Annotated in this window: 211 protein-coding genes, 1 tRNA gene, 1 pseudogene and 2 riboswitches (2 of these 215 cut by a window edge); of the genes and pseudogenes, 97 read left to right on the top strand and 116 right to left on the bottom strand. The window is 64.0% G+C overall.

Annotated features, from left to right (window positions below; translation table 11 throughout):
- Nucleotides 1-575, bottom strand: the 5' portion of a protein-coding gene (locus tag ACTJK4_RS00375) for a fimbrial protein (protein ID WP_440815210.1). It extends 382 nt beyond the left edge of the window; only the first 575 of its 957 coding nucleotides appear in the window; the start codon lies at nt 573-575; its stop codon lies off the left edge, out of view.
- 1,266 nt (nt 576-1,841) lie between these two features.
- Here ACTJK4_RS00375 and ACTJK4_RS00380 point away from each other — a divergent pair.
- The 3 genes from ACTJK4_RS00380 to ACTJK4_RS00390 are packed head-to-tail and all read left to right on the top strand — an operon-like array spanning nt 1,842 to nt 5,175.
- Nucleotides 1,842-3,401: a recombinase family protein gene (locus tag ACTJK4_RS00380; protein ID WP_440815213.1), complete on the top strand. Its 1,560-nt coding sequence runs from the start codon at nt 1,842-1,844 to the stop codon at nt 3,399-3,401.
- Nucleotides 3,398-4,300: a ParB/RepB/Spo0J family partition protein gene (locus ACTJK4_RS00385; RefSeq protein ID WP_354533857.1), complete on the top strand. Its 903-nt coding sequence runs from the start codon at nt 3,398-3,400 to the stop codon at nt 4,298-4,300. The genes ACTJK4_RS00380 and ACTJK4_RS00385 overlap by 4 nt, the downstream gene beginning before the upstream one ends.
- On the top strand, nt 4,297-5,175 hold the full coding sequence (locus tag ACTJK4_RS00390; protein ID WP_440815215.1) for a plasmid partitioning protein RepB C-terminal domain-containing protein: 879 nt from the start codon (nt 4,297-4,299) through the stop codon (nt 5,173-5,175). Before ACTJK4_RS00385 ends, ACTJK4_RS00390 begins: the two co-directional genes overlap by 4 nt.
- 69 nt (nt 5,176-5,244) lie before the next feature.
- Here ACTJK4_RS00390 and ACTJK4_RS00395 read toward each other — a convergent pair whose 3' ends face one another.
- Nucleotides 5,245-5,613 carry a hypothetical protein gene (locus ACTJK4_RS00395; RefSeq protein WP_440815218.1) on the bottom strand — a complete coding sequence of 123 codons (369 nt, stop codon included), beginning with the start codon at nt 5,611-5,613 and terminating at the stop codon, nt 5,245-5,247.
- Nucleotides 5,614-6,021: 408 nt separating this feature from the next.
- Between ACTJK4_RS00395 and ACTJK4_RS00400 the strand changes: the two genes are divergently transcribed.
- The 5 genes from ACTJK4_RS00400 (at nt 6,022) to ACTJK4_RS00420 (ending at nt 11,351) form a co-directional block, all read left to right on the top strand.
- Entirely contained in the window at nt 6,022-6,948 is a 927-nt protein-coding gene (locus ACTJK4_RS00400) for an HNH endonuclease (protein ID WP_440815220.1), read from the top strand.
- Nucleotides 6,949-7,408: 460 nt separating this feature from the next.
- The gene (locus ACTJK4_RS00405; RefSeq protein ID WP_316895793.1) at nt 7,409-7,879 is read left to right on the top strand and encodes a hypothetical protein; all 471 of its coding nucleotides are present in this window, start codon (nt 7,409-7,411) and stop codon (nt 7,877-7,879) included.
- Nucleotides 7,880-8,020: 141 nt separating this feature from the next.
- Nucleotides 8,021-9,442, top strand: a complete 1,422-nt coding sequence (locus ACTJK4_RS00410; protein WP_440815223.1) for a hypothetical protein — start codon at nt 8,021-8,023, stop codon at nt 9,440-9,442.
- Between the two features lie 348 nt (nt 9,443-9,790).
- The gene (locus ACTJK4_RS00415; protein ID WP_440815226.1) at nt 9,791-10,675 is read left to right on the top strand and encodes a hypothetical protein; all 885 of its coding nucleotides are present in this window, start codon (nt 9,791-9,793) and stop codon (nt 10,673-10,675) included.
- On the top strand, nt 10,665-11,351 hold the full coding sequence (locus tag ACTJK4_RS00420) for a hypothetical protein (protein WP_440815229.1): 687 nt from the start codon (nt 10,665-10,667) through the stop codon (nt 11,349-11,351). The genes ACTJK4_RS00415 and ACTJK4_RS00420 overlap by 11 nt, the downstream gene beginning before the upstream one ends.
- Nucleotides 11,352-11,570: 219 nt before the next feature.
- Here ACTJK4_RS00420 and ACTJK4_RS00425 read toward each other — a convergent pair whose 3' ends face one another.
- The 5 genes from ACTJK4_RS00425 to dnaA all read right to left on the bottom strand — a co-directional run bounded on the left by ACTJK4_RS00425 (nt 11,571) and on the right by dnaA (nt 21,481).
- Nucleotides 11,571-14,729: a DEAD/DEAH box helicase gene (locus ACTJK4_RS00425; RefSeq protein WP_440815231.1), complete on the bottom strand. Its 3,159-nt coding sequence runs from the start codon at nt 14,727-14,729 to the stop codon at nt 11,571-11,573.
- Between the two features lie 7 nt (nt 14,730-14,736).
- Entirely contained in the window at nt 14,737-15,513 is a 777-nt protein-coding gene (locus tag ACTJK4_RS00430; RefSeq protein ID WP_440815233.1) for a hypothetical protein, read from the bottom strand.
- Nucleotides 15,514-15,842: 329 nt separating this feature from the next.
- Nucleotides 15,843-18,371: a DNA topoisomerase (ATP-hydrolyzing) subunit B gene (gene gyrB / locus ACTJK4_RS00435; RefSeq protein WP_440815236.1), complete on the bottom strand. Its 2,529-nt coding sequence runs from the start codon at nt 18,369-18,371 to the stop codon at nt 15,843-15,845.
- A gap of 128 nt (nt 18,372-18,499) precedes the next feature.
- Complete coding sequence (dnaN, locus tag ACTJK4_RS00440; protein ID WP_316880899.1) at nt 18,500-19,615, bottom strand: DNA polymerase III subunit beta; 1,116 nt, start codon at nt 19,613-19,615, stop codon at nt 18,500-18,502.
- Between the two features lie 276 nt (nt 19,616-19,891).
- Complete coding sequence (dnaA, locus tag ACTJK4_RS00445; RefSeq protein WP_232041620.1) at nt 19,892-21,481, bottom strand: chromosomal replication initiator protein DnaA; 1,590 nt, start codon at nt 21,479-21,481, stop codon at nt 19,892-19,894.
- 629 nt (nt 21,482-22,110) lie between these two features.
- On the opposite strand from dnaA, the gene rpmH reads away from it, so the two are divergent.
- The 4 genes and pseudogenes from rpmH to yidC all read left to right on the top strand — a co-directional run bounded on the left by rpmH (nt 22,111) and on the right by yidC (nt 24,835).
- Nucleotides 22,111-22,245, top strand: coding sequence for a 50S ribosomal protein L34 (gene rpmH, locus ACTJK4_RS00450; RefSeq protein WP_003262958.1), 135 nt, complete (start codon nt 22,111-22,113; stop codon nt 22,243-22,245).
- A gap of 62 nt (nt 22,246-22,307) precedes the next feature.
- Nucleotides 22,308-22,730, top strand: a complete 423-nt coding sequence (gene rnpA, locus ACTJK4_RS00455) for a ribonuclease P protein component (protein WP_232043079.1) — start codon at nt 22,308-22,310, stop codon at nt 22,728-22,730.
- Nucleotides 22,727-23,023 (top strand): annotated as a pseudogene (yidD, locus tag ACTJK4_RS00460) (membrane protein insertion efficiency factor YidD); the annotation flags it as partial. The gene rnpA and the pseudogene yidD, both read left to right, overlap by 4 nt.
- Nucleotides 23,024-23,170: 147 nt before the next feature.
- Complete coding sequence (gene yidC, locus ACTJK4_RS00465; protein WP_440815246.1) at nt 23,171-24,835, top strand: membrane protein insertase YidC; 1,665 nt, start codon at nt 23,171-23,173, stop codon at nt 24,833-24,835.
- Nucleotides 24,836-24,908: 73 nt separating this feature from the next.
- Here the strand turns inward: yidC and ACTJK4_RS00470 are convergent, their stop codons facing one another.
- Nucleotides 24,909-25,307 (bottom strand): VOC family protein, encoded by a 399-nt coding sequence (locus tag ACTJK4_RS00470; protein WP_316870314.1) that lies wholly within the window; start codon nt 25,305-25,307, stop codon nt 24,909-24,911.
- A gap of 59 nt (nt 25,308-25,366) precedes the next feature.
- Here ACTJK4_RS00470 and mnmE point away from each other — a divergent pair, with 59 nt between their 5' ends.
- From mnmE to ACTJK4_RS00485, 3 genes are read left to right on the top strand one after another with little or no spacing between them, the layout of a single operon-like run.
- A complete protein-coding gene (gene mnmE / locus ACTJK4_RS00475; protein ID WP_440815249.1) occupies nt 25,367-26,812 on the top strand; it encodes a tRNA uridine-5-carboxymethylaminomethyl(34) synthesis GTPase MnmE in 1,446 nt (481 codons plus the stop codon).
- 5 nt (nt 26,813-26,817) lie between these two features.
- The gene (locus ACTJK4_RS00480; RefSeq protein WP_440815251.1) at nt 26,818-27,207 is read left to right on the top strand and encodes an NUDIX hydrolase; all 390 of its coding nucleotides are present in this window, start codon (nt 26,818-26,820) and stop codon (nt 27,205-27,207) included.
- A 4-nt stretch (nt 27,208-27,211) separates the two neighbouring features.
- The gene (locus tag ACTJK4_RS00485; protein WP_440476943.1) at nt 27,212-27,535 is read left to right on the top strand and encodes a low molecular weight protein tyrosine phosphatase family protein; all 324 of its coding nucleotides are present in this window, start codon (nt 27,212-27,214) and stop codon (nt 27,533-27,535) included.
- Nucleotides 27,536-27,551: 16 nt separating this feature from the next.
- Here the strand turns inward: ACTJK4_RS00485 and ACTJK4_RS00490 are convergent, their stop codons facing one another.
- Nucleotides 27,552-27,803 carry a hypothetical protein gene (locus ACTJK4_RS00490; protein ID WP_260803756.1) on the bottom strand — a complete coding sequence of 84 codons (252 nt, stop codon included), beginning with the start codon at nt 27,801-27,803 and terminating at the stop codon, nt 27,552-27,554.
- A 27-nt stretch (nt 27,804-27,830) separates the two neighbouring features.
- Here ACTJK4_RS00490 and ACTJK4_RS00495 point away from each other — a divergent pair, with 27 nt between their 5' ends.
- Complete coding sequence (locus tag ACTJK4_RS00495) at nt 27,831-28,088, top strand: hypothetical protein (RefSeq protein WP_440815255.1); 258 nt, start codon at nt 27,831-27,833, stop codon at nt 28,086-28,088.
- A 55-nt stretch (nt 28,089-28,143) separates the two neighbouring features.
- Here the strand turns inward: ACTJK4_RS00495 and rpsU are convergent, their stop codons facing one another.
- Nucleotides 28,144-28,356 (bottom strand): 30S ribosomal protein S21, encoded by a 213-nt coding sequence (gene rpsU / locus ACTJK4_RS00500; RefSeq protein WP_003262970.1) that lies wholly within the window; start codon nt 28,354-28,356, stop codon nt 28,144-28,146.
- Nucleotides 28,357-28,600: 244 nt separating this feature from the next.
- Between rpsU and ACTJK4_RS00505 the strand changes: the two genes are divergently transcribed.
- Complete coding sequence (locus tag ACTJK4_RS00505; RefSeq protein WP_440815258.1) at nt 28,601-29,692, top strand: DNA topoisomerase IB; 1,092 nt, start codon at nt 28,601-28,603, stop codon at nt 29,690-29,692.
- A gap of 33 nt (nt 29,693-29,725) precedes the next feature.
- Here the strand turns inward: ACTJK4_RS00505 and ACTJK4_RS00510 are convergent, their stop codons facing one another.
- Genes ACTJK4_RS00510 through ACTJK4_RS00520 form a run of 3 tightly spaced genes read right to left on the bottom strand, consistent with a single transcriptional unit; the run spans nt 29,726 to nt 35,712 of the window.
- Nucleotides 29,726-31,270, bottom strand: a complete 1,545-nt coding sequence (locus ACTJK4_RS00510; RefSeq protein WP_440815261.1) for an efflux transporter outer membrane subunit — start codon at nt 31,268-31,270, stop codon at nt 29,726-29,728.
- A 2-nt stretch (nt 31,271-31,272) separates the two neighbouring features.
- Entirely contained in the window at nt 31,273-34,425 is a 3,153-nt protein-coding gene (locus tag ACTJK4_RS00515) for an efflux RND transporter permease subunit (protein ID WP_232041611.1), read from the bottom strand.
- Between the two features lie 15 nt (nt 34,426-34,440).
- Entirely contained in the window at nt 34,441-35,712 is a 1,272-nt protein-coding gene (locus tag ACTJK4_RS00520; protein ID WP_260803753.1) for an efflux RND transporter periplasmic adaptor subunit, read from the bottom strand.
- Between the two features lie 567 nt (nt 35,713-36,279).
- Between ACTJK4_RS00520 and ACTJK4_RS00525 the strand changes: the two genes are divergently transcribed.
- From ACTJK4_RS00525 to ACTJK4_RS00540, 4 genes are all read left to right on the top strand, one after another.
- Entirely contained in the window at nt 36,280-36,951 is a 672-nt protein-coding gene (locus ACTJK4_RS00525) for a TetR family transcriptional regulator (RefSeq protein WP_232041609.1), read from the top strand.
- Nucleotides 36,948-37,841: a patatin-like phospholipase family protein gene (locus ACTJK4_RS00530; RefSeq protein ID WP_440815265.1), complete on the top strand. Its 894-nt coding sequence runs from the start codon at nt 36,948-36,950 to the stop codon at nt 37,839-37,841. Before ACTJK4_RS00525 ends, ACTJK4_RS00530 begins: the two co-directional genes overlap by 4 nt.
- A 111-nt stretch (nt 37,842-37,952) precedes the next feature.
- Nucleotides 37,953-39,377: a dihydrolipoyl dehydrogenase family protein gene (locus ACTJK4_RS00535; RefSeq protein WP_440815268.1), complete on the top strand. Its 1,425-nt coding sequence runs from the start codon at nt 37,953-37,955 to the stop codon at nt 39,375-39,377.
- A 101-nt stretch (nt 39,378-39,478) separates the two neighbouring features.
- Nucleotides 39,479-40,369 (top strand): DODA-type extradiol aromatic ring-opening family dioxygenase, encoded by an 891-nt coding sequence (locus ACTJK4_RS00540; protein WP_440815270.1) that lies wholly within the window; start codon nt 39,479-39,481, stop codon nt 40,367-40,369.
- Between the two features lie 31 nt (nt 40,370-40,400).
- Here the strand turns inward: ACTJK4_RS00540 and ACTJK4_RS00545 are convergent, their stop codons facing one another.
- Entirely contained in the window at nt 40,401-41,429 is a 1,029-nt protein-coding gene (locus tag ACTJK4_RS00545) for a D-2-hydroxyacid dehydrogenase family protein (RefSeq protein ID WP_232041605.1), read from the bottom strand.
- 426 nt (nt 41,430-41,855) lie between these two features.
- On the opposite strand from ACTJK4_RS00545, the gene ACTJK4_RS00550 reads away from it, so the two are divergent.
- Both ACTJK4_RS00550 and ACTJK4_RS00555 read left to right on the top strand, forming a co-directional pair.
- The gene (locus ACTJK4_RS00550) at nt 41,856-43,724 is read left to right on the top strand and encodes a phosphoenolpyruvate carboxykinase (GTP) (protein WP_440815273.1); all 1,869 of its coding nucleotides are present in this window, start codon (nt 41,856-41,858) and stop codon (nt 43,722-43,724) included.
- 866 nt (nt 43,725-44,590) lie between these two features.
- Nucleotides 44,591-45,427, top strand: a complete 837-nt coding sequence (locus ACTJK4_RS00555) for a winged helix-turn-helix domain-containing protein (RefSeq protein WP_440815275.1) — start codon at nt 44,591-44,593, stop codon at nt 45,425-45,427.
- Between the two features lie 127 nt (nt 45,428-45,554).
- On the opposite strand, the gene otnI is transcribed toward ACTJK4_RS00555, so the two are convergent.
- From otnI to ACTJK4_RS00585, 6 genes are all read right to left on the bottom strand, one after another.
- Nucleotides 45,555-46,343 (bottom strand): 2-oxo-tetronate isomerase, encoded by a 789-nt coding sequence (gene otnI, locus ACTJK4_RS00560; RefSeq protein WP_440815278.1) that lies wholly within the window; start codon nt 46,341-46,343, stop codon nt 45,555-45,557.
- 23 nt (nt 46,344-46,366) lie between these two features.
- On the bottom strand, nt 46,367-47,692 hold the full coding sequence (locus tag ACTJK4_RS00565; protein WP_440815281.1) for an MFS transporter: 1,326 nt from the start codon (nt 47,690-47,692) through the stop codon (nt 46,367-46,369).
- Between the two features lie 65 nt (nt 47,693-47,757).
- A complete protein-coding gene (otnC, locus tag ACTJK4_RS00570) occupies nt 47,758-48,402 on the bottom strand; it encodes a 3-oxo-tetronate 4-phosphate decarboxylase (RefSeq protein WP_322017075.1) in 645 nt (214 codons plus the stop codon).
- Nucleotides 48,399-49,712, bottom strand: a complete 1,314-nt coding sequence (gene otnK / locus ACTJK4_RS00575) for a 3-oxo-tetronate kinase (protein ID WP_232041599.1) — start codon at nt 49,710-49,712, stop codon at nt 48,399-48,401. Before otnK ends, otnC begins: the two co-directional genes overlap by 4 nt.
- Nucleotides 49,709-50,620, bottom strand: coding sequence for an L-threonate dehydrogenase (gene ltnD / locus ACTJK4_RS00580; protein WP_260803744.1), 912 nt, complete (start codon nt 50,618-50,620; stop codon nt 49,709-49,711). Before ltnD ends, otnK begins: the two co-directional genes overlap by 4 nt.
- A gap of 15 nt (nt 50,621-50,635) precedes the next feature.
- A complete protein-coding gene (locus ACTJK4_RS00585; protein WP_260803743.1) occupies nt 50,636-51,352 on the bottom strand; it encodes a FadR/GntR family transcriptional regulator in 717 nt (238 codons plus the stop codon).
- Between the two features lie 132 nt (nt 51,353-51,484).
- On the opposite strand from ACTJK4_RS00585, the gene denD reads away from it, so the two are divergent.
- Nucleotides 51,485-52,480, top strand: coding sequence for a D-erythronate dehydrogenase (denD, locus tag ACTJK4_RS00590; protein ID WP_440815284.1), 996 nt, complete (start codon nt 51,485-51,487; stop codon nt 52,478-52,480).
- Here denD and ACTJK4_RS00595 read toward each other — a convergent pair.
- A complete protein-coding gene (locus ACTJK4_RS00595; RefSeq protein WP_232041595.1) occupies nt 52,477-53,121 on the bottom strand; it encodes a response regulator in 645 nt (214 codons plus the stop codon). The genes denD and ACTJK4_RS00595 overlap by 4 nt on opposite strands.
- Complete coding sequence (locus ACTJK4_RS00600) at nt 53,118-54,557, bottom strand: cache domain-containing protein (protein ID WP_260803740.1); 1,440 nt, start codon at nt 54,555-54,557, stop codon at nt 53,118-53,120. The genes ACTJK4_RS00595 and ACTJK4_RS00600 overlap by 4 nt, the downstream gene beginning before the upstream one ends.
- A 226-nt stretch (nt 54,558-54,783) precedes the next feature.
- On the opposite strand from ACTJK4_RS00600, the gene ACTJK4_RS00605 reads away from it, so the two are divergent.
- Entirely contained in the window at nt 54,784-56,838 is a 2,055-nt protein-coding gene (locus tag ACTJK4_RS00605) for a carbon starvation CstA family protein (protein ID WP_440815288.1), read from the top strand.
- 8 nt (nt 56,839-56,846) lie between these two features.
- On the top strand, nt 56,847-57,041 hold the full coding sequence (locus ACTJK4_RS00610; RefSeq protein ID WP_232041592.1) for a YbdD/YjiX family protein: 195 nt from the start codon (nt 56,847-56,849) through the stop codon (nt 57,039-57,041).
- A 74-nt stretch (nt 57,042-57,115) separates the two neighbouring features.
- Here the strand turns inward: ACTJK4_RS00610 and ACTJK4_RS00615 are convergent, their stop codons facing one another.
- From ACTJK4_RS00615 to gabT, 5 genes are all read right to left on the bottom strand, one after another.
- A complete protein-coding gene (locus tag ACTJK4_RS00615; protein ID WP_232041591.1) occupies nt 57,116-57,862 on the bottom strand; it encodes a tetratricopeptide repeat protein in 747 nt (248 codons plus the stop codon).
- 103 nt (nt 57,863-57,965) lie between these two features.
- Nucleotides 57,966-58,601 (bottom strand): methionine biosynthesis protein MetW, encoded by a 636-nt coding sequence (gene metW, locus ACTJK4_RS00620; RefSeq protein WP_232041590.1) that lies wholly within the window; start codon nt 58,599-58,601, stop codon nt 57,966-57,968.
- A complete protein-coding gene (gene metX / locus ACTJK4_RS00625) occupies nt 58,598-59,812 on the bottom strand; it encodes a homoserine O-succinyltransferase MetX (RefSeq protein ID WP_322017068.1) in 1,215 nt (404 codons plus the stop codon). The genes metW and metX overlap by 4 nt, the downstream gene beginning before the upstream one ends.
- Before the next feature lie 269 nt (nt 59,813-60,081).
- The gene (locus tag ACTJK4_RS00630; protein WP_440815292.1) at nt 60,082-61,584 is read right to left on the bottom strand and encodes an NAD-dependent succinate-semialdehyde dehydrogenase; all 1,503 of its coding nucleotides are present in this window, start codon (nt 61,582-61,584) and stop codon (nt 60,082-60,084) included.
- A gap of 4 nt (nt 61,585-61,588) precedes the next feature.
- Nucleotides 61,589-62,881, bottom strand: a complete 1,293-nt coding sequence (gene gabT / locus ACTJK4_RS00635) for a 4-aminobutyrate--2-oxoglutarate transaminase (RefSeq protein WP_433865947.1) — start codon at nt 62,879-62,881, stop codon at nt 61,589-61,591.
- Nucleotides 62,882-63,034: 153 nt separating this feature from the next.
- Here gabT and pdxR (ACTJK4_RS00640) point away from each other — a divergent pair, with 153 nt between their 5' ends.
- On the top strand, nt 63,035-64,549 hold the full coding sequence (gene pdxR, locus ACTJK4_RS00640; RefSeq protein ID WP_440816807.1) for a MocR-like pyridoxine biosynthesis transcription factor PdxR: 1,515 nt from the start codon (nt 63,035-63,037) through the stop codon (nt 64,547-64,549).
- Between the two features lie 62 nt (nt 64,550-64,611).
- Here the strand turns inward: pdxR (ACTJK4_RS00640) and slmA are convergent, their stop codons facing one another.
- Genes slmA through argB form a run of 3 tightly spaced genes read right to left on the bottom strand, consistent with a single transcriptional unit; the run spans nt 64,612 to nt 67,091 of the window.
- Nucleotides 64,612-65,262: a nucleoid occlusion factor SlmA gene (gene slmA, locus ACTJK4_RS00645; RefSeq protein WP_024977028.1), complete on the bottom strand. Its 651-nt coding sequence runs from the start codon at nt 65,260-65,262 to the stop codon at nt 64,612-64,614.
- Nucleotides 65,263-65,307: 45 nt separating this feature from the next.
- Complete coding sequence (locus ACTJK4_RS00650; protein ID WP_440815294.1) at nt 65,308-66,165, bottom strand: pyrimidine 5'-nucleotidase; 858 nt, start codon at nt 66,163-66,165, stop codon at nt 65,308-65,310.
- Entirely contained in the window at nt 66,165-67,091 is a 927-nt protein-coding gene (argB, locus tag ACTJK4_RS00655) for an acetylglutamate kinase (protein ID WP_232041585.1), read from the bottom strand. Before argB ends, ACTJK4_RS00650 begins: the two co-directional genes overlap by 1 nt.
- A 184-nt stretch (nt 67,092-67,275) precedes the next feature.
- Here argB and ACTJK4_RS00660 point away from each other — a divergent pair, with 184 nt between their 5' ends.
- Both ACTJK4_RS00660 and ACTJK4_RS00665 read left to right on the top strand, forming a co-directional pair.
- The gene (locus tag ACTJK4_RS00660) at nt 67,276-67,866 is read left to right on the top strand and encodes a sigma-70 family RNA polymerase sigma factor (RefSeq protein ID WP_440815297.1); all 591 of its coding nucleotides are present in this window, start codon (nt 67,276-67,278) and stop codon (nt 67,864-67,866) included.
- Nucleotides 67,867-67,907: 41 nt separating this feature from the next.
- On the top strand, nt 67,908-68,120 hold the full coding sequence (locus tag ACTJK4_RS00665; protein ID WP_232041583.1) for a zf-HC2 domain-containing protein: 213 nt from the start codon (nt 67,908-67,910) through the stop codon (nt 68,118-68,120).
- Between the two features lie 216 nt (nt 68,121-68,336).
- Here ACTJK4_RS00665 and ACTJK4_RS00670 read toward each other — a convergent pair whose 3' ends face one another.
- A complete protein-coding gene (locus ACTJK4_RS00670; RefSeq protein WP_260803735.1) occupies nt 68,337-68,558 on the bottom strand; it encodes a hypothetical protein in 222 nt (73 codons plus the stop codon).
- Nucleotides 68,559-68,604: 46 nt separating this feature from the next.
- The gene (locus tag ACTJK4_RS00675) at nt 68,605-69,099 is read right to left on the bottom strand and encodes a copper chaperone PCu(A)C (RefSeq protein WP_392397781.1); all 495 of its coding nucleotides are present in this window, start codon (nt 69,097-69,099) and stop codon (nt 68,605-68,607) included.
- 145 nt (nt 69,100-69,244) lie between these two features.
- Between ACTJK4_RS00675 and ACTJK4_RS00680 the strand changes: the two genes are divergently transcribed.
- Both ACTJK4_RS00680 and ACTJK4_RS00685 read left to right on the top strand, forming a co-directional pair.
- Nucleotides 69,245-70,591 carry an ATP-binding protein gene (locus ACTJK4_RS00680; RefSeq protein WP_440077096.1) on the top strand — a complete coding sequence of 449 codons (1,347 nt, stop codon included), beginning with the start codon at nt 69,245-69,247 and terminating at the stop codon, nt 70,589-70,591.
- Nucleotides 70,592-70,639: 48 nt separating this feature from the next.
- Nucleotides 70,640-71,218, top strand: coding sequence for a response regulator transcription factor (locus ACTJK4_RS00685; protein WP_024977037.1), 579 nt, complete (start codon nt 70,640-70,642; stop codon nt 71,216-71,218).
- Nucleotides 71,219-71,251: 33 nt separating this feature from the next.
- Here ACTJK4_RS00685 and ACTJK4_RS00690 read toward each other — a convergent pair whose 3' ends face one another.
- The 20 genes from ACTJK4_RS00690 to gatC all read right to left on the bottom strand — a co-directional run bounded on the left by ACTJK4_RS00690 (nt 71,252) and on the right by gatC (nt 91,400).
- Nucleotides 71,252-71,455, bottom strand: a complete 204-nt coding sequence (locus ACTJK4_RS00690; RefSeq protein WP_024977038.1) for a CsbD family protein — start codon at nt 71,453-71,455, stop codon at nt 71,252-71,254.
- Nucleotides 71,456-71,535: 80 nt separating this feature from the next.
- Nucleotides 71,536-72,150, bottom strand: coding sequence for a hypothetical protein (locus tag ACTJK4_RS00695; RefSeq protein WP_260803733.1), 615 nt, complete (start codon nt 72,148-72,150; stop codon nt 71,536-71,538).
- 214 nt (nt 72,151-72,364) lie between these two features.
- On the bottom strand, nt 72,365-73,696 hold the full coding sequence (hslU, locus tag ACTJK4_RS00700; protein WP_260803732.1) for an ATP-dependent protease ATPase subunit HslU: 1,332 nt from the start codon (nt 73,694-73,696) through the stop codon (nt 72,365-72,367).
- A gap of 27 nt (nt 73,697-73,723) precedes the next feature.
- Complete coding sequence (hslV, locus tag ACTJK4_RS00705; protein ID WP_004628261.1) at nt 73,724-74,260, bottom strand: ATP-dependent protease subunit HslV; 537 nt, start codon at nt 74,258-74,260, stop codon at nt 73,724-73,726.
- Between the two features lie 158 nt (nt 74,261-74,418).
- Nucleotides 74,419-76,020 (bottom strand): ABC transporter substrate-binding protein, encoded by a 1,602-nt coding sequence (locus ACTJK4_RS00710; RefSeq protein ID WP_260803731.1) that lies wholly within the window; start codon nt 76,018-76,020, stop codon nt 74,419-74,421.
- A 100-nt stretch (nt 76,021-76,120) separates the two neighbouring features.
- Nucleotides 76,121-77,428: a zinc metallochaperone GTPase ZigA gene (gene zigA / locus ACTJK4_RS00715; protein ID WP_316870369.1), complete on the bottom strand. Its 1,308-nt coding sequence runs from the start codon at nt 77,426-77,428 to the stop codon at nt 76,121-76,123.
- Nucleotides 77,429-77,528: 100 nt separating this feature from the next.
- Nucleotides 77,529-77,948 carry an RNA polymerase-binding protein DksA gene (dksA, locus tag ACTJK4_RS00720; RefSeq protein WP_024977044.1) on the bottom strand — a complete coding sequence of 140 codons (420 nt, stop codon included), beginning with the start codon at nt 77,946-77,948 and terminating at the stop codon, nt 77,529-77,531.
- 421 nt (nt 77,949-78,369) lie between these two features.
- Entirely contained in the window at nt 78,370-79,446 is a 1,077-nt protein-coding gene (locus tag ACTJK4_RS00725) for a CobW family GTP-binding protein (protein ID WP_440815304.1), read from the bottom strand.
- Entirely contained in the window at nt 79,434-79,961 is a 528-nt protein-coding gene (locus ACTJK4_RS00730; RefSeq protein ID WP_322017064.1) for a Fur family transcriptional regulator, read from the bottom strand. The genes ACTJK4_RS00725 and ACTJK4_RS00730 overlap by 13 nt, the downstream gene beginning before the upstream one ends.
- Nucleotides 79,962-80,057: 96 nt before the next feature.
- Nucleotides 80,058-81,296 carry a lactonase family protein gene (locus ACTJK4_RS00735; RefSeq protein WP_440815308.1) on the bottom strand — a complete coding sequence of 413 codons (1,239 nt, stop codon included), beginning with the start codon at nt 81,294-81,296 and terminating at the stop codon, nt 80,058-80,060.
- A 12-nt stretch (nt 81,297-81,308) separates the two neighbouring features.
- Nucleotides 81,309-82,835, bottom strand: a complete 1,527-nt coding sequence (locus tag ACTJK4_RS00740) for an FAD-dependent oxidoreductase (RefSeq protein ID WP_440815311.1) — start codon at nt 82,833-82,835, stop codon at nt 81,309-81,311.
- A 131-nt stretch (nt 82,836-82,966) separates the two neighbouring features.
- Entirely contained in the window at nt 82,967-83,485 is a 519-nt protein-coding gene (locus ACTJK4_RS00745; RefSeq protein WP_440077095.1) for a metal-dependent hydrolase, read from the bottom strand.
- Between the two features lie 78 nt (nt 83,486-83,563).
- Nucleotides 83,564-84,757, bottom strand: a complete 1,194-nt coding sequence (locus ACTJK4_RS00750) for a class I SAM-dependent rRNA methyltransferase (protein ID WP_440076498.1) — start codon at nt 84,755-84,757, stop codon at nt 83,564-83,566.
- Nucleotides 84,758-84,796: 39 nt separating this feature from the next.
- Nucleotides 84,797-85,783 (bottom strand): tyrosine recombinase XerC, encoded by a 987-nt coding sequence (gene xerC / locus ACTJK4_RS00755; RefSeq protein WP_440815314.1) that lies wholly within the window; start codon nt 85,781-85,783, stop codon nt 84,797-84,799.
- A 14-nt stretch (nt 85,784-85,797) separates the two neighbouring features.
- The gene (locus ACTJK4_RS00760) at nt 85,798-86,484 is read right to left on the bottom strand and encodes a DUF484 family protein (protein WP_045205336.1); all 687 of its coding nucleotides are present in this window, start codon (nt 86,482-86,484) and stop codon (nt 85,798-85,800) included.
- Nucleotides 86,485-86,498: 14 nt separating this feature from the next.
- On the bottom strand, nt 86,499-87,965 hold the full coding sequence (gene gatB, locus ACTJK4_RS00765; protein ID WP_343618649.1) for an Asp-tRNA(Asn)/Glu-tRNA(Gln) amidotransferase subunit GatB: 1,467 nt from the start codon (nt 87,963-87,965) through the stop codon (nt 86,499-86,501).
- Nucleotides 87,966-88,042: 77 nt separating this feature from the next.
- Complete coding sequence (locus ACTJK4_RS00770; RefSeq protein WP_440815317.1) at nt 88,043-89,005, bottom strand: dienelactone hydrolase family protein; 963 nt, start codon at nt 89,003-89,005, stop codon at nt 88,043-88,045.
- Entirely contained in the window at nt 89,005-89,487 is a 483-nt protein-coding gene (locus tag ACTJK4_RS00775) for a hypothetical protein (protein WP_440815320.1), read from the bottom strand. Before ACTJK4_RS00775 ends, ACTJK4_RS00770 begins: the two co-directional genes overlap by 1 nt.
- Nucleotides 89,488-89,525: 38 nt before the next feature.
- The gene (gene gatA / locus ACTJK4_RS00780; RefSeq protein WP_440815323.1) at nt 89,526-91,013 is read right to left on the bottom strand and encodes an Asp-tRNA(Asn)/Glu-tRNA(Gln) amidotransferase subunit GatA; all 1,488 of its coding nucleotides are present in this window, start codon (nt 91,011-91,013) and stop codon (nt 89,526-89,528) included.
- Nucleotides 91,014-91,100: 87 nt separating this feature from the next.
- Entirely contained in the window at nt 91,101-91,400 is a 300-nt protein-coding gene (gene gatC / locus ACTJK4_RS00785) for an Asp-tRNA(Asn)/Glu-tRNA(Gln) amidotransferase subunit GatC (RefSeq protein ID WP_004628291.1), read from the bottom strand.
- Nucleotides 91,401-91,891: 491 nt separating this feature from the next.
- On the opposite strand from gatC, the gene ACTJK4_RS00790 reads away from it, so the two are divergent.
- The 5 genes from ACTJK4_RS00790 to rodA all read left to right on the top strand — a co-directional run bounded on the left by ACTJK4_RS00790 (nt 91,892) and on the right by rodA (nt 98,355).
- Complete coding sequence (locus ACTJK4_RS00790) at nt 91,892-92,935, top strand: rod shape-determining protein (RefSeq protein ID WP_004628293.1); 1,044 nt, start codon at nt 91,892-91,894, stop codon at nt 92,933-92,935.
- A 233-nt stretch (nt 92,936-93,168) separates the two neighbouring features.
- Entirely contained in the window at nt 93,169-94,215 is a 1,047-nt protein-coding gene (gene mreC / locus ACTJK4_RS00795; RefSeq protein WP_316880854.1) for a rod shape-determining protein MreC, read from the top strand.
- 16 nt (nt 94,216-94,231) lie between these two features.
- On the top strand, nt 94,232-94,744 hold the full coding sequence (gene mreD, locus ACTJK4_RS00800; protein WP_015856079.1) for a rod shape-determining protein MreD: 513 nt from the start codon (nt 94,232-94,234) through the stop codon (nt 94,742-94,744).
- Nucleotides 94,745-94,786: 42 nt separating this feature from the next.
- Nucleotides 94,787-97,180, top strand: coding sequence for a penicillin-binding protein 2 (mrdA, locus tag ACTJK4_RS00805; RefSeq protein ID WP_440815328.1), 2,394 nt, complete (start codon nt 94,787-94,789; stop codon nt 97,178-97,180).
- A 23-nt stretch (nt 97,181-97,203) separates the two neighbouring features.
- Nucleotides 97,204-98,355, top strand: coding sequence for a rod shape-determining protein RodA (gene rodA / locus ACTJK4_RS00810; RefSeq protein WP_037031841.1), 1,152 nt, complete (start codon nt 97,204-97,206; stop codon nt 98,353-98,355).
- Between the two features lie 47 nt (nt 98,356-98,402).
- Here the strand turns inward: rodA and ACTJK4_RS00815 are convergent, their stop codons facing one another.
- A complete protein-coding gene (locus ACTJK4_RS00815; RefSeq protein WP_260803719.1) occupies nt 98,403-100,091 on the bottom strand; it encodes an AMP-binding protein in 1,689 nt (562 codons plus the stop codon).
- Between the two features lie 452 nt (nt 100,092-100,543).
- On the opposite strand from ACTJK4_RS00815, the gene ACTJK4_RS00820 reads away from it, so the two are divergent.
- Nucleotides 100,544-101,482 (top strand): LysR family transcriptional regulator, encoded by a 939-nt coding sequence (locus tag ACTJK4_RS00820; RefSeq protein ID WP_232041563.1) that lies wholly within the window; start codon nt 100,544-100,546, stop codon nt 101,480-101,482.
- Nucleotides 101,483-101,555: 73 nt separating this feature from the next.
- On the opposite strand, the gene ACTJK4_RS00825 is transcribed toward ACTJK4_RS00820, so the two are convergent.
- The 4 genes from ACTJK4_RS00825 to ACTJK4_RS00840 form a co-directional block, all read right to left on the bottom strand.
- Nucleotides 101,556-104,186, bottom strand: a complete 2,631-nt coding sequence (locus tag ACTJK4_RS00825; RefSeq protein ID WP_440815331.1) for a DNA topoisomerase III — start codon at nt 104,184-104,186, stop codon at nt 101,556-101,558.
- A gap of 255 nt (nt 104,187-104,441) precedes the next feature.
- On the bottom strand, nt 104,442-104,822 hold the full coding sequence (locus tag ACTJK4_RS00830) for a thioredoxin family protein (RefSeq protein WP_440815334.1): 381 nt from the start codon (nt 104,820-104,822) through the stop codon (nt 104,442-104,444).
- A 62-nt stretch (nt 104,823-104,884) separates the two neighbouring features.
- Nucleotides 104,885-106,093: a DNA-processing protein DprA gene (gene dprA, locus ACTJK4_RS00835; protein WP_316870382.1), complete on the bottom strand. Its 1,209-nt coding sequence runs from the start codon at nt 106,091-106,093 to the stop codon at nt 104,885-104,887.
- A gap of 25 nt (nt 106,094-106,118) precedes the next feature.
- A complete protein-coding gene (locus ACTJK4_RS00840; protein ID WP_440815337.1) occupies nt 106,119-107,306 on the bottom strand; it encodes a LysM peptidoglycan-binding domain-containing protein in 1,188 nt (395 codons plus the stop codon).
- Between the two features lie 252 nt (nt 107,307-107,558).
- Here ACTJK4_RS00840 and def point away from each other — a divergent pair, with 252 nt between their 5' ends.
- The 15 genes from def to ACTJK4_RS00915 all read left to right on the top strand — a co-directional run bounded on the left by def (nt 107,559) and on the right by ACTJK4_RS00915 (nt 123,282).
- A complete protein-coding gene (gene def / locus ACTJK4_RS00845; protein WP_092974019.1) occupies nt 107,559-108,074 on the top strand; it encodes a peptide deformylase in 516 nt (171 codons plus the stop codon).
- 10 nt (nt 108,075-108,084) lie between these two features.
- Nucleotides 108,085-110,109, top strand: coding sequence for an ArnT family glycosyltransferase (locus ACTJK4_RS00850; protein ID WP_440815341.1), 2,025 nt, complete (start codon nt 108,085-108,087; stop codon nt 110,107-110,109).
- A 57-nt stretch (nt 110,110-110,166) separates the two neighbouring features.
- Complete coding sequence (gene fmt / locus ACTJK4_RS00855; protein WP_232041557.1) at nt 110,167-111,150, top strand: methionyl-tRNA formyltransferase; 984 nt, start codon at nt 110,167-110,169, stop codon at nt 111,148-111,150.
- Between the two features lie 35 nt (nt 111,151-111,185).
- Nucleotides 111,186-111,842, top strand: a complete 657-nt coding sequence (locus tag ACTJK4_RS00860; RefSeq protein WP_440815343.1) for a LysE family translocator — start codon at nt 111,186-111,188, stop codon at nt 111,840-111,842.
- 120 nt (nt 111,843-111,962) lie between these two features.
- Entirely contained in the window at nt 111,963-112,823 is an 861-nt protein-coding gene (htpX, locus tag ACTJK4_RS00865; RefSeq protein ID WP_232041555.1) for a zinc metalloprotease HtpX, read from the top strand.
- Nucleotides 112,824-112,926: 103 nt separating this feature from the next.
- Nucleotides 112,927-114,258 (top strand): 16S rRNA (cytosine(967)-C(5))-methyltransferase RsmB, encoded by a 1,332-nt coding sequence (rsmB, locus tag ACTJK4_RS00870; protein ID WP_440475905.1) that lies wholly within the window; start codon nt 112,927-112,929, stop codon nt 114,256-114,258.
- Nucleotides 114,259-114,271: 13 nt separating this feature from the next.
- Complete coding sequence (locus ACTJK4_RS00875; RefSeq protein WP_232041553.1) at nt 114,272-115,045, top strand: DUF4390 domain-containing protein; 774 nt, start codon at nt 114,272-114,274, stop codon at nt 115,043-115,045.
- On the top strand, nt 115,042-117,513 hold the full coding sequence (locus ACTJK4_RS00880; protein ID WP_232041552.1) for a sensor histidine kinase: 2,472 nt from the start codon (nt 115,042-115,044) through the stop codon (nt 117,511-117,513). Before ACTJK4_RS00875 ends, ACTJK4_RS00880 begins: the two co-directional genes overlap by 4 nt.
- 36 nt (nt 117,514-117,549) lie before the next feature.
- On the top strand, nt 117,550-118,263 hold the full coding sequence (locus ACTJK4_RS00885) for a response regulator (protein WP_260803709.1): 714 nt from the start codon (nt 117,550-117,552) through the stop codon (nt 118,261-118,263).
- Nucleotides 118,264-118,330: 67 nt separating this feature from the next.
- A tRNA-Phe gene (locus tag ACTJK4_RS00890) sits at nt 118,331-118,406 on the top strand.
- A 287-nt stretch (nt 118,407-118,693) separates the two neighbouring features.
- Nucleotides 118,694-118,999: a hypothetical protein gene (locus ACTJK4_RS00895; RefSeq protein ID WP_024977076.1), complete on the top strand. Its 306-nt coding sequence runs from the start codon at nt 118,694-118,696 to the stop codon at nt 118,997-118,999.
- A gap of 183 nt (nt 119,000-119,182) precedes the next feature.
- Nucleotides 119,183-120,091, top strand: coding sequence for a MurR/RpiR family transcriptional regulator (locus ACTJK4_RS00900; protein WP_440815349.1), 909 nt, complete (start codon nt 119,183-119,185; stop codon nt 120,089-120,091).
- A gap of 16 nt (nt 120,092-120,107) precedes the next feature.
- Nucleotides 120,108-121,463 carry an aspartate aminotransferase family protein gene (locus ACTJK4_RS00905; protein ID WP_232041533.1) on the top strand — a complete coding sequence of 452 codons (1,356 nt, stop codon included), beginning with the start codon at nt 120,108-120,110 and terminating at the stop codon, nt 121,461-121,463.
- The gene (locus ACTJK4_RS00910; RefSeq protein WP_440815353.1) at nt 121,457-122,293 is read left to right on the top strand and encodes a 3-keto-5-aminohexanoate cleavage protein; all 837 of its coding nucleotides are present in this window, start codon (nt 121,457-121,459) and stop codon (nt 122,291-122,293) included. Before ACTJK4_RS00905 ends, ACTJK4_RS00910 begins: the two co-directional genes overlap by 7 nt.
- Before the next feature lie 83 nt (nt 122,294-122,376).
- Nucleotides 122,377-123,282, top strand: a complete 906-nt coding sequence (locus tag ACTJK4_RS00915) for a glutamate/aspartate ABC transporter substrate-binding protein (protein WP_316870395.1) — start codon at nt 122,377-122,379, stop codon at nt 123,280-123,282.
- 30 nt (nt 123,283-123,312) lie between these two features.
- On the opposite strand, the gene ACTJK4_RS00920 is transcribed toward ACTJK4_RS00915, so the two are convergent.
- The 4 genes from ACTJK4_RS00920 to ACTJK4_RS00935 form a co-directional block, all read right to left on the bottom strand.
- Nucleotides 123,313-124,599 carry a multifunctional CCA addition/repair protein gene (locus ACTJK4_RS00920; RefSeq protein WP_440815356.1) on the bottom strand — a complete coding sequence of 429 codons (1,287 nt, stop codon included), beginning with the start codon at nt 124,597-124,599 and terminating at the stop codon, nt 123,313-123,315.
- Nucleotides 124,596-125,285 (bottom strand): glutathione S-transferase family protein, encoded by a 690-nt coding sequence (locus tag ACTJK4_RS00925; protein WP_260803704.1) that lies wholly within the window; start codon nt 125,283-125,285, stop codon nt 124,596-124,598. Before ACTJK4_RS00925 ends, ACTJK4_RS00920 begins: the two co-directional genes overlap by 4 nt.
- 225 nt (nt 125,286-125,510) lie before the next feature.
- Nucleotides 125,511-126,515 (bottom strand): complex I NDUFA9 subunit family protein, encoded by a 1,005-nt coding sequence (locus ACTJK4_RS00930; RefSeq protein WP_232041528.1) that lies wholly within the window; start codon nt 126,513-126,515, stop codon nt 125,511-125,513.
- Between the two features lie 183 nt (nt 126,516-126,698).
- Complete coding sequence (locus tag ACTJK4_RS00935) at nt 126,699-128,651, bottom strand: transglycosylase SLT domain-containing protein (protein ID WP_440815360.1); 1,953 nt, start codon at nt 128,649-128,651, stop codon at nt 126,699-126,701.
- A gap of 189 nt (nt 128,652-128,840) precedes the next feature.
- Here ACTJK4_RS00935 and ACTJK4_RS00940 point away from each other — a divergent pair, with 189 nt between their 5' ends.
- Both ACTJK4_RS00940 and ACTJK4_RS00945 read left to right on the top strand, forming a co-directional pair.
- Nucleotides 128,841-129,434, top strand: coding sequence for a 5-formyltetrahydrofolate cyclo-ligase (locus ACTJK4_RS00940; RefSeq protein WP_232041526.1), 594 nt, complete (start codon nt 128,841-128,843; stop codon nt 129,432-129,434).
- A 17-nt stretch (nt 129,435-129,451) separates the two neighbouring features.
- Entirely contained in the window at nt 129,452-130,066 is a 615-nt protein-coding gene (locus tag ACTJK4_RS00945) for a pyridoxamine 5'-phosphate oxidase family protein (RefSeq protein WP_232041525.1), read from the top strand.
- Nucleotides 130,067-130,070: 4 nt separating this feature from the next.
- Here ACTJK4_RS00945 and ACTJK4_RS00950 read toward each other — a convergent pair whose 3' ends face one another.
- The 9 genes from ACTJK4_RS00950 to ACTJK4_RS00990 form a co-directional block, all read right to left on the bottom strand.
- The gene (locus ACTJK4_RS00950; RefSeq protein ID WP_232041524.1) at nt 130,071-130,529 is read right to left on the bottom strand and encodes a TfoX/Sxy family protein; all 459 of its coding nucleotides are present in this window, start codon (nt 130,527-130,529) and stop codon (nt 130,071-130,073) included.
- Nucleotides 130,530-130,558: 29 nt separating this feature from the next.
- Entirely contained in the window at nt 130,559-131,389 is an 831-nt protein-coding gene (metF, locus tag ACTJK4_RS00955; protein WP_015856052.1) for a methylenetetrahydrofolate reductase [NAD(P)H], read from the bottom strand.
- A gap of 10 nt (nt 131,390-131,399) precedes the next feature.
- A complete protein-coding gene (locus ACTJK4_RS00960; protein WP_004628357.1) occupies nt 131,400-131,744 on the bottom strand; it encodes a phage holin family protein in 345 nt (114 codons plus the stop codon).
- Between the two features lie 55 nt (nt 131,745-131,799).
- Entirely contained in the window at nt 131,800-133,224 is a 1,425-nt protein-coding gene (gene ahcY, locus ACTJK4_RS00965) for an adenosylhomocysteinase (protein ID WP_440815366.1), read from the bottom strand.
- Nucleotides 133,225-133,332: 108 nt separating this feature from the next.
- Nucleotides 133,333-133,416: riboswitch (S-adenosyl-L-homocysteine riboswitch) on the bottom strand.
- Nucleotides 133,417-133,531: 115 nt separating this feature from the next.
- Complete coding sequence (locus ACTJK4_RS00970) at nt 133,532-134,053, bottom strand: hypothetical protein (protein WP_440815369.1); 522 nt, start codon at nt 134,051-134,053, stop codon at nt 133,532-133,534.
- Nucleotide 134,054: 1 nt separating this feature from the next.
- Entirely contained in the window at nt 134,055-134,228 is a 174-nt protein-coding gene (locus tag ACTJK4_RS00975) for a hypothetical protein (RefSeq protein WP_260803698.1), read from the bottom strand.
- A 134-nt stretch (nt 134,229-134,362) separates the two neighbouring features.
- Nucleotides 134,363-134,893, bottom strand: coding sequence for a hypothetical protein (locus ACTJK4_RS00980; RefSeq protein WP_440815372.1), 531 nt, complete (start codon nt 134,891-134,893; stop codon nt 134,363-134,365).
- A complete protein-coding gene (locus ACTJK4_RS00985) occupies nt 134,877-135,380 on the bottom strand; it encodes a lysozyme (protein ID WP_232041520.1) in 504 nt (167 codons plus the stop codon). Before ACTJK4_RS00985 ends, ACTJK4_RS00980 begins: the two co-directional genes overlap by 17 nt.
- Nucleotides 135,381-135,464: 84 nt before the next feature.
- Nucleotides 135,465-136,061 (bottom strand): PAAR domain-containing protein, encoded by a 597-nt coding sequence (locus ACTJK4_RS00990; protein WP_440815375.1) that lies wholly within the window; start codon nt 136,059-136,061, stop codon nt 135,465-135,467.
- A gap of 523 nt (nt 136,062-136,584) precedes the next feature.
- Between ACTJK4_RS00990 and ACTJK4_RS00995 the strand changes: the two genes are divergently transcribed.
- On the top strand, nt 136,585-136,869 hold the full coding sequence (locus ACTJK4_RS00995) for a hypothetical protein (RefSeq protein WP_104566506.1): 285 nt from the start codon (nt 136,585-136,587) through the stop codon (nt 136,867-136,869).
- Between the two features lie 76 nt (nt 136,870-136,945).
- Here ACTJK4_RS00995 and ACTJK4_RS01000 read toward each other — a convergent pair whose 3' ends face one another.
- Nucleotides 136,946-137,695 carry an AAA family ATPase gene (locus tag ACTJK4_RS01000; protein ID WP_440816813.1) on the bottom strand — a complete coding sequence of 250 codons (750 nt, stop codon included), beginning with the start codon at nt 137,693-137,695 and terminating at the stop codon, nt 136,946-136,948.
- A gap of 226 nt (nt 137,696-137,921) precedes the next feature.
- Here ACTJK4_RS01000 and ACTJK4_RS01005 point away from each other — a divergent pair, with 226 nt between their 5' ends.
- The 5 genes from ACTJK4_RS01005 (at nt 137,922) to ACTJK4_RS01025 (ending at nt 143,372) form a co-directional block, all read left to right on the top strand.
- The gene (locus ACTJK4_RS01005) at nt 137,922-139,379 is read left to right on the top strand and encodes an alkaline phosphatase (protein WP_440815379.1); all 1,458 of its coding nucleotides are present in this window, start codon (nt 137,922-137,924) and stop codon (nt 139,377-139,379) included.
- A gap of 17 nt (nt 139,380-139,396) precedes the next feature.
- Nucleotides 139,397-140,791, top strand: coding sequence for an alkaline phosphatase (locus ACTJK4_RS01010; protein WP_440815382.1), 1,395 nt, complete (start codon nt 139,397-139,399; stop codon nt 140,789-140,791).
- A gap of 75 nt (nt 140,792-140,866) precedes the next feature.
- Complete coding sequence (locus tag ACTJK4_RS01015) at nt 140,867-141,562, top strand: hypothetical protein (RefSeq protein WP_440815385.1); 696 nt, start codon at nt 140,867-140,869, stop codon at nt 141,560-141,562.
- Between the two features lie 525 nt (nt 141,563-142,087).
- A complete protein-coding gene (gene thiD, locus ACTJK4_RS01020; RefSeq protein WP_440815387.1) occupies nt 142,088-142,999 on the top strand; it encodes a bifunctional hydroxymethylpyrimidine kinase/phosphomethylpyrimidine kinase in 912 nt (303 codons plus the stop codon).
- Nucleotides 143,000-143,012: 13 nt separating this feature from the next.
- Nucleotides 143,013-143,372: a hypothetical protein gene (locus ACTJK4_RS01025; protein ID WP_440815389.1), complete on the top strand. Its 360-nt coding sequence runs from the start codon at nt 143,013-143,015 to the stop codon at nt 143,370-143,372.
- Between the two features lie 66 nt (nt 143,373-143,438).
- Here ACTJK4_RS01025 and ACTJK4_RS01030 read toward each other — a convergent pair whose 3' ends face one another.
- The 6 genes from ACTJK4_RS01030 to thiC form a co-directional block, all read right to left on the bottom strand.
- Complete coding sequence (locus ACTJK4_RS01030; RefSeq protein WP_440815392.1) at nt 143,439-143,918, bottom strand: VOC family protein; 480 nt, start codon at nt 143,916-143,918, stop codon at nt 143,439-143,441.
- 125 nt (nt 143,919-144,043) lie between these two features.
- Nucleotides 144,044-145,198 carry a thiamine phosphate synthase gene (locus tag ACTJK4_RS01035; protein WP_440815394.1) on the bottom strand — a complete coding sequence of 385 codons (1,155 nt, stop codon included), beginning with the start codon at nt 145,196-145,198 and terminating at the stop codon, nt 144,044-144,046.
- Nucleotides 145,195-146,022: a thiazole synthase gene (locus ACTJK4_RS01040; protein WP_440815396.1), complete on the bottom strand. Its 828-nt coding sequence runs from the start codon at nt 146,020-146,022 to the stop codon at nt 145,195-145,197. The genes ACTJK4_RS01035 and ACTJK4_RS01040 overlap by 4 nt, the downstream gene beginning before the upstream one ends.
- A gap of 9 nt (nt 146,023-146,031) precedes the next feature.
- Nucleotides 146,032-146,247 carry a sulfur carrier protein ThiS gene (thiS, locus tag ACTJK4_RS01045; protein WP_045205182.1) on the bottom strand — a complete coding sequence of 72 codons (216 nt, stop codon included), beginning with the start codon at nt 146,245-146,247 and terminating at the stop codon, nt 146,032-146,034.
- Nucleotides 146,244-147,386: an FAD-dependent oxidoreductase gene (locus ACTJK4_RS01050; protein WP_440815398.1), complete on the bottom strand. Its 1,143-nt coding sequence runs from the start codon at nt 147,384-147,386 to the stop codon at nt 146,244-146,246. The genes thiS and ACTJK4_RS01050 overlap by 4 nt, the downstream gene beginning before the upstream one ends.
- A gap of 14 nt (nt 147,387-147,400) precedes the next feature.
- The gene (thiC, locus tag ACTJK4_RS01055; protein ID WP_440815400.1) at nt 147,401-149,308 is read right to left on the bottom strand and encodes a phosphomethylpyrimidine synthase ThiC; all 1,908 of its coding nucleotides are present in this window, start codon (nt 149,306-149,308) and stop codon (nt 147,401-147,403) included.
- 99 nt (nt 149,309-149,407) lie between these two features.
- A riboswitch (TPP riboswitch) is annotated at nt 149,408-149,509 on the bottom strand.
- Between the two features lie 215 nt (nt 149,510-149,724).
- Between thiC and ACTJK4_RS01060 the strand changes: the two genes are divergently transcribed.
- Nucleotides 149,725-150,885 carry an NAD(P)H-dependent flavin oxidoreductase gene (locus ACTJK4_RS01060; RefSeq protein ID WP_440475922.1) on the top strand — a complete coding sequence of 387 codons (1,161 nt, stop codon included), beginning with the start codon at nt 149,725-149,727 and terminating at the stop codon, nt 150,883-150,885.
- A gap of 74 nt (nt 150,886-150,959) precedes the next feature.
- On the opposite strand, the gene ACTJK4_RS01065 is transcribed toward ACTJK4_RS01060, so the two are convergent.
- Nucleotides 150,960-155,639: a putative Ig domain-containing protein gene (locus ACTJK4_RS01065; RefSeq protein WP_440815403.1), complete on the bottom strand. Its 4,680-nt coding sequence runs from the start codon at nt 155,637-155,639 to the stop codon at nt 150,960-150,962.
- Between the two features lie 887 nt (nt 155,640-156,526).
- Here ACTJK4_RS01065 and ACTJK4_RS01070 point away from each other — a divergent pair.
- From ACTJK4_RS01070 to ACTJK4_RS01105, 8 genes are all read left to right on the top strand, one after another.
- Nucleotides 156,527-157,075 carry a phage tail protein gene (locus ACTJK4_RS01070; protein WP_316870413.1) on the top strand — a complete coding sequence of 183 codons (549 nt, stop codon included), beginning with the start codon at nt 156,527-156,529 and terminating at the stop codon, nt 157,073-157,075.
- A 10-nt stretch (nt 157,076-157,085) separates the two neighbouring features.
- Complete coding sequence (locus ACTJK4_RS01075) at nt 157,086-157,622, top strand: phage tail protein (RefSeq protein ID WP_260803679.1); 537 nt, start codon at nt 157,086-157,088, stop codon at nt 157,620-157,622.
- A 19-nt stretch (nt 157,623-157,641) separates the two neighbouring features.
- On the top strand, nt 157,642-158,157 hold the full coding sequence (locus ACTJK4_RS01080; RefSeq protein WP_260780463.1) for a phage tail protein: 516 nt from the start codon (nt 157,642-157,644) through the stop codon (nt 158,155-158,157).
- A gap of 79 nt (nt 158,158-158,236) precedes the next feature.
- Nucleotides 158,237-158,539: a DUF6916 family protein gene (locus ACTJK4_RS01085; RefSeq protein ID WP_440815407.1), complete on the top strand. Its 303-nt coding sequence runs from the start codon at nt 158,237-158,239 to the stop codon at nt 158,537-158,539.
- A gap of 9 nt (nt 158,540-158,548) precedes the next feature.
- Nucleotides 158,549-159,058: a GNAT family N-acetyltransferase gene (locus tag ACTJK4_RS01090; protein WP_260803677.1), complete on the top strand. Its 510-nt coding sequence runs from the start codon at nt 158,549-158,551 to the stop codon at nt 159,056-159,058.
- Between the two features lie 80 nt (nt 159,059-159,138).
- Nucleotides 159,139-160,800: an acyl-CoA dehydrogenase family protein gene (locus ACTJK4_RS01095; RefSeq protein WP_440815410.1), complete on the top strand. Its 1,662-nt coding sequence runs from the start codon at nt 159,139-159,141 to the stop codon at nt 160,798-160,800.
- A gap of 124 nt (nt 160,801-160,924) precedes the next feature.
- Nucleotides 160,925-161,812 carry an amino acid ABC transporter substrate-binding protein gene (locus tag ACTJK4_RS01100; RefSeq protein WP_433865867.1) on the top strand — a complete coding sequence of 296 codons (888 nt, stop codon included), beginning with the start codon at nt 160,925-160,927 and terminating at the stop codon, nt 161,810-161,812.
- Nucleotides 161,813-162,067: 255 nt separating this feature from the next.
- Nucleotides 162,068-162,976, top strand: a complete 909-nt coding sequence (locus tag ACTJK4_RS01105; RefSeq protein ID WP_440815414.1) for an amino acid ABC transporter substrate-binding protein — start codon at nt 162,068-162,070, stop codon at nt 162,974-162,976.
- Nucleotides 162,977-163,279: 303 nt separating this feature from the next.
- On the opposite strand, the gene ACTJK4_RS01110 is transcribed toward ACTJK4_RS01105, so the two are convergent.
- Nucleotides 163,280-165,010 carry a GMC family oxidoreductase gene (locus tag ACTJK4_RS01110; RefSeq protein ID WP_440815417.1) on the bottom strand — a complete coding sequence of 577 codons (1,731 nt, stop codon included), beginning with the start codon at nt 165,008-165,010 and terminating at the stop codon, nt 163,280-163,282.
- A 352-nt stretch (nt 165,011-165,362) separates the two neighbouring features.
- Here ACTJK4_RS01110 and ACTJK4_RS01115 point away from each other — a divergent pair, with 352 nt between their 5' ends.
- Complete coding sequence (locus tag ACTJK4_RS01115; RefSeq protein WP_440815420.1) at nt 165,363-166,247, top strand: LysR family transcriptional regulator; 885 nt, start codon at nt 165,363-165,365, stop codon at nt 166,245-166,247.
- A gap of 14 nt (nt 166,248-166,261) precedes the next feature.
- On the opposite strand, the gene ACTJK4_RS01120 is transcribed toward ACTJK4_RS01115, so the two are convergent.
- Nucleotides 166,262-166,918 carry a VOC family protein gene (locus ACTJK4_RS01120; protein WP_440815423.1) on the bottom strand — a complete coding sequence of 219 codons (657 nt, stop codon included), beginning with the start codon at nt 166,916-166,918 and terminating at the stop codon, nt 166,262-166,264.
- A 117-nt stretch (nt 166,919-167,035) separates the two neighbouring features.
- Nucleotides 167,036-167,320: a hypothetical protein gene (locus tag ACTJK4_RS01125; protein WP_260803671.1), complete on the bottom strand. Its 285-nt coding sequence runs from the start codon at nt 167,318-167,320 to the stop codon at nt 167,036-167,038.
- Nucleotides 167,321-167,817: 497 nt separating this feature from the next.
- Between ACTJK4_RS01125 and ACTJK4_RS01130 the strand changes: the two genes are divergently transcribed.
- Genes ACTJK4_RS01130 through ACTJK4_RS01140 form a run of 3 tightly spaced genes read left to right on the top strand, consistent with a single transcriptional unit; the run spans nt 167,818 to nt 169,666 of the window.
- Nucleotides 167,818-168,387, top strand: coding sequence for a PAAR domain-containing protein (locus ACTJK4_RS01130; protein WP_440815425.1), 570 nt, complete (start codon nt 167,818-167,820; stop codon nt 168,385-168,387).
- Nucleotides 168,384-169,034: a type VI secretion system amidase effector protein Tae4 gene (locus ACTJK4_RS01135; protein ID WP_343619515.1), complete on the top strand. Its 651-nt coding sequence runs from the start codon at nt 168,384-168,386 to the stop codon at nt 169,032-169,034. Before ACTJK4_RS01130 ends, ACTJK4_RS01135 begins: the two co-directional genes overlap by 4 nt.
- Complete coding sequence (locus ACTJK4_RS01140) at nt 169,031-169,666, top strand: hypothetical protein (protein ID WP_440815429.1); 636 nt, start codon at nt 169,031-169,033, stop codon at nt 169,664-169,666. The genes ACTJK4_RS01135 and ACTJK4_RS01140 overlap by 4 nt, the downstream gene beginning before the upstream one ends.
- 85 nt (nt 169,667-169,751) lie before the next feature.
- Here the strand turns inward: ACTJK4_RS01140 and ACTJK4_RS01145 are convergent, their stop codons facing one another.
- Together ACTJK4_RS01145 and ACTJK4_RS01150 are read right to left on the bottom strand one after the other, a co-directional pair.
- Entirely contained in the window at nt 169,752-169,973 is a 222-nt protein-coding gene (locus ACTJK4_RS01145) for a hypothetical protein (RefSeq protein ID WP_316870429.1), read from the bottom strand.
- 109 nt (nt 169,974-170,082) lie between these two features.
- Nucleotides 170,083-170,526 (bottom strand): acyl-CoA thioesterase, encoded by a 444-nt coding sequence (locus ACTJK4_RS01150; RefSeq protein ID WP_440815432.1) that lies wholly within the window; start codon nt 170,524-170,526, stop codon nt 170,083-170,085.
- Between the two features lie 184 nt (nt 170,527-170,710).
- Here ACTJK4_RS01150 and ACTJK4_RS01155 point away from each other — a divergent pair, with 184 nt between their 5' ends.
- The 5 genes from ACTJK4_RS01155 (at nt 170,711) to ACTJK4_RS01175 (ending at nt 174,511) form a co-directional block, all read left to right on the top strand.
- Nucleotides 170,711-171,145, top strand: coding sequence for a universal stress protein (locus ACTJK4_RS01155; protein ID WP_260803669.1), 435 nt, complete (start codon nt 170,711-170,713; stop codon nt 171,143-171,145).
- Between the two features lie 106 nt (nt 171,146-171,251).
- Nucleotides 171,252-171,641 carry a hypothetical protein gene (locus ACTJK4_RS01160; RefSeq protein ID WP_440815435.1) on the top strand — a complete coding sequence of 130 codons (390 nt, stop codon included), beginning with the start codon at nt 171,252-171,254 and terminating at the stop codon, nt 171,639-171,641.
- Between the two features lie 87 nt (nt 171,642-171,728).
- Nucleotides 171,729-172,511, top strand: a complete 783-nt coding sequence (locus tag ACTJK4_RS01165; protein WP_440815437.1) for a COG4705 family protein — start codon at nt 171,729-171,731, stop codon at nt 172,509-172,511.
- 18 nt (nt 172,512-172,529) lie between these two features.
- Complete coding sequence (locus ACTJK4_RS01170) at nt 172,530-173,195, top strand: response regulator (RefSeq protein WP_440815440.1); 666 nt, start codon at nt 172,530-172,532, stop codon at nt 173,193-173,195.
- Nucleotides 173,171-174,511: an ATP-binding protein gene (locus ACTJK4_RS01175; protein WP_440815443.1), complete on the top strand. Its 1,341-nt coding sequence runs from the start codon at nt 173,171-173,173 to the stop codon at nt 174,509-174,511. Before ACTJK4_RS01170 ends, ACTJK4_RS01175 begins: the two co-directional genes overlap by 25 nt.
- Nucleotides 174,512-174,535: 24 nt before the next feature.
- Here ACTJK4_RS01175 and ACTJK4_RS01180 read toward each other — a convergent pair whose 3' ends face one another.
- Together ACTJK4_RS01180 and ACTJK4_RS01185 are read right to left on the bottom strand one after the other, a co-directional pair.
- Nucleotides 174,536-175,399: a DMT family transporter gene (locus ACTJK4_RS01180; RefSeq protein ID WP_440815444.1), complete on the bottom strand. Its 864-nt coding sequence runs from the start codon at nt 175,397-175,399 to the stop codon at nt 174,536-174,538.
- Between the two features lie 370 nt (nt 175,400-175,769).
- The gene (locus ACTJK4_RS01185) at nt 175,770-176,042 is read right to left on the bottom strand and encodes a metal/formaldehyde-sensitive transcriptional repressor (protein ID WP_092973887.1); all 273 of its coding nucleotides are present in this window, start codon (nt 176,040-176,042) and stop codon (nt 175,770-175,772) included.
- Between the two features lie 99 nt (nt 176,043-176,141).
- On the opposite strand from ACTJK4_RS01185, the gene ACTJK4_RS01190 reads away from it, so the two are divergent.
- Both ACTJK4_RS01190 and ACTJK4_RS01195 read left to right on the top strand, forming a co-directional pair.
- Nucleotides 176,142-177,281: a nickel/cobalt efflux protein RcnA gene (locus ACTJK4_RS01190; RefSeq protein WP_440815447.1), complete on the top strand. Its 1,140-nt coding sequence runs from the start codon at nt 176,142-176,144 to the stop codon at nt 177,279-177,281.
- A gap of 212 nt (nt 177,282-177,493) precedes the next feature.
- The gene (locus ACTJK4_RS01195; RefSeq protein WP_316870437.1) at nt 177,494-177,802 is read left to right on the top strand and encodes a hypothetical protein; all 309 of its coding nucleotides are present in this window, start codon (nt 177,494-177,496) and stop codon (nt 177,800-177,802) included.
- A 53-nt stretch (nt 177,803-177,855) separates the two neighbouring features.
- On the opposite strand, the gene ACTJK4_RS01200 is transcribed toward ACTJK4_RS01195, so the two are convergent.
- Nucleotides 177,856-178,752, bottom strand: coding sequence for a LysR family transcriptional regulator (locus ACTJK4_RS01200; RefSeq protein ID WP_440815450.1), 897 nt, complete (start codon nt 178,750-178,752; stop codon nt 177,856-177,858).
- A gap of 98 nt (nt 178,753-178,850) precedes the next feature.
- On the opposite strand from ACTJK4_RS01200, the gene tam reads away from it, so the two are divergent.
- On the top strand, nt 178,851-179,630 hold the full coding sequence (gene tam / locus ACTJK4_RS01205; RefSeq protein ID WP_414561326.1) for a trans-aconitate 2-methyltransferase: 780 nt from the start codon (nt 178,851-178,853) through the stop codon (nt 179,628-179,630).
- 87 nt (nt 179,631-179,717) lie between these two features.
- Here tam and ACTJK4_RS01210 read toward each other — a convergent pair whose 3' ends face one another.
- Together ACTJK4_RS01210 and argC are read right to left on the bottom strand one after the other, a co-directional pair.
- Nucleotides 179,718-180,554 carry a bifunctional allantoicase/(S)-ureidoglycine aminohydrolase gene (locus ACTJK4_RS01210; RefSeq protein WP_440815454.1) on the bottom strand — a complete coding sequence of 279 codons (837 nt, stop codon included), beginning with the start codon at nt 180,552-180,554 and terminating at the stop codon, nt 179,718-179,720.
- A gap of 138 nt (nt 180,555-180,692) precedes the next feature.
- Nucleotides 180,693-181,625 carry an N-acetyl-gamma-glutamyl-phosphate reductase gene (gene argC / locus ACTJK4_RS01215; protein ID WP_440815457.1) on the bottom strand — a complete coding sequence of 311 codons (933 nt, stop codon included), beginning with the start codon at nt 181,623-181,625 and terminating at the stop codon, nt 180,693-180,695.
- Nucleotides 181,626-181,747: 122 nt separating this feature from the next.
- Here argC and ACTJK4_RS01220 point away from each other — a divergent pair, with 122 nt between their 5' ends.
- Together ACTJK4_RS01220 and ACTJK4_RS01225 are read left to right on the top strand one after the other, a co-directional pair.
- Nucleotides 181,748-182,632 (top strand): LysR family transcriptional regulator, encoded by an 885-nt coding sequence (locus tag ACTJK4_RS01220; protein WP_343619525.1) that lies wholly within the window; start codon nt 181,748-181,750, stop codon nt 182,630-182,632.
- Nucleotides 182,633-182,808: 176 nt separating this feature from the next.
- On the top strand, nt 182,809-184,110 hold the full coding sequence (locus ACTJK4_RS01225) for an MFS transporter (protein ID WP_440815460.1): 1,302 nt from the start codon (nt 182,809-182,811) through the stop codon (nt 184,108-184,110).
- A 4-nt stretch (nt 184,111-184,114) separates the two neighbouring features.
- Here ACTJK4_RS01225 and ACTJK4_RS01230 read toward each other — a convergent pair whose 3' ends face one another.
- The 5 genes from ACTJK4_RS01230 to ACTJK4_RS01250 all read right to left on the bottom strand — a co-directional run bounded on the left by ACTJK4_RS01230 (nt 184,115) and on the right by ACTJK4_RS01250 (nt 189,082).
- Entirely contained in the window at nt 184,115-184,546 is a 432-nt protein-coding gene (locus ACTJK4_RS01230) for an SRPBCC family protein (protein WP_322017002.1), read from the bottom strand.
- 48 nt (nt 184,547-184,594) lie between these two features.
- Nucleotides 184,595-185,032 (bottom strand): carboxymuconolactone decarboxylase family protein, encoded by a 438-nt coding sequence (locus ACTJK4_RS01235; protein ID WP_440815462.1) that lies wholly within the window; start codon nt 185,030-185,032, stop codon nt 184,595-184,597.
- A gap of 79 nt (nt 185,033-185,111) precedes the next feature.
- Nucleotides 185,112-186,569, bottom strand: coding sequence for a MocR-like pyridoxine biosynthesis transcription factor PdxR (gene pdxR, locus ACTJK4_RS01240; RefSeq protein WP_440475787.1), 1,458 nt, complete (start codon nt 186,567-186,569; stop codon nt 185,112-185,114).
- A 72-nt stretch (nt 186,570-186,641) separates the two neighbouring features.
- The gene (locus ACTJK4_RS01245; RefSeq protein WP_440815466.1) at nt 186,642-187,856 is read right to left on the bottom strand and encodes an NnrS family protein; all 1,215 of its coding nucleotides are present in this window, start codon (nt 187,854-187,856) and stop codon (nt 186,642-186,644) included.
- A gap of 20 nt (nt 187,857-187,876) precedes the next feature.
- Nucleotides 187,877-189,082 (bottom strand): globin domain-containing protein, encoded by a 1,206-nt coding sequence (locus tag ACTJK4_RS01250; protein WP_440815469.1) that lies wholly within the window; start codon nt 189,080-189,082, stop codon nt 187,877-187,879.
- A gap of 230 nt (nt 189,083-189,312) precedes the next feature.
- On the opposite strand from ACTJK4_RS01250, the gene ACTJK4_RS01255 reads away from it, so the two are divergent.
- The 5 genes from ACTJK4_RS01255 to ACTJK4_RS01275 all read left to right on the top strand — a co-directional run bounded on the left by ACTJK4_RS01255 (nt 189,313) and on the right by ACTJK4_RS01275 (nt 194,186).
- On the top strand, nt 189,313-189,786 hold the full coding sequence (locus ACTJK4_RS01255) for an RrF2 family transcriptional regulator (protein WP_440815472.1): 474 nt from the start codon (nt 189,313-189,315) through the stop codon (nt 189,784-189,786).
- A gap of 377 nt (nt 189,787-190,163) precedes the next feature.
- Nucleotides 190,164-191,033: a DNA damage-inducible protein D gene (gene dinD, locus ACTJK4_RS01260; protein WP_440815475.1), complete on the top strand. Its 870-nt coding sequence runs from the start codon at nt 190,164-190,166 to the stop codon at nt 191,031-191,033.
- A gap of 266 nt (nt 191,034-191,299) precedes the next feature.
- Nucleotides 191,300-191,680 carry a DUF2795 domain-containing protein gene (locus tag ACTJK4_RS01265; RefSeq protein ID WP_440815477.1) on the top strand — a complete coding sequence of 127 codons (381 nt, stop codon included), beginning with the start codon at nt 191,300-191,302 and terminating at the stop codon, nt 191,678-191,680.
- Nucleotides 191,680-192,246, top strand: a complete 567-nt coding sequence (locus tag ACTJK4_RS01270; protein ID WP_440815480.1) for a DUF4142 domain-containing protein — start codon at nt 191,680-191,682, stop codon at nt 192,244-192,246. The genes ACTJK4_RS01265 and ACTJK4_RS01270 overlap by 1 nt, the downstream gene beginning before the upstream one ends.
- A gap of 278 nt (nt 192,247-192,524) precedes the next feature.
- Complete coding sequence (locus ACTJK4_RS01275; protein ID WP_322016996.1) at nt 192,525-194,186, top strand: S-layer protein; 1,662 nt, start codon at nt 192,525-192,527, stop codon at nt 194,184-194,186.
- 30 nt (nt 194,187-194,216) lie between these two features.
- On the opposite strand, the gene ACTJK4_RS01280 is transcribed toward ACTJK4_RS01275, so the two are convergent.
- Both ACTJK4_RS01280 and ACTJK4_RS01285 read right to left on the bottom strand, forming a co-directional pair.
- Nucleotides 194,217-195,665, bottom strand: coding sequence for a sensor histidine kinase (locus ACTJK4_RS01280; protein ID WP_440815482.1), 1,449 nt, complete (start codon nt 195,663-195,665; stop codon nt 194,217-194,219).
- Nucleotides 195,643-196,323: a response regulator gene (locus tag ACTJK4_RS01285; protein WP_232041476.1), complete on the bottom strand. Its 681-nt coding sequence runs from the start codon at nt 196,321-196,323 to the stop codon at nt 195,643-195,645. The genes ACTJK4_RS01280 and ACTJK4_RS01285 overlap by 23 nt, the downstream gene beginning before the upstream one ends.
- Before the next feature lie 147 nt (nt 196,324-196,470).
- Here ACTJK4_RS01285 and ACTJK4_RS01290 point away from each other — a divergent pair, with 147 nt between their 5' ends.
- On the top strand, nt 196,471-197,520 hold the full coding sequence (locus ACTJK4_RS01290; protein ID WP_440815485.1) for an ABC transporter substrate-binding protein: 1,050 nt from the start codon (nt 196,471-196,473) through the stop codon (nt 197,518-197,520).
- A gap of 16 nt (nt 197,521-197,536) precedes the next feature.
- Here ACTJK4_RS01290 and ACTJK4_RS01295 read toward each other — a convergent pair whose 3' ends face one another.
- Entirely contained in the window at nt 197,537-198,664 is a 1,128-nt protein-coding gene (locus ACTJK4_RS01295) for a porin (protein ID WP_414561318.1), read from the bottom strand.
- Nucleotides 198,665-198,955: 291 nt separating this feature from the next.
- Between ACTJK4_RS01295 and ACTJK4_RS01300 the strand changes: the two genes are divergently transcribed.
- A complete protein-coding gene (locus tag ACTJK4_RS01300) occupies nt 198,956-199,390 on the top strand; it encodes a PaaI family thioesterase (RefSeq protein ID WP_232041473.1) in 435 nt (144 codons plus the stop codon).
- A 23-nt stretch (nt 199,391-199,413) separates the two neighbouring features.
- A complete protein-coding gene (locus ACTJK4_RS01305) occupies nt 199,414-200,013 on the top strand; it encodes a hydrolase (protein WP_260803644.1) in 600 nt (199 codons plus the stop codon).
- A gap of 4 nt (nt 200,014-200,017) precedes the next feature.
- Here ACTJK4_RS01305 and ACTJK4_RS01310 read toward each other — a convergent pair whose 3' ends face one another.
- Nucleotides 200,018-200,854, bottom strand: a complete 837-nt coding sequence (locus tag ACTJK4_RS01310) for a helix-turn-helix transcriptional regulator (protein WP_316870453.1) — start codon at nt 200,852-200,854, stop codon at nt 200,018-200,020.
- 124 nt (nt 200,855-200,978) lie between these two features.
- On the opposite strand from ACTJK4_RS01310, the gene ACTJK4_RS01315 reads away from it, so the two are divergent.
- A complete protein-coding gene (locus tag ACTJK4_RS01315; protein ID WP_440815489.1) occupies nt 200,979-202,445 on the top strand; it encodes an MFS transporter in 1,467 nt (488 codons plus the stop codon).
- A gap of 134 nt (nt 202,446-202,579) precedes the next feature.
- Nucleotides 202,580-203,359, top strand: coding sequence for an aquaporin (locus tag ACTJK4_RS01320; protein ID WP_440815492.1), 780 nt, complete (start codon nt 202,580-202,582; stop codon nt 203,357-203,359).
- Between the two features lie 10 nt (nt 203,360-203,369).
- Here the strand turns inward: ACTJK4_RS01320 and ACTJK4_RS01325 are convergent, their stop codons facing one another.
- The 10 genes from ACTJK4_RS01325 to ACTJK4_RS01370 form a co-directional block, all read right to left on the bottom strand.
- Entirely contained in the window at nt 203,370-204,017 is a 648-nt protein-coding gene (locus ACTJK4_RS01325; RefSeq protein WP_440815494.1) for a response regulator, read from the bottom strand.
- A gap of 242 nt (nt 204,018-204,259) precedes the next feature.
- A complete protein-coding gene (locus ACTJK4_RS01330) occupies nt 204,260-205,474 on the bottom strand; it encodes an EAL domain-containing response regulator (protein WP_232043072.1) in 1,215 nt (404 codons plus the stop codon).
- Nucleotides 205,475-206,418: 944 nt separating this feature from the next.
- Entirely contained in the window at nt 206,419-207,225 is an 807-nt protein-coding gene (locus ACTJK4_RS01335; protein WP_232041467.1) for a MetQ/NlpA family ABC transporter substrate-binding protein, read from the bottom strand.
- Between the two features lie 133 nt (nt 207,226-207,358).
- Entirely contained in the window at nt 207,359-210,175 is a 2,817-nt protein-coding gene (locus ACTJK4_RS01340; RefSeq protein ID WP_440815497.1) for a DUF4118 domain-containing protein, read from the bottom strand.
- A gap of 641 nt (nt 210,176-210,816) precedes the next feature.
- Entirely contained in the window at nt 210,817-211,431 is a 615-nt protein-coding gene (kdpC, locus tag ACTJK4_RS01345; RefSeq protein ID WP_440815500.1) for a potassium-transporting ATPase subunit KdpC, read from the bottom strand.
- Between the two features lie 15 nt (nt 211,432-211,446).
- Nucleotides 211,447-213,681 carry a potassium-transporting ATPase subunit KdpB gene (gene kdpB, locus ACTJK4_RS01350; protein WP_440815502.1) on the bottom strand — a complete coding sequence of 745 codons (2,235 nt, stop codon included), beginning with the start codon at nt 213,679-213,681 and terminating at the stop codon, nt 211,447-211,449.
- A gap of 40 nt (nt 213,682-213,721) precedes the next feature.
- Nucleotides 213,722-215,503, bottom strand: coding sequence for a potassium-transporting ATPase subunit KdpA (kdpA, locus tag ACTJK4_RS01355; RefSeq protein WP_440815505.1), 1,782 nt, complete (start codon nt 215,501-215,503; stop codon nt 213,722-213,724).
- Nucleotides 215,504-215,522: 19 nt separating this feature from the next.
- Nucleotides 215,523-215,612, bottom strand: a complete 90-nt coding sequence (gene kdpF, locus ACTJK4_RS01360; protein WP_037026363.1) for a K(+)-transporting ATPase subunit F — start codon at nt 215,610-215,612, stop codon at nt 215,523-215,525.
- Complete coding sequence (locus ACTJK4_RS01365; protein WP_004628489.1) at nt 215,609-215,734, bottom strand: hypothetical protein; 126 nt, start codon at nt 215,732-215,734, stop codon at nt 215,609-215,611. The genes kdpF and ACTJK4_RS01365 overlap by 4 nt, the downstream gene beginning before the upstream one ends.
- A gap of 31 nt (nt 215,735-215,765) precedes the next feature.
- A complete protein-coding gene (locus tag ACTJK4_RS01370; protein ID WP_260803636.1) occupies nt 215,766-216,563 on the bottom strand; it encodes a TorF family putative porin in 798 nt (265 codons plus the stop codon).
- Between the two features lie 506 nt (nt 216,564-217,069).
- On the opposite strand from ACTJK4_RS01370, the gene ACTJK4_RS01375 reads away from it, so the two are divergent.
- The 3 genes from ACTJK4_RS01375 to ACTJK4_RS01385 are packed head-to-tail and all read left to right on the top strand — an operon-like array spanning nt 217,070 to nt 218,768.
- Nucleotides 217,070-217,630 carry a PAAR domain-containing protein gene (locus tag ACTJK4_RS01375; RefSeq protein WP_440475799.1) on the top strand — a complete coding sequence of 187 codons (561 nt, stop codon included), beginning with the start codon at nt 217,070-217,072 and terminating at the stop codon, nt 217,628-217,630.
- Nucleotides 217,627-218,241, top strand: coding sequence for a hypothetical protein (locus tag ACTJK4_RS01380; protein WP_260803634.1), 615 nt, complete (start codon nt 217,627-217,629; stop codon nt 218,239-218,241). Before ACTJK4_RS01375 ends, ACTJK4_RS01380 begins: the two co-directional genes overlap by 4 nt.
- On the top strand, nt 218,238-218,768 hold the full coding sequence (locus ACTJK4_RS01385) for a hypothetical protein (protein WP_260803633.1): 531 nt from the start codon (nt 218,238-218,240) through the stop codon (nt 218,766-218,768). Before ACTJK4_RS01380 ends, ACTJK4_RS01385 begins: the two co-directional genes overlap by 4 nt.
- A gap of 84 nt (nt 218,769-218,852) precedes the next feature.
- Here the strand turns inward: ACTJK4_RS01385 and ACTJK4_RS01390 are convergent, their stop codons facing one another.
- A complete protein-coding gene (locus tag ACTJK4_RS01390; RefSeq protein ID WP_440815512.1) occupies nt 218,853-219,326 on the bottom strand; it encodes a hypothetical protein in 474 nt (157 codons plus the stop codon).
- Between the two features lie 684 nt (nt 219,327-220,010).
- Between ACTJK4_RS01390 and ACTJK4_RS01395 the strand changes: the two genes are divergently transcribed.
- Complete coding sequence (locus ACTJK4_RS01395) at nt 220,011-220,385, top strand: hypothetical protein (RefSeq protein ID WP_440475801.1); 375 nt, start codon at nt 220,011-220,013, stop codon at nt 220,383-220,385.
- 544 nt (nt 220,386-220,929) lie between these two features.
- Here the strand turns inward: ACTJK4_RS01395 and ACTJK4_RS01400 are convergent.
- The 8 genes from ACTJK4_RS01400 to ACTJK4_RS01435 form a co-directional block, all read right to left on the bottom strand.
- Nucleotides 220,930-221,244 carry a hypothetical protein gene (locus tag ACTJK4_RS01400; protein WP_440815515.1) on the bottom strand — a complete coding sequence of 105 codons (315 nt, stop codon included), beginning with the start codon at nt 221,242-221,244 and terminating at the stop codon, nt 220,930-220,932.
- Between the two features lie 46 nt (nt 221,245-221,290).
- Nucleotides 221,291-221,944 carry a hypothetical protein gene (locus ACTJK4_RS01405; protein WP_440815517.1) on the bottom strand — a complete coding sequence of 218 codons (654 nt, stop codon included), beginning with the start codon at nt 221,942-221,944 and terminating at the stop codon, nt 221,291-221,293.
- On the bottom strand, nt 221,914-222,243 hold the full coding sequence (locus tag ACTJK4_RS01410) for a hypothetical protein (RefSeq protein WP_343620971.1): 330 nt from the start codon (nt 222,241-222,243) through the stop codon (nt 221,914-221,916). Before ACTJK4_RS01410 ends, ACTJK4_RS01405 begins: the two co-directional genes overlap by 31 nt.
- Before the next feature lie 60 nt (nt 222,244-222,303).
- Complete coding sequence (locus ACTJK4_RS01415) at nt 222,304-223,212, bottom strand: alpha/beta fold hydrolase (RefSeq protein WP_112186461.1); 909 nt, start codon at nt 223,210-223,212, stop codon at nt 222,304-222,306.
- A gap of 255 nt (nt 223,213-223,467) precedes the next feature.
- Entirely contained in the window at nt 223,468-224,541 is a 1,074-nt protein-coding gene (gene arsB / locus ACTJK4_RS01420) for an ACR3 family arsenite efflux transporter (protein ID WP_260803627.1), read from the bottom strand.
- A 15-nt stretch (nt 224,542-224,556) separates the two neighbouring features.
- Nucleotides 224,557-225,051 carry an arsenate reductase ArsC gene (locus tag ACTJK4_RS01425; RefSeq protein ID WP_260803626.1) on the bottom strand — a complete coding sequence of 165 codons (495 nt, stop codon included), beginning with the start codon at nt 225,049-225,051 and terminating at the stop codon, nt 224,557-224,559.
- Between the two features lie 10 nt (nt 225,052-225,061).
- On the bottom strand, nt 225,062-225,550 hold the full coding sequence (locus tag ACTJK4_RS01430) for an ArsI/CadI family heavy metal resistance metalloenzyme (RefSeq protein ID WP_232041452.1): 489 nt from the start codon (nt 225,548-225,550) through the stop codon (nt 225,062-225,064).
- Nucleotides 225,551-225,561: 11 nt separating this feature from the next.
- Nucleotides 225,562-225,586, bottom strand: the final stretch of a protein-coding gene (locus ACTJK4_RS01435) for an ArsR/SmtB family transcription factor (RefSeq protein WP_260803625.1). Its footprint extends 299 nt past the window's final position; 25 of the gene's 324 nt are visible here — the last part of the coding sequence; the start codon falls outside the window, past its right edge; it ends in the stop codon at nt 225,562-225,564.

Below are 225,586 nucleotides of genomic sequence, written 5' to 3' on the forward strand. Positions count from 1 at the left end.
TCTACCGTTTGACTTGGCACTGAGCACGTTCCTTCGATCACGGTCAGACTCGTTTTAAGTTTGATGTAGTTCCGGTTTTCCTCAGTTCCTGTCATTGTTTTTGTAAAAAACCAGAACGCCATCGCTCCAGTGGCTGTTGCATTACCAAACCATGGGGAACCGTAATTATTCCTTATCCATTGAACTTCGATCGGCGTGGAAAACGCGACTGGCGATTCACCTTGCATTTTCGTCTGAGGTTTTCCATTGACAATGATCTGCATATTAAGGCCTTTGAGTTCTGTGAGAATGAGCGGCCCTGTCGGATTGCCCGAACCTCCATCCACCAGCCACCTGGTGAAGGGCAGAAAATATGTTAGCCGGCAGGACGCCTCGCCACATAACGTTTGAGGCGTCACATATGCCCTTGCCACAACAGTACCAGCGGGAGTATTCCTTGGCAGGGAAAGCAAAGCAGGAGGAGGAATAATCTCTTTGTCAAACCAAGCCAAAGCCGGTTTTGCCGCAATCAAAATCAGAGCTGCGAATATTGTGCGCCCTATCCCGCCCATGGTTTTCCCGTCCAGTCGTTTCATCGTCATTAAGTCGTCCCGAAGTGTATTCGCTGCAGTCTTTAATCCGCTGGATTACCCACATCGGCCTATTGCACGATGCCTCCACCGAAATTTGATACACGTCTCAGTCGTTAGGGGATACCCAGGATGCGCCCGGCTATCACAAACACAGCGCTGCGCGGAATTCTGCGATAACGGCTGGGCATATGCAGGTTGATTCTCTACATTGAGCAATGATGGCGACATCAGATCAATCTTAAAAGCCGGAAATGCCCGGTGACCCGTCTTGCCAGTTAGATAGCGCTGCGAGTCCAGCGATGCGGAATAAATTTTTTTGATTCTAGGAGTGCGTGTTCACGCACTGAAATTGCCGATCAACAACATGGCGGTGGCACATTGCTATTACGAGAAGTTAGCAACATTGTTGAACCGATTTTGTGGAGTCGGGGGTACTGGGACCCCGAGTACAAGAACTGGGGGATATTCGACCAGTTTCGGGAAATTGTGCTTGAAGAATTAGATAGGTTGGAACGCCAATAGCGCCGCTGTGACGACGGGCGTCGGGATTGTCAGGCGCTCTCGAAACCCTTGGCATTTCCGCGCCGAAGAATTGCGCAGCGGTCTGGTTTGACGCTGCGGCAACTCAGGCAGCCAGCAAACGGCGGGGATACTGCGAGGCGTATCCGGGTCTCGCCAGGAAGAACGCCATGGCAACTATTCGGGCCTGCGCAAGCTGCGGCCAACCCTTCGTCCCACGCTCTCAAGTACCGAACCAGACTTACTGCTCCATGCCTGCCTGCCAGCGAGCGCGGCGACAGCGTTGGCAGCACGAGAAAATGGCGAACGATCCGGACTATCGAGAAAACCAAAAGCGCAGTCAGCGCGCTTGGCATGAGCGCCATCCGGACTACTGGCAGCAGTACCGGAACACCACAGCTAAGGGCGGGGAAACTAAGGACACACACAAGAGGGGCCAAGACTCCTCGTATGCCGGCTCAGTCCTGCCCAACTTCCCAACTGGTCTCTATCGAATCGAAGCGGTTCTCCAACCGAGCGGCGCAACAATGGACGCGTGGATCGTACGAATGACGCCCGTGTATCTCGACCACTGATGCAAAAAGGACGTGTGCAAACATAGGACGTCATAGGCAGCGCATCGAACAGCCGTTACCGTTTCTTCCATGTGAATCTTGGGCCCTCCTGCGAGGCAGGAATTGCGGCTTTGAATCCACAGGCGCCCACGTCCGTTAGCCGGCACTGGCGGAAAAACTCTATGCGGTTGGACGTATGGCCGAAACATTCTCGAGACCTCCCGACGAGCCGATCCTGCTTCGCGGCGCCGAGTACGTTCGGATGTCGACAGAGCATCAGCAGTACTCAACACAGAATCAGGCCGACAAGATTCGCGAGTACGCACAGCGTCGCGGCATCCAAATCGTGCGTACCTATGCTGACGAGGGTAAGAGTGGTCTCCGCCTCGATGGCCGCCAAGCCCTACAGCAACTCATCAAGGACGTTGAGTCCGGCACTGCCGACTTCCAAGTCATCCTCGTCTACGATGTCAGTCGTTGGGGCAGATTCCAAGACGCCGATGAGAGCGCCTATTACGAGTACATCTGCCGCCGTGCCGGCATACAAGTTGCCTACTGCGCCGAACAGTTCGAGAACGACGGTTCACCGGTCTCGACTATCGTCAAAGGCGTCAAGCGCGCCATGGCTGGCGAGTACAGCCGCGAGCTGTCTGCCAAGGTGTTCGCCGGCCAATGTCGGCTGATCGAACTGGGCTATCGACAGGGTGGATCGGCGGGATATGGCCTGCGGCGCGTCCTGGTCGATCAGCTAGGTACCGTACGGGCTGAGCTTACGCGTGGTCAACAAAAAAGCCTGCAGACCGATCGCGTCATCCTGATGCCAGGGCCGGACGAAGAGACCGCAACGGTCAATCAGATTTATCGATGGTTTATTGACAGCAACTTACTGGAATCTGAAATCGCCAGCCGGCTCAACGCCAGCGGCATTCGTACGGACCTCGGTCATGCATGGACACGCGCCACGGTGCGCCAAGTGCTGTCCAACGAAAAGTACATTGGCAACAACGTCTACAACCGGACGTCTTTCAAACTGAAGAAGCATCGCGTCGTCAACGGCCCTGAAATGTGGATTCGCAGGGATGGAGCTTTCGAAGCCATCGTTTCACCCGAGCTGTTCTATACAGCGCAAGGCATTCTGCGCGCTCGGGCGCGCCGATTCAGTGACGAAGAACTGTTGGACAAGCTGCGCAATCTCTATCGGACGCGAGGGTTCTTGTCAGGGCTAATCATCGACGAGACGGAAGGCATGCCTTCGGCAGCAGCCTATGCACACCGCTTCGGTAGTCTCGTCCGCGCTTATCAGGCGGTCGGGTTCACACCGGATCGTGATTATCACTACATCGAGATCAATCGCCTCCTGCGGCGTATGCATCCGCAGATCATCGGACAAACGGAGCGGATGATTGCCGAACTTGGCGGCTCAGTAGAGCGTGACTCGGCAACCGACCTGCTCACTGTCAATCGCGAGTTCAGTGTTTCGATCGTCTTATCCCGCTGTCAGATACTGGAGACCGGCAGTCACCGGTGGAAGGTGCGCTTTGACGCCGGCCTTCTTCCTGACATCACAGTAGCCGTGAGGCTCGACACGGCCAACCAAGGGCCGCTGGACTACTACCTGTTGCCGCGATTGGACTTTGGTTTGCCGCGCATCAGCTTGGCCGACCACAACAGATTCGAACTGGAGACCTATCGGTTCGGCAACTTGGACTACCTCTATGGCATGGCGGAGCGCAGCCGCATCAGGAGGGCCGCATGACCAGGAAACACGCAAAGCCTGACCTGCGCATGATTCCGCTGGACGCAATCGAAGTCCTCAACCCCCGAGACCGTAACGCACAGAAGTTCGAGGACATCGTCCGCAACATCCAGACCATCGGTTTAAAGAAGCCGATTACTGTCACACCGCGCCCTGGGCAAGACGGCGCCGAGCACTATCTGTTGATCTGTGGTGAAGGACGCCTCAAGGCCTTCCGAGAGTTGGGGGAAAACTTTATCCCTGCGCTGGTGGTGGAGGCCAGTGATGAAGATGCCTTCGTGATGAGCCTGGCCGAAAATATTGCGCGCCGGAAGGGCAACGCCTTGGAGCTATTGGCAGGTATTGGCCGACTGCAAGAGCAAGGCTACGACAAGAAGGCGATCGCGGAGAAAACTGGTCTGACGCTGGACTATGTACACGGCATCCTGCAGCTGCTCAGCAGCGGTGAAGAGCGCCTACTTGTGGCGGTAGAGTCTGGGCGCATCCCGTTGACAGCAGCGCTTGTCATCTCGGGGGCCGGCAACAATGACCGTGCCGTACAAGTTGCATTGCAGGAAGCCTATGAGACCGGCCAGTTGAGAGGTCACCAATTGCTGCACGCGCGGCGCGTTATCGAGCGGCGGCAGGCACTCGGAAAGACCTTGGCGCGCAGCGCACCACGCAAGCCGGCTGAGGTAACGACATCCAGTTTGGTGCGCAATTACCAGAAGGAAGTCGAACGTCAGAAGCTGCTTGTTAGAAAGGCTGAGACAGCACAACAACGTCTGCTCTTCGTCGTTGAAGCACTGCGCGAGTTGATGTTGGACGAGAGCTTCACGGTGTTACTCCGCGCCGAGCGTTTGGATACGCTCCCGAAGTACCTGTCTGATCGAGTCTGGCCCGGAGGCCATACCTCATGACCGATCTGCTCGGGTTCATCCCTCGGCCGCTGACGCTGCCGCTTGAGAACATTCTGCCGTCGCGCAAGACCCCCGAGGGTCTCCAGCAATCTGCGAAGTTCAAACAGATTCTGTCGTCTATCGAGGCGATCGGCATGATTGAGCCGCTGAGCGTGGGCAAACCCGACAAAGCCAGCGGACTGCACGTCTTGCTTGATGGTCATATCCGACTCGCGGCGCTGAGGGAATTGGAGTTCGTGGATGCGCCTTGTCTGGTTGCCAACGATGACGAAGGCTATACGTACAACAACAGACTGAATCGGGTGAGCACGATCCAGGTGCACTTCATGATTCGGCGCGCCTTGGAGCGCGGTGTGCCTCGCGAAAAATTGGCCAAGGCGCTGAACGTGGATGTTCGACACATCATCATGCACGCGGCCCTGCTCAATGGCGTTTGCCCGGAAGCCGCAGAACTGCTGAAGGACTTTCACTTCTCACCCAACTTGGGCGCCGTGCTGCGCAAGCTGAAGCCCACCCGTCAGATCGAGTGCGTCGAACTGATGATCGCAGCGAACAACATCACAGTTTCGTATGCGCAAGCGCTAGTTGCTGCCACGCCGAGCAATCTGCTGCTACATGAGAGCAAGCCACGCAAAATGAGCGGTGTCACCGCCGAGCAGATGGCGAAGATGGAGCGCGAGATGGGAAACCTGCAAGGCCAGCTCAAGTTGGTCGAGCAGTCCTACGGACAAGACGTGTTGAATCTGGTCTTAGCGAAGGGATATCTGACCAAATTGGTGAGTAACGAAGCAGTGTTTCGGTTTCTGTCCCAGAAGCACCCTGATGTTTTACGTGAGTTTGAGACATTGACACGGTCAGTGTCGCTGGAGGCCTGAACAGGGACGCCGCTGAACCACTGCCTCTGTTGGCATTCCCGCCCGTCACGGGAATGCGTCAATCTGTTCTTATTGGCTGTAGCCCCGCCGCTCTACGGCAGCTAATACATCCCACGTCTGCGGATCGACATCGCGGCCCCCGAGCGACATCGAAACGTACGCATCAATCGCATCCATAAAGCCTTTGATAAACGCCGGCGGGAACGCGTGTGTGGAGAGGTGCTGAAGCTCCTCACGCAGCATGCCCGGTCGGCATTGGCCGTGGCTGCGCATGGCGGTGCGGGTGCGCTTGAGATACGCCTGCGCTGCGATTGCACCGTTCAGGTAGGTACGATTTTTTGTGAGCGTGCCTGCGTCAGACGACGTGGACGCGTGCGTGGGTGGTGCAGGTGGAGATGGATAAGACGCGGGGCGGTGCCCGCTTTGAGTGCTTGGCATGATGGCCTCTTTGGGGTTGCTGGAGGCTCACCACTCCGTCGCCAGACGAGGGTGGCAGGCCCGACGGCGGGGCTGGCGAACCGGCCCCCAAAGAAAACCGGCAGACCTTGCGGTCTCCCCACCCGGCCTGCCATAAAGCTAGCGCGAGCGTGTACGGACGCAACCGCATGCGCAGTTGTCCGTCTTCTTTGAGTGTTGCGCGGTCGGATCGCCAGACCCGGCTGCCGTTGGTGCGGCAGCGCTGGGGATTATACGAAAGCAAAGCGCAAAAGCAGCCCCCATATTTCCGATGCGAAATGTGAAGGCCGCTTGACAGCGCACAGCTCTCGCAGCTGAGAGCGCCGCTCAGTTTGCACCAGCGTGGCATAAAATGGGCACAAAAATTTACAGCCAATCCGGGGGGATTGCATGCTGCCTAGTAACGATGGGGACACCGTTCAGCCCGCGGCCGCAACGGTGACGCAGATTCCCGAGTTCGTCATCGGGAACGCCTACAACCGCAGAAAAGAGATTACGGGAAAGTTCGGTGGGAGCGGGCAAAGCGGCATCGCGCCCTCTCGGCAGTCTCCTGCCGTCTTTCTGTTTACGGGGAACGGTGAGCAGCACGGCTACAAAGACGAGTTCGACGAATTTGGTTATCTGTACTACGTTGGCGAGGGCCAGCTCGGCGATATGAAGATGACGAAGGGCAACCTCGCCATTGCTTCACACGCCAAGGACGGGCGTGCTCTGCATGTCTTTCAGATGACCGGCAAAGGGAAGCCGTGCGTGTACTTGGGCGAGTTCGCTTGTGATTCGTACTTCTTCAGGCGAGATGCGGACCGAAATGGGAACGAACGCGACGTGATCGTCTTTCGGCTGATGCCGGTAGCGAACACGCTGCGTCGCGAACTGGACGGTCTGCCGTATCAAGACGACGACAGTGCGGCGAAGCCCGAAGGCCCGCCCGACGACCTGGCGACATTGAGGCAAGCGGCGATTGCTGCATGTCAGCCTGCCGGCCCGATTGCAGACCCGAAAGAAACTGTTCGAATTGCATACCAGCGCAGCGCACGGGTTAAGCGATATGTCTTAGCGCGAGCGCAGGGCCACTGCGAGCTTTGCGAGGCACCGGCCCCCTTCAATCGCAAGAGCGACGGCACACCGTATCTTGAACCACATCACATCAACAGGCTTTCCGATGGAGGACTAGATCATCCAAAGTACGTCGGCGCCATCTGCCCCACGTGCCATCGCCTGATTCACTTTGGCGAGAACGGCCAAGACCGAAACGACGAGCTACGCGCTCGCATTGCGGCAAAGGAAGCGCCGCAGACAGACGGAAATGCTCAGTAGCGTCACCCCTCAGAGTGTCGAGTTTCAGTGTTAAACACTGGAGCTTCACTCTCAGACACTGAAGCGTCAGTGTTAAACACTGGAACTCCACCCTCAGACACTGAAGCGTCAGTGTTAAACACTGGAACTCCACCCTCAGACACTGAAGCGTCAGTGTTAAACACTGGAGCTTCACCCTCTGACACTGAAGCGTCAGTGTTAAACACTGGAACTCCACCCTCAGACACTGGAGCTTCACCCTCAAACACTGAAGCGTCAGTGTCAAACACTCGAACCACAGCGGGTAGAGCTGCCGCTCGCAGCACAAGCACCGGCGCGGTGTAATCAGTGCGCGCCGTGTAATGCGCGGCCGCTTTCCGTCAAAAATTGTGCGCGGCATTGAGATAAGCAGCAACGGTGCCCAACATCTCCGTGTTGTGCCAACCGGCATGACGCTGATAGCTGCTTTAGAAGGATTTCAATGTCTCAAAACCTGATTTCGTTTCAACTCAGTGCCACCGACGTAACCGCCATTGATGGCGCCCTGAAGACCCTGGAAGAAAAGCTCGTCGGTCTAATCGGCCTGTCGACCGAACAACGCAGCAAGCTCATGAAGATGGGCCACAAGTCCGAAGCGTTCTGCCGCGAAGCTTTGGAACTGCTCAGTAACAATCCCGGCGTGCTGCCGGCCAACTTCAGCCTGCAGGAAATGCGCCGTGACCTAACGGGTTTTGACACCCTGCGCCCGCGCGTCGCCCGCATGGACAAGCTGCTGGAACGGATGCGTGATTCGCAACTGGCAATGGGCAGTGATTTGATGTCGGCCGCGCTGGAGGGTTACACGTACTTGAAAGTTGCGGGCAAGGGCGAAGGACTGGAGGGGGCGCGACGGGTGTTGTCGACGCGGTTTAGTCGGAGGCCGAGGAAGAAGGCGGAGGAGACTGTGCAGTGAGGTGATTGGTTGTTGATGGCTTGAACGAGGCCGCCCTTTGGGCGGCTTTTTCTATTGGGAATGCGATGACGATTTTGTTCTGCGACGTTGGCTCATCTATGCTGCAGCCGAGAGGACTCCTTTCTGACTGAATAACCGTCGATGAAATCCCTTCCATTTGCGACTCATCAAGATGTCAGTACACCTTGGCAGATTGCTTGGCGGAACCATGGTTCAAACGAGTCCGAGCGCTATCTAGCCAGCCTCAGTCGTAAGAGCTTCTTGACGCTCTGGAGTTATCCCAACGTCTACACGGACGAAGGCCGACACAATGGGACCGGAGATGGCAAGGAGCTATGTGACCTACTTGTTGTCTTCGGCAGTCATGTTCTGCTGTTCTCTGACAAGCATTGCGAATTCACAGAGCACCCCGACACGACAGTCGCTTGGTATCGTTGGTACCGACGTGCCATCGAGAAATCGGCGAAGCAACTGGCCGGAGCCGAATCTTGGTTACGGCGATTTCCGCAACGTCTCTTTGTGGATTGTCAGTGCACGCAGCCTCTCCCGCTTCCACTTCCGTCAGGCGACGACCTGCAGGTTCATTTGATTGCCGTAGCCAAAGGAGCCTCAACTCACGCTAGAGATCATTGGGACAAGACGGCTAAAGGCAGCTCAGGGAGTCTGATCCTAGACACATCCGTCGAGGGTAAGGCTCACATTGAGCGCCCGTTCACGGTCGGCTGGCCCCTTGTCGCAAGAAGAATGGTGCACGTATTAGATGAGGAAACTCTCGATGTCGTACTGGGAGAGCTCGATACCATCGCAGACCTGGTTGGCTATCTAAGCGAGAAGGAGCGTCACTTTACTCGCCCCGATACCGATTACATCGTGCTTGGCGAAGAAGATCTTCTTGCCTTCTATATCCGTCACAGAGACCAGAGAACTGGGGAAGGTGCGCTGCCGAATCTGCCCGCCGGTGCATTGGCGTTTTTTGGCGAGGGCGATTGGAAAAAACTCAGATCCAGTCGGGGCTATCGTAAGTACAAGCGAGCGATGCGGCCAAGCTACCTTTGGGATGACCTTATTGAGTACCAGACATCCCACATGTTCTCAGGCTCCGCATACACCATCGACGGGTCGCAATCGGTAGAACAGATGGAGCTCGTCCTCAGGATGATGGCCGAGGAAACTCGACATCATCGAATTCATCTTGGAATGGCACTCGATCGGGCCAGAAAGAAAGGAGCGCGCAACAAGCGGTACATCACCACAGTCCGAAGCGGCACATCAAATCAGCGCGCCTATGTAGTGATGTCGCTACCTAACGACCTCTGGGATAGCTACGATGAATACCGGGCGTCGCGACAGTATCAGCTCGGCACCTACCTAGAGGGTTGCAAGCTACGGTTTCCACACCTCCAGGAGATCATTGGTATTGCCTTCGAGCCATACGTCACAGAGGCGGTCTCTGTGGACTACTTGCTAATTCGCTTCAAAGGCATCGAGCTCGGTAAGGAATGGAGGGCAGATGTTGAGCAACGCCTGCAAGGCGAGAACATGCTGATTCAAAAGAGGGCTTGAGCCATTCATTCCCTACGTTTTACAGCAATAACAGACCCTCAAGGCGCCCGCATTGATAGTGCAGACCTTATTTTCCCGTCGCAGCATTGCGGAATAGAGAGGCTACCGCCGAGACATCATGGGAATCTATAGCACGGCTTTACTCCGTAGGTAGGTAATACAGAGCCCGCTCAGAGGCGTTCTTACCTTGGTGAGTTATTACTGACGCAATAATGGCGAAATTTGTGCCTGTGATGCCACAATGCTACGATTACCCAATATGAGGCCCAAGTAGGTAGAAATTGCTTGCGACCGGGCCAGAGCTACAAGCTAAAAACGCAAATGTCTGCCTAGGGGGAGGGACAAACTATGACTGCTATCATACAGCTCACATTAGATGGGACGCTGATCCTCGACGAAAATCGCGTTTCTCTACGTCTGCTTGGACACTCCATGACGTGCATCCAGTCCGCAGTCGATCGTGCGTACTTGGACGTTCGGTATGGGCGTGTTTGGAAACACGCAAGGCTCCCAAAAGGTAATTATGCTGACGCAAATTTTGTGGTCGGCAACCCAGAAGCGGGAAGCTTCAAAATTGCGTTCACGTCCCAAGCAGGCAGGGCCATTGTTGAAAGGCTCAAACAAGCGCTAGCAGAACCCTATAGAGAGGCTCTAGAGGGCGGGGATCAAGTCGTAAGCACAATCGCACATCAGATTGAGATTCGCCGCAATCAGCTGGACCACAATCAAGTCGAGCCACAAAGTTTTGATGACTTTTTGCGCACACCAGACGAATTAGCGGTTAGAGCCTACGGGGATAAATCTATAAACAAGGAGTTCAATCAACTTCTAAGCCCCGTAAGATCTGTCCACGATTCCGCCTTACGCTTATCATTGAAGCCGGACCAGCGAACTCCGGTGCAGCATTTCGATTTTAATCAGACAGCCGCCAAGCGTTTCGGGAAAGTGATAGGTGCGCGGGAGCTCGGCTCCCCAGTTATCTATCGAGGCAAACTACGCCAACTTGATCGGGGTCACAATCAAAATTCAAACTTCAAAGGCAAGTTTATCAACTCGGAAACCGATCGCGATGTCGTGATATACATCCACAGCGAAGAGGACTTTTCCAAACTCGTTCCATATTTAGACAGAGACGAATTTTCAATAATTGCATGCCCGGTAATTGAGTATTCCTCATTCGACCCTCAAGGAGGGGATCTACAGTTCATTAAGATCTTAGAAAATGAGCGATAATACGCTGGACAAAATAAAAGGGCAATGCCTTGAGCTTTTGCTTGAGATTTTTCCCGCAAGCCATATATTGGCAGCTATAGCGTCTGCCCTAATTTTCAATCAGATTTTGCACGGCCTCTCGCCATCTTTTTTTGAGGCACTTCAGCACATCAATTTTGACAATTCTATCGGACTAAAAGCAGGAAAATTCTGGGGCATTCCCCTGACCATTTTTGGCGCGTCATTTATTGCAACGGGCCTCAATATTTATCTAATTAGATGCGGACTCCGGTTCTCATTTCGAAAGAGCGGCGTGGATAAAAGGATGGACGAATGGATGAAGAAGGCTCAGCTTTCCATAAGCTCACTAAGTCAAGACGAACGCGCGTCCATTCACCGATCCATAGAGAAAGAGCTCATTCGCCGCACTCGACGGTATCAGGCAAAGCGAATGCTTTCGGAAGCGGCACTTTCACTTCTTGCGTTGATACTTTGGAGCGCACTGCTCCTTTTTTGGACATCAAAGGAGTGGTTGAGGCTGTCAGTCCCTGACTGCCTGATTGCAATTGGAGCTGCAGGTTGCGGACTATTCCTCCATAGGGAGTCTATCCGGTATTCGATATCTAGCCTGATCCCACTGCAGATCTACGCCAGCTCAGCATCCGGCGAAATCGCTTTCTTTGAAGGTATGGACTAAGAAGGAGGGGAGCCAACTGTGGCGCCGGCGATATCGCAACCAACACAGCTGTGTCCGAGCCTAAGCCGCACGGTTTGGTTGAGGGCTTAGGAAGAATGCGGCGAAGGCCACGCCGTGAGCTATTTGGTTGCTGCTGATTCGAATAGAGCCCCTCGCAATCACGAAGCCTGGCCGACATGCCGGGTCCACATCACAGCGAACAGCCAAATCGCTTACGCGTTATTGCGAGTCGCCTTCAAGCATCTGCCAGACCCTAAAGTAGTCTGCTCCCTTCTCTCGTCCCAGAGCTTCCTCCCATGGGGAGCTGGAACGCTGCCGTAGTGTCTCTCGCAGCCTATAAAGGCTCGTATCACTCGATAGCAAATCCCGAATCGCGCCAAGTTCCAGCGCAGCATTACGCGGCACGCCCGCAGACCGCAATGCAATCTGACGCTCCTCATTAACACCGTATAGAGCCATCGAAGGCACATTGGCCGCCTGCCGTTTAACAACTTCCGGCATTGACTCCAATTCAGAGCCAAACTTCATGGCAATTAACGAGGAGAGCCCCCAAGATGTCGACATTGCCAGCTGCCTAAATTTCTTAGTGCAATCTGTGACCCGCGTAGTGTAGTCGGGCGCCTCAAAATAATCGTTGGCGATGTCCGGAATCGGCCTGCCTTGCACCCAATCAGCGACCATCTCAGCCAGCATTGAACCATCTGAGCCACCACCAAAGCTAAGATTCTCTCGTACCTCCGGGATAGTCAGCAACACGCCCATCACATCTCGCAGCGTTCGACTATCTCCGCTGAATAGCGCATCTCCATCTAGAAGATTTTCCGGATTTCGAACTAGTTGCAGGCGCCCCAATGTTGCCTTAACGCTCTCAAACGAGAAACCCGTCGCATCAACGAGCTTCACGGCGCCCATATCAGAAGCTAAACGTCGTGCATAAGAAAGCGTCTTATTTAGCAGGTTCCGAGCCACCACGGTATTCCGCTCACGGAGCTCTTTGTAGCCAAACGTACCGCGAAGTATCAGCTCTAGTTGTTCAGCAAACTTCGAAACGCCAACTTGGCGGAAAGTGTGAGTGATAAATTGAGCAAAGGCGGACCATTCCGGCGTGTACACGACAGCTTCGAGACCCTGTTCCGAGTGCTCTCTATGCAGTTTCTCCGCCATGACGACCAGCTGCGACGCCAGGGCGGTCAGCGAGCGTTTGACATAGTCGCTGTGCTTGGCTTGCTGCTCAAGCGTGCTGCTCGCCAGAGCAATGACCCCAATAGTTTCTTGGTCCACGCGGCCAACGCGACCGGCGACATTCCAGAATTCCGAATACGATAGATCGCGGTATCCTGTGGTAGCAATCGAAGCGATAACCAAATTCGACAGCGGGAAATTTACGCCTTGCGAAATGGTGCTAGTTGCACACAAGACAGCCAGTTGTCTTCTTGCAAATAGCTGCTCGATCAGTTGCGAGACCTCCTCGGGAAGGCCTGAGTGATGTACGGCGACTCCTCGCCGCACGTGCTCTGCCAAGGGGAAATCATCTCCTAACTCATACGAAATGAAGCGAGCAGCCAGTTCGCGGGCGCCACTAACGGCGCCATCAAGGTGCGCGCTCGGTCCCGCTACCTTTGAGAGCCCGGCCGCAGCCGCCCAGGTGTCAGCCACTTTTCGGCACAGAAGCACAGTGGGCCCTCGAGTACTTAGCACCTGCGCCGCCGCCGTGGCCAATCGACCGACCGTCTTTTTGCTCTCGGCCTCCGTAAGAGATAGCGCAGCGGACACCCCTGGTAACACTAATTCTTCGTCAATAAAGAGTGTGTGTTTCGGAGTGCTCAGTAGCTTCAATCGCAGAGTGTCTACGAGTTTCCCTCGCTTCGATTCTCCTTCGGGCGGTAAAGCCAAAGCGACCACGCGATCATTTGGGACCCACTCGGCAGCTATGGAATAGCTCCTGGAGCTCTTTTGGTCCAGCCACGATGCGACTTCGTCTGCATTCTCTACAAACGGTGTCAGCAACAGGAAGCGAGCGTCTCTATGCTCACGGTTCAGCATCGAAAGAAGTAGCTCTAGCTTGATCGCTCGGGAATCCGATCCACCGATGTTGTGAGCTTCGTCTACCACGACTAGCGCCAATCGGCCAAGCGTCGCCGCTATGTCGTCGCGGCGCATCAGCAGGTCAAACTTCTCCGGCGTGCAAACGAGAACGTCGACGGATGGTTCGTCGCGTTCGGAGCCGTCTGCACCCGCTTGGATTAGTGAGCGCTCAATAGAGTCGAATTCAAGGGCCGGAGAAAGGCGTTCAACTCTCAATTTGACCGAAGAAAAGTCGCTTCGGAGTTTGGCGCAAACTTGATTTACCAGAGCACGTGTAGGCGCAATGTAGACCGAAAAGCCTTTAGCTTCCCCAAGGTCTGCTTTTGCCTGAAGGAGCGCGAATTGTGCGATGAGGGTTTTGCCGCTGGACGTCGGAAGATTAACCACAATCGACCGGCGACTTGTAGAGATCAGCCCTTCGTCGTAGAGCGCTGCTCTCTGCGGAGGAAGTAGTTCGAAAATCGGGTTAATGGCCCGATTGATGAGCGCATCGGCAAAACCTTGCGCGAGCGTGTTAGCGCTGCGTACTGCCGTACTCAACGCGTTGGCCACCATTTGACGTGCGGCCACCTGCAAGAGTATGCACACATCTAACAAGTCACCCGAGTGCGCGCGCTCGAACGCTTCAAGACTTCGCTCGAAGTGCATATCCAACTGAGCACCGATATCGGTCGTCCCATCACTTCGGCCGGTAAGCACATACTGAGATAACCGCTCGGACGCGCGAATGAGGTTGTACGTTCCGACCAACTCCAGGGCAGTCGCTTTCCTCTGCTCGGGAGGAAGCCCACGCAAATACGCGGCCTCGTAACTTTCCTGCTGTTGGCGAAGGTCCTCTGCCTCGCGAATCGGAAGCTCCACGTCTGTGCGATCCGATTTTCGGATGAGCGCCAGCCACGCAAGAAGAGTCACTTCTTTTGCGTGGGGGAACCATGTTGCGGGGCTACTTAAGGGGGCGACCGGCTCGCGTGCCAACAATCGCCGAGCATCCGCTGGCCTATCCGCAATAAGGGCGAGTGTTGAGACGCGGAGACACCATACAATTCGCTCAATACCCGGCTCGTCCGGCGCTTCGTCCTTCAAAAGCAGATAGGCTTTTGCAGCTCTCGCTCGTAGAGCTTCGCCGAGCTGCGCCGTCCCCATCGCCTCGAGTACGGCAAGCTCCGCAATGAGCGCTGCCAATTCGTCGCGTGCGCCCTCACTAAGAGCCAATCCGAGCGTCTCGTAGATGCGCCGCTTATGGGCAGCTACAGTAGCTACCTCAACGCTCGCAGGATATTCGAATGTCGTCACGATCGGTTTAAACGGGGGTGCAATGTGACGGCCATTCTGTAGCCGGGACGCCAACGTACAGCGCGAGCAAGGAGATGTCCGCCTTACCCACGAGCTTTGCCTTCAGCGACTCAGCATGATGGGAGAGGTCTGATATCGCAGGAGCGGTATCGCGGACTAGAACACCTACAAGCTTCTTTCCGTGATCCATGTCCTTTGCCAGCTCCCTCAGAGCCTGCCGCCACAGCTCGAACTGAGATGTTCCCTTCACACGGGCATACAAGTACTTTAATAGCCGGCGAAGAAGACTGGCGTCCGCGGCGAGGGCGTAAAGTTGATATTCTAGACCCTTGTTGCCATACATGACGCTTGGAGGAGACTTCCTGTCAGAAGAGGTCTTTACCTCCGCAAAGAGGAAGCGATGTACTCCCCCGCCCCCTGGCACGAATCCTACGATGTCGGCGCCTGGAAGGCTTGCACGAACTGACCTCAGATCACGTCGACGATTCGTTGGCCAGATTGCTCCCTCCCGTGCTTGGAGTACCACCTCCGCAATGGCCTCGCCAATATCGTGCGCAGAGAGCGGCTCCTCGGTGGCGAGCAGGATAGCCTGAAGCTCTGTTCCATCGAAACCGTCGGCACTTAAGTAGCCCGCTAGATCCGCCTCGTGCTCAGCATCATAGGCTCGTTCTCGAACTGCGCCCTTCAGCCACGCAATGCATTGTGCGGTTTCTGAGGCAGATAGCCCGAGGAATGGAATTTCTCCATCTGAGCTGAAAACCGTATCAACCTGAGCTGGGAGCATTGGTTCTTTGGCGAGATAAAACGCTTGCAAATGTACATTAGCGCGCCTTCATAGACTCCCCAACGATGGAAGGGGCTTCACCTCATTATTTTCAATTCTGAAATAAGAATTTCTTACATCAATAAACCCATGCTTCATCGGCACGTATCCGTCTGGTTAGCGCTGCATCATTGTTCTAAACATTTATGCTTAATACGCACGCACGCGTTTTCAGGCTTTTATTCCAATATGCGGGAATCCAGCCTCGAAAATTTGGTAGCAAAATTCAGACGACCAAAAAAAACGCCAGGAGAAATTTCCCGGCGTTTTTGATCGATTAGATTAGGCGCTCAAACATCAATATTCCGCGCCACCAACGCATTGCTCTCAATGAAGTTCCGGCGCGGTTCCACGTCGTCGCCCATCAGCGTGGTGAAAATCTGGTCCGCGGCAATGGCGTCTTCAATCTGCACGCGCAGCAGGCGGCGCTGGGTGACGTCCATGGTGGTTTCCCACAGCTGCTCGGGGTTCATTTCGCCCAGGCCCTTGTAGCGCTGGCGGCTCACGCCGCGCTCGGCTTCGCTCAGCAGCCAGTTCATGGCGGCGTGGAAGTCGGCTACGTTCTGCTCGCGCACCTTGTCGCCGGTGCCGCGGCGTACCTTGGCGCCGTCGCCAATCAGGCCCTGGAAGGTGGCGGCGGTGCTTGAGAGCGCGGTGTAGTCGGCGCCGGCCACAAAATCGGCGTCGATGTGGCTGAGGCGCTGGTTGCCGTGCTGGCGGCGGACGACCATGATGCGGTACTTCTCGGTCTTCTCGTCGTACTGCATGAAGGCGTCTGCGGTGGCGCCGCCGTTGGCGTTGCTGGCGTTGCCTTGCATTTCCAGCAGGCGGGCCTTGAGCGTGCGGGCGCTGGCTTCGGCTGCGGCTTCGTTGGACAAGTCCAGCGATACGCCTTCGGCAATGGCGCGCAGGGCGTCGGCGTCAATCACGCGAGACAGGCGCTCGATCACGCCGCGGCTGAGCTGGTACTGGCGTGCGAGTTCGGCCAGGGCGTCGCCGGCAATCTCGGTGCCGTCGGGGCGCACGAGCACGGCGGTGTCCAGCGCCTGGCGCACGAGGTAGGCGGCCATCTCGACGTCGTCTTTGATGTAGCGCTCTTCCTTGCCGTGCTTGATCTTGTAGAGCGGCGGCTGGGCGATGTACACGTGGCCGCGCTCGATGATCTCGGGCATCTGGCGGTAGAAGAACGTGAGCAGCAGCGTGCGGATGTGCGAGCCGTCCACGTCAGCATCGGTCATGATGATGATGCGGTGGTAGCGCAGCTTGTCGAGGTTGTAGTCGTCTTTGCCAATGCCGGTGCCCATGGCGGTGATGAGCGTGAGCACTTCTTGGCTGGAGAGCATCTTGTCAAAGCGCGCGCGCTCGACGTTCAGGATCTTGCCCTTGAGCGGCAGGATTGCCTGGAACTTGCGGTCGCGGCCTTGCTTGGCCGATCCACCTGCGGAGTCACCCTCGACGATGAAGAGTTCTGACAGCGCGGGGTCTTTCTCCTGGCAGTCGGCCAGTTTGCCTGGCAGGCCCATGCCGTCGAGCACGCCTTTGCGGCGGGTCATTTCGCGGGCCTTGCGGGCGGCTTCACGCGCGCGGGCGGCTTCAACGATCTTGCCGCAGATGATCTTGGCGTCGACGGGCGTTTCCAGCAGGAAGTCGCTCAGCGCCTTGGCCACGACTTCTTCCACCGGCAGGCGCACTTCAGACGAGACGAGCTTGTCTTTGGTCTGCGAGCTGAACTTGGGCTCGGGCACCTTGACGGACAGCACGCAGGTCAGGCCTTCGCGCATGTCGTCGCCCGAGGTGTCGACCTTGGCCTTCTTGGCGATCTCGTTGTCGGCGATGTACTTGTTGATGACGCGCGTCATGGCGGCGCGCAGGCCCGTGAGGTGGGTGCCGCCGTCGCGCTGCGGGATGTTGTTGGTGAAGCAGAGCACCTGCTCGTTGTAGGCGTCGTTCCACTGCATCGACACTTCTACGGCCACGCCGTCTTTCTCGCCCGAGGCAAAGAAGACGGTGGGGTGCAGCACGGTTTTGTTCTTGTTGATGTATTCAACGAAGCCCTTCACGCCGCCCGAGAAGGCGAAGTCTTCTTCCTTGCCAGTGCGCTGGTCGGTCAGCCTGATGTGCACGCCGTTGTTCAGGAACGAAAGCTCGCGAATGCGCTTGGAGAGGATCTCGTAGTGGTATTCGACGTTGGTGAAGATCTCTTCGTCGGCCAGGAAGTGCACTTCGGTGCCGCGCTTGTCGGTGGTGCCCGACACACGCAGCGGCGAGACTTCGACCATCTGGCCGTCCGGCCCTTGCACCGTTTCGATCAGGCGGTTTTGCGGCACGCCCTGTGCGAACTCGATGTAATGCACCTTGCCACCCTGGCGCACCGTCACCTTCATCCACTTCGACAGGCCGTTCACGCAAGACACGCCCACGCCGTGCAGACCGCCCGACACCTTGTAGCTGTTCTGGTTGAACTTGCCACCGGCGTGCAGCTCGGTCATGGCGATCTCGGTCGCGCTGCGCTTGGGCTCGTGCTTGTCGTCAAACTTGATGCCGGTCGGGATGCCGCGGCCGTTGTCGATCACGGAGATGGAGTTGTCCGTGTGGATGGTGACCTGGATCTCGGTGCAATGGCCGGCCAGCGCTTCGTCGATGGAGTTGTCCAGCACCTCGAACACGAGGTGGTGCAGGCCGGTGCCATCCGAGGTGTCGCCGATGTACATGCCCGGCCGCTTGCGTACCGCCTCCAGGCCTTCCAGGATCTGGATCGAGGCGGCGTCATAGATGTTGGCCTCGGCGGGGGTGGATTGCGGTTTCTGCTCTTCGGTCATGTCGTTCTGCTCGCTGCCATGGGCGCGGAAATGGTTATCTCAACGCACACAGCGGGGTTGCTTAAAAACGGCGAAGGGGCGGATCGTCACGATCCAGCCCCTCGTCTTGCTCTGGGTGCAGCGGTGCGTCAAATGCGCATCGGCATGACGACGTACTTGAAGGTGTCGTCGTCGGGCAGGGTGATGAGTGCGCTCGAATTGGAGTCGCCCAGGCTCACCTGCACTTTTTCGGCCTTGAGGTTGGCCAGCACGTCCAGCAGGTAGGTGACGTTGAAACCGATATCCAGTGCATCGCCCTGGTAGTCGATTTCGAGTTCTTCCTGCGCTTCTTCCTGGTCAGCGTTGGTGGAGCTGATCTTGAGGACGTTGGTGTCGAGCATGCAGCGCACGCCCTTGAACTTGTCGGTGGTCAGGATGGCCGTGCGTTGCAGGGCGCTCTGCAGGAACGTGCGGTCGATCGTGAAGCTGTTGCGGTAACCCTTCGGGATCACGCGCTGGAAATCCGGGAACTTGCCTTCGACCAGCTTGGAGATCAGCTCGATATTGCCGAAGGTGAACTTGACTTGGTTGGAGGCCAGTTGCACCGAGACGGGATCGTCCACGTCTTCCAGCAGGCGCTGCAGTTCGAGGATGGTCTTGCGCGGGATGATGACTTCCTGGCGGCCGCCGGCGCCTGCCGGTTGCTCGCCGGTTTCAACGCCGCAGTAGGCCAGGCGGTGGCCGTCGGTGGCGACAGCCATGACTTGCTTGCCATCCACCACCAGCAGCATGCCGTTGAGGTAGTAGCGGATGTCTTGCTGGGCCATCGCGAAGTGCACCATCGCCAGCAGGTGCTTGAGCGTCTTCTGCGGCACGGTGATGCGGGCACCGAAATCGGTTGCCTCCGCGACAGTCGGGAATTCTTCAGCGGCCAGCGTCTGCAGCGCAAAGCGGCTCTTGCCGGATTGCACCGTCATGCGCTTGTCGTTGAGCGTGAGAGCAACTTCGCCGTCGGGCATGGCACGCAGGATGTCGACCAGCTTGCGGGCAGCCACGGTGGTGGCGATGTCGCCGGCGCCGGCGCCGCAATCGGCGTGCGTGGTGATCTGGATTTCGATGTCGGTGGACAGGAAGGAAACCCGTTCACCTTGCTTGGTGATCAGCAGATTAGCCAGGATGGGCAGCGTGTGTCGGCGTTCCACGATGCCGCTCACGATTTGCAGCGGACGCAGCAGGTTGTCTCGCGAGGTTTTGACCAATTGCATGAAGGCGATCCTTGGCTTGAGAGGTGACACCGCGCGCGCCCCAGCCTGGGCCACACGGGCCGGTGCCTGCAGGAGCATTCGCGATTAACCCAAAGTTGTTGTAAATCAAGGGGTTAATCACAAATTATACCGCAAATAAGGGGGCGCTGGATAGCGTCACGCGCGCGGCAAATATGTCTATTGTGCATGAAAAGACGCCCGCATTCGAGCGGGCGTCTGTCGAGGCTTGATTCAGGGCGAATGGCGTTGCCATGCGCTCTGCTGACCATCGCGCGGTCAGCCCTTGAGCGTTTGCTCGAGCACGTGCAACTCGTGGTTGAGCTGGGCGTCCTTGGTGCGCTCGTCGGCAATCTTTCGTACCGCGTGCAGCACCGTGGTGTGGTCGCGTCCGCCGAACAATTCGCCAATCTCGGGCAGGCTCTTCTGCGTGAGTTCCTTGGCCAGATACATGGCGATCTGCCGCGGGCGCGCGATGTTAGCGGGCCGCTTCTTGGAATACATATCCGCGACCTTGATGTTGTAGAAATCCGCGCAGGTCTTCTGGATGTTTTCCACCGAGATCTGACGGTTCTGCACGGTCAGCAGGTCTTTGAGCGCCTCGCGCGTAACCTCGATCGTGATCTCTTTGCCGTGGAAGTTCGAGTACGCCAGGATCTTGCGCAGCGCGCCTTCCAGCTCGCGCACGTTCGAGCGCAGGTGTTTGGCCACGAAGAAGGCCACCTCTTCCGGCACGATCACATTCTCGGCCTGCGCCTTCTTCATCAGAATCGCGACGCGCATCTCCAGCTCGGGCGGCTCGATGGCCACGGTCAGGCCGGAGTCGAAGCGCGAGATCAGGCGGTCGTCGATGCCGGTGATCTCTTTCGGATACGTATCGCTGGTGATGATGACCTGGGCACGGTTGGCAATCAGCGCCTCGAACGCGTAGAAGAATTCTTCCTGCGTGCGGTTCTTGCCCGAGAAGAACTGGATGTCATCGATCAGGAGCAGATCGAGCGAGTGGTAGTAGCGCTTGAAATCGTCAAACGCCTTGCGCTGATACGCCTTCACCACATCAGACACGTACTGCTCCGCGTGGATGTAGCGGATGCGCGCGCGCGGGTTCTCCATCAGCATGAAGTTGCCAATGGCATGGATCAAGTGCGTCTTGCCCAGGCCCACGCCGCCGTACAGGTACAGCGGGTTGTACGACTTGCCCGGGTTGTTGGCGACCTGGATGGCGGCAGCGCGCGCCAACTGGTTCGCCTTACCGGTGACGAAGTTGTCGAACGTCAGGATCTGATTGAGCCGCGAACGCTCGTGCACGGAATCATCCACCGGCGCCTGCGGCGGCGCGGCCTGGCTGGTGACCACGGCGGGCGCCTGCGGCGGCATGCGGTACGACTGGGCCCTGACCTCGGTGGCGTCCATCACGGGCACGTCGATATCGGCAGCGGCATGGCCCGCCGTTGCAAGCGCGGCTTCGCGATACACGGCCGGCGCGGCGCGCAGATTACCCGCGTCATGCGCGACACCGTTGCCGGCCGGCAGGGCCTGCCGCGGTTGAATCTGCTGCGCGCCCAAAGGTTGCATCGGCACCGGCGCGAGCGACGGCTGCAAGGCCGCCTGGCGCTGGCCGGCGGTCGGGTCGAGCACGAACTGCACGTCGACGGTCGCCTCCCAGTAGTCGCACGCAAGCGACTGGATGCGGCCAGAGAACTGACTCTTGACCCAGTCGAGCTTGAAGCGGTTGGGCGCGGCAATCCGCAGCGTGCACGCCTGCTCGTCAAACGACAGCGGCGTCAGCGGCTTGATCCACGTCTTGAATTGTTGCGGCGTCAACTCACTCTCGAGCTGAGCGGACGCCGCATGCCAGAAATCCTGCATCGTTATCGTTAGGTGTTTGACCGGCGCCACACGCGTCTGTTGACGTCCCCGGGAGGGCCGGCCGCCGGGCTCCTGGCGCAGGCCAGAAACCGGGTGGCTTTCGTTATTGGAACGGGATTGTACCCCCGGCCGAAAGTTATCCACAAAGGATAAGTCTGTGGATAACCTGTGGACCCGCTGTGAGTAGCGGTGGACAACCGATTTTGTTGACTCGCCGCAAACCCAGTCCCCACAAGGCTTTGCGCAGAGCACACCAAGCCGCACAAGGCGATGGGGACAACTCGTCGCCGGGTGAATTTCGGGCGCCGGGCGCACGTTATCCCCAGTCAGGAAGGCTTGACAGATGTGGGAAATGCCGCTTAAATGTCGGGTTCTGCGATGCGCAGCAGGGGAGCGCACGCTTGTTCGTGTCAGATGCGGGGCGAGAAACACTTCGTCGCGACTGATCCGGCTTAGGCCCGATGCTCTCGGTGCCCGATGTTCCGGTGACACCCTAGACCTGAACAACATAGCGCACGGCAGTCTGCGTGGGCGATTTCTCTGACTGAATCGACACCAGGCCGCGGCGGTAGCCCTAGGCCCGGCGCGTGCGGCAATGTCCGCACCACCCATTAACAAGAGAGTGCATCATGAAGCGTACCTATCAACCTTCCGTTACCCGTCGCAAGCGCACCCACGGTTTCCGTGTCCGCATGAAGACCCGTGGTGGCCGTGCCGTGCTGAACGCACGCCGCGCCAAGGGTCGTAAGCGCCTGGCCATCTAAAGACGGCCGCGCCGAGGGTGGCGGCTCCTGGCCGTTACCCGTGGCTTTGCGGCACGCTGGCGATGGGCCTGCACGCCTACCCCAAGGCCGCGAGGCTGACAAAAACGGATGAGTTTTCATCCGTTTTTGCTTTGCGGCCTGTCCGGCGTAGTCGTCACTTCGTGCTGTATGTGCGCGCCAACGGCGCCGCTCAAGCCCGCCTCGGCGTGGTAATCGGCAAGAAATTCGCCAAGCGTGCTGTCGAGCGCAACCTCATCAAACGGCAGTGCCGCGAGTTGTTCCGCCTGCGGCAGCCTCTGCTGGGCGGACGCGACGTGCTGATCCGTCTGCAGGCCAAGTTTCCGCGCCAGGACGTGCCCACCGTGGCCGCCTTCAAGCGCATCTGCCGCGAAGAGCTGGTGCATCTGTTCGAGATTGCGACGCGCCCGCTGCCGGCACCACCTGCTGCCGCCCCCTCCCAGCCCACCGCTGGGAGCACGCCATGACGCGCGTGCTGCTGTTTCTGCTGCGCATCTACAAAGTGGCGTTCAGCCCGTTTGTGGGCGCGCAATGCCGTTTCCTCCCGACCTGTTCCGACTACGCGCGCGACGCCGTGCTCACTCACGGGCCGGGTTACGGCAGTTATCTTGCGGCAAAACGTCTATGCCGCTGCCATCCGTTCGCACAAGGCGGGTATGATCCTGTGCCGCCCGCTGCTGGCGACGCTGTGCCCCGCTCCCCCGATCCCGCATCGACCGACGCGACCGCAGCTGACTCCCAGCCTGCGCGGCCGTCGATCCAGGCAGTGCCGGAAAACGTAGCGAGCAGCCCAAAGTTGGACCGAGAAGCGCAACCGTACAAGGGTACGGTGAGCATCGCAGGTTCAAGATCGGGCTGCGCAGCCGCTTTTCGGCGCTGGCTTCACCTTCCCAGACCGTAATCCGACATGGATATCAAACGCACCATTCTCTGGGTGATCTTCTCGCTGGCGGTTGTCCTGCTGTTCGACAACTGGCAACGCGCGAATGGCCACCAGTCGATGTTCTTCCCGACGCCGCAAACGGCCACGACCACAGCCGCCGCGCCGGGCAGCACGCCAGCAGGCGACGTGCCGAACAGCGCCTCCACGACGGCTGCTGCCGGGTCGCAAGCCGCCCCGGCTACGGGCGCCGCTTCGCAGGCACCGGCTTCGGAAAAGATCGTCATCTCGACCGACCTGCTGCGCGCCACCATCGACACCGACGGCGCCATCGTCACCAAGCTCGAACTGCTTGGTCAGAAAGACCACGACGGCAACCCGATGGTGCTGTTCGACCGCAGCGTCGAGCGTACCTATCTGGCGCGCTCGGGCCTGATCGGCGGTGACTTCCCGAACCACACGACGGTGTTCACGGCATCGGCCGGCCCGCGCGACTTGGGCACGGGCAACGATGTGTCGATCACGCTCACCGCCGACAAGGGCGGCGCCAAGCTGGCCAAGACGTACGTCTTCAAGCGCGGCAGCTACGTGATCGACACGCGCTTCGACGTGACCAACGACGGCGCAGCGCCGATCAATCCGACGCTGTACCTGGAACTGGCTCGTGACGGCGGCGCTGTGGAGCACTCACGCTTCTACAGCACGTTCACCGGCCCGGCGGTGTACACCGACGGCGACAAGTTCCACAAGATCACCTTCGCCGACATCGACAAGGGCAAGGCACAGGTGCCGGCCCCGACCGACAGCGGCTGGGTGGCGATGGTGCAGCACTACTTTGCATCGGCCTGGATTCCGGCAAACAACGTCAAGCGCGAGTACTACGTCAACCGCGTCGACACCAACTTCTACCGCATCGGCATCCAAGAGCCGCTGGGCACGGTCGCGCCGGGCGCCAGTGTGTCGGCCACGGCACGCCTGTTTGCCGGCCCGCAGCAAGCACGCATGCTCGAGGCCATCACGCCGGGCCTGGACTTGGTGAAGGACTACGGTTGGCTGACCATCGTCGCCAAGCCGCTGTTCTGGCTGCTCGAAAAGATCCACGCGCTGCTGGGCAACTGGGGCTGGTCGATCGTCGCGCTCACGGTGCTGATCAAGCTGGTGTTCTTCCCGCTGTCGGCCACGAGCTACCGCTCGATGGCCAAGATGAAAGACCTGCAGCCGCGCATGACGGCCATCCGCGAGCGCCACAAGGGCGACCCGCAGAAGATGAACCAGGAGATGATGACGCTGTACCGCACCGAGAAGGTCAATCCGCTCGGCGGCTGCCTGCCGATCGTGATCCAGATTCCGGTGTTCATGGCGTTGTACTGGGCGCTGCTGTCGTCGGTTGAAATGCGCGGTGCGCCTTGGATCGGCTGGGTGCACGATCTGTCCACGCCTGACCCGTTCTACATCCTGCCGGTGCTGATGGCCGTGTCGATGTTCGTGCAGACCAAGCTCAACCCGACCCCGCCGGATCCGGTGCAGGCCAAGGTCATGATGTTCATGCCGATCGCGTTCTCGGTGATGTTCTTCTTCTTCCCGGCCGGCCTGGTGCTGTACTGGGTGGTGAACAACTGCCTCTCGATCGCGCAGCAATGGTCGATCAACCGCATGCTGGGCACCAACAAGAAGGCGGCACCCGCCAAGTAAGGCGAATGCGCTTCAGCAAAAAGGGCACCTCCGGGTGCCCTTTTTCACGCCTCCCTCAAACGCTTCACGCGCTTCAGACGGGTGCGTGGCAGACGGCCTCGATGTTGTGGCCGTCCGGGTCGCGCACGAAAGCGCCGTAGTAGTTCGGGTGATAGTGGGCGCGCACGCCGGGTGCGCCATTGTCAGTGCCGCCTGCGGCCATTGCCGCAGCGTAGAAGGCCTCCACCTCGGCACGCGTGTCGACGCGGAAAGCCACGTGCAGCGGCGGCTTGTTCGGCTCCTGCCCCGCCATCGCTGCTGAAACCCAGAACTCCGCCTTCCCCGGAGGCCCAAAGCCCGCCACATCGGTGTGGCCGGTGACGGCTGCGGGAAACTCCAGCACCTTGCCCAGGCCAATGGCGCCGAGTGCCTGTTCGTAGAACCGCTTGCTGGCCTCAAAGTCGCTGACGACGATGCCGGTGTGATCAATCATCCGAATCTCCTGGGTTGGAAACTGGCGCGCAACTGCGCGGCTGCCGCACAATACCGCCCATGACCGCTGATGACCACCCCGCCGCCTTGCCGAACGCTTCCGCCGCGCCGCGTGCGCCCATCCTCACGATCCCCATCGCGGCGATTGCCACCGCCCCTGGGCGGGGCGGCATTGGCGTGGTGCGCGTGTCGGGGCCCGACGTACGCACCGTCATGCAAGCCGTGTGCGGACGCCTGCTGACGCCGCGCCAGGCAACTTACCTCCCCTTCCTCGACGCCAACGGCAATGCGATCGACCGCGGCATCGCGCTGTGGTTTCCCGCGCCGCATTCGTACACGGGCGAAGACGTGCTTGAGCTGCAGGGGCACGGCGGCCCCGTCGTGATGCAACTGCTGCTGCAACGCTGCCTGGCCGCTGGTCGCGAGATCGGCCTGCGCGTGGCGGAGCCCGGCGAGTTCACTCGCCGCGCTTTTCTCAACGACAAGATGGATTTGGCGCAGGCCGAGGCCGTCGCCGACCTGATCGAGGCCAGTACCGAAGCTGCCGCACGTTCGGCAGCGCGTTCGCTCGATGGCGCATTCTCGCAGGCGGTGCATGCGCTGGTTGAGCGTGTGATTCATCTGCGCATGCTGGTGGAGGCAACGCTGGATTTTCCTGAGGAGGAAATCGACTTTCTGGAAGCCTCCGACGCGCGCGGCCAGCTCGCCGGCATTCGCGCGGCCGTCGATGGCGTGCTGGCGCAGGCGCGCCAAGGTGCGCTGCTGCGCGAAGGCCTGCACGTGGTGATGGCGGGGCAGCCGAACGTCGGCAAATCGTCGCTGCTCAATGCGCTGGCGGGGGCAGAGCTTGCCATCGTCACGCCGATTGCCGGCACCACGCGCGACAAGGTGCAGCAGACCATCCAGATCGAAGGCATCCCGCTGAACATCGTCGACACGGCGGGCCTGCGCGATACGGAAGACGAAGTTGAGCGCATCGGTATCGAGCGCACCTGGGCTGCCATCGCCCGCGCCGATGTCGTGCTGCATCTGCTGGATGCGGCGGACTATCGCGCCAACGGCCTCTCGCCCGAAGATGCCGCCATCGACGCCCGCATCGCCGCGCACGTACCCGCCGGCGTGCCGACCCTGCGCGTCGTCAACAAAATCGACCTCTCTGGCGTGGCCGTACCGGGCCGCGTGGATACTGAGCCGCCCGAGGTATGGCTCTCGGCGCGCGACGGCCTGGGCGTTGAATTGCTGCGCGCGGCGTTACTGGAGATCGCCGGCTGGCAGGGTGGCGGTGAGGGGCTTTACCTTGCGCGCGAGCGCCATCTCGCCGCACTGCGCACGGCCCGCGAACATCTGGCCACAGCGGCGGAGCATGCCGATCAGCAAGCGCAATCGCTGGACCTGTTTGCAGAAGAACTGCGGCTTGCGCAGGAGGCGTTGAACAGCATCACGGGGGCGTTTTCGAGTGATGACTTGCTGGGGGTGATTTTTAGCCGGTTCTGCATCGGCAAGTGACCGCCATGTCGGCCTACCCCGTCTCCATCAAAGGCGTCCTGCGCGTGCCCACCGGCGAGGTCGTCCTACTGCTCAATGAGCGCGAAGAATGGGAGTTGCCTGGCGGCCGTATTGAACTTGGCGAAACGTCCATCGAATGCCTGGTTCGCGAGATTGCCGAAGAGCTGAACCTGCGTGTGGAAGCGGGCGCGTTGATCGACACGTACCTGTTCGAAGTCGTGCCGGGCAAGTATGTGTTCATTGCCACGTACGCGTGCGCGCTGGTGGGCCCGTTTGAACCCACCGTCAGTCATGAGCACAAGCGCCTTGGGCTATTTGCGCCCGACGCGTTGCCGGTGAATTTGCCGAAGGGCTATCGCGCATCGATTGCGGCGGCGCTGCAGGCATCGGTTTAGCCCGATGCGTGTGCTCTTCATCTGCAGCCGCAATCGGCTACGCAGCCCGACGGCGGAAGCGGTCTTCGCCAGGTGGCCAAACGTCGAGACAGATTCTGCGGGCTTGGCTCCCGACGCAGACGTGCAACTCGACGCCGATCAGCTCGACTGGGCTGAGACGATTTTCGTCATGGAACGTAGTCACCAGCGGCGCCTGTCGCAGCGGTTTGGTGCGCGACTACGCGGCAAGCACGTGGTGTGTCTGGATATTTCCGACGACTACGTGTTCATGCAGCCCGAACTCGTCGCCTTGCTGGAGAAACGGGTCGGCCCGTATCTGCGCAGTTGATGGGCAAGTAGACCGCTCAGTCCCGCCCCCAACGCCAGCGTGGCGGCTCTCCCTTCCACCAGCAGACCAGTAACAGCAGCGCTGTCACGCCCAGCACGTACAACGCAAAGCTCGACTGCGTTTGCCCCGGGTGCAGCCCCACGATGCCAGCCCCCAGCAGTACGGCATAGATGACGAGTACCGCCCAACCCTGCCAACGCGAAGGCAAGCCCCATCCCCAGCCGTAGCGCTTGGCCGGAAACCAGTATTCATTGGAATCGGTAGACATCGTTGTCTCAGAGAGCGCGTACAAAGGGTGCTCGCCAATGTACTCCCGTGGGGAATCGGCACAACAGACGCCAACAGCCAGCCGGTCAATTACCGCTGGCGGATGTCGTTTGAAACAGGAAGGGCACGCGCAGCGCGCACCGAAGCGGCGGACAATGGCGCACAGGCCATCAACCGCATCTTGCTAGCTTCTGTATCGGGGAGTGGAGCGTTGGTTGAATCCGGAAAGGCTTCCGGTGCGCGCAAGGCGCTACAAACCAAGCTCGGCGGAACGGACGTCGATTGACTTCACACCGCCAGCGGCAGCACCCGATTGGTGCTACCGAAACAATCGCGCGATCTTAGTAGAGCTTCTTCGGCAGCATTTGCGAGCGCAGGCGTTTACGCGTACGCGAAACGGCAGCAGCTTTCTTGCGCTTGCGCTCGGTCGTCGGCTTTTCGTAAGCGGTGCGGGCGCGCAGTTCCTTGATCAGGCCAGTGCGCTCGATTTCACGGCGGAAGCGGCGCAGCGCAACTTCGACCGGCTCGTTTTCTTTCAGACGGATGGTGGTCATCGGGTCCCTTGCTCAGTATTCGGGTGGACGGCGAAACAGCGGATTATATACCGCCCAGAGGGCGTGCAGTGTAGTTGAATCCGTTTACCGATGCAAGGCACTTCCGATTGTGGCGGAAAGGCCATTTCTTGCCGCAATTTTGAGCAGATGCGTGGCCTCGATACTACGCCATGAGCGGGTAGGCGGTGCACGGAGCGGGAGGAACGCCGCTTGCTCAGAGCAACCATCTCTCTTGATCTCTATCGTGGAACGCGTTCCCAAGTCTGCGCCAGCGACGATTGCCCCAAGCGCGCCAACCTCCGCCGAAGCACTGCCCGAGCGGCTGCGCTATGTGGACGACACGCGGCCGGGCTACACCCGGCGCCGATTGCGCGGCCGCTTCGCCTATTTCGATACGCGTGGCGAGCGCATCCGCGATCCCGCAGTCATTGCGCGCATCAACAAGCTGGCGATCCCGCCGGCCTACACCAACGTCTGGATCTGCCCACACGCGGGCGGCCATCTGCAGGCGACGGGGCGCGACGCGCGCGGGCGCAAGCAATACCGCTATCACGCCGACTGGCGTGCCTTTCGCGATGCCGATAAATATGGGCGGCTGCTCGCATTCGGGGCGGCGCTGCCGCGCGTGCGCGAGGCGATCACCGCCCACCTGGCGGCACCGGGCCTATCGCGCGAGAAGATGCTGGCGACGGTGGTCTTTCTGCTGGACGTGACGCTCGTACGTGTAGGCAACGTTGCGTATGCACGCGACAACCGCTCCTATGGGCTCACGACGCTGCGCAATCGCCACGTGGAGGTGCATGGCAACACGGTACGTTTTCAGTTTCGCGGCAAGAGCGGCGTGGAGCACGACGTGTCGGTATCGGACCCGCGCCTGGCGCGCATCATCCGACGCTGCGTCGATCTGCCGGGCCAGGAGTTGTTCCAGTACATCGACGAAGCTGGCGAGCGCCGTGTGGTGGATTCCATGGATGTGAATGCGTACTTACAAGAGATCACGGGCGCAGATTTCACGGCAAAGGACTACCGCACCTGGGCCGGCAGCGTGCTCGCGCTGGATCTGCTGCGCGGGCGCACGTCGGCGAACGCTACCGAGGCGCGCCGGCAGGTGGTGGAAGCCATTGCTGCCGTGGCCAAGCGTCTGGGGAACACGCCGGCTGTCTGCCGCAAGTGCTATGTGCATCCGGCCGTGGTGGACGCCTTCCTGGCCGGCGAGCTAGAAGCACTGCCCCCGACCCGCGCACGCAAGGGCCTGCGACGCGAAGAAGCGGCGCTGCTTCGCTTTCTTGAATCCAGTGCCAGCGCAAAGGGCACAGGCGAAAAAAAGCCCGCCTGAACAAGGCGGGCTTTCGAGCGAACAGACGCGAACTTACTTCGATGGCTGCGGCGTCATATCCGGCGTGGGGGGCGCAACACCCGGGGCAGCCGTCGGCTGAGCCTGCTGCGCCGCCACCGTGGTGCTGTGCTCCTGCAGACCGCCACCCAGTGCCGTGTACAGATCGATGGCGTTGGTCAGGCGGGCCAGCCGCGTCTGCACCAGGGTCTGGTCGGCGCTGAACAGATCGCGCTGCGCGTCGAGCACATCGAGGAAGCTCGACACGCCGTTGCGATAGCGCTGGTCAGACAGCGTCAGGCGATCGGCCGTGGCATCGCGGAAGCGCTTCTGCGCGGCCACCTGATCTTCCAGCGTGCCGCGCGCCACGAGGGCGTCGGACACCTCACGGAAGGCGGTCTGGATCGTCTTCTCGTAGTTGGCCACCGCAATCTTCTGGTTGGTCTTGGTCAAGTCCAGGTTGAAGATGTTGGTGCCCCAGTTGAAGATCGGCAGCGTCAGGTTTGGCACGAACGACCAAAACCCCGTACCGCTCTTGAACAGGTCATGCAGCGCGCCGCTGGCCGTACCCACGTTGGACGTCAGCCCGATGCTCGGGAAGAACGCCGCACGCGCTACGCCAATGTTGGCGTTGGCGGCAATCAGCTTCTGCTCGGCCTGGCGGATGTCAGGGCGTTGCTCCAGCAGCTCCGACGGCAGACCCGGCGGAATGTCGGCAACGATCTTCTCCGACGACACCATGGTCGGCGCGGGAAGATCGGCCGGCAGCGGGGCGCCCACCAGCAGCACAAGGGCGTTGGTCGCCTGAGCATACTGGCGCGTCAGCTGCGCCACCGACACACGCACCGATTCCACCAGCGTCTCGGTCTGACGCAGATCCAGCGCCGACGAGGCCCCCACGTCAAAGCGCTGCTTGGCCAGCTTGTAGTAGTCCTCGCGGCCCTTCAGGGTCTGCTGGGCCAGCTCGAGCTGCTCGGCGTACGCGCGCTCGTTCAGGTAGGCCTTGGCCACCTGCGAGATCAGGCTGATCTGCGCGGCACGCCGGCCCTCGTCCGTCGCCAGATAACTTGCACGCGCAGACGACGTGACGTCGCCCACGCTGAACAGGTTCACCTGATAGTTGCTGATGCCCACGCCAAGCTGGTACTGCTTGGTGTAGATGTCGCCGCCGGTGGTCGAGATCGACGGCGGCGTATGGCTGCGCGTGTACGTGGCAGACGCATTGACCGGCGGCAGCAGGTCGGCGATCTGCAGGCGGTACTGCGCACGCGCGGCCTCGACGTTGAGCATGGCCACGCGCAGGTCGCGGTTGTTCTCGAGCGCCAGGCCGATCAGCTTCTGCAGCCGCGCATCGGGGAAGAACTCGCGCCAGCCCAGCTCGGTCGCGCGGGGCGCGTTCTCGCCGGGCTTGGCGGAATCTGCCGGCACGGCATAGCCGGCCGGTGCCTGCGGATACGCGCTCGTTACCGGGGCGTCGGGGCGCTCATAGGTGGGCGCCAGCGAGCAGCCGGACAGCACGCCCGCGACCAGCAGGAGCGCCGGCAGCAGCGCGGGGGTTCGAAAGGTCATCGTTTTCTGCATGTTCAGATTTCCTCGTCCAGCGGACGGTGCGCGGCATCCAGGCGGCGTTGACGCTCGCTGCCCTTGAAGATGCGGCGGACCACCACGAAGAACACGGGCACCAGCACCACGGCCAGCACCGTCGCGGTGATCATCCCGCCCATCACGCCGGTACCGATGGCGCGTTGGCTGGCGGAGCTGGCACCCGTGGCAATCGCCAGCGGCAGCACGCCCAGGATGAAGGCGAACGACGTCATGATGATCGGGCGGAACCGCAGGTGCACGGCCTCGAGCGTCGCTTCGATCAGGCCCTTGCCTTGCGCCTGCAAGTCCTTCGCGAACTCGATGATAAGAATCGCGTTCTTGGCGGACAGACCCACCACCGCAATCAGGCCGACCTTGAAGTACACGTCATCGGGCATCGCGCGCAGCGTCACGCCCAGCAATGCGCCGAGCACGCCCAGCGGCACCACCAGAATCACCGCCGCCGGGATCGACCAGCTTTCATACAGCGCCGCCAGCACCAGGAACACCGCCAGCAGCGACAACGCATACAGCGCCGGCGCCTGCGAGCCCGAGGCCTTTTCCTGCAGCGACTGGCCCGTCCACTCGTAGCCGATACCCGCCGGCAGCTTGGCAGCCAGACGTTCCATCTCGGCCATGGCGTCACCCGAGCTGGCACCCGGCGCGGCCGCACCCGAAAGGCGGACAGCCGGATAGCCGTTGTAGCGCACGAGCTGCACCGGGCCGACGATCCAATGGCCCCTCGCGAACGTCGACATCGGCACCATGTTGCCCTGCGCGTTGCGCACGTACAGGTTCATGATGTCTTCGGGCTGCATGCGGTTGATCTTGTCCGCTTGCACGATCACACGCTGCTGACGACCGTAGTTCGGGAAGTCGTTGGCGTACGCCGAACCCAGCGCCGTCGACAGCACGGCGTTGATGTCGGTGAACGACACACCCAGCGCGTTGGCCTTCTCGCGGTCGATATCCACTTGGTACTGCGGCGAATCTTCCAGACCTTCCGGGCGCATGCCAGTGATGATCTTGCTTTTCGCCGCCATCCCCAGCAGCTGATTGCGGGCAGCCATCAGCGCGTCGTGGCCCAAGCCTGCGCGGTCCTGCAGACGGAACGTGAAGCCCGTTGCGTTACCCAGTTCCGGAATCGGCGGGGGGTTCAGCGGGAACACGATCGCATCGCGAATACCACCGAACAGCGCACCGAAGGCCCGGCCAACCACAGCATCAGCGGTTTGATCCTTGCCCTTGCGCTCGCTCCAGTCCTTGAACGGGGTGAACACGATACCGGCGTTCGGCCCGTTGCCCGAGAAGCTGAAACCCTGCACGGCCACGATGTTCTCGACCGCTTTTTCATGCTTGTAGTAGTTCTCGACCTGCTTGATCACTTCCAGCGTGCGGTTGGCCGATGCACCGGGCGGCAACTGGATGTTGGTCACGATGTAGCCCTGGTCTTCGGTCGGCAGGAACGAAGACGGCAGGCGCAGGAACAGGAACACCACCGCAACGATCAGCGCAACGTAGATGACCATGTAGCGGAAGGTCTTCTTCAGCATGCGCTCCACGAAGCTTTGGTAACGGTTCGTGGTGGTGCTGAACATGCGGTTGAACCAGCCGAAGAAGCCCTTCTTCTCGTGGTGCGAACCCTTTTCGATCGGCTTGAGCAGGGTTGAGCACAGTGCCGGCGTGAGCGTCAGCGCCATGAGCGCCGAGAAGAAGATCGACGACACCATCGACAGCGAGAACTGGCGATAGATCGCGCCCACCGAGCCCGAGAAGAACGCCATCGGGATGAACACGGCCATCAGCACCAGCGTAATACCGATGATGGCGCCCGTGATCTGGCCCATGGCCTTGCGGGTGGCTTCGCGCGGGGGCAGGCCTTCCTCGGCCATGATCCGCTCGACGTTTTCCACCACCACGATCGCATCGTCAACGAGGATACCGATCGCCAGCACGAGGCCGAACATCGTCAGCACGTTGATCGAGAAACCCAACGCGTTCATCACGGCAAACGCGCCGAGCAGCGAGATCGGCACCACGATCGACGGCACCAGCGTGTAGCGGATGTTCTGCAGGAACAGCAGCATCACCAGGAACACCAGCACCATGGCCTCGAACAGCGTCTTGACCACTTCTTCGATCGAGATCTGGACGAACTTCGAGGTGTCGTACGGCACCTTGTATTCCACGCCCGCCGGGAAGTACTTCGAAAGTTCTTCCAGCTTGGCCTTCACGGCCTTGGCGGTGCCCAGTGCATTACCCGTGGGCGAGAGCTGCACACCAATTGCGGAAATCGGCTGGCCGTTGATCCGCGCAGACGTCGAGTAGGTCTGGCCGCCCAGCTCCAGGCGCGCCACATCCTTCACGCGCACCAGCGAACCGTCCGGCTTGGCCACGAGCACGATGTTGCCGAACTGCTCGGTGGTCGTAAGCTGGCCTTCCACCACGACCGTCGCCGCGAGGGGCTGGTCGGAGACGGACGGCAAGTCACCGATCGTACCGGCGGAGACCAGCGCGTTCTGTGCGCGAATGGCGTTGTAGACGTCCGTGGGCGTCAGCTTGTAGCCGACCAGCTTGGCCGGATCGATCCAGACGCGCATGGCGCGCTCCGTACCGAACAGGATGGCCTGGCCGACACCCGGCACGCGCTTGATTTCATTCAGCACGTTGCGGGAGATATAGTCGCCCAGCGCCACCGGATCCATCTTGCCGTCGGTGGATGCCAGCGTGGCGAACAGCAGGAAGTTCGAGCGGGCCTTGTCGACCTGCACGCCCTGCTGCGTCACTGCAGACGGCAAACGCGCTTCCACGCGCTTCAGGCGGTTCTGCACGTCCACCTGCGCCAGCGCCGGATCGGTACCGGCCTTGAACGTCACGGTAATTTGCGCCTGGCCGTTACCGCCCTGGCTGACCGACTCCATATAGAGCAGGCCGTCCGCACCGTTCATTTCCTGCTCGATGATGCTGGTGACGGACTCGTCCAGCGTCTTCGCATTCGCGCCCGGATACGTTGCCGTGATGATGACGGACGGCGGCGCGATGGTCGGGTACTGCGAGATCGGCAGCTGGGTGATCGAAATCGCCCCAGCAAGGATGATGAACAGCGCGAGCACCCAGGCAAAGACCGGGCGATCGATAAAAAACTTTGCCATGCGATGGCTCCTTGTTTACTGCTTGGCTGCCGGTGCGCTGGCAGCGGGAGTGCTTGCAGCAGGGGCGCTGGCTGCCGGTGCGGGTGCGGCGCCGCTACCCTGGCCACCCTGACCTTGCGGCCCCTTGCCCTGGCCCGCCTGCATCGGCTGCCACGGCACGGCCTTGACCGGTGCGCCCGGATGGACCTTCTGCAGACCGTCGACGATCACCTTGTCGCCCGCCTTCAGGCCGCTGGAGACGATCCATTCCGTACCGGTCGAGCGGTCGGCCTGGACCTGGCGCACCGCTGCCATGCCCTTCTCGTCGACAACCATGACGGAGGCGCCGTCCGGGCTGCGCGTCACGGCTTGTTGCGGCACCGTGATCGCCTGCTCGTCCACGGCCTGCTCCAGGCGGGCGCGCACGTACATGCCCGGCAGCAGCGTGCGGTCGGCGTTCGGAACAATCGCGCGCAGCGTGATCGTGCCCGTGGCCGGGTCCACCGTCAGGTCGGAGAAGTACAGCTTGCCCGGTTGGGCGTAGGCACGGCCGTCATCCGTCACGAGCGTGACCTTGGCTGCGTCACCACCGGCCTTGGCCAGCTTGCCGTCCTTGAGCGCCTGCTGCAGGCGCAGCACTTCGGTGCTCGACTGGGTGAACGTCAGATAGATCGGGTCGATCTGCTGCACGGTCGTCAGCAGCGTCGCCTCACCCTGGCCCACGAGCGCGCCTTCGGTAACCTGCGCCAGCCCGGCACGGCCGGAGATGGGCGAAGTCACGCTGGCGTAGCCGACGTTCAGCTTGGCGGTTTCCACGGCGGCGCGGGCGGCGGCCACGTCAGCGGTGGCTTGCTTGGCGGCGGCGGTGGCGTCGTCGTAGTCCTGCTTGCTGATGGCGTTGGTGGCAACCAGCGGTTTGTAGCGCTCAGCCTTCAGTTGCGCCTGCGTTTGCGTGGCTTCTGAACGCGCAAGCTGTGCCTTGGCGCTGTCGAGCGACGCCTTGTACTGCGCCGGATCGATCTGGAACAACTGTTGGCCGGCCTTCACGTCACTGCCTTCGGCGTAGGTGCGCTTGAGTACGATGCCCGCGACCCGTGCTCGCACCTGCGCCACACGCGTGGCCTCCAGGCGGCCCGGCAACTCGCTGGTCAGACCAACGGAGTGCGGCTGCACGGTCACAACGCCGACTTCGGTCGGAGGCATGCCGGCGCCGCCCGGCCCTTGTGCCTGCTTGTTGCCGCAGGCTGCAAGTGCCACCACCATGAATGCGGCGGCAGCGAGTTGGTGATAACGGCGGGTGTTCGTCATAGATGACCCCATGTGGCGATAAGCGGAATGCCGGGTGCCGCAACGCCGCGCAAACGAGTGCGACGCCGGCAAACCGTCAGCGAAACCAAAAAACACAAAACGAAAACGTCCGATGCTAGCTGCATCTGGCGGCATGCGATATGGCTTTTGCGACGAACTCGCAACAACTTGGACCAGAATGCTAAGACGCGGGAGCGATCGGCAGTCGATCTCCGCCCTGGCTGCCGACAGACACGAAGCCGGCCCCAGCGCACGTGCCCGGGATGGATGTGGCGCATACGGCCATGGGCAAGCGACGGAGTGCGCGCTATTATAGATACGTTCGCGTATGTATGTAAGTCACGCCGTTGGGAATAGGGACTCCGTTGACACGTTTCCGGAGTTCGTAGCAATGACGGCGATCAAGCGAACAGGCAGCGGATACCGCGCTGCGACAAGCATTGTCAGCCAACGGACCCCAAGCCGCGTTGTGCGAAGCGCAATGGTGCGTTGCCAGGAATTGTGCATTGCACAAAAGCCAATCGAAAGAACGCCCGCCGAGATGGCACGGCGTTCCTCTGGAAGATCATGGTCAGACGAACGAAGGAAGAAGCACTGGAAACCCGCAACCGCATCCTGGATGCGGCGGAAGACGTGTTCTATGCGCGCGGCGTGGCACGCACATCACTATCGGATATCGCCCAAGCCGCGGGCGTGACGCGCGGCGCCATCTACTGGCACTTCCGCAACAAGACCGACGTGTTCGCCGCCATGTGTGAGCGCGTGAAGCTGCCCATGGAGACCATGTGCACCCCGCTCGGGGTGGAAGCCGATGATCCGTTGGGCGAACTGCGCACGGTGGGCAACTTCCTGCTGCGGCAACTCGTGGAAGATGCGCACTGGCGCAAGGTCTTCGAGATCATGTTCAACAAGTGCGAGTTCGTGGAAGACACGAGCCCCATCCTCAAGCGCCAGCAGGAATCGTTTGAGGAAGGCATGACCCACCTGACGAGCATCATCGAGCAGGCAACGCGGCGCGGGCAACTGCCGGCCGACCTCGACATCCCGCTGGCCGTGGCGCATTTCCATGCCACTTTCAACGGCATCATGGGCGATTACCTGTTCTACCCGGACGCCTCCAGCCTCGCCACCAAGCGCGAGCGCCTGCTGGATGCGTGCATCGACACCCTCAAATACGCGCCGTCGCTGCGGCTGGAGCCTGCGGCCGCCGCTGCCGCCCACACCGGGGCCTCGGCATGAACATGCCCGTGTTCGATCAGATGGTCTTTGCCGGCGGCGGCAACCGGTGCTGGTGGCAGGCCGGCTGGTGGGATGTCGTGCAGCCCGAACTGGGCTTGGCCCCGCGCGTGATTGCCGGCATCTCGGCCGGCGCATCGACGGCGTGCATGCTGCATGCATGGAATTCGGCCGATCTGATGGATTACTACGGCGAGGCCCTGCGCCAAAACACCCGCAACGCCCACTGGGGCAACCTGCTGCGCGGCGAGCGTGTGTTTCCGCACTACGGTATGTACAGGACGGCGCTGCTGACGGTGTTCGGCGAGGGTCGCTTCGCGCGGCTGGCACAGGCGCCGGAGATCCGCATCGGCGTGGCCCACATCCCGCGCTGGCTGGGCGCTCGCTCCGCCGTGGCGGCAGGGCTGATTGCCTACAACATCGAAAAGCACGTTCGCAAGACGCTGCACCCGACGCTGGGCAGGCGCCTCGGCTTCACGCCGGAAATCGTGCGCGCGCAGGATTGTGCCACCCCCGAGGACTTGGCCGATCTTCTCCTGCAATCGGCGTCCACCCCGCCTTTCACGCCGGTGCTTCGGCGCGCGGGGCGGCCGGTACTCGACGGCGGCATGGTCGACAACGTGCCCGTGCACGCGCTGGATGCTACGCCGGGCGATGCGCTGGTGCTCGTCACGCGCCTGTACCCGCGCCCGACGTATTTCCGCATGGATGTGCCGGTGGCTGGCGGCGTGCTGCGCCGGTTTTATGTGCAACCTTCGCGCAAGGTTCCCATTTCGAGCTGGGATTACACCCGCCCTGGCGCCATGCGCGACGCCTATGCACTCGGCCGTCATGACGGCGAAACCTTCCTGCGCGAACTTCCACGCGGGTTCGCCACGGCGGTGGCTGCGTAACCACCTCCTCCAAGACAAAGACAGGCGGCGGGCGCGCCGCTTGCTCCACATGGGCGCGCCCGCCGGCGTGCCGCTCAGGTCGTCCGGCCGATGCCTCTTCGACGGACACTTATGCCCGCAAACCCTGCACATGCGTTTGACCTGATCGTGATCGGCGCCGGTTCAGCCGGGCTCGCGGCTGTGCGCCGATCTGCGCAACTGGGGGCACGGACGCTGCTGATCGACCGTGCGCAAATCGGCGGCACCTGTGTCAACCGTGGTTGCGTGCAGAAGAAACTGCTCGGCTACGGCGCTGCCTGGTCGCAGACAATGGCGCGGTGTTTGCGCGCCGCGCACGCCGCCGACGCCTGGGCCGACGCCATCGCGCGGACGCGTGCCGAAGTCGCGCGGCTGCACGAAGCGCATTTCGCCCACCTGGCCGATGCCGGCGTGCAGTGGTTGAGCGGCACTGCCTCGCTGCGTGGCCGTGGCATCGTCCGGTTGCAAACCGAGTCCGGCAAGACCACGCTGCGCGCGCGCCAGATCGTGCTGGCTGCCGGCGCCCGCCCCACGCCGCTTCCCGTACCCGGCGCGGAACTGGCTTGCACTTCCGACGACGTGTTCGGCTGGGAGACGCTGCCCGCGTCGCTCATCATCGCGGGCGGTGGCGTCATCGCGGTGGAAATGGCGTCCACGCTGGCGCGCTTTGGCGTGCGGGTCACCGTGCTGACGCGCGATGCGCGCTTGCTGCCTGAATTTGATGCCACGGTGGCCGAGGCCGCCGCGCAGTCGCTGGCCGGCTGCGGCGTCGAGCTGATCCTGAACGCCGATGTTGTCCGCGTCGAACGCGATGCCGTGAATGGCGGCGGCGTGACCGTCTACGCGAGCATCGAAGGCAGCGACGCTCCCCGCGCGCTACGCGCCCAGCGTGTGTTAAGCGCCATCGGCCGCACGCCGAACGTCGCGGGCCTTGGCCTGGACGCGGCCGGCGTCACGCTCGATGCGCACGGACGCATTGCGGTCGACCGCCATTTCCGCACGCGCGCACGCGGCGTGCATGCCGTGGGCGACATCTGCGGCGCCAGCCGCCTGCAATTGACACCCGTGGCCGCCGCGCAGGGCCGCTACGTGGCCGAACGCCTATTCGGCAAAGGCACCAAGCTGCCCGACATGGACACCGTGCCGATGGCCGTGTTTTGCGATCCGGCCATCGCAAGCGTGGGCCTGACCGAAGCCGACGCCCGCACGCGTTGGCCCGAACTGGGCAAGCGCGGGCCGGACACCGACAAACGCGCCTTGGCAGACCGTATCGACGTGGTGGTCCGCCGCTTCGTCTCGCTGGAGCAGCGTTTTGCGGGCTCGGGCATGGAATCGTTGATCAAGCTGGTATGCAATGCCCGCAGCGGACGCGTGCTGGGCGCGCACATCGTCGACAACGCTGCGCCGGAGATCATCCAGGCACTGGCGGTGGCCGTGCGCGTGGGCGTCCGGCTCAAGCATCTGCAGTCGACCGTCGGCCTGCACCCTACCGTGGCAGAGGAACTGCTGAGCATGTAAGCGCACTTGTTCAATTTTCCTGACCCCGGTCTGCAAAACCGTGCACGTTACTGGTGCCGGGTCGGCGCAGAATGGGAACTATATTCTTCAGGAAATTTGACATGCTCCCCGTGCTTTATCTGTCCCATGGGTCGCCCATGCTGGCGGCTGATCCGGGTCCTGTCGGCAAGATGCTGGCGGCGCTCGGGCAAGAAATGACCGCCCTCAACCCGCGCGCCATCGTTGTGGTTTCGCCGCACTGGATGACGCGCCGGCCGGCTGTGACCGCCCGCGCTCAGCAGGAAGCCTGGCACGACTTCGGCGGTTTCCCGCCGCAACTGTACGCCCTGGAATACGCCCCGCCGGGGGCGCCTGACCTGGCTGAACGCATCCGCACGCTGATCGACGGCAACATCGTCCCCGGGCTGGAGGAACAGGCCTCCACCGTGCTGGACCCGCGCCAGCCGCTGGACCACGGGGCCTGGGTGCCGCTGATGCTGATGTTTCCGGAGGCGAAGATCCCCGTGGTGCAGGTCTCGTTGATGCCGGGCCTGTCGCCCGCTTGCCAGATGGCGATGGGACGCACGCTCGCGCCGCTGCGCGACGAGGGCGTGCTGATCGTCGGCTCCGGCAGCTTCACGCACAACCTGCGCGCGCTGATGCGCGGCCCGGGCATGGCGCAGCATGGCGTGCCGGTTGAGCCTTGGGTGACGGCCTTTCGCGAATGGATGATCGAGACGATGACGGATGGCATCCGCAGCGGCGATTTCACCCGGTTCTGCGATTACCGCGCGCAAGCCCCGAACGCCGCCCACGCCCACCCCACCGACGAACACCTCATGCCGCTGTACGTGGCACTGGGCGCCGCGATGGGCCAGCCGAGCCAAGCCACGCCGGGCGGCGTCCAGGCTCAGCACGTGGTCGATACGGTGACGTACGGATCGTTGGCGATGGACAGCTTCCGCTTCGGTGGCGCGGGCGCCAACCAGCCGCAGTTGCGCGCCGCGGCTTGATTGACGGAAACGACGGGCAGGACGACTGGCGTTATGCGCGGATCAGCGCGGGCGCCAGCGCCGTCGGGTTGACCACGCTGTCGACGTTGCCCTGGAGCACATCGAGGATGTTCTGGAACGCAAAGCCGAAGTACATCTCGTAGCTTTCGCGTTCGACGTAGCCGATGTGCGGCGTACAGATGCAGTTCTCCATGCGCAGCAGGGTGTGGCCCTGCAGGATGGGTTCCGTTTCAAACACGTCGATGGCAGCCATGCCCGGACGCCCACGATTGAGCGACGTCACCAGGCCGTTTTCTTCCACCAGCTCGGCGCGGCTCGTGTTGACGAAAAGGGCGGTCGGCTTCATGCGCGTGAGATCAGCCACCGACACGATGCCGCGCGTTTCGTCGTTCAGCCGCAGATGGACGGACAGCACATCGGACTGCTCGAACAGCGCGTCCTTTGATTCCGCCACAGCAAAGCCGTCGGCTCGCGCGCGTTCCTGCGAACCCTCGCGGCCCCACACCAGCACATTCATGCCGAAGGCGCGGCCGTAGCCGGCCACGAGCTGGCCGATCTTGCCGTAGCCGAAGATGCCCAGCGTCTGGCCCTTCAGGACACGGCCGATGCCAAAGTTGGGCGGCATCGTCGTGGATTTCAGCCCCGACTGCTGCCACGCGCCGTGCTTGAGGCTCGCCACGTATTGCGGAATGCGACGCTGCGCGGCCATCACCAGCGCCCAGGTCAGTTCAGCCGGCGCCACCGGCGAGCCCTTGCCCTCCAGCACCACAACGCCCTTGTCGGTACAGGCATCCAGGTCGATATGGCTGCCCGAATCGCGCGACACCCGGCCAGTCTGGCTGATGATCTTGAGTTTGGGCAGGCGGTCGAGCAACTGACGCGTAACACGCGTGCGCTCCCGGATCAGCACGATGGCTTCAACGTCCGCCACGCGTGCGGCCAATTGACCCACACCCTTGACGGTGTTGTTGAACACTTTGACTTCGTGGTCCTGCATCAGGCTGAAGCAATCCAGCTTGCGAACAGCGTCTTGGTAGTCGTCCAGTACGGCAATCTTCATCGACATCTCACTTCGAACAATGGTGCGCAGCAAAAAACAGCGATCCCTCGCGGTGGTATTCTTCCCATCCCTCGTCGCACGACAATCCGTGTCGACGTTCGGAATTGCCCGCCGCGGGCACGCAATTTGCGCAGCCACGCTGGTGACGAGTCCTTGTTCTAGGGTCTGTTGACCTCGGTCCCGCCACTTTAGCGCACGCGGCCCCCGCTGCTCGGAAAAACCCACATTCCGCCAGCGCACCGCTTTGTAACTGAATGTGAAATCAGCACGGCTACCGTCCCTCCGCCTGCCTCACCTCTCCCTCTGGAAATCGCTGATCCGGCTCGCTTCTGATGCGCCGTCGATCGCTTTCCAACCCGCCGCTGGGTGCGGCCGCCGTGCTGATCCGCCACCGATTTCTTTCTCACTTCCATTGGAGTTTTGGTCATGAATCAACCCGTGATGCAGGGCGTGCCTGCATTGAACGTGCCCGAGTACGTGAAACACCCGCGCCTGATCGCGTGGGTTGGCGAGGTGGCAGCGCTCACCAAGCCGGAGCGCATCGTCTGGTGCGATGGTTCGCAAGAGGAATACGACCGCCTGTGCGCCGAAATGGTGGCCGCCGGCACGATGAAGCAGCTCAATCCGGCCAAGCGCAAGAACTCGTACCTGGCACTGTCCGACCCGTCGGACGTGGCGCGCGTGGAAGATCGCACCTTTATCTGCTCGCAGAAAAAGGAAGACGCCGGCCCCACCAACAACTGGACGGCCCCGGCCGAGATGCGCCAGACGCTGAACGGCCTGTTTGACGGCAGCATGCGCGGCCGCACGCTCTACGTGGTGCCGTTCTCGATGGGCCCGCTCGGCTCGCCGATCGCCCACATCGGCGTGGAGCTGTCGGACAGCCCGTATGTGGCCGTGAACATGCGCATCATGACCCGCATGGGTCGCGCGGTGTACGACGTGCTTGGCACCGACGGCGAATTCGTGCCGTGCGTGCACACCGTCGGCAAGCCGCTCGCCGCCGGCGAGAAAGACGTGCCGTGGCCGTGCAACCCGACCAAGTACATCGTGCATTTCCCGGAAACGCGCGAAATCTGGTCGTTCGGCTCCGGCTACGGCGGCAACGCGCTGCTGGGCAAGAAATGCTTCGCCCTGCGGATCGCCTCCACCATGGGCCGCGACCAGGGCTGGCTGGCCGAGCACATGCTGATCCTGGGCGTGACGTCGCCGGAAGGCAAGACGTATCACGTGGCGGCGGCTTTCCCGTCGGCCTGCGGCAAGACCAACTTTGCGATGCTGATTCCGCCCGCAGGCCTGAACGGCTGGAAGGTGACGACCATCGGCGACGACATTGCCTGGATCAAGCCCCGCAAGGACGCCAACGGCAAAACGCGCCTATACGCCATCAACCCGGAAGCCGGCTACTTTGGCGTGGCCCCGGGCACGAGCGAGAAGACCAACTTCAACGCGATGGCGACGCTCAAAGAGAACGTCATCTTCACCAACGTGGCGCTCACCGACGACGGCGATGTGTGGTGGGAAGGCATGACGGACACGCCGCCCGCCCACCTGATCGACTGGCAAGGCCAGGACTGGACACCCGAGACCGCCAAGGAAACCGGCCGCAAGGCAGCGCATCCGAACGCGCGTTTCACGGCGCCGGCAGCACAATGCCCCTCGATCGATCCGGAATGGGACAGCCCCGCGGGCGTAGCCATTGATGCGTTTATCTTCGGCGGCCGCCGCTCGACCACCGTGCCGCTCGTGACCGAAGCGCGGGACTGGACCGAAGGCGTTTACATGGCCGCCACGATGGGCTCGGAAACCACCGCCGCCGCTGCCGGCCAGCAAGGTGTGGTGCGCCGCGACCCGTTCGCCATGCTGCCGTTCTGCGGCTACAACATGGCCGACTACTTTGCGCACTGGCTCAAGGTCGGCGAGAAGCTGGCCGAAAGCGGCGCCACGCTGCCGAAGATCTTCTGCGTGAACTGGTTCCGCAAGGACGAGAACGGCAAGTTCGTCTGGCCGGGCTTTGGCGAAAACATGCGCGTGCTGAAGTGGATGGTCGATCGCATCGAAGGCCGGGCGCAGGGCGATGAGCACGTCTTCGGCGTGTCGCCGCGCTACGAAGAACTGAGCTGGGATGGCCTGGACTTCACGGCCGAGCAGTTCGCCAAGGTGATCTCGCTGGACGCGGACGCCTGGAAGCAGGAACTGGCTCTGCACGACGAGCTGTTCACAAAACTGGCACACGGCCTGCCGCAAGCGCTGCCCGACGCCAAGACCCGTCTGGAAGAACGCCTGCAGGGCTGACGCCCGCCGCCGCCTCGGCATCAGGACAGAAAGCCCGCCTCGCGCGGGCTTTTTTTCGTCCGCCCGCGGAAGGTTGCCCAAACAATGAGCAGTAATCCTAAAGTTTTAAATCGCGCGAATTACCCCTGCCAACAAAACAGATCAATTGATTTTTAGAAAATCGAATTGCTTTGTAAAAAATACCGACGCACACATGAAGGCGGCCATTATGGCGGCGCGAGCATAATCGCCATGCATTTATGCCGAGCCTGAATCATTGCACGCATGGTATCGGCCAAGAACGTTGCCTGACATAGCTTTATGAAGAATGCATGTCAACCACGGCACCCCAATACGTGTCGGATTGAATGAATTTCCAAATTTTAAAATTCCTGCGTGACGAATCCCTACGGGATTCTTATAATCCGGCAAAACGGAATCCTTTCTCTCTGAGCCAGAGGGGGGGTTCATGACTAGAGGAAACGGGAAAGGGCGAACAAGCCTTATGCCAACGGAGGTGGGGGATCCCTACTTCCCCGGCGCTCGGGGGGGCGCCGGCTCGGATTGTGCGCAGACAACGCCGCAGACTATGCAAACGATTGCATGGTTCGGCAGGCTGCGGCAGGCACCGAGGGGCTTGCAGATCTTTCTCAGGACCACCCTGGACACCACCCAGGAGGCTCCGCTGGCGATCGTCGACGGGAATAGCAGCATGACGATCCGCGCACGGCCGACGGCCGGACAACAGCGCCCGCAAGAAATGACATGCGAGCACACGCGCAATTGCCCGCATGGCACTCATAACAACGCGCACCGCAGACAGCAGAGCGCAGCCGCAGGGCTGCTCGCCGGAGTGTGTCGGCTGGTTAGACGGGAGGTATCACAAAGTGGGTATTCAGATCTTGCTGGTCGAACAAGACCAGGCAGAGGGGGAGCGTCTGTCGTTTTCCCTGCGTGATGGCGGACACGATGTTCAACGGGTCAGCCATCCGGGCCAGGCGCAGGCAGCCATCCTGGCCGCCATGCCTGAGTTGCTCCTGATGGAGTGGACATGGCCCGAGCGCGAGTCGATCGACATGCTGCTGGCGTTGCGCGCCAACATGCAGACGCGCGGCCTGCCGGTCATCGTGCTGTCCCGTCATGGCGATGCGCGCGCCAAGATTGCCGCGCTCGACGCCGGTGCCGACGACTACGTCGTCAAGCCGTGCGACACGGGCGAGCTGCATGCCCGCATCCGCGCCGTACTGCGCCGTCGTGCGCCGCATCAGCATGGCGACGACATCCTGCAGGTCAACGGCCTGCGCCTCGATCCGCTCACGCTGGGCGTGACTGCGCAAACCGAAACCGGCCCGCGCGCCATTCCGCTCAGCCCGCTGGAATTCCGCCTGCTGCACTTTCTCGTCGCGCATCCGCAACGCGTGCATTCGCGCACGCAACTGCTGGACCGCGTTTGGGGCAACCATGTCTTCGTGGGTGAGCGCACGGTGGATGTACACGTGCGCAAGCTGCGCGTGGCGCTGGCCGGCACGCCCTGCGATGGCCTGATCCAGACCGTGCGCGGTGGCGGTTATCGGCTCGTGGTCGGCGCCAGCGGCGCAACGGCTGCGTATGCTGCCGATGCGATCGGCATGCAACTGGAAGCCGCAACCCGCAAGGCAGACCTGCCGGCATACGGCCGCGTCCCCACGACGCGCTCGCTCGGCCCGGCTCAGTTGGGCGCCTAACGCGCCTGTCCGCCACAGCAGACCGCCGCTTGCGCATCGCGCAGCGGCGGTTTTCTTTTGCGTCAGCGCCCGGTCATGCGCGCCGTAGCCTCGACAGATTGGCGCAGTTCCTTCTTGTGCTGCTGCGTCAGCGCCGGCCCTCCCGCCAGCGTTGGAGCCAGCCGAGCCCTTCGCTCGTACCCGCACGCGGCCGGTATTCACAGCCGACCCAGCCGTCATAGCCGAGCGTATCGAGCAAGGCGAAGAGGTGCGGATAGTTCAGCTCACCTTCGTCCGGCTCGTGGCGATCGGGCACGCCGGCAATCTGCACGTGGCCCACACCATCGATGTACTGCTTGAGCTTGACTGACAGGTCGCCTTCCATGATCTGCGCGTGGTACAGGTCGAACTGCACCTTCAGGTTGGGCGCGCCGACTTCCTTGCACACCGCATGCGCCTGCGCCTGGTGCGTGAGGAAGAAGCCCGGCATGTCGCGCGTGTTGATCGGTTCCAGCACGATGGTGATGCCCGCACCGGCAGCCTCGCGCGCAGCGTAGGCGACGTTGCTAACGTAGGTGGCGTGATGGCGTGCGCGGTCCGCACCTGCGGGCAGAAGACCGGCAATCACGTGCAGGCGCGTGTTGCCCAACACCTGCGCATACTCCAGCGCGGTCGCAATGCCGCGCTTGAATTCCGCTTCGCGCCCGGGCAATGAGGCAATGCCACGCTCGCCGCCGGCCCAGTCGCCCGGCGGGGCATTGAACAGCGCTTGCGTGAGGCCGGCGTCGTCAAGGCGAGCACGGATATCCGCCTTGTCGAAGTCGTAGGGGAACAGAAACTCCACGCCCTCGAAGCCATCCTTTGCCGCGGCGGCAAAGCGGTCGAGGAACGCGTGCTCCTGGTACATCATGGACAGGTTGGCGGCAAAGCGCGGCATGACAGACCTCTGAAGACGATTGCTTATTTGTTGACGAGCTGTGGCGGCGTGCGCAACACGGTAATGCAGCCGAGCACCAGCACGCCTGCCAGCGCATACATGCCGGCGGATGTGCTGCCCGTCATGTCCTTGAGCGCACCGATCATATAGGGGCTCACGAAGCCGGCCAAGTTGCCGACCGAGTTGATGGCGGCAATGCCCGCAGCTGCAGCGGTGCCTTGCAGGAACGCAGTCGGCAGCGACCAGAACAGCGGCGCGCACGTCAGCACACCTGCGGCAGCCAATGACAGGAAGACAATCGACAGGGCCACGTTGTGCCCAGCCGTCGCCACCACGGCAAAACCGACTGCGCCCATCAGCGCCGGCACAACCAGGTGCCAGCGACGCTCGCGTCGTGCATCGGCACTGCGGCCGATCAGCACCATGGTGATCGCCGCACACACGTACGGAATCGCAGAGAGCACGCCCACCATGAACGTGTCGGTCACACCGGCGCTCTTCACCAGCGTCGGCATCCAGAACGTCAGTCCGTACTGGCCCATGACGAAGGCGAAGTAGATCAGGCTCATCATCCACACGCGCGGGTCGGAGAACACCTTGCCGATGCCGTGGTGCTCGGTCTTGCCTTTGTTGTCTGCGGCAATGTTGGCTTCGAGAATCTGCTTCTCGTCTTCCGACAGCCACTTGGCCTTGCGGATGCTGTCATCGAACTTCCACAGCACCAGCAGGCCCACCAGCATGGCAGGAATGGCCTCAATGACGAACATCCACTGCCAGCCCTGCCACCCGCCGCCTACCCCTGTCCCATGGAACGCGCTCATGATCCAGCCCGACAGCGGGTTGCCGAAGATGCCCGAGATCGGGATGGCCGCCATGAACATCGCCACAATCCGCGCGCGGCGATGCGATGGATACCAGTACGTCAGGTACAGGATGACGCCGGGGTAGAAGCCCGCTTCGGCCAACCCCAGCAGGAACCGCATCACGTAGAACTGCGTGGGCGTCTGCACGAACGCGAAAGCGCCCGAAATCAAACCCCACGTGATCATGATCCGCGCGATCCAGATGCGCGCGCCAATCTTGTTCATCAGCAGGTTGCTCGGCACCTCGAAGAGGAAGTAACCGATGAAGAAGATGCCGGCACCCAGCCCGTACACCGTTTCGGAAAAATTCAACGCCTGCGACATCTGCAGCTTCGCAAACCCAACGTTCACGCGGTCGAGATACGCAACCACGTAGCACAGCATGATGAGCGGGACGATGCGGCGCGACACGCGCGCATAAACGCTGTCCTCTTTTGAAACGGCGTGCGAAGGCAACGCCGCCGTAGTGGCGGTCGAGGTGTTCATGTGGTCTCCGGTGTAGGTGTTATATGGGCTGTGCGGCGGGCGCTACCGGTCTGCTGCCGGTTGCTCTACCAACGGGCCCCGAACGTCTGGCGCAGTTCGTCGATCTGCGCGTCGGACAGCGGTGCAGGTTTGGGTTCGGTCATCAACCAAAGCCGTGCGGTTTCTTCCAGTTCTTCCAGCGCGTAAGCTGCATTCGACACCGAGCCGTGCCACACCACGGGCCCCAGCCGATCGAGCAGCACAGCACGCACATCGTTGGCCAGTGATGCGATCTGCGTAGCCACATCCGGATGGCCCGGCCGCTGATACGTGATGAGCGGCACGTGGCCGACCTTCATCACGTAGTACGGCGTGATGGGCGGCAGCACATCGGCTTCATGCCACACGCCGGCCAGCGTGAGCGCCACGAGATGCGTCGAATGCGTATGCACCACGGCATGCGCATCGGCATTGCGGTCGTAGATACCGCGATGCAGGGCAAGCGTTTTCGACGGTTTGTCGCCGCCGACCCACTCGCCCGTCGCCAGCACCTTCGCGATACGCGCCGGGTCCAGCGTGCCGAGGCAGGCATCGGTGGGGGTGATGAGCCAGCCGTCAGGCAGGCGTGCGCTGATATTGCCTGCCGTGCCGACGGTGTAACCGCGCGCATACAAGCTCTGCCCGACGCGGGCGATCTCTTCACGCAGGGCTGTTTCGGTGGACGCACTCATACCGCAGCCTCCGCTGTGGCCTGCGCCAGTTGCGCTAGCGCCTTCTCGAAGAAATCCACCGTCCCGAAATTGCCGGACTTCAGTGCCAGCGCAACCGGATCGTTGTCGATGGTGGCCGTCCAGGGCACGCCCGGATCAATCTGCTGGCCAATGCGAAGCGCGCGCACGTCGAGCGCCTGCACCACCGCGCCCGAGGTCTCACCGCCGGCCACCACGAAGCGGCGTACGCCGTCAGCATGCAGCGAGCGGGCGATGCGGCCCAGTGCATCTTCAACGAGTTTGCCGGCGCGCTCCACGCCCAGCGTCTTCTGTACGTGGGCCACTTGCTCCGGCGCACTGGTGGCGTACACCAGCACGGTCTGACCGGCATGGCGGTGCACGAAATCGAGCGCCTCGACCACCACCGGTTTGCCTTCGGCCAGCGCCAGCGGATCAATCTGGAACGCGGGACGCGATGCACGCCAGTGCGCCACCTGCGCGTTCGTCGCACGCGAGCAGCTGCCCGATAGCACGATCGCCGAATCAGGCACCGCGGGTAACTGCGCCGCATTGCCGTGCGCGGTGATCAGCCCTGCGCGCCGATATTGCGCCGGCAAGCCCAGCGCCAAGCCCGAGCCGCCCGTCAGCAGCGCCAGGTCGGCAAACGCCTCGCCCAGCACGATCAGGTCATCGTTGGAAATGGCATCGGCAATTGCCAGCTTCACGCCGTCGGCGCGCAGTTGCTGGGCCTGATCGCGGGCGGCCTGGGCACCGCGCATGATGGTGTCGTAACGCAGCAGGCCGACCTTGCCAGCGCTCTGGCGCGCCAGCACCGAAACCAGGTTCGGATCGCGCATCGGCGTCAGCGGATGGTGCTCCATGCCCGACGCGTTGAGCAGCACGTCGCCCACGAACAGATGGCCACGGAAGATTGTCCGGCCGTTCTCCGGAAACGCGGGGCAGGCCAATGTGAAATCGGTGCCCAGTTCGGCCATCAAGGCCTCGGCAACCGGGCCGATGTTGCCCGCGTCGGTGGAATCGAAGGTCGAGCAGTATTTGAAGAAGAAGCGCGAGCAGCCTTGCGCGCGCAGCCAGTGCAGGGCATTCAACGACTGCGCCACGGCATCGGCCGCGGCAATCGTGCGCGACTTGAGCGCGACGACGATGGCATCGGCATCCGCAGCGATGGCCTCGCCGCCTGCCTGTGGCACGCCGATGGTCTGTACGGTGCGCATGCCGGCACGAACGAGCATGTTGGCGAGGTCGGTCGCACCGGTGAAATCATCGGCGATGCAACCAAGGACGGGGCGGGACGTGGGCGCTGCGCTCATTTCGGCTGGCCCTCCGGCAGCGTGATCCCGGGGAAGATCTTGATCACGGCGGAGTCGTCTTCCCTCGCATAGCCGGCCGTGGATGCCTGCATGAACATCTGATGAGCGGTGGCCGCCAGCGGCAGCGGGAACTTGGTGGCGCGCGCGGTATCGAGCACGAGTCCCAGGTCTTTGACGAAGATGTCGACGGCGGACAGCGGCGTGTAGTCGCCGGCCAGCACGTGCGCCATGCGGTTTTCGAACATCCAGCTGTTGCCCGCGCTATGGGTGATGACTTCGTAGAGCGCATCCGCTGCCACGCCTTCGCGCAGGCCCAGGGCCATGGCTTCGGCCGCGGCGGCGATGTGCACGCCAGCAAGCAATTGATTGATGATCTTGACCTTGCTGCCCGCGCCGGCCTTGTCGCCCAGGCGATAGACCTTGCCGGCCATGGCGTCTAGCACATGGCCCGCTGCCGCATACGCCTCGGGCGTGGCTGAGGTCATCATGGTCATCTGGCCCGACGCGGCCTTGGCCGCACCGCCGGAGATGGGGCCATCCACATACAGAATGCCCTGCTGCGCGAGGCGCGCCTCCAGCGCAATCGACCAGTTCGGGTCGACCGTGGAACACATGACGAACGTGCTGCCCGGTCGCATGGCGGCCGCAGCTCCGCCCTCGCCGAACAGCACGGCTTCGGTCTGCGCGGCGTTGACCACCACCGAGACCACCACGTCCACACCCGCCGCCACCTCGGCAGGCGTTGCACACGCAACGCCGCCTTCCTTGGCGAAATCCGCAGCGGCACCCGGGCGCGCATCGCACGCATGCACGGTGTAGCCGTGATTGCGCAGGGTCTTGGCAATGCCCAGGCCCATGGCGCCGAGTCCGATCACGCCAACCTTACGGTCAGCCGCCGTTTGCGTCATGAATCGCTCCTGAAATCAGTCTTGGACCGTGTCGCGGCCCTCGGCCAGGCGACGTGCGGCATTGAACATGTGCGTCTGTGCGGCATTGCGTGCAGCCAGGGCGTCGCGGTGGCGGATGGCTTCGACCATCGCACGGTGTTCGTCGCGTACCTGGCGGGCAAAGTCTTCACGGCGCGCTTCGTTGCTGCGCGTCACGCCAATCGCTTCTTCCAGGTATTGGCTGAAAAAGCCGAGTGCCTGCACGAGGAACGGGTTTCCGCTGGCGGCAGCGATGGCGTGGTGAAAACGCAGGTCTTCGGTCACGCCGTCACCGCCGGCCGCCACCGCCGCGTCGATGCTGTCGAGTGCGGCGTCGATCTCGATCATCTCGGCGTCCGTGCGGCGCTGGGCGGCCAGCGCAGCGCCTTCGGCCTCCAGCGCGCGGCGCAGTTCGATGATGTGCAGTACGGCGTCGATCGAGCCGGCCTGCGCCGCGTCGATACGCAACGGCTTGAGGCCAGCCTGCTGCGTGACGTACACCCCGCTGCCTTGGCGCGCTTCGACCACGCCTTCGTGCCGCAAGCGCGAGATGGCCTCGCGAATCACGGTACGGCTCACACCGAATTCCTGCCCGAGCACGGTTTCGGACGGCATGCGTTCACCGCGGCGCAGTTCGCCCGCGTCGATCTTGTCCATCAGGGTCTGGGCCACGCGGTCGGACAAGGAAGGCGCGGCGTCGAGTCGTTCAAACATGGGGTAGGGATGTCTTGGCAAGCGTAAATTCGTCGTGTCATCATACAAGTTGAGTCGCAGAGCTTCATCCCTGTTTACCCTAGGCATCGATCAAAACGCCCGGCGGGTTACGTCGGGCAACAAGGAGACACCATGAACATCGTCATCACCGGCGGCGCCGGCTTCCTGGGCCAGCGCGTGCTGGCGGCACTGCTCGAGCAACCCGGCCTGCCCGGCGCGGACGGCTCGGTACAACCCGTTGAGACCTTCATCGTGCTGGACCAGGTGGCCGGCCAGATTGCCGATGCGCGCGTGCGCTACGTGACGGGCGACGCTTCCGACCCAGCCCTCATCGCCCAGGTGATCGACGGGGGTGACAACAACGAGGTGGGCGGCGTGTTCCACCTGGCCGCCGTAGTGAGCGGCACCGCCGAGGCTGACTTCGACCTGGGCATGCGCGTGAACCTGGACGGCACGCGCGCATTGCTTGATGCGCTACGCGCGCAGCACGCCAAGACTGGCCGTGCGCCGCGCGTGCTGTTCGCAAGCTCGGTGGCAGTGTTCGGCGGCCAGTTGCCAGCCATCGTTACCGACGACACAGCGGCCACGCCGCAGGCTTCGTACGGCGTGCAGAAGTTGATGGGCGAATTCCTCGTCGGAGAGTATTCGCGCAAGGGCTACATCGACGGCCGCGCGGTGCGCATTCCGACGGTGTCGGTGCGCCCTGGCAAGCCAAACGGCGCGGCATCGAGCTTTGCCAGCGGCATCATCCGCGAGCCGTTGTCGGGCGAGGAAGCCATCTGCCCGGTTGAAGCCGAGACCGAACTGTGGCTGGCGTCGCCGCGCCAGGTGGTGGCCTCGCTGCTGCACGCGTACACGCTGCCGGCGTCGGCATGGGGCAATCGCCGATCACTGAACCTGCCGGGCATTACGGTACGCGTGGGGGAGATGGTGGAGGCGTTGCGCAAGGTGGCGGGCGATGCGCCGGTATCGCGCATCCGTTGGGAGCCGGACGCACGCATCAAGGCCATCGTGCAAGGCTGGCCGGCGCGCTTCAATACCGCCCGCGCGGATGAGATGGGCTTTGGCCGCGACACCTCGTTCGAGGCGATGGTGCGCGATTACATGGAGGACACAAAGGGCGCCTAACGCCCCTTTCCCAGCTCCACCGCAAACTTCACCAGTTCCGCCTGTCCCTCGATGCCGAGTTTGCGCTTCAGGTTCAGGCGGTGCGATTCCACCGTGCGCACGGACAGGCCCAGCTCGTCGGCGATGCGCTTGTTGGCGTAGCCCTTGGCGATGCCGTCAAGAATGTCGCGCTCACGCGGCGTGAGCGCCTCGACCGGCGTGGGCATGACAGCCTGCTCGGCCATGCGCATTGCCAACTGCGCGCTGTAGAACGGCCGGCCGGCCAGCACCGCGTCGATGGCCTCGACCAGTTCGCTGGCGGGCGCGTCCTTGAGCACGTAGCCACGCGCGCCGGCGCGAATCACCTGCCGCACGTACTCCAGGTTGTCGTGCATCGATAGCACGAGCACGGCAATCTCGGGAAATTCCTCGGCAAACTTCTCGGTGAGCGCGATGCCGTTCATACCGCGCATGCCGATGTCCATCAGCGCCAGATCGGGGGCCAAGGTGCGCGCAGCCTGCAGGGCGGCATCGGCGTCACCGGCTTCACCCACCACTTCGAAATGCGGCACGGCTTCCAGCCGCATGCGCACACCATCGCGCACGAGCGGGTGATCGTCGACGAGAAGCAGTTTGACGGGCGCAGGAGTACGCATGTTCATACGAGAGGAGAAGAGGGAGCAGAAACCAGTTGAGCGATGACGATATGCGGGAGCACAGCGCACACCTCGGTGCCGTGCGGGCCCGAGGCGACGGTACAGGTGCCGCCCAGCGCCGCCATGCGTTCGCGCATGTTGCGCAAGCCGATGCCGTGTTGCGGATCCACCTGCACGGATTCCACATCAAAGCCGGGGCCGTTGTCGCGAATGGACAAGCGCACGGCATCGAGATCGTTTTCAAGCAGCACACCGATGCGCGTGGCTTGCGTGGCATGGCGCTCGATGTTCGAGACAGCCTCCTGCGCGATGCGGAACAGCGCGGTGTTGCATGCGTCCGGTAGCTGCACGGGCGGGCCGACCACTTCGAGCGCAATCGCAAACCCCGGCTGGCTGTCTTCGTGCGCTTCGCGTGTTTCACGCACGAGCAGCTCTAGCGCAGCCGCCAAGCCGAGATCATCCAGCAGGGCGGGACGCAGGTTGTGCGACACGCGCCGCACCTCGCCCAGCGCGCCGTTCAACCGATCAAGCGCGCGGCGCAACATGCTGTCCGCCCGTTCGATCGACGGCGGCGATGCAGGTGACGCTTCGAGATGCCCATGCGCGGTTTCGAGCAGCAGCTTGGTCGACACCAGCACCTGGCTGATGCCGTCGTGCAACTCGCGCGAGACGCGCGCACGTTCGTCCTCCTGAGACTTCACAACCTGCTGCGCGAGCTGGCGCAGCTTGGCATCGGCCTGGCGGTGATCGCTCACGTTCAGCGCCAAACCGCTGCCGGCTACCAGCAGGATGCTGATCGCGGCAATGCCAACGACCCACGCCAGCGTCTGGTCGATGTTGGCCTGCGCACGCTGATCAATCTCACGCAGGGTCTGCTCGATGTCGTCCAGGTACAGACCGGTGCCGACCATCCAGCCCCACTGTGGGATTGGCTCGACATAACCGAGTTTGGGCACGCTCTGGTGCGTGGATGGCTTGTCCCACATGTAGCGCACGAAACCGCCGCCCGCCTGCGCGGCAGCCACCAGTTTCTGGATGGTCGGCTGGCCGCCCGAGTCCGTCAGGTCCCACAGATCGCGCCCGACCAGTTCGGGCTGGCGCGGGTGCATCAGGTTGCGTCCACGCAGGTCATAGAGGAAGAAATAGCCGTCGGTGCCGAAGTCGAGACGGGCGAGGGTGCGCATGGCTTCGTCGCGGGTGGCTTCGTCCCCGGCCGGATCGCCACTGTGGCCGGACGCAAGCAACGGCGCGATGGCACTCTGCGCAAGCTTGACGTAAGACCGCAGCTCGGTCTCCTTGGCCTGCAGGTACGCCGACTCCACCAACTGCCGCTCGTGCCGCGCCAGCGCAATCGACTGATGCCGCACGGTCAGCATGATCGCCAGCATGGCGATGGTCAGCGGTGCAACGGCGAGGAGCAGGATCTTCTGGCGGAGCTTCATGGCAAAACGCGGCGAGCATTGCGGCATCGCAAGGTGGCGGCGCGGTCTCGGTCAGGTGTGGGGTCTGCGTAGAACTACGGACGTGTGCTGCGTAGTCCTCCGCTTGTGGCGCGGGGTGCGGCTGGCAAATACTACACGCCCCTGTCACGGGGCAGGACTCACCGCAGGGATGAACCCACATCCCGCGTTCAGCACATTACTTCGACCAAGGTTCGAGGAGACCGACATGAGCTTCGTCAGGCAACACCTGATCTGGCTGGTCGTCGCCATTCTTGGCGCGTCTGCCTTTGCCACCGTTGCGCTTGCGCGCGGCGAGGCTGTCAGCGCGCTATGGGTGGTGGTGGCCGCCGTATGCATCTACCTGATTGCGTATCGCTACTACAGCCGCTTCATCGCCGACAAGGTGCTCGGCCTGGACGGCACCCGTAAAACGCCCGCCTGGCGTTACAACGACGGGCTCGACTACGTTCCCACCAACAAGCACGTGCTGTTCGGCCACCACTTCGCGGCCATTGCCGGAGCAGGGCCGCTGGTGGGCCCCGTGCTGGCCGCGCAGATGGGCTATCTGCCCGGCATGCTGTGGATCCTGGCCGGCGTGGTGTTTGCCGGCGCGGTCCAGGATTTCATCGTGTTGTTCATCTCCACGCGCCGCGACGGCCGCTCTCTGGGCGACCTCGTGAAGAGCGAGATGGGCACGGTGCCCGGCGTGATCGCGCTGTTTGGCGCGTTCCTCATCATGATCATCATCCTGGCCGTGCTGGCACTGATTGTGGTGAAAGCGCTGGTTGGCTCGCCCTGGGGCACCTTCACCGTAGCCGCGACGATTCCCATCGCGCTCTTCATGGGCGTGTACGTGCGCTACATCCGCCCGGGCCGCATCGGCGAGATCTCCATCATCGGTTTCGTGCTGCTGATGCTGGCCATCATCGGCGGTCAGGCCGTGCACGAAAACGCCGCGCTGGCGCCGCTGTTCACATTCGACGGCAAGGCCCTTACGTGGATGCTGATCGGCTACGGTTTTGTCGCCTCGGTGTTGCCGGTGTGGCTGCTGCTTGCCCCGCGTGATTACCTGTCGACGTTCCTGAAAATCGGCACGATCATGGCACTGGCCATCGGCATCCTGATCGTTGCGCCGCAGATGCAGATGCCTTCGCTCACGCAGTTTGCAGGCGGCGGTGGTCCGGTGTGGTCGGGCAACATGTTCCCGTTCCTGTTCATTACCATTGCGTGCGGCGCGGTGTCGGGCTTCCACTCGCTCATCTCGTCGGGCACCACGCCCAAGTTGCTGGAGAACGAAACCCAGGCGCGCTTCATCGGCTACGGTGCGATGCTGATGGAATCGTTCGTCGCCATCATGGCGCTGGTGGCCGCTTCGGTCATCGACCCGGGAGTCTACTTCGCGATGAACAGCCCGGCAGCGCTGGTGGGCGCGACGCCGGATACGGTGGCACACACGCTGTCCACCTGGGGCTTTGTCATCACGCCTGATGTGCTGATCCAGACCGCCAAGGACGTCGGCGAGAACACCATCCTTGCCCGTGCAGGCGGCGCGCCAACGCTGGCCGTGGGCATGGCGCACATCCTGCACCAAGTGGTGGGCGGCCAGGCCATGATGGCCTTCTGGTACCACTTTGCGATTCTGTTCGAGGCGCTGTTCATCCTCACCGCCGTGGATGCAGGCACGCGCGCCGGGCGATTCATGCTGCAGGATCTGCTGGGCACCTTCGTGCCGGCGCTCAAGCGCACGGATTCGCTCATCGCCAACCTCATTGCCACGGCCGCGACCGTCGCACTGTGGGGCTACTTCCTATACCAGGGCGTGATCGATCCGCTGGGCGGCATCAATACACTGTGGCCGCTGTTCGGCATCTCCAACCAGATGCTCGCTGCGATTGCGCTGACGCTGGGCACCTGCGTGCTGGTCAAGATGAAGCGCGACCGCTACGTGTGGGTGACGCTGCTGCCGACCGCCTGGCTGCTGATCTGCACGCTCACCGCCGGCTGGCAAAAGCTGTTCGATCCGGACCCGAAGATCGGCTTCCTGGCACATGCCAGCAAGTACGCCGGCGCGATTGCCGAAGGCAAGCTGCTGGCGCCGGCCAAGTCGATGGCGCAGATGCAGCAAGTGGTGCTGAACGACCGCATCGACGCGTTCCTGTGCGGCCTGTTCATTCTCGTGGTCGTGAGCATCGCCTGGTATGGCCTGCGCACGGTGCTCAAGGCGCGCGCCGCGAGCCGTCCGACCACCAACGAAACGCCGTACGAAGCGCTGGGCGCATGAGCACAGGCATGCGCGAAGAACTCGAAAACTTCGGCCGCTACCTGGGCCAGACGCTGCGCCTGATGGTCGGCGTGCCGGACTACGATACCTACGTGCGCCACATGCAGGAGACCCATCCGGGCCAAACCGTCATGTCGTACGAAGACTTCTTCCGCGAACGCCAGGATGCGCGCTACGCCGGACGCGTCGGCCGGTGCTGTTGATGAATGATTGAACCTGCTCCAAAGCAAAACCGCCGGTGCATGCTGCCATGCCCGGCGGTTTTTGCTTGCGTGTGCTACATGGACTGACGTGCCGTTGTGGGCGGGTCGCCGTGCTTGGCACGATAGGTCTTCTCCACCAGCTCGCGCAGCTTGCCGAGCGCCCCCACATCGCCTTGGGCGGCCGCCCTGCCGTACCACTTCTTGGCCTGCTCGATATCCTGCGCGACCACGCCGGGCTCGCCGCGCTCGTAATAGCTGCCGACAATGTATTGCGAGGGTCCGTCGCCACCCTCGGCTGCCTTCTTGTACCAGCTGAAGGCGCGCCCGTAGTCACGCGGCACACCGCGCCCCGTGAAGTAGTTGGTGGCCAGCGCACGCTGCGCCTCGACATGCCCGCCGGCGGCGGCGCGCTCGTACCACTTGTTGGCTTCTTCCAGGGAGCGCGGTACCAGCTCGCCGCGCTCAAACAATTCGCCGTAGGCAAACTGCGCGTGGGTCATCTGGTTGTCGGCGGCGCGGCGCAGCCATTTGACCGCCTCTTCCGGGCGGGCGACGGTGCCTTCGCCGCGCATCAGCATCATCGCGTAGTTGAACTGCGCGAGCCGGTTGCCGCGCTGCGCGGCCTCGGCAAACTCGTCGAAGGCGTGGCCGAAATCGTTCTTTTCGTAGTGCGCGATGGCGATCTGGGTGAGGGCGGCGGCATCGCCCTGTGTGTCGGCAGGCGACGTTGCAGCGGATGCAAACGACATCGCCGCACCCATCGCCACCACCAACACCGCCTGCAGCATGCGCGGACTTCTGCGCCGGACCTGTCTGCTCATCACCCACTCCTCAACGGAAGATGACCCAGTGTAACGCGCCAAATTGCCACGTGCGGGGGCGCACAAACCAGCACATCAGGGGCGCACACAGCTGCCGGGGCAATCAGCCCGCGCGCACCCGGTACACCGCCACGCTGCCGCGCCAGTTGGCGCCCCAACGCACCACGCTGCCTTCGTGCAGCACAACGCGATCGAGAATCACCAGTCCCACCTTGGGCGCCAGCGCTTCAAAGTCGCGGATGGTCAGCACGCGCACGTTGGGCGTGTTGTACCACTCGTACGGCAGCGACTTGGACACCGGCATGCGCCCGCGGAAGATCGACAGCCGATGCGGCCAGTAGCCGAAATTCGGGAACGACACGATGCACTCGCGGCCCACGCGCAGCATCTCGCGCAGCACCTGCGCCGTGTTGTGGATGGTCTGAAGCGTCTGCGACAGGATGACCGTATCGAAGCTCTTGTCCTCGAACAGCGCCAGCCCGCCTTCCATGTTCTGCTGGATCACGTGCACGCCCTTTTTCGTGGACGCCAGCACGCCCGCATCGTCGATCTCGATGCCGTAGGCCAGCACGTCGAGCTCATCCTGCAGCACGCGCAGCAGGCTGCCGTCGCCGCAACCAAGATCGAGCACGGTGGAGTGCGGCTCGATCCAGCGGGCGATGGCACGAAAGTCCGCGCGGTCGGTCAGGATGTTGGGCACCTCAGACGGCGCAGCGGGGTTCAGCGTTTGCGTTGTCATGCGCCGATCTCCTGCGCGATGCGTTCGTAATAGGCGCGGACCAGCGCGTGGTAGCGCGCGTCTTCCAGAAGGAAAGCGTCGTGGCCGTGCGGCGCGTCGATCTCGCCGTAGGTGACGGGATGCTTGTTGTCGAGCAGCGCCTTGACCAGCTCGCGGCTGCGCGCCGGGGCGAATCGCCAATCGGTCATGAAGCTGACCACGAGGTAACTCGCCTTGGTGTGCGCAACGGCCTTGGTCAGGCTGCCGCCGTAGGCCAGTGCGGGGTCGAAGTAATCGAGCGCGCGCGTGATGAGCAGATACGTGTTCGCATCGAAATACTCGGCAAACTTGTCGCCCTGGTAGCGCAGGTAGCTCTCGACCTGGAACTCGACGTCGAACGAGAAACGGATATCGTCCGCCTTCAGCTCGCGCCCGAATTTCGCGGCCATGTCCTCGTCCGACAGATACGTGATGTGGCCGATCATCCGGGCCACGCGCAGGCCGCGCTTGGGCTTGACGTTGTGCGCGTAGTAATCGCCGCCGTGGAAATCGGGGTCGGACAGGATCGCGCTGCGCGCCACCTCGTTGAAGGCGATGTTCTGCGCCGACAGCTTGGGCGTGGACGCCACCACCACGCAGTGCCGCAACCGGTCCGGATACATCAGGCTCCAGGCCAGCGCCTGCATGCCGCCGAGGCTGCCGCCCATCACCGCGGCAAATTGCTGGATGCCGAAACGGTCGGCCACCCGTGCCTGGGCGTTCACCCAGTCTTCCACCGTCACCACGGGGAAGCGCGCGCCGTAAGGCAGGCCGGTTTCCGGATGCGGGCTCATGGGGCCGGTCGAGCCGAAACACGACCCCAGGTTGTTCACCCCGATGACGAAGAAGCGGTTCGTGTCGACCGGCTTGCCGGGGCCGACCATGTTGTCCCACCAGCCGACTTCGCCCTCGGCGTGCACGCCCGCCACGTGGTGCGAGGCGTTGAGCGCGTGGCAAATGAGCACGGCGTTGGAACGGTCGGCATTGAGCGTGCCGTAGGTTTCGACCATCAGGTCGTAGCCGCTGATCTGCGAGCCGTTGCGCAGTTGCAGCGGCTCGGCAAAGTGCATGCGCTCGGGTACGACCAGGCCGATGGCATTGGCCGGCTTGCCCTGATGTGCCTTCGAAGAGGATGTGTCGGCCTGCGCCGCATCGGCTGCGGTGACCGCGGGGTCAGCCTGGATGTCTGTCATGGCACCAAAGAAAAAACCCGACCGGCAACGCTGTTCACGCAACCAATCGGGTTCTCATGTGGCGCACGTGGGGCGCTTGCTTTCACCACCCCCGCTCTGACCGAACCTCTTTAGCCGCATTTGTAATGAGAGCCCAGAGCCACATTCGTGCAGTCTGAACTCCCGCGCGCCCGCAAGCCAGTCGTCAAATCGGCGCGCCAGAGGAAGGTGATTATAGAGCAAGCGGCGGCGGACGNCGTGATGCGTCCGATCCCCTGCCATATGCGGGGTCAAAGGCCGGCCATGTTGATGTACTTGATCTCCAGGTACTCGTCGATGCCGTATTTCGAGCCCTCCCGGCCCAAGCCCGATTGCTTGACGCCGCCAAACGGCGCTTCGGCGGTCGAGATCAGCCCCGTATTGACGCCGACCATGCCCGATTCCAGCGCGTCGGAAACCCGCCACGCGCGGCCAAGATCGCGCGTGTAGAAATACGCGGCCAGCCCGAACTCGGTGTCGTTTGCGGCCGCCACGGCCTCGTCTTCCGTGTCGAAAGGAATGAGGGCGGCCAGCGGGCCGAACGTTTCTTCATGCGCGACCAGCATGTCGGCCTTTGCATCGACGACGACGGTCGGTTCGAAAAACGCGCCGCCCTGCGCAGACAACGCATGCGGCTTGCCGCCCACCAGCACGCGGGCGCCTTGGCGTACGGCGTCATCCAGGTGCTCCTGCACCTTGTCCATCGCGCGCATGTGGATCAGCGGGCCCTGCTGCACGCCGGGCTCCGTGCCGTTGCCCACGCGCAGCGCACGCACTGCATCGGCCAGCTTGGCGGCAAACGTGTCATAGATGCCGCGCTGCACGTAGAAGCGGTTCGCGCACACGCAGGTCTGGCCCGCATTGCGGTACTTGGCGATCATCGCGCCTTCCACGGCTGCATCGACGTCGGCATCGTCGAATACGATGAACGGCGCGTTGCCGCCCAGCTCGAGCGAGAGCTTCTTGATGTCGTCTGCGCACTGGCGCATCAGCAAGCGGCCAACCGCGGTGGAGCCCGTGAAGCTGAGCTTGCGCACGATCGGGTTGGAGGTCAGCTCGCCGCCAATCGCCTGCGAATCGCCCGTGACGATGGACAGCAAGCCTGCCGGCACGCCCGCGCGCACGGCCAACTCGGCAAACGCAAGCGCAGAGTAGGGCGTTTCCAGCGCGGGCTTCACCACCATCGAGCAACCGGCGGCCAGCGCCGGGCCCACCTTGCGCGTCATCATCGCGATGGGAAAATTCCACGGCGTGATGGCCGCGCTCACGCCAATCGGCTCTTTCTGCACGACGATGCGGCGATCGCCCTGCGGCGACGGAATCGTGTCGCCGTAAATGCGGCGTGCTTCTTCAGCAAACCACTCGATGAACGATGCGGCGTAAGCAATTTCGCCGGCGGCTTCTGGCAGCGGCTTGCCTTGCTCGGCCGTGAGGATGGCAGCGAGATCCTGCTGGTGCTCCATCATCAGATCGGCCAGCTTGCGCAGGATCTTGGCGCGATCGCGTGCGCTCACCTTGCGCCAGGCGCGTTGCGCAACCTGAGCGGCATCGATGGCGCGTCGCGTTTCGGCGGCGCCCATGCCGGGCACGGTGCCAATCTTGCGGCCGGTGGCGGGGTCGGTCACGTCGCGCGTGGCGCCGTCATCGGCATCGGCCCAGGTGCCGGCGAGGAACGCCTGCGTGCGCCACAGGCCAGGGTCTTTCAGTGCGATCGGCGGCGTAACCGGCGCGCTCGGCAAGTCAGTGCGGGTCATGGTGTCAGCCCTCCAGTGCACGTTGCAGGATGGCAAGGCCCTCTTCGAATACCGCGTCTTCAATCGTGAGCGGGAACAGGAAGCGGATCACGTTGCCGTACACGCCGCACGACAGCAGGAGCAGGCCGGCTTCGAGCGCGCGCTGCTGCACGAGCTTGGTGAAATCGGCGTCCGGCTTGCCGTCCGGCGTATTGAATTCGACAGCAACCATCGCGCCCACGCCACGCACTTCTGCAATGCGCGGCTGCTTGGCCTGGGCAGCGTTCAGTGCATCGACCAGGCGAGCGCCCAGCGCGGCGGAACGCTCGCAGAGTTTCTCGTCGGCAATGATGTCGAGCACCGCATGTGCGGAGGCCACCGCCAGCGGGTTGCCGGCATAGGTGCCGCCGAGCCCGCCCGGCGCCGGTGCGTCCATGATCTCTGCGCGACCCGTGACAGCGGACAGCGGCAGGCCGCCGGCCAAGCCCTTGGCCATCGTCGTGATGTCCGGCAGCACGCCGGTGTGCTCCATGGCAAACAGCTTGCCGGTGCGGGCAAAGCCGGTCTGCACTTCGTCGGCGATCATCACGATGCCGTGCTCGTCGCACAGCGCACGGATAGCGCGCACAAAGTCGGCGGGCATCTGGTAGAAGCCGCCCTCGCCCTGCACCGGCTCGAAGATGATGGCCGCCACCTGGCGTGGATCAATATCGGCCTTGAACAGGCGCTGGATGGCATCCAGCGCATCCAGCGTGCTCACACCATGCAACGCGACAGGCGCCGGCACGTGATAGATGCTGCCCGGGAACGGGCCGAAGCCCGTCTTGTACGGCACGACCTTGCCCGTCAGCGACATGCCCATGAACGTGCGGCCGTGGAATGCGCCCGTGAGTGCGATCACACCCGGGCGGCCCGTGTGCGCCCGTGCGATCTTGATGGCGTTTTCCACGGCCTCGGCGCCGGTGGTGAAGAACGCGGTCTTCTTGGCATGCGTGCCCGGCGTGATCGCGTTCAGGCGCTCGGCCAGCTCGACGTACGAACCGTACGGCACGATCTGGAAAGCGGTGTGCGTGAAGTGATCCAACTGCTCGCGCACGGCCTGCACCAGACGCGGATGGCGATGGCCCGTGTTGACCACGGCAATGCCGGCCGCGAAGTCGATGTAGCGGCGGCCCTCCACGTCCCAGAACAGCGCGTTCTCGGCGCGCTCGGCGTAGCGGTCGGTCATCACACCAACGCCGCGCGGCGTAGCGGCCAGGCGGCGGGCATTCCATTGGGCGTTCTGTTGCGGCGCGTGTTGCGGATCTCGGGCGTTCATGGCGGTCGTGTGCGTTGGGTCAAGAAAGAGGCGATGCGAGGCAGTGTGGCTTCATTGGCTCTGTACAATAAGACCCAATCAGGTTTTTCTTTTGGAACCACTTTGGTTCCATCGCGCACCATGGCCGACCATTCCCCAACTCACCGCGCCAGCATGCTGGTCGACTATCTGCAACGCCGCTTCGACCGCGCAGAGCCAGGCGGCGAGCCCGACCATCGGCGCCTGTACCGCGTGTTGCAGGAAGGCATCCTGCGCGACGAGCTGCAGCCGGGCACGCGCCTGCCGTCGTCGCGGCAGTTGGCCACCGAACTGGGCATCGCACGCAACACGGTCATCCACGTCTATGAGCAGCTCGGCGTGGAAGGCTATGTCTCGGCGGGCGTGGGTAGCGGCACCTTCGTCGCCGATACCGCGCCGGACCGGCTGGACGCCGCGCCGGCACCAGCCGCAGCGGTTGCCGCACCGGCGGTCGCGCCAATCACCGAAGCGGCCACGCCGTCTGCGCTGATGCTGTCCACGCGGGGCCGGGCGCTCGTGCGCGATGCAGGCGCCAGCTCACGCCAATGGGGCGCCTTCATGCCTGGCGTACCAGAGGTGCGGATGTTTCCGGCGCGCATCTGGTCGCGCCTGCACAACCGGCTGCTGCGCAAGCCATCGCCTGCGCTGCTGACGTATCCCGTGGGTGCGGGCTACCTGCCGCTGCGCACCGCGCTGGCCGACTACCTGCGCACCGCGCGCGGCGTGCGCTGCGAGCCCGAGCAGATCATCATCACGGCAGGCATCCACCCGTCGCTCCAGCTCATCGCGCAACTGCTGTGCGACGCCGGCGACAGCGCATGGATTGAAGACCCGGGCTATTGGGGCGTACGCAGCGTCCTCACTGCCGCAGGCGTACGCACCGTGCCTCTGCCGGTGGACGACGAGGGCATGCGCTTTGACATCCCCGCGCGCGGGCGCCAGCGCAGCAAGCCGCCCAAGCTCATGGTGGTCTCGCCCTCGCACCAATACCCGCTCGGCTCGGTGATGAGCCTGGCGCGACGCCGCGCGCTGCTGGCCACCGCACACGCCACCGATGCCTGGATCGTCGAAGACGACTACGACAGCGAATTCCGCTACGGCAGCCGCCCGCTGCCCTCACTGCAAGGGCTGGATGAAGGCGGGCGCGTGCTCTACATGGGCACGTTCTCGAAAGTGCTGTTCCCCAGCTTGCGGATTGGCTATCTGGTCGTGCCGCCCGCGCTGGCCGATGCGTTTACGACGGGGCTATCGGAGATGTTCCGCGGCGGCCAGATTCTCACGCAGGCCGTGCTCGCAGACTTCATCGCGGAGGGCCATTTCGTCTCCCACATCCGGCGCATGCGCGGGGTGTATGCGGAACGGCGCGAAACGCTGCTAGCGTCTATCGCTCACGAGTTCGGCGACGCGCTGCCGGTGCACGACGGCGCGTCGGGCCTGCATCTCGTGCTGGGCTTACCCGCCGGCACCAACGATGTGGCCGTTGCTGATCTGGCACTCGCCAATGACGTCGTCACGCGCCCACTCTCGCGTTATTACCAGGACGATGCGCGCCGCCTGCCTGGGTTGCTGCTGGGCTATGGCCATGTGGAAACGGAGCAGATTGCCGCACGGTTTCATACCTTGGCGGAAGCGATACGCACCATTGGCTGACCAACGGCACGCGCAAATAAAAAGCCCCGCAGTGCGGGGCTTTCGTTTGGGGTGGTGCAGGCTCAGGCCAACAGCACCCGCAACTGCGCATCCGCACCTTCCACCGGAGACTTCCGGAAGCCGCTCTTGGCATACCGATGCCAGCGCCCGAGCACCGCACACACAACCAAGTTGGCGCGCGAAGCGATGTCGGCATCCGCCGGCCAGGCACCCTGCGTGACCGCCATGCGCAGGCTTTGCTTAAGCGATGCTTCGATGCGATCGAGGCACTGCGCCATGCGCTCGGGCAGGCGCTCGTCTTCGCCGACCAGCGCATCGCCCACCAGCACGCGCGTCATGCCCGGATTCTTGTCGGCAAACGACAGCAGCATGTGCGCGATGGCATGCGCCTGCCGCAGGCCGTGTTCCTCACGCAAGGTGATCTGGTTGATGAGGCCGAAGACGGTCTGCTCGATGAATTCGATCAGCCCTTCGAACATCTGCGCCTTGCTGGCGAAGTGACGGTACAGCGCCGCCTCGGATACATCCAGCCGTGCAGCCAAGCCCGCGGTTGTGATTTTTTCGCCACGCGGATGCTCGAGCATGCCGGCGAGCGTCTGCAGAATCTGCACGCGGCGCTCGCCCGGGCGGGGCCGTTTGCGTACTGGCGGTGCTGCTATGGCGACGTCCGCGACCGGCTCGGCGGTCGGAAACTCCGTTTGCGCGTTGCTCATGACTTCCTGGCCCCTCTCCCGTTCCGAGCGCGGAGTTACCACTGCCTAGCCGCGTCGAACAAGCCTTCGTTTTAGTTGAAGCACCGATTTTACTTTCACGCTCACATAGCCGGGCCGGTTGGCGAACAAAATCGGTGTGGCAGCCGGCTGATGTGGTGAATTTGCACGCGCGCCAACGGCCGCCGCTTGCATTGGATGCAATGCATCGGCAGCGGAAGTCGGCTGTACGCCCGGCGGCACGCGCCGCAGGTAGCCCGTCACCCACACTGTGCCGATCCCCAGGCGCCGATAGCGTTTGAGGTGAGAAAGCGTGTCTTCGACGAGGATGGCGCGCGATGGTGCAATACGCTCGCGGGCGAGTAACCGACGCAGCATCAGCGGATCGGGTTTGGGACGCAGGCGCCGGTGCACCCACATGTGCTCGACGGCAATTTCGCGCAGGAACGCGCGTTTCAGGCCGATCAGCCGCAGCACCTCGCGCGCGTAAGCAGACGGCGCGTTGGTCAGCAGGATCTTGCGCCCCGGCAGGGCACGCAGCAGTTGGGCGAGGCCGCGCTCCGCGCGCACCATGGCGCGAAGGTCGTCAAAGCGGTGGGCCTCGGCAAGGAAATCATCGGGGTCGACGCCATGATGGCGGACCATGCCCAGAATCGTGGCGCCATAGCGGCGCCAATAGTCCACGCGGACCTGGCTAGCAGTGGCGTCGTCCGTGCCGAGTACACGAGCCACATACGCCGTCATCAGCCGGTTGATCTGCGGAAAGATGGCGTGCGATGCGTGGTGGAGGGTGTTGTCGAGGTCGAACAGCCAGACCGGCTGCCGGGCGGGCGCGGCGCCCGCCGGCACCTCGCGCGGGAAGGTGCGCGCAGCATGGCGCACCCGCACCGCCCGGGTGGTTCGCATCAGTGCGAGCGGATCATCGTGCCGAACGCCTGTTCGGTCAGGATTTCCAGCAGCAGCGAGTGCTCGATACGGCCATCGACAATGTGCACCGAGTTCACGCCGCTCTTGGCGGCATCCAGCGCCGACGAAATCTTCGGCAGCATGCCGCCCGAGATCGTGCCGTCGGCAAACAGCTCGTCGATCTCGCGTGCCGACAGGTCGGTCAGCAGGTTGCCCTGCTTGTCCATCACGCCGGGAATGTTGGTCATCATGACAAGCTTCTCGGCCTTCAGGATCTCGGCCATCTTGCCGGCCACGACGTCGGCATTGATGTTGTAAGCCTGGCCTTCGTCAGAGAAGCCGATGGGCGAAATGACCGGAATGAACGCGTCGTCCTGCAACGCCTTGACCACAGCCGGGTTGATCGTCTCGATGTCGCCCACGAAACCGATATCGATGAACTCGCCCGGGTGCTCGCGGTCCGGCATCTTCAGCTTCTTGGCGCGGATCAGGCCGCCGTCCTTGCCGGTCAGGCCGACCGCCTGGCCGCCGTACTGGTTGATCAGCATGACGATGTCCTGCTGGACTTCGCCGCCGAGCACCCATTCGACCACTTCCATGGTCTCTTCGTCGGTCACGCGCATGCCCTGGATGAAGGTGCCTTGCTTGCCGACCTTCTTCAGGGCCTCGTCGATTTGCGGGCCGCCGCCGTGCACCACCACCGGGTTCATGCCGACCAGCTTGAGCAGGATCACGTCGCGCGCGAAGCCGTGCTTGAGCTTTTCTTCCGTCATGGCGTTGCCGCCGTACTTGATGACGATGGTCTTGCCGTGGAACTTGCGGATGTAAGGCAGGGCCTGCGCGAGAATTTCAGCCTTCAACGCCGGCGCAACGTGCGCGAGTTCGGGGGCGAGGCCAGCAGGGTCGGGGGCAGCAGAAGCGGTCATGACGGTGACATCCGGGATTGGGCGGATTGAGGCGGGTATGATGGAACGCCGAATGTCGCGTGCCGCACAAAACGCAGCAGCCCATTTTTCGGCAGGCGCGATTTTACAAGAAAAGCCCGCGCGGTCCTGGCCGCAGCTTGCGTGCCCACCAAACCGTTGCGGACAAAGAACACCCTGGGGAAACATGGCCATCGCACCCGACCAACTCGACGCGCTGCGCCCTCACCTGCTGCGCTTTGCGCAACTGCAATTGCGCGACACGGCCTTGGCTGAAGACACGGTGGCTGACACCATCCTCGCGGTGCTCGAACACCCGGATCGCTTTGCCGGCAACGCCTCGCTCAAGACTTACGTGATCGGCATCCTCAAGCACAAGATCATCGATGCGATCCGCTCGGGGCGGCGCGAAGTGCGCGTCTCGCTGCTTGCGGGCGGTGAATCCGACGAGGCCGGCATGCGTTCCGACGAGGCCGTCTTCGACAGCCTGTTCGCCGCCGACGGCCACTACACCAGCCCGCCATCGGATTGGGGTGACCCGGATGCCGCGCTGTCACGGCGCGAGTTCTTCGACGTGCTGCAGATGTGCGTCGATCGCCTGCCGCCGCGCGTTGGCCGCGTCTTCATGATGCGGGAGTGGCTGGAGCTGGAAACCGACGAAATCTGTCAGGAATTGCAGATCACCGCGACCAATGCGTGGGCACTGCTTTACCGTGCCCGCATGCGCCTGCGCGAGTGCCTTGACCTGCACTGGTTCGGCAATCAGCCCGCCGCCTGAATTGCCGTAAGCGCACCCAAGCCGCATCACAGAGAACAACCATGCCGAACCGTTGGGGACTGCCCACCTGCAAAGAAGCCCACCGCATGCTGGTGTCGAAGATGGACCGCGACCTGTCCACAGGCGAGCGCTTGCGCCTGCGCGTGCATCTGTTTGCCTGCGATGCTTGTACGCGGTTCTCGCACCAGATGGGGTTCCTGCGCCAGGCGATGCACAAGCTCGGGCAAGACGACGACGGGAGCAGCCCAGCGTGACCCCGTCGGCCGCCAACACCGTATGTGCAATCTGCGGCGCGCAGATGCGCTGCGGAGCGATCGGCGACGGTAAGCAGCCCGACGCGACGTGCTGGTGCACGACCGAAGAAACTCTGCCCGCCAGCGCGCGGCGCCCGGGACAAGGCTGCCGCTGTCAGCGTTGCCTGCGCGAGGCGATTGCGCAGGCAAGGGCAGCATCTATATCCAACTGACCGATCAATCCTTGTCTTTGCTGTCGTTGTCCAGCGTGCGCAGTGCGCGGCGGACGTCGGCCCGGCCGCGCTGGCGCTCAGCATGACCGCCTTCGGTATGGGCGCCGGCCTTCCGGCCCCGGGCGAGCGGCACGAGTACGTTGCGCGGGCGCGCCGTGCCGGCCTTGGTTGAAGGCTCGACGCGGAACGTCAGCTTCTGGCGAGTGCCCAGTGTCTTGTTAGCCATGGGAATGCTCCCTTGCGTGGCTTGAAGCGACACTCGCCGCAAGCCATCAATGTTTGTGTTCGCCGCCGTGGTTCATGGCGGGCATATTGCCGGCAGTCAGATCGCGCACGCGGGCTTCGACCTTCTGCTCGACGACGCGCTTGTCGGCCAGTTCCACCTTCAGCGTCAGCGGCACGGTGGTGTCCTTCACCAGCGGCTGTTTCAGGTTCATCAACATCACGTGGTAGCCGCCCGGCTTGAGCTGCACCGTCTGGCCCTTGGGCAAGTCCAGCGAGGGCATCGCGCGCATGCGCATCACGTCGCCCTCCATCTTCATCTCGTGGATCTCGGCCGTGCCCGCCACGGGCGTCGACACGCCCACCACCTTGGCACCGTCGGCCGATTGCAGCGTCATGAACGCGCCGCTGGATGTCTGGCCCGGCACCGTGCCGCGCACCCAGGCGTCTTGCACCGTGACCTGCGCGAAAGCGGCGGCACTGGCGAGCAGGCCTGCGCAGAGCATTGCCAGGCGAGCGGAAGAACGGATCGATCGGGACGTCATCATCAAGGGCTCCTGTCGGGGACAAACGTGCTGCGCATTAAAGCACAGCGTTTGTGGGGAGATAGGTTGGGTGCACAATTGTGCGGCCGATTGACGCATCGCCGCACGGAGAACCGCGCGGTGCGCACGTTTACACTTGTCCACCATGCTTTCCACCCTGTCTCTTGCCGCGCCACTGCTGGACGCATCCAGTCTACGCCGCCTCTTCTGGCTGCGATGGAGCCTGCTTGCCACCCAGCTCGTCCTGATGCTGCTCGCGCCGCTCGTCTTTGGCGTGCAACTGCCAGTGGTGCCGCTGCTGAGCGTGATGGGCCTGCATGCGCTGTTCAACCTGCTTACCGGATGGCGGGTGCGGCGCAACCGGCCCGTGCAGCATATCGAGATCACGGTTCAACTGCTGGTGGACCTGACCGCGCTATCCGCCCTGCTGTACTTCACGGGCGGCGCGACCAACCCGTTCGTCTCGTTCTACCTGCCGGCACTGGCAATTGCGGCGGCCATGCTGCCGATCGCACACGTGGTGGGCCTGACGCTCTACGCGCTGGCCGCCTACAGCATGATGCTCGGCAACTACATCCCGCTGAAGCTGGCAAACCAAGCCGATGCAGTGGCGTATCACCTGGCCGGCATGTGGATCGATTTCGTGGCCAGCAGCGCGATGATCGCGGGCTTTACGGCGCGCCTGTCCGCCGCGCTACGGGAGAGCGAAGCGCAGCTGACCGAAGCACGCGAGCGACTGCTGCGCGAACAACGCATCGAAGCGCTGATGTCGCAGGGCGCGAGCGTGGCGCACGAGATGGGCACGCCGCTGTCGACCGTGGCCGTCATCGCCGGCGAGCTGCAGCACGACGCAAAACAGCCCGATTCCCCGCTCGGCCCGTACCGCGAAGACCTGCGCGCCATCGAGCAGCAACTCGAACTGTGCCGCGCCGCGCTGGCGCGCCTGCAACGCAAACCCAACGACGGCGCGCCCGAGCCACTCGGCCAATGGCTGCCGGATTTCACGCAGACGTGGCAACTGCGGCATCCGGACATCCGCCTCCACACCGAGACCTCGCCTGCGGCGCAAGCGGTGGAATTGGATGCGGTGAACGTCGGCCAGATCCTCACCATCCTGCTGGACAACGCCGCCCGCAGCCAGCACCACGCCGGCCGCGACCTGGTGCCGCTACTGCTGACCGCCAAGATCGACGCCAATCCGGATGTGCTCCGCGATATGCCGCCGCAGATCGTGCTGTCCATCGTCGATACGGGGTTGGGCTTGCCGGAAGACCTGCGGACGTCGCTCGGCCGCACGCCGGTGCCAAGCCGGCATGGCGGTCACGGCATCGGGCTGTATCTGGCCTCCACCACGGCGCGCCGCCTGGGTGGTACCGTGGTGCTACGCCCGAACCCGCCCCAAGGCGCCATTGCCGAACTCCGACTGCCGGTTGGCGGTCCGATGGAACACGCGGCCGCCCCCATCATTGGCGCGCCCACCCTCTTCACATAACGAGACGGCCTGACACAGCCCCGTGCACGTACGGCCCCGGAGAACACCATGCAGCAGCCCGCCCCCTTTCTGATCCTCGATGACGACGACGTCTTTGCGCAGACGCTGGCGCGTGCGCTCACGCGTCGCGGCTTTGCTCCGCAGATCGCGCACACCGGCGGTGAAGCGTTGGCCCTGGCGCGCCAGACACGCTTTTCGTATGTCACTGTCGATCTGCACCTGGCCGCGAGCGACAAGGGCCTGATGCCCCATGGCGGCACAGATTCCGGTCTGCACTGGATTGCCCCACTGCGTCAGGCGCTGCCCGACGCGCGCATGCTGATCCTCACGGGCTACGCAAGCATTGCCACCGCCGTGCAAGCGGTCAAGTTGGGCGCTGATGAATACCTGGCCAAGCCAGCCAATGTCGATTCGATTCTGCTGGCGCTGCAAGTGGGCGTGTCTGAAGCCGTGGCAGAACAGACGATGGAGAACCCCGCGCCGCTGTCGGTCGCGCGACTGGAGTGGGAGCACATCCAGCGCGTGCTGGCCGAGCACGGCGGCAACATCTCCGCCACCGCGCGGGCGCTCAACATGCATCGGCGCACGCTACAACGCAAGCTGGGCAAGCGGCCGGTCGCCAAGTAAGCGCCGGCCGCGTGACGCTACATCACCGCTGCATCACCAGCGGGTATCGCGCTCCCACGCCTTGAGTTCGTCTTCGGCGCGCTCCTTCGTATAGCCATAGCGTTCCTGGATCTTGCCGGCAAGCTGGTCGCGCTTGCCACGGATCACGGTCAGGTCATCGTCGGTGAGCTGGCCCCACTTTTCCTTGACCTTGCCCTTGGCCTGATCCCATTTACCTTCGATCTGATCCCAGTTCATACGTCCTCCGTCGCGAGTTGAGAGATTGAGACAAAGCAGGGGCGACCCGCAGGCCGCCCGTGTAGAGACTTTCGTACGGCTTACTTCTTGAACTTGGCGGCCACGTCGTTCTGGCACTTTGTCTTGGCATCGCCGGACATGGCGTCGCAGCGTTCCTTCGCAGCCTTGTAATTGGCGTCGTTGGTGTCCTTGACGGCATCGCGGCGCGCTTCGCTGACGTCCTTGGCAGTGCCCGTCGCCTTGGCGTGGCTCACTTCGTCGCCGGCCTTGGCGCGCGTGTAGGCGGCCTTGGCGTCCTTCACGCAGGTGTCCTTATCGTTGCCCTTCATGGCATCGCACTTAGTTTTGGCGACGTCGTAGTCGGCCTCGGCCTTTTCCTTGGCGGCGCGGTTGCGGGCGGCTTCAGTGCCATCGCGTTCGACCATGGCGTTGGCCTTGGCGACGTTGTAATCGCCCTTGGCCTGCGCACGGCAGACGTCGCGGTCATTACCCTTCATCGCATCGCACTTGTCCTTGGCAGCTTTGTAATTGGCATCGGCTTGTTTGACGGCACTGTCGTAAGCGGCGCGCTTGGCATCGTTCGGTGCCGAGGCCCCGGCGGGGCCGGTGGGTGCGGGCGTGAGCTGGGCGTGGGCGATGCCCATCGGGGCGCAGGCAAGCACGCAACACAGGGCCAGGCGTTGGATCGGTTTCATACGCTTCTCTCCTTGTCGTGGTTGGAATCGCGCACGCCAGGTGCGCGGCGCGCATTGTCTGTGCGGCACCACCTTCTTCAGCAGATAACGGACCTGACCACGCACGATCCTGAGCAAACCCTTTCCCCACCTGGCTTGGCGGGCGCCCAAACAAAACGGGCCGCATCGTCTCCGATGCGGCCCGCGGGGCATATTGAATGCGTTGCTTACACGCTTACAGCACGTAGCGCGACAGATCTTCGTTGCCCGACAGCTCACTCAAACGCTCGTCGACGTACGCGGCGTCGATGGTCACCGTCTCGCCTGCCGACTTGTGCGCGTGGAACGACAGGTCTTCAAGCAGTCGCTCCATCACCGTGTACAAACGGCGTGCGCCAATGTTCTCGACCTTCTCGTTGACCGAACATGCGATCTCGGCCAGGCGGCGAATACCGTCTTCGGCAAACACGAGGTCGACACCTTCGGTCTTCAGCAGCGCCTGATATTGCTTGGTGAGGCTCGCGTCGGTCTGCGTGAGAATCGCGCGGAAATCCTCCACCGACAGCGAATCCAGCTCCACGCGAATCGGGAAACGGCCCTGCAGCTCGGGAATCAGGTCGCTCGGCTTGGACAGATGAAACGCGCCCGACGCGATGAACAGGATGTGATCGGTCTTGATCATCCCGTACTTGGTGTTGACGGTCGTACCTTCCACCAGCGGCAGCAAGTCGCGCTGCACGCCCTGGCGCGACACCTCGCCGCCGCCGTATTCGCTGCGGCTGGCGATCTTGTCGATCTCGTCCAGGAAGACGATGCCGTTCTGCTCGACATTGGCCACCGCTTTCTGCTTCAGCTCATCCTCGTTCACGAGCTTCGCGGCCTCTTCGTCGATCAGCAGCTTGAAGGCTTCCTTGACCTTCATCTTGCGACGGTTCTTCTTGCCCTGCCCCAAGCCCGCGAACATCGAGCGGATCTGCTCGGTCATGTCTTCCATGCCCGGCGGCCCCATGATGTCCATGCTGGGCACACCGGCCGACACTTCCAGTTCGATTTCCTTGTCGTCGAGCTGGCCTTCGCGCAGCTTCTTGCGGAAGGTCTGGCGCGCGGTCGAATCCTTTTCTTCCGGCTGCGCAAAACCGATGTCGCGCGGCGGCGGGATCAGCACGTCGAGGATGCGATCCTCGGCCGCATCTTCGGCCTTGGCGCGCACCTTCTTCATCTCGGATTCGCGCGTCTGCTTGACGGCCATCTCGGCCAGATCGCGCACGATGGTGTCGACGTCGCGGCCGACGTAGCCCACCTCGGTGAACTTGGTCGCCTCGATCTTGATGAACGGTGCGTCGGCCAGCTTGGCCAGGCGGCGGGCAATCTCGGTCTTGCCTACGCCGGTCGGCCCGATCATCAGGATGTTCTTGGGCGTGATTTCCTGGCGCAGCGGCTCGCCCACCTGCTGGCGGCGCCAGCGGTTGCGCAGCGCCACGGCAACGGCCTTTTTGGCCTTGTGCTGGCCGATGATGTGCTTGTCGAGTTCGGAAACAATTTCCGACGGCGTCATGGTTTCAGACATGGGAATCCTGTCGATGAAGGCGCTCGCTTATTCGAGCGTCTCGATCACGAAATTGGTGTTGGTATAGATGCAGAGCTCGCCGGCGATCCGCAGCGATTTTTCCACCACATCGCGCGGAGCGAGATCGGTGTTCTCCATCAGCGCCTTGGCTGCCGATTGGGCATACGAGCCGCCCGAACCAATGGCAGCAATGCCGCCTTCCGGGTCGAGCACGTCGCCGTTGCCGGTGATGACGAGGGTGGCTTCGCGGTCGGCGACGATCAGCATCGCTTCGAGGTGGCGCAGGGCGCGATCGGTGCGCCAGTCCTTGGCCAGGTCGACGGCGGAGCGCAGCAGGTTGCCTTGGTGCTTTTGCAGCTTGGCTTCAAAACGGTCGAGCAGGGAGAAAGCGTCGGCGGTGGCGCCGGCAAAGCCGACCAGCACCTTGCCATCGTAGATGGCGCGCACTTTGCGGGCCGAGCCTTTCATCACGATATTGCCCAGCGTGACCTGGCCATCGCCGCCGAGCGCGACTTGGTTGCCGCGACGCACGCTGACGATGGTGGTGCCGTGATACTGTTCCATGCGCTTGTTCCTAGGGGGTCCGGCTTGGCGCGGCCCCCAGCGGGCCGGCCAAAGAACTTCATACTTGACGCCAGCTCCGAGGATTTCAAGCCTGATTTCCGTCACAGCGCACATATTTTGTGCGCCGAAAATCGCTTCTTGCTTGGCTCCCGGCTATTTCAGTGCGTCACATCGAATGCGTAAGTGCGCTCATCCAGACGCGGCACCATCGTGTAGCCCTTACGCGCCGCCCACACGTTGATATTGAAGTACAGCGGAATCACGCCGAAATCGCGCATGCCGATTTCCGTGGCTTCCTGCAGCAGCCTCTCGCGCTTGCTGTCGTCCAGGGTCTGCAGGGCTTCGGCCAGCTTGGCGTCGAGCGCCGGGTTGGAATAGCGCCCGCGATTGGAGGCGCCCCAACCGCGCGCCGGATCATAGGTCGCCAGCAGCGCCTTCAGGCTTGAACTGGCCTCGCCGGTATCAGCACCCCAGCCGGCTTGCAGAAACGAAAAGTCCAGCTTGTTTGCGCGTGTGAAGAACGACGCTGACGGCAGCGTCTCGACCTTGGTGGCAATGCCCACCCGCGAAAGCATCGAGGCGATCACCTGTGCGACGCGGTCATCGTTCGGATAGCGGTTGTTGGTGGCATGCAGTGTGATGGCAAAGCCATCGGGGTAGCCGGCCTGGGCGAGCAGTTTCTTTGCGGCAGCCGGGTCCGCCACCGGTGCCTTCAGACCGGGCACGTGACCGAACAACGCGCTGTTCACAAGTTGGCCCGTCGGCTCGGCCGCACCCTCCATCACGCGGTCGACAATGGCTTGGCGCGAGATCGCCAGCGAGATCGCCTCGCGCACGCGTGCATCCTTGAGCGGGTTCTTCGGCAGCGGCTTGCCGGCCTTGTCGGTCACGAACGGCGACACATCGCGGTTGGAATCCATGTGCAGATACATCATGCGGAACACCGGCATCTTGAACACAGTCACCGCCGGGTTGGTCGACAGCTTCTTGATGTCCGAGCTCGGCACGTTTTCGATGATCTGCACGTCGCCCGCCAGCAGCGCCGCGACGCGCGGCGCGTCGGCCGTCAGGATGCGCAGCGTCACGTGCTGCCATTGCGGCTTCTTGCCCCAGTAGCCATCAAAGCGCGTGAGTTCCACGCGATCGCCGCGGTTGAAGGAGACGAACTTGTACGGCCCGGTTCCGATCATGGCGCGGCCATTGTTGAAATCGTCCGCGCCAGCTTTTTCGACAGCCTTCTTCGACACCATGTAGATGGTCGACAAGTCGTTCGGCACCAGCGGGTACGGGCCGTTCGTGGTGATGCGCACGGTCAGCTTGTCGACGGCCGTCACCTCCTTGAAGCCACGCGTGTAGATCGTGAACGGCGACGGGCTGTTCTTGATGGTGGCCGGGCGCGCCAGCGAATAGACGACGTCGGCCGAGGTGAATTCGCTGCCGTCATGAAAATGCACGCCAGGGCGCAGCTTGACTTCCCATACCGTGTCGCTCAGGGCTTTCCACGACGTGGCGAGGCCCGGCTTGAGACGCATCTTCTCGTCCTTGGCGATCAGCGCCTCGAACATATGCTCGGCCACGTTCGAGTTGGGCGTGACGTTATGGAAGTGCGGATCGAGCGAAGTGATGTCGCCCGACAACCCAATCACCAGCGTGGATGCCGGCTGGGCATGCGCCGCAATCGGCGTGAGCGCCGAGAGCGTCGTGGCAAAACACAGCGCGGCGACCAGGTTCGCGGCGCGCAGCAGACGCAGGACCGGCATGACGACTCCCCGATGGTTTATGACGAAAACAAAACGTTCGGGGATTGTCGGGACCGGATGACGCCGGTGTCAACGTCGATGAAGCAGGGGGTCTGCGTGCTCAGTGATGGTGCCCGCAGTCGCAGTCGTCACCGTGTTGGTGATCGTGGTCGTCGTCCCAGTCGGTATCGTCGTGGTCGTCGTAGGCCCAGGCGGGGAAAGGATCGGCCAGCGTGGCCCAGACTTCGGGGCCGGCAGCCATCTCAGCGTCGGTCAGCAGGCAAGCGTCGAGTTGCGCAATCAGCGCCGCTTCATCCAGGTCCGTGCCAATGAAGACCAGTTCCTGGCGACGGTCGCCCCAGCGCGCGGGCGCCCCGTTGTCGTGCATCTTGTCGGAAATGTCCGCGCGGGCTTCTTCCTCGTCGGGCCATTCGGCTTCATCCACGGCAGCCCACCACGCTCCGGCACCGCCATGGCGCATCACGCCGCCGGCCTGGCCCCAGCTGCCCGCCGTGTCCATACGCGAAGCCAGCCAGAAATAACCCTTGGAGCGCAGCACGCGGCCGTGTTCGCGCAGCCACTCGGTATGCATGAGGTCCCACAGACGCTGCGGGTGGAACGGCACGCGGCGACGATAGACGAAGCTGCGGATGCCGAGCGCTTCAGTCTCAGGAACGTGTTCGCCACGCAGCTCCGCCAGCCAAGCCGGCGCGGCGGATGCGGCATCGAAATCGAAACGATGGGTGTCGAGGATTTCGTCCAGCGGTACCTTGCCGAACGATGCCGGCACGATGCGCGCCCGCGGGTTCAGTGAGTGCAGGATGCCGGCCAGGCGCTCGCGCTCGGCATCGCTCACGAGGTCGATCTTGTTGAGCACGATCACGTCGCAGAACTCGACCTGTTCGATCAGCAAGTCGACGACGGTGCGGTCGTCGTCTTCATCCCGCGCCTGGCCACGATCCGACAGGAAATCGGCTGCATCGTAATCAGCCAGGAAGTGCTGGGCATCGACCACGGTGACCATCGTGTCGAGACGCGCCAGGTCGGACAGCACGTCGCCTTGCTCGTCTTCAAACGTGAACGTCTCGGCAATCGGCAGCGGCTCGGCCACGCCCGTCGACTCGATCAGCAGGTAGTCGAAGCGGTCTTCACGGGCCAGGCGCGCGATCTCGTCGAGCAGATCTTCGCGCAGCGTGCAGCAGATGCAGCCGTTGGATAGCTCCACCATGCGCTCGTCGGTGCGCGAGAGCTGCGCACTGGTGGCCGTGCCATCGCCCACGAGCTGCGCGTCGATGTTGACGTCCGACAGATCGTTGACGATCACGGCCACGCGCTTGCCCTCGCGGTTGGCGAGCACGTGATTGAGCAGCGTGGTCTTACCGGCGCCCAGGAAGCCGGACAGCACGGTAACGGGAAGCGGACGGGACATGATCAGTGGCCTCAGTTTGTGGCCCAACAAAGCAAACAGCCCGGTGAGTTACCGGGCTGCGAGATTCAAACGAACGCGTCAACCAAATGCGACGCGTACGTCAGTCACCCATCAACTTCTGGCGCTTTTCGCGGCGCTCCTGCGCCTCGAGCGTCAGCGTGGCCGTCGGGCGAGCAAGCAAGCGCGGAATGCCGATCGGCTCGCCGGTTTCGTCGCAGTAGCCGTAGTCGTTGGCATCGATGCGGGCGATCGACTGTTCGACCTTCTTGAGCAGTTTGCGCTCACGATCGCGCGTGCGCAGCTCCAGCGCGTGCTCTTCCTCGATGGTGGCACGGTCAGCCGGGTCCGGCACGATCACAGTCTCGCGCAGGTGCTCGGTGGTCTGGTTGGCGTTCGCGAGAATTTCGTCGCGCATTTTTACAAGCCGGTCCTTGAAGAAGGCGAGCTGCGCCTCGTTCATGTAATCCTTGTCGCTCATCTTCAGGATTTCGGCTTCGGTGAGTAGTTTCTTGCTGCTCATGGTTGCTGCAGATGATCCTGGTAAATCGCGAGCCGTCTCGGCTGTCGCGTCGTCCTTGCGCGGGGATGCGCCGGACTTGTTCTGGCTGGCGGCGGACTTGCCGCCCCGCGCGCCTCCTTTTGCCTCTCCCGCAGCGGCGCCCCCTGCCGCTTTTCTACGGGTGGCTGGCGCAGCCTGGGCTGCCGCCGACTCCATTACGGACGGCCCGGCACCTCCGTTGGCGCCGCGTCCTTCCTTGGTCTTAGTCACCATCGCCTGCTCTCCTATCGGACGTGCTTCGGACGACGTGCTTCTAAATCGACCTATTGTAGCTGAACGATATTAACTGAACTATCGGAGAAACACGGACAGAAAATCCGGCCCGGATTCTGCCTGAAAGCGCGCGGCGGGGCCACCCAAAAGGAGGGGAAAAGCGCCGGAATCAGGCCAGGCAGTTCTCCAATCCTTTCAGAATCGTTTCGCGCGGCAGGTCTACGCCGATAAACACCATCCGGTTGGAAGGGGTCTCGCCGTCCCATTTGCCCCCCACGTCGCTGCCCATGAGCTGGTGCACGCCCTGAAACACGACCTTGCGGTCGACGCCTTCCATATACAGCACGCCCTTGTAGCGCAGCAGCTTCTCGCCGTAGATGTTCAGCACGCCCGAGAGGAATTCCTCGAGCTTGGTGTAATTAAAAGGCCGTTCGCTGCGGAAGACGAACGACGCAATGCGGTCGGTATGGTGCGCATGGCCGTGGTGATGGTGGTGACCGTGGCCATGGTGATGGCCATGATCATGATCGTGGTCGCAATCGGCCGAGCAGGCATGGTCGTGATCATGATCGTGGCTATGATCGTCTTCGCGCAGGAAGTCGGGATCGATCTCCAGCTTGGCGTTCAGATTGAAGCCGCGCAGGTCGAAAATCGTGTCGATCGGCGTCTCACCAAAATTGGCGGTGCGGATCGGGGCGCGCGGGTTCATGTGCAGCAGGCGGTGGCGCAGTGCGTCCACATCGTCGGCGGACACCAGATCGCTCTTGGTGATGAAGATGGCGTCGGCAAAGCCGACCTGGCGCTGCGCCTCTTCCTGCTTGTCGAGCTGCATGTTGCCGTGCTTGGCGTCGACCAGCGTGATGACGGCATCCAGCAGGTAGCGGCTCGCGATCTCGTCGTCCATGAAGAACGTCTGGGCCACGGGGCCGGGGTTGGCGACACCGGTGGTCTCGATGACCACGCGGTCGAACTGGATCTGGCCGTTGTCGCGGCGCGTGAGCAGGTCGGACAACCCCTGCACCAGATCGCCGCGGATCGTGCAGCAGATGCAGCCGTTGCTCATCTGCACGATCTGCTCGTTACCGTCCTGCACGAGGATGTCGTTGTCGATGTTCTCTTCGCCGAACTCGTTTTCGATCACGGCGATCTTCATGCCGTGCTGTTCGGTCAGGATGCGCTTGAGCAGCGTGGTCTTACCACTGCCGAGAAAGCCCGTCAGGATGGTGACCGGGATCATTTTGGACATGGTGCGTTTCCTGTCTTGTGATGGGCCGCCAGATGCGCGCAATCCGCGCAGGCGCCCTTGATGGTGAGTTCGGCATGGTCGGCTGCAAAGCCGGCGGGCAAGGCGGCCTTCGGCATGGCGGGCGGCTCGGCGCCTTCCAGACAGAAGTCGCGCCCGCATTGCGTGCAATGGAAGTGGCTGTGCGAGCGGTGCGCTGCTTCGCGCGCGGCGTCATGCTCGGCCAGGCTGAAGCGAAAAACCCGATCGGCCCCAGCCGTCTTGTGGACGATGCCGCCGGCCACGAGCCAGTCGAGCACGCGGTAGACCGTCACGCGGTCGATGCCGGAATCGTCCGGCAGCGCGTCGCACACGGCCTGGTGCGAAAGCGGATCGGCGCCCTGCATCAGCACGGCCAGCACGCGCACGCGGGGCTCGGTCACACGGCTGCCCAGGCCGCGCAGGCGCGCGCGGGCAGCCTCTTCAGGCGAATGGGATTGCGAAGTGGCGAGATCGTCGCGCGGGGCCGGGGTGTTCATGCGCGGGATTGTCCCACGGGGCGCGGGTTGCTGCAATTGAGTTGCAATTGGGCGGCCTTGCGCCGCCCAGGGTTTTCTCTCGCGCTTTGGTGCCGCTTATGCCGCGAACACCAGGCACACCGGCGTCGACACCTTCGCCACCACCGTGGGCTGATCCAGCTTGCCGGTTTGTCCGTCGATGCGCAGCCTCAGGATGGTGTCGCCCTTCTGGTTGAGCACGTAGACATAGCTGCCGTCGGGCGCCATCGTCATCGCGCGCGGGAAGTGCACACCTTCGCTCCAGTACTGAAGCGGCGCGAGCTTGCCCGAGGCGTCAATGCTGAACGCGGCCACGCTGTCGGCCAGCGGGTGGTCGGACTTCAGCTTCCGGTTGCTGGCGTAGAGGAAGCGCCCTGACGGATGCATCAGCAATTCAGCGCCGCTCTTCTGGCCGGTGTAGTCGGCCGGGGTGGTGGAGATGCGCTGGCGCTCTTCCAGCACGTGGCCGGTGGCGGGGTCGTAACCGTGGCAGGCGACCGAGCCCTCAAGCTCGTTGATGACGTAGAGCAGCTTGCCTTGCGGATGCAGCGCCAGGTGGCGCGGGCCGCTGCCTGGCTTGAGTTGCGCGCGGTCACGCGGGGCAAGCTTGCCGCCCTCAATGGCGAACACGTTGATGCGATCGGTGCCCAGGTCGGTGCCGATCACGTGGCCGCCGGTGGCGTCGAACAGCATCATGTGCGCGTGCGGCGCTTCCTGTTCGGGGCGGGGGCCGGAACCGGTGTCCTTGAAGATGCCGGACACAGTGCCAAGCTTGCCGTCCTCGCCGATCGGCAGGAGGTTGTACGCGCCACCGCTGTAGATCGACACGCACAGGTGCTTGCCGTCCGGCGACACGACCACATGCGCGGGGTTCGTGCCCGACAGCGACAGCGGCTGGCGGTTCAGCAGCGTCAGCTTTCCGTCGTGCGGATCAATCGCATAGGCCTCGGCGCTACCGTTCGGGCGGCCCTCGTAGACCTCCAGTTCATTGATGGCGTACAGGAACCGCTGATTCGGGTGCACGGCCAGGAACGACGGATTGGCGCTCTCGACCACCTGCACCTGCGTCCACGCATCGCCGCGCGGCGCCAGCACGTAGATGCCGCGTGCCGCCGGGCCACCGGCAGTGCCGCCCGGCGCATTGAACGTGTAGGTGCCGACATAGGCAAAGCGGGGAGGGCGTGCATTGCCTGCGGGCTGCGCGCCCGCCGCGGCGGATTGCTCGCCCGCCTGGGCCATGACGGTTTTGGGAAGAGCACCCAGCAAAGGCAAGCTACCGGTCCACTGCATGAAAGTTCGACGAAGACGATTGGTCATGGGATGGCTCCATCAAACACGCACGGACATGGCGTGGTGGAAGATGTTGTTCGGATCATACCGGTGCTTCACATCCTGCAGAAACGCGTACAGGTCGCCGCTGCCGTAGTAGAGCTGCGGCCAGAACGGGGAGGCGAGCATGTCGACGTCGGGGTAGTTGATGTAGCAGCCCTCGTACCGGTCGCCGGGGTATGGCGTGCCGCTGTGCGGCGCGGGCACATCGGGTGCGCCGTAGACGTCGCGGTAGAAGTCACTGATCCAGCGCAGGTGGCCGGCATCATCGGCGGCGGCGCCCCAATACGTCTGGTACTGCAGCTTCATGATCGACGCCCGCTGCGGCACGGCGGTATCGCCAATGCGCTCGGCCTTGTTGACGGCGCCGCCATACGAATCGACTTGCAGCAGCGACTGGCTCAGGTCCACGCCCGGCATCGTCCGCGTGAGGTGCGTATAGATGCGCTGCGCCTCACGCGCCGTGAAGCCGCGTTTCATATAGGCCGACTTGTATTTGCCACGTTGATTGGCCCCCGAGCCGTTCAGATACTGCGTGGCCGTCAGCCAGTCGTACTGCACGATGGTGTGCGGCTTGGAGCAGAGCAGTTGCCCCACGCCCTGCCTATGCGCGGGGCCGTAGCCGGGCGGGCGCCCTTTGACCGGCGTCGGCGCGCAGGCCTGGAAGCGGTTCAGAAAATCATTGAGGACAGAGAGATCGCGGCACGTGCCGTCTGGGTTGCAGAACTGCGTGAGCAGCACGATCTGCCCCGACGATTTGTGCGTGAGCTTGAGCAGCGAGAACATGCCCCACGTGTCCGGGTCCTTGCCGCGCGTCTCCCAGTATTCGCCGTAGATGCGCAGCAATTCGGCAAAGCGCTGTGGCGTCATGGTCGCCCAGTCGAAGGCCACGGTGGCGAGCGCCACGTCCTGCGGCGCCTGGGGCAGCTTGGCGAAGGTGTAGCCCGTGATGACGCCGAAGTTGCCGCCGCCCGCGCCGCGGCATGCACGAAACAGATCCGGATCGTGCGCCGCATCCACCGTGCGCGCAGCCGCCTTGCCGGTTTTATCCACGGTGACGATGTCCACGGCCGAGAGCCAATCCACCGTCAGCCCCTGCAGCCGCGAGAGCAGCCCATACCCGCCGCCGCAGATATGTCCGCCCGCGCCCACCGAATAGCACGAGCCGCCGGGCAGCGTCACGTTGTGGCGCTTGTACAGCTCCAGGTAGCCGTTCCAGTTTTGCGTGCCGGCCGGAATGCGCACCGAGCCGTCGGCGCGCACCTCGGGCGTGGCGAGCAGGCTCAGGTCGACAATCGTGCCGTCGGGGTTGTTGGAGACGAAATCCTCGTAGCAATGCCCGCCGCTGCGCACGGTCGGGCGCTGGCCCGCGTTGATGATGCGCTGCACGGCGGGCGCCACATCGTCGGGCTTTTCTATGAGAGCGATGCGGCTGGCGGCCTGCGCATCCGTCGCCGGCCAGCGCAGGTTGAAGCCATGTTTGAGCGTGTTGTAGCGAGGGTCTTGGCGCGTCACATCCAGTGTCATCGACGACTCCGGTGAGGGCGTTTGCGCAACGCTTGCGCAAACGGAGTTGGATTCGGACGCGTGGCGTCCGGCGGTTCCAACTTAGTCGTTCGCGGGCCCGGCTTCCATCAGACAATGCCGAGCCGGCAGGCTCATCGCGCCAGGTGGGCGAACCAACCCACCACCCGCGTGGCCGTCGCCGCCCACAGCGGCCGCACCAGCCAGCATGCGGCGACCCACGCCAGCGTCACCACGATCAGGTCGCAGCGGCCGCTCTTCCACAAGTTCAGGGAATGGCGCCCCCAGATCCAGGGCACGCCCAGCGGATTGGGCCAGTCCGCCAGCAGATGCATCAGCCCGCCACAGGCGAAGCCGAACAGCAGCGGCGCCCACAGGTGCGCATGGCCCAACGCGTGATACGACAGCACAAGCACCGCGATCCAGCCAATGCCCCAATGGGTGGCGGTGCGGTGCGTGATCCAGAGGCGGCGCGCACGGGTCCACCAGGCCACCTCCATCCAGTCAGGCGCGGTGCTGCCCGCAACCGCCGCGCAAAACGCCAGGAGGCTGCCAAGATGTTCGAGAGACGTATGGGAAGCCTGTGCGACGGCGGCGGCGGCAATCAGACCGGCCGCCCAGCCCGTCGCGTGATGGGCTGCATTGGATGCCATCGACGTGATGCGGAAAACGAAGGACCGCATCTTCGCAATGCAGGCTTGCCGGGACAAGCCAAAAATTGCGACAAATTGCTAGCCGACTTGCAGCAGCAGGCCCTTGAGGTATTCGCCTTCCGGAAAGCTCGTCAGCAGCGGGTGATCCAAGCCGCCGGCCAGCCTGCGTTGGATGCGCGCCGTCACTTTGGCATCGGCCGCCGCACCCGCGACGATCTTCTGGAACAAGTCGGAGTCGATCGCGCCCGAGCACGAATACGTGAACAGCAGGCCGCCCGGGCGCAGCAACTGCATGCCGACCAGGTTGATCTCCTTGTATGCCCGCGCCGCGCGATCGACCTGCTGCGCCGACGCCGCAAACTTGGGCGGATCCAGCACGATCAGGTCAAACTGGCGGCCTTCTGCGCGGAAGTTGCGCAGCGACTTGAAGACGTCCGCATCCAACCACTCGGCGCGCGCCGGATCGAAGCCATTGAGCGTGACGTTGCGCTCAGCCACCGCCAGCGCCTCGCCCGACGAGTCGATCGACACCACCGAACGCGCCCCGCCCTTGAGCGCCGCCAGCGAAAACCCGCCCGTATAGCAGAAGCAGTTCAGCACATCGCGATCGCGCGCCAAGGCGCCGACCAGCGCGCGGTTGTCGCGCTGATCGATGTAGAAGCCCGTCTTGTGGCCTTCACGCACATCCACGTAATAACGCACGCCGTGCTCGGTAGCAGACAGGTCTGCAGCAGGCTCGGCGCCGGCCAGCACACCGGTCATCTGCTCCAGGCCTTCGCGCTCGCGCACGCTCACGTCGGAGCGTTCGTAGACGTTCGGGCAGCCCGTCTCTTTGATCAGCGCGGCGACGATCGCCTGCTTCCAGTGCTCCACGCCCGCGGCGCTGAACTGGCAGACGAGCTGGCCCGCGTCCCCGGTGCCGTAATGGTCGACGATCAGGCCGGGCAGGCCGTCGGCTTCGCCCATGACGAGGCGCACGGCGTCGGTGTCGTGCACCCACGCGCGGCGGTACGCCACGGCGGCGGCAATGCGGCGTTTGAAGAACGCGTGGTCGACGGGCTCGGCTTCATCAAAGCTCCACGCGCGCGCGCGAATCTGCGAGACGGGGCTGAACGCGGCGCGCGCCAGAAACTGGCCATTGTGTGCGCGCACAATGACGGTCGCGCCGGAGGCCGGCTTGCCCTCCACGCGATCGATGGCGTTGGCGAAAATCCACGGGTGCCGGCGCAGCAGCGAGCGCTCCTTGCCGGGCTTCAGAATCAGGGTTTGCATACGACTGGGGATGGGGCGCCCGAGGGCTCGGACAATGCGCTACTTCTTTTTTGCGCGGGGATGCGCCTGATCGTAGATCTTGGCCAGGTGCTGAAAATCGAGCGAAGTATAAACCTGCGTGCTGGCGATGCTGGCGTGGCCGAGCAGTTCCTGCACCGCGCGCAGATCACCGGAGGACTGCAGCATGTGCGTAGCAAACGAATGCCGCAGCACGTGCGGATGCACATCCGCCGGCACACCTGCGGCAATGGCGTTGCGCTTCATGCGCAATTGAATCTGCCGCTGCGCCAGCCGCTTGCCGCGTGGGGAGAGAAACAGCGCGTGCGCGTCTTCGGGTGCCGCGTCGGGCTTGGCCAGTTGCTCGCGCACCGCGAGCCATGCGGCCAGCGCCTCGGCCGCCTTGGTGCCCACCGGCACGGTGCGCCGCTTGCTGCCCTTGCCGAGCACCTGTACCTCGCGCGCCTCCAGATCGAGCCAGCTCAAAGATTCATACGCGCCGGCCTTCACGTGGCGCATATCCAGGCTGACGAGTTCGGAGAGCCGCAGTCCGCACGAATAGAACAGCTCGTTGACGGCACGGTCGCGGACGGTTTCGGCATCGTCGCCGGGCAGTTGCTCCATCAGCGCGACAGCTTGCTCGACGGACAACGCTTTCGGCAACCGCTTCGGGCTCTTCGGCGCGCGCACACCGTCGACGGGATTGGCGGTGACGGCGGCATCGCGCAGCGCCATCCATTTGAACCAGCCGCGCCACGCCGACAGCGCCCGCGCAATGCTGCGGCCGGACAAACCGTCGCCATGCAGTTGCGCCATCATGCGGCGGATATGGTGCGACTGCAGTTGCGTGAGATCGACGTTGGCAGCGTGCTGCGCGCCCAGGCGCTGCAGCACGGCCAGCTCGCGGGTGTAGCTCTCGAGCGTGTGCGGCGAGAGCTGCCGCTCGAACTTCAGTGCGTCAAGGTACGCCGCAATCTGCGGATGCGGCGGCTGAGCGCCAGACTCATCGGCGGATGCAGATTGCGGCATGCGGTGGGCTGCGCTCAGTCGCGCAGGCGGTTGAGCGTGGCAGCGGCCAGTTCGCCGATCTGCGCGAGGTAGGTCGTGCCCATGCCGTCATGGAAGCGGCGGGCGTCCGGCGAGCCGAGCACCAGCAGGCCGAATGCCGGCGCAGCGCTGGCATCGGCATCGCCCCGCACCGGCACGCGCAGGGTCACAATCGCGAGCGATTCGATGGGCTCGCCGCTGTCCGACGTATCCAACCAGCCGGCGGCTTCAAAACCCGCATTGGCGCCGCAATACGGCGCACGCAGGCCCGCAGCAAACAGGCGCACTTCCTCGCTCACACCCTGCGCAACTTCCAGGTGCGCGAATTCTTCGCCGACCTGCCACACGCGCAGCGCCACAGCCGGCACGTCGAAGATTTCCCGCAGGCCATCCTGCACGGCATACGGCAGCGCATGCGTGTCGGCCTCGCCCAGCAGGCGCGTCGTCCACGCGTGCACGCGCTGCTGCGTGCGGTCGTTCTCGTTGCCGTGGCGCATCAGGTCCGACAGCTTGAGCTCGAGGTGCTTGTTCTTGTCGCGCAGGATTTCCATCTGGCGCTCCTGCAGCGACACGGCGCGGTGGCTGTGCGGGCTGGTGAGCTGGATGGCGGCCAGCAGCTCGGCGTGCTCTTCAAAGAAGGCCGGATGCGCCTGCAGGTAGTTGGCGACGTCTTGTGCGTTCATCGTGGAGGTGCTCATCAGGCTGCGCCGAGTTTCTTCTTCAGCAGTTCGTTGACTTGTGCGGGGTTGGCCTTGCCGCGCGTGGCCTTCATGGCCTGACCCACCAGCGCGTTGAATGCCTTCTCCTTGCCGGCGCGGAATTCCTCGACCGACTTGGCGTTGGCCGCCAGCACGTCGTCGATGATCTTCTCCAGCTCGCCCGAATCGGACATCTGCTTCAGGCCCTTCTCGGCGATGATCGCGTCGGCATCGCCGCCGTGTTCGCCGGCCCACATGGCGGGGAAGACGTCCTTCTTGGCGGTGTTGTTGCTGATCGTGCCGTCGGCAATGCGGGCGAGCAGCTTGGCCAGTTGCGCAGGCTTGACCGGTGCGGCGTCGATGTCCAGGTCGGCGCGGTTCAGGTTCGAGGCGACCTCGCCCATGATCCAGTTGGCCGCAGCCTTGGCATTCGCGGCGCCAGCATCGGCCACAACGGCTTCGAAATACGCAGCCGTCGCCTTGGTGGCGGTGAGGATGCTCGCGTCGTACTTCGGCAGGCCGTAGGCCGACTCGAAGCGTGCGGCCATGGCGGCCGGCAGCTCGGGCAACGTGGCGCGCACACGCTCGATCCAGTCGTCGCCGATGACGAGCGGCAGCAGGTCGGGGTCGGGGAAGTAGCGGTAATCCTGCGCGTCTTCCTTGCTGCGCATCGAGCGCGTTTCTTTGCGGTCCGGATCGTACAGGCGGGTTTCCTGCACCACGGTACCGCCGTCTTCGATCAGCTCGATCTGGCGGCGCACTTCGTAGTTGATCGCCTCTTCCAGGAAGCGGAACGAGTTGAGGTTCTTGATTTCGCAGCGCGTGCCGAACGGCGCATCCGGGCCCGGGCGCACCGACACGTTCGCGTCGCAACGGAAGCTGCCTTCCTGCATGTTGCCGTCGCAAATGCCCAGCCACATCACCAGCGCGTGCAGGGCCTTGGCATAGGCCACGGCTTCGGCCGCACTGCGCATGTCGGGCTCGGTCACGATTTCCAGCAGCGGTGTGCCGGCGCGGTTCAGGTCGATGCCCGTCATGCCGGCAAAGTCCTCGTGCAGCGATTTGCCCGCATCTTCTTCCAGGTGCGCACGCGTGAGCTGCACGGTCTTCTCATACCCGGGCTGGCCGTTCTTGCCTTCCACCTGGATGGTCAGCGTGCCGCCCTGCACCACCGGGATCTCGTATTGGCTGATCTGGTAGCCCTTGGGCAGATCGGGGTAGAAGTAATTCTTCCGCGCGAAGATGCTCTTGGGCGCAATCTTGGCACCGATGGCCAGGCCGAACACGATGGCGCGCTCAACGGCGCCCTTGTTCAGCACCGGGAGCACGCCCGGCAGCGCCAGGTCAACCGGCGCCGCTTGCGTGTTGGGCGCCGCGCCAAAGGCGGTGGACGCGCCGGAGAAAATCTTCGAGACCGTCGAGAGCTGCGTGTGCGTCTCGAGGCCGATCACCACTTCCCATTGCATGTTGCGTGTGTCCTGTCGATTGTTGTGGTGTGAATGTCTAGGTACTCAGGTGTTCAGGTGTTCTTGCGTCGCTGCGATCAGGGGTGCGGCGCATCGAGCCACGCCGCGAGTTTGGCAAAGGCCGCTTCGCGCGCTGCCGGATCGCCGCCGACCGTGACCGTTCCGTAGCGACGCCCCTTCGGGATGCCATTGCGCTCCTTGACTGCAGCCGTGCCGTCAAAGCCGTGATACGCGCCGCCAAACATGTCCAACTCGAAACGCGCCTGCGGCTGGCGCGCCAGTACGGCGGTCTGGAGCGCCTGGCAGTGATCAACCGGGGTCCAGTCATCGTTGCCGCCGGCCAGCAGCAGCAACGGCGCGTTCAGCCGATAGTCGGGCCGCTTCTGTGCCGACGCACAGCCCGGATAGAACGCCACTGCGCGGTTGACCGCGGGCGTATCGACGGGCCAGGCGCGGCTGGCATCCACCGCCTCCAGCACAGCCTGCGCGCCGTTGGACCAGCCGAGCAGCACGATGCGGTTCGCATCCACGCCCGGCTGCGCCGCCACCCAGCGCATCGTCGCCAGCACGTCGGCGCGGCGCATCGCGCCGTTGATATCGCGCGTGGCGGTGCGCTCGGTGCAGATGCCGTGCGGCTTGCCGCGCGGGCCGAAACTGTCGGGAAACACCACCGCGTAACCACGCGCGCCCAGCCACTGCGCATACCCCCGATACCGCGAGCCCAGCGCTTTCGCATCGGCCCCGACCTGCGTATAGAGGCCACTGCAGCCGTGCAGCGCGATCACCACCGGTGCGCCGGTCGCCGGTGCCTTGACGGGCGATGCGACCCAATAGGCGGTCAGCGTTTGCGGCGCATCCTCGGCGTCTTTCACAGACGCACGCGGAATCTCCACCGTCTGCACGCCCAGCTCCGCCGACGACGGCGCGCGTGCAGCCGGCATATCCGGCAGGGCGCCTTCGGCGTCCGGCGTCGGTTGCGCGACGGCGTGCAGCGCCAGCGCGCCGGCCAACGCCACCAGCAAACGAAGCGATACGCGCATCACCGGGCATTCCGGGCGCATTGGCCCGTTTTCGGGTCGAACATCACCGGCCAGGCTTCGTCATAGATGCCGGGCGTGCAATGCGCTTCGCAATTGGCGTGTGCCAACGTGACGCGGCGCGGGTCCTGCCAGACCATCAGCGTGCAATTACCGTAGCGCTCGCGCAGCTCGATGCTGGGGCGGCGCTTGGTCTGCTGGAACGTCGACAGGTCGAACTGACACGAACCGCGCCGGCCGACCCACAACTGCCATTGCATGGCGTTGACGTTGTTGTCGGCCACGGTGAGCGTCGCCTGCTCGCGGAAACCGTCTTCTTCGGTCTGGCTGCAGTAGCCGTTGATGTCGATGCGTCGGTCGGAGATCGGCGGCGGCTTCGACGGACGGCTGATGCCCGGAATCGACGTCAGCGGAATCGGCACGCACGCCGCCAGCAGGCCGGCGGCAAGCGCCAGCCCGAGTGCAGTGCGGATGCGGTGGTTCATGCGTGCCTCCTGCGTGGAGCGATACGTCTGTACGGGCCTCAGGCCGCCGGCTGGCGGTTGTGCCAGTCGGTCGCCTGCTGGAATGCATGCGCGATCTGCAGCATGCGTGCCTCTTCAAAATAGTTGCCGATGATCTGCAAGCCAACCGGCAGACCGTTGGCGCCAAAGCCCGCCGGCACGCTCATGCCCGGCAGGCCTGCCAGGCTGGTCGACAGCGTGAAGATGTCTTCCAGGTACATCTGCACCGGATCATCGCTCTTCTCGCCGATCTTCCAGGCAACGGTCGGGGCGACGGGGCCCATGATCACGTCGCACTGCGCGAATGCGTTCTGGAAATCCTGCGCGATGATGCGGCGGATCTTCTGCGCCTGGAGGTAATACGCGTCGTAATACCCGTGGGACAGCACATACGTGCCCACCAGGATGCGGCGCTTGACCTCCCAGCCGAAGCCTTCGGCGCGGGACTTGCGGTACATGTCGGCCAGATCGCGGTATTCCGCCGCGCGGTGGCCGTAACGCACACCGTCAAAGCGCGACAGGTTGGACGATGCCTCGGCCGGGGCGATCACGTAATACGTCGGAATCGACAGCTCGGTCTTGGGCAGGCTGATGTCGACCAGCGTGGCGCCGAGCTTTTCCAGCTCAGCCAGCGCGGCGCGTACCGTGGTGCGCACGTCATCGGCCAGCCCTTCGCCGAAATACTCCTTGGGCAGACCGATACGCAGTCCGGCCAGCGGGCGCGCGGCATCGGCGCCTTGCAGCGGCTGGCCGAGCAGGCGGCTGAAATCTTCCACGTCGCCACCGCGGCCGGGTTCCAGGCTCGTGGAATCGCGCGGGTCAAAGCCGGCCATGGCAGACAGCAGCAGCGCGCAATCTTCGGCTGTGCGGGCCATCGGGCCGCCCTGGTCCAGCGACGAGGCGAAAGCAATCATGCCGTAGCGCGACACGCGGCCGTACGTCGGCTTGATCCCCGTAATGCCCGAGAACGATGCCGGCTGGCGGATCGAACCGCCCGTGTCCGTCCCCGTTGCAGCGGGCGCCAGATCGGCTGCCACCGCCGCCGCCGAGCCGCCCGACGAACCGCCCGGCACGTGCTCGACGTTCCAGGGGTTCTTGACCGCGCCGAAGGCCGAGTTCTCATTGGACGAACCCATGGCGAATTCGTCCATGTTGGTCTTGCCCAGCGTCACCATGCCAGCCGCGCCCAGGCGTTCGACCACGGTGGCGTCAAACGGGCTGGTGTAATTGCCGAGCATCTTGGAGCCCGCCGTGGCACGCCAGCCGCGGGTGACGAAGACGTCCTTGTGCGCGATCGGCACGCCGGTCAGCGGCGCCGCGTTGCCAGCCGCGATGCGTGCATCGGCGGCCCGCGCCTGGGCAAGCGTCGCCTCGGCGTCGACATGGGTAAAGGCGTTGAGGTGCGCCCCGGCCTCGATGCGCGACAGGTAGTGGCGCGCCAGTTCTTCCGCCGAAACCTCCTTGGCGGCGAGTTGGGCGGACAGGGCTTTGATCGTGGATGCGGTCATCGAATACGTTCGGATGGGCTGCCGGCAAGCGCCGGCGACGTCGAATGGAGAGGGCTCAAGACGGGCGCAGGGCGCTGTTTGCCCGGGTTACTCGATCACCTTGGGCACGAGGTACAGGCCGGCCTCGGTGGCCGGCGCGCATTGCTGGTAGTCGGCGCGGCGGTCGGCTTCGGTGACGGCGTCGTCGCGCAGACGCTGGGCTTGCGCCTGGACCTGCTCGATGGGGTGGGCCATCGGCTCAATGCCGGTGGTGTCCACGGCCTGCATCTGCTCGACCAGCGAGAAAAACTGGTTGAGCTGGGTGAGGGTCTGGGCCGCCTCGCCTTCGGAGACTTCGATACGGGCGAGATGGGCGATGCGTTTGACGTCGGAGAGTTCGAGTGCCATCGGAGTGGGTCAGTGAGTGCAGCGGCGGGCGGGCAACGTACGGCAAGCGACGGCTACTGCGCGCAAAGTCCGCTCAGGTTGGGCTTTGACAGCGCCGATTTGCCGCAATTTTGGCGCCAAACGCCCGCGAAACCGTCGAATTATAAGGTATGATTGCCGACTAAATTTCTAAGTCAGCAGGCGACTTCGTGCAGTCACGGACCCTCTGATTAAGTACCCCGGGAACCTCCCGGCAGTCGCGCCGTCAGCATCAGGCGACACTTAATCAAAGGTTCCTTGGGGGCCCCCTCTCCGGGCGGCCCAGCCTCGGCAGGATGGCCAGTGCCACGGCACCCCACCGCCGATCACCACGGAGCCCGCGACATTCCCGGGAGCGCAGTAGCAGGATCGGACCGCATGGCATGCCCTTGCGGCGTCCGCGCGTTGGTGCAGCCGTTGCACCGCAATCCTGCTGCTGGGCCGCCCATGACTCGAAAAACAGGATTCATTCGATGTTCGGCTTTTTGCGCAGCTATTTCTCCAACGATCTCGCGATCGACCTCGGCACCGCCAACACCCTGATCTACGTCCGCGACAAGGGCATCGTCCTTGACGAGCCGTCGGTGGTGGCCATTCGCCAGGAAGGCGGCCCGAACGCCAAGAAAACCATCCAGGCCGTCGGTAAGGAAGCCAAGCAGATGCTGGGCAAGGTGCCGGGCAATATCGAGGCGATCCGCCCGATGAAAGACGGCGTGATCGCCGACTTCACCGTCACCGAGCAGATGCTCAAGCAGTTCATCAAGATGGTGCACGACACCAAGCTGCTGCGCCCGAGCCCGCGCATCATCATCTGCGTGCCGTGCGGTTCGACCCAGGTCGAGCGCCGCGCCATCCGCGAATCGGCGCTCGGCGCCGGCGCGTCGCAGGTGTACCTGATTGAAGAGCCGATGGCTGCCGCGATTGGCGCCGGCCTGCCGGTGTCGGAGCCGTCGGGTTCGATGGTGGTGGACATTGGCGGCGGCACCACCGAGGTGGGCATCATCTCGCTGGGCGGCATGGTCTACAAGGGCAGCGTGCGCGTGGGCGGCGACAAGTTCGACGAGGCTATCGTCAACTACATCCGCCGCAACTACGGCATGCTGATCGGCGAACAGACCGCCGAAGCCATCAAGAAGGAAATCGGCTCCGCCTTCCCGGGTTCGGAAGTGCGTGAGATGGAAGTGAAGGGCCGTAACCTGTCGGAAGGCATTCCGCGTGCCTTCACGGTGTCGTCCAACGAAATCCTGGAAGCGCTGACGGATCCGCTGAACCAGATTGTCTCGTCGGTGAAGATCGCGCTGGAACAAACCCCGCCGGAACTCGGTGCCGACATTGCCGAGCGCGGCATGATGCTCACCGGCGGCGGCGCGCTGCTGCGCGACCTCGACCGCCTGCTGGCCGAAGAAACCGGACTGCCGGTGCTGGTGGCCGAAGACCCGCTGACCTGCGTGGTGCGCGGCTCCGGCATGGCGCTCGAACGCATGGACAAGCTCGGCAGCATCTTCTCGTACGAATAACGGGACCATGCGCCACGCCGCTCCGCGTTCCGCTGTTGCGACCGATTTCGTGACTGCTGTTGTGGTCACGCCAGCCGCCTTCGCGGACCGCTGAGATGCGTCTCGCGCCGGTGCGCCGTGCTCCGCCCGCCAAGGGCTTGGGCACCGCACCAGCGCCACACCCAATCTGTTGCCGGCAGGCCGTTGACGTTGACCGTCACGCGTCTGCCGTGCCCATTTGAAGCGTCCGGGTCATGGATTATTCCCCGCCGCCCCTCTTCAAGCAGGGCCCGTCCGCCACCGCACGGCTGGTTGCTTTGCTCGCGCTCGCGCTCGCGTTGCTGGTGATCGATGCCCGCATGTCCGTGCTGGGCGTGGTCCGGCAAGTCGTGTCGGTGATCCTGTATCCGGTCGAGCGCTTGGTGCTGATTCCACGCGATACGGTACGCGCCGCGCTCGAATACACGCAATCGTCCACCAAGCTGGCGGTTGATAACCGCAACCTGCGCGAATCGGCGGTTGCACAGGCGCAGCAATCGCTGCGCGCCTCGCAGCTCGAAGCCGAAAACCGCAACTTGCGCACGCTGCTCAATCTGAAGCAACACGCGGCGGTGCCCACGGTGCCGGCGGAAGTCCTCTACGAAGCACGTGACCCTTATACGCAGCGCATCGTGATCGATCGCGGCTCCAAGGACGGCGTGCGCGCGGGCTACCCGGTCATCGATGACCGCGGCGTGGTCGGCCAGGTGACGCGCGTGTCGCTGTTTGAATCGCAAGTCACGCTGCTGACCGACAAGGACCAGGCGATTCCCGTGGAGGTTGTGCGCAACGGCCTGCGCAGCGTGGCCTTCGGCGGTGCCCGGCCGGGGGCGCTGGACCTGCGCTTCATGGCGGCCTCAGCCGATCTGCAACAGGGCGACCTGCTGGTCACGTCGGGGTTGGACGGCGTCTATCCGGCTGGCCTGCCGGTGGCCCGCATTTCGCAAATCGAGCGCAAGGCCGACACCGCGTTCTCGCGGGTCGTCTGCGAACCGGTGGCCGGCATCCGCAGCAACCGGCACCTGCTGATCGTGAAGTACGAATCGGGCTTCCCGCCGCCGACGGACCTGTCGCCCGCGCCGGTGCCCAAGGGCAAGAACGCTGCCCGCGACGCACGCGAAGAGAAGGACCGCGCCGCACGCGCTGCCGCCGAGGCCAATGTGCCGGCCCCCACGCCCGCAGCTGAAGAAAACACTCCGCCGCCGCGCCCGACCGACGCCGACGGCAATCCGCTGGACACCGATTCAGCGCAAAAACGCTGAAGCGAGGCCATCGATCATGAACTCGCCCCAATACCTGCTGCGCCCGGTCAACCCCGGCTTCATCGCTTTCAGCTTCGTGCTGGCATTCCTGTTCAACCTGATGCCGTGGGGCCACATGCAGTGGATTCCCGATCTGGTGGCGCTGGTGCTGGTGTTCTGGAACATCCACCAGCCGCGCCGCGTGGGCATGGTGGTGGCCTTCCTGCTGGGTCTGTTGATGGACGTGCACGAAGCGCGTCTGCTTGGCGAACACGCGATGGCCTACACGATGCTGTCGTACTTCGCGATCACGATTCACCGGCGCGTGCTGTGGTTTTCGGTGCTGTCGCAGGCGCTGCATGTGTTGCCGCTGCTGGTGCTGGCGCATGCGGTACCGATCGTCATCCGCCTGCTGATGGGCGCGCACCTGCCGGACTGGCAGGTCATCTTGCCTCCGCTGATCGAAGCCGCCCTGTGGCCGTTCGCCAACGCGTTCCTGCTGGCGCCGCAGCGTCGCCCGGAGAGCGTCGATGAAACTCGGCCCATCTGAGGTGGCCGATCTGATGCACCCCGCCGTTAGCGTTTACCTGGCATGACCGAAATCCGCAACGTCGAACAGGAGCTGTCGCGCTTCCGCCTGCGGCTGGCGGCGGCCGCCCTTTTCGTGCTCGTCTGCTTCGGGCTGCTGCTGGCGCGCTTCTTCTGGCTGCAGGAGGTTAAGCACGAGCAGTATTCCGCCAAGGCTGAAGACAACCGCATCTCGGTCGCGCCGATCGAGCCCAATCGCGGCATCATCATGGACCGCAACGGCGTGGTGCTGGCGCGCAACTATTCGGCGTACACGCTCGAGATCACGCCGTCCAAGCTGCAGGACACGCTGGACAACACGATCGACCAGCTTGCCCAGTTGGTCGATATCCAGCCGCGCGACCGCCGCCGCTTCAAGCGCCTGATGGAAGATGCGCGCAGCTTCGAAAGCCTGCCGATCCGTAGTCAGCTGACCGATCAAGAAGTGGCACGCTTCTCGGCGCAGCGCTTCCGCTTTCCGGGCGTGGACGTGCATGCGCGACTGTTCCGCCAATACCCGCTGGGCGAATCGGCGTCGCACGTGATCGGCTACATCGGCCGGATTTCCGAGCGCGACCTGGACCGCATCGACAACATGAGCGATGCCAACAGCCAGCCCGGCGTGGCGTACGACCCGCGCAAGGATTCCAACAACTACAGCGGCACGGAATACATCGGCAAGGTCGGCATCGAGCAGAGCTACGAAACCGAGCTGCACGGCCTGACGGGTTACGAAGAGGTGGAAGTGAGCGCGGGCGGCCGGCCCATCCGTACGCTGTCGACCTCGCAGGCAACGCCGGGCAACAACCTGATCCTGTCGCTCGACATCAACCTGCAGCGGCTCGCCGAGCAACTTTTCGGCAACCGCCGGGGCGCACTGGTGGCGATCGAGCCGGAGACAGGCGACATCCTCGCGTTCGTCTCCAAGCCGACGTTCGATCCGAACCTGTTTATTGAAGGCATCGACAGCGCGACCTGGAACGAGCTGAACAACTCGCCGGACAAGCCGCTGCTGAACCGCCCGCTGCGCGGCACCTATCCGCCCGGCTCGACGTACAAGCCGTTCATGGCACTGGGCGCGCTCGAGCTTGGCAAGCGCACGCCGCAGTGGGGCATGGCCGATCCGGGCTCATTCACGCTCGGCAACCACACCTTCCGCGACGACGTGCCGGGCGGGCACGGCTGGGTCGACATGTACCGCTCCATCGTGATGTCGTGCGACACGTATTACTACCGGCTCGCCAACGACATGGGGGTCAATGCCATCCACGATTTCATGAAGCCGTTCGGCTTCGGGCAGGTCACGGGCATCGACATCGAAGGCGAGCGCACCGGCATCCTGCCGTCTACCGACTGGAAGCGCAAAGCCTACAAGCGCCCCGAACAGCAGAAGTGGTACGACGGCGAAACCATCTCGTTGGGCATCGGTCAGGGCTACAACAACTTCACCATCCTGCAGCTCGCGCATGCGATATCGACGCTGGCCAACAACGGTGTGGTGATGAAGCCCCACCTGGTGAAGGCGGTCGAAGATTCGCTGTCCAAGTCGCGCTCGCTGACCGTGCCGACCGAGAGCTACCGGATTCCGCTCAAGCAGGCGAACATCGACGTGATCAAGCGCGCCATGGTGGGCGTGAACCAGGCCGGCACGGCGGCCAAGGCGTTCATCGGGGCGCAGTATGTGTCGGCGGGCAAGACGGGGACGGCGCAGGTGTACTCGCTGGGCAAGAACGAAAAGTACAACCACCACGCGATTCCCGAAAACAAGCGCGATCACGCACTGTTCGAAGCGTTCGCACCGGCAGATCATCCTAAGATCGCGCTGGCAGTCATCGTGGAGAACGCCGGCTTTGGCGCCACGTCAGCCGCGCCAATTGCGCGTGCAGTCATGGACTATTACCTGACGGGCAAGTGGCCCGCGGAGCTGGCCGCCACCGCGCCCAAGCCGCAGCAGCAACCGCCGGTGGATACGCCGAGTGTGTTCTCGACCGGCAAGACGGCCACCATCGCCAGCGCGACGGCTGCGCCACAGGTGGCTGTAGAGGCGGCGTCCGGCGTGGCTGCCGCTTCGGGCGTGGCAGCCCCCGCCGCCAGTGCTGTGGCGGCCGCTTCTGCGCCGGCGGCGGCGGGCGGCACGCGCAGTGCGCCGCCGCTGTCGCCGGACTTGGTGGCGCCGGCCCTGCGCGAAGCCGGCACCAGCGCCGAAGCCGTCGCCCCCGCTACGCTCGACGCCCAGGTACTGCAAGCGCTGTCGCATGCGCAACCGGCACCCGAACTGCCACCGCGCGGACGTGGCAACGCTGCCGCACCGGCGGCGGCCCCGGCGACCACGCCAAAGGGCGCGAAGGACGCCAAGCCGGGCAACAAGCCGGCGCCGAAGCCCGCGCAGAAACCGGCCTCCAAGCCGGCCGCGCCCTGATATTTGCGCTTGAGGATCTCGCCATGGACAAACTGGACAAGCGCCGCATATTCAACATCATCAAGTCGCTCTTCACCGGCTTCGATGGGCCGCTGGCACTGATCGTCTTCTTGCTGCTCGGCACAGGATTGGTCGCGCTGTATTCGGCCGCCATCGACATGCCGGGCCGGGTGGAAGATCAGGTCCGCAACATCCTCCTGTCATTCGTGCTGATGTGGATCATCGCCAACTTGCCGCAGCAAACGCTGATGCGCTTTGCGGTACCGCTCTACACCGTCGGCGTGGCGCTGTTGATTGGCGTGGCGGCGTTCGGGCTGATCCGCAAGGGCGCCCGGCGGTGGCTCAATATCGGCGTGGTGGTACAGCCCTCCGAGATCATGAAGATCGCCATGCCGCTCATGCTGGCGTGGTACTTCCAGAAGCGCGAGGGCGTGATCCACTGGTACGACTATCTGGCGGCAGCCTTGCTGCTGCTGATTCCCGTGGGGTTGATTGCCAAGCAGCCGGACCTGGGCACCGCGCTGCTGGTGTTGGCGGCCGGCATCTACGTGATCTACTTTGCCGGTCTGTCGTGGCGGCTGATCGTGCCGGTTCTGGTGATTGCAGTCACCGCGATCACGCTTGTGGTGTCGTTCGAATCGCGCATCTGCGCCCCGGGCGTGAACTGGCCGATCCTGCACGACTACCAGCAACACCGTGTGTGTACGCTGCTCGACCCGACCACCGACCCGCTCGGCAAGGGCTTCCACACCATCCAGTCGATCATTGCCATCGGCTCGGGCGGCGTGACGGGCAAGGGATGGCTGAAGGGCACGCAAACCCACCTGGAGTTCATTCCCGAGAAGCACACCGATTTCATCTTTGCGGTGTATTCGGAGGAGTTCGGGCTGGTCGGCAACGGTGTGCTGCTGTTCCTGTATCTGCTGCTGATCTTGCGTGGGCTCTTCATTGCCGCCAATGCGGGCACGCTGTTCGGGCGCCTGCTGGCGGGGTCGATCACGCTCATCTTCTTCACCTACGCCTTCGTCAACATGGGCATGGTGAGCGGCATCCTGCCGGTGGTGGGTGTGCCGCTGCCACTCATCAGTTACGGGGGAACAGCGCTTGTCACGCTGGGCATGGGCATCGGCATCCTGATGAGCATTGCCCGACAGAAACGCTTCGTGCAGACCTGACACCTGACAAACGAAACGGCCGCCAGAATTTGGCGGCCGTTTTGCTTTCAGGCGGCGATGGCGTCTTCGCGCAGCAACCTTCGCAGCACCTTGCCCGTTGCGGTAGCGGGCAGCGCATCATGGAACTTCACGCGCCGCGGCACCTTGTACGGCGCCATGTTGTCGCGCGACCAGGCAATCAGCTCGGCTTCCGAGAGCGTTACACCGTTCATCGGCACCACGTGTGCGCACACGACTTCGCCTTTGTCGGGATCGGGAATGGGCGTCACGGCCACCTGACGAATGCCCGGGTGGCGCGACAGCAGCGCCTCGACCTCCTCCGGAAACACGCTGTAGCCCGACACCTTGATCATCTCCTTGATGCGGCCCTGCCACTGAAGGTAGCCGTCGGGCGAAACCTGGCCGATATCGCCGGTGCGCAGAAAGCCGTTGTGCAGGACGGCGCGCGTGGCCTCGTCGCGCTGCCAGTAGCCGCGGAACACGCCGGGGCTGCGGATGGTGATTTCGCCGGCCTGACCGGGCGGCAGTTCGGCGCCGGTATGCGGGTCGACGATGCGTACCTCAGTCTGCGGGACGATCTTGCCGTGCCAGCCCCATCGCGGGGCATCGGCAGGCGTGATGGCGTCGCAGGTGTGGGTTTCCGACAGGCCATAGGCGGCTTCATAGATGCGGCACTGCGGGCCGGCAAAGGCACGCCACCGGTCGGCAATGGCTTCGGTCAGCGTGACGCCGAAACTGGTGCACGGGTTGGCCACCAAGGATTCCATGCGGTACTGGGCCGCATCCGGATGCGCCATGACCGCCAGGTTCATCGGCGTCATGCTGTACCAGCGTGTCACGCGGTAGCGGTCAATCGCCTGCAGCACGGCCAGGGGATCGAACCGATAAAGCAGGATGGTCGTCGCGCCGGAATACAGCATCACGTTCATGCCCATCAGCATGCCGGCGATATGCGACAGCGGCGCCACCGCCAGCATCACATCCGAAGCGTGGATGCCGCTGACCTGCACCGTAACGGCGGTCTTGTACAGCGCGTTACGGTGCGTGAGCATGGCGCCCTTCGGGCGGCCGGTGGTGCCAGATGTGTAGACCATCAGCGCAACGTCGTCCAGGCTCACCTGGATGGCAGCCACGGCGTTGCGCTCGGCCACATCCACGGGCTCAGCCATCAGCTGCATCAGATCAAGTTGCGCGGCGCCCGGCTTGTTTTTGAGCGGCGGTGCAGACGAGGCATCGGCGGCAATCAGCTCGGGCGGCACGGCCAGCGCCTTGCGGCACGCCGGCTGCGCGGGCTGCAGATCGGCATAGCGCGTGGTGATGACGGTCGTGACCGACGTGCCCGGCCGCGCGGCGTCGACAATCGGCATCAGGTCGGCCGCCGCCACCAGAATCTTGGCGCCGCAATCGGCCAGTTGGTCACGCAGTTCGTGCTGACGCGACAGCGGCCCGCACGGTACGACGATGCCGCCCAGCTTGGCCGTGGCCAGATGGGTCACGATGGCTTGCGGACAGTTGTGCAGAAACAGCGCAACGCGATCGCCACGTGTCACGCCCAATCGCTGCAACTGCACCGCCAGCCGCGTGGACGCCTGATCCAGCTCGCGCCAGCAGATCGTGCGGCCATACCACAACAAGGCGATGCGCTCGGGTGTCTGCTGCGCATGGAGGGCGCAATACCGGTGCAGCGGCATCTCGCCCGCCAGATAGTTGACCGGTTCACGGTTATGGATGGTCATGTGGTGTCTCCTCGGCCGCCGGCATCGCGGGGCGACACATCGGCCGTGATGGCTGCCCTCGTTGCGGGGCGCTCATGCGGGTCAGGGTTCTCGGCATCCATTGTTCGAGTATGGCGAAGCCATCTGGCCACCGCCGTACCGATTTGCGCAAAACCGCGTTCCACCCATGATTTGGGTCAAACATGACCTCGCGCAAGACGAATCCCCCAAAAAAATCTACCGCTCGGTATAGAGTTTCGGCGCAAATCTGCTGTTGCGTCAATCGGTGAGAAGTCGGATACGCAGCCTGGCAATAAAACTTTGCAAGCACGACTGGAACGGCATCCTCACATGAGCGTGCACTCACATTCAAGGAACACCCCTAGGCAGTGAATTGCTTGTGCCACTATTAAACATTTGCTGTCACGACAGATTTGTTCTATTTTTGACAACAAATTATGTGAGAGGCTGGAATGGATCGTTTGCAGTCGATGCGGGTGTTTTCCAAGGTGGTGGAGCTTGGCAGCTTCGCCCGGGCGGCCCAGCATCTGTCGATGAGCAATGCCGTGGTCACGCGTTACGTGGCCGACCTTGAGGCGCATCTCGGCACGCGCCTGCTCAACCGCACCACGCGCAGCCTGTCGCTGACCGACGTGGGCGAAACCTACCTGCAGCGCTGTGCGCAGATCCTGCTCGACATTGACGAGGCGGAATCGCTGGCCACCTCGCGCAGCCAGGCGCTGGTCGGTGGTCTGCGCATCGTCGCCCCGGTCATGTTCGGACTGCACGTGCTGCCGATGCTGCTCGCACGCTTCCAGCAGCTCTATCCCGAAGTGACGTTTGACGTGGCGTTGTCCGATCGCCCGATCGACATCGTCGAGGATGGCCGCGACGTCGGCATCATGGTCTCGGAACTCGGCCTTGGTTCACACCTGGTGGCGCGCCGCATGATTTCCGCCGAGATGGTCATGGCGGCCACCCCGGCCTACCTCCGCCAGCACTCCACGCCGCAGCGCGCCGAAGATATTGCCGAGCACCGCGTCATTGCGATGTGGCACCCGCAACTGCGTCACGAGTGGGAGATGAGCACCGCCGATGGCCAGTCGATTTCGGTGCCGGTGCAGCCCTCGCTCGTCACCAGCAATGCCGAACTGATGCACCGCGCCGTGCTTGCCGACATGGGCATCGCGATACTGTCGTCGTACATGGCACGGCCGGACTTGGAGTCCGGACGCCTGGTGCGCGTGCTGCCGCAATACAAGCTGCCGCACCGGTCGCTGTCGCTGGTGTATCCGAGCCGCAAGTTCCTGCCGACGAAGGTACGCACGTTCATCGATTACATGCTGGCCCAGGCGATGGAGGTCAAGCACAACGAGGCGCGCGCCGGGCGCGGCCTGAGCGAAGCCGCATAAACCGAGCCGCACAGCCAAAGCAAAACGGGAGGACAGTGTCCTCCCGTTTGCGTTGATGCCGGCGAAACCGCGTTCAGGTCTCGCTGGTGCTTTCCTCGTCAGCCTCGGTTTCAGTGGCTTTCTTGCGCGCCGGGGCTTTCTTGGCGGCCGTCTTGCTCGCAGTCTTGGCCGGTGCCTTCTTGGCGGCAGGCGTCTTGGCCGCAGCCGTCGTCTTCTTCGCCGCGGTCTTGGCACCGGGCTTGCCCTTGCCTTCGCCGCGCGGCTCGAATTCGAAGCCGATCTTGCCGTCCGGCTGCTTGACCAGGAACGCCTTGAAGTTACGGCCCGTGCGCGCCGACTTGAAGCCGGTCAGCAGGTCCGTCTTGCCCTCGGTCAGCAGCTTGGCCAACTGCTCGCGGCTGATCTCCTGCTGCAGGATGATCTTGCCGGTGGTGAAGTCGCAGGTCTTCGGCTGCGCCACGGCGTTTTCGCACACGTACTTCAGGCCATGCTCGTAGACGCTGCCGTTGCACTTCGGGCAGTGGCCGACGCTTTCCTGACCGGAGAAATCGACCGGCTCGCCGTCGTCTTCGTCGTTCTGGCCGAAGTCGAACTCCATCTTCCAATGACCGTCTTCCTGCGCCAGCTTGAGGATGGCCGCAAACGGACGGCCCATCTTGCTACGGAAGCCCTGCAGCGGGCCGATGGTCTTGTTGGTCAGCAGCTCTTCTACCTCGTCCAGTTCGAACTGGCGGCCGCCCGGGATCTTGCTGATCGAGAAGTCGCAGTGGCTGCAGGCGAAGCGGCGGTAGTTTTCCTTGACCACGTGGCCGCATTGCGGGCACGGCGTGGAAAGCGTCGCGTAGTCGCCGGGGATGGTGTCGCTGTCGTATTCCTTGGCGCGCTTGACGATCTGCTGCGTCATCTGCGCGATCTCGCGCATGAATTCGTCGCGCTCCAGCTGACCGCGTTCGATCAGCGAAAGCTTGTGCTCCCAGCCGCCCGTCAACTCGGCCTGCGTCAGTTCTTCCACGCCGAGGCCGCGCAGCAATGTCATCAGTTGGAAGGCCTTGGCCGTTGGGATCAGCTCGCGGCCCTCGCGCACGAGGTACTTTTCCGTCAACAGCCCTTCGATGATGGCCGCGCGCGTGGCTGGCGTGCCCAGGCCCTTGCCGGCCATGGCTTCACGCAGCGCGTCGTCGTCGACGAGCTTGCCGGCGCCTTCCATGGCGGAGAGCAGCGTCGCTTCGTTGTAGCGCGCAGGCGGCTTGGTGGTCAGGCCCACTGGCTCGACCTTGTCCGTCTTGACGCGCTCGTCCTTGGCGACGGGCACGAGGTTGGCATCTTCGCCCTGCGCCTCGCGGCCGTACACGACCAGCCAGCCCGGGTTCACCAGCACCTTGCCTTCGGTCTTGAAGTGATGCCCGGCCACCTCGGTAATCCGCGTAGTGACCTGGTATTCGGCCGCCGGGAAGAACACCGCCAGGAAGCGGCGCACCACCAGGTCGTACAGCTTCTGCTCAGGCTCCGACAGATTCTTCGGTGCCTGCAGCGTCGGGATGATGGCGAAGTGATCGCTGATCTTGCTGTTGTCGAAGATCCGCTTGTTCGGCTTGACCCACTGGTTGGCCAGGATCTTCTTCGCGTGCGTCAGGTAGTTGGGCGAGCTTTCGCCCAGCATGTCCAGCGTCTGATTGACCGTGCCCATGTAGTCTTCGGGCAGCGCGCGCGAATCGGTACGCGGGTAGGTCAGCACCTTGTGCTTTTCATACAGCGCCTGCGCCAGGCCCAGCGTGTTCTTGGCCGAGAAACCGAAGCGGCCGTTGGCCTCGCGCTGCAGGCTGGTCAGGTCGAACAATGCCGGCGACATCTGCGTCGAGGGCTTCGATTCTTCCGTCACCGAGCCCGGCTTGTCGCGGCATGCAGCCACGATGCTCTTGGCCTCGGCCTCGCTCCACAGACGCGAATCGCGCTGCTCGGGGTCGAACTCGTTCTTCTTGAATTTCGGGTCAAACCAGCGGCCTTCGTACAGGCCGGCCGCGGCGATGAACTCGGCGCGCACTTCCCAGTAATCGCGCGGGACGAAGCGTTTGATCTTCTCTTCGCGCTCGACCACGATCGACAGCGTAGGCGTCTGCACGCGCCCCACCGTGGTCAGGAAGAAGCCGCCGCCCTTGCTGTTGAAGGCGGTCATGGCGCGCGTGCCGTTGATGCCGACCAGCCAGTCGGCCTCGGAACGGCAGCGGGCGGCATCGGCCAGCGGCATCATGTCTTCGTTGCTGCGCAGCTTGCCAAAGCCATCGCGAATGGACTGCGGCGTCATCGACTGCAGCCACAGACGCTTCACCGGCAACTTGGTGTTTGCGTGCTGCGCGATCAGGCGGAAGATCAATTCACCTTCGCGCCCCGCGTCACATGCGTTGATCAGGCTGGTCACGTCCTTGCGCTTGATCAGGCGCGTCAGCACCTTCAGGCGTGATTCCGACTTGGCGATCGGGCGCAGGTCAAAGTGCGGCGGGATCACGGGCAGATGCGCGAAGCTCCATTTGCCGCGCTTGACTTCGTATTCATCCGGCGCGGCAATCTCGACCAGGTGGCCAACCGCCGACGAGAGGACGTAGTCGTCGCTCTCAAAGTACTCGTCGTGCTTGGTGAAGCCACCCAGCGCGCGCGCGATATCAGCGGCGACCGACGGTTTTTCGGCAATGATGAGAGCCTTGGACATGTGAGCGGATCCTGGCGATCGCAAGTAATCGGGTAAAGAAGAAGTCGCTTTTCTATAGCGACCGTTCGCGTATTTTTTTTAGAGTCTTATGGCAACGCCTGCCGACTTCAAGTACCGCGGGCGCCTCGTCAGAACGCGCGCCGGGGCCGTCAATCCATAGATCAGCCCCAAATTTGGCCGCCAATCATAAGCGCGGTTCCTTTTCAGGCGCAATAGAGTGGCGCATGCATCGCTTAGCGTTGTCAAGGCCGGCGATCACGCCGATTCCAGCAGCCAGCCTCGCAAATCCGGGGCCGCTGACACCGAAGGAGCCACGTCTAGATCACGCGAAAGCAATCCCTCCACCACGCCTGCGTAAGGCAAGACAGGGCCGAAAAACAACACATCGCGCCCGCGCTGCACCAGGAGGGTCGGGAAGTTCTCAACGTCGTAATCGCCCAGCGCGTCGGCATGGTCTTCCACATCGACCCAGGCGAAGCAGCACTCCGGATGCCGCTCCGCCAGCTCAGTGAAGGTCTTGCGATAGCTGCGGCACGTGCCGCACCACTCGGCGCACAGGCACGCCACCAACAGTTGCCCCGAGCGCATGCGTGCGTGCAGCGTGGCGGCGTCGGTATCAGGCGAGAGCAGTGGCATGAAAGAAAGCGCTAAGCGACCAGCGGGGTGACGAACGGGTCGCGCTTATTGTAGGCACGCTTTCAGGGAAGCCGCAGGAAGCGCCCGCCGGGCTGACGCTCAACGCGGCCATCCAGCTCCAGCGCCAGAAGCTGTGCGGATAGCGGAGCAGCCGCCTGACCGGTGCGCTCACACAAGGTATCCAGATCGACAGGATCAAACCCGAGCGCGTCGAGCAACACGGTTTCAGCAGCACTTGGCGCCGGGCGCGCAGCAGGGACAACCGGTGCAGCCGGAGACGCCTCCGCTGCCGCGCGCGTCGCACGTTTGGCCGGTGCAGAAGCACGCCCCCAGCCAAGTTCATCAAGGATATCGGCCGCAGTTTCCACCAGCTTGGCGCCTTGCTTGATCAGCAGGTGGCAGCCCTTGGCCAGCGGCGAATGGATCGACCCCGGAATCGCAAACACGTCGCGCCCCTGCTCGGCCGCCAGCCGCGCGGTGATGAGCGAGCCGGACTGCGCCGCCGCTTCCACCACCAGCAGCCCGCGCGCCAAACCCGAGATCAGGCGATTGCGGCGCGGGAAGTTCTCGGCGCGTGCGCCCATCCCCAACGGGTATTCGGAGATGATCACGCCAGCCTCGGCAATGCGATGCGCCAGCGCCCGGTTGCGGGCCGGGTAAACAATATCCAGCCCCGTACCCACCACTGCAATGGTGCTGCCAGGGCCGGCCAGCGCGCCTTCATGCGCCGCCGCATCGATGCCGAGCGCCAGGCCTGACACGACCGCCACGCTCGCCGCCGACAGCGCCTGGGAAAACGCCCGCGCGTTGTCGATGCCGGCCGCCGTGGCGCTGCGCGCACCCACCACGCCCACGGCTGCCGCGCGCAGCAGCGAGGCATCGCCCTTGGTGTAAAGCAAGGTCGGCGGGTCCGGCAGTTCGAGCAGGCGGGGCGGGTAGCCGCGATCGGCCAGCGTGAAGATGGCGTTGCCGGGCTCGTTCACCCAGGCGACGGTACGCTCGATCAACGCCGCAAGCGTATCGTCGGGCTCGGCGAGCACCGCACGCGCTTGGCGCTCCGGAAGCACCTTGGCGAGCGCGGCATACGGCTGGGCAAAGATGTCTTGCGGCAGCCCGAAGGCCGCCAGCAATTGCCGCGCGGCCACGGGCCCAACGCCGGGGGTTTCAGTCAGACGCAGCCACGCAGCCAGTTCGGCCGGATCGCGCGTACAGGAGAGGGAAGCTGTGGAATCGGCCGCGGCGAGCGCCGCGACCTGGGATGCATCGGTCAAATCAAGGACTGCGTTAGTGGGTAGTTCAGGGTTGCGGCGACATCGGGTTGCTGACGCTGTCACCCACTTCCACGGCGTTCGATGCGTCCGTCACCAGCGCATAGGCCACATGCGGGAACACACGGAACACGAAGGCCAGGCCGTAGCGCTCTGCGGGCAGCTGCACGGCCTCGTTGCCGACGGTGGCGTCCTTCACAAGCGCGCCAGCGCGCGCCAGCGACAGCACGTGGCCCGGCTCAAGCCCCTGCTGGCTGCCGATGTTCAGCACAACCACCTGGTCGGTGCCACCAAAGCGCACGCCGCCCGTCACCTTGGCGACCGCGCCGTGCACGTCGCCTTCCGGCGCATGCGGCACATAGCGCACCGGCACGCGCGGAGGCAGTGGCATCAGCTGCGAGCCGACGCCCATTTCTTCCTTGGACGACAGCACTTCCATCTTGGTGACCGCCTGCGGGCCGGTCGCCGCGCGCACTACGCGCAGCGTGCCGAGGAAGTCGGCTTCATAACCGAGCACGTTGCCGGTCACGGGGTCCTTGAGCGGCCGGACCGGGCGATACGCCTGCCATTCGGTGCCGGCCTGGCCGCCTTCGCCTGCAGGCAGACCGCGGGCGTAGGCGTTTTCGCCCTTGCCCAAATAGACACGGCCTTCCGGCAGCGAGAAGATGCGCGCCGGCGTGGCCAGCGTTTCTTCATCCACCACGATCGGCTGGGTCAGGAAGGGCTCGATGGCGGCGGAGGGAATGCTGGAGATGGCATCGCCATCCTGCCCCGACACGCGGGTATGCGGCGACAGGCGCACCGTGCTGCCATCCGCCGACGCCGGCGAACTCGACAGCCAAGCACGGCCATTGGCGTGATGCAGATACAGGATCTGGCCGGGATAGATCAAATGCGGATTGCGAATCTGCTCCCGGTTCATGCCCCACAGCTCGGGCCAGCGATAGGGCCGCTTGAGGTACTTGCCCGAGATTGCCCACAGCGTGTCGCCACGGCGCACCGTGTACTGCGCGGGCGCGGTGGCGGACAGTTCGGATTCGGGGATGCCCGCTTGGGCAGCTGTCGCGGCCTGCGCCTGTTGCGCCGGCGTCACAGTGCGCTCGGCGGCGTGGGCGGCGCCCATGCAGAAAAGCGCTGCCGCGGCAACCGCCGACAGGGCGCAAACGTAAGGCTGGCGCGCTTTCGTGGCGGTTTTCATGGCGGGCTGAGAGTGCATCGGTGTGTTACGATGGCGCATTATTCTATGAAGAATCGGCGAGTGGTCCGCGTGCCTGTTCGACGCCTCCCCGCCGCAGCTGTACGCAGTTCTGCGTCGCAGCAAGAGGGGTATGGCATCCAACATTCGTCAGGCTTTTTCCTAAGCCATGTGGCGGATAGCGCCCCCGATTCTGCATGACATTCCAAGCGATCGCAATTGAAGGCAACCCCTCGTTAGCGTGGCCTTCTGCAACCGTTGTTGCCAAGCATCATGGCCCTACTGAATATCCTGCAATACCCTGATCCGCGGCTGCATAAGGTCGCCAAACCGGTCGCCGTTGTGGATGACCGCATCCGCAAACTGGTGGCCGACATGGCGGAGACCATGTACGAGGCGCCCGGCGTTGGCCTGGCCGCCACGCAGGTCGACGTGCACGAGCGCGTGATCACCATCGACGTTTCGGAGTCGCGCGACGAACTGCGCGTGTTCATCAACCCGGAGATCATCTGGGCAAGTGATGAGCACAAGGTCTGGGACGAAGGCTGCCTGTCCGTTCCCGATATCTATGACAAGGTCGACCGTCCGGCCCGCGTGCGCGTGCGCGCACTGAACGAAAAGGGCGAAACCTTCGAGCTGGAGGCCGACGACCTGCTGGCGGTGTGCATTCAGCACGAGATGGACCACCTGATGGGCAAGGTTTTCGTCGAATACCTCTCGCCGCTCAAGCAGACGCGCATCCGCTCCAAGCTCAAGAAGCATCAACGCGACGCGGTGCCGCAGCGTTGAACGCGTTCCCATGCCTGCCGACGCCGACGCGCACCCTCGCTCCATCCCACTGATGCCGATCGCCCCAGTCGACGCAGGCACGAACGCCAGCCCGCGCCGCCTGTCGGCACTGCTGGTGCGCCGTTGGCGTGTCGTCGTCGTGCTGATGCTGTGCGCGTATTTTGTTGCGGGCACGTTCTGGCGTGCGCCCTGGAAGGCCGACGAGCCGTATTCCTTCGGCATCGTCATCAACATCATCGAGCGCGGCGACTGGGTCGTCCCCAACGTCGCCTTCGAGCCGTTCGTCGAAAAACCCCCGCTGATGTATTGGACGGGCGCGCTGGCGGCGCTGGCGCTGCCCGACATGCCGCCGCACGAAGCCGTGCGCGTGGCGGTGCTGTTCTGGATGGCGCTGACGTGCTGGGCGGTCTGGCGCACGGCGCGCCTGCTGCGCAGCGAAGCGCGCGACTGGCGCTTGCGCGTCGGCGCAGACCTTGCGCGCGGACGGCCGGGGCTGACCTTGGCCGCACGCCGCGAAGCCGGGCTCGACGCTGGCGGCGCTGCGCTGCGCGACTATGCGCTGGGCGCGCTGCTGCTGTTTGCCGGCTGCGTCGGGCTGGCCGAGCACGTCCACAAATTCATTGCCGATGTCCCACAGCTGGCCGGCACCGCGATTGCCCTGTATGGCCTCGTGCGCTTCGTCAAAGAGAGCGAAGTCGGGGGCGCAAAGGGCGTCGACGTGCTGCGCCCCGCACTGTGGTTCGGCACCGGCATCGGCGTGGCGTTCCTGGGCAAGGGCGTGCTCGTGCCTGGGCTGTTCGCCATCACCCTGCTGGCGGCGATCGCACTGCTGCCGGATTTCCGCAACCGCCAGGCGTGGCGCTTCTATGGCCTCTCGCTGCTGGTGGCGCTGCCATGGCTGGCGATCTGGCCCGCCATCTTCTGGCACGAATCGCCGGACCTGTTCATTGAATGGTTCTGGGTCAATAACCTTGGCCGCTTCTTTGGCTTCTCGCATCTGGGTGGCGAAAAGGGTTCGCTGGCGACGACCATCCGATCGATCTTCCTGACCGGCACGCCTGCTGTGTGGCCAGCGGTGTCCGTACTGGGCGTGTCGCTGTACAAGCTCGTGCGGCAACGCGGGCATGGGGCGCGCACGTCGTGGCTGTTGCCCTACCAAGGGCACTTGGTCGTTGCGCTGTTCGTGGTGGCGACGATTGCCGTGGTGCTGCGCTCGGCCGTGCTGCGCGATGTGTACCTGATGCCGCTGCAACCCGCGCTAGCCCTGCTGGGCGCGCCGATGCTGCTGCTGATTGCGCCCGCGTGGCGCGCCCGTGCATGGGCCGCGGCCGTGGCGTTGTTTGGCGCGCTGGGGCTCGTGGTCTGGGCGGTGTGGGGTGCGCTCGTGACCAGCGGCGGGCAGTTGCTGCCGGCATGGCTGGCCAAAATGCTGGGCCGCGTGCTGCCGCTGCCGTATGACATGCTAATCCATCCGGTCGCCGTGTTGGCGGCGGGGGGCATTACGGCGCTGTGGGCTGCCTGCGTGTGGCTGCGGCCAGCGCGCTCCGGCGTGGTGGCATGGGCGGCAGGCCTGGGCATGGTGTGGGGCCTGCTCGGCACCCTGCTGATGCCGTGGATTGACGACGCCCGCAGCTACCGCCCGCTGTTCCAGGCGATCAAGCCGGTGCTCGAATCTGCGCAGATCTGCGTGGCCACGCGGGGCATGGGTGAAAGTGAGCGCGCGCTGATGCACTACGAAACCGGCGTGCGCCCGGTCAAATGGCTGCTGGGTCACAGCGGTGCCGGCGACGATCACCACCCCAACCCCACCGCGCGCACCTGCGACCTGATCCTGGTGCTCGAAAAACGCCCGGAACATGCCAGACGCCGCCCTCACGGCAACAATTGGGAAATGGTGTGGCGCGGCAGCCGCCCGGGCGACACCAACGAAACCTTCTCGCTCTTCCAGCGGCGCAGCAATGGCGTGTCCGAGGCGCTGCCGTCCCCCGAGCCCATCGTGCCGCTGACCGACACGCCGCATCGCGGCCGTCGCTAAGCCCAATGCGCTACGCTGTCGTGTAGCGCGCTTCCCTTCGTTTTCGGTTTTCCATCCATGACGTCCACCCTCCGCGTAGCGTTTGCCGGCACGCCTGAATTTGCGCAGATTGCCCTGGCGGCGATCCATCAGGCCGGCTTTCCCATTGTTGCCGTGCTGAGCCAGCCGGATCGCCCGGCCGGGCGCGGCATGCAATTGCAGGCAAGTCCCGTCAAGCAGTACGCCGTAACGCAGGGGCTCGAGCCGATCCTCCAGCCGCCGTCGCTGCGTCGCGCGGGCAAATATCCGCAAGAAGCCGCCGAAGCCATCGACGCCCTGGCCGCACAGCGCCCTGACGTGATGGTCGTTGCCGCCTACGGCCTGATCCTCCCGCAGGAAGTGCTCGACCTGCCGCGCTTTGGCTGCATCAACATCCACGCGTCGCTGTTGCCGCGCTGGCGTGGCGCCGCGCCCATCCATCGTGCGATTGAAGCGGGCGACGCCGAATCGGGCATCACGCTCATGCAGATGGATGCGGGCCTGGACACCGGCGACATGATCGCCATGGAACGCGTGCCCATCGGCCTGCCCGACACGACCGCCACGCTGCACGACACGCTGGCCGCGCTCGGCGGACGCATGGTGGTGGAGGCGCTCGCCCGGCTGGCGCAAGATGGCAAGCTGCCCGCCACGCCGCAGCCCGCCGAGGGCATCACCTACGCGGAAAAAATCGCCAAGGACGAGGCCGCGCTGGACTGGTCGCACCAGGCCGCCGCGCTGCTGCGCCAGGTGCATGCGTTCAATCCGTTTCCCGGCGCATCGGCCGTGCTGGACGGCGTGCCGATCAAGTTCTGGCAGGCTGAGGCGCTCGCCGATCGCCCGGCTGACGCGGAACCCGGCACGGTACTCGCCGCCAACGCGGGCGGTGTCACCATCGCCTGCGGCGCCGGCGCGCTACGCGTGACCCAGTTGCAGAAGCCGGGCGGCAAACGCCTGCCCGCGCGCGAATTCCTGCAAGGCATGGCGATCCAGCCCGGCCAGCGCTTCGCGTCGCGCGGCTAACCGACCCATCTATATATAGAGAAAAGGATTTCGCCATGACCGCGCTGGGCATCGTCAATCTGCCGCTCTTTATGTTGGCCGTGTTTCTGCTGAATGTGACGCCTGGGCCCGACACGGCCTATATCGTCGGGCGCAGCGTTTCGCAAGGACGGGCAGCAGGGTTGCTGTCGGCGCTGGGCGTATCGGCGGGTTGCTGCGTGCACGTGCTCGCAGTGGCGTTCGGGCTGACGGCGCTGCTGGCGGCGTCCACCGTGGCCTTCACGGTCATCAAGGTGGTGGGCGCGGCGTATCTGATCTACCTCGGTGGCCGCATGCTGCTGGCGCCGCCCGAACGCGACGACGCCCCGGTCGAAGAAGCGGAAACGCCCGCCGCCAAGCGCCCGCGTCCGCTCAAGTCGCTGTTCATGCAGGGTTTTCTTACCAATGTGCTGAATCCGAAGGTCGTGCTGTTCTTTCTGTCGTTCTTCCCCCAGTTCGTCGATCCGCACGCCAGCCACAAGGCGCTGGCATTCCTGGCGTTGGGCGCGGTGTTCATTGTCATGTCGACGATCTGGAATAGCCTGGTGGCGTGGGTGGCCGCCAGCGTCACGCGCCGCGTGGCGGGCAAGCCGGGCATCAAGCGCTGGCTCGATCGCGTGGTCGGCACGGCATTCATCGGGCTGGGCGCGCGGCTGGCGTTCGCTACCCGTTGATGCGTCAAGCGTCATCTGCGGCGAAATATCGCGCAACTGCCGCGCAAGCCCTTGAATTTTCGGCGATTATCGCGATCTAACAAACTCACAAAACCCAACACCCACAGGAGCCACGCCCCCATGTTCAACTGGATCAAGACCTTCATGCTGATGGCAGCGATCACCGCGCTGTTCATCGTCATCGGCGGCATGATCGGCGGACGCAGCGGGATGATGCTGGCGCTGCTGTTCGCGCTGGGCATGAATTTCTTCTCGTACTGGTTCTCCGACAAGATGGTCCTGCGCATGTACAACGCGCAGGAAGTCAACGAGACCAGCGCGCCACAGTTCTACCGGATGGTGCAGGAGCTTGCCGGCCGCGCCGGCCTGCCGATGCCGCGCGTCTACCTCATCGACGAAGCCCAGCCGAATGCCTTCGCCACCGGCCGCAACCCGGAGCACGCCGCCGTGGCCGCGACCACCGGCATCCTCAACATCCTGTCGGAGCGCGAACTGCGCGGCGTGATGGCGCACGAACTGGCGCACGTGCAGCATCGCGACATCCTCATTTCGACCATCTCGGCCACCATGGCCGGTGCGATCTCGGCGCTGGCCAACTTTGCCGTGCTCTTCGGCGGGCGCGACAGCGAAGGCCGGCCCGCCAACCCGATCGCCGGGATTGCGGTGGCGATCCTCGCGCCGCTGGCGGCAGCGATGATCCAAATGGCGATTTCCCGCGCGCGCGAGTTCGAAGCCGACCGCGGCGGCGCGACCATCAGCGGCGATCCGCAGGCGTTGGCCTCCGCGCTCGACAAGATCCACCGCTATGCCGCCGGCATCCCGTTTGCCGCCGCTGAAGCCCACCCCGCCACCGCGCAGATGATGATCATGAACCCGCTGCACGGCGGCGGCCTGGCCAACCTCTTCAGCACGCACCCGGCCACGGAGGAGCGCATCGCGCGCCTGATGCAGATGGCGCAGACGGGACAATATCCGGCGTAAAAGCGGCAGCCCGACGGGGCGCTTCCTTTATACTTCCGCAGTCCGCACGAGCCCGCCCATCGCGGGCTCGTTGCATTTTGTCCGCCTGATTTCCTGCTGCCCGATGCGCCTGCCGCCCGATTCTCTCGCCCACGCCTTGTCGCTTGCCGCTGCCGCACTGGGCAAGCTGCGGCAGGGCATGGCATTGCCGCAGGCAATCGATGCCGTCTGCCAGGGCCAACCCGCACCGGTGCGCGGCGCCGTACAGGATCTCGCGTACCGCGCCACGCGCTGGCTCGGCAGCACCGACTGGCTGATCCGCACGCTGATTCCGCGCCCACCCGCCGACTGCGCCGCCAACCTGCTGCACGTGGCGCTCGCGCAATTGCTGGACGACCCGCTGCCGTACGCGCCGTTCACCGTGGTCGACCAGGCCGTGACGGCCGCCTCGGCCGACCCGAAGCTGTCGCACGGCAAGGGCATGATCAACGGCGTGCTGCGCCGCTTCTTGCGCGAACAACAGGCGCTGGTCGCAGACATCCAGGCGGATCCGCCTGCCGCCACCAATTACCCGATGTGGTGGATCGACGCCGTACGCCGCGCGTATCCCGACGCCTGGCAAGCCATCCTGGCCGCAGGCAACCGCCGCCCGCCAATGGTGCTGCGCGTGAACCCCCGCCGCGTTGCCATCGACGCCTATCTCGCGCGCCTGGCCGAAGCCGGCATCGACGCCGAGCGCATCGGCGAACAGGCCGTACGCCTTGGGCGCGCCGTCCCCGTTTCCGAACTGCCCGGTTTTGCCGATGGCGATGTCTCGGTGCAGGACGCCGGTGCGCAATTGGCTGCAACGCTGCTCGACGTGGCCCCCGGCCAGCGCGTGCTCGATGCCTGCGCCGCACCCGGCGGCAAGACGGGCCATCTGCTTGAGCTGGCCGACCACCTGGACGTCACGGCGCTCGAGTCGGATGCCGCACGCGCGGTGCGCATCACCGAAAACCTCGCGCGCTTGCACCAGACCGCCACCATTTGCGTCGGCGATGCGGCCAAACCCGCAACCTGGTGGGACGGCCGCCCCTTCGACCGCATCCTGGCCGATGTGCCGTGCTCGGCCGCCGGCATCGTGCGGCGCCATCCGGACATCCGGTGGCTGCGCCGCCCGGCAGACCTCAAGGCGCTTGTCGGGCTGCAGCGGGACATCGTGTGCGCCCTCTGGGCATGCCTGAAGCCCGGTGGCAAGCTGGTTTATGTCACCTGTTCGATTTTCCCGACGGAAGGCGAGGACCAGGCCCGATGGTTTGAACGCCATCTGGAAGATGCGATACGATTGCACGCGCCCGGCCAGTTGCTGCCGGCCTCGCCCGACGCGGCGCAGGCCAGCGGGTTCACCCCCGGCGCTTCGCCCTTGCCGCTCGATCACGACGGCTTCTTTTACGCGGTTTTCCAGAAACGGCCCTGATGCACCGACCGTTGTGACTGTCATCCTTCGCCCATCGATCCGGCTGCTGCAATCCCGGTTCCGGCAGATTTTGCAACGGCTGGTCGCGCTGGTCGCACTGGGCATGCTGTTGGTGGGGTATCCCGTCACGGCATCCGCACAATCCATCGAAATCAACCGGGCCCAGCTCGAATACGCCGACGGCGGCTGGAACCTCTCCGCCGACTTCGATTTCGACTTGCCCAGCAACCTCGAAGACGCGGTGAACAAGGGCATCGCGCTCTACTTCCTGGTTGAATTCGAGCTGATCCGCCCGCGCTGGTATTGGTTTGACGACCACGCCATCAGCGCCACGCGCGTGGTGCGGCTGTCGTATCACCCGCTCACACGCCAGTACCGCGTGTCGACCGGGGGCCTGCAGGTACCGTTCTCGCGCCTGAAAGACGCCGTCGACTTCATGCAGCACGTGCGCGGCTGGCGCGTGTTCGAGCAACGCGCCGTCAAGGCCGGCGAAACCGTGCAGGCCGAAGTGCGCATGCGCCTGGACGTGACGCAGTTGCCCAAGCCATTCCAGATCAACGCAGTCAACACGCGCGACTGGAATCTGAGCTCCGAGTGGAAGCGCTTCAGCCTGCTGGTGCCGAATGAGCCACCGCCGACGCCAGCGCCCGCGCCTGTTGCACCACCGGCCAGCACACCGGCGTCCACGCCCCCTGCTTCCGGCTCGTCAAGCCTGGCGCCCAGCCCAGGCTGGGGCATGAGCGCCGGCCCCTCCAGCGCAGGCTCGCTGCTGGCGCCCGCCAAATGATCTTCGATCGCAGCTACAAGCGGCTGCTCTATCAGGTGGTGGCAGGCACCATCGTCTTCCTGGCGATCGTGCTGGTGGGCCTGCTGGCTGCGGCCTCGGCCAACACCGAGTTCTTCGACCGGTATTTCACGCTGCTCTACAAGGTCAACCTCGTCATCGGGGTGCTGCTGGTGGTGATCATCGGCGGGCTGATGCTGGCGCTCGCGTTGCGGGCGCGGCGCGGCAAGTTCGGCACGCGGCTGATGACCAAGCTGGCAGTGTTCTTCGGCGTGGTGGGTGTCCTGCCGGGAGTGCTGATCTACCTTGTGTCGCTGCAGTTCGTGTCGCGCAGCATCGAGTCGTGGTTCGACGTGAAGGTCGAATCGGCGCTGGAGGCCGGCTTGAACCTTGGCCGCTCCACCATGGACACGGCGCTGGCCGATCTGCAGAACAAGGGGCGCCTGATCGCGGAGCAGGTCGGCGATGGGTCGGCCTCGGCTACGGCCATCACGCTCAATCGATTGCGCGAGCAGTTCGGCGTGCAGGAGGCAACCATCTTCACGGCCAGCGGCCGCGTGATCGCCACCGCGTCAAACACCTACGACACGCTCGTCCCGAACCTGCCGGATCAAGCTGTGCTCGAACAGGCCCGCGCGCCGGGAGGCTATGCGAGCCTGGAAGGCGGCAGCGATACCGAGACCGATAGCGCCTCCGCGCCAGCCGCCTCGGCACCTGCGGCACGCAGCAACGGCCGCCGCAACGATTTGTACCAGTTGCATGTGGTGGTGGCGCTGGGCACGTCTTCCCGCGACGAGCCGAGCATCGGACTGAATACGCCGGCACGCAAATGGGCCGGCACCGGTTTGCTGGCAGACCGCCGGCCGGAAGATGGCAGCAGCACCTCGCGTGGCTTTGGCCTGATCGGCGAGACCGGCCGCGACGAACGCTTCCTGCAGCTCGTACAACCGGTGCCGCAGGCCCTCGCCCGCAATGCCGACGCTGTCCAGCGCGCCTACCAGGAATACCAGGAGAAAGCGCTTGGCCGCACCGGCCTGCGCAAGATGTACATCGGCACGCTCACGCTCACGCTGTTCCTGGCGGTGTTCATTGCGGTGATGCTCGCGCTGCTGCTCGGCGCCCAGCTGGCACGGCCGCTGCTAATGCTGCTGCAAGGCACGCGCGAAGTGGCCGAGGGCGACCTCTCGCCCAAGCGGGAACTGCATACGCGTGACGAACTGGGTGTGCTCACCCAACAGTTCAACCAGATGACGCGCCAGCTCGCCGACGCGCGCCGCGCCGTGGAGCAGAATCGCGCGGCACTCGAGCAATCGAAGGCCTATCTTGAGAGCGTGCTGACCAACCTGACCGCGGGCGTCTTCGTGTTCGACCATCGCTTCGTTCTGCTGACTGCCAACCCGGGTGCCGAGCGCATCTTCAAACAGCCCTTCGGCGCGTGGGTCGGCCAGGGGCTGACCAGCATCACACCGGTGGCCGCCTTCGCGCCGGTGGTCGAACAGGCCTTTGCTGAACAAGACGCAAGCACGGCCGCCGGCGGCGCAGTGGCCCATTGGCAGAAGCAGGTCGAAATTCCGCTCGAAGACGAAGACGAGCCCCTCACACTGCTGGTGCGCGGTACACGCCTGCCCGGCCCATCGGTCGGCGCGCACGGAACCGAGCGCGGCTACGTGGTGGTGTTCGACGATATTTCCGACGTGATCTCGGCGCAGCGCTCCGTGGCTTGGGGCGAGGTCGCGCGTCGCCTTGCACACGAAATCAAGAATCCGCTCACGCCCATCCAGCTCTCCGCCGAGCGGCTGGAGATGAAGCTCTCGCCCAAGCTGTCGGACACCGACGCCGAGGTGCTGCGGCGCGGCGCCACCACCATCGTCAATCAGGTGTCGGCAATGAAGCGCATGGTCGATGACTTCCGCGACTACGCCCGCACGCCGCCAGCCATGCTGCAGGAGCTGGACCTCAACGCGCTTGCCGCCGAAGTGCTGCACCTGTACGGCATCGATCACCCTGACCGCCGCGATCACCCCGTCATCGAAGCCAAGCTGGGCGCCAATCTGCCGCTCATCAAGGGTGACCCGACGCAACTGCGCCAGGTCATCCACAACCTGCTGCAGAATGCGCAGGACGCCGTGGCAGAGAACGAAGCGGCCGGGCGACCTGCTCCGCATGTCATGTTGCAAACTGACACGGTAGAATACGACGACGCCTCGGGCGCGCGGCGGCAAGCCGTGCGGCTTGTAATCGCGGACAACGGCGGCGGGTTCTCTTCCCGCATCCTCAACCGCGCCTTCGAGCCGTACGTCACGACCAAAGCCAAGGGCACAGGATTGGGCTTGGCCATGGTTAAGAAAATCATGGACGAGCACGGGGCGCGTATCGAATTGCGCAACCGCCAATCCAGCACAACATCGGGCACATCGGGTACCGACACCGTCGGCGCCCAGGTTTCCATACTGTTCGTAAAACTCGCGTAGCGCGGACGGCAATCCCGCCGCACATAGAGGAAAAGCATGGCCACCATCCTCGTTGTCGACGACGAAATGGGTATCCGGGAGTTGCTCTCCGAAATCCTCGGAGACGAAGGGCACGTTGTTGAAGTCGCCGAGAACGCGCAGCGCGCGCGCGAATACCGCGCGAACGCAACGCCCGACCTCGTCCTGCTCGATATCTGGATGCCGGATACCGACGGCGTGACGCTGCTCAAGGAATGGGCATCGCAAGGTCTGCTGACCATGCCCGTCATCATGATGTCGGGCCACGCCACCATCGACACCGCCGTCGAGGCGACCAAGATCGGCGCGTTGAATTTCCTGGAGAAGCCCATCGCGCTGCAGAAGCTGCTGACTGCGGTGGAGCAGGGTCTGTCGCGCAGCAAGGAAAAGCCGCGCTCTGCGACACCGGCTGCCGCACCGGCAACGGGACTCGCGGGCGCCATGCCCAACCCCGCCGCCGCAGGGACGCCTGCCGCGCTCGATCGCACCGACATCAATGGCGTACCGACCCGCGCAGCCGAAGGCGGCGGCATGCAGTTCTCGTTCGACATGCCGCTGCGCGAAGCGCGCGACCTGTTTGAGCGCGCCTACTTCGAATACCACCTGCAGCGTGAGGGCGGCAGCATGACCCGCGTGGCAGAAAAGACCGGTCTTGAGCGCACCCACCTGTACCGCAAGCTCAAGCAGCTGGGTGTCGAACTCTCGCGCAACAAGGGCGAACCGGCCACGTGATCATCAAAGTGCTCAGAGACGCTTGACGGCGGGGCACAACTCCTGTCATACTTGCCTTTCTTTGCTTGGCCCGGTAGCTCAGTTGGTAGAGCAGCGGATTGAAAATCCGCGTGTCGGTGGTTCGATTCCGCCCCAGGCCACCAAAATTCTTCGCCCTTCAAGATCAATCGATTTTGCAGGGCAACAAAAAAGACCTCCTCGCGAGGTCTTTTTTCATTTCTGCGGCGCCATTCACGCGCGCCCGCCATCTCCGGATTTTCCGCCCCGGACGCCAATCTGCGGCGCAGTGTCGCACTCACAAAAAATGTACCCGCACCTCTTGACGCAGCGCAGCTCAGGGTATACCTAGCGGCGCAAACTGCGCCAAACTGTCGCAGGTCTCGGTATAGTGACTCAACGCTATCAAACGGCAAGCACAAGGAGATTCTCCATGGCACTCGTTGGCACCGGTCACCACCACTTCCATTTCCACGCTTTCGACGGCATCAGCCGCAAGACGCGGCTGACGTGGTTGCGCAATGCCGCAGCGCTGACGTGCTTGATGGCCCTCGTCGCGGCCATGTGGGTTGGCGGCAATCTATCGGCGTTGATGCATACGCCGCTCATGAGCGGGGTTTCGTCGCTGGGCGCGGTGATGATTCTGGCATGCACGTGCATGGCGCTGAGCCTGCTTGGCCTGATCGGCGCCGGCTTCTTCCAGTTCCGCATGGAACAGCTCGACGCCCCGGCAACCTGAAGCGCGCGCGCTTCACACCCACCCAACGGAGGCTTCGGCCTCCGTTTTTGTTTGCCCGCCACGGCCGCACGCCTTGCGTTGCGGCCGTTTCGCTTTCGCGCGCGACCCAAGGGTGAATCCGATATTGACTCAACTGTTTCAAATTAGTAGTTTACGAAACAATTGAATCAAAACGATCACCTCATGACGTTCGATGGGCTCATGCAAACGCTGCGCGACCGCGCCAGCGATCTCTCTCCGCAACTGCAGCGCGCCGCCATGTTGCTTGAGACGCACCAGCACGACATCGCCCTGCTTTCGATGCGGGACCTGGCGCGCCGCTGCGACCTGCCGCCGGCCACGTTCTCGCGCCTGGCGCGCGCGCTGGGCTTTGATGACTTTGCCGCGCTGCGCGATATCTGCGTGAACCACCTGCGCCAGCAGGCCGACGGCTTTGCCGGTCGCGCCAGCGCGCTGCAGGGCGGCGATACGGCCGGCGCTTCGGAGGCTCAGCGCATCGGCATGGCCATCGGTGCGCATGTGCAGTCGGCGTTTTCGCCAGCCAACCTGGCGGCGCTGGAAACCGTGGCCGCCGCCCTCTGCAAGGCGCGCCGAGTCTATCTGCTGGGCGCGCGCAGTTGCCTGGCGCTGACGCATGCGTTCGGTTATGCAGCCCAGCTTTTCGACGACAAGGTCATCCTCTGCACCGGTAGCGGCAACACGCTGGCTGACCCGCTGCGCTTTTGCGGCGAAGGCGACATCGTCGTGGCCGTCACGTTCGATCCATACACCCGCGAAGTCATTGAGGCGATGCAGTACGCGCATGCGCGTGGTGCGCGCCTCGTGTACGTGACCGACAGCGCCATCGCCCCGGGCGCGGAACTGGCGTGGCAGCAGCTCGTCGCGCCCGTCGCCATTCCGTCGTTCTTCCATTCGCTGGCCGCGCCCATGGCGCTGCTCGACGCGCTGCTGATGACGTGGTTCCGCCACGCCGGCCCAACCGCGCTCGCGCACCTTGCCGACAGCGACGCCCAGCTCAAGCAACAAGCCGCCTACGTGCGCAGCGCCCGCCGCAGTGAAGCGGCCGTCGCCGTGCCGTCCACCCAACGTTGAGCCCGCCCGACCGCCTATGACTCCGTCCACCACCTCTGTCTTCCACCGCGACCCGCGCAAGACGCTGCCCACCGCAGTCGGCGGTGAGGGCATGACCCTCATCGACTCCGACGGCAAGCGCTATCTCGATGCCTGCGGCGGTGCTGCCGTTTCGTGTCTCGGCCACGGCCACCCGCGTGTGGTGGATGCCATCTGCAAGCAGGTGCGCGCGCTGGCCTATGCACACACGTCTTTCTTCACGACAGACGTGGCCGAAGAACTGGCCGCACGCCTGACCGCCGCCGCACCGGGCGATCTGGATCACGTGTATTTCGTCTCGGGCGGTTCCGAAGCGATTGAGGCAGCGCTCAAGCTGGCACGCCAGTACTTTGTCGAGATTGGGCAGCCGCAGCGCCAATACTTCATCGCGCGGCGTCAGAGCTATCACGGCAACACGCTGGGCGCGCTGGCGATCGGCGGTAACGCGTGGCGGCGCGAACCGTTCCTGCCGCTGCTGGTGCCGGCACACCATGTCTCGCCGTGCTATGCGTATCGCGAGCGACTGGATGGCGAGAGCGACGCGCAATACGTGCAGCGCCTCGCCGATGAGCTGGACGCGAAGATCGTCGAACTCGGTACAGAAAATGTCGCGGCCTTCGTCGCGGAGACGGTGGTGGGCGCCACCGCCGGCGCGGTGCCGCCCGTGGCCGACTACTTCCGCAAGATCCGCACGGTGTGCGACCGCCACGGCGTGCTGCTGCTGCTCGATGAGGTGATGTCCGGCATGGGGCGTACCGGCTACCTGTTCGCGTGCGAGGAAGATGGCGTGGTGCCAGACATGATCGCCATTGCCAAGGGCCTGGGCGGCGGGTATCAGCCGATCGGCGCGACGCTGGTGAATCGCCGCATTTACGACGCCATCACGACCGGCAGCGGCTTCTTCCAGCATGGCCACACTTACATTGGCCACGCGACGGCGTGCGCGGCGGCGCTCGAAGTGCAGAAGGTGATCGAGGAAGACAACCTGCTTGCCAACGTGCAGGTGCGTGGCGAACAACTGCGTGCGGCACTGCGTGCGCGCTTTGCCGACCACCCGCACGTGGGTGACGTACGCGGGCGCGGCTTGTTTGTTGGCGTGGAATTGGTGGCCGATCGCGCAACCAAGGCGCCGCTGGCACCTGCATGCAAGACGCACGCGCGCGTGAAGGCCGAAGCGATGCAGCGCGGCCTGATGGTGTATCCGATGGGCGGCACGATCGACGGCCAGCGCGGCGACCACATCCTGCTGGCGCCGCCGTTCATCGCCACCGCGCAGGACATCGACGCCATCGTCGAACGCCTGGGCGATGCGGTTGACGCCGCCACTGCCAAGGCGCAGGAGGCCGCATGGTGACCCGGCCCATCGCCATCGCCGTGGCACCCAACGGCGCGCGCAAGACGCACGCCGATCACCCCGCGCTGCCGATTACGCCCGACGAACTGGCCGCTTGCGCGCGCCAATGCGTAGATGCCGGCGCAGCGATGCTGCATCTGCATGTGCGCCGCCCAGACGGCACGCATAGCCTGGAGCCTGAGGACTACCGCCCGGCCATCGCCGCCGTGCAACGCGCCGTAGGCGACGCGCTGGTGATTCAGATCACCACCGAGGCCGTTGGCATCTACACGCCCGAACAGCAGATGGCATCGGTGCGCGCCCTGCAGCCAGAAGCAATCTCTGCCGCGCTGCGCGAGCTGGCGCCCGATGCCGCGCACGAGGCGGAGGCCGCGCGCTTTTTTGGTGAGCTTGCCGCAGCGCGCACGGCCATCCAGTACATCCTGTATTCCGCCGACGACGTGGTGCGCTACCGCGACCTGCGCGCACGCGGCGTGCTGCCCGACACGCCGCATTGGGTGCTCTTCGTGCTTGGCCGCTATAGCGCAGGCCAGCGCTCTGATCCGTCGGATCTGCTGCCCTTCCTGCAGGCGTGGGCTGAGGGCGGTGACATCACGGCAAACGTACCCTGGGCGATGTGCGCATTCGGCCCGCGTGAAGCCGAGTGCGCGCTCAGCGCGGCGCTGCTCGGCGGCCACGCGCGCCTGGGGTTCGAAAACAACATGGCGCTGCCAGACGGCAGCACGGCACCCGACAACGCGGCGCTCGTCACCAACCTGCGACGGCATCTCGACGCGCTGCATCGGCCGGTGGCCAGCGCCGCAGAGCTGCGCGGCTGGTTCGGCCGCTAAGACTCTCCGCACTCATCACCACGAAGCCAAAGCACAGACGGCCGCAACACAACAGGCCGCGCACCACAACCATTGGAGGAAGTATGCGTTTGACCACCCGCTGTATCCGATCCATCCCGCTGGCGCTGGCCAGCCTGCTCGCGATCAGCGCGCACGCGCAGGCCCTGGACGGCACGCTCAAGAAAATCCAGGACAGCAACACGATCCTGATCGGCGTGCGCGAGTCGTCGATTCCATTTTCTTACCGCGACAGCAAGAACGAGATTGTCGGTTTCTCGGCAGACCTGTGCGCCCGCGTGATCGATGCCGTCAAGAAGAAGACGGGCAAGCCCAATCTGGACATCAAGCAGATTCCGGTGACGTCGCAGAACCGGACATCGCTCGTGCAGAACGGCTCGGTGGATCTGGAGTGCGGCGTGACCACGCACCTGAAATCGCGCGAACAGCAGACGGCGTTTTCGACCACCTTCTTCATCGCCGGCACACGCTTGCTGACCAACGTGAAATCGGGCGTGAAGGATTTCCCCGATCTGGCGGGCAAGTCGGTCATCACCAACGCGGGCACCACGTCGGAGCGCATCCTGCGCAAGATGAACGACGAGAAGAAGATGAACATGAACGTGATCAGCGGGAAGGATTACGGTGAATCGTTCCTGACGCTGCAAAGCGGCCGCGTGGTGGCGTTCATGATGGACGACGTGCTGCTGGCCGGCGCGCGCACGCTGGCGCAGAAGCCCGATGACTGGGTCGTGACCGGCACGCCGCAGTCGTTCGAGGCCTACGGCTTCATGCTTCGCCGCGACGATCCGCAGTTCAAGAAGCTGGTGGACGACACCATGGTTGGCGTGATGAAGAGCGGCGAAATCAAGACGCTCTACGCCAAGTGGTTCGAAAAGCCCGTGCCGCCCAAGAACCTGAACTTCAACTTCCCGATGAACGATCAGTTGAAGGCGCTGTACGCCAATCCGAACGACACGCCGTTCGAGTGAACGGCGGCACGGCCGGCTTCTGGGGCCAACCTAGATGCCGGCCAGCGCGACAGCCTCGATGCGGGCCTGATGCACGGCTTGTTTGATCTGCGCCGGGTTGTCGGCATGGCGCTGGGCGACAGCGCCCGCGTCGATGGACGATGCAGCCGCCAGCGCGCGCAGCAGGCGTTCCGTCTGCGGATAGCTGCGATCTTCAAACCCGAGACGACCGCGCGCATCGGCCTCGCACGCCTGCAGGGCCTGACGGAAACGATCGGGCTTGCGCAACGCATCGCAACGCTCCAGCAGACGCACCAGCGCTGCGGCATCAAAGCCGTCACTGCGATGGATGTTGCCATGCTCGCGCGCAACCAACAGCGCCAGTTCACGGCACTCGGTGGGCACACGCAGGCGCTGGCACACCGCTTCGATCAGCGGCACGCTGCGCCCTTCATGGCCGATGTGGCGCGGCAGGATGTCCTCAGGCGTCGTGCCCTTGCCGAGATCGTGCACCAGCGCAGCGAAGCGTACCGGCAGCGGAGTCGCCATCGCTGCGGCCGTTTCGATCACCATCATGGTGTGCACGCCGGTATCGACTTCGGGGTGATAGTCGGCGCGCTGCGGCACGCCCCACAGCCGGTCAAGTTCCGGCAGCAGGCGCGCCAGCGCACCGCAGTCGCGCAGCACGGCAAACATGCGCTGCGGATGAGCCTCCATCAGGCCGCGGGCAATTTCCTGCCACACACGCTCGGCCACCAGCGCATCGACTTCGCCGGCCTGCACCATGCGCTGCATGAGCGCGTTGGTTTCGGGCGCGACATGAAAGTCGGCAAAGCGCGCAGCAAAGCGCGCCAGGCGCAGGATGCGCACCGGGTCTTCCATGAACGCATCGGACACATGCCGGAACGTGCGCGACGCCAGGTCAGCCTGCCCTCCATACGGATCGACGACGGGGCCCACCAGTGCGCCGTCTTCCGCCACGCGCTGCGCCATCGCGTTGATGGTCAGGTCGCGGCGGATGAGGTCGTCTTCGAGCGTGACATCCGGCGCGTAGTAGACCGAGAAACCCTTGTAGCCCGCAGCCGTCTTGCGCTCGGTGCGGGCGAGCGCGTATTCGGCATGCGTAACGGGATGCAGGAACACCGGGAAATCCTTGCCGACCGCTCGAAAGCCACGCGCCTCCATGGCTTCGGGCGTGGCCCCGACCACAACGTAGTCGCGGTCCTGCACGGGCAGCCCGAGCAGCGCGTCACGAATGGCGCCGCCTACGGCATACACATCCAGCCCGTGCGTGGCTGGATCGACGATGGCTTCAGTCTGCGCTGCGCGTTCCGTCATTGATTGGCGGCAACCAGCGTGTCTTCGTCCGGCGCGGTGCGATACGGCTCGTCGTCGGCGAGGAAGTCATGCTCGGCGCGCGCCCCGTCGATCCACTCCTGCATGGCGGGCAGATTGAGGATGTAGTCGGCGTAGGCCTTGGCGGCATCCGGCAGACGCACACCGTACGTAGCGAAGCGGCTGACCACCGGCGCATAGAACGCATCGGCCACCGTGAAGTGCCCGAACAGGAATGGGCCTTCTGCGGCGTACTTCTGGCGAAGCTCGGTCCACATGGCGGCAATGCGGTCGATGTCGCGCTGCACGGCCACGTTCCAGCCCATGCCGGGCAGCACCGCCGTCACGTTCATCGGCATGTTGTTGCGCAGGTTGTTGAAGCCGCTGTGCATTTCAGCGCAGATCGAGCGGGCGTGCGCGCGGGCTTTCGGGTCTTGCGGCCACAGTTGCGCGCGCGGAAAGCGCTCGGCCAGCGTCTCGCAGATGGCGAGCGAATCCCACACGTTCATGTCGCCGTCCACCAGCACGGGCACGCGGCCGGCGGGCGAATGACGTGCCACGTCGGCGGCAAAGGTCTCGCTCAGCAGGCGCACGCGGATCTCTTCGAACGGAATGCCGGCCTGCTTGGCGAGCAGCCACGGGCGTAGCGACCACGACGAATAGTTCTTGTTGCCGATGACCAGTTTCATGATTCCCGTCCTTGGAGAGTGCACAGCAATTGTTGTGGGAGCCCGCCAGCATCGCGCGGGAATGCCGGGGCGCTCTGGTTTTGTTGTATCGGAAACGGCGAGCGGCAGCGCGAGGGCGAGCGAACCATTCTAGCCTCGCGCTGCACCGCCACAAAACGAATCCGATTGGCCACGGTTGTGAAGCGGATTCACAAACGCGGCAAATCCTCCGCGTTTTCGTAGCGGCTAGCGATGGACCCGTGTGCGTGCGGCACGCAATCCGCGGTCCGGCCCCAAGCCGGCCAGGGCGGGCAGCATGACGGCCTCCATGCCGAGCGGATGGATGCCGAGTTCCGGCGCGACCGGTTCCATGCTGACGTTGTCCACGCGCATGGAGTCGAGGTTGTCCCGCGAGATGGGCGCCCCTGGCAGATGCTCCAGCAGCGCGGCCTGCATGCGGCCCAGGCCTTCAGGCAGTGGCACGATCCAGCGCGGGTGGCCGCTGGCACGTCCGGCAAAGCGCATCAGCTCCGCCAGGGTGTAGACGCGCGGCCCGACCAGCGGATAAGCGTGCCGGATCGTCGCGGGCTTTTTGAGCGCATTGATGAACGCTGCCGCCACGTCATCTACGTACACGGGTTGGAAACGCGCATCGGCACAGGCCAGCGGCACAAACGGCGCCATGCGCTGCATGCTCGCAAACAAGTTCAGGAAATGATCCTGCGGACCGAACACCACCGACGGGCGGAACACCGTCCAGTCCAGCTCGCTGTTCATGACCACGCGTTCGCCGTCGCCCTTGCTGCGCAGGTACATCGACGGGCCGGCCGGATCGGCACCCAGCGCACTCATGTGCAGCAGCCGGTTCACGCCATGGCGTCGGCATGCGGCGACGATGCGGCGGGGCAGGTCGACATGCACACGCTGGAAATTCGGCCCGTACGGCATCCCGCGCGCATCCTGCAGCACGCCAACGAGGTTGACGACGGCACAGTGCTCGCCGCCGCGCTCGGTGAGCGCCAGAAACAGCGCGTCGAGGGCATCGTCGGCGTAGATGTCGGCGTCCATCACGTCCACGCGCGGCAGCAGGGTGAGGTTGTGCGCGCGGGCGGATTCAGGATCGCGCGTGGGCACGATCATCCGGCCCTCGGGTAAGCCGGGCGCGGAAAACGTCTCCGTCACCAGCCGAGACAGCAACTGCGAGCCTATAAAACCGGTACCGCCAAAAACGAGCAGATTGGAGGGCTGCATGGAGGCATCTCCAAAACGGGAAAGGAGGCAACACCACAATACATCCCGAACGCGATGGCCCCCAAGGTATGTCGACGCGACGTGCAGCGCGCCACACTTCTGTGCGCTAGCCGGCGCACATGACCAAGAAAAACGCCCGCGTTGCGGCGGGCGTCGAATGACAGCGGGATGACGATCCGGTGCTTAGGGCAGGTCGTCCGGCGTAACGGATTCCGGCGCCACCTTGCCCAGGCGGTCCTTCAGCGACTGCGGGCGGCCGGTCAGCAACGCGCTGTAGTACGTCGCGTTCGACAGCACGTTTTTCACATACGTGCGGGTCTCGTTGAACGGAATCGTCTCGGCGAAGATCGCGCCTTCCACCGGCCGCGCGAGCGTCGAGCGCCAGCGTTTCGGACGGCCTGGGCCCGCGTTGTAGCCGGCGGTAGCCAGGGTGATCGAACTGTCCAGGTTGGTCAGGATCATCGACAGGTAGGCCGTACCCAGCAGCACGTTGGTATCGATGTCGCTCATCTGCGAAACGCGGAACGCCGGCAGGCCGATCTTCTTGGCAATGTGCTTGGCGGTTTCCGGCATCACCTGCATCAGGCCAGAGGCGCCCACCGACGAACGCGCGTCCATGATGAAGCGCGATTCCTGGCGGATCAGACCGTAGGCCCAGGCAATGTCCAAGCCCACGGCATCGGCGTTGCGCTGGACCACGCTGAGGTACGGCGTCGGGAAGCGCAGCGAGAAGTCGTGCTCGGTCTTGGTCTTGTCCGCGGAGTTGACGGTGCGATCGAGCAAGCCGAGCTTGCGGCCATATTCGGCCGCGGCGAGCAACTCGCGGTCGCTCATGTTGCGCAGCTCCCAGTTCCACTCGCGGTTGCCCTCGAAGCGCAGATTCAGGTCGTACAGCTTCTTGGCACGCCCAAAGCCCGGGTGGTTGCGGCCCATCACGTCGATCTCGGCGTCGGTCACGGTTGTGCGCGGCGGCACGGTGATGCGCTGGCCGAGTTCCTCTTGCGCCAGTTGGCCGTAGAAATTGAACTGGCCGGCAATCGACTGGAACTGTTGGCGAGCCTCGTCGTTCCGGTTGTCGGCCTTGAGCGCGCGGCCGTACCAGTACGTCCAGGCGGGATCACGATCGCGCAGGCTGGGGCGCATCTTCTCAATGGACTGGCGCACCATCTTCCAGTCACCCGCGCGCAGGGCGGCGCGAACACGCCACTCCTGCGAATCGTCCGAAAGGTAGGCATCGCCGCCGAGCGTCAGTTGGCGACGGTAGGCGTCCAGCGCATCGGGCGTCTGCTTCTTGGCGGCGTACTGGCCGATCACGCCCCAGCCCGCGCCTTGCTCTTCGCGCGACAGGCTGCCGCTTTGCGCCAGCAGATACGCCGTTGCCGGCGAAGGATCGTTGCGCGCCATGCGGGTCACGTTGGCCAGCGTGTCGTTGTCCACGCGATCACCGTCGGGCAGCACCGCCGCAATGCGCGATGCCTGCGTAACGAGGTTCTGCTCCAGCGAAAGCCGCGCCGCAAACGCCACATCTGCACGGGTGAACTGCTTGGACTGCGCCAGATAGCCGATCAGGTCGACGCAGCCTTCGCCATAGCCCTTGGGATCCGACAGCGTGTTGCGCGCGTCGGCGGCCACGTTCTGGCCCTTCATCGCGCGCGAGAGCAGCGCATAGCACTCGACCTGCGTGTCGTCCTTCAGCACGAAGTTGGGGTACTCCGCATCGAACGTGGCCCAGTCGCGCTTCTTGCCGAGCACGAGCAGCCAGTCGTTGCGCAGCCGGTCGGCAATCGCCTCGCCCTTGTAGCGCTGCAGGAACGAGCGGATCTCATCTTCCGGCGCATCGGTACGCGCATAGCCGCTGGCATCGAACAGCTGCGGCTTGATGCGGAAATACTGCACGTAAGACTGGATCGGGTAATCGGAGAGGCTGTCGGCCAGCTCCCAGCTGCGCGACACATCGTTGCGGCGGGCAGCGTTGCGCAGCTCGACAAACGCATCGTCCGGATTGGCCGGGATGCCCTGCGGCGCCTGGCGCTTTGCGGCCACCGCCAGCGGCGTCGGGCCGACCACGCTCATGCCGACCATGCCTGCAAAAGCCAGCGCTACCGCGCGATATACTGCCTTGGCCTTCAATGTCATCTCCTGCCCCATCCAATCACTGTTAGGTCCGCCGAATTATCCCATGTCAGCCTTAGCGCCAATTCACGCTCCAACTGCGCGGCCCGATCTTGGCACGGCGATGCTCGCCGAATACGTGTACGGCTGCGCTTCTCGCACCAACCTCGGCCCGCTCGCTACGGATCGTGAACCGGCGAGAGGCCACACCCAATGAGTACGCACGATCCGGCCAATCCCACCACGCCAATCGAATCGCGCCGCACGCTGCGCGCCATGTTGCTCGATGCACGCGCTGCGCTACCGGATCGCATTGCCCACGATGCTGCGCTGGCACATCACCTGGCTGAGTTGCTGAACGCACTGCCCGTCAAACGCCTAGCCGCCTACTGGCCAACGCAGGGAGAGTTCGATGCGTTGACCGTGCTGGACCATTGGCTGGCGGCCGACGCCACGCGCCATGCGCTGCTGCCCGTGGTGACTGACAAGTTTTCTCCCCTGCAGTTTCGGCGATGGACGCCCGATTGTGAAATGACGCCGGGCGCTTACAACATCCCCATCCCCCGCTCGGGTGAGATGGAAACGCCCGATGCCTTGCTGATCCCGTGCGTGGGCTTTGACGCGCAGCGCTATCGCATCGGCTACGGCGGCGGCTTCTACGACCGCACGCTGGCGGCGCTGCATGCCGCCGGACACCGCCCGCGCACGATTGGCGTGGCGTACGAGGTGAACCGCGTGGAATCCATCGCGCCGGAACCGCACGACATCGCGCTGGACTGCATCGTCACCGAGCGCGGCGCGTTTTAATCCTGCACAGGAAGCCCATGTCCCACACGCTGAAAACTGTTGCCGACCTCGAAGCCGTGTATGGCGCCCCGAACCCGCGCTCGCTGCTCAAGGAGATCGACCACCTGAACGCCGACTACCGCGCGTTCGTGGAGGCGTCGCCATTCATCGTGCTGTCATCGGTGGGCGCGCAGGGCACGGACGCTTCGCCAAAGGGCGATGCGCCGGGCTTCGTGCGCATCCTCAACGAACGCTTGCTGGCGATTCCCGATCGGCCTGGCAACAACCGCATCGACAACCTGCGCAACATCGTTGAAGACGGGCGCGTGTCGGTGCTCTTCATCGTGCCGGGTGTGGGTGAGACGTTGCGCGTGAACGGCACGGCCACCATCTCGGCGGATCCGGCATTGCTTGCGTCGTTTGCGGTGCAGGGCAAGCTTCCGCGCAGCGTGATCCTCGTGCAGGTGCAGACGGTCTACTTCCACTGCTCGAAGGCACTGGTGCGCTCAAAGCTGTGGGAGCGCGGCGCGCAGGACACCAAGCCGGCTGTGCCCACCGCAGGCCAGATCCTGCAGCACATCAGCGGCGGCGCATTTGATGGAGACGCCTACGATCGCGAGTTGCCGGAGCGGCTGAAGACAACGCTGTACTGAGCGTTCAGCGCTTGGCTGTCTTTTTTGCGGCGACCGTCTTGGTCGCCGTTGTCTTTGTTGCCTTGGTAGCTTTCGCCGTCTTTGCCGTGGCGCGCTTCGGCTTGGCCGCCTTGGCATTCGCGTCACGCAGCGCGGCTTCAATCGCCAGCCGTGCCCAGTCGCGCAATGGCTGCCCACCGTCCAGCGCCTCTGCCGGCGTGCTCAGATAACCCGTCATGCTTATGGTGCGGCCGTTGCGCTCGTAACTGAACGGCGTGCATTTTTCAGCGAGAAAACGTTCGCGCGTGAGGTCGTCAACGCGCAGGTAAGACGTGCCGCGCAGCACCAGAGCAAAGACAATGTCGTCGTAATACAGCGCCGCGCCGCTGAACATTCGGCGCGCGCGAATCTCACCGATTTGCGCGGCAAGCGGCCGGAGTTCGTCAAGCAACCAGGCGATCAGCGGATCGGGTGCGGCTGCCATGACGACCTCCTTTGCGGTGCGCTTTCTTCTTACAGACCCAGGCGCTGCCAGATGGCGCGCGTGGAGCCGGCGGCGTTGAGCGTGTAGAAATGCAGGCCCGGCGCGCCGCCTTGCAGCAGGCGGTCGCACATGGCCGTCACCACGTCCAGGCCAAAGGCGCGGATCGATTCACGATCGTCGCCAAAACCTTCCAAGCGCTTGGCGATCCAGCGCGGCACTTCCGCACCGCACATCTCGGAAAAGCGCATGAGCTGCGATGAATTCGTGATCGGCATGATGCCGGGCACGATCGGCACGTCCACGCCGAGCTTGCGTGCGTCGTCCACGAACTGGAAGTACGCGTCGGCGTTGAAGAAGTATTGCGTGATGGCGGAGTCCGCACCGGCCTTCACCTTGCGGGCGAAGTTTTCCAGATCGTGCCGCGCCGAGCGCGACTGCGGGTGGTATTCCGGATAGGCCGCCACTTCAATGTGGAAAGCCTCGCCGGTTTCCTGGCGGATGAACTCGACCAGCTCGTTGGCGAAGCGGAATTCACCGATCTCGCCCATGCCCGAGGGCATGTCGCCGCGCAACGCGACGATGCGGCGGATGCCGTGCTCGCGATACGTATTGAGAATGCCGCGAATGCTCTCGCGCGACGAACCCACGCACGACAGATGCGGCGCCGCTTCAATGCCTTCGCGCTGGATTTCCACCACGGCGTCGAGCGTGCCCTGTTGCGTGGTGCCGCCCGCGCCAAACGTCACGGAAATGAAGCGCGGCTTGAGCGGCGAGAGTTGCGCGCGCGTATTGCGCAGCTTCTCGGCGCCTTCCGCCGTCTTGGGCGGGAAGAATTCGAAACTGAATTGACGGTCTTGCATGACAGAAACCTTAAGCCTCGCGCAGCAACAGGCTCGAGAGCAGCCACGAGATCACGCTGTACAGGATGGAACCCAGCAGCGCGGCGCCAAAGCTGGCCACCTGAAAGCCCGCCAGCAGGTTGCCGACAAACAGGAACAGCAGCGCGTTGATGATGAAGATGAACAGCCCCAGCGTGAGCAGCGTCACCGGCAAGGTGAGGATCACCAGGATCGGGCGGATCAGCGTGTTGACCAGACCGAGCACCAGCGCCGCGATCAACGCGGAGCCGAAGCCGTTGACGTGGATGCCTTTGAGCAGATAGGCGACAAGAAGCAACGCCAGCGCGTTGATGACCCAGACAGCGAGCAGTCTCATGGAGGAGTCCTCGGTTGGAGAGCCGGCGGCGGGGAACGCCGCCGGCAGGTACGGCTTAGTAGCGGTAGTGGTCAGCCTTGTACGGGCCTTCCTTGCTCACGCCGATGTAGGCAGCTTGCTGGTCAGTCAGCTCGGTCAATTGCGCATTCAGCTTCTTCAGCTGCAGGCGCGCGACCTTCTCGTCCAGATGCTTGGGCAGCGTGTAGACGCCCACCGGGTACTTGTTCGAGCCCTTCACCGCTTCAGTCCACAGCTCAATCTGCGCGATGGTCTGGTTGGCGAACGAGCTGCTCATCACGTACGACGGGTGGCCCGTGGCGCAGCCCAGGTTCACCAGGCGGCCCTTGGCCAGGATGATGATCTTCTTGCCGTCCGGGAAGATCACGTGATCGACCTGCGGCTTGATCTCTTCCCACTGGTACTTCTCGACGGACGCGATATCGATCTCGTTGTCGAAGTGGCCGATGTTGCAGACGATGGCCTGGTCCTTCATCTTGGCCATGTGGTCGTGCGTGATGACGTGGTAGTTGCCCGTGCAGGTCACGAAGATGTCGCCGTGCTCGGCGGCGTAATCCATCGTCACCACGCGGTAGCCTTCCATGGCGGCCTGCAGCGCGCAGATCGGGTCGATTTCCGTCACCCACACTTGCGCCGACAGCGCGCGCAAGGCCTGGGCCGAGCCCTTGCCCACATCGCCGTAGCCGGCCACGATCGCCACCTTGCCGGCGATCATCACGTCGGTCGCGCGCTTGATGCCGTCGACCAGCGATTCACGGCAACCGTACAGGTTGTCGAACTTGCTCTTGGTGACCGAGTCGTTCACGTTGATGGCCGGGAAGCGCAGCTCGCCGCGCTGGGCCATCTGGTACAGGCGATGCACGCCCGTGGTGGTTTCTTCGGTCACGCCCTTGATGGCGTCGAGGTTGCGGCTGTAGAACGTGGCGTCCTTGGCCAGCTTTTCCTTGATGGCCGCGAACAGGAAGGTTTCTTCTTCGCTGCCCGGCTTGGCGATCACGGAGGCGTCCTTCTCAGCGCGGGCGCCCAGGTGCAGCAGCAGGGTTGCGTCGCCGCCGTCGTCCAGGATCATGTTCGGCGTGCCGCCGTCGGCCCATTCGAAGATGCGGTGGGTGAAGTCCCAGTATTCCTTGAGCGATTCGCCCTTGAACGCGAACACCGGCGTGCCCGATGCGGCAATCGCGGCGGCAGCGTGGTCCTGCGTCGAGAAGATATTGCATGAGGCCCAGCGCACGTCGGCGCCAAGTGCCTTGAGCGTCTCGATCAGCACGGCGGTCTGGATGGTCATGTGCAGCGAGCCGGCAATGCGCGCGCCCTTGAGCGGCTGGCTCGCGGCAAATTCGTCGCGAATCGCCATCAGGCCGGGCATTTCGGTCTCAGCAATGGCGATTTCCTTGCGGCCCCAGTCGGCCAGGCTGATGTCGGCAACGAGGTAATCGTGTTTCAGATCGGTGACAGCGTTCATTGGATCACTCCGGAAAAGAAGGGTGACCGCACGCGGGGAGATGACCACTGAGACGGGGCCCATGCTGGGGCCCCGGATAGATGCGTTCTCGCCATCGTGTCAGCCACGATACTGCGAGCGCCGTTTGAACTTCCGAGCCTGGCGGCCGCCCCGTCTGAACTTGGGCCGGTCGTTGCAACGCTCCTCGGAATGGGCTGGATTGTAGCGGATTTGGCCGGGATGCGACTACCGGATCAGCGGCCCCTGTTCCCGCGCAAAAGTGCGCATTCTGCCACTGCCATACGGTAAGCCTTGGGAAGGCTGAGATTCACCAACCAACCGGTGCGTTGGCAGGCTCTTTTGCCCAGTCAGCATAGTTAACAGAAGGCGTATCGATCTTGACTCGTCGCAGCAATACGTGTTCAGACCGGATATCGCTTGTTGGGTCGTAACCACTTTTGTGGATAAGACGGCCTTCTAAAGTGCTGCGTGAAATTTTCCCGTGGAACTCGAACACATCCCGGGCCGGCCGCCCTTGCGGGCCTGAATCTCGGGTGAATTCGAAGCCAGTCGAAAGCTTGGCAGCAAAGGTAAAAGTGCGAGTCGACAGATCGATCTTAGCGTTGTAGATAGGGCCACTGGGCGTCTCGATACCGGTTGAGACGTAGAACTTGCCGAATACGTGCGTTCCCTCCCGATAAAGGTCGACGGCATAGCCCTCGCTGTGGCGGTCACCAGTAGTCGCTGTAGTTTTCTGGTTAGAGAAATACCCCAGATGAGTGGAGGTTGGAGGCGTCGCAGAGCACGCCGCACTGATAAGAAGCAACGCAAGGAACAGAAGTCGACGCATATCAGTGTCCGTCTGTTGACCAATGAGGTTTGTCGGTTGCACCGCCAACGAATTTGATTACGCCGTAGCTGCGACCTACCTCCTTGAGTTTGGCGTTAACATTGAACATATTCCGTGCAGCCATCAGAGACATTTCGAGCGTTGCATGCACCCATTCGATGTTGACTTCATCCATTGGAGGGACGGACGACGGAGCCGTCCCATGGCCGATATTCGAGGACCAATGCATCAAGTACGCTCTCGGTGGCGGGGCGATTCCTTCACACAATTGCCCTGCCGGGGACCGTACCTGCCCGACCAGATGGACTACTAATTGTTGATCGCAATGACCTTAATGATCGTCTTGCCAGAGATTGGATCAACGATGCCGCTGATCCAAACTTCACCATTTCCTACCATCAAGCCTCGATAGCTGACAAACAGATCTTCGAATCGCTGCGTTTCGATGGCGTGCTTCACTTTGGCATCGAAGATCATGGGGTAGGCCTTCTTGAGCGCCGCTGGAGTACGGATGATGATTTCTCTCTTGGAGCTACCGGTACGTAACGGGTATCGGATGAGTTGGCTGAGCGTATCTCCATCATCATGCATTGTTGCAATTTTGAGGCAGTCAAAAAACATTTTCGCCTCCTCCAGATTGAGGCCGGCTTGTTCGCTCAGTGCGCTGCGGAATTCATTTTCTGCTGCCGGCGACGGGAAGGCGAGCGGAGTCACAGCCTGATAATCGGGTTCACTGGCAACCACGCTTCCGCAGTTCGCGTGTGCCATGGCAGACAGAAATGAAAATGCGACGATTGCAATGGCTGTCGAGATGCGTTTGAGTTTAGTGCGTAGAGTCATAGCTTCCACTCAAATACATGTCATGTTCCTGCTTCCGCCTTTTCACAAGACCGGAAATTCCACCATTTGTAATATCCAAGAACTCTTTTGCCGCATCCGCGTAGGCACCTGAATTGATCTTTCGACAAAGCCCGGGAGCAATCCTCGCAATTTCTCCTACGTTAAAAGCCAAGGAGCACAGAGCATCGAATTCTCGTTGGTATAGCGGAACGCGAATAGCCTTGCGAATGATCTTCTCATGCTTCACAGCATCTACGCTAAAGAAGGATTCCGCCTGCGCTCTTGATATAGTTGTTCCGCGTGGGATTCCGAGCGCTTCACACGGACGCTTTCCGTTGACTAGATGGCCCCAACCAACTGTGCAATAGCCGACGTCGTCATCATAGTAATTAAGCCTAAGTTTCTCCCAATCCTGAATAAAATTCGCCCCCTGCGACGATAGCCGCAGACAATCAATATGAAGCCTGTCCACGGATGCTGTCTGCATGGACCCTTCGTTTCCGTTCGTTGTACAGGTTGAAATCAACATGTACTTCTTCCGATCAACAAATTTTATCGAAATAGACCGTCATCATCGGATGTTTTCGACGTGACCAAGGTAAATGCGAATTTCTTGAACGCCATCCGTCCGAATACGTTCTGTTCGGCCAAGCAGATCGGTCGTCCCATGTTTGATCGCCCCGTTTGGCAGCCCGACTGTGTAATACGTATCTGACAGTACATTGCCTTGACGGTCTTTCAGTAGGTATTGCTCGTCGTAAATCGGTGACACCGCTGCGGTTGTCGGGACGCTAATTGCAAGATCAGAATTTGCTCGTTGGCGCTCTATTTCGCTACCACTTCCGTCCTCATACCAAGCTTCGCCTGCAAGCACTGCAACGATGCGCTTTGGATGCAGGCATTTGCACAGCACCTCGTCACCATCCAAAGCAACTTCGCCCATGAAATTCATCCGGCGGGGGCCACCCGCCTTGGTAATGATGCCGACGCTCTTGCACACCTCGCAGTAGGCTTGGCCGCCAATCAGGGCGACTTGGTGACCCGCATTTCCAAAGGTGCAGGCAGGCCCCGCATAGGGCAGGACCGTTCCGCCATTCAGAAGCGTGTCACCGACAACAGCAATTCTTCGCATCATGGTCCGACCTCCACCGTGCAGCATGGTCTCCATTCGTTCCACATAACGCATCTCTCCGTTTCGATTTGTCATTCGCCCCTATACATGCATCGACTCTGGCGATGCCAGCGGCTTCTATGAATTGTCTTGGGCAAATCGACTGATTTCGCGGAGTTGGCGAAATATGACAGCGGAGCACGTGGATCCCGTCGCTATAATCCCCACCGTCACCGCCTCAACGGTGACCGGGTTTCGCAGCCCATCTCCTCCTCTTTTTTCCCAGACGGACAGCCGCCTTTCGCGCGGCGTTTTCATGTCCGGTGCTTGTGCACGCCTATGCTTTTCATGGCGGGCCGGGCAGGGAGACCTTCGGGTCTGCCGGCAATGCTGGGATAGGAGGCCGGTCTGCGAACCCTGTCGTCAGGCCCGCCACCCTCGTTTCGCAGCGAGCGGCGAGCCTCCCTCTGCCTATCCCCGGAGGCCACATGGCTACCGCACTCGGCGGGCATCGCCCCGCGTCTTACCCTTCGCCGCCCCCTTGGCGCCGCATGCCTCCCACACAACCGGGAGGTGCCGCATGTCTTTGACCAAGAACCGCCTCTACCTCGACGGCGCAGTCTCAGCGCGCGCGTTTCTGTGCCGCACGCGCACCGATATGCGCACCCATGGCCAATGCAGGCTAGGCATGCTGCGCGAGCAGCTCACCTACTTCTCTGAACATGCGTATCCGCCGGCATTCGTGAAGGGCTTTGTCGATGCCATCGATGCGTATCTGTCGATGTCGCTCGGAGGGAGCGACGTCGATCCGCGCACTTGGGAAGTGTTGGCCGCAGTCGAACGACGGCAGGTGTGCGCCGCCTAGCAATTGACGAGCGTTTCCCCGGCGCCGACCGGGGAGATGTTCCCGGTTCAGCGGATACGGCCGCCACCACGGCAGTTCATTGCTCCAGCAGCATGTTCAGCATCCGTTGCGGATTCGCCAAAAAGTCCCGCGTGACCTGAAAGTGCTCGGTCTCCTCATAGGCGATGCGCCGAATGCCGTCCCCGTCACACTGATAAATCCACGCGTCGGGATAGGCCATCAAGATCGGCGAGTGCGTGGCGATCACGAACTGGCTTTCCGCCTGCACCAGGTCATGCAGGCGCGAGAGCACCGCCAGCTGCCGCTGCGGTGACAGCGCCGCCTCGGGTTCGTCGAGCAGGTACAGGCCGTTCGGGCCGAAGCGGTTCATCAACAGCGCCAGAAACGATTCCCCGTGCGATTGCGCATGCAGCGATCGGCCGCCGTAGGAATCGATCACGCGCCCGCCCAGGCCCGGCTCTTCGTCCATCTGCTGGATGTTGGTGGCCACGTTGAAGAAGCTCTCCGCGCGCAGGAAGAATTCGGTGCGCGGCTTGCGAAAGCCCCTGGCAATGCGCAGATGCGCGTGCAGCTCGGAGTGCGACGCGTGCGTGCTGAAGTTGAAGTTGCGCGAGCCGCCCTCGGCGTTGAAGCCGAGCGCCACGGCAATCGCCTCCATGAGCGTGGATTTGCCCGAGCCGTTTTCGCCGACGAGGAACGTGACATTGGGATGCAGCTCCAGCGTGTCGAGCGCGCGCACGGCGGGCAGGCTGAACGGATACGCATCGAACGCGGCAACGGTGTCGCGCCGCAGCGTGACGTGGCTGACGAACTGGCGGGTGAGCATGGGGCGGCGCAGGGCGAATCGCAGATGCCGCATCGTATCGCGCCGCATGCCGCCTCGCGAGCGGCCACCTGCTCAGGCAACGGAGCCGCTGTAACGCGCATCACGCGGCAGTGTCAATGCGCTGTCACACGCCAACCTTGCGATCCGGTTAGGAAGTGGCGCACCCGCATCACGGACATGCAACACGCGGCCACCAAAGTGCCGGGCATCGTTCAGGGAGCCAACGATGCACAACCATAAACTTACGAAGTACGCCGCCGCCGCGGCCGCTGCACTGGCCATGGCCGCGTGCGGCAGCGACGGCACGTCCACCTCCGGCAGCGCCACGCCGGACACCACTCCGCCCACCACCACGCCCGCCAAGAACGTCGTGTTCTTCCTGGGCGACGGCATGGGCATGACCACCATGACCGCCGCGCGCATCTACAAGGTGGGCGAAGACGGCGAACTGACCATGGACACGCTGCCGGAAACCGGCTTCGTGCGCACGTATTCGAACAACGCACAGGTGACCGACTCGGCGCCGTCGATGTCTGCCTACATGACCGGCGTGAAGATGAACAACGAGGTCATCTCGATGTCGCCGGACACGATGGCCTATGACGCGGGCGGCAAGGATTACCTCTCGGGCGCCGACAGCACCTGCCCCAGCGGCAACGGCAAGCCCGTCACGTCGCTGCTCGAACTGATGAAGGCCGCAGGCTACGGCACGGGCGTGGTCACCACCACGCGCATCACGCACGCCACGCCGGCCGCCACGTATTCGCACATCTGCCACCGCGACGGCGAGAACACCATCGCCGCGCAACTCACGCCGGCCGGCAAGGGCTTCAATGCCGCGCTGGGCGATGGCGTGGACGTCGTCTTCGGCGGCGGCCGCAAGCACTTCCAGCCGACCACCGCAGGCGGTGCGCGCACCGACGGCCGCGACCTGATCGCCGAACTCAAGGCCGGCGGCTACCGCTATGCCAGCAACAAGGCCGAATTCGACACGCTGCAAGCCACCGACGGCAAGGTCGTGGGCCTGTTCACCAGCAGCCACATGTCGTACGACCTGGATCGTGATCCGAGCAAGGAGCCGAGCCTGGGCGAGATGACGAACAAGGCCATCGACGTGCTGGCCGCCAAGAAGAAGGGCTTCTTCCTGATGGTGGAAGGCGGCCGTATCGACCACGCGCTGCACGAAACCACCGCCCGCAAGGCGCTGCAGGACACCGTGGCGTTCGACTCCGCCATCCGTGGCGCGATCGACAAGCTCAACACGATCGACCCGGGGTTGAAGAACACGCTGATCGTGGTGACCGCCGACCACGACCACACGCTGGTGCTCAACGGCTACGCCAAGCGCACGGGCCCGACCAGCGACAGCAACCCCGGCGTGCTGGGCCTGCTGAAGAACTATGTGACCGGCGCCAACGCCACCGACACCGGCGGCAACCCGTTCACGATCATCGGCTTCGGCACCGGCGAGAACCGCCCGGCCACGCGCGGCGCACTGACGGATGCCGCCGTGTACGACAAGACGTATCACCAGGAAGCCGTGATCCCGGTTGCACCGGGCGGCGAAACGCACGGCGGCACCGATGTCTTCATCGGCGCACGCGGCCTGGGTGCCGAGCGCTTTACCGGCACGATGGACAACACCGAGGTCTTCGGCCTCATCAAGCAGGCCGTGGGTCTGTAAGCGGGAGAGGGCACATCATGAACACGCAATCGAACCGTATCCTGCGCGCCACGCTGCTGGCGCTGGCAGCCGGTGCCTGCGCCCAAGCGCACGCCGCCGGTGAAGCCAAGAACGTGATCTTCTTCCTGGGCGACGGCATGGGCCCGACCACCGTCACCGCCACGCGCATCTACAAGGTGGGCGAGGCGGGCCGCCTGACGATGGAATCGCTCAAGCGCACGGCGCGCATCAAGACGTACTCCAACGATGCGCAGACCACTGACAGCGCCCCGTCGATGTCGGCGTACATGACCGGCGTGAAGATGAACAACGAAGTCATCTCCATGTCGGCCGATACCAAGGCCAGCGATGCCACCGGCAAGGGCTACGTGAGCGGTGCAGACAGCACGTGCCCCGCCAACAACGGCACGCCTGCCGTCACGCTGCTGGAACTGGCCAAGGCTGCCGGCAAGTCGGTGGGCGCGGTGACGACCACGCGCGTGACGCACGCCACGCCGGCCGCCACCTACTCGCACGTCTGCCACCGCGACGGCGAGAACACCATCGCCGCGCAAGGCACGCCGGGCAACACGCTGTACAACGCCGCGCTCAAGGATGGCCTGGACGTGCTGCTCGGCGGCGGCCGCCGTCACTACCTGCCGCAAGGCACGGCGGGCAGCAAGCGCACCGACACGACCGACCTGACCGCCCAGTTCCAGACCGCCGGCTACAGCTACGTGACCACCGGCACGCAGCTCACCGCAGTCAACCCGGCCACGACCAACAAGCTGCTCGGCCTGTTCAACCTGGACCACATGAACTACGAGCTGGACCGCAAGAAGAACAATGTGGACGAGCCCAGCCTGGCGGACATGACCGAGAAGGCCATCCGCGTGCTGCAGAAGAATGGCAAGGGCTATTTCCTGATGGTAGAAGGCGGCCGTATCGACCACGCGCTGCACGGCACCAACGCCAAGCGCGCGCTGGAAGATGCCGGCGCGTTTGACGAAGCCATCAAGCGCGCGCTGGGCACGGCAGATCTGTCGAACACGCTGATCGTCGTGACGGCCGACCACGACCACACGATGACGATCAACGGCTACCCGCGCAAGGGCAACCCGATCCTGGGCGTGTCGAACGACATCAAGACCGGCCAGCCGCAACTGGCCGCCGACGGCCTGCCGTACACCACGCTGGTGTTCGGCAACGGCGGCACGACACGCAAGGCCACACGCGACAACGTGGCCTCGGTCGACACGGCTGCAGACGATTACCTGCAGGAAGTGGGGGTGCAGCTCGGCACGCCTGGTTCGGAAACGCACGGCGGCGGGGATGTGATGCTGTTCTCCTCTGGTCCGGGCAGCGCACCGCTGAAGGGCACGCTGGACAACACGAAAGTGTTCGGCGTGGTCAAGACGGCCATGGGCCTCTGATTCCTGCGTTTCCATTGATGCGCATGCCGAGGCAATCGGCATGCGCTTTTTTCGCTTCCGCCTGACCGAATTCGTATGACCCGATCTGCCCGCATTCTGTTTTCGTTCGCCTTCGCCGCGCTCGCTGCCACGGCACATGCCGCCGGCCCGGCTTCGTCCAACCCGCTGACCGCCCTGCGCGTCGAACACCAGATGTCGTCGCTCGGCACCGACGGCATCCAGCGCGACGTCCGCTTTGCCGAGCGCGTCTACCGCCAGGGCGACCGCGTCTGGATCGCACGCGAGCTGCCGCCCGCTTCGGCGCACGCCGAGCACGACCACGCCAACGCCCACGCCGGCCACAAGCACGCCGATACCGACACCGCGCCGCGCTGGATCGAACGCGACGCCAAGGGCGCGCTGACCGTGCGCGTGGTCAGCGAATCTCAGCAGAAGAACTACGCCGTGGAACCTGCCGAATATTCCAACATCGGCTTCGACGGCTCGTGGGCGACGGCGTATCACTTGCTCGACCCCGCCGCGCTCAAGGGCATGCGCGCCGAAGGCCCGGTACGCAATGGCGTGCAGACCTACCGCTCGACGCAGGGCGAGCGCACCGTCACCGTCGATTGGGACGTGGCCGGCCAATACCCGCGTCGCGTGGAATCGCGCAACGCCACCGGCACCCAACGCAAGCTCACGCGCGTGACGGCGTTGCCGGCGCCCGCCGCCGCGCCGTGGGAACGCGCCCAACGCTACGCCGCTGCTGATTACACCGACCTCATGGACTGACGCGCCGCCGTCTGCAGCCGGAGCGCCAGGCAAAAAGCCTCGCGCTCCACGCCCGGACAGCCGATCGCGGGGGTCCAAGGCCCGTGCTCCGCTCTCCGAGCTTCAAATTTTCGACCTCGGAGGGCGGCCTTCCACGGTCCAATGCTCACGCACCGGCCTTGGAGGGTGGCGTGCCGGGCCCCGAGGCCCACGCGCGGCTCTCAACGAGCCAACAACATGGTGCTTTGACAGCGGAGCGCCGGCCTCCGAGCCCCGCGTTCGACCCTCAGGCGGTGGCGCTCCATGGTTTGAGCCTCGTGATCGGGGGTAAAAGCGTCGCGCTCCACGGTCCGAGGCTCGCATTCGGGCCGGAAACGATCGCTCCTGACGGTTTGAGCCTCGCGCGCGAGCCAAAAACCGTCACGCTCCACGGTTTTTGCTTCGCTCTTGGGCCTGAAACCGTCGCCTTCCGGGGTCAGAGGCTGGCGCGTCGATCCGGCCGCGATAGCGCTATAGTGCGAAACACCCCCCACACATTCGCACGACATGACGATCACCGACCCGACCCTCGCTGCGTTTGCCGCTCCTGCCTCGCACGTGCCGCGCGTGCTCACCATTGCCGGTTCGGACAGCGGCGGCGGTGCGGGCATCCAGGCTGACCTGAAGACGTTTGCCGCGCTCGGCTGCTACGGCATGTCGGCCATCACGGCCATCACCGCGCAGAACACGCTGGGCGTGACGGCGGTGGAGTCGCTCACGCCCGACATCGTCGCCGCGCAGATCGACGCCGTGGCAAGCGACATTGGCGTCGATGCGGCCAAGACAGGCATGCTCGGTACGCCGCAGGTGGTGGAGGCCATCGTGTCGGCCCTGGAGCGTCACCCGATCGCCAACCTCGTCGTCGATCCGGTCATGGTCAGCACCAGCGGCGCAGCGCTCGGCAGCGACGCCACGGTGCAAGCCATGGCGAAATGGCTCTTCCCGCGCGCGTTGCTCGTCACGCCGAACCTGCCCGAGGCGAGCGCGCTGCTCGGCCGCGAGGTGCGCACCGCCGACGACATGCTGCCCGCCGCGCGCGACCTGCTGGCGCTTGGGCCGCGCGCCGTGCTGCTCAAGGGCGGGCATCTGGCCGCCACGTCCAACGCCGGTGAAGACGGCGTGCTGCAAGACGTGCTCGTCACCGCCGATGGCACCGAGCGCATTTACGCCCATACCTATATCGACACGCCGCACACGCACGGCACCGGCTGCACGCTGTCCGCCGCCATTGCCGCCCACCTGGCACGTGGCGATGCGCTGGAGGTCGCCATCGAAGCCTCGCTCGATTACCTGCTGCACGCCATCGGTGCCGGCCGCCACCTGGCGCTTGGGCGTGGCGCCGGTCCGTTGAATCACGGGTTCGCACCGCGGCCCCTCGCAGCGCCGCGTTCGCTCGAAGTGGATGTCGAGGAAGACTGATCAGGGAGCTGCCATGAAACGCCTGCCGATCATGCTGGTTCGCCGCCTTCCGGTGGCTGCGCTGTGCGCGCTGCTCGGTGCCTGTAACGGCTACATCAGCCTGGGCTCGCCCATCGGCAGCGTCTTCTCGATTGGCGGGACGTTATCCGGGCTGCCCGGGGGCCAGTCGATCGTGTTGCTCAACAACGGCCGCGATTCGCTCACGCTGGCGGCCAACGGCCCGTTCGTGTTTGGGGGGTTGGTGCCGTTCGACGACAGCTACCTGGTGACGATCAGCACGCAGCCCGCATCGGCCAACTGCGTGGTGACCAATGCCAGCGGCACGGTCAATGGTGATGTGAACAATGTGCAGGTGACGTGCCAGCCTCGCTAGGCCATTACCCGGGGCAAAGAAAAAGCGCGGCTCTCGTCCGCGCTTTTTTATTTGCTACGTCGATATTCAAGCCGATGCCGCTGCCTGCTCCTTCGTCCACTTCTCCATGCGCTTGGCCATCTCGTCGGGCGCCACGTCTTCCACATGCGTGGACACGGTCCACACGTGGCCGAACGGGTCCTTGAGCGTGCCGGAGCGGTCACCGTAGAACTGGTCCACCACGGGGCGCACTTCCGTGCCGCCGGCCTTCAGCGCATTGGCAAACACGGTGTCGACGTTGGGTACGTAGATCATCATGCCGACCGACGTGCTCTGCAGCGTGTCGGGGCTGGCGCAGATCATGTTCGGCATTTCGTCCGCCAGCATGATGGGTGAATTGCCGATGCGGATTTCAGCGTGCGCGATGGTGCCGTTGGGGCCGTTCATGCGCATGATCTCGGTGGCGCCGAAGGCCTGCTTGTAGAAGTCGATGGCGCGCGCGGCGCCTTTGATGCTCAGGTACGGGGTGACGCTGTGGTAACCCTCGGGGATGGGCTGGACCGCCATGTCTTGTCTCCTGCAGCGTGTGTTGGAAAGCCGCTGCGGCAACAACCGCAGCGGCGCACGAACAGGATAGGTCAGCGAAAACCCGGGTGGGCGGCGCAAGCGCGCGGACGTGCGGCTGACGATGCTTACGCGCGCACGTGCGCCGCGAACGTCGCTTGCAATGCGTCCACCGCCGCCGGCACATCGGCCGCCTGGGTGATGGCGCGCACCACGGCCACGCTACCCACGCCGGATTCCAGCACGCGCGGCATCGCTGCCAGATCAATGCCGCCAATGGCAACCAGCGGCGGAGCCGGCACGCGCGTGCGCATGGCCGCCGCGTAGGCGAACAAGCGGCCGAGGCCCTGCGGCACGGTCGGCATGGTCTTGGTGGGCGTGGCGAACACGGCGCCCAGTGCGAGGTAGCTCGGGTTCAACGGTGCGACGCGCAGCATTTCGGCAAAGCCGTGCGTGCTGATGCCAAGGCGCAAACCGGCCGAGCGGATCGCCACCAGGTCGGCATCGTCGATGTCTTCCTGGCCGAGGTGAATGCCGTAGATGCCGCTATTGGGCACCTGCGCGTGCACGTCCAGCGTGACTTGCCAGTGGTCGTTGATGAACAGGCGCGTGGCGCTGCCGCGTGCTGCGGCTTCTGCGCGGCGCACCTGGTCGACCACGGCCTGCGCGTCGTCCGACTTGAAGCGCAACTGCACCGTCGGCACCTTGAGCGCGACGAGGCGCGCGACCCAGTCCGCATCCGGCACGACGGCGTAGACGCCGAGTTGCGTCGGGCACGGCGCAAAGGCAAGGTCTGCTGCGGTGGGGCACGGCAACGCTGGTTCGAGCACGCGGGGCAGGGCATCGAATTGCGTGGGCCACGCGAGGGCATCGGCATTCGCTTCGGCGATCCACGCGCGCGCCACGCACAGCGCATCGCGCGGCTCGAATGCCAGCGCGAGCGCCGCACCGAACACGGCGACAAAGCGCGCATCAAGCGCATCGCCTGCTGCTGCAGAGGTGAAGCGATACGTGCCGAGGCGATCATGCACGGTGTCGATGCGCTGATCGCCTTCCACTGCCGTCAGCACAACGGCCGCACCAACGGAGCGAGCGCGTTCGGCCTGCGCGGCATCGGTGGTCAGCAGAACAGTGTTGGGAGTAGTGGCTTCGTCAGCACGGTCGGTCACGCTCCACGCGTGCGGCGCGCGGCCGAAGGCTTCGGTATGGCGATCGATGATCCGTGCGGCAAGCGCAGCCGCTTCCGGCCACGTGGCGGAGAAACGCAAGGCGGACAGGCTCATGCGCTCTTCTCTTCCGCATGCCAGAACGGCAAACCCACAACCGGCGTGCTCGCCTGCGCGACATCACGCTCGGGCATCGGGCCGGACAGGCGCGCGAGGCGACCGGCCTGCGTGGCCATCGCAAACGCGTGCGCCATCGCCACCGGGTCGCCCGCTTGCGCGACGGCGGTGTTCAGCAGCACGGCGTCGTAGCCCCATTCCATGACCTGCGTGGCGTGCGACGGCACACCCAGGCCCGCATCGACGATGAGCGGTACGTTGGGCAGGCGCTCGCGCAGCAGGCGCAGGCCGTATGGGTTGGTGGGCCCGCGGCCGGTGCCGATGGGCGCGGCCCACGGCATCAGCGCCTGACAGCCGACGTCGAGCAGGCGGCGGCACAGCACGAGGTCTTCGGTGCAGTACGGCAGCACCTTGAAGCCATCTTTGATGAGACGTTCGGCCGCGGCCGGCAGCGCGAGCGTATCGGGCTGCAGCGTGTAGTCGTCGCCGATGACTTCGAGCTTGATCCAATCCGTCTCGAACACTTCGCGCGACATCTGCGCGAGGGTGTAGGCCTCGTCGGCGGAATAGCAACCTGCGGTGTTGGGCAGCACAGGCACACCGAGTTCGCGCAGCATCTTCCAGAAGCCGGCACCGCCCTCGGGCGAGCCCGCGCTCTGGCGGCGCAGCGCCACCGTCAGCATGGCGGGGTTGGACACGCGCACCGCGTCTTCCAGCGCTTGCGGCGACGGATACCGCGCGGTGCCGAGCAGCAGGCGCGAGGCGAAGGTCTCGTCGTAGAGGCGCAGCGGGTCCGCCACGGCGGAAAGGTTCGTAGTGGTCATCGAAGACTCCTAGCCGCCCACAACGGGCTGCACGAGTGCAATGCGGTCGCCCGCGTTGAGCGCGTGCTGAGCATGGCGCGCCTTGGGCACAAAGTCGCCATTCACCGATGCGGCAAACGGCGGCGCAATTTGCAATTGCGGCGCAGCAGCACCAATGGCATCGGCCAGCGTGCTGCCCGCAGGCAGCGCGAGCGACAGGTCGTTGAGGGTGACGTTCAGCGTCATGACAAAACAGGTTCGGGGGATGCGGCGGCGAACAGCGCGGGCCATTCGCAGTCGTCCGTATCGAAGGCACAGCCGTCCAGCACGTCGCACGCCGCGGCAACCGCGGCTTGGGTGACGGCGGGCGCAATCATGTAGCCGTGCCGGTACAGGCCATTGACCGACAACGTGCCAGCGCCATCCCAGCGGATGGCCGGACGGTGGTCGGGCAGCGTCGGCCGGCACTGCGTGTTCAGCTCGAGCACGCGCGCCTCGCCAAACGCGGGGTGCACAGCGTAGGCAGCAGAGAGCAATTCCAGCGTGGAACGCACGCTGGCCGGCGACATGTCGTCGGATTCCAGCTCGGTCGCACCGATCACGTACACGTTGCCCGGCTTGGGCGCGATGTACAGCGGGTAGCGCGGATGCAGCATGCGCACCGGCCGCGTGAGCGACACATCCGGCGCATGAATGCGCGCCACCTCGCCACGCAGGCCACGCAGGCGTGGCCACTGCGGCTTGGCACCGAGCCCACGGCAATCGAGCACGAGGCGCGCACCCAGCCCCGCAGCAGCGAGCGCATCTGGGCTCGGATCAGCCACTTCCGTGTTCCAGCGCAATTGCACGCCCAGCGCTTCCAGCTCGGTCGCCAGCGCATCCAAAACGCCGCGCGGGTCAAGCTGACCTTCGCCTGCCAGATACAGCCCCTGCGTGAAGCGTTGCGCGAGCAGCGGCTCGAGCTGGGCGATGCCGGATGCGTCTACCGCACGCAGATCGGCGGCCACGCGCTCGGGCGGCGCGGCATTGCGCACGTGGTTGGCAAACAGCGATGCCTCACCGCGGTCTGCCGCATGCCACACGACGAGCGTGCCGGCCTCCTGGAAGAACACCGGCGTGCGCAGCTTGGGCAACCAATCGCGCCACAGCGCCAGGCTTGCCAACCCCAAGTCCACGACAAAACGATCGGCCACGGCGGCTTCGGCCAGCGGTGCCAGCATGGCCGCGGCGACGTAGGCAGCAGCACCGCTGCCGTCGCGCGCGCCGCGCTCCACCACGGCAATGCGCGCGGGCGGCACCCCCGTCTGCGCGAGCTGCCATGCACACAGGCGGCCAGCAAGGCCGCCGCCGAGGATCGTTACGTCGAATGAAGTTGAGGTTGGCATTGCACCGGTTGTGGTTAGCTGTAGATCTTGCTGCCGCTCTTGCGGAACTCGATCGACTTCTCTTCCATGCCCGCAGTTGGGTTAACTGCTGCGGATGTGGCGTTGGAATCGAGCGATGCCGCGTAGTCGCGCACTTCCTGCGTGATCTTCATCGAGCAGAACTTCGGACCGCACATCGAACAGAAGTGCGCGATCTTGGCGCCCTCGGCCGGCAGCGTTTCATCGTGGAAGGCACGTGCCTTCTCCGGATCGAGGCCGAGGTTGAACTGGTCTTCCCAGCGGAATTCAAAGCGTGCCTTCGACAGCGCGTTGTCACGCAGCTGCGCGCCCGGCCAGCCCTTGGCAAGGTCCGCTGCATGCGCGGCGATCTTGTAGGTGATGATGCCTTCGCGCACGTCTTCCTTGTCCGGCAGGCCCAGGTGTTCCTTGGGCGTGACGTAGCAGAGCATGGCGGTGCCGTACCAGCCGATGTTGGCCGCGCCGATGCCGCTGGTGATGTGGTCGTAGCCCGGGGCGATGTCGGTCACCAGCGGGCCCAGCGTGTAGAACGGGGCTTCGAAGCAGTGCTTCAGCTCTTCGTCCATGTTGGCCTGCACGCGCTGCAGCGGCACGTGGCCCGGGCCTTCGATCATGACCTGCACGTCGTGCTCCCACGCCTTCTTGGTCAGTTCGCCCAGCGTGTGCAGCTCGCCGAATTGCGCGGCGTCGTTCGAGTCGGCAATGCAGCCGGGGCGCAAGCCATCGCCCAGGCTGAACGACACGTCGTACGCCTTCATGATTTCGCAGATCTCGTCGAAGTGCGTGTACAGGAAGTTTTCCTTGTGATGCGCCAAGCACCACTTGGCCATGATCGAGCCGCCGCGCGAGACGATGCCCGTGATGCGGTCAGCGGTGAGCGGCACGTAACGCAGCAGCACGCCCGCGTGGATGGTGAAGTAGTCGACGCCCTGCTCGGCCTGCTCGATCAGCGTGTCGCGGAACATCTCCCACGTCAGGTCTTCAGCCACGCCGCCGGTCTTGTCCAGCGCCTGGTAAATGGGCACCGTGCCGATGGGCACCGGCGAGTTGCGCAGGATCCATTCGCGCGTCTCGTGAATGTGCTTGCCGGTGGACAAGTCCATGATCGTGTCGGCGCCCCAGCGGATCGCCCACACCATCTTTTCCACTTCCTCGGCCAGCGACGACGTCACCGCCGAGTTGCCGAGGTTGCCGTTGATCTTCACGCGGAAGTTGCGGCCGATGGCCATCGGCTCCAGCTCGGTGTGGTTGATGTTGGCGGGGATGATCGCGCGGCCGGCAGCGATTTCCGCACGCACGAATTCCGGCGTGATGTCTTCCGGGCGCTGCGGCAGGTTCGCGCCGTACGAGAAACCCGGATGCTGCTTGAGCAATTGGCGGTATTCGGGCTTGTCTTGCAGCGCCTGCAGGTTCAGCGATTCGCGCAACGCGACGTATTCCATTTCCGGCGTGATGATGCCGCGGCGCGCGTAGTGCATCTGGCTCACGTTGGCGCCGGCCTTGGCGCGGCGCGGCTTAGAGATGTGCGAGAAGCGCAGGTGGGCCGTGGCCGGGTCGTTGGCGCGCGTCTGGCCGTATTCGGACGACAGGCCCGAGAGGATTTCCGTATCGCCGCGCTCGTCGATCCACTTGGCGCGCAGCGGGGCGAGGCCCGCCTTCAGGTCGATGTGCACGTCCGGGTCGGAGTACGGGCCCGAGGTGTCGTACACCGGCACCGGCGGGTTCAGCATCTCGCCCTTGTCGGTGCGCGTGGCGGTCTGCTTGATGGTGCGCATCGGCACGCGGATGTCCGGGCGGCTGCCGACGATGTAGGTCTTGCTGGAGGCCGGATAGGCGAACTTCTGGTCGAGCTCGGACTGCAGCGAGTCGAACGATGCGGCGGGGGCGTTTTTGGCTTGGGGCATGGTCTCGTCCTAGATTCTGTGGCCTGGTGGAGCAGGCAGTGGACGAAACCGGGAGAGGTGGCGTGGCCAGAAGAACTGAGGGGGTGGCTGCCAGAGACTACGCGGTGTTCTGAAACTTCCCACGCCGGTACGAACCGGATCGGGTGCGAAGGGACTCTCTCAGCCGCACGGCCCATCCGTACGGCACCCCTGTTTCATCCAACGAGGCTGAATTTAAGCACAGGGCTGCCGGCGTTGCCAGCACGAAAACCCTTGAGGTGACGGTTGGCCGGTCATTTCAGTCCAAACCGCCACGCAATGTGCGGCGGCGCGCACCGGCACCGCCCGCCTTGATCTTGCGCAACCCCGCCGCGTTTCACCTATGCGACGCTCAATCCCTTTTCTATTGCATTGCGGCACGGCCGCTGGGAGTTGTCATGCTGGAGCGTCGGTTCACACTCGCGGGGCGCAGCCTCGTACCCATCGTGCAGGGCGGGATGGGCGTGGGTATTTCGGCGCACCGGCTGGCCGGCGCCGTGGCGCGCGAAGGCGGCGTCGGCACCATCGCCAGCATCGACCTGCGCCATCACCATGCAGACCTCGTCGCCGCCACCGAGAAGTCGCGCGACAAGGACGCCATCAACGCCGCCAACCTCGTCGCGCTGGACCGCGAGATTCGCGCCGCGCGTGAAGGCAGCCAGGGCAACGGCATGATCGCCGTGAACGTGATGAAGGCGGTGGAATCGCACCCGGCGCTGGTGCGTCAGGCGTGCGAAAGCGGCGCGGATGCGATCGTCATGGGCGCGGGGCTTCCGCTGGACCTGCCCGAGATGACGGCAGAGCACCCGAAAGTCGCGCTCATCCCGATTCTTTCCGACTCGCGCGGCGTCGGCGTCGTACTCAAGCGGTGGATGAAGAAGTCTCGGTTGCCGGATGCGTTGGTGATCGAGCATCCGACGCACGCCGGCGGACACCTGGGCGCAGCCCGCATTGAGGATTTGCGCGACGAGCGCTTTTCGTTTGCGCGCGTGCTGGACGAATGCCGAGAGTTGTTCATCAAGCTGGGGCTGGCTGCGGAACAGATTCCGATCATCCTGGCGGGCGGCATCGACTCGCATGCCAAGGTGAAGCACTGGCTCGACAAGGGCGCCGCTGCGGTGCAGCTCGGCACTGCGTTTGCGGTCACGGAAGAGGGCGATGCGCACGTGCGCTTCAAGCGCGTGCTGACGGGCGCGGAGCAAGGCGATATCGGCGAGTTCGTCAGCGTGGCTGGCTTGCCGGCGCGGGCAGTGATGACGCCTTGGCTGTCGCGTTATCTGTCACGCGAAAGCGCGCTGCAGGCCAAGGCCAAGGTGCGGGATTGCCTGCAGGGGTTCGATTGCCTGCAGACGTGCGGGCTGCGGGATGGCATCGGCAAGGTGGGGCAGTTCTGCATTGACCTGAAGCTGGCGCAGGCGCTGCGTGGGGATGTGGAGCGCGGGTTGTTCTTCCGTGGTGCGGGGAAGCTGCCGTTTGGCGAGGCGATTCGGCCGGTGAAGGAGTTGATGCATTACTTGCTGACCGGAGAAAAACCGGCGGCATCCTCGACGGCTACCTGATGCGCTGACATCGCGTCCGAAAAAAAAGCCAGCCCGAAGGCTGGCTTTTTGTTGGGCGCTGACCGCTTGTTGCGTCAGAACGGTGCAGCGAACGTCAACCGAACCCCCTGCTGCAAACCGCCCATCCCGGCCATCACGCTGTAGTCCAGCCCAAACGTGAGCGGCCCGGTGCGGAACTTCGTTCCCAGCCCGATCTGCATGCGATCGCGCCCAAACGGCGTACCCGGCACGTAATAAGCAGGGCCCGCCGAGGCCAGATCGGCATACGCCAACCCTGCATTGCTCTGCCCATTGAAGTCGTGCTGGTACTCCACCCGTGCGAACGGCAGGAACGTGCCCCACTTGGTCTTCTGCGTGTATTCCGCACGCAGGCCGAGCGTGCCGGATACCGTCGTCACCGTCTGGTCGAAATACGTCAGCGCGTTGATGCCGGCGCCTGATTCGGTGAACTGATCCAGCGTCGATTGCGAGACCGAGAGGCGCCCGTAAGGCGAGATCAGCCAGGTGCGATCGCGATGCTCATAGCCGGCCGATACGGACGCGAACACTTGCTTGCCGTTGCGCTTGCCGGTGGCGAAGTCGTTGGAGTCCGTCACCCAGCGGCGCGAGTCGAAGCTGAGCGTGCCGAAGCCGGCCACACCATCGACGAACAACGAAGGTAGCGGGCGATAGCTGCCGTAGAGCGCAAGGCTATAGCTGTCGCCCGTGCTCTTGGTGCCCGCGTTGCCGATGTCGGTGGAGTCGCGCCCGTAGCCGAAACCGCCCCCGATCGAGAGCTGATCCGACACACGGTAATCCGCGCCGGCCGTCACGCCGCCCGTGGTGAAGCGGAAGCCGGAGCGTTGCGTGCCGGCGTTGGCGAAACCGAAGTCCAGCGTACCCGCGCTCCAGAACGCGAGGTTCGGGTCGGTGTTGTCCGGGCCCGCGCCGGCCGCATCAGCTCCGGGCAGGTCGGGGCCTGCATCGGCGTTCGACTTGTCGGCGTTGCCGCTGGCTGCATCGATGGTGCGCTTGCCGCGCGCGAATGGCCGCACGCCCTGGCCCTCACCGCGCATGCAAGCATCGTGCGCGGAAATGCCGACCACATCCTGGCAACGCGCCTGCATGTCTACGCGCTGGCCCGGCATGGCGACTGTCAGACCGTTGCCTGACGGTGCCCGACCGGTGCCATGCAGCGCTTCCAGGCGACGGTTGTAGTTGTCGATCTGCGTGGTGGCAAAACGGCGCGCGGCCTGGACTTGCGCGTTGATCAGACCTGCCACATCCGGGTCGGCCGAGGGGTCCTTGCGCGGCGCAACGCTCACCTGCACCGTTGCCGGTGCAGAGGTGGCAAACGCGTTGGACAGCGTGTACGTCAGCACGGCCTGGCCGCTGTAGGTGCCCGACGGGGTGAAGTTCAGCACGTACGTCGATGCCGCCGCAGCCTGCGGCTTCAGGCCGGCCGGTGTCTGCACGGCCTTCTGCACGATCGTGGCCGTACCGGCGTTGGCTGGCACCACCGACACCAGCGTCGCGCCCGTGAAGGGGCCGCCCGTGGCACCTTCGGTCAGGTCCACGCTCACCGCCTGACCCGACGACGTGATGGCCTGTTTCTGCGCCACGGCAATCGGCACGGCGTTCACATTGACCGTCACCGGAATCGGCGCGGATGTGCCAGCCGTGTTGATCAGCGCATAGGTGAAGTTGACGGCGCCGGAGGTGGTCGGGGTCGGCGTGTAGACGATGTCCAGGCCGTTGACGACGGCGGTGCCGCTGGCAGGCGGACTGACAATCGCGATGGACGAGAACGGACCGCCCGTTGCATTGGCCGTTGCATGCAGCGTGATCGGTGCCGTCGACATGGTGGTCGCCGTGATTGCAGGCGCGGTGCCGATCACCTGGCCGACCGTGATCGTGTAGCTGCGTGTACCGGTGTACGGAGCGCCGGTGCCGGTGCTGCTGTCAGTGGCCTTCACAGTGAAGGTGCTGCTGCCCAGCGTCGTGGGCGTGCCCGACAGAACGCCTGTGCTGGCGTTCAGGCTGAGGCCCGCGGGCAACGTACCGGTGGACACGGCGTACGTGTAAGGCGCGGTGCCGCCGGTGGCGCTGAAAGTTTGGCTGTAGGCCGTGGTGACCTGCGCAGCCGTTGCAGCCGCCGGATTCACCGTGACCGTGGGCGCGCCGATGGTGACGCTGTAGCCCCGGCTGGCCGTGAAGCTGTTGGCATCCGTCGCCATGATGGTGAAGTTGAACGTTCCGCCTGCGGTGGGCGTGCCCGAGAGGACGCCGGTGGTGGTGTTCAAGCTCAGGCCTGCCGGCAATGCACCCGCCGTCACGGTGTAGGTGTACGGCGCCGTGCCATTGGCTGCCGTGATGGTTTGGCTGTAAGCCGATGCAATCGCCGGGTTGGGCAGCGTGGCCGGCGATACCGTCACGCTAGGCGCGGCGATGGTGAGCGTATAGACACCGCTTACCGCAAACGGAGCGCCCGTCCCCGTCGAACTGTCGGTAGCGGTGACGGTAAAGCTGACCGTACCGGCCGTGGTTGGGGTACCTGCCAGCGTGCCAGTGGCGCCGTTCCACGTCAGGCCCGCGGGCATGGCGCCGCTGTTGACCACGAGGCCATAGGTGTACGGGCTCGTACCACCACTTGCCGTGAAATTGCGGCTGTAAGCGCTGCCTGCCACACCGCTGAGAGAACCCGAGGCCGGCGTGATGGTCAACGAGGGCGACCCAATCGTCAGCGAGTAGGCGCGGCTACCCGTGTAGGGGCCGGTTCCGGTACTGCTGTCAGTCGCGGTGACGGTGAAGTTGAACACTCCACCCGCCGTGGGCGTACCCGACAGCGTGCTGTTGCTGGACAGCGTCAGCCCCGTCGGCAGCGAACCTGCCGTGACGGCATACGTGTAAGGACCTGTGCCGCCGCTCGCCAAGAGGGTCTGGCTGTATGCCGTAGCGACGGTACCGCCCGGCAACGTGCTCGGGCTCACCGTGACGGTGGCAGCGTTGACCGTCAGGGTGTACGCACGCGAGCCGGTATAGCTGTTGGCGTCGGTGGCCGTGACGGTGAAGTTGAAGTTGCCGCCCGCCGTGGGCGTACCCGTGATTGCGCCGGTGCTGCCATTCAAGCTCAAGCCCGCTGGCAGCGCGCCAGCAGTCAGCGCGTAGCTGTAAGGCGCTGCACCCCCGCTGGCCGTGGCGGTCTGGCTGTAGGCGGCGCCGACAGTTGCCGCAGTCAGCGTGGTGGGCGACACGGTAATGGTGGGCGCCGAGGTGGTCAGCGTGTAGGTGCCAGACGTGCTGTACGGGCCCGTGCCCGTTGCGTGATCGGTGGCAGTCACCGTGAAATTGACCACGCCCGTGGTGATGGGCGTACCGGACAACACGCCGGTGCTGGTGTTGAACGAGAGACCGGTCGGCATCGTCCCGCTATTGACCACCAGGCTATAGGTGTACGGCGTTAGACCGCCACTGCCTGTGAAAGTCTGGCTGTAAGCGACGCCCGCTGAAGCGCTGAGACTGCCCGATGCCGGGGTGATCGCCAACGTGGGCGCATTGACGATCAGCGAATAGGCACGGCTGCCGGTATACGGGCCACCGCCGGTACTGCTGTCGGTGGTGGTCACGGTGAAGTTGAACGTGCCGCCTGCCGTGGGCGTCCCCGACAGCACACCGCCAGAACTGAGCGCGAGGCCCGCCGGCAACGCTCCGGAAGTGATGGCGTAGGTGTAGGCCGCCGTACCGCCGCTGGCCGTTATCGTCTGGCTATATGCCGTCGCAACAGTGGCATTGGTCAGTGAAGACGGCGAGAGCGTGATCGTCGGTGCAGCAACGGTCAGCGTGAGCGCGCCGCTGGTCGCCGTGAACGGACCGGTGCCAGTGCTGCTGTCGGTGGCCGTCACGGTGAAGTTGAACGTACCGCCCGCCGTGGGCGTGCCCGACAGCGTGCCGTCGCTGGCCAGCGAGATGCCGGCTGGCAGCGCGCCCGACGCGATCGTGTAGGTATAAGGCGCCGTGCCGCCACTGGCCGAAGCCAGCGTTTGGCTATAGGCCGTACCCACCGTGCCGGCTGCAGGCGAGGACGGCCCATACGTGACTGTCGGATTCGACACGGTGACCGTCACGGTAGCCGGCGCAGACGTACCACCCGCGTTGGTCGCTGTGTACGTGAACGAGTCCGTGCCCGAGTACGACGCGTTGGGCGTGTAGGTGATCGATGTACCCGACGCGGTGGCTGTGCCGTGCGCTGCCTGCGTGGCCACGGCCACGCTGGTGGCTGCGCCGCCGGTGATGTTCAGCGTGACGGGGTTGCTGGTGCTGCCGTGTGCAACGGTGGTGCTCACAGCATTCGCAACGGGAGCCGCCACAAAGGTGTATTGATCGGCGGCGCTGGTGGTGCTGGTTCCGTTCGCGTTGGTCACGGTGACATCAACCGTACCGGCCGCCCCTGCGGGCGAGGTGGCTGTGATCGACGTTGAACTAGTGATGTTGTAGCTGGTGGCGTTGGTCGCGCCAAATTTGACGGCCGTGGCGCCGGTGAAATTGGTGCCGGTAATGGTGACGGAGGTGCCGCCGGCGGTCGTGCCTGCGGTGGGGGAGATATTGGTTACCGTAGGCGCAGGCATTGTGACGTTGATCGTCACGTTGCTGGTATATGGAAAGCAACTGACACCGGCGGGACATCCGTAGAACGCAAAGGTCCACGGCCCAGTCTTGCCCGTCGCCGGCTGAAGCACGAGGTAGTCATGCGGGTAGGAGCTCAAATCGACGGACATGGAAGAGCCGTCAGGAGCAGCAACCGAGCCAATATCCCCGTTGGAATCCATCCAGATACCGTTCGCACCTGCGGTCACACCGTCCGTATCGCAGGCGCTGTATTCGGCGCTAGTGAGCTCCCGCCTGTAGGTACCATTGCCTTGACTCTCCGAAGGCTGCACGTTCCAGTTAATGGTGCAGTCCGCCCATGCTGCCGACGCCGACGCCCACAGTACGAGCATTAACATCAGAGCCCGCAGCCAACGCCACCACACTAGGCGATGTTGCTCAACGCACCACTGACGGGATGTGCCGATATAACGGTATGCGGCACCCGCGCCTCCCGAGCACTGAAACATTAACGATCCGGCCACCCCACGCCGGCCATACGGGCTGGTTTGTGTCAGCACGCGCATTTCTCCCTCGTCCCGCCCGCTGTATTGCGGGCTTTTTTCTTTTGCGCCTCGGGAATTTCGGGCCTGATTGCCATCAGGCACTCCCCGTTTTTTTTGGAAGCCGCGCCAGGTTTATTCCACCACAACCGATTGCATCATCCGTAATGATGAAAAGGCCAAGCGTTAACCCTTACGGAAACCCCAAGAAACCAGGCCTTCTTATTTTTTTCATTATCTGGATAGGCACTGTGATTCCGACGCGATGCTAGGAAAACCCTCCCGTGCCGTCAATCCCAAAGAATGAGGAGATGGACACGTGCCATGGGTCTTGGAACCGCTTACCCATTGACACCGGCAATACGTGTTATCGATTGGAAATACTGAGCATTATGTCTTATCGATACAACATAGCCGGGGTTCATCTGAAATTGCGGCACCTGACCAATGGGTGATAAAAATGGCGCCCAGCAAAAATCAATATCGTGGCAGTGCCACATCACGAGGGAGGGGTTGTGGATCAATACCTGGGCGAGATTCGCCTCTGCGCATTTCCATTTCCACCAAAAGGGTGGGCGATGTGTAATGGCGCACTTTTACCGATTCAGCAGAACTCCGCACTGTTCTCGCTACTTGGCATTCAGTACGGCGGCAACGGCACGACCAATTTCGCGCTGCCGGATCTGCGTGGTCGCACGCCGCTGCACCGCGACAATCAGACGTATTTGCAAGGCGAGGTCGGCGGCGTCGAAACCGTCACGCTGACCTCGCAGCAGTTGCCGATGCACATCCATTCGTTTGTTGCATCGACTGCGCCTGCCACGGCAAGCAATGCCGGCACCGCGCAAGACCACCTTCTGGCTACCAGCAACCTCTACAACGCCACCAATCCCAGCATCAGCGGCCCCGGCACATTGCTTTACAGCGCGCCCGGCACCCTGACGGCGATGTCTGCCGAGGCCTGCGGCTCCACCGGAAGCACGCAACCCCATGAAAACATGCAGCCCTCGCTGGTGCTGAACTACATCATCTCGCTGACGGGTATCTACCCGTCACGCGGCTAGGAGACAACGCATGGCACAACCGTACATTGGCGAAATCCGCCTGTTCGCCGGCAACTACGCGCCGGTCGGGTGGCTGCTCTGCCAGGGCCAGACGCTCTACATTTCCGATAACGAGCCGCTGTTCAGTCTGCTCGGCACCACGTATGGCGGCGATGGTCAGACCACCTTCGCGTTGCCCGCGCTGCAGGGCAAGCTGCCCGTTGGCCAAGGGCAGGGGCCTGGGCTGACCAACCGTCTCATCGGTCAGCAGCTCGGCCTTGAGAATGTTTCGATCACGACCACTGAGATGCCCGGGCATACGCACACCATCAACGCCACCAGCGCGGATGCCTCGACCATCACGCCGGGCCCGGGCGTGCTGTTGTCCACCGTCCCTAGCGCGCAGGGGTTCTACGACGCCGGCACCCCCAACCCGACAACCAAGGCTGCATTGGCCTTGCAGACGATCGGTCAGATGGGCGGCAGTCTTCCGCACTCTAACCACATGCCGACGGCATCCATTAACTACATCATCGCCACGGCGGGCATTTTCCCGTCGCAGAGCTGAGCGGAAAAAGGGAGATCACATGTCTGATCAATTCGTTGGCGAAATCCGCATCTTCGGTTTCAGTTTCGCCCCGGTGGACTGGGCCGCCTGCGACGGCGCAATCATGCCCATCTCTCAGAACACTGAACTGTTCTCGATCCTGGGCGTCAACTACGGCGGCAACGGCACATCCACCTTCGGGCTGCCCGATTTGCGGGCGCGCGCAGTGATGGGGCCCGTCAACGGGGCGCTGGGCGATCCGCAAGGCGCATCCACTATCACGCTGACAACGGCGGAAATGCCGTCGCACTCGCACACCGCTTATGGTGACAACGCGCGTCCTGCGTCGACTACGGCGGGCGGCCGCCTGGCCTCACGCTTCATGGTTCCGAACAACCAGGCCTTCGTTCCCGCGACCCCAACCCCAGCGCTCACGACACTGTCGCCGCAAGCAGTGGGCATCGGCGGTGACAACCAGCCGCACGAGAACATGCAGCCATACCTGACAAGCAATTACTGCATCGCCCTGCAAGGCGCGTGGCCGACGCACCCTTAATTCAGTCTGTCGAAGCGGGCCGGGCTTGCATGTCACGCCGGCCCGACCTCACCTTGGATCTTCCAGATTCCCCGCATCCATGACCATTTCCGCTGAGCTATTCCAACCGCACGTTGGCACCGCGTTCTCCGTGACGACAGAGCCAGGCCAAGCGCCTGACCTGCCATTCACGCTGCGCCTGGACGAAGTCGCGATATCCCGTTTTGCGCGCCCAGGCCAGAAGGCGTTCTCCCTGTTGTTCGAGGGCGATGCCTCGTTCACGTTGCAACAGGGCACGTACTTCCTGCAGCACGACACGCTTGCAGAGCAGCCGATGTTCCTGGTCCCGATCGCCCGCACCGCGGAAGGCTTCCGCTACCAAGCCTGCTTCAACCTTGCTTGAGACACCGGTATGCCCACCTTCCGCATCGAGCGCAATGGCACCACGCTGCGCCCCCTGACCGACGCAGACCAGCCCTTCCTCCTGCACCTCTACGGCACCACCCGCGAGGCCGAACTGCAGGCGACCGGCTGGACTGATGAACAGAAAGCGCAGTTCGTGCGGATGCAGTTCGATGCACAGCAACGCGCCTACTTTGCGTACCCCGAGGCGGAATTTTTCGTGATCGAACAGGAGGGCGTGCCTGCCGGGCGGATCTACCTGCAGCACCGGCAGGAAGCCCTGCTCATCATCGATATCTCGCTGGTGCCGGAGCAGTGCGGTTCGGGGATCGGCAGCGCGGTGCTTTCAGCTGTATTTGCGCAGGCCCGCGCTTCAGGAAAACGCGTGCAGATCCATGTGGAGCGCTTCAACCCCGCTCAGCGTCTGTATCAGCGAATGGGGTTTCGACTGGTGGAGGACAAGGGCGTGTATCTGTTCCTCGAGTGGGATGGGGCCGCCATGCAAGCGGCAACCGTATAGAAATCCCTCTCCACCCACCTCCACCGCCGGTGGTCTACCATGGCCCACACAACCAAAAGCACCACGCCAGGAGACCCCAAATGCCCACCGAGGCCACCCACCGCGTCTTCAACCAGGTCCCGGACCTGACCGGCTTCAACCCCTTCACGTCCGACACCACGCTGCAAAGCGCACTCGAACGCCTGGGTGGCGGCTGGAACGCCAGCGCGCTGCAAGCCTTCGGTGACCAGCTCGGCGCGCCCGAGACGCTGCAGTGGGCCACAGAGGCCAACACCTACCACCCCGAACTCCACACGCACAGCCGCACCGGCGAGCGCATCGACGCCATCCGCTTCGACCCCGCGTGGCACGCGCTGCTCGGGCTGATGCGCAGCCAGGGGCTGCAGGCGCTGCCCTTCGCCGAGCCGCGCGCCGGTGCATGGGCCGCGCGCACCGCCGGTTACTTCATGCAGGCGCAGATCGAATCCGGCACGCTGTGCCCGGCGACGATGACGTTCGCGAGCATCCCCGTTCTACAAAAAGAGACGGCGCTGTTTGCCGACCTCGGGCCGCGTCTCTACGCCCGCGAACACGACGCACGCGATCTGCCATGGCGCCAGAAGACCGCCATCCTCGTCGGCATGGGCATGACCGAAAAGCAGGGCGGCTCCGATGTACGCAGCAACACCACGGTCGCCACGCCCTTGCGCGGCGAAGGCCGTGGCGCCACATACGCCATCACCGGCCACAAGTGGTTTTTCTCCGCGCCGATGTGCGATGCGCACCTGGTGGTTGCGCGCATGGGCGCGGAAGACGGCCCGCTGTCGTGCTTCTTCGTCCCGCGCTTTCGGGACGATGGCAGCAAGAATCCGATCCAGATCCAGCGCCTGAAAGACAAGCTCGGCAACCGCTCCAACGCCAGCAGCGAGGTGGAGTTTCGCGGCGCGGAGGGCATCCTCATTGGCGAGGAAGGGCGCGGCATTCCGACCATCATCGAGATGGCGACGCACACGCGGCTCGATTGCGTGATCGGCAGCGCGGCCATCCTGCGCCACGCGCTGATGCAGGCGCTGCACCACGCGCGCCACCGCATGGCCTTCGGCCGTCTGCTGGCCGACCAACCGCTGATGCGCAATGTGCTGGCCGATCTGGCCCTGGAATCGCAAGCCGCAACCTTGCTGATGATGGAACTCGGCAACGCGTTCGAGCGCGCCGATGTCGATCCGCTGGCCGCGGCGTGGAAGCGCATCGTCACGCCTGCCGCCAAGTTCTGGGTCTGCAAGCGCGCTATTGAGGCGACCGGCGAGGCGATGGAAGTCTGGGGCGGCAACGGCTACGTGGAAGAAGGCCCGATGGCGCGCCTGTACCGCGAGGCCCCGGTCAACTCCATCTGGGAAGGCTCGGGCAACGTGATGTGCCTGGACGTGCTGCGCGCCATCGCCCGCACGCCGGACGATGCGCTGCGCCTGGTGCACGACATTGGCGAGCGCGCGCAGGGCCATCGTGCCGTGCGCGCGGAACTGGCGGCGCTGCAGGCGATGCTGCATCAGCCGGGTGACATCCAGGAAACCTCAGCACGCCGCATCGCGCAGGGGCTGGCGCTCACCGCACAGGCCGCGCTGATGGTCGCCCATGCCCACCCCGACGACGCCGAGCGTTTCATCGCCAGCCGCTTCCATCATCAGCATGGCCGGGTGTTCGGCACGCTCGATGGGCACGCGCAGGAGCTGGGTGCGGTGCTGCAGCGCGCGTGGCCTGTATGAAGATTCTGTGAAGAGGAACGCGGGAAGGCCGGCGTGAAAGCGGGATGAAAGATCACCTCGCCTAGGGTAGGGGAGCCGCGCGAGCGCGCCGGCACCAGAAAAATACCCAGACAGGAGACATTCCGTGCCGCACCCGACCCGCGCATTGCTCGCGGCCGGCCTGGCGTTGTGCGCTTTCCAGGCGTTGGCTGCATCCCCCGTGCTTGACCGCATCCGCGATACCGGTACCGTCCGGCTCGCATATCGCGAGAACTCCGTACCGTTCTCCTATGTCGATGGCGGCAAGCCGGTGGGGTATTCGATCGACCTCTGCGCGCGGCTGGTCGACGCGATCAAGGTGGCGGTCAAGCGGCCCGATCTGAAGGTGCAATACGTGGCCGTGACACCCGCCACGCGCATCGCAGCCATTGCCGAGGGCCGCGCAGACCTCGAATGCGGATCGACCAACAACACGCGCGAGCGGCGCGAGAAGGTAGCGTTCACTATTCCGCATTACATTGCCAGCAGCCGCATGCTGGTGAAGACCAGTTCGGGCATCCACCGCTGGGAAGACCTCAACAACAAGACGGTGGTGTCCACGCGCGGCAGCACGAACGGCGGGCAGATCCGCGCGATGGCCGATGCGCGCGTGCTCAAGGTCAACGTGGTGGAGGCACGCGACCACGCCGAAGCCTTCGGCATGGTGGCGGCCGGCCGCGCCGATGCGTTTGCGATGGACGACGTGCTGCTCTATGGCTTCCGGGCGACGTCGCCCAACCCGGCGGACTACGTGGTCGTCGGCAGCAACCTGGCTGTGGCGCCATACGCGATCATGCTCGGCAAGGACGATGCCGAGTTCAAGAAGGTGATCGACCTGGCGATGTCACGCACGATCCTCGATGGCGAGGCGGAAAAGCTCTACAAGAAGTGGTTCCAGCAGCCGATTCCGCCAAATGGCGTAAAGCTGGAAATCCCGATGAGCTTCCTGCTGCGCGATTCGTTCAAGTTCCCGACCGACAAGGTGGCGGATTAGCGCAACGCTCGCCAACCATGCACCGAGAAGGTGCTTGAGGGTATACCCGCAGTCAGCGCATAATGCGCGCCCATGGCGGCGCGTGACATTGCTTCACGTTTGGCATTCCCGGGGGGAGTGACGGCGCGCCCCAGCCAATGCTGCGCAGCCGGGCGGATGTCGCCCGGCAATCGATTGCGCGCACGGCCGCGTCGATAGGGCCCCGATGCGGCCGGCTGGCCATTAGAAGCCCGAACCTCTCCTAGGACTTTGACGATGCCGTTCTTTGCGCGCACGTGGCTGCTGGCCGCGCTTGCCGTTCCCGCTGCTGTTTCCGCCGCCTTCTTCCCATCCAACGCCGTTGCCGCCACCCCGACGCTCGATCGCATCCGCGATTCGGGCACGGTGCACGTAGCCTATCGGGAAGACTCGATTCCGTTTTCGTACCTCGATGGCAGCAAGCCGGTCGGCTACACGATCGACATCTGCTCCCGCCTGATCGATTCGATCAAGACCTCGCTCAAGCGCCCGGACCTGAAGGTGCAGTACGTGCCGGTGACAGCCGCCACACGCATGGACGTGGTCGCCTCGGGCAAGGCCGACCTGGAATGCGGCTCGACCAACAACTCGCGCGAGCGCCGTGAGAAGGTCGCCTTCACCATTCCGCACTACATCACCAAGGGCCGCATGCTGGTGAAGGCCAGCTCGCCGATCCAGCAATGGGAAGACCTGAACGGCAAGACGGTGGTGGCCGCGCGCGGCTCGACCAACGCCGACCTCGCACGCAAGCTCAACGAGACAGGCATGACGATGCACGTGGTGGATGCCAACGACCTGCGCAGCGCGTTTGCAATGCTGGCCGACGGCCGCGCCAACGCGTTTGCCGGTGACGACATTCTGCTTTCGGGCATGCGCGCCACGGCCAAGAACCCGGCTGACTACCGCCTGGCGGGCAAGACGCAGCTGGTGTCGTCGTACGCGATCATGCTGAGCAAGCAGGACCCGGAGTTCAAGAAGCTGATCGACCAGTCGATGACGCGGCTGATTGTCGATGGCGAGGTGCCGAAGCTGTACAAGAAGTGGTTTCAGCAGTCGATTCCGCCGAATGGGGTGAATCTGGACGTGCCGATGAGTTATTTGCTTCGGGATTCGTTTAATACGCCTACGGATAGTGCTGGGAACTGATGTCTGATTTGCTTCGGGGTGCTCGTTGATGTTGTTGGGGCATCCCTGGTTTCATCCCCTGCCGGGGCTGACTCACTTTCTTTGTCTTGCCAAAGAAAGTAAGCAAAGAAAAGCGCGCCCGAGATGGCGACTTCCCCTTGAATTTATGTGACCGTGCGGGGAAGGAGGCAAACTCGCTGCGCTCAGACAGGCCTCCTTCCTTTTTCCGCTCGCTCACACAAATTCAAGGCGCCATCTAGGGCAGTTACGTCAAAGGCCACACCGTTGGTGTGCGTGCGTTGGCGCCCAGATGTGTCTTGTTGCTCAGTGCACCTCGGCCGGCGCTGCCTGCGCCGGGATGCTGCTCACCACGTTCAGCGTCGGGCGTCCGCCTTGGCGCATGAGGTCGGCGGCGCGCTCGGCGATCATGATGATGGGGGCGTTGGTGTTGCCGCCGATGAGCGTCGGCATGACCGAGCCGTCGATCACGCGCAGGCCTGTCAGGCCGCGCACGCGCAGTTCGGGGTCGACCACGGCCATGCCATCGTCGGCGCTGCCCATCTTGCAGGTGCCGACGGGGTGGTAGATGGTGTCGGCGTGCTGGCGGATGAGGGCGCGCACGGCTTCGTCGTCGGAGCCGTCGCCGCGGATGTTTCCGGAATACAGCTCGCGCCCGCCCAGGTCGGCGAGCGGGCGCTGCGCGAAGATGCTCTTCACGGCGCGGAAGCCGGCGAGCATGCCGGCCATGTCGTCGGGGTCGGAGAGGAACTTCGGGTCGATCAGCGGTGCCTCGCGCGTGTCGGCGGAGGCCAGGCGCACTTCGCCGCGGCTCTTCGGGCGCAGCACGCACACGTGGCAGGAATAGCCGTGGCCGTAGTTGAACGTGCGGTTGTGGTTGTCGGCCATGGCCACCACGAAGTGCAGTTGCAAATCGGGATCGGCCAGTTCGGGCCGGCTCTTGATGAAGCCGCCGGCTTCGGCAAAGTTTGTGGCCAGCATGCCGCGACGCTCGCGCCGGTAGCGCAGGATCTCGCCCAGCATGTGGGCGCTGCCGCGCGCGGAATAGCCGATCAAATCCAGGTTGAAGACTTTCTTGTGCAGGATGATGTCGAGGTGATCCTGCAGGTTCTGGCCGACGCCGGGCAGGTCGTGGATGACGGGAATGCCGAGCGAGCGCAGATGCTCCGCCGGGCCCACGCCCGAGGCCATCAGCAACTGCGGCGAGCCGAACGCACCCGATGAGACGATCACCTCGCGGCGCGCGCGCAGCGTTTCAGTGCGGCCTGCACGTTCCACCATCACACCCGCCGCGCGCTTGCCTTCAAAGACGATGCGCAGCGCCTGCGTGTCGGGCATCACCGTGAGTTGCCGGCGGTTGCGGCTGAGCGTGGCATCGGCCTTGTCGCCGCCATGCAGGTAGGCGCGCGCGGCGTTCCAGCGCTCGCCGTTGTATTGCGTGACCTGGTATGGGCCGACGCCCTCCTGGTCGGGGCCGTTGAAATCGTTGTTGCGGCGGTAGCCTGCGGCCACGCCGGCATCGACAAAGCGTTGTGCGATGGGGTTGCCGGTGCGCAGGTCGCTCACGTGCAGCGGGCCGGTGCCGCCGTGCAGCGCGTCGTCGTCGCGGCCGGCAAAGCGTTCGTTGCCTTCGGAGCGCTTGAAGTAGGGCAGCACGTCGTTCCAGCTCCAGCCGGTGCAGCCGAGCGCCGCCCAGTGGTTGTAGTCGCTGGGCGTGCCGCGGATGTAGATCATCGCGTTGAGCGACGAACTGCCGCCCAGCCCGCGCCCGCGCGGCTGATAACCCTGGCGGCCGCCCAGCCCCGCTTGCGGCACGGTTTGGAACCCATAGTTGCGCTTGTTCTTGAACGGCAGCGACGCCGCGCAACCGGCCGGCACCCATACCGAGAGGTGATGGTCGTGCGGCCCGGCCTCGAGCAGCGCGACGGTCACGTCCGGGTCTTCGGTCAGCCGGCTGGCAAGCGCACAACCGGCTGAGCCTGCGCCGACGATGACGTAGTCGAAGGTGAGCGCGGATGTCTGCGATTCGGTGGCCATGGGTGTCTCCGGATGGTTTTCTAATGGGCGAGCGACGCCGCCGGCTTATTGCCGGTCACGAGTTCACATCCTAGGCGCGCCGGGTTGTTTCAAACGACCGGGCTTACCCGCATTAGAGGCATCGTTCGATGGCATGCAGCAAACCCGCACGCTGCGGCTGGCAGAGCGTTGCTTTGGTGGCGCTTGCGGCATGCCGCAACGCAGCAATTCCGCACTGGCACACGGTTGCGCGCGGCCCTGACAGGAGGCATGCCGCCCACGGCGGGTTGCCGATCGGGCCGCCCAGTACGCTCGCAAGCCATTAGCAACGATGCGGTTTTTTCGCCAAGGCATTAGCTTCTAGAATGCAGCGATGGCCAAGAACCTCGACATCACCCTCGTCCGCACCTTCATTGCCGTGGCCGAAAACGCCAGCATGACGGTGGCCGCCAACGCGCTGCACCTCACGCAGGGCGCCATCAGCCAGCAGATCAAGCGGCTCGAAGACGCCTTCGAATGCCGCCTGTTCGAGCGCGACGGCCGGCGGCTGGAACTCACCCACGCCGGTGAACGGTTCCTCGGCCGCGCCAAACGCCTGCTCGCTCTCAACGACGAAATCTGGGCCGACATGGCCGCGCGCCCGCTGCAGGGGCCGGTGCGCCTGGGCGTGCCTTACGACCTGGTCGGCACCGTTTTCCCGCCGATCTTCAGGGCGTTTACCGAAGCGTGGCCGTCGGTGGAGTTGACCATCGTCTGCGGCACCTCGCCCGAGCTTGCGGAGCGCATTGCGCGCGGCGAGCTGGACGTCGCCGTGGTCGAGGCGCCGGTGGATGAAGCCACGGGCGAATGCCTGTGCGTGGAGCGTCTGGTGTGGGTCGGCCCGCGCGGCGGCAACGTGCATGCGAAGCGGCCGCTACCGCTGTCGATGGTGGACGAGAGCTGCGCCTTCCGCGCCCGCGTGCTCAAGGCGCTGGGCGAGCACGGCATCGAATGGCGCACGGTGTTCGAGAGCGGCAACATCGAAGCGACCACCGCCACGGTGCGCACGGGGCTGGCCGTCACGGCATGGCTGACGCCAACGGTGCCGGCGGACCTCGACATCCTCGGGCCCGAAGCCGGCCTGCCGGAGCTGCCGATGTTTGCGATCAGCCTGCTGCTGCCTGCGCAAGGCGCGAGTGCGGCGGCGCTGGCGTTGGCGCAGTGCGTGCGCGACGGGTTCTCGACGCGGCAGCGGGTGGGGGAGCGGCGCGCCGCCTAACCCTGGGCCGGCAGTTACAGCCCGCCGCCTTCGATCTGCACGCGCCCATTCGGCGTATCGAGCACGAGCGTCAATCCCGGCCGTGCCGCATCGGTCAATGCGACAGATCGGTTCTCCGCTCCTGCAGCGTCCCAGCCGAGCTGATGAAGCTTCTCGCGAATGGCCGTCACCTCCGGATGCGCGAGTTGGAATTGGTGCAGGCGCAGCCCGACGTCCTGCATCCGGTCGACCGGGCTTTGGCCGCCGGCCCAGTCGATGAGTGCGGGCCAGCATCCGCCCGCTTCTGCTTCACCGTCCTTGCGGTGGAAGAAGTGCCATCGCAAATCGCCGCGCGTCACTTCAAGCAATGCGTGCTGCGGTGATTCGCTCGCGTTGCGCGCCAGATCGGGAACGCTGGCGACCCATCCGAACAACCGGGGTACCTCTTCCAATGTGCCTTCCCGCATCAGGCGGTCCAGCGCAAACCAGCGCGTCCTGTTTGGCGGCGGGGCTTCCGGGTCGATGGCGATGAACTCCAGAAAGACGCCCGGCGCGATCCGCGTGACGAGGTTGTGCGTGCCCATCAGGGGATGCTTGCCGCCCGCAGGCAGTTCCACGCCAAACAACTGCGAGGCATACGCCTGCGCCTGCTCAAGCGATTGCGCGACGAAGGCAATGTGATCGAGCTTCAAGATGGCTCCCGCTGTGTCCGTCACAAATGTGAGGGCCCAGCATGCCACAGCGCCTCGCACGTTGTTGCAGCGTGGTGCCGGCATCCCCGCCCGTCTCGGGGATGGGTCTGGCTGTTGTTATGCGGCGGTGACCTGCCGTCGCTCGATGGCGGCTAACACCTCCCACGTGCGCGGGTCTACGTCGCTCCCCCCGAGCGACATCGACAGATACGCGTCGATGGCATCGATAAAGCCTTTCACAAATGCTGGTGGATACGCGTGTTCCGAGAAGTACGTGAGCTGCTCGCGCAGCCTGCCGGGCCGACAATGACCGGCGTCGTGCATGACGCTGCGCGTGCGGCACAAGAAAGCGCGCGCCGAGACTGCACCGTCGAGGTAGAGGCGGTTCTTGGTCAGCGACATGCGGCACCTCCCGGTTGCGTGGGAAGCCTGCAGCGCCAAGGCGGCGGGGAAGGGTAAGACGCGGGGCGATGCCCGCGGAGTGCGGTAGCCATGTGGCCTCCTGTGGTGATTGCAGGAGACCCGCCATTCGCTGCGAACGAGGGTGGCGGGCCTGACGACAGGGTTCGCAGACCGGCCACCACAGGAAACCGGCAGACCCGAAGGTCTCCCTGCCCGGCCCGCCGTAAAAAGCATAGGCGTGCGCAAGCACCGGACATAAAAACGCCGCGCGAAAGGCGGCTGTCCGTCTGTGGTGAGCGTGAACGGGCTGCGAAACCCGATCACCGTTGGTGCGGTGACGGTGGGGATTATAGCGATCGAACAAGCCCATCCCATTCGTAATATTTCGCCAAATCCTGCTTGGCGCTCGATCTGCCCAAGACAATCCGAAGCGGTAAATCGGAGGCAGGTTCTATGCAAAACGAACGGTGGTTGAGCTGCATCGTGGAGGCCACACCATGATGCGAAGAATTGCTGTTGTCGGCGATGCGCTTCAAAACGGCGGAACGGTCCTGCCTTACTCGGGGCCTCCATGCACATTCGGAAGCGCAGATCACCAAGTCGCCCTGATCGCCGGACGAGCGTACTGCGAAGCGTGCAAGAGCGTCGGCACCATTGCAAAGGCTGGCGGCCCGCGCCGGATGAATTTCATGGGCGAGGTTGCCTTGGATGGCGACGAGGTTCTGTGCAAGTGCCCGACTCCGCAACGCATCGTCGCTTTGCTCGCCGGCAACGCCTGGTATGAAGACATGGGCAGCGGGGAACGCGCATCCCATGCCGCCGCCGGCCATCCCCATGCCGCGGTGGCGAGCACGGGAGCCTCAGCCAGTCACGACGAACAGACGCACCTCGTATCGCCGCACTTGGAAGGCTTGCCGTACTACATCGAAACCTCGGACGGCCGTACTTTCTCGGGCCGCACGCCTGCCAATGGTGCGCTACCACGCGTTGTCACACTCGGCGAGGAGGCATACACCGTTTTCTGGGGCGACGAGGCTCTTGCAAAGCAAGCGGGGGAATCGGCATGACGGCAGCACAACGCAAACCGCTCAAACAGAAGGCTCAGGTCAGGACCAATGCAACGCCGGGATCGGTGTGCCGAATAGACGCTCCGGCGGTGACGTTTGCGGACTTGTGGGGCAACTATGTGACCGGCAGCCCCTACAAAGAGAATGGCGAAGTGCCGCCCAACTTCAAGAACCAGTGTGCGATTCGGCTGAGCGTGACCTTGCACAAGGTTGGTATCGAAATGAAATCGTTCACATCTGCCAACGTAACGGTTAAGCCCGGCAGCAAATTCGGGCGAATCCTCATGGATGGAAGGCACACGGCGGTCCTTGCAGACCAGATGGGGTCTTGGTTGAGCAGGCAGCCGTTTTGCGGGCTACGCAAAACCGAGAACATCACGGGCAAAGATTGGGAATCGAAAATCAAAGGTCGAACCGGTATCGTCATGTTCGATAGCTACTGGTCTCGCAGGAGCGATTCTGCAGGCGACGCCAGCGGTGGCCATATAGATCTTTGGAATGGATCGCGGTTGACGATTAGCGGGCCAATTAACTCAATCGCAACCGTCGGCCGAATGTTTGGAATGAACTCGCTCTTCCCTGGATCGTCGCTTGGCTTCTCTGATTTGCGCGACTCGAAGAGAATCTTATTTTGGGAGGTTAAATGAAGCGAGTTCTGACGTCAGTGATTTTTCTGCTCGCCGGGTTCGTAACCGCCACGATCGTCATACGCATTATGACGGCCTTTGACCACAACCCCGGTTGCGGCCTCGATTGTGCAAGCCCTGACCTCGAAGCCGCCTTGCTGGCGGGTCTCGCAACTGTCTTGGCATTCCCAATACTTGGATTTTTCCTCACACGGAGAGGAGACTTTACGGCACGTCGAATGGCCGCGATTTTGGCGACATTGATGACAGTGGTGATTCTTGCCGCTGTTTTCCACTACGGCTTTAATCTACACACACGGTATCTCCGGGCAGAAGCAGCAAGACCCGTACAGCCGGACCTGGATTTCATGTATATGGCGATTGCGACCCGGGATGTTCAAACGTACACCGAACTCAAGAATGGTCAGCGTCTACCTGCCGGCGTGATTTCTCAATGGCAACGTTGTGCAATTGGCGGCGCGTCGTGTAGCAAACGACCCAGGCAAGCACACCTGTTATGCAAAAGCGGAGAGGTTTTCGTCAATGAAGCCGACTGGAAATACTTCTCGCTGATTCCAAAAGAGAATGCCTTTGGAGCGATTCCCCTGAAATCGATGAAGCTATGCGCGCCCGACAATTGGGCTGAACCATAAGGCTTCTGCGGACTCCACCGTTCAATAAAAACAAAAACCCCGCCAACCGGCGGGGTCCCCCAAATCCTTTTGAGCCTGCAAGCAATCAAGCCTGCGGCGCTGCCCCATCTTCCGGAGCGGCCTCGGTGCCTTCGGCCTTGGCTTCGTCCTTCTTTTCGATCATCTCTTCCAGCGCGCCAGCGCCCTTGAAACCGGCGACCGCGGCAACGGCCTTGGTCAGCAGGCCGGCATCCGGATCGACTTTCTCGGCGGCTTCAACGGCGGCGACGGCGCCGGCGATCTTGCCCACTTCATCCAACAGTCCCATGGTCACCTCCGCGTGATTGAACGGGAGAGACATCTTGCTCCCGGCAAGGAGCGCAAGTGCAAGCAAAGTTAAAAATTTTTCGAAGGCGTTCGTTTGCGTACCGTGTGCATCACTCCGCTTCTGCGCCAGCGGGGGTAGCGGTGAGCGCAGCCAGGCGCTGGCGGGCGCTGTCGCTAATGGGGCTCGATTGGCGCGTGGCAACGTCGATCTGCACGATCACCGATTGCGACGTGGCGGCGCATTGGCCGTTCTGGAAGATCGCCTGCTCCAGCTTGACCGAGCTGCGCCCGACGCTCGCCACGCGCGTGCCGATCTGCACGGAGCCCGGCCACAGAATTTCATTGCGGAAATCGAGCACGAGCTGCGCGATGACGAACTCGCAGCCGGGCGCGGCCAACGGGTTGTCTGGCGTGAAGAGCATCTCGACGCGGCCTGTCTCCAGGTACGTGGCGAAGACGGCGTTGTTGATGTGGCCCTGGCGGTCGGTGTCGCCGTAGCGGAGCTTGTCGGTGGACAGCAGCGGGTAATCGGCGAGGGATGGCGTGGTCGTCATGAGGGGCGCGAAGTCTGGGGCAACCTGCGCATTCTGCCTGCCTTCCTGTGCAACCGCTGAGAGCGTGACTGCACCATGGGCCTTCCGTTGACTCGTATCAACGCGCAGTTTTCAGCAGCGCTTACGTTGGAAGCAGACGCCGACCGCGCAAGAGGCGCGGCCGCAGACATGGCAAGGAGGCCACATGAAAACCCTGGTACTGGCGACGGACGGATCGACCTACTCCGATGCGGCAGCGCGATGCATTGCCGACAAGACCCTCTTCGGTAGCGATGTGACGGTGCACGTTGTGCACTGCATGCCGGACCTTTCGGGCGATATCAAGTCGCTCGTCGGCAAGGCAGAGGTTGACGCGTGGTACGCGGAGGAAAGCACCGGCGCCATGGCTTCGGTCTGCGCGATCCTGGGTGCGGCCGGCGTGCCGTTCGAGCGGCACGCGCTGGTGGGTTTTCCACCGGAGCGCATCGTGAAGCACGCACAAAATGCTGGGGCCGCAGCCATCGTCATGGGCTCGCATGGGCGTGGCGTGTTCGTCGAAGCGCTGATGGGCTCCGTGGCGGGCCGGGTGCTTGCCCATGCCGAATGCCCGGTGGTGCTGGTGAAGGCGCCCAAGGCTTGAAGGTGGCGGGGGCGGGCGCGGCGACGTTCCGCAGCGCACGCCCCAACGGCCCGACGCCGCATGGTCTAGGATAAAGGCTTCTTTTCGTCACATCCTTGGGGGACCCATGTCGCATCGCCGCCGTCTTGCGCTTGCCTTTGCTGGCGCCGCGCTCTTTGCCGCCGCCACGCCTTCGTTTGCCTATTTCCGCAATGTGCTGGCCAGCACCATCATCGGCTCGATGAGCCCGACGGAGCTGAAGTCGTTTACCAAGGCCATTGGCGATGTGCTCAAGAGCGCCGCCGACAACACGCCCGCGCAATGGACCGCGCCGGCCAGAGGCAAGCAGGCCGCCGTCGACGCGACCATCACCCCGTTGGAAACCAAGACCGACGCGGGGCAATCGTGCCGCCGCCTGCAGAGCGAACTCACGCGCGGCAGCAGCAAGGAGCAGTGGACGGCATGGCTGTGCAAGCAGCCGAGCGGGGAATGGAAGTTGCGGCAGCTCGCGCAGTAAGGCATCGGCCACCGGGCGGCTATGGGTCGTCTAAGTCTGCCTCGGCAGACTGATGCGGAATCCCCCCCAACTCTCAGGAGGATCCGCATGACCCTCTCCACACCCACACTCAAGCCCGCCGCGTCGCGTAGCAAACTGCCCGAAATCACACTGGCGTTCTGGATCATGAAGATCAGCGCCACCACACTGGGCGAGACGGCGGGCGATCTGCTCTCAATGACGCTCAAGATCGGCTACGCCGCCAGCTCGGTGCTGCTGATCGGCGTCTTTCTCGTCACGCTGGGCGCCCAGTTGCGCAGCAGGACGTATCACCCGCTGCTGTACTGGGCGGTGATCCTCGCCACCAGCACGGCCGGCACCACGCTGTCGGACTTCATGGACCGCACGCTGGGCCTGGGGTATGCCACCGGCGCCGCCATCCTCGCCAGCTTGCTGTGCGCGGTGCTCGTCTACTGGAAGGTGACGCAGAAATCGTTGTCGGTCACGCACGTGCGCAGCAGCGGGCAGGAGTTGCTGTACTGGTGCGCCATCCTCGTGTCCAACACGCTGGGCACGGCGCTGGGCGACTTCCTGGCCGATTCTTCGGGGCTGGGTTTTGCGGGCGGCGCCCTGCTCATTGCCGGGGCGATTGCGCTAATTGCAGCGGCGTATTATCTGACCGGCATTTCACGCGTGGCGCTGTTCTGGATGGCTTTTGTGCTGACCCGGCCCCTGGGTGCCACGGGCGGGGACCTGCTGACCAAACCCGTCAGCGCGGGCGGGCTGAACCTCGGCACGGCGGGTGCATCGGCCGTGCTGCTGGCGATCCTGCTCATCACCATTGCCTTTACGAGTTGGCAGGCGCGGCGTGGTGCGCTGCAATCTGCCTGACCGCTCACCAGACACTGCATGCGAGTGCTCCTCGTTGAAGACGACCCGATGATTGGCGCGGCCGTGGAAGCCGCGCTGCAGGACGCCGCCTACGCGGTCGACTGGGTACGCAACGGCCAGACGGCGCTGGACGTGGCCGCACATCAACACTACGACCTGCTGCTGCTCGATCTCGGCCTGCCGGGAAAGGACGGCCACGCGGTGCTCGGCAGCCTGCGTGCCCGCGACAACCCGGTCCCCGTACTGATCCTGACCGCGCGCGATGCGGTGGATGAGCGCGTACGCGGCCTCGACGGCGGCGCCGATGACTACATCCTCAAGCCCTTCGAGATGGTTGAACTGCTCGCCCGTATGCGCGCCGTCCTGCGCCGCAAGGGCGGGGCAGCGAGCCCCGTGCTCACCAATGGCATGTTGACACTCGACCCCGCCGCGCACGAAGCGCGCATGGGCGATGCCGAACCGGTACGCCTGTCCGCGCGCGAGTTTGCATTGCTGCAGGCGCTCATGCTGCGGCCGGGCGCCATCCTTTCGCGCGCAGAGCTGGAAGAGCGCATTTACGGCTGGGGCCACGAGGTGGCGAGCAACGCGGTCGAATTCCTTATCCACGCGCTGCGCAAAAAGCTCGGCGCGCAGGCCATCAAGAACGTCAGGGGAGTGGGATGGATGGTGCCCAAGGGGCAATGACAGCATCCACATCTGCGGCTGCATCCGTGCAGCGGCGGCTGTCGGTGTGGCTGTCGGTGATCATCGTGGCGGTGGCGGTGCTCGCCGGCGGCTTTGCGTTTGCATCGGCTTTTCGCGAAGCGTATGAATTGCAGGACGATGTCTTGCGCCAGGTCGGGGCAATGTTCGACCCCGCGCATCTGCCCGCCCCCGGCAACCCGGCTGATGCGCCCAAGGTCTCGGACAAAGAGGCGCGCGTGATCGTCCAGGTGTTGCCGCGGGCCGCCGTTGCGCCCGCGGCCAACATGCCCGAGCTGGTCGACGGCATGCAGACCGCGCGCCTGGGCAAGCGCGAGTACCGCGTGTGGGTCCGCACACTTGTCAACGGCCAGCGTATCGCCGTGGCGCAGGAGACCGCCGTGCGAGACGAAACCGCCCGCGACAGCGCGCTGCGCACGTTGATGCCATTCCTGATTCTCGTGCCGATCCTTCTGCTGGCAGTTGCCCACGTGCTGCGCAAGATGTTCGCGCCCATCAAGCGGCTCGCGCATGAGGTGGACCAACGCGACGAGCGCCAACTGCACGCCATCGCCCCCGAAGCCGTACCCGATGAGGTACGCCCGTTCGTGGTGGCGATCAATCGCTTACTCGCGCGCGTGCAGCAGTCCATGGATGCACAGCACCGTTTCGTCGCCGATGCCGCGCACGAGTTGCGCACGCCGCTGTCCGCACTGTCGCTGCAAGCCGAGCGGCTTGGGCAGGCCGCGATGTCGCCCGACGCGCTGGTGCGGCTCGGCACGCTGCGCCAGGGAATCGAACGTAGCCGCGGGCTGCTCGAACAACTTCTGGCCCTGGCACGCGCGCAAGAGGCCACCGATGTGCCTACGGCCACCGTCTCCGTCCAGCGCGTGTTCCGCAGCGTGCTCGAAGACCTCATGCCACTGGCCGACGCCAAGCAGCTCGACGTGGGCGTCACCACTGAAGCCGATGCGCAGGTCCATGCCAACGAACTCGATCTCTTCGTCGTGGTACGCAACCTCGTAGATAACGCCATCCGCTACACGCCGGAAGGCGGACGCATCGACCTGTCGGTGGCCAATGACGCGCACGTCGTGACGATTGCCGTGCAGGACACCGGCCCCGGCATCCCCACCGACGAGCGCACGCGCGTGTTCGACCCGTTCTATCGCGTGCTCGGCAACGAGGTGACAGGCTCGGGGCTCGGGTTATCGATCGTGAGCACGGTGGTGCGGCGACTGGGTGGGGAGGTTGCACTGGGCGAGACCGATGGCGGTGCCGGTGGGCTGCGGGTGACGGTGCGGTTGCCCGCCGCCTGATGGCAATGGCAACCGCACACCGATCTACCGACGCGCCCGGAACGCCACCGCCAACCCCACCAGAATCATCGCCATCCCGGCCATTGCGACGGGGGCCATGCGATGCCCGAACACGAGGTCATCCAGCAGCACCGTGACCACCGGCACGAGGTAGAACAGGCTCGTCACATTGACGAGATTGCCGCGCTGCATGAGCCGGTAAAACAGCAACTGCGCCCCCACTGATATCACCACGCCCATCCACAACAAAGCGGCGATGCCCGGCAGGTTCGGCGTGAATGCCAGTGATTGCACGGGCTGCGCGATGGAAAACCCCACACACAGCACGAGGCTCACTGCGTTCTGCAGCGGCAGCGTATCGATGGGCGACTGGTTCAGCCGCTTCTGGCAGATGGCGCCCACCGTCATGCTGAAGAGCGCGGCCAGCGCATAGCCGAGACCAGCCATCGGCACCTGCTGCGCATCGGCCCCGCCTACCACGAGCGAGAGGCCGCCCAGCGCGAGCGCCAGGCCGGCCATCCGCCGTGCAGACCATATACGCTCGGTTGCCAGCAGCGTGAGCAGCGGCTGCACGCCGAGCACCGTGGCCAGCAGCCCGGGCGTGAGGCCGCGGTCCAGCGCGAGCAGATAGCAGATTGAATAGCCGCCGGTCAGCAATGCACCGGTGCTGGCCACCTTCAGCCGGGAACCCGGCGCCGGCCACCACTGCCCGCGCCGCAGGCCTAGGCCCGCCAGCACCAAAGACGCGAGCGCAAAGCGCCCAACCAGAAACGCGAACGCCGGGACATGCTGCACCCCGATCGCCGCAAAGATTGCGCCGCTGCTCCACAGCAGCACGAATAGAACCGTCGCGCCGGACCCTGCCAGCGCGGCTTGCATGGAACGCATACCACTCACCTGTCGAAAAAAGATGATGTCGGGTTCCGGCGCGCAGGCAAGCGCCTACCTCGGGCATGTGCCCGAGCCTTGTTCAGGTCAACCGGAAACGAAGCGGCTGGAAATCAGCCGAGAGCGGGCGGAGGCGGCGGCGGCTGTGCGCCGATCGCGTCGTAGCCCCAAGACACGACAGGAGGAGGGAAGGGCCCGGGCTGCACGCACACGTCATCCACGCGGGCGCGATGGCCGGCGGCGAGGAGGATGGCGTGAAGTCGAGGCATGAAGACGAAGATTCAGAGAATCAAAGAGTCGGCGAATCAGAATTAGCCGATGGCGTTCGAGCAGCGTATCGGCATCGCACGCATGGCGCAAGGGCGGCGCGCTACTTCAGGTACGACTTGATCACTTGCATCACCGCGTCGAGATCTTCTTGGCGTTGGGCCTCGGCGGGCTCCTTCACCACGTGATCCGTCAGGTGGCCCTCGATGACCGCCGCCATCAGCCCGTTGACGGCCCCGCGAATGGCAGCAATCTGCTGCAGGATGGCCGTGCAATCGCCCTCTTCGGCGAGTTGCTTTTCCAACGCGGCGGCTTGCCCCTGGATACGCCGTACGCGCGCCAGCAGCTTGGCTTTGTCGCGGATGGTATGTGCCATGGAATCGGGTATCGAGGTGGTGTGAATGACGCGGGAGGGTAGCATCACTATACTAGGGGGGAGTATATTTCGCCTACCCGAATTTATCGACTGCCATCCATGACCGCGTTCACCACCCTGCTGCAGCAAGGCAATGCCTGGCTGTTCGTTCCCAGTGCGATCCTGCTGGGTGCGCTTCATGGCCTGGAGCCTGGGCATTCCAAGACGATGATGGCGGCGTTCATCGTCGCCATCCGCGGCACGCTCACACAGGCGGTGTTGCTGGGGCTGTCGGCCACGGTGTCGCACACGGCGGTGGTGTGGGCGGTGGCCATGGCGGGCCTGTACTTCGGCCGCAACTGGAACGCGGAGACCACCGAGCCGTATTTCCAGATGGTGTCGGCCGTGCTGATCGTGGCCGTGGCCGCGTGGATGATGTGGCGCACCTGGCGCAGCACGCACGCGGCGCACGATCACCACCACGACCATCATCACCATGATCACGATCACGCTCACGGCCATGACGATGTCCAGCGCATCGACACCGGCCACGGCATCGTGCAGCTGGCCATCTTCGAAGATGGCGTACCTCCGCGCTTCCGGCTAACGCGGGAAGGCACGCGCGGCACCGCATGGTCGGCCGAGCAGGTGCAGATCGTGACCGAGCGCCCAGACGGCAGTGGGCAGACTTTCCGCTTCGTCCAGCGCGACGGCTTTCTGGAATCGGAGCAATCCATTCCCGAGCCGCACGCCTTTGTGGCGCGCCTGTCGCTCGGCCACGAACACCATCGGCATGACTACGACGTCACGTTCACCGAGCATGACCACGACCATGATCACAGCCATGGCGGGCTGGATGTGTCATCTGCCGAATACCAGGACGCCCACGAACGCGCGCACGCCAACGACATCCGCCGCCGCTTTGCCAACCGTGAAGTGACCACGGGCCAGATCATCGTGTTCGGGCTCACGGGCGGGCTGATTCCGTGTCCGGCGTCGATCACCGTGCTGCTGTTGTGTCTGCAACTCAAGAAGATCACCCTGGGCGCGGCGCTGGTGCTGTGCTTCAGCATCGGGCTGGCCCTCACGCTGGTGGCCTCGGGCGCGCTGGCTGCGCTGAGCGTGAAGCACGTCTCTCGCCGCTGGGGCGGCTTTGGTGAATTTGCGCGCAAGGCGCCGTACCTGTCAGGCGTGCTGATTGCCCTGGTGGGGCTGTATGTGGGGTGGCAAGGCGTGCACGGGCTGATGCAGCTGCCGTAGCAGCGTCCACGCTTTTTTCTGCACCGCTGCATCCACTGCCGCATGGCCTGCGTATCTGCAAGTACAGGCTGGTGCGGCATGTTTTTCGTCGATGCAGTGTCAGGTTTGCATGCGCACCGCGACCAACCTGTGGGATCCGGGCGGCCACGCTCCGCCAGCGATCCGATGGGATGCCGCCTCCGGCGGCACGTTAACCGCTCGAGGAGTTCATCATGCACACCCACCGCATTGCCCTGGCCTTGCTTGCCACGCTTTCCGCTTCTGCCGCGCTGTTCATCGCCCAACCGGCTTCGGCCGCGCAGGCCAAGTACGATCCGTACACGCAAGGCGCCGTCGACAAGACGGACCCGTTCACGCAAGGTGCAGATCGGCAGGCCGATACCTACGGCTATCTGTCGTGGAAGTACGATCGTTTCGACCCGTATGCGCAAGGCGCAGATCGTCAAGCCAGCGCGCATGACGTGCTGGCATGGCGCGGCGATACGAGCTACCCGGGCAGCACGGACGGCGCTCGCGCGTGACGGGCCGGTATGGCGTGAGAGGGACCGTGTAAGCACGGCCCTCCACGCGAGCATCACCTCGCTGATGTTGCCCCGTCGACGATCCGGTCGTACAACGCACGCGCTGCGGGCGACAGGTGCGCAGCCTTGCGCGTGACGAGCACCAGCGTGCGCGACACTTCAGGCTCCACCAGCTCCACCGTACGAATCATCGGGTACGCGTTCTTCTGAATCGCCAGCCGCGGCACCACCGCCGCGCCGAGCCCTTCAGCCACCAAGCCGAGCGCCGTTGAACTGCGCTGCACTTCGTAGAACGAATGCAGCGTCACGCCGCTCGCCTTCAGTGCGCCGTCGAGCAGACTGCGGTTGCCGCTCACCTCGCCGGCAAAGATGAGTGGGTGGGGCTGCAGGGCCTGCCACCGGATGCGCCGCCGCTTCGCGAGCGGGTGATCATCGCGGCAGACGAGGACGTACGGATCGCTCGTCAGCGGCACGCTTACGAGCTCCGGATGCTGGTCGCCCGCGATGCTGATGCCGAACTCGGCTTCACGACGCAGCACGGCTTGCAGCACGGAGGCCGATGCATGGTCGAGAATCTTCACGCGATCATGCGGCCGGTGCTCCGAGAACGCGCGCAGGATGCGCGGCAGATACTGCACGCCCACCGTCGGCACGCAGGCGATGGTGATGTCGCCGCGCTGGCTCAGGCCGGTCTCGCGAATCTCCGTGAGCGCATCGGACAACTCATTGAGCAGCCGGCGCGCCTGCGGCAGAAAGCGCTCGCCGATTTCCGTCAGCTCGGTCCGGCGCGTGGTGCGCTCCACCAGCGCGACACCAAGAAACGCCTCCAGCTTGCGCAGGCGCTGCGTGATGGCGGTCTGCGTCACGTGGAGTGCGTCGGCGGCTTGCGTAAAGCTGCCGCTCTCTGCAATCGCCACAAATGCCTGCACGCCGAGCGTATCAATTTTCATCAACGCTATGAATCAATCTGGAAATTGAATTCATTTTACTGATCGATTGGAAAACCGGACACTTTGCGCATTCTGCACACAACGACAAGGAGCGCATCGTGACGACCCCACACGATTGGTACGCAAAGCAGTATGTGCAATTCGAGGATGAGCGCACGCGGCCGGTCCGGGACCTGCTTGCCGCGGTGCCGCCCACGCCCATCCATATCGCCATCGATATCGGCTGCGGGCCGGGCAATTCAACGGAAGCGCTGATGGCGCGTGCGCCTGCCGCAGCTGTTCGCGGCATCGACGCCTCGGCCGACATGATCCAAGCCGCGCGCAAGCGGCTGCCCGAGGTGCGCTTCGATGTCGCCGACATTGCTGCGTGGGATGAGCCGGGCGCGTATGACCTGATTCTCGCCAATGCGGTGCTGCAATGGCTGCCGGCGCACGACACGCTGTTTCCGAAACTTGTCGGCAAACTTGCGGCGGGTGGCCACCTGGCCGTGCAGATGCCGGACAACCTCGACGAACCTGCGCACCGCCTCATGCGCGAAGTGGCCGCTGCGGGGCCATGGGCCGGCAAGCTCAAGGGTGTGGAGCGCACAGAGCGCTTCGATGCGCGCCGCTATTACGCACTGCTGGCGCCGCTGTGCTCGCGCGTCGACGTGTGGCGCACCACGTACATGCATCCTCTGCAAGGCGGCGCCGATGCGGTGGTCGAATGGTTCAAGGGCAGCGCGCTGCGGCCATTCCTCGCAGCGCTGAGCGAGGACGAGCGACCCGCGTTCCTCGCCCGCTATCGCGACATGATTGCCCAGGCCTATCCGGCTCTCGATGATGGCACGGTGCTGCTGCCGTTCCCCCGGCTGTTCATCGTCGCCACGCGCAAGTAGGCGCAATCGCAGAAACGAAAATCAACGGCCATGAAAAAAGCCCGACGGCAAACCACCGGCGGGCTTTTTTTCTGACACCTGCGGCGCTTAACGCGACGGGTTCAGCGTCAGGTTCATATGGCGGTTCACATCCTTGTACAGCAGGTAACGGAAGCGGCCAGGGCCACCGGAATAGCACGCCTGCGGGCAGAACGCGCGCAGCCACATGAAGTCGCCCGCTTCGACCTCGACCCAGTCCTGATTGAGGCGATAAACCGCCTTGCCTTCCAGCACGTACAGGCCGTGTTCCATCACGTGGGTTTCGGCAAACGGAATCACGCCGCCCGGCTCGAACGTGACGATATTGACGTGCATGTCGTGGCGCATATCGCTCATGTCGACAAAGCGCGTCGTCACCCAAGCGCCGTTGGTGCCCGGCATCGGGATCGGCTCGACGTCCTGTTCGTTGGTGACGAAGGCTTCCGGCAGGGGAATGCCATCGACGACCTGGTAGTGCTTGCGAATCCAGTGGAAGCGCACGGCCGCATCGCTGACGTTGTGCAGCGTCCAGTCGGCGCCTGGCGGAATAAACGCGTAGCCACCGGGCGTGAGCGTGTGCTTCTTGCCCTGCAGCGTCAGCTCGGCTTCGCCTTCAACGACGAACAGCACGGCTTCGGCGTTCTTGTCTTGCTCGGGCTTGTCGCTGCCGCCGCCCGGGTTCATTTCAACGATGTACTGCGAGAAGGTTTCGGCAAAACCCGACAGCGGGCGGGCGATCACCCACAGGCGCGTGTGGGTCCAGAACGGCAGCCAGCTCGTGACGATGTCGCGCATCACCCCCTTGGGGATCACCGCGTACGCCTCGGTGAACATCGCGCGATCGGTCAGCAGATCCGTCTGCGGCGGATGGCCGCCATGCGGCGCGTAATACGTGGTTTTAGACATGTTGCATTCAGGCAATGGGTTGGTCCGGCCCCGGGCGCAAACAGCATCGGGCAGTTCGTACACGGGCGGCGTTGACGATAGCGAAGCCGCTCACGATCGACCAATTAAATGTTGCGATGACTTCGATTCGATTTGCCACTACCGCGCCAGCATCAGGTCGAGGTTCTGGACCGCCGCGCCTGAGGCGCCCTTGCCGAGGTTGTCGAACACTGCCGTGAGCAAGACCTGACCGTGGTCGTTGGCGAACACGCCCAGCCGCATGTCGTTGGTGCCGTTGAGCGCCTGCGGGTCCAGATTCGGCAAAGCGGACGGCGCCTGCAGCGGCATCACTTCCACATGCTGCGCGCCAGCGTAATGGTCGGCCAGACATGCGTACAGCGCAGCCGCATCCACGCCGGCGTTGAGCAGACGCAGCTCCAGCGGCACCGTCAGCACGATGCCCTGGCGATACGCGCCGTAGGCCGGCACAAACATCGGCCGCTGCGTGAGCCCCGCGTGCAGTTGGATTTCCGGCGTGTGCTTGTGCGCCAAACCCAGCCCATACACCTGGAACGGCAATGCCTTTGCCGCATCCGGCCCCTCGTAGGTTTCGACTGCAGCGCGGCCGCCGCCCGAATAGCCGGACACGGCATGCATGCTGATCGGGTAATCCGCCGGCACAAGGCCCGCCTGCACGAGCGGGCGGAGCAGCCCGATCGCGCCGGTCGGGTAGCAGCCCGGGTTGGTCACGCGCGACGCTGCGGCAACACGTCGGGCTTGCCCTTCGCTCATCTCCGGAAAGCCGTACACCCAGCCGGGCGTGGTGCGATGCGCGGAGCTGGCGTCGATCACGCGCACGGCCGGGTTGACGATGGCCGCGACCGCCTCGCGCGCGGCCGCATCAGGCAGACACAGGATGGCGATATCGCAGGCGTTGATGGCCTCGGCGCGGTGTTGCGCGTCTTTGCGCGCGTCGGCGGGAAGCGTCAGCAGCTTCAGGTCTTGCCGCTCCACACGGCCGCGCAGGCGCTCGTGAATCTGCAGGCCGGTGGTGCCTTGGTCGCCATCAATGAAGACGAGGGGCGTGGACATGGCGGAGCGCTCCAATGGAAAGAGGGTGAGGGTGGTGGTGAATGCGAGCCCCCCATCTTCGATCGCGACCTAGAATATGAAAAGTTGAATTTCATAACCGTCACATTCAGCATTTCTGAATCATGCGAGAGATCAGCCTGGACCGCCTGCGCACACTCGTGGAAGTGGCCGGCCGCGGCTCGTTTGCCGACGCCGCGCGGGCGCTGCATCTGGCGGCGCCCACCGTGAGCCTGCATATCGCCGAGCTGGAGGATCGCGTAGGCGCGCAACTTCTCTCGCGCAAGCGCGGGCAGGTGCAGCCCACCGCCATCGGCGAGGTGATGGTGGAGCGCGCCCGCAAGCTGCTCGCCGATGCCGAACAGGCGCTGGACGACATCCAACGCCAGGTGCAAGGCTTGAGCGGACGCGTACGGCTGGGCGCATCCACTGGCGCCATCGCGCACTTGCTGCCGCAGGCGCTCGACGTGCTGCGGCAGGACCACCCCGGCATCGACGTGCAGGTGGCGGTGCTCACGTCACAGGAAACGCTGGCGGGTCTGGCCGATGGCGCGCTCGACATTGGCCTCGTGGCGCTGCCCCAATCGCAAGTGGCGGGGCTTGCCATCAAGCCATGGCGGCGCGATCCGGTGATGGCGTTCCTGCCTGCGCACTGGACGAGCCCGGCGCGCATCACGCCCGCGTGGCTGTCTGCGCAGCCGCTGATCCTGAACGACGCGACCACACGACTCTCGCGCCAGACAACGGAGTGGTTCGCCGCTGACGGTCATCACCCCGTGCCGCGTATCCAGCTCAACTACAACGACGCCATCAAGAGCCTGGTCGCGGCCGGCTACGGCGCAACGCTGCTGCCGCATGAGGCCTCCGCCGCGCCATCGGATGCGCGCATCACCATGCGCCCGCTGCGACCTGCGTTGTGGCGTGAACTTGGCATTGCGCACCGCGCCGGTGACGTAGCGCGATCGACACAGCACGTGCTCGACGTGCTTTGGATGCTCCGGGCGAAATAGTCCATTGCGCGCCTCGAAACCGTGACGAGGCGCAGAATCCCGCTTGAATAAAGTTTGACTTCTTGTGTCGCGACAACTATCTTAAGATATGTTTTGCGACACAACACGGCGTGCCAGCCAGCCGACTCCGGCCCCAGCCTGCGCGCGCCGCTTACTCCTCTTCTTCGCTCGCCCTCATGCCCTTACTTGATTCCTCGCGCGAGCGCCGGTTGCTCTGGCTGCTCGCGCTCACGCAGTTCACCGTCATCATGGATTTCATGGTGATGATGCCGCTTGGTCCGCAGATCATGCATACGTTTGGCATCGGCCCGGCGGCGTTCGCCACGGCGGTGTCGGTGTATTCGCTGTGCTCGGGCGCTTCCGGCCTGCTGGCCGCCACCTATGTCGACCGCTTTGACCGGCGCCGCCTGCTGCTGACCGTCTACGGCCTCTTCACGCTGGCCAACCTGGCCTGTGCACTGTCGGGCAGCTACGGCATGCTGCTGTTTGCCCGCGCATTTGCGGGCGTCACGGGCGGCGTGCTCGGGTCGATCATCATGGCCGTGCTGTCAGACGTGGTGCCGCCCGCGCGGCGTGGCGCGGCCACCGGCGTGGTGATGTCGTCGTTTGCGCTGGCGGCCATGGCGGGCGTGCCCGTGGGCATCGCCATTGGCGCGCACTTCGGCTGGTCGGCGCCGTTCTTCCTGCTGACGGCGCTCACGGTGCTGATCTGGCTAGGCGCGCGGCAGACCATTCCGCCGCTGGCCGAACATCTGGCAGGCAAGCGCAGCCAGACGCTGGGCGAGATCCTCTCCGGCCTGTGGCAGTTGCTCACCAACCCGCGCCACCTGCGCGCCTTTGTGCTGACCTTCGTGATGATGGGCTCGCACATGATGGTGATTCCGTTCATCTCGCCGGTGCTGGTGGCCAACCACGGAGTGTCGCCCGAAAGCCTGTCGTGGTTGTATGTGGCTGGCGGCGCGGCGTCGTTCTTCAGTTCGCGCGCCGTGGGCAAGCTGGCTGATCGCTACGGTCGCCGCCGCATGTTCGTTGGCGCAACACTGCTGGCGTTCATCCCGGTGCTGGTGATGACGCATCTGCCTGACTGGCCCTACATCGGCATGTTGCTGTTCTTCCCGTTCTTCATGGTGATCCTCTCCAGCCGCATGGTGCCGATGCAAGCGTTGATGACGACAGTGCCCGCCCCGCAAGTGCGTGGCGCGTTCCTGTCGGCCAACAGCGCGGTGATGTCGGTAGGGACCGGCGTGGGCGCGTGGGTGGGCGGGCTGCTGCTGTCCGCCGGTGCCGGCGGCCGCATCGAGGGCTATGGCCTCAACGGCTGGCTGGCCGTGGCAGCAGGGCTGTTCTGCGTGTTCTGGGTGAGCCAGGTGAAGGGATCGGATGCGCAGGGCGATCCGTCACTGGCTGCAGCAGCCGCATCCGCAGGCGCGTCGGGTCCGCAAACGGTGCCGCAAGCTCCGCGGGCGGAAAAGGCCTGAGCGGTTATTCGGCTTCCAGCACCATCTTCAGCTTCACCAGGTCACGCTGCACCCATTCGGCATCGGCGTCGAACTGGGCATCGTCCATATTCGGTTGCTGAAACAGCGTAAGCGAGACGGTGGTGCCGGCGCCGTTGCGCACCACCCGTAGCGGCACGTACACGATTGACCCGTCCGGCAGGCGGACCCAGTGGTCGGCAATGCCAAATGTGTTGGGCGGGCTGAAGCGGATGAAGACGCTGCCTTCGTCGCTGTTGGGGGCGGCCTTGGCAATCCATTCGTCGGGGGCCGCGCCCGAACCCTGCGTACCGGGCGCGAGCCCTTCCGACAGGCCGGTCGCCCAGATCGGAAAGTTCAGCGGCTCGGCCAGGAACATGGCCACGTCATCAAAGTGACGCTCGACATTCACGCTTAGGGTGCGGACGTTGTGCAGCATGTGGCCTCCGTGTGCGGCGCGCGCCGCGCGAGGCAGTATATGCGGCGCTCAGGCGGGCAGCTTGCGAAAGCTGATGGCCAGGCGGTTCCACGTGTTGATGGTGCTGACCAGCAGCGTGAGGTCGACCAGCTCGGCATCGGAGAACTGCGCGCGCACGGCTTGCCAGACGTCATCGGGCACGCGAGTTTCTGCGACGAGGGTGACGGCTTCCGTCCACGCCAGCGCGGCGCGTTCGCGATCGGTGAAGAATGGCGTTTCATGCCAGACCGACACGGTAGCCAGGCGACGGTTGTCTTCACCGCCCTTGCGGGCATCGGCGGTGTGCAGGTCGACGCAATAGGCGCAGCCGTTGATTTGCGAGGCACGCAGGCGCACAAGTTCAGTCAGCGGCTTTTCCAGCGTGCTTTTAGTCAGCGCTTTTTCCAGGCCCATGACGGCCTGGATGGCGGCGGGATTGCTTTGGTAGAAGTCGAGGCGGGGTTCCATGAGATGGCTCCTGTGCTTGAGAACTGAAGCCAGTCTAGGCGCGCAGGTGGCACCTTGAAATTGCCAATCGCAGCGAATATCAGGTAGCCACTCTGTCCAGCACTTCCGCCAGCTTGCCGAGGCCCGCGTCGATCTCCGCAACGTTTACATGGCCGTAGCCGATCAGCAACCCGGGCTGCGGCGGCCGCGCCACATGCATCCTGGCCGTGCCGTATAACCCGACGCCCACGCTCTCCGCCAGCTTGACCAGCTCGGCTTCCGCCAACGGCGTTTGCAACTGCGCTGCCATGTGAATGCCCGCCGCCGACGGCACGGGCACCAGCCACGGGGCCAGCGGGCCACACAGATGCCGCAGCAGCGCATTGCGGCGCGCCGCGTATTCCTTGTGCATGCGGCGCAGGTACTTGCCGAAATCGCCGTCGAGCATGAACTTGGCGAGCGCCGCCTGCATGAGCGATTCACTGTGCCAGTCGGCCACCTGCTTGGCGTGCCGCAGCGGCGCCACCAGCGAGGCCGGCGGTACCACGTAGCCGATGCGCAGCTCTGGGAAGATCGTCTTCGAGAACGTGCCCACGTAAGCGACGCAACCGGCTGCGTCCAGGCTCTTGAGCGATTCCATCGGGCGGCCGTCGAAGCGGAACTCGCTGTCGTAATCGTCTTCGATGATCAGCGCGTCATGGCGCTGCGCCCAGTCGAGCAGTTGTGCGCGGCGCGCCAGGCTCATCGGCATGCCCAGCGGAAACTGGTGCGACGGCGTTACGTAGACGAGCTTGGCGTGCTTCGGCAGCGCATCGACGACAAGCCCTTCCGCATCGACCGGCACCGGCACGACGTTGGCGCCCAGCGCCTGCAGCGCAATGCGCGCGGGCGGGTAACCCGGGTCTTCGATCGCCACCGTATCGCCGGGGCGTACCAGCACGCGGGCGATCAGGTCGATGGCCTGCTGCGCACCCTGCGTGACGACAATATCGGCCCACGCACACACCACCGCGCGACTGAATGCGAGATAGCGCGAGATGGCCAGGCGCAGCGCCTGGTCGCCCGCCGGATCGTGATAGCCGCCGCGCCCGCGCGCCTGCTGGCGCAGCGCATGCGCAACACAACGGCGCCATACGTCGAACGGGAACAGGCGCTTCTCCGTCACGCCGCCCACAAAGTCGTAGACGAGGTTCGGGCGCGGCTGGGGCAGCACCCCCGGCATGTTGTTCCAGGGCGTGTCGAAGGTGCGTACGGGCGGCGTGGGCGACGCAAGTTGCGCCGCAGGCGATGCGGCCGGCGCGCGGGCGCGCAACCCTTCAGTCGCTTCGGCCACGAAGGTGCCCGAGCCGGGGCGCGGCTGTAGATAGCCCTCGGCGATGAGGCGTTCGAATACGTCGAGCGTGGTCTTGCGCGACACCCCGATCTGCAGCGCCAGGTCGCGCGTGGAAGGCAGGCGCTCGCCCGGCACGAGCCGGCCATCGAGGATGGCGGTGCGGAGTTGTCGATAGAGTTGGCCGGCAAGGTCGTGCCGGCCGTGGATCGTCAAATGGACATCCATCGTGGGCGCAGTATGCGAAGGAGCTGCGCCATTCTACGGAAGCCGCCCGAGGCGGGAAGGGCAGGGTGAAGCTCAGCCTTCCCGGCCGTCAGCGCGCGGCGCCATCAGCCACGGCGTGTAGCGCCACAGATAAACCACAAACGCCGCCACCCACAGCACGCTCGCCCCGCCGATCCACACTTCGCGCGGCAACAGGGCGGGGCCGGCCACGCGCACGAGTGCAGCCAGCGCGACGGCTGCGTAGGCGAAATTCTCCGCACGGCCCGTACGCAACATCCGGCCGGTGTGGCCCAGCGCGGTGCGCGTGATCATGGCGATGATGGCGCCGCCGATGGCTCCCGCCGTGAGCGCATGCAGCGCGGTCGAACGGTCGCCCCAGCCGAGCGCTGCGGCGGCCAACATGGCAATGCCGATGGGCAGGAAGGCATACGCCACATGCAGGATGGAGACGATAGGCGTGCGCAGCGTGCGGCGCGTGTCCCAGCCGGCCCAGCGGACGGCCTGCACGACCGCCGCCGCCGCAAACACGATGGCTGGAACAATGCCTTGAAGCGGCGTCGCCAGCATGGCAACGGCGAGCGCCGTCGCCGGCACGATGGCGCGCTCGGCCCACACCACGCGGCGCACGTGCACGCCAGGAACGGCGTTGGACGTGAACATTGGGATGACGCGTCCGCCAATGACCGTGACGAACAGGCAGACCAGCCCCGCGGCTGCATCGAGGCAACGCAGTGCGGCCAGCGGCGCGTCCAGAGCCAGCGCGGCATGAAACGCCGCGTTGACGCCACCGAGCACCAGCAGCGCGATCGCCAGGCCGTAGTTGCGGGCGCTTTTTGCGCGCCGCAGGACACGCAGGAACGCCACGCCGCACGCCGGCAGGAACGCCACGTCCGCAGCCACAGCCAGCGGCACGGGGCCTGTCCACATCAGCACACGTGCCGCCAGCCACAGCGCAGCCAGCGCCGCGAGCTGCGTGCCTTGCGGCGTCTGCAGGCCGGTCCAGTTCTTACCCGCTGTGAAAAGGAAACCAACCACCACCGCCGCCGCAAAGCCAAACACCATCTCGTGCGCGTGCCAGAACAGTGGCGCCATGGTGGCCGGACCTTGGGCCGAGGGCAGGACACCCAGCAGCAACGCTGCCCACAACGCCATCCCCAGCGCGGCAAACGCCGCGGCCAACAGGTAGAGCGGCCGGAAGCCGAGCGCGAAGACCGCTCGCCCCGTGTAAGGCACGCGGCTTGCCGGGTCGGGCTTGCCGATGGTGAGCAACGGGGCTTGGCGGGGCATGGTGATTTCCGTGGTTCAGGTCAGAGGATGTCGTCCAGCAGATCGGGGCCGAACACTTCGCGGTGGATGCGCTCCGACGGCACACCGCTGGCGAGCAGCGCCGCACGCTGTGCCTGCATGAACGGCAGCGGGCCGCAGAGATAGAAGTCCGCTTCCGCTCCGTGGTCGCGCACGAACGTGTCGACCGTCATGCGGCCAGGCTGGGCCGGGCGCGATGCGAACTCCGCGTCCTCGCCGGACTCCAGGAACACATGCGCCTCGAACGCCGGCAGCGCTTGTGCGGCACGCTCGAGATCATCGGCGTGGGCAACATGCGAGGCAGCACGGGCGGCGTGGCTGAATACGATCTTGCGCGCGCTGTTCTCCTGCGCGAGCGTGTTGAGCGCCGAAATCATGGGCGTGATGCCAACACCGGCCGACATCAGCACGATCGGGTTGTCGGTTGCCAGTTGCGGCACAAAGTCGCCGTACGGTTGGCTGACCAGCAGGACGTCGCCTTCGCGCGCATTGGCGTGCAACCAGCTCGACACGGTGCCTGCAGGGCGGTCAGCGTCGCCCGCATCACGCTTGACCGAGATGCGCCACGTGCGGCCATTCGGAGCGTCCGACAGGCTGTACTGGCGCTGCTGCAGTGCGCCCGGCGCCAGCTCCACTTGCACCGAGATGTACTGCCCCGGCAGGAAATCGGCCAATGGCGCGTCGCCCACGGCTTCGAGCGTGAGCGAGACCACGTCTTCGGCCTGCAGACGGCGGCTGACAATGCGCACCGGCTGACGATGGTCGGGGCCGCTGCCGGTGTGCTGGTACAGGCGCGCTTCCGCCGCGATCAGCTCGGCGGCGAGCAGCCAATAGGCTTCGTCCCAGGCGGCAAGCAGGTCCGGCGTGGCGGCGTCGCCCAGCACTTCGGCAATCGCGCCAAGCAGGTGGCGCGCGACGATCGGGTAATGGCTCGGCTTGATGCCCACGGCCGCGTGCTTGTGCACGATGCGGTTGACCACGGGCGCCAGCGCCGCGTTGTTGCCATGGTTGGCAGCGTACGCAAACACCGCCGAAGCCAGCGACTGCTGCTGCGACCCATTGGCCTGGTTGCCCATGTTGAACACGTTGGTCAGCTCGGGGTGGCTGGCGAACATGTTGTGATAGAAGGTCTGGGTGATGGTCAAGCCATGCTCGCGCAGCACGGGAACGCTGGCATCGATATAGGGCTTGGACTTGTCGGACAGCATGCTGGACTCCAAATATGCGTGAAATACGCAACAAATAAGACGGGGGGCGCCGTCACGCTTTGTTCTGGATGGCCTGGGGCTCAGGCAACCGCTTGCATTGGATTCTATTAAACGTATATTTGTGATGCAACAAATTGACCTGCGGCAAACCGGCGCATCTTGTAGGCAACTTCCCGATAAGATGTTCCTCTTATGAATGTTTTTACCTGCGGCAACGCCGCACGCCCGCCATGCGACTGACCGACTACACCGACTACGCCCTGCGCACGCTGATCTACGTGGCCGTGCACCCGGACGAACTCGTCACGATCCAGCGCATTGCGGATGCTTTCGACATTCCCAAGAACCACCTCATCAAGATCGTCCAGCAGCTAGGGCAGGACGGCTTCCTGCACACCGTGCGCGGGCGCGCGGGGGGCATCACGCTCGGCCGCCCAGCGGCCGAAATCAACCTCGGCGACGTGGTACGCGCCACCGAGCCCGACTTCCGCATGGTCGAGTGCTTCCACGGCGACGATAACCACTGCGTCATCACCCGCGTGTGCGGCCTGCGCGGCGTGCTGCACGCAGCGTTGCGGGCGTACTTTGAGGTACTGGATGGCTACACGCTGCAGGATCTGGTCGACAAACCGAACGCGGTGAACCGGGCGCTGGGAGAGGCGCCGCTGCCGATGCCGCGTGGGGCCAAGCGCAGGGTGGGTTGATCGCGCGCGCCGGAAGGCTCATCCGGCGGCTTGCTGCTGCAACTTCAATGGATTGCCCTTGATGTCCTTCTAGTCCGTCCGCCCTGCGTTACCTCACCGCTATCGAACGCCTCAAATCTGCCCACCGTGTCGCAATGGCACGACTCGAGGCGCTGTTCGCCTCGCTGGAGCACCGCGCGTTTGCAGGACTGCTCTGATGCACCGCGCCCACCCGGGCACAACTTGACAACGTTTGACAACAAACTCGCCTGACACTGCCTAGATTGTCTGCTCCGCAAACAATCGGCACCCAGGCACCGCGCCGCCCGTCCTCGGCAGCGCCGCTTCCGACACGCTGTCGGCCCGCAGCCCAGGTGCCCACCATCTGGGAGCAGGCAATGAGCGAAAGGCGCATTAACACCAAGCACGCGCACACGTTTGAAAGCATCAAGCAGCTGAACGAAGACGACTCCGAGTTCTGGTTTGCGCGGGACTTGGCGCCGGTGCTGGAATACCAGGATTGGCGCAACTTTGTGCAGGTTATCGAGAAAGCCAAAGTGGCCTGCAAGCGATCGAGCCAAGCCATCGAAGACCATTTCGGTGAGTTCAACAAAATGGTCGAGCTCGGCTCAGGGGCGGTCCGCAAGATCGTGGACTTCCGGCTCACCCGCTATGCCTGCTACCTCATCGTCCAGAACGGCGACCCGTCCAAGCCGGTCATCGCCAACGGGCAAACCTACTTTGCCGTGCAGACGCGGCGCCAAGAACTGGCTGATCAAGCGCACTTCGGCTCGCTGTCTGAAGACACCCGCCGCCTCATGCTGCGTGGTGAACTGACAGAACACAACAAGGCTCTGACGACCGCTGCCAAACGGGCAGGGGTGGAATCCGGGCTGGACTACGCCATATTCCAAAACCACGGCTACAAGGGCCTTTACGGCGGCCTGGGCGCCAAGGACATCCACACAGCCAAAGGGCTTACGAAGAGTCAACAGATTCTCGACCACATGGGAAGCACCGAGCTTGCCGCCAACCTGTTCCGCGCCACACAAACCGAAGACAAGCTGCGACGCGACGGCGTACGCGGTAAGCGCGAGGCCAACCAAACGCATTTCGAAGTGGGCGCAAAGGTCCGCCAGACCATCAAGGAGATCGGCGGCACCATGCCAGAGCAATTGCCTACGCCGGCAAAGAGCATCAAACAGATCGAGAAGGAACAGAAGCGGCTGCAGCGCGGCGCTGGGCCATCCGAGGAGGTGGGCACATGAGAGCCCACGCGTTCGCGGTTTAGAGCAACGCACTTACCAACAAGCGCATTCTGTTTCGCAAGGAGGTGGGCGTCGGAATACGCTCCCGGCCCAAAAGTCGCCGGCGCGCCAAGCCGGTATCGGTAACGTAGCCCGCGCGCCGCATCTACGTAGCATTTTTCTTTCGTCCTCACCACAGCGCCACGCAGGCATGTTCGCTGCTGCAAAACGGTTGCGGGCCGTGCCATCTCCGGTGACGGCCCAGTCAACCGACCAGCGGAGGTGTCATGAAACCCACTCGCGACAAGAGCAAGCACGCGTCGCACTCGAAATCGACGTCCACAAGCCAGCGCAGCAGTGCGTCCGACAAGGAGCGTGGCGGGCACGCCAGCCATGGCAGCGGTGGCAAATCGTCTGAACGTGCCGGTGCGAAGTCGCACGAGCGCGGCACACAGGGCGGCAGCGCGCGTGAACACGCAACGCATTCGCCGATCGGCATTCAGAAGGCTCTGAAGGGCGCGACCTACCCCGCGAAGAAGCAAGAGTTGATGAAGACCGCGCAGGCCAACGGCGCAGACGACAGCACCCTCAAGACCCTGCGCGACATGCCTGACGACGAGTACGACACGCCGGCCGCCGTTTCCAAGGCCATCGGCCACGAAAAGTGATGCGCACCCGCGCAGGAGGACGACTCATGAACAGATCAACACAGCATATTGGTGCGCGTCGCGTTGCGGCGCTGCTGGTGGCCGGTGCGCTGGGCTTTAGCGGCGCGCTCGGTATCGCGCGGGCGGCAACGGACAAGTCCGACACCACCTTCGTCACCAAGGCTGCGGCTGCCGGGATGCTTGAAGTGCAGGCCAGCCAAGTTGCCATTACACGTGCGAGCAACCCGGACGTACGCGCCTTTGCACAGCGCATGGTGAAGGACCACACCACGGTGGGCGACGAACTCAAGGCGCTGGCCAGTAAAAAGGGCATTACGGTGCCGGACAGCCTGCCTGCGGATGAGCGCGCCAAGGTCGACAAGCTCAGCGCACTTGAAGGCGCGAAGTTCGACAAGGCCTACGCCGACGAGGTGGGGGTGAAGGCCCACAAGGACGCCGTCTCCCTGTTCGACAAGGCGTCAAAGGATGCGAAGGACCCCGACATCAAGGCGTTCTTCTCACATAACCTGCCTGCGCTGCGCGAGCATTTGCAAATGGCGGAGCAGTTGAAACCCGCGGTGAAATAATTGCTCGCTACGTCCGCCGAGGGCCCGCCCTGACGCGGAGACAAATCGCGATGAACGCGGCCCCTTTTTGGGGCCGTTTTCTTTGCGCGCTGTTTGCGTGCCCGACGGATTCGTTTTGGGCCACACCGCTTCCTGTTTTCATACCGCTTCGTCACTAAATTTTCATGGTTTGTCGCCAAGATTCGGCCGCGCAAACGTTTTAGTCGTGCATGAGCCGCCCGCACGCATGGGTGGCCGGAAGCGTTTGCCCGACCTCATCGAATCGACAGGAAACCACAATGCTTTCGACCAAGAAAACGCTGCTCGCGATTGCGGTGCCGGCGTGCATGACCCTCGGCCTGTATGCCTGCGGCGGCAGTGACGACCCCGCGCCCACAAGCACGGCAGGCACCTCGCCAGCCCCGACGACGCCCACCACGCCGACACAGCCCGCCAAGCCGCAAGGCATGTGGACCACGGGCGACCTGCACGTGCACACGGCGGAATCCGCCGATGCCGTCACGCCCCTGTCGACGGTGCTCGACCACGCGTTCGACCTCAACGGCTTGGACTGGATGGCCGTATCGAACCACCTGCGCCCCTCGCCGCGCGATGCCACGGGCGCCACGCTTGCGAGCGGCTCGATTGCCGCATCGGCCGGGATCGCCAAGTACGAGATGCCCGCCATTGCGCAAGCGCAGGCGGCAGGCAAGTACGCGGGCAAGCTGATCTTCTCCGCCGCCGAGTGGGACATGCCCACGCACGATCACCTGAACGTCGGCATCTTTGATGGCGCCGACAAGCTGCAGACGTCGGCCAAAGGCCTGAACAAGTTCGAGTACTTCTTCACGCAGCAGTCGGCATCGCTCTTCGATCCGAACGATGTGACCGCATGGCAGCAGGAAGGCCCGCGCGCCGGCACGACACACGCCGACGTGGTCAATGCCTTCAAGTGGCTCAAGACGAATTACCCGAACACCAGCTACGGCCTGATCAACCACCCGTCGCGCAACCCGGGCAAGTACACGGTGGCGGACTTCCGCGAGTTCAACGACACGGCGCCCGACATCATGTTCGGCATCGAAGGCATGGTCGGCAACCAGATGGAACCCGACCGCGGCGGCTATACCAGCGCCTACACCGACGCCAACCTGAAGAACCGAACGTACGGCGGCGTCGACTACGTGGTCGCGCAAGTCGGCGGCGTCTGGGATGCGCTGCTCGGCGAGGGCCGCCGCGTCTGGAACTTTGCCGATTCCGACCACCACTTTGAAGTCGATGCCACGCAGCAATTTAGCAGCGGCTATTACCCCGGCGAATACGCCAAGACCTACATCTGGCTGCCGGGCACCAACACTGACCTCAAGACGCTGCTGGCGGCCATGCGCTCGGGCAAGTCGTTCGCTGTGTTTGGCGACCTCATCAACGCGCTGGACTTCAGCGCGGGTACCGCAGCCACCTCCGCCGACATGGGCGGCACGCTCACGGCCAAGGCTGGCGACAAGGTGACGATCACCATCCGCTTCAAGAGCCCCGATCACAACAACTACGAGTACCCGCTAGGCAGCGGCTTCAAGGTCAACATGCGTCCGGTGGTGGACCACGTTGATCTGATTGCGGGCGACGTGACGGGCAAGGCTGCATCTGGCACGCCAGCCTATGCCAAGGACACCAACGACTCCACCAAGGTCATCGCCACGTTCACCAAGGCCGACTGGAAGGTCGACGCGGATGGCTACAACAGCATCACGTACACCTACACGGCCGCCAAGAACCAGTACTTCCGCCTGCGCGGCACCAACCTCGGCATGAACGTGTCGGGCGAAACCAGCAACGGCAATCCGCTGCCCGACCAGAAGACCGTGGTGACGGAGAACGCCGCGCGCTTCAACGCCATCAACGATCGCAACTACAACGATCTGTGGTTCTACTCGAACCCGGTGTTTGTGTCGGTGCAATAAATGCCGAAGCGGTAAGGCAGCGGCGGTGACTTACGCTGCGGCGGGCGCACTCGTTCGCCGCAGCCACACCGTCACCGCCAGCCCAGCGCCACCCGGCCCGGGCGCCAGCGCAATCTGGCCGCCCATGCGATCCACGATCTGACGCACGATCGCCAGGCCCAGGCCGCTGCCCTGGGTCTGCGTGCCTTCCAGACGCGTGAAGCGTTCAAACACACGTGCAAACGCCTCGGGCGGAATGCCGGGGCCGTTGTCGGTCACGGCCAGGATGGCCCAACCGTAGTCCGCCGACACCTGCACCGTCACGCGGCCGCCTTCCTGCGTGTAACGCACGGCGTTGTCGACGAGGTTGAACAGCAGCGCGGCAATGAGTGTGCGGTTGCCCGACGTCCACACGGGCTGCTCGGCGGGTTCGATGCCCAGATCAATCCGGCGGCCATCGGCCAGCAGCGCGAGATCTTCCAGTACGGTGCGCGCCACCTGCGAGAGGTCGACCGCCTCGCTCGTCGCGGCCGATGCTTCGGCCTGAGACAGCAGCAGCAAGTCGTTGATGAGGTCCGCCAGGTTGCGCGTGCTGGTTCGCGCGGCCTTCAGGACTTCGTGCAGCGCGGCATCTGCGTTGGTTTGCGCCGCCACCTGCATCTGCGTATCGAGAATCGCCAGCGGCGTGCGCATCTGGTGCGCTGCATCGGCAATGAAGCGCTTCTGCGTGATCGCGTTGTCGGCAATGCGCTGCAGGTACTGGTTGAACGCGCCGGCAATCGGCTGCAGCTCGTGCTGCAAGCCATCGGGGTCGAGCGGCGCAAGGTCGGTGGGCGCGCGTGCCGACACGTTGCCGGCCAGCCGCAAGATCGGCCGCAGCTCCAACGTCAGGCCGATGAGGATCATCGCCAGCGCCAGCCCCACCAGCGCGAGCTGGCGCACGGTGCCAGGCCACCACAGCTGGCGGATCATCGCGTCACGACCGTTCATGGTTTGCGCGACACGCGTGACAACGCGTTCGGTACGGCCGGCGTCGTACATGGTTCGTACCACGGCGGCGACGTGCACCGGCTGGCCTTCCACGGTATCGGTGTAGGTGCCGGCATCGGCCAGGCCCGCCGCGTCAAACGCCGGGCGCGTACCGAAGTCGAGCCGCCCGGCCAGCAGGCGACCGTGCTCGGTGCTGACCTGGTACGCCACCTGGTCGCGCACCGGGGTTTCCGGCGCGGCAAACACGGCCAGCGCCGCCGGCGGCACCGACACGCGCAGGCGGCCTTCGTCCCACTCGATCTGGCCGCTGATCATCTGTGCGGCCGTATCGAGCGCATGGAAGTGCACGAGGTCGGCGTTGTGGCGTGCGGCGGCCAGGTCGAGCCAACCATCGGCCGCCACATAGACGACCAGCGGCAGTGCCAGCCACAACACCAGCCGCGCACGCAGACTGCGCGCCCGCGCGGGGGCCTGCGCTGGCGCTTGGTCAGGACTGCGCGGCGGAGGCATCGCGCAGCAGGTAACCAAGGCCGCGCAGCGTAACGATGGTGGCAGCGGAATGCTCCAGCTTCTTGCGCAGGCGGTGGATGTAGATCTCGATGGCCTCGGGGCTGGCTTCGTCATCCATCCCGAACACGCCGTTCACCAGCGCCGGTTTGGACACGGTGCGCCCCAGCTTGAGCATCAGGATTTCAAGCACGGTGTGCTCGCGCGCGGGCAGCACCAGAGGCTGGCCGGCCAAGTTGAACGTGCGGCTGCCGGTGTGGTACGTGAGGTCGCCGCACTGCAGTTCGACGGACTGATCGGGCGCGCTGCGCCGCACGAGCACCTGGATGCGCGCGATCAGCTCACGAATCTCGAACGGCTTGACGAGGTAGTCATCGGCGCCGGCACCCAGGCATGCGACCTTGTCGTCGATCCCGCCGCTCGCAGTGAGGATCAGCACCGGCACCGGGTTGCGGCGGCCCCGCAAACGTTGCAATACACCTTGCCCTGACAACGTGGGCAACTGCAGATCAAGCAGCACCACATCGTAGTGTTGCGTGAGCAACAGCGTGTCGGCGGATTCGCCATCGGTGGCGTGATCCACGGTGAACTGGGCGCGGCGCAGGGCTTCAGACAGCCAGTGCGCCAGCGGGGCGTTGTCTTCGATCAGGAGCAGCTTCATGCGAAAACAGCGCGTCCGAAAAATGAAAGCGATTTGTGGGTTGCCGCTTCCTAGAATGGTGGCGGCTGCCTACGCGCGCCGGAGGCGTCATTCACCAGATCCGGACCGCGCGATACCGATATCTACAAAAGAGCCGGAGACAACTCAATGGGTGTTTTTACCTGCAGGAGCGCTCGCGCACGCGGCGTCCGGGGCTGGATCACGCCGTGGCTCGCTGCCCTTCTGGCAGTGGCAACTTCGCATGCCCTCGCGCAAGACCCGGCGCGCCTGACGCTCATGGTCAGCGGCACCGCCAAGATGATCTACCTGCCCGCTACGCTGGCGCAGCGCCTGGGCTATTTCCGTGACGAAGGGCTCGATGTGGAACTGGTCTCGCAGCCCGCCGGCGTCGATGCGGAGAGTGAACTGCTCACCGGCTTTGCGCAAGGCGTGGTCGGGTTTTATGACCACACCATCGACCTGCAGGCCAAGGGCAAGGAAGTGCGCGCCATTGTCGTATTCAGTCAGGTGCCGGGCGAGGTGGAAGTCGTGTCGACACGGTTGCCGGCGACGGTACAGTCGATGCGTGACCTGCGCGGCCGCACGCTGGGCGTGACGGGGCTGGGCGCATCCACCAGCTTTCTCACGCGTTACCTGATGACGCAGCAGGGGCTGTCGGCCGGCGACTACACCATGCTGCCCGTCGGCGCTGAGCGCAGCTTCGTCACCGCGCTGCGCGGCGGCCGCATCGATGCCGGCATGACCACCGACCCGACGGTCTCGCGCCTTGTGCACAGCGGCGAAGCCCGCGTGCTGCTCGACCTGCGCACGCTGGAGAACACGCGTGCCGCGCTGGGCGGTTCGTATCCGGCCGCGTGTCTGTACCTGCAGACCGAATGGCTGGAAGCGCATCCGGACGTCGCCGCCAGACTGGCCCGCGCATTCGTGCACACCCTGCGCTACATGCGCACGCACGGTGCTGAAGATATTGCCGCCCGCATGCCGCCTGAATTCAGGCGCGATCATCCAGAGCTGTACACAAAAGCGCTTGCCGCCGCGTTGCCCACGTTCAGCACCGACGGACGCATGCCGGACGACGGCCCACCCACCGTCCTGCGCGTCCTCGCCGCCAGCAATGCCAACGCGCGCGACAAGCACATCGATCTCTCGCGCACCTATACCAACAGGTTTGTCGATCAGGTGCGCGAGCGCCGCTAGCTCACGACACGCAGCTTCAGAAGCGCGTGCGCATACCGACGCCAAACTCCGTCTGGCTGTTGTGGCCGTTGGTGCCGCCTACGATGTACTGATCCTTCAGCTTCATGTAGTCGGCTGCCACGTAGAACTCCGTGCGCTTGGACACGTGGTAGAACACCGAGCCGTACAGCGTGTTCTTGCGGCCGCTGCCCGCTGCGGTGGCACCCACCACGCTGGCGTACGCGTTGAGCGTGTTGCCGTCGGCGCTGAAGGCAGCGTTGTCGGCCTTCATGATCTGGTAGCCGATCTCATAGTCGAACGCGCCTTGCGGAGCGATCTTCAGCGACAGCGTGTAGGCGTCGTCCTTGCGATTGCCCAGCGCGGCCGGCTGCTCGCCGGTGTAGTGGAAGTAGCCGGCGTTGACACGGAACATGCCGATGATCACGTTGCCGCCCACCGAGTACGAGCGGTCCATGAAGCCGCCCACCTTGGCCTGTTGCGCGAAGCCCGCCAGATGGAAGTTGTCGCCGTTGTAGCCCAGTGCGAGCGATTCGGTGGTGCCCTGCGTGAACTGGCCCGGCACTTCGCCAAACTGATAACCCAGGGCCGTCAGGAAGCGGCCGCCCCACATCTTCTTCCACACCACACCGTTGTTCATGCGCGTGCCGGTGGCGCTGCCTGCGTAGAAGATCAGTTGCTTGAAGTTATTGGTATTGGTGTAGCCGCCTTCGTCCAGACCGACTTTCGCACTGGTGTACGGGTCGCCGTAGATACCCGACACGTCACGGGCAATCGCGTTCTGGCGGCCGAAGGTCAGCTTGCCCAGCGATTCGCTCGACAGGCCCACCCAAGCGTCACGATTGAACAGCACCCCCGGGGTGTCCATATTGCCCGTCGGCGTTTCATATTCCGATTCCAGCTTGAAGATGGCCGACGTGCCGCCGCCCAGGTCTTCCTTGCCGGTCAGGCCCCAGCGGCTGCCCGAGAACCAGGGGATCTGGAAGCCGGTGGTGCGCGCGCCAGCAGCGTTGGTGTTGTTGACGGTGCTGATGGTGGTGTCGATCAGGCCGTAGAGCGTCACGTTCGACTGGGCATGGGCGGCGCTGGTGGCCAGCGTGGCCGCAGCGGCTGCTGTTGCCGCAAGGGCAAACTTGGTGCGGGACATTGAAGTCTCCTTCCTTTGTGGGTGATGGTGTCCGGTCGTGATGCCGGCTTTGGGAAACGCGCAACAGCGGTTGGTCAGGCCGCCGATGCAATCGCTGGGCGAGCGTAGAAGGGGGCACCTTTCTGGAGCCTTTCGCGTCGGCGTAGGCGCAACGCTAGGGTCTACCCGCATTGGGACATGTGCAGAGGCGAGGGTTGTTGCGCCAGACAATGCAACGCATTGCAGCCCTGGCAATTGGCCTCGCGGTAGAGTGTCGAGTCGCCCCCATCTCAACTCCACCGGTCCTTTCCCATGCATCCGTCCCAAATGACCGGCCTGCAATTGCTGCAGGCCATGTCGCACGGTGATCTGCCGCGCGCGTCCATCAGCGAAACCATCCCGATGACGATGGATTCCATTGAAGCGGGCACCGTGCACTTCACCGCCCAGGCCGACAAGCGCCACCTCAATCCGCTGGGTGGTGTGCACGGCGGCTTTGCGGCGACGGTGCTGGATTCCGTGACGGGCTGCGCCGTGCATTCGATGCTCGAAGCCGGCGTCGGCTACGGCACGGTCGACTTGAACGTGAAGATGGTGAAGGCCGTGCCGGTGGATACGCCGCTGGTGGCCGTTGGACGCGTGCTGCATGTCTCGCGCACGATCGGCGTGTCGGAAGGCACGCTCAAAACGCAGGACGGCACATTGCTGGCGCATGCCACCGCAACGTGTGTGATCCGCCGTCCGTAAATCCGATTGACCTGGAGCACCTGATGTCTGAACCGCTGCAAACCCTGTCCGACTTGTCTGCGAAAACCACCGCGCTGGTGCTGATCGACCTGCAACGCGGCATCCTGCCGTTTGCGCAGGGGCCGTACACGGCCGAGCAGGTATTGGGCGCATCCGCCAAGCTCGCCAAGCGCTTTCGCGAGCTGGGTGCGCCCGTGGTGCTGGTGCGTGTGGGCTGGGCGGCCGACTACGCCGATGCGCCGCGCCAGCCCGTCGACCGCCCCGCGCCCACACAGCCGGGCGGCCTGCCGCCGCAATGGTGGGAACAACCGGCCGAGCTGGAAGTGGCGGCCACCGACATCCAGATCACCAAGCGCCAGTGGGGCGCGTTCTACGGCACCGAGCTCGATCTGCAACTGCGCCGTCGCGGCATCACCACCATCGTCCTGGGCGGTATCTCGACGCACGTGGGCGTGGAATCGACCGCGCGTGCCGCGTGGGAACACGGCTACGCGCTGGTGCTGGCCGAAGATGCGATGAGCTCGAACGATGCGGCGATGCATCGATCGTCGGTGGAGAACGTGTTCCCGCGACTGGGCCGCGTACGCGACACGCAGACCATCCTGGCGGCGCTGACGGCCTGAACGTTCAGGCGCCGTCCTCGACCGGCACGTACAGCACCATGCGCAGGCGCGGGTCTTCCATCACCGGCAGGCCAATGTAGTCGTAGCGGACGACCTTGCCGCCGGGCGTGCGGATCAGCTTGTGCTCCGCGCGCTGGGCGCGCACCTCGTGCTGGCGCCACCAGGTATCGAACTCGCGGCTGCTGGTGCGCAGCCGGTCGACCAGCGCCACGAGCACCGGGTCGTCTGCGTGCGGATCGTACACCGCGCGAAACTTCGCCAGCATGCGCCGCGCCTCGTTTTCCCACTCGACAAAACGCTCGCGCGCATTGGCGTACAAAAACATGTAGACCAGCGAGTTGCGGTCTTCGGGCGGCATCGTGCCGAAATCCATGAAGAGCTGCGAGGTCGCCTCGTTCCAGCACAGGAGTTCGGTGCGGTAGCTGCGCACGTGAGCGGGCAAAACCATGCCGGCAACGGCGCGGCGCAAGACATCGGGCACCGCTTCGGCGGCCGAACGCCCGGTCGCCGCCGCAGTAAAGACCGATTCCGCGCGCGCCAGGCCACGCATGTGCGCGCGCTCATCCGAAGACAGCTTCAGTGCGCGCCCGATCGCCTCGATGGTCGCCACCGAGGGCCGCACGTCGCGCCCCTGCTCGATGCGCACATACCAATCGATGCTGATGTTGGCCAACTGCGCGACTTCTTCCCTGCGCAGGCCAGCGGTGCGGCGGCGCCCGCTGCCTTCGGGCAGCCCCACGTCCTGCGGACGCAGGTGGCTGCGGCGGCTGCGCAGGAATTCGCCCAGCTCGTTGCGCGGCGCGGCAGGGAAGGGGGCAAGGTCGGCGGTGAAATCGTCCATGGGGGCATTACACACGACAGCGCGTGAAGGTGGGAGGGACAACCCAATCCTAGGTTAATCCTAGCTCTGCATCGAATCGGCTCGCGCACCTACGCTGCGTTCATCCCTCTTTCCGGAGCCGATCGTGACCCAAGTTTCTTCTGCCCCCTCAGTATCCGAACCCCGCCGCTGGCTCGCCTTTGGTGTGATGGTGACGGCGCAATTCATGTTCATCGTCGATGCGTTCATTGCCAATGTGGCGATCCCGAGCATCCGCACGAGCCTGCACGCCACACCCGCGCAACTGGAGGCGGTGCTGGCGGTGTACCAGCTTGGCTACGCGATTCTGCTCATCACCGGCGGCCGCCTGGGCGATCTGTTCGGGCGCAGGCGCGTGTTCCTGTTTGGCCTCATGGCCTTTACCGCCACCTCGGCCGGCTGCGGGCTGGCGGGCAGTGCGGCGGCGCTGATTGCATGGCGCTTTGCGCAAGGCCTGTCGGCCGCGATGATGGTGCCGCAAGTGCTGGCGAGCGTGCAGGCGCTCTTTGCCGGCGCCGAGCGTGACCGCGCGCTGTCGATCTTCGGCCTGGTGATGGGCACCGGCGGCGCGGCCGGGCTGCTGGTGGGCGGCGCACTCACCAGCGCCGACATCGCCGGGCTGGGATGGCGCTCGGCCTTCCTGATCAACGTGCCGGTTGGGTTGACTGCCGCGCTGCTGGGCTGGCGCTGGATTCCGCACCCGAGCGCCAACGCAGCGAAGGTGCATCTCGATACAGCCGGCGTGGCGTGGATGGCCGTGAGCGTGGCTGCCGTGCTGGTGCCGCTGCTGTTCGGCCGCGAACTGCACTGGCCGGTGTGGACCCTGGCATTGCTTGTCGTAGGCGTGCTGGGCATGGCGACGTTCCAGCAACTTGAAGCCCGTGTCGATCGTGCCGGCGGTACGCCGCTGCTGCCGCCCACCTTGCTGCGGCATCGCGCCTTCATGACGGGCCTGACGGCGTCGGCGCTGCACTACATCGGGATGATGGCGTTCTTCCTGGTGCTGACGCTGTATCTGCAAAACGGTCGGCAGCTGTCTGCGGTGCGCATGGGGGTTGCCATCCTGCCGCTGGCCATCACGTTTCTGATCACGTCGCGGGTAGCCAATGCCTTGGTGCGGCGCTACGGTGTCCGCGCCCTGCTGGCAGGCCTCGGCCTGATGGCGCTGGGCTTGCTGGCACTGCTGTCGGGTTTCGGCACGGAGTGGGCGCACCCCGCCACGCCGAGCATGGCGCGCATCGGCATTGCGGTGGCGCTGTACGGGGCCGGGCAAGGCCTGGTCGTCGTGCCGTTGATCGGCCTGGTGCTGACTGGTGTCGTGCGTACGCAGGCAGGCGCGGCAGCAGGGCTGCTGATCACCGCACAGCAATTGGCGGGCGCACTGGGCGTCGCCTGCATCGGCGGGCTGTATTTCAACTTTGCCGCTGCCGGCGGCGCCAACGGCATGGCGCACGGCACGATGGCGGGATGCATCGCCATGCTGGCAGCGCTTGGCGCAGCGGCCGTCGGCTTTGCGCGACTGGCCGCACAGCAGCGGCAACTGGCCGCCGCTGGCTCTGCAAGCCCTGCCTGAACCACGCTATCAAACCACCCGCGACATTCGATACTCGGGCGCGCGACACAAGCGCGCCCCTGTGCATTGATCGGCCCCGGCGGAGGTTCCAAACTCCCGCGCGATGCGCTTGGCATCGTTCGCCTCCTTCCCGCATGACCACTGTGTCCCACCTTCGTACCGCGGCTTCGGCCGCGTCCGCTTCACCATCCCTGGCGCGCCGCATCGTCGCGGAGGGGCTCGGTACGGCCTTGTTGATTGCGGTGGTGATCGGCACGGGCATCCACGCAAGCCGGCTCTCCGGCGGCGATGCCACGTGGACACTGCTGGCGCAATCACTGGCGGGTGGCGCTGGTCTGCTGGCACTGCTGACGGTGTTCGCGCCGGTGTCTGGGGCGCACCTGAACCCGGCGGTCACGCTGTCGACGTTGCTGCGGGGCGGCTTGCGTGGGCATGAGGCGCTGGCCTATCTGGCTGCACAGGCCTTGGGCGCCGCGCTGGGTGTGGCCGCTGCGCACGCCATGTTCGGCATGCCGGCGTGGGCGCCGGGCACGCATGCCGCCACGGGGCCTGCACTGTGGTGGAGCGAAGCGCTGGCAACGTTCGGACTGATCGGCGTGGGCATCGCTTGCGGCCGTCACGCGCCGAAGCAATTGCCGCTGGTGGTGGCCGCCTATATTGCGGCGGGGTACTGGTTCACGTCGTCGTCATCGTTGGCCAACCCGGCATTGGCCTTTGCCTGCGCACTGACCGACGGCCCCTCCGGCATCCGCCCCGGCGATGTCCCGGGCTACATGCTGGCGCAACTGGTCGGCGCGCTGCTGGCAACGCCGTTGTTCAGTTGGCTGATGGGCGTGGAAGGGCCGCCCGCGCAAGCATCCAGCACCGCCATCGCGCCGGCTCAAGCCGTGCCGATGCACCGCCAGGCAAGCTGACGCTGGACGCTCAGCGGAGCGCTGTCAGCCCGCTGGCGCGGGCGTACTGGAAAAGATCGATCTCGCGCGCCAGGCCAAGCTTGCGCAGCGCCACAGCCTTTTGCGTGCTGACGGTCTTCACGCTCGAACCGAGCATGAGCGCTATGTCGGACACGGCCGCGCCGCCCGCATACAGGCGAAGCACTTCGCGCTCTCGCGCGCTCAGCCGCTCGAACGCATCGCGTTCGTTGGACCCGAGGCCCGTGTCTTCCAGGATGCGGGGGCTGTCATACCGCACGCCTCGCGCGGCCGCCATGACGGCGTGCCCGACATGAACAAAATCATCGCTCTTGCTGACAATGCCAGCCACGCCAATCTGCCGCATGGCGCGCAGCAGCGCCGGGTTGTGGACCATCGTGCAGACGACGATGCCGCACCTGGGATGCTGCTTGCGCAGGCGCGCCAGCAATTGCATGCCATCGAAGGCCGGTTCGCCACCCAGGTTGTAGTCCGTCACGATGACGTTGCAGTCGACGGACGTGAGCACCTGCATCAGCTCGCGCCCGTCGTGCGCCTGTGCGACGACCTGCTGCTGTGGAAACTGCCCAATGGCCGCGGCCAGCCCCATGAGGATCACCGGATGATCGTCCGCCAGCACGACCGAGAGGACAGGGCACATGCGCACGCCGTCAGGCCGGGCGCGTCGCCGGGGAAGACTTGGCCGGCGTGACGAGCAACAGGGTGGAAGAGATCGGAGCCGTCATGGAGGTCAGGAGCACCGCTGAAAGGAGCCGGTACCTTACTCACCGGATATGCCCTGCGGGATCAGACTTTTCTTACTTTGGCGCCGCGTAACCTTTCGGGGCAGAAGCTGCTTTTATCTGGGTTGAGAGAAACTGAATGGCCCTGCAGCGTTTGTACTTATGCCGCCGCCTGCACGTGAGCAAGAAACGCGGTGACAGACAGCGGGGCCGCCCACAGATAGCCTTGGCCCGTCGCACAGCCCAGCGCGCGCAACGTCTGGCGCTGTGCTTCAGTTTCCACGCCTTCGGCAATGCACTCTAGATGCAGCGTGCGCGCCAGTTCGATCATCGTGCGGCAGATCACGCCGCGCTGGCTGGTCTGGTCCACCGCGGCGGTAAACGAGCGATCGATCTTCAGGATGCTGAAGGGCAGGTCGGCGAGCAGCTTGAGCGTGGCAATGCCCACACCAAAATCGTCGATGGCCAGCGGATGGCCCAGCAGGCGCAGGCGGTTGAGTGCGATGGTGAGTTGCGTGGCATCGTGCACGGGCGAATCCTCCGTCAGCTCGATGGCGATGGCGGCCGGCGCAATGCGGGCCTCGCGCACGATGGCTTCGATGCGCTCGATGGTGCCGGCGCGGCTGAGCGTCTGCGCAGACGCATTCACGCCGATCGAAACGGGATATGCATGCGCGGCTAGCGCGTGCTGCACGCGCACGCAATGCTCCAGCACATGGAAGAACAGGCCATCAGCCAGCCCGAGCGCCTCCAGGCGCGGCACGAACGCCGCAGGCGACACACGCCCATGCAGCGGATGCATCCAGCGGCAGAGCGCCTCGGCGCCGGCTATCTGGTTGGTGGCCAGATCGTGCTGGGGTTGGAATACGACCTCGATCTGTTCAGGCGTTTCTTGGATGAGCGCGGCCAGCTCGTCGTCGGAAAATTGCGGCAAGACAGCGGCTGCGGCCGGTGCTCCGTCCCGCTCCCGCGCGGCGGCTTCTTCCAGCAGCGGCAGCACGTGTGCCGGGCGTAGCGGCTTGTGCACGCCGCGCGTGCGCGTCAACCCGATCGCATCGGCCAGGCTGATGTGCGACTCGACAATCGGCGCGTCCATCGCGCTGACCCACGCCCACACAGGCGCCTGTCGCGGAAAGACGTGGCCGCCGCGCAGGTGCATCTGCTCCATCAGTTCGGGGCCGTTCATGCCGGGCATGTCGATGTCGCACAGCACGAGATCGACGTGGCAAAGCTGGAGGAGGTAGAGCGCCTCGCGGCCGTCGCAGGCGGTCAGGATCTGCTGCACACCCAGCGTATGGAGCAGTTGCCGGGCCGCGGCCCGTTGCACGGGGTGGTCGTCCACCACCAGCACGGCGAGTTGCGCGAAACCTTCCATCGGCCAGTCCTTGTTGTTGTAGGGATCGGAGGCAAGGCGCATCTCGCTTGCGCTGTGTGACGCCGCCGTCAGCCGCCATTGAAGCACCGGCCACGCGCCTTGTCAGGCGAAGTCGATGCGCGGCGACAGAAAAAACAAAGCCCGCGCAGCTTTTCAACTGCGCGGGCCTTGAGCGATTCCCCCAACCTTTTGAGCTTCCGGCGCCGGTGTCGACGGCGTCGGGATGGAGGAAATCGTGCCCGAAAAAAATGAAGCCCGCAACAGGGGCGGGCTCAAAAGGGGGGGAGTGCTCTCTAAAGAGAGAGCAAGGTGAAGTTTAGTGGAGGGGGTGAAGTCAGACTGTCCGGGGTTGGCCGAAAGGCTTGTAGGACAAAAGCTGACGATATTTCGCGATGTTAGCCGCACAAAGCAGGCGGTTACGCGCACATTCGCCGCGTTGACGTGATTCAAGCAACGCTTTGCCGTTTTCCTTCCGAGAGACGTGTAGGTGTTCGAGGGGCGACTCGAAGCGCACGCTTGAAAAATCCTCGCTCGTTGCTATCGGGCAACGTCGCTGAGCAAAACACGCAGAAAAATTGAGAATTCAGGGTAGCCGGAACCGGCTGAGATGCAAGGCGGCCAGAAGAACAACAAAAGCCGCGCGCCAAAGAAAAAAGCCCGAGCACCAGGTGCTCGGGCCACAATCCACCAAGGAGGGTGGAGGAGACAGTTCCTACTATAGCGAATCGTTTGTTGCGTTGCAATAACGTAGAACTACTTAATGTAACGAGAAGCTACAAGCGTTGCCGCAACGCCACGCGTGACGAAAACGATTGCATCTGTCACACGATGACGCAGCGCAGCAAAACAACGCGGCGCGCTGAAAACCTCTTCCAGCTCCAAACCTGCCGCGCCTCACTCGCGGGACAATCCGCGAAAGTAACCGCTGACTTAGCGCCTGCTGCTTAAAACGCCGGCAGGATCGCGCCCTTGAACTGCGTGTCGATGAACTTGCGCACGTCTTCCGATTGGTAGGCGTGTACCAGCGTCTTCACCCACGGCTGGTTCTTGTCTTTTTCGCGCACGGCGATCAGGTTGGCATAGGGCCCCTGGCGATCTTCCAGTGCGATGGCGTCCTTGGCCGGCGTCAGGCCGTTCTTGACCGCGTAGTCGGTGTTGATCGAAGCGGCGTCCAGGTCATCCAGCGAGCGCGGCAGCTGCGCCGAATCCAGCTCGATCAGCTTGATCTTCTTCGGGTTCTCGACCACGTCACGCGGTGTCGCATTGTTGCCGTTCGTGCCGGCGCCCGCCTTGAGCTTGATCACGCCCGCCTTCTGCAGCAGAAGCAGCGCGCGGTTGCCGTTGGACGGATCGTTCTGGATGCCGACCTTGGCGCCTTCCTTGAGCTGCGCGAGCGACTTGATCTTCTTCGAGTAAAAGCCCATCGGCGCCACGTAGGTCAGGCCCACGTTGACGATCTTGTAGCCGCGCGCCTTGATCTGGCCATCGAGGAAGGGCTGATGCTGGAAGCCGTTGGCATCCAGGTCGCCCGAATCCAGTGCGGGGTTGGGCTGGGCGTAATCGTTGAACTCGATGATCTTGACGTCCAGGCCATCCTTTTTGGCGACCTTCTGCACGACTTCCCAGATTTGCGCATCGGGGCCGCTCATGGTGCCGAGCTTGATCTGCTTGGTGTCGGCGTTGGCGGCGGTGGCGACGGCAAAGGCGATGGCCGGTACGGCCACGCGCGCAAGGCGGGAGAACAAAGACATGGAGAAACCTCGTGGATCTTGTCGTGAATGAAATCCGCCCGCGGGTAGCGGGCGTGTGACGAAATCCTGTCATAGCGGCGAACGTAACCGAACGACATTTTCGGCATGTCCATATGCCCAACAACGGTGCAGGCTACACGAGGGGCTCGGCGTCTTCCACAGGCGGCGGCTCGGCGGCGGGCAGGGCTATGACGAAGCACGCGCCGCCATCGGCCGGTGCCTCCACCCAGATGCTGCCGTGATGCGCGCTGACGATGGCCTCGCACACCGCGAGGCCCAGGCCGACGCCGGTGGTGGCCGATTCCTTCTCGCCGCGCGTGAACTTCTCGAAGATGGTGCGCACCGAGCCGGCGGGCACGCCGGGCCCGTGGTCGCGCACACGCAGGCGCAGTTCGTTGCCGCGCGCTTCGTCGTGGGCGATCTCGCCAGAGATGCGCACCTCGCTGCCGGCCGGCGCAAATTTGCCCGCGTTCTCCAGCAGATTCGACAGCACGCGCTCCATCAACGGCCCATCGCAGCGAATGAGCGGCAGGGCCGCGAGGTTATCCACAACCACACGATGATCGGGCAGCGGATTTGCCTGCAACGCCGCCCCAACCAGCTCTTCGATCGACTGCCATTCCAGCCGCAGCTTGACGTCCTGGTTCTGCAGGCGCGCCATGTCGAGCAGGTTGGTGACCATGGTGCGCATGCGCTGCGCCTGCTGGCCGATGGCGGCCGCAGCCTCGGCCTGCAGCGCGGGCAGGGGCGGCTGCGCGCGCAGCAGCGTCTCCGCCATCCCCACCAGCCCGGTGAGCGGCGTGCGCAAATCGTGTGACACGGCGGCCAGCAGCGAATTGCGCAGCCGCTCCGATTCCATGCGCACCAGGGCGTCGCGGGCCACTTCCACGTAATGCACGCGCTCGATGGCAATGGCGATGAGCGTGGCGCAGGCGTCGATCTGGCGGCGGTTGTCGGGCTGGGCGAGCACGTGGAAGGTTTCGGGCTCCACGGCCAGCACACCGCGAATGGCCATCGGCGCCTTCAAGGGCAGATACAGCACCGAGCCCGACGGCAGCGTATGCGTGCCCGTGCCGGCGGGCTGGCCGTGTTGATACGTCCAATCGGCCAGCACGCGGTCAAGATTCGGCATGCCGGACGGTGCATCGGTGCTGCCTTCCGGCTTGGCGACTTGCGGCGCACCAAGCCGCCCGTCGAGCCCGACGAAGAAGAACGCGCAGCGCCCGCCAAAGGTGGCGTTGACGAAGCGCCCGCCGATGCTGACGATCTGATCCAGCGTGAGCGCGGCGGACAACTCCCGAGCGGCCTCGTACAGCGCATGTGCGGCCGCCTCGCGCTGCACCGCCACCTCGGCTTGTTCACGCAAGCCCGCCGTCAACTGGCCCACCAGCATGCCCACGGCCAGCATCACCGCAAACGTCAGCAGGTACTGCACGTCGCTCACGGCAAAGGAATATCGTGGCGGCACGAAGAAGAAATCGAACAGCGCCACCGACAGCACCGATGCCAGCGCCGCCGGCCCGCGCCCGTGGCGCATCGCCACCGCCACCACGGCGGCCAGGAACAGCATGACGATGTTGGCCAGGTCGAACACCGGCCGCACGAGGCTGGACAGCGCCGTCGCCACGCCCACATACACGCACGCGGCCACATAAGCCGGCTTGAGCCAACTGGCTTGCGCATCGGCCACACGCTGCGCCTCGCTGCGCACGTCAGCACGGCCAATGTCCGCCGCGCGCGGCGGCAGCTGGATATGCGCCGGGTCGGCCGCGGCGCGAATCACGTCGACCTCGGGGCAATGCCGCGCCAGCGCCTCGGCAAAGTCACCGCTGGGCAACCGGCGCTCCAGCCCGATCGCCAACCGCAGCGCGACGACGATGGCGCGCGCCGATCGCCAGCGCTTCTCCGGCGGCCGCCCGATCACCGCCTTGGTGATGTTGTGGCGGCGGATATAGCCCGTGATCGCCTCGACGGCGTTGGTGCCGGCCAGCGTTTCCACACGCGCCCCCGCGTCTTCGGCCAGCTTGAGCAACGCGTGCAGACGTTCAGCGCGCGCATCGGCGGCGCGCAGATGCGGCATCACCACGGCCACGGCATGCCAGTCGCATTCCAGCTGCGCGGCCAGGCGCGCCGCGCTGCGGATGACCTGTTCGCCATCGCCCTGCGGGTCCAGGCAGGCGACGACGGTCTCGCGCGTGCGCCAGACGTTTTCAATGCGGCGCGCGCGGCGATAGGCCTGCACGTCATCGTCGACGCGATCGGCGGTGCGGCGCAGGGCGAGTTCGCGCAGCGCGATGAGGTTGCCCTTGCGGAAGAAATTGCGCGCCGCGTGCTGCGCCTGCTCGTGCATGTAGACCTTGCCCTCGGCCAGGCGGCGCAGCAGTTCATCGGCGGGCAGGTCGACGAGGATGACTTCGTTGGCGGCATCGAACACCGCATCGGGCACGGTTTCCCACACGCGGATGCCCGTGATGCTGCCGACGGCCTCGTTCAGGCTGTCGAGATGCTGGACGTTGACGGTGGTCCAGACGTCGATGCCGGCGGCGAGCAAATCCTCAATGTCCTGCCAGCGCTTCGGGTGGCGCGAGCCCGCCACGTTGGAGTGGGCAAGCTCGTCGACGAGGATGAGTGCGGGCCGGCGCGCCAGCGCGGCATCGAGATCGAACTCGGGCAGCGTGCGGCCCTTGTATTCGACTTGGCGGGTGGGAAGGTGCTCAAGGTCGGCGACCAGCGCGGCGGTTTCGGCGCGGCCGTGGGTTTCGACCAGGCCGATGATGACGTCGATGCCGGCGGCGCGGGCGGCCTTTGCCGCTGCCAGCATCGCGTAGGTTTTGCCTACGCCGGCCGAGGCGCCGAAATAGATGCGGAGCTTGCCGCGGGCGGACTGTTCTTGGCCGGATTGGAGTTCGGCTAAGAGTTGGTCTGGGTTCGGGCGCGCGGCTTCTTGCATGTTGTGTATTTTGGGTGCTTTTTGTTTTGTGGTGCATCCCTTGTTTCATCCCCTGCCGGGGCTGACTCACTTTCTTTGTCTTGCCAAAGAAAGTAAGCAAAGAAAGGCGCGCCCGAGATGGCGAAAGATTCCTTGAATTTGCGTAACCGGGCGGAGACGGGAAAAACTCGCTTCGCTCAGACAGTTTCCCGTCTTTTTTCCGCCCGCTTACGCAAATTCAAGGCGCCATCTAGGGCAGGTAAGGCCACACCATCGGAGCACGAACGCAGTCGTGCTTATGCGGCAAGACACGAGGCAAAGCAGCAAGAGTCGGTGGAGACCGCGAGCGAAGCGAAGCAGCACACCGCAACAAACGAGCCTCCGACAGGCCACGCAAACCACCGTTTTGGCCGTTGACATTCCTGCCCTAGATGGCGCCTTGGATTTTTGTTGCGGGGAGGATAAAGAGGGGAGGCCTGTCTGAGCGCAGCGAGTTTGCCTCCCCTCCCTCCCCGCGACACAAATCCAAGGGGGTGTCGCCATCTCGGGCGCGCCTTTCTTTTGCTTACTTTTCTTTGGCAAGACAAAGAAAAGTGAGTCGGTCCCGGCAGGGAACGAAAGGGGGATGGACCACCAACACATAACCCGGTGGTCCACAAACCTCACCTCAACCCATCCAACGCCAAATTCACCTCCAACACATTCACAGTAGCCTCGCCAAACACCCCAAGCACCGGCCCCTTGGTGTTCTCAGCAACAACCCGCTGAACCACCTCCACCGAAAGATGCCGCGCCCGCGCAACACGCTCAACTTGGTACGCAGCAGCAGCCGGACTAATCTGCGGATCGAGCCCACTCGCAGAAGCCGTCACAAGGTCCGCAGGAATCGGCGCAGCATTCCCAGGGTCCGCTTCCTTCAGCGCCGCAATGCGTGCCTTCGCCGCCTCCGTCAACGCCGGGTTGCTCGGCCCAAAGTTCGAACCACCCGAAGCCTGCGCGTTATACGGATTCGGCGCAGTCGCCGAGATCCGCCCCCAGAAATATTCCGGGGTGTCAAAGTTCTGCCCGATCAACGACGAGCCAACCGCCTTGCCGCCACGCTCAATGATCGAGCCCCCGGCCTGCGCCGGAAACAGCGCCTTGCCGACGCCCGTCACCACCACCGGATACAGCACCCCGGTAATAAGCGACAGCCCAACAAACACCACCAGCGCCGCACGCAGCAGCCCACCTTGTTGCGGCACATCGCCCTGCACGGTTTGCGTTGTGGTTGCCATGAATGCACTCCTTCCTTAAACCCAGCCCATCGTGGCCAGGAACATGTCGATGAGCTTGATGCCCGGGAAGGGCAGCAGCAGGCCGCCCAGGCCATAGACCAAGAGATTGCGGCGCAGCAGCGCAGCGGCCCCTAGCGCGCGGTACTTCACGCCCTTGAGCGCCAGCGGAATCAGGAACACGATGATCAGCGCGTTGAAGATCACCGCGCTCATCACGGCCGATGCGGGCGTCGCCAGATGCATCACGTTCAGCGCGGCCAGCTGCGGATACGTCGTCGCAAAAGCAGCCGGGATGATGGCGAAGTACTTCGCCACATCGTTGGCAATCGAGAACGTGGTGAGCGAGCCGCGCGTCATCAGCATCTGCTTGCCGATCTCGACAATCTGGATCAGCTTGGTCGGGCTGGAATCCAGGTCGACCATGTTGCCGGCCTCCTTGGCGGCCTGCGTGCCGCTGTTCATGGCGACGGCCACGTCAGCCTGTGCCAGCGCGGGGGCATCGTTGGTGCCGTCACCGGTCATGGCAACAAGGCGGCCCTGCGCCTGCTGTTCGCGGATGAGCGCCAGCTTGGTCTCGGGCGTGGCCTCGGCAATGAAGTCGTCGACGCCGGCTTCGGCTGCGATGGACGCGGCGGTCAGGCGGTTGTCGCCGGTGATCATCACCGTCTTGATGCCCATCTGGCGCAGCTCGGCAAAGCGCTCGCGAATGCCGGCCTTCACGATGTCCTTCAGTTCCACCACGCCGAGCACGCGGTCGTTGTCGGACACCACGAGCGGCGTGCCGCCTTGGCGCGCGACATCATCGACCGCGGTCGACACGGCATCGGGAAACTTGCCGGCCAGCAGCGTCACATGCGTGCGGATCGCATCGGCCGCGCCCTTGCGGATCTGGCGGGCCGAGTCCCCCTGCGCGTTCTGCCCAACATTGATGCCGCTCATGCGCGTCTGCGCAGAGAAGGCGACGTACACGGGTTGCGTCTTCGCCAGCGCGGCTTCATCGATGGACGCCTCGCCCAGATTGCGCGCGAGCGTGACGATGCTGCGGCCCTCCGGCGTTTCATCGGCCAGCGACGACAGCCACGCCGCCTCGGCCAATTGCTTGGCCGTCACGCCCGGCGCGGGGATAAAGCGCGACGCCTGGCGGTTGCCGTGCGTGATCGTGCCGGTCTTGTCGAGCAGCAGCACATCCACGTCACCCGCCGCTTCCACGGCGCGGCCTGACGTGGCGATCACGTTGGCCTGCATCATGCGGCTCATGCCCGCCACGCCAATGGCGGAGAGCAGCCCGCCAATGGTGGTCGGGATCAGACACACCAGCAGCGCAACGAGCACGGTAATCGTGATCGGCGAGCCGGCCTTCATCGCCTCCACCGAGAACAGCGAATACGGCAGCAGCGTGACGGTCGCCAGCATCAGGATGATGGTCAGGCTCACCAGCAGAATCGTCAGCGCCAGCTCGTTGGGCGTTTTCTGTCGCTTGGCGCCTTCCACCATCGAGATCATCCGATCGAGGAAGCTCTCACCGGGGTTGGCGGTGATGCGCACGATGATCCAGTCCGACAGTACGCGCGTGCCACCGGTCACGGACGAGAAATCCCCGCCCGATTCGCGGATGACCGGAGCCGACTCGCCGGTGATGGCACTTTCGTCCACCGAGGCCACGCCTTCGATAACCTCACCGTCGCCGGGCACCATGTCGCCGGCTTCGATGAGCACGATGTCGCCACGGCGCAGCGCGGTGGCGGCGCGTGCTTCCACACGGTCTCTGCGATGCGGGTCTGCCAGCACCTTGGCCTGCACCGTGGTCTTGATGCCGCGCAGCGATGCGGCCTGCTGCTTGCTGCGGCCCTCGGCCAGCGCTTCGGCAAAGTTGGCGAACAGCACCGTGAACCATAGCCACACCGACACGGCGAGGATGAAGCCCGCCGGCGCCTCGGCCTGGCCGCGCAGCGCCATGATCCACAGGATGGTGGTGAGGATGCTGCCGACGTAGACGACAAACATCACCGGGTTCTTGGCCTGCGCGCGCGGCGACAGCTTGCGGAAGCTGTCGACAATGGCGGGCTTGACCAGCGCCGACGAGAACATCGACAGCTTGCGCACATCCTTGGCGGACAGCGTGGTGTGCGTCGTATGCGTGCTGCGTGCCTGCGGCTCGGCGGCTGCAGCAGCACCAGTACCGGCGCTCGGCTCAAGCTTGTGCTTGACCGTACGCACAGCCGGTTCGGATTCGGGATAACGGATAGCCATAAGGCACCTGTTGATATGGGGTAGACGACTCGCCGTGCGCTTAGCGTGCGAGGTGTTCTGCGATCGGACCGAGAGCAAGGGCCGGGATGTACGTGAGCGCGCCCACCAGCAGCACCGAGCCGATCAGCAGCACCACAAACAGCGGCCCATGCGTGGGCAGCGTGCCGGCCGTCACGGGCAGGCGCTTCTTGGCGGCAAACGTGCCTGCCATGGCCAGCACCGGCACGATGATCCAGAAGCGGCCAAGCCACATCGCAATGCCCAGCGCCACGTTGTAGAACGGCGTGTTGGCAGACAGGCCCGCAAACGCGCTGCCGTTGTTGTTGGCGGCGGACGAGAAGGCGTACAGCACTTCAGAGAAGCCGTGCGTGCCGGGGTTGAAGATGCCGGCCTTGCCCTGCGTGACCACCACGGCGATGGCCGTGCCCACCAGCACCAGCAGCGGCGTGACGAGGATGGCGATTGACGTCATCTTCATCTCGAACACCTCGATCTTCTTGCCGAGGTATTCCGGCGTGCGGCCGATCATCAGGCCCGCAATGAACACGGCCAGGATGGCGTACACCAGCATGCCGTACAGGCCCGAGCCCACACCGCCAAACACGACTTCGCCCAGCTGCATCAGGAACATCGGCACGAAGCCGCCCAGCGCCGTCAGCGAGTCATGCATGGCATTGACGGCACCGCACGAAGCCGCCGTGGTGATGGTGGCAAACAGCGACGAGGCCACGATGCCGAAGCGCGTTTCCTTACCTTCCATGTTGCCCACCGCCTGATCGATGCCGAGGTTGGCGAGCATCGGGTTGGCGTGCAGCTCAGCCCATGCCAGGAAGACGGCCAGCACGGCAAACAGCACCGTCATCGCCGCAAGCACGGCCCAGCCTTGCCGGCCATCGCCCACCATGCCGCCAAACGTAAAGCACAGCGCCGCCGGGATGATGAAGATCGCCAGCATCTGCACGAAGTTGGTCAGCGCGTTGGGGTTTTCGTACGGGTGTGCGGAGTTGGCGTTGAAGAAGCCGCCACCGTTGGTGCCGAGCATCTTGATCGCCTCTTGCGACGCGACCGGGCCCATCGGCAGGGTCTGCGTCTGCGTGGTGGCTTTCTCGGTGACGGGGTTGCCTTGGGCATCCTTGAGCGGGTTGCCCTGCGCGTCCATCTTCGGGTTGTCGTACGTGGTGGCGGTGACGGTGGTCACCTCCTTGTGGCCGTCGAAGTTCTGGATCACGCCCTGGCTCACGAAGAACACCGACACCAGAATCGACAGCGGCAGCAGCACATAGACCGTCGCACGCGTGAAGTCGACCCAGAAGTTGCCGATGGTGTTGGCCGAGTGCCGAGCAAAACCACGGATGAGCGCAATCACCACCGCAATGCCGGTGGCCGCAGACAGGAAGTTCTGCACCGCCAGGCCGAGCATCTGCGTGAGATAGCTCATCGTGCTTTCGCCCGAATAGCCTTGCCAGTTGGTATTGCTGACAAAGCTGATGGCCGTGTTGAAGGACGAATCCGGCGTGATGGCACCAAAGCCCTGCGGGTTGAGCGGCAGCCACTGCTGCGCGCGCTGCAGCGCATACACCGCCAGCGCGCCCAGCACGTTGACGACGATGACGGCCAGCGCATAGCGCTTCCAGCCCATCTCGGCCTGCGGGTTGACGCCGGCCGCGCGGTAGAACAGCCGCTCGATGGGGCCGAGCCAGTGTGTGCGCGATGGCCGGTTGTTATCCGTGCCAAACACGCCGGTCATATACGCGCCCAGCGGTTTGGCCAGAACCAGCAGCACGACCAGGTAGATCGCCAGCTGGAGGAGGAACGCATTCATGGTGTGCCTCGCAGTGTTGTTAGAAGCGTTCGGGCCAGAGCAAGGCCACGAACAGATAAACCAGCAAGGCCACCGTGATGGCCCCGGACAGCACATAGAGCCACGTCATTGCTGTTTCTCCATCGCGTGCGTGGTGGGTTGGTCTTTGGTGGCAAGCCGGCCGGAGAGGGCGAGCAAGCCGCCCACTGCCAGCGCCAGCACCGCAAGGCCGGCGAGATAAACGAGGTCCATATGCGCTCCCCTTTCCTTCAGGTCGTGATGGTCAGAACGTCTTGGTCACGGCCAGCAGCGCGGTGGCCTTGCCCATGTAGTTGCCGCGCGTGTTGGTGTACGCGGCGCGTGCAGCGTTGGTGTCGATGTACGCAAGCGATGCCGTCCAACCGCTGCCGAAGTCTTTCGTCACGCCCACCTTCCAGTCGGCATACGACGTGCGCACCACCTGATGCGGCACCTGCTGGTAGCCCACGTGCAGGTTCAGCGTCAGGCCCCAGAAACCGGTGTCGAAGTTGCCCGACAGATCGAAGTACTGGCTGTGGTGGCTATCTGCAAAACCGAACAGGTTGGAGAACGCGTGCGAGTACTTGAACGAGACCGGCCCATAGCCGATCTGCGCATAGCCCTCGGTGGTGTGCGGGCGCGTGTAGCCGTCGGGGTAGCTGCCCGGGTAGTAATACTGCAGCACGCCCACATCAATGGGCACGTCCTTCATCAGCTCGGTCTTGTAGCCGCCGTAGAAATCCATCTCGATGGGGGCGGAGACGTTGGGGTTGGAATCCCCCAGCCAGCTGATCGACGAGTTCCAGTTGCCCACGTAGAAGCCGTTGGGCAGCGCGTAATCCACACCGCCCTGAATGGCCGGCTTGTTGTTGGTCTGCATGAGACCGCGATAACGGTACTGGCTGGCCAGCGTGACGTTGGCCGTCAACGGGCTGGCGGGTGCAGCGGCGGGGGCCGGCGCAGTGTCAGTGGACTGCGCAAAAGCGGCCGCGCTGGACAGTGCTGCGGCACAGAAGACAACGCCACCGATGACGGTGGCGTGCAAAGAAACCTTGGCTTGCATGGACCTTTCCCTTGTTGTTTTAGGTGCCGCCCGGCCCGGCGCAGATGCGCGTCAACTGGGGCCGGATGCGGCGTGCAGGCAGGCTCCCGTCACAGGGCCTGCGTGCAGTGCAACAGTAGGGAAAGGGGGGTAAAAACGGGGTAAAGGTTGGGGGGAGGGGTGTAAACAGGATGTAAAAACGCACCCTGCCGCATCGGCAATTGATGGCCGGCAGCTGCCTGTCAGCCGCCAATGTGGATGCAGCGCCGAAGCAGCTTTCAACAAGCACCGTCATCGCCTTGATTGGACCTCATCCATGGCGACGGAATTTCTCCAGGACGTCGACTCCTGTCAGGCCGACTGAAGTTCATCCCGCGTGTTGGCGAGTCGCAGACACACATCCAATCCAAGAGGCACAAACCTTTGCAGATATCCGAGCCCCTTCTGGCTAGGCTTGGTCGCGATTCTTTCGGCTTGCCGAGAGCGGCAAGGTCAACGCGATACACAACGAGCTAGGAGATGCACGCATGGCAGATATGCGAGAGGCGCTGAAGCATGGGGACGTAACAACCACTGGTGGAAGGTTGATTTCTTCAGCGGTTGGCTTTGAGCATGATGGTGTCGAGGTGGGGCAGGAAGGGGACTTGGCCACCTGCCCCGCATGCGGGACGATGGGGAAGGTATTCAACGATGCCTATCCGAGCTTCACCCTTCGAAGCGGGCTGCAAATCTTGGTGCGAGGCGCCAAGGTAATGTGCCAATGCGAAACGAAGCCCCTGGTCATTCCGTCGCAGCACAACTTCAACATTGAGGTTAATCGGCAAGGTGCAGGCGCCAGCGCTGAAAGTCCCGTGTATTCCCAGGGTTCAGCAGGAAATGGCGTCGACGGAGAAATCATCGAACAGTATTACGAACTCTTGGGAGACGACGGACAGCCTATCGACGGCTATCGGTATGACTTGTTCTCTGACGAAGACCAGTTCGTTCGGAACAGCGTCATGACGAACGGACGCACCGTTGCCGTGACCGGTGATCGTCACCTAAGAATTGTGATGTGGCTGGACAAGAAGGGGCAGGTGCGAGCATGAGCGAGAAACTGAACGCCGAAACTCGTCTTCTTGCCGCCATCGCATATGGCGAGTCTTCGACCAAGGACGTATTTGAGGAAATGGCAGCGCTTGCGAATGTGATGGTTCGACAATCAAAGGCACGAGGTTACGCCTCGATAGTGGCCTTCACTGCAAAAGAAAAGTCTTTTTCCTTTGTTGTTGCCGATGGAAACCAAAGATTCGGAAGGCTGATGCGTGCTTCAGAGTCTGACATTGGGAGATCATCCGCTATGTCAGATGCTGTGAGGGCTGCGACGAATGCGTTAAGCGGTGGTCATGATTATTCAGGTGGCGCCTACTTTTGGGATGGGGCAGACATCAAGTCAAACTACGACAGACATTTCAAGGTAAGGAACGGCATAAAGTTCACAAACCCTAATCACAACATATATGGGATCAAAGAGTCCACCAAATTGGTGATCAAGACAAAAACTACCAAGACAAAGAAGAACGGGAAAATCGAGGTAAAGACGGAGGAGATATATCGCTATGACCATATCTACGACTCAACCGCCGCACATGGCGGAACAATATTCTGGAAACAGAATCCGGATTATCTGAAATTCACAAAATCCAAGGAGCATTTGTGAAGCACTTCATAGCGCTGTTCTTGGGATTGTTTTCACTCAATGCGCTCGCTCAGATCCCGGAATCAGTCTTGAGAAGCTGCATGCTTCTGGAAAGTAGCGGCCCGGACGTCGAATACAGCGAGCTTGATCGCACCGGAACAGTCAGCGACGATGAGATTCTGGGCTACTCGCTTTTTTCCTATGCTCGTCATGACGTAGTTTTCGGCTACGCGACGGCAAACAAAGGATCGCGTGACCTCATCGTTGTTGGAGCGATGCGGGTTCCGATTTCCCGAGCAAAGAGGCTAGGAACGGATCGCCCACAGCGTATTGACTCTTCAAAAGCGGTTTATTCGGTCCTAACCAAGGCGCATAAAAACTATTTCTGCATTGCGTCGAATTTCGGCGGACTGGGTCGGAGCGGATCATTCCAAAATGTTCGGCAAGCCTACATAGCACCGTTGAAAGTCGCTCATAGCGGTGGTCGCATGGAAGCGGTCTATTACGGTGTGCAGGACATTCGGAATTTCGCAAACAGGGCGAAATAGAGAAAGGGGCGATGCCCCAAAGGGATTCACAGCATGGAAGCCGCGCAAGGCGGCTTCCGTCACGTGCAGCAACTACGCCTCGTGTCACTCGACGACAGTCTCGCCCTCCTTCCTCCTCGGCGACTTAGCAAACCGCGCCGACAACGCCTTACGCGCCGTATCCAACCCTTCGCCTTTGCCGGCCACCTTGAGGAAGGCATACCCCTCCAGCACGGCGTTCATGACATCGCTCCCTAGCGCGAGCTGCGAGTCGGCCATCCGTTCCTGGATGCGGTTCACGCGCACCAAGCGGCTCCGGAGCTGGTCGAACGCGGCCAGGTCGCGGCGGACTTCTGCAAGGTTGAAGTTGGCAGGCAGCACGTTGGGGTTGTTACCCAGCACCTCGACCGCCATACGGGCGAACGCCTCGGACTTGTCGCCCATTTTGTTCAGGAACCGGCGCTGCTTGATCGATAGGTCGATCAAGCCCGTGAGCTTGTCTTCGATCATCTTGAGGGCGCTATCCACGGCGGCCAAATCTGTTGTGCTGAGTTGAAGCGAAATCAGGTTCTGCGACATTGCATTCCTTTTTTTGGGGTTGGCAACGTCATGCCTGGGGGCATGACGGCCGCAGACTGGACGTTGCTTGGGTCAGCAGCAATGGTTCGCCACCCCTTTTCACAAATTGCCTACGTCGATAGGGTTCAGAACGCCATCAATGCGGTTTGGAACGCCATGGCCCCGAGTTCGGAACGGCAAGTGTGAGGTTCTGAACCTCGCGGTTGGGGTTCTGAACCTCATGCGTGAGGTCCGAAACCTGAACCGAGACGTTCAGAACGTCATAGGGTCACGTTCTGAACTCCACCATCCGAGTTCAGAACGCCATGCGTGGGGTTCGGAACCTCACGATTGGGGTTCAGAACCTGAAGGTTGCAGTTGCGAACCCCACCGTTGCTGTTGGGCACTCCATTGGCTGCAAATCAGACGCTAAAGCCGACCCCCATCGCTATAATTCCCCCGCTGCCGCACCAACGGCAGCCGGGTGTAGCAGCCCGTCTCTTTCTCACAGGCCGGATAGCCGCTGCCACGCGGCTTTTTTTCATCCGGAGCTTGTGCACGCCTATTGTTTTTATGGCGGGCCGGGCAGGGAGACCTTCGGGTCTGCCGGTTTCCTGTGAGGCCGGTCTGCTACCCCTGTCGTCGGGCCCGCCACCCTCGTGTAGCAGCGAATGGCTGGGCCTCTCTTGTCTCACAGGAGGTTCCATGACCGGAGTCGCAAGCGGGCACCGTCCCGCGTCTTACCCATCTCCACCAACAGCACCACCCAGTCCAGCGCCCACGTCGTCTGAGGCAGGCACGCTTACAAAAAACCGTACCTACCTGAACGGCGCAATTGCAGCGCAGGCGTATCTCAGGCGCACCCGCACCGCCATGCGCACCCACGGCCAATGCCGACCGGGCATGTTGCGTGAGGAGCTTCAACACCTCTCCACACACGCGTTCCCGCCGGCTTTTATCAAAGGCTTTATGGATGCGATTGATGCGTACGTTTCGATGTCGCTCGGGGGCCGCGACGTTGATCCGCAGACGTGGGACGTGTTGGCCGCCATAGAGCGGCGTGGCTACAACAGCCAATAACAACGGATTGACGCATTCCCGTGACGGGCGGGAATGCCACGCCTGAATTGTCGAATGGGACTTGGGTGCTCAGTTGACCGCAAATCAGACGCGATGGCCTGTACCCCGTCGCTATAATCCCCGCCGCGACACCAACGGTAGACGAGCGTAGCAACCCGTACTGCAGTCTTTAGACAGACTGCCGCGCCAGCGAGAGTCCATCTTCGTTCGCTTGTGTTTCTCATGGCGGGCCGGGCGGGGAGACCTTCGGGTCTGCCGGTCGTTCTCTAAGGGCCGGTTTGCTACCCCCGCCGTCAGGCCCGCCACCCCGTGTAGCAACGATGCAGCGGGCTTCAACACACCCGCACGCTTCCTATGGCGGGCCGGATAGGGAGACCTTTGGGTCTACCGGTTTTCTCGGAGAGCCGGATCGCTAACCCCATCGTCAGGCCCGCCTCCCTCGTTAAGCGACAAAAGCCGGCCTTTCACCGGCGCGGAGACGCCTTATGTCTACCGGTGAACAGGCGGCGCAGTCTCCGGACGGTAGGGAAGCCGCCCCGCGCTATCACTCAACGCGCTCCTCAAACTCACTGAGCCGCCTCATGACAGCGGGGTTGTCTTTGTACCGCCGCTTCAACGCAGCAAGACGCTTGTCTGTGCCGGCGCAGTAGATGTCAAAGCTGTCGAACAGAAATTCTCTTCGCTCCACTTGTTCCGGGCTGTCTCCCTCGAATGGTTCCCCACGAAAGTGGTCGCAGATTTTCCGTTCTTTAATGAACGCTCTGACCTCCGATGGCAGCGGCGACGGCGTAAGCGCGCTTGCGTGCGAACACGCCGTCAGGAGGACGAGGAAGCCGGCCAACTTCAAGGTGATGTTCATGTGAGCACAGATGCGTTGAACAGACCTTGTGACAAGGCGCGCGGCCTCAATGCGCCATCCGCCGGAGCGCACTCAACCCAACGATGGCGAACAAAAGCAGGAAGGCCCCTAGAAACCCCGTCAGTAGTCCACCAACCATGGCGCGATTGCGGAACCACGTCGGGCCGAATGATCGCGTCGACCAGTCGGCTGCGACCTGGGTACGCCCTTGCGCGATATCGCCAAGGCGTCTGGCGGCAGTTTCAAGGTTGGAGAAGAAGCGCTCACCGCCCGTGGAATCTCCGTCGATCGTCCCGGCCCAGATGTTCACGCGGGCATGCAGGGACGCATCGCACCATTCGACTGCGCCCGCGTAGCGGGTCAACAGGACGTCCAGCGCAGCGCATAGGTCGCTGTCTGCGGCAACCGCGTGAGCAACGTTCGGCGCTTGTTTGCCATACGCAAAAAGGCCGGGGCGGATTTCCGCCTTTGGAAGCCATGACAGCGGGTTCAGGAAGCGCATCTTCTCTTTTGCATAGAACCCGACGTCGACTGGCTTGGCGCAATCGACAGAAATCGGCGCAACTTCAAGTCCTTGCAGGCGCGCAATCGAGACATTGCGCTGCCGGGCCATTTCATCAACTGACTGCATGGTGTGCGGTGTCTGGTGGGCAACCTGTTTGCAAGCCCTCAAACCTTCTCCACCGGCTTCAACTCCCACATCGGCAGGTAATTCATGATCGGCCGCTCAAACGTGCCGCCCTTGTCGAGAAACGGCTTGCCCGAGTCCAGCATCGGCCGGAACGTATCCAGTTGCTTGGCCGCGTCCAGATCGGTCCACAGGCTCACGTTCGACAGCGACGATGTCGACTCGTCCTCGCCCACATAAAACGCGACCAACCCGCGCATGGCTTCGATACCGGGCCGGAGCACGGCTTCGAGGTCGTTCATCATCTGCCGCATCTCGGCAAACTTGTCTGGCGGGCACCGCAGAATCGAAACTCGGACGACTGGCTGCATTGGAAACTCCTTTCGTTGAGATGCGTGAAACACCAATAAAGAAAATGCAGAAGGCCGACGCTACTGCGCCAAAAACTTAACAACCGCATTGACCGTAGCCTGCGTCTGCTCCTCCATCAACCAATGCCCCGCATCGGGAATCACCAGCTCCTGCACGTTGGTGGCGGCATTGCGCATGACGATGGCTTCGTTCTCGCCAAACGACTTGGCGCCGCCAATGGCGAGCACCGGCATGGGCAGCTTGGTGGCGATGGATTTCTGGTTGTCCTCCGCGTCTTGCGGGATCGACAGGAACTGCGCAAATGCCGAATGCATGGCGCCCGGCTTGGCGTAGAGGCGGGCGTAGTGCACGCGCGTGGCTTCGTCGATCTTGGAAGGGTCGCCGGCAAACTCATTCCAGAAGCGGTCGAGGTAGATGCGCTCGCGGCCTTTGACGAGCCGCTCGGCATCGGGGCCGCCGAAGGAGAAGTGCCAGAGCTTGGGCGAGCGGACGATCTGTTCCCACGGCGGCACGCCCGGCACGGGGGCATCCATGACGACCAGCCGCGTGGTCTTGTCCGGATAGCGCGCCGCATAGGCAAACGCCACCATGGTGCCGATGTCGTGGCCGACCACATCGGCCTGGTCGATGTTCAGCTTCGTCAGCACCGCCCGGATGTCTGCGGCCTGCGTGCGCTTGTCGTAGCCGCCTTCGGGGTGCGACGACAACCCCATGCCGCGCAGATCCGGCACCACCACGGTATGCGTGCGGGCCAGCTCGGCGGCCAGCGGCGCCCACATGTCGCCCGTGTCGCCAAAGCCGTGCAGCAACACCACGGCCGGGCCGCTGCCGCCCACACGCACAAACAGCGTCGCCCCGTCAGTCTGGATGTTCTGGTGCCGAAAGCCGGGTGGATAGGGCTTGACCTGCGCTTGCGCAAAGGGCGTCATGGCCAGCATGAGCGCGACGGCGGCAAACAATTTTCGCATGGCTTTCTCTCCGGGGGGCAGGTGGCTGGCCGGGCCGATGAGGAAGCAGCCTGTGGATCAGGTCGTACGGGCTGTGCGCGACGCGGGCAAACGGGCAGCGCGGGGCCTCGTAAAGAGTAGTACGCGCCGCGCGTGACGCAAGCGAGAAGGAGAGGGGGAGGAGGAGGCGCGCGTTGACGCCTCAGGCGTTATGGCCGGGGTGGGTGCCCGCCAGACGATTCGAGCGCGCTGACCGCCGGATTGAAACGTGTACCGCTAGGTCCGGCACTCGTACCAACCCTGCGTCTGGTTGACGATGCGCACCACCAGCAGCATGACGGGCACTTCGATCAGCACACCAACGACGGTGGCCAGTGCCGCACCGGAATGGAAACCAAACAGGCTGATCGCGGCCGCGACGGCCAGCTCGAAGAAGTTTGACGCCCCGATCAGCGCAGACGGGCAGGCGATGTTGTGCTTTTCGCCCACCGCGCGGTTGAGCCAGTAGGCCAGCGCTGAATTGAAGAACACCTGAATCAAGATGGGCACCGCCAGCAGCGCGATGACCAGCGGCTGCTTCAGGATCGCTTCGCCCTGGAACGCAAACAACAGCACCAGCGTTGCCAGCAGCGCCGCGATCGACCACGGGCCGATCTTCGCCATTGCGGCGTCGAACGCCGATTGGCCTTTCGCGAGCAGCACCTTGCGCCAGATCTGCGCGAGGATCACCGGAATGACGATGTAGAGGGCGACCGAAGTCAGCAGCGTTGCCCACGGCACCGTGATGGCGGACATGCCCAGGAGCAAGCCGACCAGCGGCGCAAATGCAATGACCATGATGCTGTCGTTCAACGCCACCTGTGACAGCGTGAAGAGCGGGTCGCCGCCCGTGAGCCGGCTCCAGACGAACACCATTGCGGTGCACGGTGCCGCAGCCAGCAGGATCAGGCCTGCGATGTAGCTGTCGAGCTGGTCTGCAGGCAGCATCGGCGCAAACAGATGGCGGATGAAGAGCCAGCCGAGAAACGCCATCGAGAACGGCTTGACGAGCCAGTTCACGACAAGCGTGACGCCGATGCCTTTGACGTGCTGCCGCACTTCATGCAATGCGCCAAAGTCCACCTTGACCAGCATCGGGATGATCATCACCCAGATCAACAACCCGACCGGGAGGTTGACCTGCGCGTATTCCATCCGACCGATCTGCTGGAACAGGCCGGGCAGCACCTGGCCGAGCACGATGCCGGCAACGATGCAGAGGGCCACCCAGACGGTCAGGTAGCGCTCGAAGAAGTTGATGGAAGGCTTGGCGACGGCCTGTGCCGGCGGCGCTACGTTGGATGCAGTCATTGGGCAGGCTTCAGATCAATTTTGCGAGATGCCTTCCAACGCCGTTTGCAGCTCGGCATTGCTCATGCTGTCGAGCGGCAGTGCCAGCAACTGCAGCATGCGATAGCCGATGGCTTGGCGTGTGAGGTCAAAGGCGAGGCGCTTGCCTTCGTCGCCGCCGGTCGCGTTTGACGGGTCGGCATAGCCCCAATGCACTTTCACGGGACTGCCCGGCCAATACGGGCAGGTCTCGGCTGCAGCGCTGTCGCATACGGTAATGACGATGCGCATCTGCGGGGCGCCGTCCGCAACAAACTCGTCCCAGCTCTTGCTGCGGTAGCCGGTGGTGTCGATGCCTGCGTTGGTGAGGGCTTCGAGTGCGAATGGGTTGAGGCGGCCGCTCGGTGCGCTGCCGGCGCTGTAGGCGCGCACGTCTTTGCCGAGTTGCTTGGCCCAGTGGTTGAGCATCCCTTCGCTCAGCACGCTGCGTGCGGAGTTGTGGGTGCAGAGGATGAGGACGTTGGTGGTCATGCGTGCGCCCTTAGCAGCAGGATGAGCCGGAGCCCGACTTCACGGCAATGCCGATCGGCTTGCCCTTTGGGGTACGCGGTGCGCAACAGGCAGAAGCCTCCGGGGCGGCTTCTTCCTTCTTGTCTTCGCTGAAGACCGGGATGTTGCTGAGCGAATGGAAGTGCTCCCAGGCGATGCCCTGCGGGTCGGTGATCCAGTGCTTGTCGCTGCGGGCATAGCAGCAGGTGGTTTCGCCTTCGTCGAGCAGTGCCATGTCTGCGGCTTCGGCGCGGGCCTTCAGGTCGGCCAGCTCGGCGGCGTCATCGACTTGGAAGCCAAGGTGGTCAACGCCCGGAGCATTGCCACGTGTGGAGATGGCAAAGTTGATGCGCGGATCATCCAGCATCCACTTGGCGTAGTCGGTTTCCACGCGCGTCGGCTCGGCGGCAAAGAGCTTGGAGTAGAAGGCGATGCTCTTGCTCAGGTCGTCAACGTGGAGATGGACGTGAAATCGTTTCATGGGATGCTCCTTCAGCACTTGCAGTCGGTGGCGCTC

Source organism: Ralstonia sp. 22111, assembly GCF_052045895.1.
In the GTDB taxonomy this organism is placed as follows: Bacteria; Pseudomonadota; Gammaproteobacteria; order Burkholderiales; family Burkholderiaceae; genus Ralstonia; species Ralstonia wenshanensis.

Excerpts from the sequence above, each read along its gene's own strand:
- ACTJK4_RS00910 (WP_440815353.1), top strand. The coding sequence starts at position 121,457 with ATGGTGACCCGGCCCATCGCCATCGCCGTGGCACCCAACGGCGCGCGC.
- ACTJK4_RS01305 (WP_260803644.1), top strand. The coding sequence starts at position 199,414 with ATGTCTGAACCGCTGCAAACCCTGTCCGACTTGTCTGCGAAAACCACC.
- ACTJK4_RS00935 (WP_440815360.1), bottom strand. The coding sequence starts at position 128,651 with ATGACATTGAAGGCCAAGGCAGTATATCGCGCGGTAGCGCTGGCTTTT.
- ACTJK4_RS01005 (WP_440815379.1), top strand. The coding sequence starts at position 137,922 with ATGCACAACCATAAACTTACGAAGTACGCCGCCGCCGCGGCCGCTGCA.
- ACTJK4_RS01395 (WP_440475801.1), top strand. The coding sequence starts at position 220,011 with ATGACCGGAGTCGCAAGCGGGCACCGTCCCGCGTCTTACCCATCTCCA.
- pdxR (WP_440816807.1), top strand. The coding sequence starts at position 63,035 with ATGCTGGTCGACTATCTGCAACGCCGCTTCGACCGCGCAGAGCCAGGC.
- metF (WP_015856052.1), bottom strand. The coding sequence starts at position 131,389 with ATGCAAGACCGTCAATTCAGTTTCGAATTCTTCCCGCCCAAGACGGCG.
- ACTJK4_RS00880 (WP_232041552.1), top strand. The coding sequence starts at position 115,042 with ATGATCTTCGATCGCAGCTACAAGCGGCTGCTCTATCAGGTGGTGGCA.
- ACTJK4_RS00420 (WP_440815229.1), top strand. The coding sequence starts at position 10,665 with ATGAGCGATAATACGCTGGACAAAATAAAAGGGCAATGCCTTGAGCTT.
- ACTJK4_RS01335 (WP_232041467.1), bottom strand. The coding sequence starts at position 207,225 with ATGTCTTTGTTCTCCCGCCTTGCGCGCGTGGCCGTACCGGCCATCGCC.
- ACTJK4_RS01425 (WP_260803626.1), bottom strand. The coding sequence starts at position 225,051 with ATGACCACCAACGTCCTCATCCTCTGCACCCACAACTCCGCACGCAGC.
- ACTJK4_RS01340 (WP_440815497.1), bottom strand. The coding sequence starts at position 210,175 with ATGCAAGAAGCCGCGCGCCCGAACCCAGACCAACTCTTAGCCGAACTC.
- ACTJK4_RS00685 (WP_024977037.1), top strand. The coding sequence starts at position 70,640 with ATGCAGCAGCCCGCCCCCTTTCTGATCCTCGATGACGACGACGTCTTT.
- ACTJK4_RS00740 (WP_440815311.1), bottom strand. The coding sequence starts at position 82,835 with ATGACACTGGATGTGACGCGCCAAGACCCTCGCTACAACACGCTCAAA.
- ACTJK4_RS00400 (WP_440815220.1), top strand. The coding sequence starts at position 6,022 with ATGCTGCCTAGTAACGATGGGGACACCGTTCAGCCCGCGGCCGCAACG.
- ACTJK4_RS00520 (WP_260803753.1), bottom strand. The coding sequence starts at position 35,712 with ATGACGAACACCCGCCGTTATCACCAACTCGCTGCCGCCGCATTCATG.
- ACTJK4_RS01200 (WP_440815450.1), bottom strand. The coding sequence starts at position 178,752 with ATGAAAATTGATACGCTCGGCGTGCAGGCATTTGTGGCGATTGCAGAG.
- ACTJK4_RS01375 (WP_440475799.1), top strand. The coding sequence starts at position 217,070 with ATGGCAGATATGCGAGAGGCGCTGAAGCATGGGGACGTAACAACCACT.
- mreC (WP_316880854.1), top strand. The coding sequence starts at position 93,169 with ATGGATTATTCCCCGCCGCCCCTCTTCAAGCAGGGCCCGTCCGCCACC.
- ACTJK4_RS00660 (WP_440815297.1), top strand. The coding sequence starts at position 67,276 with ATGGCCATCGCACCCGACCAACTCGACGCGCTGCGCCCTCACCTGCTG.
- ACTJK4_RS01380 (WP_260803634.1), top strand. The coding sequence starts at position 217,627 with ATGAGCGAGAAACTGAACGCCGAAACTCGTCTTCTTGCCGCCATCGCA.
- ACTJK4_RS00925 (WP_260803704.1), bottom strand. The coding sequence starts at position 125,285 with ATGAAACTGGTCATCGGCAACAAGAACTATTCGTCGTGGTCGCTACGC.
- rpsU (WP_003262970.1), bottom strand. The coding sequence starts at position 28,356 with ATGACCACCATCCGTCTGAAAGAAAACGAGCCGGTCGAAGTTGCGCTG.
- ACTJK4_RS00790 (WP_004628293.1), top strand. The coding sequence starts at position 91,892 with ATGTTCGGCTTTTTGCGCAGCTATTTCTCCAACGATCTCGCGATCGAC.
- ACTJK4_RS00410 (WP_440815223.1), top strand. The coding sequence starts at position 8,021 with ATGAAATCCCTTCCATTTGCGACTCATCAAGATGTCAGTACACCTTGG.
- ACTJK4_RS00675 (WP_392397781.1), bottom strand. The coding sequence starts at position 69,099 with ATGACGTCCCGATCGATCCGTTCTTCCGCTCGCCTGGCAATGCTCTGC.
- ACTJK4_RS00380 (WP_440815213.1), top strand. The coding sequence starts at position 1,842 with ATGGCCGAAACATTCTCGAGACCTCCCGACGAGCCGATCCTGCTTCGC.
- ACTJK4_RS01250 (WP_440815469.1), bottom strand. The coding sequence starts at position 189,082 with ATGCTGTCCGACAAGTCCAAGCCCTATATCGATGCCAGCGTTCCCGTG.
- ACTJK4_RS00725 (WP_440815304.1), bottom strand. The coding sequence starts at position 79,446 with ATGTCCAAAATGATCCCGGTCACCATCCTGACGGGCTTTCTCGGCAGT.
- ACTJK4_RS01080 (WP_260780463.1), top strand. The coding sequence starts at position 157,642 with ATGTCTGATCAATTCGTTGGCGAAATCCGCATCTTCGGTTTCAGTTTC.
- ACTJK4_RS00690 (WP_024977038.1), bottom strand. The coding sequence starts at position 71,455 with ATGAACTGGGATCAGATCGAAGGTAAATGGGATCAGGCCAAGGGCAAG.
- ACTJK4_RS01330 (WP_232043072.1), bottom strand. The coding sequence starts at position 205,474 with ATGGAAGGTTTCGCGCAACTCGCCGTGCTGGTGGTGGACGACCACCCC.
- kdpC (WP_440815500.1), bottom strand. The coding sequence starts at position 211,431 with ATGGCAACCACAACGCAAACCGTGCAGGGCGATGTGCCGCAACAAGGT.
- ACTJK4_RS00545 (WP_232041605.1), bottom strand. The coding sequence starts at position 41,429 with ATGAAGATTGCCGTACTGGACGACTACCAAGACGCTGTTCGCAAGCTG.
- argC (WP_440815457.1), bottom strand. The coding sequence starts at position 181,625 with ATGTCCACGCCCCTCGTCTTCATTGATGGCGACCAAGGCACCACCGGC.
- ACTJK4_RS00980 (WP_440815372.1), bottom strand. The coding sequence starts at position 134,893 with ATGACTCTACGCACTAAACTCAAACGCATCTCGACAGCCATTGCAATC.
- mnmE (WP_440815249.1), top strand. The coding sequence starts at position 25,367 with ATGACCGCTGATGACCACCCCGCCGCCTTGCCGAACGCTTCCGCCGCG.
- thiS (WP_045205182.1), bottom strand. The coding sequence starts at position 146,247 with ATGACGCTGAACGTCACCCTCAACGACCTGTCGCTCGCGCTGCCTGCG.
- xerC (WP_440815314.1), bottom strand. The coding sequence starts at position 85,783 with ATGCCGCAATCTGCATCCGCCGATGAGTCTGGCGCTCAGCCGCCGCAT.
- arsB (WP_260803627.1), bottom strand. The coding sequence starts at position 224,541 with ATGACTGCATCCAACGTAGCGCCGCCGGCACAGGCCGTCGCCAAGCCT.
- ACTJK4_RS01320 (WP_440815492.1), top strand. The coding sequence starts at position 202,580 with ATGACCACTGTGTCCCACCTTCGTACCGCGGCTTCGGCCGCGTCCGCT.
- ACTJK4_RS01130 (WP_440815425.1), top strand. The coding sequence starts at position 167,818 with ATGATGCGAAGAATTGCTGTTGTCGGCGATGCGCTTCAAAACGGCGGA.
- ACTJK4_RS01160 (WP_440815435.1), top strand. The coding sequence starts at position 171,252 with ATGTCGCATCGCCGCCGTCTTGCGCTTGCCTTTGCTGGCGCCGCGCTC.
- ACTJK4_RS00745 (WP_440077095.1), bottom strand. The coding sequence starts at position 83,485 with ATGGCATCCAATGCAGCCCATCACGCGACGGGCTGGGCGGCCGGTCTG.
- ACTJK4_RS01275 (WP_322016996.1), top strand. The coding sequence starts at position 192,525 with ATGCTTTCGACCAAGAAAACGCTGCTCGCGATTGCGGTGCCGGCGTGC.
- yidC (WP_440815246.1), top strand. The coding sequence starts at position 23,171 with ATGGATATCAAACGCACCATTCTCTGGGTGATCTTCTCGCTGGCGGTT.
- ACTJK4_RS01390 (WP_440815512.1), bottom strand. The coding sequence starts at position 219,326 with ATGTCGCAGAACCTGATTTCGCTTCAACTCAGCACAACAGATTTGGCC.
- ACTJK4_RS01105 (WP_440815414.1), top strand. The coding sequence starts at position 162,068 with ATGCCGTTCTTTGCGCGCACGTGGCTGCTGGCCGCGCTTGCCGTTCCC.
- ACTJK4_RS00710 (WP_260803731.1), bottom strand. The coding sequence starts at position 76,020 with ATGCCGGTCCTGCGTCTGCTGCGCGCCGCGAACCTGGTCGCCGCGCTG.
- ACTJK4_RS00595 (WP_232041595.1), bottom strand. The coding sequence starts at position 53,121 with ATGAACATGCGTACTCCTGCGCCCGTCAAACTGCTTCTCGTCGACGAT.
- pdxR (WP_440475787.1), bottom strand. The coding sequence starts at position 186,569 with ATGGATGTCCATTTGACGATCCACGGCCGGCACGACCTTGCCGGCCAA.
- ACTJK4_RS01235 (WP_440815462.1), bottom strand. The coding sequence starts at position 185,032 with ATGGAACCCCGCCTCGACTTCTACCAAAGCAATCCCGCCGCCATCCAG.
- ACTJK4_RS01220 (WP_343619525.1), top strand. The coding sequence starts at position 181,748 with ATGCGAGAGATCAGCCTGGACCGCCTGCGCACACTCGTGGAAGTGGCC.
- ACTJK4_RS00490 (WP_260803756.1), bottom strand. The coding sequence starts at position 27,803 with ATGTCTACCGATTCCAATGAATACTGGTTTCCGGCCAAGCGCTACGGC.
- hslV (WP_004628261.1), bottom strand. The coding sequence starts at position 74,260 with ATGGAACAGTATCACGGCACCACCATCGTCAGCGTGCGTCGCGGCAAC.
- ACTJK4_RS00415 (WP_440815226.1), top strand. The coding sequence starts at position 9,791 with ATGACTGCTATCATACAGCTCACATTAGATGGGACGCTGATCCTCGAC.
- mrdA (WP_440815328.1), top strand. The coding sequence starts at position 94,787 with ATGACCGAAATCCGCAACGTCGAACAGGAGCTGTCGCGCTTCCGCCTG.
- gabT (WP_433865947.1), bottom strand. The coding sequence starts at position 62,881 with ATGAACGCCCGAGATCCGCAACACGCGCCGCAACAGAACGCCCAATGG.
- ACTJK4_RS01075 (WP_260803679.1), top strand. The coding sequence starts at position 157,086 with ATGGCACAACCGTACATTGGCGAAATCCGCCTGTTCGCCGGCAACTAC.
- ACTJK4_RS00395 (WP_440815218.1), bottom strand. The coding sequence starts at position 5,613 with ATGCCAAGCACTCAAAGCGGGCACCGCCCCGCGTCTTATCCATCTCCA.
- gyrB (WP_440815236.1), bottom strand. The coding sequence starts at position 18,371 with ATGACCGAAGAGCAGAAACCGCAATCCACCCCCGCCGAGGCCAACATC.
- ACTJK4_RS01140 (WP_440815429.1), top strand. The coding sequence starts at position 169,031 with ATGAAGCGAGTTCTGACGTCAGTGATTTTTCTGCTCGCCGGGTTCGTA.
- ACTJK4_RS01150 (WP_440815432.1), bottom strand. The coding sequence starts at position 170,526 with ATGACGACCACGCCATCCCTCGCCGATTACCCGCTGCTGTCCACCGAC.
- thiD (WP_440815387.1), top strand. The coding sequence starts at position 142,088 with ATGACGATCACCGACCCGACCCTCGCTGCGTTTGCCGCTCCTGCCTCG.
- ACTJK4_RS01165 (WP_440815437.1), top strand. The coding sequence starts at position 171,729 with ATGACCCTCTCCACACCCACACTCAAGCCCGCCGCGTCGCGTAGCAAA.
- ACTJK4_RS00430 (WP_440815233.1), bottom strand. The coding sequence starts at position 15,513 with ATGCTCCCAGCTCAGGTTGATACGGTTTTCAGCTCAGATGGAGAAATT.
- ACTJK4_RS01175 (WP_440815443.1), top strand. The coding sequence starts at position 173,171 with ATGGATGGTGCCCAAGGGGCAATGACAGCATCCACATCTGCGGCTGCA.
- ACTJK4_RS01300 (WP_232041473.1), top strand. The coding sequence starts at position 198,956 with ATGCATCCGTCCCAAATGACCGGCCTGCAATTGCTGCAGGCCATGTCG.
- argB (WP_232041585.1), bottom strand. The coding sequence starts at position 67,091 with ATGACCGCTTCTGCTGCCCCCGACCCTGCTGGCCTCGCCCCCGAACTC.
- metX (WP_322017068.1), bottom strand. The coding sequence starts at position 59,812 with ATGACAGACATCCAGGCTGACCCCGCGGTCACCGCAGCCGATGCGGCG.
- mreD (WP_015856079.1), top strand. The coding sequence starts at position 94,232 with ATGAACTCGCCCCAATACCTGCTGCGCCCGGTCAACCCCGGCTTCATC.
- ACTJK4_RS01210 (WP_440815454.1), bottom strand. The coding sequence starts at position 180,554 with ATGTCTAAAACCACGTATTACGCGCCGCATGGCGGCCATCCGCCGCAG.
- ACTJK4_RS01230 (WP_322017002.1), bottom strand. The coding sequence starts at position 184,546 with ATGCTGCACAACGTCCGCACCCTAAGCGTGAATGTCGAGCGTCACTTT.
- ACTJK4_RS01000 (WP_440816813.1), bottom strand. The coding sequence starts at position 137,695 with ATGCTCACCCGCCAGTTCGTCAGCCACGTCACGCTGCGGCGCGACACC.
- ACTJK4_RS00895 (WP_024977076.1), top strand. The coding sequence starts at position 118,694 with ATGGCACTCGTTGGCACCGGTCACCACCACTTCCATTTCCACGCTTTC.
- ACTJK4_RS00630 (WP_440815292.1), bottom strand. The coding sequence starts at position 61,584 with ATGACCCGCACTGACTTGCCGAGCGCGCCGGTTACGCCGCCGATCGCA.
- ACTJK4_RS01095 (WP_440815410.1), top strand. The coding sequence starts at position 159,139 with ATGCCCACCGAGGCCACCCACCGCGTCTTCAACCAGGTCCCGGACCTG.
- ACTJK4_RS00900 (WP_440815349.1), top strand. The coding sequence starts at position 119,183 with ATGACGTTCGATGGGCTCATGCAAACGCTGCGCGACCGCGCCAGCGAT.
- ACTJK4_RS01270 (WP_440815480.1), top strand. The coding sequence starts at position 191,680 with ATGCGCACCCGCGCAGGAGGACGACTCATGAACAGATCAACACAGCAT.
- ACTJK4_RS00915 (WP_316870395.1), top strand. The coding sequence starts at position 122,377 with ATGCGTTTGACCACCCGCTGTATCCGATCCATCCCGCTGGCGCTGGCC.
- ACTJK4_RS00840 (WP_440815337.1), bottom strand. The coding sequence starts at position 107,306 with ATGCACTCTCAGCCCGCCATGAAAACCGCCACGAAAGCGCGCCAGCCT.
- ACTJK4_RS00735 (WP_440815308.1), bottom strand. The coding sequence starts at position 81,296 with ATGACCAATCGTCTTCGTCGAACTTTCATGCAGTGGACCGGTAGCTTG.
- ACTJK4_RS01015 (WP_440815385.1), top strand. The coding sequence starts at position 140,867 with ATGACCCGATCTGCCCGCATTCTGTTTTCGTTCGCCTTCGCCGCGCTC.
- ACTJK4_RS00940 (WP_232041526.1), top strand. The coding sequence starts at position 128,841 with ATGAGTACGCACGATCCGGCCAATCCCACCACGCCAATCGAATCGCGC.
- ACTJK4_RS00960 (WP_004628357.1), bottom strand. The coding sequence starts at position 131,744 with ATGAGACTGCTCGCTGTCTGGGTCATCAACGCGCTGGCGTTGCTTCTT.
- ACTJK4_RS00530 (WP_440815265.1), top strand. The coding sequence starts at position 36,948 with ATGAACATGCCCGTGTTCGATCAGATGGTCTTTGCCGGCGGCGGCAAC.
- otnI (WP_440815278.1), bottom strand. The coding sequence starts at position 46,343 with ATGCCGCGCTTTGCCGCCAACCTGTCCATGATGTACCAGGAGCACGCG.
- ACTJK4_RS01310 (WP_316870453.1), bottom strand. The coding sequence starts at position 200,854 with ATGGACGATTTCACCGCCGACCTTGCCCCCTTCCCTGCCGCGCCGCGC.
- ACTJK4_RS01110 (WP_440815417.1), bottom strand. The coding sequence starts at position 165,010 with ATGGCCACCGAATCGCAGACATCCGCGCTCACCTTCGACTACGTCATC.
- ACTJK4_RS00480 (WP_440815251.1), top strand. The coding sequence starts at position 26,818 with ATGTCGGCCTACCCCGTCTCCATCAAAGGCGTCCTGCGCGTGCCCACC.
- ACTJK4_RS01190 (WP_440815447.1), top strand. The coding sequence starts at position 176,142 with ATGACCGCGTTCACCACCCTGCTGCAGCAAGGCAATGCCTGGCTGTTC.
- ACTJK4_RS01265 (WP_440815477.1), top strand. The coding sequence starts at position 191,300 with ATGAAACCCACTCGCGACAAGAGCAAGCACGCGTCGCACTCGAAATCG.
- ACTJK4_RS01365 (WP_004628489.1), bottom strand. The coding sequence starts at position 215,734 with ATGGACCTCGTTTATCTCGCCGGCCTTGCGGTGCTGGCGCTGGCAGTG.
- ACTJK4_RS00930 (WP_232041528.1), bottom strand. The coding sequence starts at position 126,515 with ATGCAGCCCTCCAATCTGCTCGTTTTTGGCGGTACCGGTTTTATAGGC.
- ACTJK4_RS00615 (WP_232041591.1), bottom strand. The coding sequence starts at position 57,862 with ATGAGCAGACAGGTCCGGCGCAGAAGTCCGCGCATGCTGCAGGCGGTG.
- zigA (WP_316870369.1), bottom strand. The coding sequence starts at position 77,428 with ATGTCCCGTCCGCTTCCCGTTACCGTGCTGTCCGGCTTCCTGGGCGCC.
- ACTJK4_RS00565 (WP_440815281.1), bottom strand. The coding sequence starts at position 47,692 with ATGAACACCTCGACCGCCACTACGGCGGCGTTGCCTTCGCACGCCGTT.
- ACTJK4_RS00525 (WP_232041609.1), top strand. The coding sequence starts at position 36,280 with ATGGTCAGACGAACGAAGGAAGAAGCACTGGAAACCCGCAACCGCATC.
- ltnD (WP_260803744.1), bottom strand. The coding sequence starts at position 50,620 with ATGACGCAAACGGCGGCTGACCGTAAGGTTGGCGTGATCGGACTCGGC.
- ACTJK4_RS00950 (WP_232041524.1), bottom strand. The coding sequence starts at position 130,529 with ATGGCAGCCGCACCCGATCCGCTGATCGCCTGGTTGCTTGACGAACTC.
- gatB (WP_343618649.1), bottom strand. The coding sequence starts at position 87,965 with ATGCAATGGGAAGTGGTGATCGGCCTCGAGACGCACACGCAGCTCTCG.
- ACTJK4_RS01065 (WP_440815403.1), bottom strand. The coding sequence starts at position 155,639 with ATGTCCGTCGATTTGAGCTCCTACCCGCATGACTACCTCGTGCTTCAG.
- ACTJK4_RS01050 (WP_440815398.1), bottom strand. The coding sequence starts at position 147,386 with ATGCCAACCTCAACTTCATTCGACGTAACGATCCTCGGCGGCGGCCTT.
- hslU (WP_260803732.1), bottom strand. The coding sequence starts at position 73,696 with ATGTCTGAAACCATGACGCCGTCGGAAATTGTTTCCGAACTCGACAAG.
- rodA (WP_037031841.1), top strand. The coding sequence starts at position 97,204 with ATGGACAAACTGGACAAGCGCCGCATATTCAACATCATCAAGTCGCTC.
- dnaN (WP_316880899.1), bottom strand. The coding sequence starts at position 19,615 with ATGCAATTGGTCAAAACCTCGCGAGACAACCTGCTGCGTCCGCTGCAA.
- ACTJK4_RS00390 (WP_440815215.1), top strand. The coding sequence starts at position 4,297 with ATGACCGATCTGCTCGGGTTCATCCCTCGGCCGCTGACGCTGCCGCTT.
- ACTJK4_RS00990 (WP_440815375.1), bottom strand. The coding sequence starts at position 136,061 with ATGGAGACCATGCTGCACGGTGGAGGTCGGACCATGATGCGAAGAATT.
- ACTJK4_RS00585 (WP_260803743.1), bottom strand. The coding sequence starts at position 51,352 with ATGTTTGAACGACTCGACGCCGCGCCTTCCTTGTCCGACCGCGTGGCC.
- ACTJK4_RS00995 (WP_104566506.1), top strand. The coding sequence starts at position 136,585 with ATGTCTTTGACCAAGAACCGCCTCTACCTCGACGGCGCAGTCTCAGCG.
- thiC (WP_440815400.1), bottom strand. The coding sequence starts at position 149,308 with ATGCCCCAAGCCAAAAACGCCCCCGCCGCATCGTTCGACTCGCTGCAG.
- ACTJK4_RS00670 (WP_260803735.1), bottom strand. The coding sequence starts at position 68,558 with ATGGCTAACAAGACACTGGGCACTCGCCAGAAGCTGACGTTCCGCGTC.
- ACTJK4_RS00860 (WP_440815343.1), top strand. The coding sequence starts at position 111,186 with ATGACCGCGCTGGGCATCGTCAATCTGCCGCTCTTTATGTTGGCCGTG.
- gatC (WP_004628291.1), bottom strand. The coding sequence starts at position 91,400 with ATGGCACTCGAACTCTCCGACGTCAAACGCATCGCCCATCTCGCCCGT.
- ACTJK4_RS01115 (WP_440815420.1), top strand. The coding sequence starts at position 165,363 with ATGGCCAAGAACCTCGACATCACCCTCGTCCGCACCTTCATTGCCGTG.
- ACTJK4_RS00775 (WP_440815320.1), bottom strand. The coding sequence starts at position 89,487 with ATGAACCACCGCATCCGCACTGCACTCGGGCTGGCGCTTGCCGCCGGC.
- ACTJK4_RS00695 (WP_260803733.1), bottom strand. The coding sequence starts at position 72,150 with ATGAAACCGATCCAACGCCTGGCCCTGTGTTGCGTGCTTGCCTGCGCC.
- ACTJK4_RS00850 (WP_440815341.1), top strand. The coding sequence starts at position 108,085 with ATGCCTGCCGACGCCGACGCGCACCCTCGCTCCATCCCACTGATGCCG.
- ACTJK4_RS01185 (WP_092973887.1), bottom strand. The coding sequence starts at position 176,042 with ATGGCACATACCATCCGCGACAAAGCCAAGCTGCTGGCGCGCGTACGG.
- ACTJK4_RS01410 (WP_343620971.1), bottom strand. The coding sequence starts at position 222,243 with ATGCAGCCAGTCGTCCGAGTTTCGATTCTGCGGTGCCCGCCAGACAAG.
- ACTJK4_RS00985 (WP_232041520.1), bottom strand. The coding sequence starts at position 135,380 with ATGCAGACAGCATCCGTGGACAGGCTTCATATTGATTGTCTGCGGCTA.
- ACTJK4_RS00680 (WP_440077096.1), top strand. The coding sequence starts at position 69,245 with ATGCTTTCCACCCTGTCTCTTGCCGCGCCACTGCTGGACGCATCCAGT.
- ACTJK4_RS00485 (WP_440476943.1), top strand. The coding sequence starts at position 27,212 with ATGCGTGTGCTCTTCATCTGCAGCCGCAATCGGCTACGCAGCCCGACG.
- ACTJK4_RS00600 (WP_260803740.1), bottom strand. The coding sequence starts at position 54,557 with ATGAAGCTCCGCCAGAAGATCCTGCTCCTCGCCGTTGCACCGCTGACC.
- ACTJK4_RS00540 (WP_440815270.1), top strand. The coding sequence starts at position 39,479 with ATGCTCCCCGTGCTTTATCTGTCCCATGGGTCGCCCATGCTGGCGGCT.
- dinD (WP_440815475.1), top strand. The coding sequence starts at position 190,164 with ATGAGCGAAAGGCGCATTAACACCAAGCACGCGCACACGTTTGAAAGC.
- fmt (WP_232041557.1), top strand. The coding sequence starts at position 110,167 with ATGACGTCCACCCTCCGCGTAGCGTTTGCCGGCACGCCTGAATTTGCG.
- rnpA (WP_232043079.1), top strand. The coding sequence starts at position 22,308 with ATGGGCCTGCACGCCTACCCCAAGGCCGCGAGGCTGACAAAAACGGAT.
- ACTJK4_RS00385 (WP_354533857.1), top strand. The coding sequence starts at position 3,398 with ATGACCAGGAAACACGCAAAGCCTGACCTGCGCATGATTCCGCTGGAC.
- otnC (WP_322017075.1), bottom strand. The coding sequence starts at position 48,402 with ATGAGTGCGTCCACCGAAACAGCCCTGCGTGAAGAGATCGCCCGCGTC.
- ACTJK4_RS01035 (WP_440815394.1), bottom strand. The coding sequence starts at position 145,198 with ATGAGCCTGTCCGCCTTGCGTTTCTCCGCCACGTGGCCGGAAGCGGCT.
- ACTJK4_RS00535 (WP_440815268.1), top strand. The coding sequence starts at position 37,953 with ATGCCCGCAAACCCTGCACATGCGTTTGACCTGATCGTGATCGGCGCC.
- ACTJK4_RS00815 (WP_260803719.1), bottom strand. The coding sequence starts at position 100,091 with ATGACCATCCATAACCGTGAACCGGTCAACTATCTGGCGGGCGAGATG.
- ACTJK4_RS01400 (WP_440815515.1), bottom strand. The coding sequence starts at position 221,244 with ATGAACATCACCTTGAAGTTGGCCGGCTTCCTCGTCCTCCTGACGGCG.
- ACTJK4_RS01135 (WP_343619515.1), top strand. The coding sequence starts at position 168,384 with ATGACGGCAGCACAACGCAAACCGCTCAAACAGAAGGCTCAGGTCAGG.
- ACTJK4_RS01280 (WP_440815482.1), bottom strand. The coding sequence starts at position 195,665 with ATGCCTCCGCCGCGCAGTCCTGACCAAGCGCCAGCGCAGGCCCCCGCG.
- ACTJK4_RS00665 (WP_232041583.1), top strand. The coding sequence starts at position 67,908 with ATGCCGAACCGTTGGGGACTGCCCACCTGCAAAGAAGCCCACCGCATG.
- gatA (WP_440815323.1), bottom strand. The coding sequence starts at position 91,013 with ATGACCGCATCCACGATCAAAGCCCTGTCCGCCCAACTCGCCGCCAAG.
- ACTJK4_RS00515 (WP_232041611.1), bottom strand. The coding sequence starts at position 34,425 with ATGGCAAAGTTTTTTATCGATCGCCCGGTCTTTGCCTGGGTGCTCGCG.
- ACTJK4_RS00770 (WP_440815317.1), bottom strand. The coding sequence starts at position 89,005 with ATGCGCGTATCGCTTCGTTTGCTGGTGGCGTTGGCCGGCGCGCTGGCG.
- ACTJK4_RS01030 (WP_440815392.1), bottom strand. The coding sequence starts at position 143,918 with ATGGCGGTCCAGCCCATCCCCGAGGGTTACCACAGCGTCACCCCGTAC.
- ACTJK4_RS01325 (WP_440815494.1), bottom strand. The coding sequence starts at position 204,017 with ATGTGCCCTGTCCTCTCGGTCGTGCTGGCGGACGATCATCCGGTGATC.
- ACTJK4_RS00885 (WP_260803709.1), top strand. The coding sequence starts at position 117,550 with ATGGCCACCATCCTCGTTGTCGACGACGAAATGGGTATCCGGGAGTTG.
- ACTJK4_RS00945 (WP_232041525.1), top strand. The coding sequence starts at position 129,452 with ATGTCCCACACGCTGAAAACTGTTGCCGACCTCGAAGCCGTGTATGGC.
- ACTJK4_RS01040 (WP_440815396.1), bottom strand. The coding sequence starts at position 146,022 with ATGACCACTACGAACCTTTCCGCCGTGGCGGACCCGCTGCGCCTCTAC.
- ACTJK4_RS01010 (WP_440815382.1), top strand. The coding sequence starts at position 139,397 with ATGAACACGCAATCGAACCGTATCCTGCGCGCCACGCTGCTGGCGCTG.
- ACTJK4_RS00820 (WP_232041563.1), top strand. The coding sequence starts at position 100,544 with ATGGATCGTTTGCAGTCGATGCGGGTGTTTTCCAAGGTGGTGGAGCTT.
- ACTJK4_RS00510 (WP_440815261.1), bottom strand. The coding sequence starts at position 31,270 with ATGCAGAAAACGATGACCTTTCGAACCCCCGCGCTGCTGCCGGCGCTC.
- ACTJK4_RS01370 (WP_260803636.1), bottom strand. The coding sequence starts at position 216,563 with ATGCAAGCCAAGGTTTCTTTGCACGCCACCGTCATCGGTGGCGTTGTC.
- htpX (WP_232041555.1), top strand. The coding sequence starts at position 111,963 with ATGTTCAACTGGATCAAGACCTTCATGCTGATGGCAGCGATCACCGCG.
- ACTJK4_RS01430 (WP_232041452.1), bottom strand. The coding sequence starts at position 225,550 with ATGAAACGATTTCACGTCCATCTCCACGTTGACGACCTGAGCAAGAGC.
- ACTJK4_RS01225 (WP_440815460.1), top strand. The coding sequence starts at position 182,809 with ATGCCCTTACTTGATTCCTCGCGCGAGCGCCGGTTGCTCTGGCTGCTC.
- ACTJK4_RS01245 (WP_440815466.1), bottom strand. The coding sequence starts at position 187,856 with ATGCCCCGCCAAGCCCCGTTGCTCACCATCGGCAAGCCCGACCCGGCA.
- ACTJK4_RS01025 (WP_440815389.1), top strand. The coding sequence starts at position 143,013 with ATGAAACGCCTGCCGATCATGCTGGTTCGCCGCCTTCCGGTGGCTGCG.
- ACTJK4_RS00970 (WP_440815369.1), bottom strand. The coding sequence starts at position 134,053 with ATGCGTCGACTTCTGTTCCTTGCGTTGCTTCTTATCAGTGCGGCGTGC.
- ACTJK4_RS01285 (WP_232041476.1), bottom strand. The coding sequence starts at position 196,323 with ATGAAGCTGCTCCTGATCGAAGACAACGCCCCGCTGGCGCACTGGCTG.
- ACTJK4_RS00610 (WP_232041592.1), top strand. The coding sequence starts at position 56,847 with ATGCGCGAAGAACTCGAAAACTTCGGCCGCTACCTGGGCCAGACGCTG.
- ACTJK4_RS01195 (WP_316870437.1), top strand. The coding sequence starts at position 177,494 with ATGCACACCCACCGCATTGCCCTGGCCTTGCTTGCCACGCTTTCCGCT.
- ACTJK4_RS00830 (WP_440815334.1), bottom strand. The coding sequence starts at position 104,822 with ATGCCACTGCTCTCGCCTGATACCGACGCCGCCACGCTGCACGCACGC.
- ACTJK4_RS00920 (WP_440815356.1), bottom strand. The coding sequence starts at position 124,599 with ATGACGGAACGCGCAGCGCAGACTGAAGCCATCGTCGATCCAGCCACG.
- kdpB (WP_440815502.1), bottom strand. The coding sequence starts at position 213,681 with ATGGCTATCCGTTATCCCGAATCCGAACCGGCTGTGCGTACGGTCAAG.
- ACTJK4_RS01125 (WP_260803671.1), bottom strand. The coding sequence starts at position 167,320 with ATGTCGCTGACCAAGAACCGCCTCTACCTCGACGGTGCAGTCTCGGCG.
- ACTJK4_RS00650 (WP_440815294.1), bottom strand. The coding sequence starts at position 66,165 with ATGCGAACCACCCGGGCGGTGCGGGTGCGCCATGCTGCGCGCACCTTC.
- ACTJK4_RS00825 (WP_440815331.1), bottom strand. The coding sequence starts at position 104,186 with ATGTCCAAGGCTCTCATCATTGCCGAAAAACCGTCGGTCGCCGCTGAT.
- otnK (WP_232041599.1), bottom strand. The coding sequence starts at position 49,712 with ATGAGCGCAGCGCCCACGTCCCGCCCCGTCCTTGGTTGCATCGCCGAT.
- ACTJK4_RS01170 (WP_440815440.1), top strand. The coding sequence starts at position 172,530 with ATGCGAGTGCTCCTCGTTGAAGACGACCCGATGATTGGCGCGGCCGTG.
- ACTJK4_RS01085 (WP_440815407.1), top strand. The coding sequence starts at position 158,237 with ATGACCATTTCCGCTGAGCTATTCCAACCGCACGTTGGCACCGCGTTC.
- def (WP_092974019.1), top strand. The coding sequence starts at position 107,559 with ATGGCCCTACTGAATATCCTGCAATACCCTGATCCGCGGCTGCATAAG.
- ACTJK4_RS01155 (WP_260803669.1), top strand. The coding sequence starts at position 170,711 with ATGAAAACCCTGGTACTGGCGACGGACGGATCGACCTACTCCGATGCG.
- dksA (WP_024977044.1), bottom strand. The coding sequence starts at position 77,948 with ATGAGCAGCAAGAAACTACTCACCGAAGCCGAAATCCTGAAGATGAGC.
- ACTJK4_RS01290 (WP_440815485.1), top strand. The coding sequence starts at position 196,471 with ATGGGTGTTTTTACCTGCAGGAGCGCTCGCGCACGCGGCGTCCGGGGC.
- ACTJK4_RS00605 (WP_440815288.1), top strand. The coding sequence starts at position 54,784 with ATGAGCTTCGTCAGGCAACACCTGATCTGGCTGGTCGTCGCCATTCTT.
- ACTJK4_RS00905 (WP_232041533.1), top strand. The coding sequence starts at position 120,108 with ATGACTCCGTCCACCACCTCTGTCTTCCACCGCGACCCGCGCAAGACG.
- ACTJK4_RS00750 (WP_440076498.1), bottom strand. The coding sequence starts at position 84,757 with ATGCAAACCCTGATTCTGAAGCCCGGCAAGGAGCGCTCGCTGCTGCGC.
- kdpF (WP_037026363.1), bottom strand. The coding sequence starts at position 215,612 with ATGACGTGGCTCTATGTGCTGTCCGGGGCCATCACGGTGGCCTTGCTG.
- rsmB (WP_440475905.1), top strand. The coding sequence starts at position 112,927 with ATGCGCCTGCCGCCCGATTCTCTCGCCCACGCCTTGTCGCTTGCCGCT.
- dnaA (WP_232041620.1), bottom strand. The coding sequence starts at position 21,481 with ATGCAGGATTTCTGGCATGCGGCGTCCGCTCAGCTCGAGAGTGAGTTG.
- ACTJK4_RS01060 (WP_440475922.1), top strand. The coding sequence starts at position 149,725 with ATGCTGGAGCGTCGGTTCACACTCGCGGGGCGCAGCCTCGTACCCATC.
- ACTJK4_RS00975 (WP_260803698.1), bottom strand. The coding sequence starts at position 134,228 with ATGGATGAAGTCAACATCGAATGGGTGCATGCAACGCTCGAAATGTCT.
- kdpA (WP_440815505.1), bottom strand. The coding sequence starts at position 215,503 with ATGAATGCGTTCCTCCTCCAGCTGGCGATCTACCTGGTCGTGCTGCTG.
- rpmH (WP_003262958.1), top strand. The coding sequence starts at position 22,111 with ATGAAGCGTACCTATCAACCTTCCGTTACCCGTCGCAAGCGCACCCAC.
- ACTJK4_RS00550 (WP_440815273.1), top strand. The coding sequence starts at position 41,856 with ATGAATCAACCCGTGATGCAGGGCGTGCCTGCATTGAACGTGCCCGAG.
- ACTJK4_RS01090 (WP_260803677.1), top strand. The coding sequence starts at position 158,549 with ATGCCCACCTTCCGCATCGAGCGCAATGGCACCACGCTGCGCCCCCTG.
- ACTJK4_RS01255 (WP_440815472.1), top strand. The coding sequence starts at position 189,313 with ATGCGACTGACCGACTACACCGACTACGCCCTGCGCACGCTGATCTAC.
- ACTJK4_RS00470 (WP_316870314.1), bottom strand. The coding sequence starts at position 25,307 with ATGATTGATCACACCGGCATCGTCGTCAGCGACTTTGAGGCCAGCAAG.
- metW (WP_232041590.1), bottom strand. The coding sequence starts at position 58,601 with ATGACAACGCAAACGCTGAACCCCGCTGCGCCGTCTGAGGTGCCCAAC.
- ACTJK4_RS00405 (WP_316895793.1), top strand. The coding sequence starts at position 7,409 with ATGTCTCAAAACCTGATTTCGTTTCAACTCAGTGCCACCGACGTAACC.
- denD (WP_440815284.1), top strand. The coding sequence starts at position 51,485 with ATGAACATCGTCATCACCGGCGGCGCCGGCTTCCTGGGCCAGCGCGTG.
- ACTJK4_RS01180 (WP_440815444.1), bottom strand. The coding sequence starts at position 175,399 with ATGCGTTCCATGCAAGCCGCGCTGGCAGGGTCCGGCGCGACGGTTCTA.
- ACTJK4_RS00760 (WP_045205336.1), bottom strand. The coding sequence starts at position 86,484 with ATGAACGCACAAGACGTCGCCAACTACCTGCAGGCGCATCCGGCCTTC.
- ahcY (WP_440815366.1), bottom strand. The coding sequence starts at position 133,224 with ATGAACGCTGTCACCGATCTGAAACACGATTACCTCGTTGCCGACATC.
- ACTJK4_RS01295 (WP_414561318.1), bottom strand. The coding sequence starts at position 198,664 with ATGTCCCGCACCAAGTTTGCCCTTGCGGCAACAGCAGCCGCTGCGGCC.
- ACTJK4_RS00730 (WP_322017064.1), bottom strand. The coding sequence starts at position 79,961 with ATGAACACCCCGGCCCCGCGCGACGATCTCGCCACTTCGCAATCCCAT.
- slmA (WP_024977028.1), bottom strand. The coding sequence starts at position 65,262 with ATGAGCAACGCGCAAACGGAGTTTCCGACCGCCGAGCCGGTCGCGGAC.
- ACTJK4_RS01415 (WP_112186461.1), bottom strand. The coding sequence starts at position 223,212 with ATGCGAAAATTGTTTGCCGCCGTCGCGCTCATGCTGGCCATGACGCCC.
- ACTJK4_RS01145 (WP_316870429.1), bottom strand. The coding sequence starts at position 169,973 with ATGGGACTGTTGGATGAAGTGGGCAAGATCGCCGGCGCCGTCGCCGCC.